The organism is Mycobacterium sp. NGS69 (assembly GCF_059812165.1).
Genome location: NZ_JCALCD010000001.1, coordinates 277507 through 501868 on the forward strand (window position 1 = coordinate 277507; position 224362 = coordinate 501868).

The following is a 224362-nucleotide window of genomic DNA, read 5'->3' on the forward strand; positions in this document are numbered from 1 at the left end:
GCCAAGCGCTTGCGCCCGGCTTCTCCGGCGACGTGCTGCACGACCTTTCGCATGCGTACACAACGGTATTCGTGATCGCGGCCGTGTTGGTGACGCTGACGGTCATCCCGGCGATGTTCCTGCCGAAGCAGCCCGCGATCGTGACGGCCGGCGAGGATTAGCCGTCGAACAGCATGGTCGCGATCCGCATCACGGTGTCCATGGGATCGGCTTTTTTGATCTGAGCGTTGACGGTCTCGTTGAGCCACAGCGTTGAAAACCCGTGCACCAGTGACCAGGCCGCCAATTGGGCGGCGGCGGGATCGGCCCGCGCGTTGGGATCCCGCAACGTCGCGACCCCACGGGACAGCTCGGCCCCGGCGGCGGCCTCGGCCGCGGCCAGTTCGGCGTCCGAGGGGTCCAGGAGCGACCTGTTGAACATCACCTGATAGTGGCCGGGATGCTCGAGGGCGAACCGCACGTAGGCCACGGCGGCGTCGGTGAACCGGCCGCGGGCCTCGGTCAGCGCCCGGGTCAGCAAGCGGAAGCCCTCGGCGGCCAGCGCGGTGAACAACCCGCGCCGATCGGTGAAGTGGTGGGCGGGCGCGGCGTGCGATACGCCGGCGCTGCGGGCCAACTCCCGCAGCGAGATCCCGTCGGCGCCGCGTTCGGCCACCAGGCGCGCGGCCTCGGCGAGGATCACCGCGCGCAGGTCGCCGTGGTGGTAGTTGGGCCGGGTCACGGGGTCAGCATACCGACGGAACTTGACAGTGACTAGATACCCGGTTACCTTCGGATGCTAGAAATCTTGTCAGTGTCTAGATTGGAATGATTCAGATGGCCCCGTTGATCACGCTGCTGTTGAGCACCATCGCGGCCCGGAGCATCGGCTGGCTCGGCGTCGCCTACGTCAACAACTGGACGGCCGCGCTCGCCGTCGGCCTCGCGGCGATGTTCCTGCTGACCGGACTCGCGCACTTCGCGCCGCCGCTGCGGCGCGACCTCGTCGCGATCGTGCCGCCGCGCCTGCCCGCCCCCGGCTACCTGGTCACCATCACCGGACTGCTGGAGCTGACGGGGGCCGTGGGTTTGCTCGTTCCGGTGACCCGGGTGGCGGCCGCCGTGTGCCTCGCGGTGCTGATGCTGGCCATGTTCCCGGCCAACGTCTACGCCTCCCGGATGCCTGATCCGCCCAAGTCGATGACGACCCGGCTACCCCTGCGGGCCGCGATGCAGGTCGTCTTCCTGGCCGCCGCCGTAGCGGTCGCGGCCGGCAGCGGCTAGCAGCCAGGCGTACTGGAACGCGGTTTCCTGCCACGCCTTGTAGCGGCCGCTGACGCCGCCGTGCCCCGCGTTCATCTGGGTCTTCAACAGGATCGGGTTGCCGTCGGCGTTGGCGTGGCGCAGCGCCGCGACCCACTTGGCCGGCTCGACGTAGTAGACGCGGGTGTCGTTCAACGACGTCATCGCCAGGATGGCCGGATACCGTCTGGGCTCGACGTTCTCGTAGGGCGAATACGACTTCATGTACGAGTAAACATCGCTGTCGCTCAGCGGGTTTCCCCATTCGTCCCATTCGGTGACGGTCAGCGGCAAGGAGGGATCGAGGATGGTGGTCAGCGGGTCGACGAACGGGACCTGCGCGAGGATCCCGGCGAAGAGGTCCGGCGCCAGGTTCGCCACCGCACCCACCAGCAGGCCGCCCGCGCTGCCCCCGAGCGCGACCAGCTGCTGCGGTCGGGTCAGGCCCGAGTCAACCAAATGCCTTCCCACGGCCACGAAGTCGGTGAAGGTGTTCTTCTTCTCCAAGAGCTTGCCGTGCTCGTACCACAGCCGGCCCATCTCCCCGCCGCCGCGGACGTGGGCGATGGCGAACACCATGCCCCGGTCCAGCAACGACAGGCGGGCGATGGAAAAGCTTGGGTCGGTGCATATCTCGTATGCGCCGTAACCATAGAGCAGGGCCGGCGCAGGAAATTCGAGCCCGGCGCGGTGCACGATCGACACCGGGATCCGGGTCCCGTCGTCCGCGCTCACCCAGTCCCGCCGTTCCACGTAGTCGGCGGGCCGGTAGCCGCCGAGCACGGGTTGCTCGCGCAGCAACGTGCGCTCGCCGGTGGCGAGGTCGATGTCGTATACCTGCGCCGGGGTGACCAACGACCCCGCCCTAATCCGCAGCTTGGGCGAATCCCAGGTCGGATTGCCACCAAGCCCGCTCGACATCAGCTCCGAGTCGAACGAGATCTCCTCGGGTTCACCGTATTGTCCGTCGGAACCGATGGGCCACAGTTGAATTCGGGGCAACGCCTCGCGGCGGTAGCTGACCACCAGGTGACGGGCGAAGGCATCCAGTCCGTCGAGCCGGACGTCGTCGCGGTGCGGGATCAGGGTGCGCTGCCGCGTCGGATCGCTGACGGGCGCCTCGGTGAGCGTGAAGTTCACCGCGCCGTCGTTGTGCAGGATCAGGAATCGGTCCTGACCGCCGACCACCGCGTGCTCGACCGAATACTCGACGCCTTCGCGCCGTGGCAGCACGACGGCGAACGATGCCTGCGGGTCGGCGGAGTCGGCGTAGCGGATCTCGGAGGTGATGGACGAGCCCGCGGCGATGAACACGTACTTCTCGCTTCGGGTGAGCCCAACACCGAGCCAATACCGTTCGTCGGCTTCGTGATACACCAGCTCCGACGGCTCGCCTGCGCCGAGCCGGTAACGCCAGACCTTGTCGGGACGATGAGCCGGGTCCAGGGTCAGGTAGTACACCGTGCGGTTATCGGCCGCCCAGGTCGCTCCCGCCGCGATGTCGGCGATCTCGTCGGGGTACTGCTCGCCGGTGCGTAAGTCCCTGAACCGCAGGGTATAACGTTCGTCGCCGACGGTATCGACGGAGTACGCCAGCAGATTGCCGTCCAGGCTGACCATCGCGGCGCCCAGGGCGAAGAACTCGTGACCCTCGGCTTCTACGTTCGAGTCGAGCAGGACCTGCTCGCCGGGGATTTCGGTGTTCTCGTCGAGGACCGGCGGATCCCAGTCATCGGGATCGGCGACCGGGCAACGGCACTGGACTCGGTACTGCTTTCCCTCGAAGGTGCGCGCGTAGTACCACCAGTCGCCCTGCCGGGTCGGCACCGACAGATCCGTCTCCTTGGTGCGCGACTTGATCTCATCGAAGATCTTCTGCCGCAACGGTTCCAGGTGCGCCGTCATCGCGTCGACGTAGTCGTTCTCGGCCTCCAGGTAGCCGATGACCTCCGGGTCGGCCTTGTCGCGCAGCCATTCGTACGGATCGATGAAGACGTCACCGTGGAATTCCCGCCGGGTCTCCACCCGCTTCGCGACGGGCGGCGTGGGCGAGTCCAGTGCGGCGTCCGTCATGCGCCCGGGCCGATCCAGTCGCCGAAACTCAGGCCCGAAATGCGCTCGTACGCCTCGATGTAACGGCTCCGGGTGGCGTCGATGATGTCGTCGGGAAGCGGCGGCGGGGGCTGGGACCCGTGGCGAACCCAACCGGACTCGGGGCTGGTCAGCCAGTTGCGGACGAACTGCTTGTCGAAACTGGTCTGGACCACGCCGGCCCGGTAGTCGCGGGCCGGCCAGTACCGCGAGGAATCCGGGGTGAAGATCTCGTCGGCCAGCAGCAGGTTGCCGTCGCGGTCGGTGCCGAATTCGAACTTGGTGTCGGCGATGATGATTCCCCTCGTGAGCGCGTGGTCGGCGGCCTGAATGTAGATCTGCAGCGTGCGGTCGCGTAGCTGGTTGGCCCGCACCGCGCCCACCAACTCGATGACCCGGGCGAACGAAATGTTCTCGTCGTGGTCGCCCAACGCTGCCTTGGTCGCCGGCGTGAACAGCGGGTTCGCGAACTTGCTGGCCTCCACCAGCCCGGGTGGCAGCGCGATGCCGCAGACCTTGCCGGTCGCCTGGTAGTCCAACAACCCCGAGCCGGTCAGGTATCCGCGGGCCACGCACTCCACCGGAAGCATCTCGAGCCGGCGCACCACCAGCGCTCGGCCCAGCACCTCGTCGGGGATGCGCGGGTCGTCGGGCGGTCCGGCCAGGTGGTTGGGGGCTTGGGCAAGCTTCGAGACGAGGCCGAAGAAGAAGACGCTCATCGCGGTCAGAATGCGTCCCTTGTCCGGGATCGTGCTGTCGAGGACGTAGTCGTACGCGGAGATCCGGTCGCTCGCCACCAGCAGCAGGTGCTCATCGTCGACGCGGTAGATCTCGCGGACCTTGCCGCTGGCCAAATGCTCGTACTCGGACAGTGCAGGGCGCATCGAGCCAGCCTATCGGGCGCCGTACGGCGGGCCCTGTGCTGGTATTGCGCTATGACATCGCTGCCATCGCGGGTTCTGCCTTATGCCACCACGCCAGGCCGGCTGGCCGTCCAACTGTTCAGCGACTTCGCCATCTTCCTGTGGACGGCGCTGTGGCTGGTCGTCGGCACGGCCGTCTACGACGCCATCTCGACCATCGCCGAGGCCGGCCGGCAGGTCGAGATCGGCGCGAACGGGGTGGCGGGCAACCTGGCGTCGGCCGGCCAGGGCGCGCACAACATCCCGGTGGTCGGCGACGCGGTCAGCCAGCCACTCGCCTCGGCCAGCGCGGCCGCCCTCGACATCGCTGGGGCCGGACACAGCCTGGAGACCACCGCGGGCTGGCTCGCGGTGCTGGCGGCGCTCGCCGTCGTCGCGGTGCCGCTGCTCATCGTGGTCATCCCGTGGCTGTTGCTGCGGCTCCGGTTCTTCCGGCGCAAGTGGACCGTCAGCGGCCTGGCCGCGACGCCGGCCGGCGAACAGCTGCTGGCGCTACGGGCCCTGACCAACCGGGCGCCGCGCAAGCTGGCAGCGATCAGCGCGGACCCGGTCGGCGGGTGGCGGCACGAGGATCCGGCCACCATCCGGGCGCTGGCCGCGCTGGAACTACGGTCGGCCGGGATCGCCCTGCGCGCGCGCTAGCCCGCTATGCGCCGAGCGCGGGTCCGACGGTGGTGTGCCAGGACTCCTGCATCTCCGACTCGAAGAGGCCCCAGGTGTGCGAGCCCTCCGGACGGACGACGTAGGTGATCGGCACCCCCGCGGCGTTCGCGGCGTCGGCGAACCGCTTGGTGCTGTCCGCGGTAATGCGCTCGATCAGGCCGCCGGCGACGTTCGGGCCGAAGCCCGCGGGCAGCCGGTCCACGTCACCCACGCCGCCGCTGCCGGACGCGGCGGCGTAAACCGCGACGCCCCTCAGCTTCCCGGCGTTCTTGGACGGGTCGTGGGCCACCCAACCGGGGCCGCCCAGGGGTCCCCACATGTTCTCGGCGCTTTGGCCGCCACTCGCCAGGGTCAGCGCGACCTGTTGGGCCTCATCCGGATCGGAAACGGACGGAAAACCGCTGTAGGAAGCGACGGCCCGGTAGACGCCCGGCGCCTGAACGGCGTAGTCGATGGCGGTGCCGCCGGTGCTGGACAATCCGCCGACCGCGTTCTTGCCGTTGGCGTGGTACTGCGCGTTGATCAACGGGGGCAGTTCCCTGGTCATGTACGTCTGAAACTGCTTGCCGCCGTCGTTGACCCAGTTGGTCCACCAGCTGAAGGCACCGCCGAGGGGCGAGACGACGTTGACGTTCTTGTTGGCGAAGAATCCCTGGATGTCGGTGATCCCGAACCAAGCGCTGTTGTCGCCGCCGTCGATGCCGGGCAGCAGGTAGAAGGCGGGTGCACCCGCGTTGGGGGCCTTGTAGACATCGTTCACGATGACGGTGTTCATCGCGGGCGAGTACACGGAGACCTTGTCCCAACGGTCATTGATGTGCTGGATGTCGGTGATGTGCGCGCCCTGTGGCGGGTCCGCGGCGGCGACCGGAATCGCCAGCATCGGCAGCGCAGCGAGCAGTGCAACAACGAACGAGCGAACACGGGAAGATTTGGTCACGGGGAGATTATGCAGGTTCGTGTGTGGCAGATCACTTCGAGGCGCGAATTTGCGCTCATCGGCGGTCACCCACCGGCCGCCACAGGCGCAGCAGCCCGGCGATGGCCACAATCAGCCACGCCGCCAACGCGTCCCAGAAGAAGACCAGCGAAACCGTGGTCAGCCAACGCAGACCGATCTCGGCGGCCATGGCGTAGCTGGCGGCGGGGTACATGCCCAGCGGGAAGACCAGCACCCGTATCCGTGATCGCGCGCGCCGATCGACAAGATTCCGGTCGCCATCACCGCGGCGAACACATCGGGTGACGGCTCGGCATCGACGACCCGGAGCGTCACTATTCCTCGAGTAGCTCCACAACCAGGTGCCGAATGCCGGTGTGCCGATTGCTACGCGTCCATTCGACGGACCGGGCGACCCGCACACCGCCGAAGCGCGTCAGCAGTTCCTCGAACAGGACCCTCAGCTCCAGCCGGGCCAGATTGGCGCCCAGGCAATAATGGATCCCTTGGCCGAATCCCAAGTGCGGGTTCGGCTTCCGGTCGATGTCGAATTCGTCGGGGCGGTCGAACACGTCGGCGTCGCGGTTGGCCGAGCCCTCCCAGATCTGGACCTTCTGTCCCGCCCGCACGGCCTGGCCGCCGAGGGTGACGTCGCGGGTGGCGGTGCGCCGCTTCGACGGCGACGGCGACGTCCACCGCACCATCTCCTCGACCGCCGTCGGCAGCAGGCCGAAATCCGAACGCAGCGCGCGCAATTGCTCCGGGTGCTCGGCCAGCGCCAGCAGGCCGCCGGCGACGGCGTTGCGCGTCGTCTCCGCGCCCGCGCTGAACAGCAGGCTGAAGAACAGGTACAGCTCGAGATCGGAAAGCGCCGGCGCGTCCTCGTCGTCGACCGTGGCGTTCGCGACGACCGACAGCATGTCGTCGGTCGGCTCGGCGCGCTTGGCCGCGATCAGTTCCTGGCCGTAGGCGTACATCCGCGACCCGGCCTCGGCGTCGGACAGCTGCGACATCGTGGCCTTGCGCGAGCCGCCGAAGTCGAACTGCGGCTCGATGGCCTGGAACAGCCAATGGCGTTCGGATTCAGGCACTCCCAGCAGGATGCAGATCATCTGCATCGGCAGTTCGGCGGCGACGTCGACCAGGAAGTCGAGCGGTTCGCCCGGCACCACGGCGTCGAGCAGCCGGCGCGCCCGGGTCCGTAGGTCGTCCTCGACGCGGCCGATCATGCGCGGTGTCAGCCCGTAGCTGACGAGTCGCCGAATCTGAGTGTGGCGGGGGTCGTCCATCATGTTGAGCACCTGGCCCGCGATGGCCAGGTCCTGCAGCAGCGTGCCGCCGTATGGCCTTTGCCCACCGGTGACCGACGAGTACGTTGCCGGGTCCTTCAGCACCTCAAGGGTTTCCGCGTACGTGGCAACGGACCAGAAACCCTCGCCGTCGGGGGTGTTGTCGGTCGGCTCGTGCCAGAACACCGGCGCCTCTCGCCGGTGGACGGCAAACAGCTCGTGCGGGAACCCGCCGGCGAAATTGTCCAGGTCGGTGAAATCGATCCCCGAGAGCGAGCTCGCGAGCGTCACAGGATCGCGCCCGGGGTGTATTTGGCCGCGTCCGGGTAGCGGGTCACCAACGCTTCCACCGCCGCGACCACCTCGTCCACCTGGTCGCCGGCAGCCCCGGTGAACGCCTTCTTGTCGGCCAGCGCGGCGTCCAGCGCCGCGCGGTCCAGGGGCAGCCGCTCGTCGGCGGCCAAGCGGTCGAGCAGGTCCGGCTCGGCGCCCCGTTCCCGCATGGCCAGCGCCGTCGCGACCGCGTGTTCCCGGATCACGTGGTGGGCCGCCTCGCGACCCATGCCGGCGCGCACCGCGGCCATCAGTACCTTGGTGGTCGCCAGGAACGGCAGGTAACGATCCAGCTCGTGGGCGATCACCGCCGGGTAGGCGCCGAACTCGTCGAGCACGGTCAGGAACGTCTCGATCTGCCCGTCGATGGCAAAGAAGCTGTCCGGCAACGCAACTCGGCGGACCACCGAGCAGAACACGTCGCCCTCGTTCCACTGCGCGCCGGCCAGCTCGGCCGCCATCGATGCGTAGCCGCGCAGCACCACCTGCAACCCGTTGACCCGTTCGCAACTGCGGGTGTTCATCTTGTGCGGCATCGCCGACGAGCCGACCTGCCCTTCGGCGAACCCCTCGGTGACGAGTTCGTGCCCGGCCATCAGCCGGATGGTGTGCGCCATCGACGACGGGCCGGCGCCGAGCTGCACCAGCGCGGAGAGCACGTCGTGATCCAGCGAGCGCGGGTAGATTTGCCCGACGCTGGTCAAAACCGTTGCGAAGCCGAGAAAGTCGGCGATGTGTCCCTCGAGTTCGGTGAGCTTGGCCGCGTCCCCGCCGAGCAGGTCGAGCATGTCCTGCGCGGTGCCCATCGGGCCCTTGATGCCCCGCAGCGGGTAACGGTCGATCAGCTCCCCCAGCCGGCCCAACGCGATCAGCGTCTCCTGGGCCGCGGAGGCGAACCGCTTGCCCAACGTGGTGGCCTGCGCGGCGACGTTGTGGCTGCGTCCGGCCATCACCAGGTCGCGGTAGGTCAGAGCCCGTTCGGCGAGCCGCGCCGCCACCGCAACGCCGTGGGAGAAAACCAGTTCCAGCGACCGCCGGATCTGCAATTGCTCGACGTTCTCGGTGAGGTCGCGGCTGGTCATCCCCTTGTGCACGTGCTCGTGCCCGGCCAGCGCGTTGAATTCCTCGATGCGGGCCTTGACGTCGTGGCGCAGCGCGCGTTCGCGGTTGGCGATCGAGGCCAGGTCGACGTCGTCGAGCGCCCGCTCGTAGTCGGCGATCGCCTCGGCGGGAACGTCGACTCCGAGCTCGGCCTGGGCCCGCAGCACGGCCAGCCACAGCCGCCGCTCGGCGACGACCTTGGCCTCCGGCGACCAGATCGCAACCATTTCGGCGCTGGCGTACCGGGTGGCCAGCACGTTCGGAATGCTCACAAGCACACAGCTTACGGCGGCGGCCATACGCTGTGCGGGTGCACTTCGCCGGCGTGGACCTCGCCTGGGGCGGTCGCAAGCCGACCGGCGTCGCGGTGGTCGACGCCGCCGGCCATCTCGTGCAGCTCGGCGCCGCGCGCGACGACGCCGACGTGCTGGCCGCCTTGTCGCCCTACACCCGGGGCGATTGTCTGGTGGCGTTCGACGCGCCGCTGGTGGTGACCAACGCGAACGGCCAGCGGCCCGCCGAGGCGGCGCTCAACCGCGATTTCCGCAGGTTTGAGGCCGGCGCGCACCCATGCAACACCGCCAGGCCGGAGTTCGCCGAGACGCCCCGCGCGGCGCGGCTGGCCGCGGCGCTGGGCCTCGACCTGGACCCGCGGTCGTCGACCGCCCGGCGCGCCATCGAGGTCTACCCGCACGCGGCGACGGTCGTTGTGTTCCGGCTCGAGCGGACCCTCAAGTACAAGGCCAAACCGGGCCGCGACGTCGCGCGGCTCAAATCGGAACTGCTGCTGCTGATGGATGGCATCGAAAAGCTTGCCCATGCCGCGGTGCCGCTGCATGTCGAGAGCCACGGCGGCTGGGCGGAGCTGCGCCGGGAAGTCGTGGCCGCGCAACGCAAAAGCGAACTGCGCCGCGCGGAAGATCCGGTCGACGCCGTCGTCTGCGCCTACGTCGCGTTGTACGCCCAGCGCCGCCCGGCCGAAATCACGATCTATGGCGACGTGGCCACCGGATGCATCGTGACGCCGTCGCTGCCCCGCGGCTAAAGGGTCAGATCTGCACCGGGCGCGGGTCGATGGGCGCGAGCACGTCGACCAGTTCGACCACGGTCCCGAGCGCCGCGGCGGCCGGATCGCCGCCCTCGACCAGCGCGGCAACCACCGAGCCGTCGACGGCGCAGATGAGCGTGCACACCAGCTCGATGCGCACGGATCGGCCGGATCGCTCCAAAGCCTCGGCCACCGCCTCGGCGCGCTGGCGCAGGCTGCGGCGCATGGTCTCGCGCAGGGCGGGCAGGCGCGTGCAGGCGATGTGCCGCTCATATCGGGAGATCAGTTGCTCGGTCAGCGCCGGGTCCGACAAATCGCCAACCAGCAGGTCCGCCAGCACCTCAGCGGTGGTCTCGGGTCCGCGACGCCGCCGGGACATCGCATTGACCCGCGAGCGCAGCTGGGCGATCTCGATCATCCCGATGTGCTCGACGGCGCGCGCGATCAGGTCGTCCAGCGACGAGAAGTAGTAGGTGGTTGAGGCCAAGGGCAGGCCGGCGCGCCGGGCGACCGCCCGGTGCCGCACCGCTTCGAACCCGCCCTCGGCAAGCAGCTCGGCGGCGGCGCTGACGAGCGCATACCGTCGACGTTCTCCTTTTGGAGTAACTGCTGCAGTCACGAGTAGCCATCGTGCCAGCAAAAGTGGTACTGCATTGCCATTTTGGCCAAACGCCCATGGCATGATGGCCCGCATGCCCGACCTGAGCCGCCGAACCCTGCTCGGTCTCGGCGCCAGCGCGGCCATCGGTGCGACGGGAGCATACGCCCTCGACATCGTGTTCCAGCCCCGCACGTCACACGCCACGCCGGTGTCGACACGAGCGCCCCGGGCGCCGGTGGGACCCCCGCCACTCGCGCCGCCCGAGCCCGCCGCACCGGCCCAGCCTGCGCCGACGATGGTCACGGGCTCCTTCGTGTCGGCGGCGCGCGGCGGGGTCAGCACCAACTGGGCGATCGCGCGACCGCCCGGGCAGACCAAGGCCCTTCGGCCGGTTATCGCGCTGCACGGCAAGGGCAGCGACGCGTCCACCGTGATGGCGGGCGGGGTGGAGCAGGGCCTCGCACAGGCCGTCAACGCCGGGTTGCCGCCGTTCGCCGTGGTCGCCGTGGACGGCGGGGGCGGCTACTGGCACAAGAGGGCCTCCGGCGAGGACGCCGGGGCCATGGTGCTCGACGAGCTGATCCCGATGCTCGGGAGCCAGGACCTGGACACGTCACGACTGGGGTTTTTGGGCTGGTCGATGGGCGGCTACGGCGCCTTACTGCTCGGCGGGCGGCTGGGAGCCGGGCGCACCGCCGCGATCTGTGCGGTGAGCCCGGCGTTGTGGATGTCGTCCGGGGCCGCGGCGCCCGGCGCGTTCGACGGGCCCGACGACTTCGCGGCCAACTCGGTGTTCGGGATGCCGGCGCTGGCGTCGATCCCGATCCGGGTGGATTGCGGCGATAGCGACCCGTTCTACGGGGCGACTAAGCAGTTCATCGCGCAACTGCCCAACCCGCCCGCGGGCGGCTTCTCGCCTGGCGGGCACAACGGGGAGTTCTGGAGCTCGCAACTACCGGCCGAACTGACCTGGATGGCGCCGCTGCTGACGGCGTAGGCGCTCACCTTCGGCCGCGAGCCGAACCTCACTGCGAGAAATCGCGCCGAAAATCGCAGTGGCGTTAGGCTCGCGGAGGTGACCACACCCTTCGGTTGGAGCCTCCCCTACGCCTGGCCGCGAAAGCCCGTTCTGGCCGCGAACGTCGTCTGCACGTCGCAACCCCTTGCGGCCCAGGCGGGTCTGCGCATGCTCGCCGACGGCGGCAGCGCGGTGGACGCCGCGATCGCCACCGCCGTCACCCTGACGCTGGTGGAACCGGTGTCCAACGGCATCGGCTCGGACGCGTTCGCCATCGTCTGGGACGGCGAGCGCTTGCACGGGCTGAACGCATCCGGTCGTTCGCCCGCCGCCTGGACGCCGCAATACTTCGGCGGGAACGCCGTTCCGGTGGTCGGCTGGAACTCGGTGACCGTGCCGGGGGCGGTGTCGGCGTGGGCCGAGCTGCACGCCAAGTTCGGCAGGCTTCCGTTCGAGAAGCTCTTCGAGCCCGCGATCTCCTACGGCCGCGAGGGTTTTCTGGTCTCGCCGACGGTCGCGGAGCAATGGGCGGCCCAGGTGCCGCTGTTCAAGGACCAGCCCGGGTTCGCCGACGCGTTTCTGCCCGGCGGGCGGGCGCCGAAACCCGGTGAGCTGTTCAGGTTTCCCGATCACGCGGCCACGCTCGAGCGAATCGCCGCCACCAACGGCGAGGTGTTCTACCGCGGGGACATTGCCGCCGAACTCGAGGCGCACGCGTCCGCCAACGGCGGGGCGATGCGGACCGGCGACCTCGCCGCGCACCGCGCCGACTGGGTCGGCACGATCGATGCCGGCTACCGCGAATACACCGTGCACGAGATACCGCCCAACGGCCAGGGCATCGTGGCCCTCATCGCGTTGGGCATCCTGGAGCACTTCGACATGTCTTCGTTGCCGGCCGATTCCGCCGACAGCGTGCACCTGCAGATCGAAGCGGTGAAGCTGGCCTTCGCCGATGCGCAGGCTTATGTCGCCGACATCGACCACATGGAGCTGGCACCGAATCGCTTGCTGGACAAGGAATATCTGCGGGAGCGCGCGGGGTTGATCGATCGAACCCGGGCAAAGCCGGCGTCGGCCGGCACCCCGCGAGGGGGCACCGTCTATCTGACGGCCGCCGACTCCAGCGGGATGATGGTGTCGATGATCCAGTCCAACTACATGGGGTTCGGCTCGGGCGTGGTGGTGCCGGGCACCGGGGTCTCCCTGCAAAACAGGGGGGCGGATTTCGGTGTGGCGGAGGGTCATCCGAATCGGGTCGGGCCGGGCAAGCGTCCCTATCACACGATCATCCCGGGGTTCGTCACCAAGGACGGTGCCCCGGTGATGAGCTTCGGGGTGATGGGCGGCACCATGCAGCCCCAGGGCCACGTGCAGGTGATGGTGCGCATCGCCGACCACGGGCAGAATCCGCAGGCCGCGTGTGACGGCCCGCGGTTCCGGTGGGTGCAGGGCGTGCAAGTCAGCTGCGAGACGGGTTTTCCGCAGTCGACGCTGGACGAGCTGCGGCGGCGCGGACACGACCTGGTCGCCGTCGACGACTACAACCAGTTCGGCAGCTGCCAGGCGATCTGGCGCCTCGATGACGGATACCTGGCGGTGAGCGATCCCCGCCGCGACGGGCAGGTGGCGGGTTTCTAGACGCTGACCTTGCCCTCGGCGGCCGCAAGGGCGATGTCGCTGCGGAAATGGCTGCCGGGCAATCGAATCGAACTCAGGATCTCGTACGCGTTCGCCCGGGCGGCCGACAAGTCCGCGCCGGTGCCCACCACGGACAGCACCCTCCCGCCCGAGGAGACGACGGCGCCGTCGTCGCGCCGCGCGGTTCCCGCGTGCAACACCCCGTCGGCTTCGGACCCGACGACGACGTCGCCGACACGGGGGCGCCCGGGGTAGTTCTCGGCGGCCAGCACCACCGTGACCGCGGCGCCCTCGCGCCACCGCACCTCGCCGAAATCGGCGAGCGTGCCGGTGCCCGCGGCGTGCAGCAGCTGGCCGAGCGGCGACTCCAGCAGCGCCAGCACGGCCTGGGTCTCGGGATCCCCGAAGCGGCAATTGAATTCGACCACCGCGGGGCCTTTTCCGGTCATCGCCAGGCCGACGTAGAGCAATCCGGAGAACGGGCTGCCCCGCCGAACGAGTTCGGCCGCAACGGGTTCGACGATTCCGCTGACGATTTCCCGGTACACGTCCTCGGGCAGCCACGGCAGCGGCGCGTAGGCGCCCATGCCGCCGGTATTGGGTCCGCTGTCGCCGTCGCCGACGCGCTTGAAGTCCTGCGCCGGCAGCAGCGGCACCACCGTGGCGCCGTCGACGACGCAGAACAGCGACACCTCGGGCCCCTCGAGAAAGGATTCCAGCAGCACCGGGTGCCCCGACTCGAGCAGGCTTGCCGCGTGCGCGCGCGCCACATCCCGATCGGGGGTAACCACCACGCCCTTGCCGGCGGCCAGGGCGTCATCCTTCACCACCCAGGCGGGGTCACCGGAGGGCGGCCCGAACCGGTCCAGGGCGGCATCCAAACGCGCTGGGCTGTCGACGATTTCGCTGGCCGCGGTGCGGACACCGGCGGCGGCCATGACCTCCTTCGCGAACGCCTTGGAGCCCTCGATGCGGGCGGCGTCCTTGCTCGGCCCGAAGCAGACGATCCCGGCGGCGCGCACGGCGTCGGCCACCCCCAGTACCAGCGGCACCTCGGGGCCGATCACCACCAGGTCGGCGCGGACTTCACGCGCCAGGGCGACGACCTCCTCGCCCGAGGTGATGTCGACGTCGTGCTGCTCGGCGAGCCGCCCGGTCCCGGCATTGCCCGGGGCGACGGCCAGCCCCGTGACCTGCGGGTCTTCGCGAAGCGCCAGCAGCAGCGCATGCTCACGGGCACCGGAACCGATCACCAGGACGCGCACGACACGTCAGACTAGCCCAGCCGTTCAGACAATTCGCTCCAGCAGGCCTTTGAGCTCTTTTTGCTGCGCAGCACTGAGGCGCCCGAGACGCTTCTCGAACTCCGCCGACAGCAGCGCGAGGCCGTCGGCGGCGGTTTTTCGGCCGGCCGGGGTGAGCAGTAGCCGGTGGCGCCGCAGGTCGGTGGGGTCGATCTCGCGGCGTACGAATCCCGCCGCCTCAAGCCGTTTCAGGTAGACGGTCACCGTCGCCTTCGGCATGCTCAGCGTCGCCGCCAGTTCGGCCGGATAGGGATGCTCGTCGATCTCGGCGAGCAGGAACAGCTCCTTGGACTCGAGCCCGAGCGCGCAGATGTCGGCCTCGGCGCAAGAGATGACCGAAACCAGCACCCGGTAGTTCAACGACCAGATCTTGGCCGCATCGACCGCTGACATTGACTTGCCAGATCGTTCAGAGATGAACTAGTTTAGAATGGAACAAGCGCATAAGCGAACAATCTACCAGAAAGCGGTCACCATGCCTCTGGATCACTACGTGACACTCGGACGCTCCGGCTTGCGCGTCAGCCCGCTGTGCCTCGGCGCGATGACATTCGGCGAAGACCTCGGGTGGGGCACCAGTGTGGAAGAGTCCCAACAGATCATCGATCGGTACACCGAGCTCGGCGGCAACTTCATCGACACCGCCAACTTCTATACCCGGAGCCACTCGGAGAAGATCATCGGCGACCACATCGGGCGCCACCCCGCCCGCCGCGACCGCCTCGTGATCGCGACCAAATTCAGCGGCAACCTCTATCCCGGCGATCCGAACGGTGGCGGGTCGGGCCGCAAATCACTGATCAGCGCGTGCGAAAACTCGTTGCGGCGCCTGCAGACCGACTACATCGACCTGTACTGGCTGCACATCTGGGACGCGAACACTCCGATCGAGGAGACGATGGCGGCGCTCGACGACCTCGTTCGGGCCGGCAAGGTGCGCTACGTCGGCGTTTCGGATACCCCGGCGTGGAAGATCGCCGAAGCCAACCTCGTCGCCCGCTTCCGCGGTTGGTCGGCATTCGTCGGGCTGCAGGTCGAGTACTCGCTACTGGAACGGGACGTCGAACAGGAACTCGTGCCCATGGCCTCCGAATTCGGCCTTGGGATCACACCGTGGTCGCCGCTGAAGGGCGGCGTGCTCAGCGGCAAGTACACCCGCCGAAACGCCGCGCAGCACAACGCCGATCGCGGCGCGATGGTTGACAGCTTCCTCAACGAGAAGACCTACGCGCTGATCGACGAACTCGAGGTGATCGCCAAGGCGCACGACACGTCGGTCGCCAGCGTGGCGCTGGCATGGGTCAGCGCGCAGCGCGCCGTCTCATCGGTCATCATCGGGGCACGCAGGCGCTCGCAGCTCGACGACAACCTCCGCGCCGTCGACGTGAGCCTGGGTGCCGACGAATTGGCCCGGTTGGACGCCCTCACCAAGCCGCAGTTCGGGTTCCCGCACAACATGATCGACATGGCGCCGGGCATCCTCAACGGCGGCACGACAGTCAACGGTGAGTCCGGGCCGATTTCCGAATATGTGATGCCGCAAGGCGCCCGGCCCTACTGAAGTCCGTCATCACCGCGAGCAGACGCACAATCGCACGTTTCCGCCTCGGAATGTGCGATTCTGCGTCTGCCCGGCGGAGCTAGTCGGAAGCGTTGCCGGAATGCAACTTCAACGCGGCGTCCACGTTGGCCTTCTTGTCCTCGCCGGCGCCCTTAGCCGCGGCCTTCTTGCGCTTGGCCACGACCGCGTCGACCGCGCCGTTGAGCGCCGACCCCAGCGGGAACCCGAGATAGTGGGTCAGGAAGACGGCCATTTCTTTCAGTTCGGTCTCGGACAGTTCTCCGTTGAGCAGCGCGGCGTTGATCTGGATCTCGGCCAGGTCGCGATTGCCGATCGCGGTCACCGCCGTCAGCGTCATGATCCGCTTGTCGCGCATCGACAGGCCCGGTCGGGTCCAGATGCTGCCGAAGAGGTGATCGACGGTCAGGTCGAAGTACGCGTCGCCCTCGATGTTGGGCATCTCCCAGCCGTAGACCTCGTTCATCTTCTCGAGGCCCTTGCGGCGCAGTTCGTCCATTTACGTCTCTTTCTCTGTGTGTGGCACGCCGAGGCCCGCCGCCAGGTTCTCAAAGGCCAGCTGCGCCAGCGGCAGGTCGACCGCCACCGACTCGCCCAGCGCCAGCGCCAGGCTGAGGTCCTTCTCGCCGAGCCCGCGGGTGTGCAGGAATGGCTGGTACAGGAAGTTGTCGGGCTCAAGGTCGTTCATGTTCTCGCGCACCATGATCGCCCCCGGGCCGCTCGTAAGGGCATCGGTGTGGCGCACCACCCGCCCGAGCGCCTGCAGATCCAGGCCGGCCGCCTCGGCCAGTTTCATGGCCTCGCACGCCGCGGCGTACGAGGTGAACGTCAACATGTTGCGCGCCAGCTTCATTCGGGTCCCCGCGCCCGGCTCGCCGGCATGGATCACCATCGCGGCCCAGTGTTTGAACGCCGGCTTGATCCGTTCGTACACCTCGCGATCGGCTCCCACCATGGTGGCCAGCTCGCCCTTCGCGGCGGCGGCCGCGCCACCGCTGACGGGCGCGTCGACGACGTGGATGTCGCGCGGTTTCATCTCGCGGGCCAACTCGACGGCGGTGGTGTCGCTGATGGTCGAGTGGATCGCGATGACCGTTCCGGGCTTGGCGTGCGCCGCGAGTTCGCCGACGACCTCCCGCACCTGCGCATCGTCCAGCACGGTGACGTGAACGATGTCCGCGGCGGCAACGTCGGCCACGCTGTCGGCCAGGGCGGCGCCCTTCTCGGCCAGCGGAGTCATCGCGTCGGCCCGAATGTCGTAGACCGTCACCCCGCCGGGCCATTCGGTCATCTTCGTGGCCATCGGGGCGCCCATGTTGCCCAGCCCGATGTAGCCGAGCTTCGCGTGGTCGGTCATGACCGGATTATCTGTCCGCCGTCAACATTGAAGACCTGTCCGGTGATCCACGACGCCTCGTCGGACAGCAGGAACAGGCACATCCCGACGACGTCCTCGGGCGTTCCCATCCGCGACAGCGGCAGGCCCTTGACGATGTCGGCGACCATCTCCTGTGGGGTGGTGGTCCGGTTGGCCTCGGTGTCGATGGGGCCGGGCGCGATCGCGTTGATCCGGATGTTCTGGCCGCCCAGCTCGCGCGAAAGCTGTTGGGTCAGGCCGTTGATGCCGACCTTGGCCAGTGCGTAGAAGTTCGCGTAAAGCCATGCTGCGGTGGAGGACTGGTTGACGATCGCCCCGCCGCCGCGCTTGGCCATCTTCTTGTACACCGCGCGGGTGCACCACAGCGCGCCGTCGAGGTTCACGCTCATGAACTTCTTGTAGTACTCGGGGTCGACGGTGAGCAGGAAATCCAGCTTCATGCCGCCGAATATCGCGGCGTTGTTGACCAGGTAGTCGATGCCGCCGAACTCGGCCAGCGTGCGGTCGGCCATCGCCTTGGCCGATGCCGGGTCCGAAACGTCGACCGGGATGGCCAGCGCCGTTCCGCCCTCGCCCTTGATCCCGTCGGCCACCTTCTCGGCGCCCGGCAGGTTGATGTCGGCGACGACGACGGCCGCGCCCTCGCGCGCCAGCGCCTCCGCGTACGCCTGCCCGATGCCGCCACCGGATCCGGTGACGATGGCCACCTTGTTCTCGAATCGCATGCCACTCCTCTAGTTGACCGCTGTCGCGATGGTCTTGATTTCCAGGTATTCCTCGAAACCGGGCAGACCCATCTCGCGGCCGTTGCCGGACTGCTTGTAGCCGCCGAACGGCGCGTCGGCGGAGTACCAGACGCCGCCGTTGACGTTGATGGTGCCCGCCCGGATCCGGGCGGCGACCCCGGCGGCCCGGTCCGGGTCAGCGCCAAAGACCGTGCTCGACAAGCCGTATGGCGAGTCGTTGGCGATGCGCACGGCGTCGTCGTCGCCGTCGTGCGGGATGACCGTGAGCACCGGGCCGAAGATCTCCTCCCGCGCGACGCGGGCGTCGTTACCCAGGCCGGCGATCACGGTGGGCTCGATGAAGAACCCGACCTCGCGGTCCGCCGGCCGGCCGCCGCCGCACGCGAACGTCCCGCCCTCGGCGATCGCCGAGTCGAGGTAGCCCTGTATCCGGTCGCGTTGGCGCGCCGAAATCACCGGGCCGCAAATGGTTCCGGGGTCGGTGGGGTCACCCGCCTTGATGCCGCCCATCGTTGCGGCCGCGATGGAGACGGCCTCGTCGTACCGTGCCCGCGGCACCACCAGCCGAGTGGTGATCGCGCACCCCTGCCCGGCGTGCATGCACACCGAGAATCCCGCAACCCCGACGGCGCCGCCCAAGTCGGCGTCGTCGAGCACGACGAATGCCGACTTGCCGCCCAGCTCGAGGAAGACCTTCTTGATGGTCGCGGCGCCGTCGGCCATCACGCTGCGCCCGGTGGCCGTCGACCCGGTGAACGAAACCATGTCCACCCGAGGGTCTTTGGCCAATAGCGCGCCGACACCGTGATCGCTGGAGGTGACGATGTTGACGACCCCCGGCGGGAAGTCGGTGTGTTCGGCGATGAGTTCCCCCAGCACCGCCGCACACCACGGCGTGTCGGGCGCGGGCTTCAGCACCACGGTGTTTCCGGCGGCCAGGGCGGGCCCGATCTTGGCGAGGTTGATCTGGTGCGGGAAGTTCCACGGCGTGATGGCGCCGACGACACCGACGGCCTCGCGGGCAATGGTGCGCCTGGTGCGGATCCCCATCGGCGACGCCTCGCCGAGATCCTGATTCCACACGTAGGACTCGGCCGTGTCGGCCGCGAATGCCAGGTCGTTGACCGGGACCTCGAGCTGGGCGATGGCGGTGAGCATCCGCGGCGCGCCGACTTCGGCGATGGTCAGGTCGCGCAGCTCTTCGAGGTGCGCCTGCATCGCCTCCCGCAGCTGGCGCACGCACCGGACCCGCAATTCGGTGTTGCGGGACCAGTCCGTGTCGTCGAAGGCCCGCCGCGCCGCGTCGATGGCGCGGCCCATGTCGTCGGCGTCGGCGTCGGCGGCGACTCCCAGCACTTCCTCGGTCGCCGGGTTGATCGTCGGGAAAGTCCCCGCACTCCCGGGCGACAGCTTGCCGTCGATGAACAGCGCGCTCGCGCCGTCGGCCAGTAACGCCATGTCTCCCGCTCCCGCCTGATCGTGGGGCCCGCAAAGGTGAGTGGACAGTTGTCCGATATTGCCGTCTCGCACCATAGTCGCCGGGCGGTCCGGGGTGCAAGGTCCGATCTCGTCGGCGGCCGTTCACCGTCAATGGATACCGCGTTCACCTGTGTATTCACCGATGATGCTTGCTTCCACTCGCCGACATCCGATAGCGTGGACACGTGTCCAGCGATGCACTGGTTGCGATCACCTCCCAGGCCGACCGGAAGACCGGGGAACCTGTGCGCAACCGCCGCCAGGAGGAGACCTTCCGCAAGGTCCTCGCCGCCGGCATCGAAACGCTGCGGGAGAAGTCCTATGCCGACCTGACGGTGCGCGCGGTGGCCGCCCGCGCCAAGGTCGCCCCGGCCACCGCCTACACCTACTTCTCGTCGAAGAACCACTTGATCGCCGAGGTCTACCTCGACCTGGTCCGGCAAGTCCCGTACTTCACCGACGTCAACGACCCGATGCCGGTCCGGGTGGACAAGGTGCTGCGCCACCTCGCGCTCGTCGTCGCCGATGAGCCCGAGGTCGGCGCCGCATGCACCACCGCATTGCTCGGCGGCGGCACCGACCCCGCGGTGGCCGCCGCGCGGGACCGGATCGGTGCGGAGATCCACCGCCGCATCGCCACCGCGATCGGGCCCGGCGCGGACCCCAGCACCGTCTCGGCGCTCGAGATGGCGTTCTTCGGCGCATTGGTGCAGGCCGCCAGCGGCCAGTTCACCTATCACCAGATCGCCGACCGCCTCGGCTACGTCGTCGGCCTCATCCTCCCCCACCCCGGAGCAGACCAATGACCGTACAGACCGAAAAGCCGGTCTTGGATCCCTACGACTACGACTTCCACGAGGATCCGTATCCGTATTACAAGAGGCTGCGCGACGAGGCGCCGCTGTACCGCAACGAGGAACTGAATTTCTGGGCACTGTCACGACATCACGATGTGCTGCAGGGGTTCCGCAACAGCACAACGCTTTCCAACAAGTACGGAGTCTCGCTGGATCCGGCGTCGCGCGGCCCGCACGCGTCCAAGACGATGTCGTTTCTGGCAATGGACGATCCCGCCCACCTGAGGCTGCGGACGCTCGTGTCAAAGGGCTTCACGCCGAGGCGGATTCGGGAACTGGAGCCTCGCGTCACCGAAATAGCCACGCGGCACCTAGACACCATGCTGGAGAAGTCGAAGGACGGAACCGTCGACTATATCGACGAGTTCGCCGGCAAGCTGCCCATGGACGTCATCTCCGAGCTGATGGGTGTCCCCGAACCGGATCGAGCACAGGTCCGGGCCTGGGCTGACGGCGTGATGCACCGCGACGAGGGCGTCACCGACGTGCCGCCCGAGGCCGTCGAGGCCTCCATCAACCTCATCGTCTACTACCAGGGGATGGTGGCCGAGAGGCGCAAGAAGCTGACGGAGGATCTGACGTCGGCGCTGCTGGAAGCCGAGATCGACGGCGATCGCCTCACCGACGACGAGATCCTCGGGTTCATGTTCCTGATGGTGATCGCCGGCAACGAGACGACGACCAAACTCCTTGCCAACGCCGCCTTTTGGGGTCACAAGAACCCCGATCAGCTGGGCCCCGTCTATGCCGACCTGTCCCGGGTGCCGCTGTGGGTCGAGGAAACGCTGCGCTACGACACCTCCAGCCAGATCCTGGCCCGCACCGTGTCCGGGGAGCTCACCCTGTACGACACCACGATCCCGGAGGGCGACGTCCTCCTGCTGCTGCCCGGATCGGGCCACCGCGACGAGCGGGTCTTCGACAACCCCGACGACTTCGTGATCGGGCGCGAAATCGGGCCCAAGCTATTGAGTTTCGGCAGCGGCGCGCACTTCTGCCTGGGCGCCCACCTCGCCCGGATGGAGGCCAGGGTCGCACTGACCGAGTTGTTCACGCGAATCCGCGGATATGAGGTCGACGAGGCCAACGCCGTCCGCGTCCACTCCAGCAACGTCCGCGGATTCGCTCACCTACCCATGACCGTGGAGGTCCGCTGAATGCCCCGCTTTGACCCGTTGCCCGAACGTCGGCCCACGATTGTTGCGGGCGCCTCCTCCGGGATCGGGGAAGCCACCGCCATCGAGCTCGCGGCGCACGGCTTTCCGGTGGCCCTGGGCGCCCGCCGGGTGGAAAAGCTCAACGACATCGTCGGAAAGATCAACGCCGAGGGCGGCGAGGCGGTCGGATTCCACCTGGACGTCACCGATCCGAACTCGGTGAAGTCCTTTGTCGCACAGTCGGTCGACGCGCTCGGCGACATCGAGGTGCTGGTGGCCGGCGCGGGCGACACCTACTTCGGCAAGCTCGCCGAGATCACCACCGACGAATTCGAGTCACAGCTGCAAATCCACCTCGTCGGCGCAAACCGGCTGGCCGCCGCGGTGCTGCCGGGCATGCTCGACCGGCAGCGCGGCGACCTGATCTTCGTCGGCTCTGATGTGGCGCTGCGCCAGCGACCGCACATGGGCGCTTACGGCGCGGCCAAGGCCGCACTCGTCGCGATGGTCACCAACTTCCAGATGGAGCTCGAGGGCACCGGCGTGCGGGCCTCGATCGTGCACCCCGGCCCGACCAAGACGTCGATGGGCTGGAGCCTGCCGGCCGAGAAGATCGGCCCCGCACTTGAGGACTGGGCCAAGTGGGGCCAGGCCCGCCACGACTACTTCCTGCGCGCGGCGGACCTGGCACGAGCCATCAACTTCGTCGCCGAGACCCCGCGCGGTGGGTTCATCGCGAACATGGAGCTTCAGCCCGAAGCCCCGTTGGCCGACAAGAAAGATCGCCAGAAGCTCGCACTCGGCGAAGAGGGGATGCCGTCATGACAACCACCGCCACCGTGCCGCGGGTTTCCGGCGGCGAAGAAGAGCACGGTCATCTGGAGGAATTCCGCACCGACCCAATCGGTTTGATGCAACGGGTGCGAGACGAATGCGGGGACGTGGGTTGGTTCCAGCTGGCGGACAAGCATGTCATCCTGTTGTCCGGCGCGAAGGCCAACGAGTTCTTTTTCCGGTCCGCCGACGAGGACCTGGACCAGGCCGAGGCCTACCCGTTCATGACGCCGATCTTCGGCAAGGGAGTGGTGTTCGACGCCAGCCCGGAGCGGCGCAAGGAGATGCTGCACAACTCGGCGCTACGCGGCGAGCAGATGAAGGGCCACGCCGCCACCATCGAGGGCGAAGTGAAGAAGATGATCGCCGACTGGGGCGAAGAGGGCGAGATCGAGCTGCTCGACTTCTTCGCCGAGCTGACCATCTACACCTCGACGGCCTGCCTGATCGGTCTGAAGTTCCGCGAACAGCTCGACCACCGATTCGCGGAGTACTACCACGAGCTGGAACGGGGCACCGACCCACTGTGCTACGTCGACCCGTACCTCCCGATCGAGAGTTTCCAGCTCCGCGACAAGGCGCGCGTGAAACTCGTTGCGCTGGTGCAGGAAATCATGGATCAGCGAATCGCAAACCCGCCCAAGGACAAGGCCGACCGCGACATGCTCGACGTGCTGGTTTCGATCAAGGACGAGGAGGGCAACCTGCGCTTCTCGGCCGACGAGGTCACCGGGATGTTCATCTCGCTGATGTTCGCCGGGCACCACACCAGCTCTGGAACCTCCGCGTGGACCCTGATCGAGCTGATCCGCCATCCCGAGGTGTACGCCGAGGTGCTGGCCGAGCTCGAGGAGCTCTACGCCGACGGCCAGGAGGTGAGTTTCCATGCCCTGCGCCAGATCCCGAAGCTGGACAACGTGGTCAAGGAGACCCTGCGGCTGCACCCGCCGCTGATCATCTTGATGCGGGTCGCCAAGGGCGAGTTCGAGGTGGAGGGCTTCCCCATTCACAACGGCGACTATGTCGCGGCCTCGCCGGCGATTTCGAACCGGATTCCCGAGGACTTTCCCGATCCGGACGCGTTCAAGCCCGACCGCTACGACAAGCCGGAGCAGGCCGACATCGTCAACCGGTGGACCTGGATTCCGTTCGGCGCGGGGCGGCACCGCTGCGTGGGCGCCGCCTTCGCCCAGATGCAGATCAAGGCGATCTTCTCGGTTCTGTTGCGCGAGTACGAGTTCGAGATGGCGCAGCCCGCCGACAGCTACCACAACGACCACTCCAAGATGGTCGTCCAGCTCGCCCGGCCGGCCAAGGCCCGCTACCGCAAGCGCAGCGCGTAAGGAGTCAGTCCCATGGGCGGATTCAGGATCGAAGCGGATCTGGATTTGTGTCAGGGCCACGCCATGTGTGAATTGGAGGCGCCGGACTACTTCCGGGTGCCCAAGCGGGGCAAGGTCGAGATCCTCGACCCCGAACCGCCCGAAGACGCCCGCGACGACGTCGAGCGCGCGGTCGCTATGTGCCCAACGCAAGCACTATTCCTCAAAGAGAAAGAAGACTGACCATGGCGTCACACTCGCGCGAGGACCTCGAGACATGGGTCGATCGCTGGCTGCAGGTCAACAGGGACTGCGAAAAGGCCGGCGACTGGCGGCCGCTGGCGGACTTCTACGCCAAGGACGCGACCTACGGCTGGAACATCGGTCCCAAAGAGGACGTGATGTGCGTCGGCGTCGACGAGATCCGCGACATTGCGCTCGGCCTGGAGATGGAGGGCCTGGAGAACTGGGTCTACGAGTACCAGAAGGTGCTCATCGACGAGAAGCAGGGCGAGATCGTCGGCTTCTGGAAGCAGATCGTCAACAAGACCGACGGCACCCAGGACGAGATCTACGGCATCGGCGGCAGCTGGTTCCGCCTCAACGGCGAACAGCTCATCGAGTGGCAGCGCGACTTCTTCGACTTCGGTCACGTCGCGAAGATGTTCGCGACCCTGATCGAGTCCGGCGATCTGTCCACCGGCATGCAGAAACGGATCGAGCGCAGCCTGGCCGGCGAGAGGCTGCCCGGCTACTACCCGCTCGGCGAGGCTCCGGTACCCATCTGGTGACCGCCCGACCGGTTGGTGGTACCCCTTGTCGACAGCCCGGTGACGCAGGTCATAATGGTCTGCGAATGAGAACACGTTCTAACTTGCCGTCCGGTACCGGTCGGTCCCTTTCACCGATACTCGGGTCAGGGCATGCTGATGGAGGTCCTTCATGAAAACAAAAGGCGCGCTGATCTGGGAATTCAACCAGCCGTGGTCCATCGAGGAAATCGAGATCGGCGACCCGCAGGCGCATGAGGTCAAGATCCAGATGGAAGCCGCCGGCATGTGCCATTCGGATCACCATCTAGTTACCGGCGGCATCCCGATGGCGGGTTTCCCGGTGCTGGGCGGCCACGAGGGCGCCGGCATCGTCACCGAGGTCGGCCCCGGCGTGGAAGACATCGCCCCGGGCGACCACGTGGTGCTGTCGTTCATCCCGTCCTGCGGGTCCTGCCCGACGTGTCAGGCCGGCATGCGCAACCTGTGTGACCTCGGGGCCGGGCTGCTCGGCGGTGCCGCGGTATCCGACGGCACCTTCCGCATCCAGGCCCGCGGCCAGAACGTCTTCCCCATGACGCTGCTGGGCACCTTCTCGCCGTACATGGTCGTGCACCGCAGCTCCGTGGTGAAGATCGACCCGTCGGTCCCGTTTGAGGTCGCAGCCCTGGTCGGCTGCGGCGTCACCACCGGCTACGGTTCGGCGGTCCGCACCGCCGACATCCGGCCGGGCCAGGACGTCGCCATCGTCGGCGTCGGCGGCGTGGGCATGGCGGCGCTGCAGGGCGCCGTCAACGCGGGCGCGCGCTACATCTTCGCGATCGACCCGGTGGAGTGGAAGCGCGATCAGGCGCTGAAGTTCGGCGCCACCCACGTCTACCCCGACATCAACGCCGCGCTGGCGGGCATGGCCGAAGTCACCTACGGCCTGATGGCCCACAAGGTGGTCGTGACGGTGGGCGAGCTGCACGGCGCCGACGTCGACGCCTACCTGAACATCACCCAAAAGGGCGGCACCTGCGTGCTGACCGCGATCGGTAGCCTGCTGGACACCAACGTGAACCTGAACCTGGCGATGCTCACCCTGATGCAGAAGAACCTGCAGGGCACCATCTTCGGCGGCGGCAACCCCCAATACGACATCCCGCAGCTGCTGTCGATGTACAAGGCCGGCAAGCTCAACCTGGACGACATGATCACCCGCCAATACAAGCTCGAGCAGATCAACGACGGCTACCAGGACATGCTGGAAGGCAAGAACATTCGCGGCGTCATCCGCTACACGGACGCCGATCGGTAAGCCCACCGCAGAATCGCCGGTGAGCACCGGCTTCCCACACCTGTTGGCGCCGGGACGAATCGGCGCCATGGTGATGCGCAACCGGGTGGTCATGTCTCCCATGGAGACGATGTACGGCACCCCGGACGGGCTGCCGTCACAGCGCACCCGCGACTACTTCGCCGCGCGCGCCAAGGGCGGGGTCGGCCTGATCACGTTGGGCGCCACCGGGGTCGACCACCAGCACCCCGAGACGCCCGGGGGCCTGCACCTGGCGACCGACGACGCCGTCGCGGCGCACCGGGCGTTGGTCGAGGTGGTGCACGAACACGGCGCCAAGATCCAGCCCCAGATCGTGCACGCCGGGCCCGACGGGCTGGGGCCGGAGATCTTCGGTGTCACCTCGTTGGGCCCCTCGGTGATCCCCTCCTACCTCACCGGGCGGCCATCGGCCGAGATCAGCAAGCGGCAGCTTTGCGAGGTGTTCGATCTGTTCAAGGCCGCGGCGCGCCGCGCCGTAGAGGCCGGTTATGACGGCATCGAGTTGCACGCCGCGCACGGCTACATGCTGCTGGGGTCTTTCCTTGCCCCACAACGCAACCGGCGCACCGACGACTACCGGGGCGACTCGGCGCGCGGCCGGGTGCGGGTGGTGCTGGAGGCACTGGCCGCGATCCGCTCGGAGGTCGGCGACGCACTGCCGATCACGCTGCGCATCTCCGGCTACGAGCGGGTCGCGGGAGGGCGGCCGATCTACGAAACCGCGCGGCTGGCCACCGAACTCGTCGCCGCCGGCGTGAGCGCGTTCCACGTCAGCGGCGGCGTGATCGACCGGCTCGTCACCGGGATGGTCAACGGCGCCGACGACGGCGACGAGCTCAACGTGGGCGCCGCGGCCGCGGTCAAGCAGGTGGTCGACGTGCCGGTGATCGCCGTGGGCCGCATCCACGACCCGGTGCGGGCCGAACGCATCCTGGCCGAGGGCCGCGCCGATTTCATCGCGATGGGCCGTCCACTGCTGGCCGACCCCGACCTGCCCGGCAAGCTGCGATCCGGCCGGACGAATCGCATCCGCAAGTGCATCTCGTGCGAAAACTGCATCGACGCAATGGAACAACGCTTCTCCGTCGACTGCGCCGTCAATCCCCGCACCGGCAAGGAGCGGGAGCTGGCCGCGCCGCGCGCCGACCGCGCCAAGCGCGTGGTGGTGATCGGCGGCGGGCCGGCCGGCCTGGAGGCCGCCCGCGTGGCCGCCGAACGCGGCCACCGCGTCACGCTCTTCGAGCGCGCCGGCCAACTCGGCGGGGCATTGCGCTGGGCATCGGTGCTGCATCCGGAGAATCAGCCGTTCCTGCGATACCTGCGCGACGAGATCAAGGCGAGCACCGTCAAAGTCCGGTTGGGACGAAGCGTTTCCGCCGGCGAGGTGGCCGCGCAAACTCCCGACGCCGTGGTGGTGGCCACCGGCGGCCACGTCGCGGTGCCAACCATTCCGGGCGCCGGACTGCCGCACGTGCACACCGGGCCCGGGTTGCGCGAGTTGCTCGATGGCCGGCTGTTCGCCGGCCGGCGACAGCGGCTGGTGCACCCCGCGGCGTTCCGTCTGGCGAGCCGCGCGTGGATGCCGTTGGGCCGGCGGGTGACCATCATCGGCGGCGACCTGGTCGCCCTCGAACTCGCCGAGTTCCTCGCCGCCCGCGGCAGGTTGGTGTCAATTCTCGAGGCGGGCAAGGACATCGCCCCCGAGGTGGGCAACAAACGCAAGACCGAGCACATGGATCGCCTCGACCGGCTCGGCGTCACCGTGCACGTCCGCGCGGCCGTCGAACGGATCACGACGCAGGCCGTGGTGTTTGCGCCCGCCGGCGGCGCCACCCGGCAGCTGGCCGCCGACAGCGTGGTCGTCGCCGGGACGGTCGAGCCCGACACCGCCCTGTTCGACACCCTGGTCGCCGCCCTGCCCGGCGCCGAGGTGCACGCCGCCGGCGACTGCACCGGCCTCGGCCTCATCCGCAAAGCCACCGAGGAAGGCGCACGCGCCGCGTGCGCAATCTAGAGAAGGAGAACAGCATGACCGAAACCGCGCAATCTCAGGCCTCCCCGGCTCTGGCCGCATCGCAATCCTCGTGGCGCTGCGTGCAAGCCCACGACCGGGAGGGCTGGCTGGCGCTGATGGCCGACGACGTCGTCGTCGAGGATCCGATCGGCAAGTCGGTCACCAACCCCGACGGCGAAGGCGTCAAGGGCAAGGAGGGTGTCGCGGCCTTCTACGACAACAACATCGCGGCCAACCAGCTGACCATCACCTGCGAGGAGACTTTCCCGTCGAGTTCGCCCGACGAGATCGCCCATATCCTGGTGCTGCACAGCAAGTTCGAGGGCGGGTTCACCAGCACGGTGCGCGGGGTGTTCACCTACAAGGTCAACGGCGCGGGCCTGATCAGCAACATGCGCGGCTACTGGAACCTCGACATGATGAAGTTTGGCAAGGAGGACTGAGCCGAATCCGAGCCGCCGAGTGTCGACCAACGCCACTCACCCGATGCGCCCCAGCCCGGTGAGGTTGCCCTGCATGGCCTTGCCGTCCATCAGCACCATCGTCGGGGTCTGCAGCGGATCGCTGAGGATCGTGAGCGACTTCGGCTGCTGCCAGAGCAGCGCCCCCCTGCCCGCGTCGACCACACCATAGGCGAACAGGTCGAGCGGCGTGGTCTGGTCGCACCCGATCCGCGTGATGGTGTAGAGCAGGCCGTCCGCGATCGACAAGTGCGGTAGCGCCGCGCTGCGAACCTTGTTCTCCCACACCGTATGACAGCCGGGGTTGTCGACGTCGACCCGGGTCATGCCGCCGGCAAACGGCGCCGTCGGCGGAACGGCCGGGGGCGCTCCCGCAGGGACCGCCGGGTAGGGGTAGCCGTAGGTGCTCGACACGAACACCGAATTGCCGACCCCGATCGGCGCGTTCTCGCTGCCCGGGCCGCCCAGCGTCAAAACCGGTTGCTGGCAGATCAATTGGCCGGTGCCGGACTGGTAGACCAGCGCGTGCACCTGGGGGCTGGCGTTGTCGACGATGGTCAGGTAGTCGGCTCCGCTGGTGGGGCCGAAGTACACCGGGGTGGAGCCCGTCCCCCAGCTCAGCTGGCCGGGCTTGCGGGCCGGGCCGCGGTCATACGCTGCGCGCCAAAGGATTTGCGGGTTTCCCGCTATGTCGAGGTTTAGTTCGTAGACCGCGAAGGTGGTGGCCACCGCGACGCGCCCGCTGGGCGCCGACGAGATGCTGTTCGCCACCTGCTCGCCGGCGGGCAGCTGCACGGTGGCGACGCCGCCGCCCGGCTTCGATACGCCCACAACGCCGTTGCCGGTGGCGAACCAGACGTTGCCCGCATAGTCGGGGACCAGGCCCACCGAGTTGTCGCCGGCGGGTATCGCGCCGGACAGGTCGGTGGACTCGGTGACGACCAGCTTCCAGCAGCCCAGCGCCGCGTCCTTGACGTGGGCGATGCGCAACAGGTGGTTGGTGCCGTCGATCATCACCACCTGGTTGTTGTTGTCGAGGTATGCGTAGACGCCGCCGAGCAGGCCCCCCTTGGCGACGTGCAGCTTGGCCAACGGGACGAAGACAGGGACCCAGCCACCCGGATCGATCAGGACGACCATCGGGGTCTGGCCGATGTCGGTGGTGCACAGCGCCAACACCAGCCCGTCGGTGCCCTGCATGATCGTCGGGCACGCCGCCAGCAGCGGGTAGCCGAAGATAGGGACAAGGTGGGCGCCCGGGCCGGGAATCGGTCCGGCGTCGGATGATTCGGAGTCGTTGTGCAGCGACGCGAGCCCCAGCGGAGCCATGAACGGGTTGGGCGGCGCCAACGGCCCGAACGCGGCGGCCGCCCGCACGGACGGCGCCACGCCGAAGGCGAGGGCCGGGGCCATGGCGACGGCGCAAGCGGCCAGCAATGCCACGGGAAACCGCACAGAGGTCTCCTCCCGTGAATTGCGTACAGTGATTTTCCCGACGCTGCGGAACGAAATAGCAACGGTGCGCTAACGATTCGGCTTCGAGACGGCGTGGCAGACGCGGTTGCCTAGCGCCGGGTAAAGCTCAGATGCGTGACCCCGCTGGGGCCGGTCACCGCCTCCACCGCGAACCGTTGCTCGAGGCCCTCCAGTCCCTGCCACAACGGCTCTCCGCGCCCCAGGATGATGGGCACCACCGCGACGTGCAGCTGGTCGACGAGGTCCGCGGCAAGGAATTGGCGGATTGTCGACGGCCCCCCACCGAGGCGAATGTCGAGTCCACCGGCGGCTTTTCGGGCGATCTCGAGGGATTCCGCAGGGCCCGCGTCGATGAAGTGGAAGGTGGTGCCTCCGTCCATCTCGATCGGCGGCCGGGGGTGGTGGGTAAGCACGAAGACCGGTGTGTGAAACGGCGGTTCGGCGCCCCACCAGCCCTGCCATCCGTCGCCGGCGTCCCATGGCTCGAACTTGTTGCGCCCCATGATTTCGGCGCCGATCCCGGGCGCCCAAGCGCGCGCCATGGCGTCGTCGATGCCCGTCGTCCCGCCCGGCTCGCCGTGCATCGCGCGGAAGGTGTGGGTGGCGAAGAACCACTCGTGCAGCCGGCCGCCGGCGTGCCCGAACGGCGCGTCCGCGCGTTGTCCGATCCCAGTGCCGAAACCGTCGAGGGACACCGAGAAATTGTGCACGCGCACCTGTGACATGGCGGGACTCCTTTGGGGTCGTGGGTCGTCGCAGGGTTGACCGTCCGCACCCGCGAAACTCATCGGTCGATCGGCGTACCTATGCTGGGGGCCATGGCGTCGATCTTCACCAAGATCATCAACCGTGAACTCCCCGGCCGTTTCGTCTACGAGGACGACGACATCGTCGCGTTCCTGACGATCGAGCCCATGACGCAGGGCCACACCCTGGTGGTGCCCCGGGCCGAGATCGATCAGTGGCAGGACGTCGACGGTGCGGTGTTCTCCCGTGTCATGGCGGTGAGCCAGCTGATCGGCAGGGCCCTGTGCAAGGCGTTCAGGGTCGAGCGTGCCGGGATGATCATCGCCGGGCTGGAGGTCCCCCATTTGCACGTCCACGTCTTCCCCACCCGCAGCCTGAGCGACTTCGGTTTCGCCAACGTGGACCGCAACCCGTCAGCGGAATCCCTCGATGCGGCCCAAGCCAAGATCAAGGCGGCGCTGGCTCAGCTGGCGTGAGCCGGCTCCGGCGCCGATACGTCGCTGACGCGGGGCAGCGTGACGCGGAAGCAACACCCCTCGCCGGGTGAGGTCGTCACCGTGACGTCGCCGCCGTGCGCGCGCACCAACGAGTCGACGATCGACAACCCAAGGCCCGTGCCACCGCTGGCCCGCGCCCGCGACGAGTCGGTGCGGTAGAACCGCTCGAAAACCCGCGACGCGTCCTGCTGATTCATGCCCGGACCCTCGTCGGCCACTTCGAGCACCGCGTTGTGGCCCGCGGTGCCGACGCGAACGGTGACGTCGGCGCTGGGCGGGGTGTGCTGCAGGGCGTTGGCCACGAGGTTGCTCAGCACCTGGCGAATGCGGGGCTCATCTCCGAGCACCTCCGGGGTGCCGGGCCCGTCCAGGACCTCCATGGTGATGGCGCGCTTGGGATCGATCGCCTGCGCGTCGTGCACGGCGTCGCTGGCCAGCGCCAGCAGATCGACGCGGTTGTGCTCCAGCGGTCGCTGCACGTCCAGGCGGGCCAGCAGCAGCAGGTCGTCGACCAGCAGGCCCATCCGGCTGGCCTCGCTTTCGATGCGCGACAACAGCATGGACACATCACGCGCGGCGCCCTGGCGATACAGTTCCGCGAAGCCGCGGATGGTGGTCAGCGGCGTGCGCAGCTCGTGGCTGGCGTCGGTGATGAAACGCCGCATCCGTTCCTCGGAACCGCGGGCCTTCTCGGCCGACGACTCCGATGAGGCCATCGCTTGCTGGATCTGGGTGAGCATTCCGTTGAGCGCCAACGAAAGTCGCCCCACCTCGGTTCGGGGATCGCGTTCCGGGACGCGGCGATCCAGCTGGCCCGCGGCGATGTCGGCGGCGGTGTGCTCGACCTCGGTCAGTGGCCGCAGGCTGCGGTGCACCACCGCGAAGCTGGCGATCCCGACGACGGCCAGCACCGCCACCCCGATGCCGATCTGCAGCCAGACCAGAGAGCTCAGCGTGTGCTGCACGTCGGACAGGTCGACCGCGACCGTCGTCAGGCCGTGCGGCCCGCGCACCGACACCGCACGCCATTGGATGTCCGAGCCGTTGACCGAGGGCAGCGTCGTCGGATTGGGGCCCACGTCGTTGTCGGGCGGCAGCGCCGGTTCGGCGTTGCGGTCGTTGATGGCGGTGAACGGGGTCCCGTCGGTGCCGATGCCGCGCACGTAGAACTTCGACGGCGGCCGCCCGGGGTCGGGACCTTCGTAGGGTGGTGGCGACTGCCGCCGGGGGGCCTGCGCCCAGCTGCGGGACGCGTCGAGCAGGTTCTGGTCGATCCGGCTGATGAGGCTGTGCCGCAGGATCGAGGTGACGGCCAGACCGGAGACGGCCAGACCGCAGGCCACCAGGAGCAGGGTGGCGGCCACCAGCCCCACCCGCAGAGGCAATCCGCGTCGAATCTTGTCGGGCATGCCCATCTTCCTCGCTACCGCTCGCCGCTCAGCGCGGCTCCCGCAGCACGTAGCCCACGCCGCGCAGGGTGTGCAGCAGCCGCTTCTCCCCCGTGTCGATCTTGCGGCGCAGGTACGACACGTAGGACTCGACGACGTTCACGTCGCCGCCGAAGTCGTAGCGCCAGACGTGGTCGAGGATCTTCGGCTTGCTCAGCACGGTGCCCGCGTTGATGACGAAGTAGCGCAGCAGGGTGAACTCGGTGGGCGACAGCGACACCGGTTCGCCGGCTTTCCACACCTCGTGGGTCTCCTCGTCGAGTTCGATATCGGCGAAACTCAGGCGGGCGTTGCGCGGTTCGGCCCCGCCCTTGCCGGCGCGCCGCAGGATGACCCGCAGCCGGGCGACAACCTCCTCGAGGCTGAACGGCTTCGTCACGTAGTCGTCGCCGCCCAGGGTCAGGCCCGCGATCTTGTCCTGCAGGGAGTCGCGGGCGGTCAAGAACAGCGCCGGGGCGTCGATGCCGTCCGCGCGCAGCCGCCGCAGCACCCCGAAGCCGTCCATGCCCGGCATCATCACGTCGAGGATCACCGCGTCGGGTCGCGCGTCACGCGCGCGATCCAGGGCCTGCGCGCCGTTGGTCGCGGTGTATACCTCGAACCCCTGGAACTTGAGGCTGACGGAGAGCAGTTCGACGATGTTGGCCTCGTCGTCGATCACGAGGACGCGAGCTTCCGGTTTGGATCCGCTTGGGCTGGGCGCTGTCATGAGGTCACGTCTGTCCTTTGTTTGAACGTTGCCTTTCCGATTATTGTGTGATTCCTGAAAGCTCGATGCCAGTCGTCTGCTAACAGGCTGCAAAGAATCATCGTATGAGCTTGGAACGGCTGGGGGCGCGCAGGGGTCTCACGAATAGACTCTGGAGGCATGAACTTCGCCAAGGGAATCGTGTCGCTTGCGACGGCCCCCGCGCGGGTTGGGCTGGCCGCGGCCGATGCGGGCTTGAACGTCGCCACCGCGGCGGTGGGGGTGGCGAAGCGCGCGCTGGGCGACGTCGGGGACTCCGGGACCAACGCGATGGCTTCGATGCTCGGAATCGACGAGGCGATCGTGCGCGCCAACCGACTGGCCCGACTACTGGACGAGGATGCGCCGCTGGGACGCGCCGTGGCGACGGACGGGCCGCTGGACCGCCTGCTGCGACCCGGTGGGGTGGTCGACATGCTGACGTCGGAGGGCGGCGTGCTGGACCGGCTGACCGCCGAGGGCGGGGCGCTGCAGCGCGCGCTGCAGCCCGGCGGGCTGGCCGATCAGTTGCTCGACGAAGATGGGTTGGTCGAGCGGGTGCTGTCCGAGGACGGCCTCGCGGACCGGCTGCTCGCCGAGGGTGGGCTGATCGACAAGCTGACCGCCAGGAACGGTCCGCTGGAACAGCTCGCCGACGTCGCCGACACCCTGGCCCGGCTGACCCCGGGGATGGAGGCGCTGGAGCCGGCGATCGCCACCCTGCAGGACGCCGTCATCGGGCTCACCATGGTGGTCAACCCACTCAGCAACATCGCCGACCGGATTCCGCTGCCCGGCCGGCGGCGTCCGTCGTCGCGGCCGGTGCGCTCAACGCGCATCATCGAGAGCGACGAGTAACCCTTAGGCTGGCACCCTGGTTTACCCGGCCTCCCAGTGTCGAGCCAGGACTCCAAGAGCAAGCGTCGACGGTGCGACTGTTGGCATGCATTGGTGCAGAACACCTTTAGTCGACGGCCTTCGAGAACGACTCCGCACCCGAGACGACTCATTGACATAAGACGACGCTATCGGTCAGTGCCGACACAAGAATGGAGCCGCGTGAGAGACTCGAACTCTCGACATCCGCTTTACAAGAGCGACGCTCTACCAACTGAGCTAACGCGGCCGGGGCCGGCTCGATGAGCCATGCCGATTCTACGACGAGGTGATGCCGTCGGAACTCCGCACCGACTCAAGCCGGCCGAGGTGCGAGCCAGCACGGTCGTGTCGTTCGGTTGCGCCGAGGTGGCGGCCCGGCGAATCGTCAACCTCAACGACAGCGCGCGCCGACCAGAGGCGGTTGGGGCATTGGCAGAGTCACTGGCATTTATGGTTGAGCGTGCCCCTTAGGCGTGTCGACGAATTGAAGCCCGGAGACAGGATCCGCATGAAGATCGGGCACGCCACCGTCGTCGCGACCGAACCCCTCGAAGACGACCGGACTCTGCTCACCTTCCTCTACGGGACGCAGGGCACTGCGGACAACTCACTCACCGTAGATGTGTTGGACGAGGACGAGTGGGGTTGGTAGACCGAAGCATTTCGTGACGCGGTGATCAAGACTTCTTCGACGGAATGACGATCACGACGATCAGCGTCAGGATCGAGAAGAACAGTCCGAGAATGCCCCAGACGATCGCGCTGCGACCCTTCATGCCGGCGATCACGGCGCACACGATGGCGGCGATGATGCTTCCGATCGCGACGAAGATGCCTTTGATCCCCCTGAGGATGATGCCCGCGGCCTCGGGCTATTGTGCCGCCGCAAGGACGATGCTGTGCAACATGATGCCTCCTTCGTGAACGACACAGTCCGGGCGTGCGCCGATCTCATCGCATACATACCCAAACCGCCCAGCAACCAAGCCGGCCGTCAGCGATCCGAGATCGTCTCCTGCGAGCGGCGCTTCCCGGCAGCAAGCTGATGCCGGCGAGCCCGGCCAGCAACGGCTGAACGACGCGGTCGCGCATGTCCACCGGCACCGCACCCAGAAGGTCGGTGCCGTGCAATGCCTCGAGCCCGGTGGCCGTCACGTAGATCAGACCGACCACCCCCGCGACCGCACTCGCGGCCCGATACGGATATGCGGGCGCTCGTCGACACGCTGGCGACGATCTGGGAACGGGTGCTCAATCCTTAGGCCGGCGTGAAAACCCACCGGAGTAGTCCGGCCGGCAGCGGGTAGCCAATGGCAAGGGGTTTGTTCGGCCTGGAGGTTGCGCGATGCCGGTTACCGCGGGGCACGTTCCCGGGTTGACGTCGGGTTGGCGCCGGGTGCCGATGGATCCGGGGCGCTTCCACAGCGGGCGTTGGTTCCTGCTGGCCGAGGGCGCTGCGGTGAGCGCGTTCGGCATTGCCGCTCTGGTATCGGCCGCCCTGCATCCGCACGCCGGGCCCACCGGTGCCCCGGTTCTCGGCCTGACGTCGACCCCGGCGCACAGCGGCCTGCTGCTCGCCTTCGGGATCGTGGCCATCGCCGCCGTCGGCAATCGCCGCGCGGCGGTGACCGTCACCGCGCTGAGCGCGCTGGGCTACACGATGTTGTTGTTCTTCAGCAGCGTCGCCACGGCGCGCAGGATCCCCACGCCGATGGGATTCCACGCCGCCGACATCTTGTGGCACGGGGTACTGGCGGTGCTCAACCTCGCGCTGCTGATGTGGCTGATTCCCGACGAGTTGGGCGACGAGGTCTGGGCGCCGCGACGGCGGGGGCGCGACCGCGATCGGCGCCCACCGCCGCCCCCCGACGCGGTCACCGGAATACCCCCCGCCGCGGCGGCACGTACGCACGAGTCGAGCTCTCAAACGAACCCACCTCAACCCGCCGACTTCGGGCAGTCGAGCAACCAAGAAACCAATGATCTCTCTGCCCCCGATGCTGAGAAGTCAACGCCGGTAAAGCATTCCGCCGCTCGGGCGACCGGCAGCGCGCAACCACGCCGGGTTCTGATGGCCGTTGCGGTCCTGGCGGCTGTCGTCGGCATCGCCGTCTGGATAAGCCGCCGCGGTAACTAGAGCAAGCCGCTCAGCTCGGTCGTCAGCCCGCTGACACTGGTGTTGGTGACGGCGTGGATCAGGTCGCGGGTCACCGCCACTGGGAAGTGGACCGTCGCCGCCGCGACCTCGTCGACGCCGTTTTGCACCGCGCCGACGATCGCCGTCGGGTCACCGGTGCCAAGCGACGCCAAACTGTTCCAGGCGGCGAATTGCGGCGCCGTGATCAGGCCGCGCACGTCGACGAACAGCTTGGTCGGCAGGGTCGGCGGGCCGACGGGTATGCCGTCCCAACTGGTCATCGTCCAGCCACCCTGCGGACTGCCCTGCACCACGACGACGCCGGTGTTGGGCAGCGGGTGGGTGAGCATCAGCAACGGATCGGGATTGTTGACGTTCATCAGCGTGCCGACCTCGATCGCAAACTCGCTCGAGAACCCGACGTCGGTGATCTGGCCGTTCGCGGGGTTCACGACGGGGTTCGTGATGGCGGTGCCATACATGGTCTGCACCGCGTTGTTGAAGCCCTGGTCGAAAACGATCCCGTTGATGTGGGCCGAGCCGGGGGCAAGCATCGGCACTATAGGGAATCCGAGCGTCCACGCGAGCGGGGCGACCAGATACAGCAGGCCCTGCGGGCTGATGTCCGGCGCGCCGTCGAAGACGCCGGCACTGATCTCGTTGAGCCCGGCCAATACCGGCACGTTGGTCATGCCGGCGTAGAAGGCGGTCTGCTGCACCCGGGTCAGCTGCGACTCGAAAACCCCGGCGAAGTTGCTTTGCGGCCCGAGCGCGGTGCCGATGACCGTCGCCTGCTGCACGCCCAGCGGCGTGAGGGGCAATCCGGGTACGGCCGTGTCAATCAGGTTGGCCGCGTTGCCAACTGACTGCCCGTGCCGCACGAAGTCGATGACTATCGACTGCTGGTTGCCGCCCGTGCCGAACAGCGCCTGGTCGATCGCGCTCCCGAACGGGCTGGTGGCCCAGGCCCCGGTGATCGTGTTGAGCGGAGCGTCGAGGAACGTCTGCAGCTCGCCGGGAAGGCTCGCGGCGGACGCCGCCTCGGTGGCCGTATACGACGCGGCCGCTGCGCTCAACGTGCGCACGAACTGCTCGTAGTAATTCGTCGCCTGCGCCGCCGCGGCCTGATACTGCTGGGCGTGCGCGCCGAACAGCGCCACGATGCCCGCCGACACCTCGTCGGCGCCCGCCGCCGCCAGCTCGGTCGTCGGGATAGCCGCCGCCAGGTTGCCGGCCGTCACGGCCGAACCGATGCGCTCCACATCGGCCGCGGCCGTCTCCAAGATTTCCGGCACCACGAACACAGATGACATTCGCCTAACCCCCCCGGTTTGGTGATGAGTACTAGCCATCATGGAGCGCGACGCGCGAAGATGTGGCCGGTTTCGACCAATCAGCGTCACGCGAAAGTGCAACTAGCGACGCGTTTCCCGAGTGGACGTGTCGGCAGTTGCACGCTCGCGGTAACGCAAACGCGTGATTACGACTTCTTCTTGCGCGCGAGGAACGCCCGCATGTGATGTTCCGGCTCCCCGGTCAGGAACGCCAGGCCGAACTGCTCGATGCTGTCCTCGATGGCGCCGTGAACGGTCGTGTCGAGCCAGGAGTTGAGGAGGCGCTTTTGTTGCCGGACCGCCTGTGGGCCGAAGCCGCCGAGCCTGGCGCTGAGCTCGGCGATGCGGGCGTCGAGCGCGTCGGCCGCGACGACCTCGTGCACCAGGCCCCAGGCGGCGGCCGTGGCGGCGTCGATCGTCTCACCCGTGAGCAGCAGCCAGGCCGCGTGCGAGGCTCCGATCAGCCTCGGGATCAACGCGGCGTGGATGACCGACGGGATGCCGACCGCCACCTCCGGCATTCCGAACTTGGCGCCCGGTTCCGCGATTCGCAGATCGCAGGCCGCCGCGACCTCCAGGCCACCGCCGAGGCAGAATCCTGCGAGCCGCGCGATGACGGGGACAGGGCAGTCGCGAATCGTCTCGCACAGCCCCGCGAGCCGCCGGATGAACACCTCCGCGCTGGACCGGTCGAGCGCGACCATCTCGTTGATGTCGGCGCCCCCGATGAACGCCTTCTCCCCGGCTCCGCGCAACACGACGACCCGCACGTCGCCGTCGTGGCCGACGGTGTCGAACGCCCGCGTCAGTTCCTCCATGGCGCCGGTGCCGACGATGTTCAGCGTCTTGGAGTTGATCAACTCGATGGTGAGCGCGCCGCCGTCGCGACCGAGCCTGACGAACCCTGTTTCCGTCGCGTCCATGCCTCTACGCCTACACGAGTCGCGGGGAAAGGTCAGCAACGAAAAAAGCCGCCCCGGCGCGGGCCGGGGCGGCTTCTCAGCTGTCCCTGCGGGCTGCGAGGGCGTCAGTACAGCGGGACCCAGACGCCGAAGAACCAGTAACCCCAGCCGCCGTAATACCAGTTGAATACGGGGAAGACGGTGAAGGTGTTGTACTCGAACGGGCCGAAGTCGGACCGGGCGTAGGCCACGTCGCGCGGCGGGCCGGCCCAGGGGCGGTTCCATCCACCCGGAGGCGGCGGGCCGTCCCAGCCGCCGGGAGGCGGGGGGCCATACCAGCCGGGCGGGGCGTGGTGCGGGGCCGGGCCGTCGTTCCAGCCCCACCCGCGCGCCGGCGGCGGCGGCGGCGCGCCGCGACCCACGACACTGAATTGGGCATCACCCGCGGGGCCGCCGATTTCCGCGCTGGCCGTGACCAGGTCGCGGCGCGGGACGTAGGCCGGGTGGGGAGGCTGGGTGCTCGGCGGGTTGAGCGCCGGGCGCGCCGCCGGGCTGGACGGCGCAGTGGTCTGTCCGTTCGCCGGTGCAGTGGTTTGTGCGCTCGGCGACGTCGTTTGCCCGCCCGGCTGGGTGGTCTGCGAGCTCGGCGGCTCGCTGCCGCGTGTCAACGACGGCTGCGTGCTTGGGGCGGTCGGCGGCTGGGTGGTCTCCGTCGCCGGCGGCTGAGTGGATTGGGTGGCCGGCGGCTGCGTGGTCTGGCTGGCCGGCGGCTGCGTGGTCTGGCTGGCCGGCGGCTGGGTGGCTTGGGTGCTCGGTGCGTGCGTCTGCGGCGGGTTCTGCGGGGCCTGCGTCGCTCCGCCGCCGCCACCACCGCCGTGGCAATTCGGGCACGGTGGCGGAGGGTCCAGCGGCGCGGAGCTGGCGAACCCGGGGTTCAGGGCGGAGATGCTGAGCCCCGCCACGACCGCCGCCGCGCTGACGATACGTTTTATAGACATAAGGTGCGTCCCCTTTGGGTGTCGATCGCCTGCGCTACGGGCAGGTCACGTCGAGTTCGAATGGCTTGGTCACCTGCTGCGGCTGCTGCGGATTGCTCATATCGGTGCCGGTCGCGGTGCCCTTGATGGCGTAGGACTTGCCGTTTACCGCGGCCCCTGCATTGCTGGCCTGGTTGGGGGCGGCGTCGGAAAAACCGAGCGCAATGCCGTTGACGCTGCCCAGCCCGACCGAATGCACGATCGGCGGATTGTCGTTGCTGACCACCGCACCGACCCCGGCCGTCGGGTCGCCGATGCCTATGGTGGTGACACCGTTGGCCGAGTTGCAGGTGACCTGGCCGCTGACGTTCTGGTTCTGGCCGTCGACGATGACCTGGGGGCCGGCCGCCGCCGGCGCGGAACTCGATGATGCTCCCGTGCTGGACTTGTTGCTCGAACAGCCGGCGCACGCCGCGACCGCCACGGCCACGCCCGCTACCCCGACCACGATCCCACGCTTCACTACTGATCTCCTTGGTGTCGCTGGTTCGCTACCTTTTCGTTGACAGGCTCCGATGAACGAGCGCCGCCGAGCGAGATACCCGTGCCCAACCGATTGCAAACGTCGATTCTCAGGCGGGTCAGGGCAGTACGCGCAAGCCCCACCTGCCCAGCAGCGGATCCACGAGCGCGAAGTAGGTCGTGTAATCGTCGCCGTCGGGTGACGACATCAAAAGGCCGACGGCGCTGGCGGTGCCGTCCGGGTTCGTCACGAAGCCGGGACTGCCGCTGTCGCCGTTGAGGCTGTAAACGCTGGCTTCGACGACGTCGCCCTCGACGTCTTTGACCGCGCCACACGTCTCGCCGGTTACCGCGCCGATCTTGCAGAATGGCATGCCGACCTGAATCTGGTTGGCGCTCAACACGTCCCGGACCACATACTTGCCGCCGACGTGACCCGTGGGCGCACCGACGCTCGGATTGAGCCGGATGATCGCGGCGTCCTTCGTGTCGGCTTCGTGCTCGCTGGCCGTGATCCGGCCGAGCGGCACGTTGTCCCCATAGGTCCACGCCGAGCCGTCGTGCGCGTCGCAGTGCCCACTGGTCATCAGGTAATAGCTACCGTCGGCGCCCTGAGCAGCGAAACCTGCTGTGCACGCGCTGTTTTCGTCCTCGACCTTGATGCCCGGCTCGACGCCCGGATTTGCCCACACCGGGTTCGCCAATGCCGTCGCGACAATGACGACTGCACCGAACAGGCCCGACCCCCGCAACCAACGCACGGCCACGCCGCCTCTCTTCTCGTGTAGGGCAGCATGCTAACAGCAGCCGCTGAGTCTCGCCGCGCGTCTGCCGTAGGCTCTATCCGTTCGGAGCGGAGGATGCGTGTTCGGTATCGGTAGCCGGCGGCTGGAGCGAAAGCTACGCCAGCGCGGAAAGGCGGCAATGGCGACGGTGCTGGCCACGCGCCGGGCTATGTCTGGGCTCTACAAGAGCAACGATCCGTTCTATCAGACCCCACCCACCCAAGCGACTCCGGATCTTTGGACAATGACGGTCAGGGTGCAGCCCGACGGGGCGCCCGCGTTCGACGCCGAAATCGAGGCCTGGCTGTGGCAAAGCCAGCGGCCCTGGCTCAATGCGGTCGTGCCGGTGCTCTACGACCCCTCGGATCAGCGCAAGGTCGTCCTGGACCTGTCCGCCGAGGCCCAAAACGCCGCGCAGCAGGCGACTTTCGCGATGCGCGAGCAGTGGCTGGCGGAGCAGGCCCGCAGTCCGGTGGACCGGCTCACCGGACTCATGGATCTGCGCGATCGCGGCGTCCTCAGCGCCGCCGAGTACGAGGCCCAGAAGCGAAGATTGCTCGGACAGTAGGGAATTCGGGATCTATCAGCCGCCGACGTGGCGGGTGAGGAAATCCATCACGGCCTCGGCGAAGATGTCGTTGCGGTCGCCGGCGACCATGTGCCCCGCGCCGCGCACATCGGTGAACTCGACCTGCGGGAAGCGCGCGAGGAACTCGTCGGCGCGCTCCTGGCTGACCAGGTCGCTCACCTGGCCCCGCACCAGCAGCATCGGCACGCCGTTGCGCAATATCGCCTCGACTGCCGTGTGCATTCGGTCGGCGTCGGTGACCTCGAACGGGGGGTTCGGCGCCGTGCCGCTGATGAATTGCGGATCCCAATGCCAGTACCAGCGATCGCCGCGGCGGCGCAGGTTGGTGGTCAGGCCGTCCAGATCGGTGGGCCTGGGGCGGTGCGGGTTGTATTCGGCGATCGCGTCCGCGACCTCGTCGAGCGAGGCGAATCCCGATTCGACCCGGTCGGCCATGAAGTTGTGGATGCGGGTCGCGCCGGATTGCTCCATGTTGGGCACGATGTCGACGAGGACGACGGCGCTGGCGGTGCCCGGCGAGAGTTCCCCCTCCAGCAGCATCGTGGTGAACCCACCCAGCGACGCCCCCACCAGCACCGGTTGCGGCGGCAAGGTGCGCAACACCTCTTGGACGTCGGCCGCGAAGCTGACCACCCGGTAGTCGCCCTCGCTGGACCAGTCGGATTCGCCGTGGCCGCGCAGGTCGATGGTGACGGCCTGAAAGCCGCGCTGGGCGACGGCCGCGGCCGCCTTGGCCCAGGAACGACGGGTCTGCCCGCCGCCGTGCAGGAACACCACGGCCCGCGCCTCAGGGTCGCCCAGGCGGTCGGCGACGATGCGGACACCGCCGGGACCCTGGGTCGAAAACGTTTCAGGCGCGGTGGTCACCAGAGGATAGTAAGACCATCTCGGAATCTCCGGGCCTTTCCGGCGCCGAAGAGTTGCTGAGTCAGCCGGCGCGCCTGCCGCCGCTGGAAGCCCGGTTCACCCCGACGAACTTGGTTATCCGCAGGAAAAGACGCCCGAGGGGGCTCCCCGCGCGTTGCGAGTCCTTGATCCGGCCGAGGGTTTGCTCGCCCTCGACGGCGTAGTCCTTCATCGTTTCGTCGCCCTCTTCGGCGCGCATGCCTCATCTCCATCCGTGCTCGGGTCTGTCATGCCGGCGTCTCACGCACGGGCGGGTCCGCGGGCGTCAGGCGCTCCGGCGGGTCCGTCGGCGTGAGCCGTTCGGGTGGTTCCGCCGGCGTCAGCCGCTCCGGCGTCTCTCCCGGCGTACCGGGTTCGGTGTCGATCATCCCCAGTGCGTACCCACCGGGCACGCGCATCGAAACGGGCCGGAACCCAAAAGTGGCCTAGCCGAGCGTTTCCCAGAAGCTGGCCAGGGCCGCGGCACCGCGGGCCGGATCCTGCACCATCCACCAGTGCCCGAGCCCGTCGAGCACCTCGGTGCGGGCGCCCGCCCGGTCGGCGGCCCGGCGCCGGTTGTCGGTGACGCCGATGAAGGGGTCCTCGGTGGCCAGCAGCGAAAGCCCCGGCCGGGCTGCGGCCCGCTCCAGCTCCCGACCGGCCTCGGCCAGGGCGGGCTGGCGCGCCGAGCGGTACAACGCCAGGATTGCCCGGCCCATCTCCGGTCCCTGCTCCGGGGCCATCAAGTTTGCGATCTCGATAGGGATGCCGAGCGAGGCCATCCGTTCCGCGCGGTCCTGGTCCGTGCCGCCGAGCAACGTATCCACCAGCTCTTCGCCCTCACCCGGCGTCTGCCAAGTCTGGGCGAAGTCGTGCCAGACGTAGTCGGGGTCGAACAGCCCGACCACGTCGCTGGCCCAGCTGCGCAGGAGTTCCGGCCGGTGCATCACGGCGTTCACCACGTGGCCGCCGCCCCAGTCGTGCCCGACGAGGTCGATCGGTGGCTCGATGCGCTCCAACTCGGCTTCGAGCCAGTCGCGGTAGGCCAGGTAGGTGGCCGGGAAGTCCTCGGGCAACGGCGCCCCGAACCCCGGTGGCGACAGCAGCACCGCATCCTGGCGCCCGAGGGCTTCGACCAGTGGCCCCCAGATGGCGGCGGTCTCGGGATTGCCATGCACCAGAACCACGGTCATGGCGAACATCGTGGCACGACACGACAGTCCGGCGGGAGGGCCGGTCACCCAGACGGCGCTTACACTCCTTTGATGCATCCTGTGCCGACCAGGCACACAGCGATCAGCGTCCCGCTCGCGGTCGGGCTACTCGTTGCGCTGGTGATCGCCATCCTCGCGATCCCGGTCAAGCAAAGGTGCGGTGCGCCGGGGCTGTTTTGCGCGACGGCGGTCGATCCGCAGGGCAATACTCACTACTACTACGAGGTCGAACCGGTCGGCGTGTACCTCGCCGAAATCATCGCGGGCTCAAACATTCGCCTCTACTACACCTCGGGCGAAGATTTGGTCAAGGAGGGCTAGGGGCCATATGTGGCGACATGCCGGCACCGCGGCGGCGGGGCTGCTCGTGACGGTGGTGCTGATGCCGAGCACGGCCACCAGCGCGATGGCGCTCGTCGGTGCGCGCCAAAGCATGTGCGGCGCAAGCGGTTTCTGCCCGGCCAACCCCGCACCCGACGCCGGTGACCAAGCCACGGCCGAGCAGAAGATCAAAGACGGCTACATCCAGAAGCAAATCAATTGCACGCCAAACCTGCCGCCCAATCCCCAGTCGATCACGTGGGATCCGCCGGGCTTCGCGCCGAACGTCGGCGGTTCCGGTGTCATCCGGGACTCCAATCCGCAACTGGGCGGCCAATACCGCGCCGACTATGTGAACGGCAGATGGCATATCGAATACCCGTATTGCTGAATGGGCTCGAGCGGCCAACATTTGATGCCAGGGGCATAACAAGTCGGACTCGATCGTGACACCAGCGCGGTAACAGGTTCGCCGTCGGTGACTAAAACCGCTGGTGAGCGCCCGATTGGCGGCATAAAATCGGGGTATTCCCGGCGCGTGAGCCTGCTTACATCGGGCCGCTTGATTGGAGGGTTCATAGCAAGCTACCGCATACTTGACGGCATGCTGCAAGCGACATCACCGCAAACCCCTATTGCGGTGGCGGGTGGTGCGCTGGTAACAGAACGAGGAATTTGATGGCTCAGTCTGGCGGCGCACATCGTCGCCATCGCGCCGTTCGGCGACCGTCGCGCCTTCGCAAGGCCCTGACGCGCAGCTTGATGACGCTGGTGTCGGTGGGGGCCGTGCTGATGACGGGCGCGGGATACTACGTCGCCCACGGCGCGCTGGGCGGCATCACCGTTTCGGACGCCCTGTCGTCGGAGGACCCGCGATCCAGCGGCGACAACATGAATATCTTGCTCATCGGGCTGGACTCGCGCAAAGACCAGGACGGCAATGACCTGCCCTGGTCGATCCTAAAGCATTTGCACGCAGGCGATTCCGACAACGGCGGGTACAACACCAACACCCTGATACTCATACATGTCGGCGCGGACAACAAAGCCGTCGCCTTTTCCATCCCTCGCGACGACTGGGTGCCGTTCAACGGCGTCCCGGGATACAACCACATTAAAATCAAAGAGGCATACGGGCTTACGAAGCAGTACGTCGCGAACAAGCTCGCCAACCAAGGCAGCATCACCCAGAAGGAACTCGAGACTCGGGGCCGCGAAGCGGGCCGGGCGGCGACGCTGCGCGCGGTGCGCAGCCTGACCGGTGTTCCGATCGACTACTTCGCCGAGGTCAATTTGGCCGGCTTCTACGACTTGGCCCAAACCCTGGGCGGCGTGGAGGTCTGCCTGAATCATGCTGTCGAGGACTCGTATTCGGGTGCGGACTTTCCGGCGGGCCGGCAGCGGCTGGACGCGTCCCAGGCGCTGTCGTTCGTCCGGCAGCGCCACGGCCTGGAAAACGGGGACCTGGACCGCACGCATCGGCAGCAGGCGTTCCTTTCGTCGGTCATGCAGGAACTGCAGGCGTCGGGCACCTTCACCGACCTGGACAAGCTCAAGAGCCTGATGGCCGTGGCGCGCAAAGACGTTGTGCTGTCGGCTGGTTGGGACGAGGACCTGATCCAGCGGCTGGGCTCGCTGGCCTCCGGTGGCAACCTCGAATTCCGGACGCTGCCCGTCGTGCGTTACGACAACATCGACGGGCAGGACGTCAACATCATCGACCCGGCGGCGATCAAGGCCGAGGTGGCCGAGGCGATCGGGGCGCCGCCGCCGACGACCACGCCCGCCAGCACCGCCGCCAAACCCAGTCCGTCCACCGTCGTCGACGTGATCAATGCGGGCAGCATGAGCGGGATGGCCAGCGAGGTGTCCCGCGCCCTGAAGAAGCGCGGTTACACCCCCGGCCAAGTGCGCGACCGCAATTCGGGCGAGCCGACCGCCACCACCATCGAGTACGGCGCCGGGGCCGAGGCCGACGCGCGCAACGTGGCCACCCTGCTCGGGCTCGATGCTCCCAAGCAACCGAGCGCCGACCTCCAGCCCGGGCACATCCGGGTGACCGTGGATACCAACTTCTCGATGCCGTCGCAGGACGAGACCGCGATGGACGACACCACGACCACGACGACGACCAGCAAGTCGAACACGTACTACTACAACGGAACCACCACCACGTATCCGACGCCCGATCAAGGAAAGCCGATGGCGGCCGGCGGCGTGCCGTGCGTTAACTAGCGCGGCGATCGCAAGCGCGGCGAAGCCGGGTGCAGCCTGTCGCCGCCATCGGGCGGCCTACGCGTGTGTTCCGCCGTCGATGCGGATCTCGGTGCCGGTTATCCAGGCGCCGTCGTCGGACACCAGCATGGCGATGACGCCGGCGATCGCGCTGGGCTCGGCCATTCCGGCGCCGCTTGATTCGACGGTCGTCGGCAGGATCGGCATGAGCCGTGGAAACAGCGACCAGTCGGCGTCTTTGGGAATGTATCCGCCCGTGGCGTCGGTGATTCCGGATTTGATGCTGCCCGGCGCCACGCAGGCCGCACGCAGGCCCTCCTTGGCGTATTCGAGTGCCAACGAATGGGTGAAGGCCTGGATGCCGCCCTTGCTCGCGGCGTAGGCCGCCATGTAGGGGTGGGCGAACGAGGCCGACGTGGAGCTGAAGTTCACGATGGCGCTGCGCGAATTGCCCAGCAGCGCCGGAAGCGCCTCGCGGACCACCAGAAACGTTCCGGTCAGGTTGATCCCGACGATCCGGTTCCACAGTTCGAGGCTGGTCTCGTGGGTGTGTGCGGCGCGCAGGATGCCGGCCGCATTCACGAGCGAATCCAGGCCGCCGAGCGTCTGCACCGCGAGGCGGACGCCGTCGATCACCGAGCCCTCGTCGCCGACGTCCATCGGCATCGTGGTGAGCCGGTCGGCGGTTCCGGCCTCGTCCGCGAGGGCCCGCGAGACGGCCAGGCCGTCCTCCGCGACGTCGGAGGCCACCACGGAGGCGCCCTCGTCGAGCAATCGCAGCGCGCTGGCCTGGCCGATGCCGGACGCCGCGCCCGTCACCAGGATCCTCTTGCCCTCGAGTCGCTTCATCGCTCAGACCACCCCGCGTAGGCCTTCGGCGCCGAAGGCGGGTTCCAGCATCGCCGAGAAGTCCGGCCCGCGCCGCAAGATGTGGCCGCCGTCGACGTTGATGCACTGCCCGGTGATCCAGCTGGCCGCGTCGCTGAGCAGGAACATCGCCAGGTTGGCGACGTCCTCGACCTCACCCACCCGTGGCAGCGGAGTGCATTGGCGGTAGTCCGCGCTCAGCTCCGGTGATTCCGTAATGGGCACAACGAGATCCGTGCGGATCAGGCCGGGGCGGATGCTGTTGACCCGCACCCACGACGGGCCCAGCTCGTCGGCGGCCAACTGCATCATGTGGTCGACAGCCGACTTGGTGACGCCGTAGGCGCCGAACCACCGATGGGTGTTGCTGGCCGCGATCGACGAGATCCCGACGAACGAACCGCCGCCGCCACGCACGAGTTCGCGTGCGGCGTGCTTGAGCACGTACATGGTTCCGTTCACGTTGAGGTCGACCGTGCGCCGCCACGCCTCCGAGTCGATCTGGGTGATCGGACCGATGGTCTCCGATCCGCCCGCGCAATGCACCACCCCGTGCAGCCGCCCGTGCCAGGCCGTCGCGGCGTCCACCGCGCGGGCGGTCTCCTCCTCGTCGGTGATGTCGGCCGGCTCGTAACGGATCGCGCCGTTCGCCTTGAGCACTTCGATTTCTTGGACCGCGGTCGCCAGCCGGTCGGCGCTGCGGCCCACGATCATGACGGACGCCCCGGACGCGACCAGCCCGGCGGCGACGCCCTTGCCGATCCCGCTGCCACCGCCGGTCACCAGGTACGTCCGGTTGTCGAAAGAAAGCTGCACGCCGCGTCCCTTCACGCCGAAACTGAAACGGGTTCTAGCATAGGCGAGCGGTCACAGCCGCCACACGGGTCACGCTATGGCGTATCGCGGCGGGCGATCTGCGTGGGCTTGGCGTCGCGCCAGTCCTCGACGTCGGGCGGCAGGCCGACCGCGTACCTGTTCTCGTTGTGGGCGGCCCAGTGCGCGTGACCCAGCTCGTGAATGTGGAACGCGTGCCGCAGCGCCTCGGTGAATCCCATCGCGTCGGAGGCCGCGTTCACCGAGTCCTTGACGAGCAGCGCCGCCATCGTCGGCCGGTCGGCGATGCGCCTCGCGAATTCCAGCGTCTTGTCCGCCAGCTCGTCGACCGGGAACACCTTCGACACCATGCCCAATTGGTAGGCCTCGTCGGCGTCCAGCGCATCGCCGGTCAACAGCAGCTCCTTGGCCTTACGCGGGCCGAATTCCCAAGGGTGGGCGTAATATTCGACGCCCGGCATCCCCAGACGCACGGCAACGACGTCGCTGAACTTCGCGTTGTCGGCCGCCACGATCAGGTCGCAGGCCCAGATCAACATCAGGCCCGCCGAAATCGCGTTGCCCTGCACCTGGGCGATGGTGATCTTGCGCAAATCCCGCCAGCGGCACGTGTTCTGGAAGAAGTAGTGCCACTCCTGCAGGTAGATCTTTTCCGCGATGGGATCGCGGGTGCCGCCGTTGATGCGGAAGCTCGGCAGCTGGCTGCGCTCGGCGATCGCCAATTCCGAGCCCAGGTCGTGACCGGCGGAGAAGTTCTTGCCGCGCGCCGCCAGGATCACCACCCGGACGGTGTCGTCGGCCTCGGCACGCAGGAACGCCTCGTCGAGCTGGACCAGCAGCCCGCGGCTCTGCGCGTTGTGCGCCTCGGGCCGGTTGAGCCAGATCCGGGCGATGCGGCCGTCGTCGAGGGTTTCATAGGCCACCAGCTGATCGGCGTCGGTCGCTTGAGTGCCGGCCTGGTCGGAGAGTGTCATTCCGCCCACCTACCTTGTTATCGGGCTCGTTACAAGTTGGGGCCGATCCGTAAATGCCGGACCGACTCTCTGCAGATTACGGCCACCGCCGAAGACGCTGATCGCTGGGTGGATCGAGCGCGGGTCCGCCGCCGCCCAGTGCACTGGTGGCAGCGCGACGAGATGCTGCTGACCAGCAAGTTCAGCGACCGCGCGCCGGCCGTCGGTGAGAGACGCCTGCGGGCGAATATCGATGTCGCCTACAGTTGTCGTATGCCTACGAAATCTGATCCTGGCGAACTCGGCGATGTGGAGCCCCTGGCCGACAGCACCGCGAGCCAGGCCAGGCGGGTGGTCGCCGCGTACGCGAACGACGCCGACGAGTGCCGCGTCTTCCTGTCCATGCTCGGTATCGGACCGGCAAAACACGACACATAAATGACTCCCAGCGGGGGCCAGCAATTCGGCAATTCCGATTTCGTAGTCGTTGCCAATCGACTGCCGGTCGACCTCGAGCGCCTTCCCGACGGAACCACCACCTGGAAACGCAGCCCCGGAGGGTTGGTCACCGCCCTCGAGCCGCTGCTGCGTCGCCGGCGCGGCGCGTGGGTCGGGTGGCCCGGCGTCGCCGATGACGACGACGAGCTCGATTACCAGCCGATCGTCCAGGATGACCTGCAGCTGCACCCCGTGCGGCTGACCTCCGACGACGTCGCCGAATACTACGAGGGATTCTCCAACGCCACGCTGTGGCCGCTGTACCACGACGTCATCGTCAAACCGATTTACCACCGCGACTGGTGGGACCGCTACGTCGACGTCAACCGCCGTTTCGCCGAGGCCACATCGCGCGCCGCGGCCCGCGGGGCAACCGTGTGGGTGCAGGACTACCAACTGCAGCTGGTTCCCAAGATGCTGCGCGGACTGCGGCCCGACCTGACCATCGGTTTCTTCCTGCACATCCCGTTCCCGCCGGTGGAGCTGTTCATGCAGCTGCCGTGGCGCACCGAGATCGTCGAGGGCCTGCTCGGTGCCGACCTGGTGGGCTTCCACTTGCCCGGCGGCGCGCAGAATTTCCTCTTCCTGTCCCGGCAGCTGATCGGGGTCAACACCTCCCGCGGCGCCGTCGGGGTGCGGTCGCGTTTCGGCGAGGTGGAGCTCGCGTCCCGCACCGTGCGGGTTGGCGCCTTTCCGATCTCGATCGACTCCACCGCGCTCGACCACGCGGCCCGCGACCGCGACGTGCGACGCCGCGCGCGGGAGATCCGCGCCGAGCTCGGCAACCCGCGCAAGATCCTGCTCGGCGTCGACCGGCTCGACTACACCAAGGGCATCGACGTTCGGCTGAAAGCCTTTTCGGAGCTGCTCGCCGAGGGCCGCGCGAAACGCAACGACACCGTGCTGGTTCAGCTCGCGACACCCAGCCGCGAACGCGTGGAGAGCTACCAGATCCTGCGCAACGACATCGAGCGCGAGGTCGGCCACATCAACGGCGAATACGCCGAGGTCGGTCATCCGGTGGTGCACTACCTCCATCGGCCCGTCCCCCGCAACGAGCTGATCGCCTTCTTCGTCGCCAGCGACGTCATGCTGGTCACCCCGCTGCGCGACGGGATGAACCTGGTGGCCAAGGAGTACGTAGCCTGCCGCAGCGACCTCGGCGGCGCGCTCGTCCTGTCCGAATTCACCGGCGCCGCAGCCGAACTCCGGCAGGCATATCTGGTCAACCCGCACGACACCGATGGCGTCAAGGACGTGATCGAAGCGGCGCTCAATCAGTCCCCCGAGGAGGGGCGGCGCCGCATGCGCGCGCTGCGCCGGCAGGTGCTCGCCCACGACGTGGACCGCTGGGCGCGGTCATTCCTCGAGGCGCTCGCCGAGTCGCATCCGCGCGGCTCGAACTAGGCATGGTGCTCCCGCCGAAACGCTGTGATACTCGATGCAGCGTAGAGGGAGGAACGTCATGAAGCTCCGTCGTGGCCTGGCCGCCGGTGCCGGCATCTGCTCGGTCGTCGCGCTCGGAATCGCGTTGGAATCGGGCGAGCCGGCGGGTGCCGTCGCGCCGCCGCCGGATGGCAATTACTCGTTCAACCAGGCGGGGGTGTCCGGGGTGACGTGGACGATCACGGCGCTGTGCGATCAGGTGAACGGAAGCCGGTACTACAAGGACTATTCCAACCCGGACATCATGGCGGACTTTTGCGCGCTCAACATCGTGAGCTCGACCGACGAAAGGATCAGCCGGCAGGACAAACTGCAGAACTTCAGCGGCAGGGCCCGGTTGGTGAGCCAACGGTGGACCTTCAAGGTCGACATCGCCGACGGCGTTTCGTGCCCGGGCGGTGGGACCGCCGCTTCCACCGAGACTTTTGCGTTTGACGACGAGACGCTCACCGGCACGCACACCAGTTTGCACGGGCCCGAGTGCGGCCTGGAGTCGGCGATGAGCAAGCAACCCTTTTCGTTGGCGCTCGCTGGGCCCCCGCCCAGCCCGATCGAGCGTTATCCGTTGCGGTGCAACGACCTTGCGATGTGCTTCTGAGACTGGTCTAGATCGGCGTGATGTAGGCGATCAGCCACTGCTTGCCGACTTTGGTGAAGTCGACCCGCAATCGGCTGCCGTCGTAGAGCGGCTGCCGTGATTTGTCGGTCACGGTGCGGTTGAGGTAGACCATCACCGACGCCGAATCGCGCTTGGCGGACATGACGCCGACGCCAACGACATTCGCCTGGACGACGACCTCACGCTTTTTCGCCTCCGGAATGATCTGCGCGTTCGCGCTCTTCTGGAACTCCTGGCGATAGGCGGGTGTCAGCAACGGGTATGCGGCCGAAAGGCTGCGTTCGACGGTCTGGTAGTCGTACGCGAAGACCTCGGGTATCTCCTTGGCTGCCAACCCTGGCAATACGGCTCGCGCAGCCGCCTCGCCGCGCGTCTGCACCCGCTCCCAGTAGAACCAACCGGCCGCCGCGGACAGGCCGACGAAGGCCGTCACCAGCAGGGAGCCCGCGACGGCTATCAGCCACCGCATCAGTTACCCCCGTCCGGATACTTCAGGTCGTAGCCGGTCATCCGGCCCTGCTCGTCCTCGTGCACGATCACGCGCAGCCGATACGGCATGGACGGCTTGTTCGTCCCGTCGATGTCGGCGACCGTCACCCGCACCGACACCAGCACCGACGCGTTGTCGGTGACCGAATCGATGCCCTCCAGCGCGGCGCCGTTGACCACGGCTTCCGACGTCGCGTTGGTGGAGCGGAACAGGCCCTTGAGGTTCTCAATGTTGTTGTTGGCGCCCAGCATTCCGCGCAGCGGGCCGCTGGTGCCGTTGTAGAACCGGTTCACGCTCTCGTCGATGTTGTCCTGCTTGTAGCTGAACATGTTGACCACCGTCTGCGTGGCGGTGTCGACGAAGCGCTGATCGCGAGCCTGTGCCGCGTCGGCGTGCCGCTGCTGGACGAGCAGCACGACCAGGCAGCCGGCCAGCGCGCCGACGGCCACCAGGGCGGCGGCGAACGACGTCCATAGCACCAGGGCGCGGTTCGGCCGGCGCCGCGGCGGCGGCTTCACCGGCTTCAGGGTGGCGACGGGCTTCGCGGGCGGCTTCGGCTTCGCCTTCGGCGCGGCCGCAACCTCGACCTCGATCGGAGCGGTCTCGCGCGCCTCCCCCTTGGCCGGCCCCGCCGCGCGCGATGCGCGGCGACGCACACGCCGCGTCGCCGTTTCCGGCACTTCTGGGGCCACTACATCGGCCTCGGATCAAGCATCAGGTCCACCCAATTCTCGGCGCTGGATGCGCCACTGGCGCCGGCCGCGAAAGTACCAGTGCCGCCGGCCGGGTCCACAAACGCCCCGGTGCGCTGGTCATAGGTGGTGTAGGCCGGCCCGCTGGCCTGCGGGGGCGGACCCTGCGGCGGCCCCCAGGGCTTCTCCGGGCCCGGGCCCGCCGGCGGAGGATTGATGCCCTCGGGAGGTGCCGGCGGTGGGAGCCATTTGGGATAGGGAAGTATCGGCGGCACCGGTGGGACGCCCGGCGGCATCCACGACGGGTTGCCAGGCGGCGGCGGCCTGTCGTTGGGCGGCGGCGGATCGTAGGCCGGCTGGTGCGGCGCCGGCCCCGGACCCGGCACGACGCCGGGTGGGGGCGGCCCCACAATGGGAACGCCTGGATCGGGATCGGCGCCCGGCGGGACGTAGGGGAACTTGTTGGGCGGCAACACGTTCAGCCCGTTCGTCATCGGGGTGTCGTAGGGCACCGGAGGGCCGCGCCACGGGTTGCGACCGACCGGAACGTAGCCCTTCGGGTCACGGCAGAGCTGGATCGTCGGTGCCCGTTTGCCGGGGAACTCCTGGCACGGATAGTTGCGCGCGCCGCGCACGGTGCTGGGGTCGTTCTGCGCCGTCTTGCAGTACATGTCTCTCGGGAGCTCGCGCAACGTCTCGTCCGCCGGCGTGCGCATCAGCGGCGGGGGCAGGAAGCCGACCGCGCACGGGGGCGGGTCGTTGAGGTCGAGTTTGAAGTCCAGCTTGGCGCCCTCGTCCTGTGGGGCGCCGCCGGCCGCCGTGGTGATCGCCGCGAACAGCGGCGGCAACACCACCAACAGCTGCTCGATCGACTTGTGGTAGATGACCCCGACCCGGCCCAGGTTCGCCAGGCTGGCCGCCAGCGCCGGGAAGGACGGGCGGATGCCGGAGAACGCGGTGCTGGCCTCGTCGGTCGCACCCGGCGCGGTGGCCAGCGTCTCGCGCAGCTGCGGGTCGGCCTGGCGCACCTCGGAAGTGAACCGCGCCAACCCATCCGACAGCGACTTGACGTCGGCGCCGGCACGAATCTGGGCCTGCAGGAACGGGCCGGCCTGATCGATCAGCTGCGACACCTGCGGGTAGTTGGCGTTGGCCTCGTCCACCAGCAGCCGGGCGGACTCGATCAGACGGGCCAACTCGGGGCCCGACCCGTTGGCCGCAATGAACGTCTCGTGCAGGAGTTCGCGCAACCGGGTGTCGCCGAGGCTGTTGACCAGTGCCTCCGCCCGCTTCAACAGGTCGGCGACCTCCTGACCGATCCGCGTATTCTGCCGGTCGATCCGGGATCCGTTGTGCAGCTTGGTCGATGCGGGATTGCCCGGCGGCACCAGGTCGATGTACTGCTCACCGACGGCCGAGACGCTCTTCACGGTGGCGGTGACGTTCGACGGGATGGGCGTGCCGCTGTTGAGGCGCATCTCGGCAATGACGCCATTGGGGCTCAGGCCCACCGACTCCACCCGACCGACCGCGACCCCGCGGTAGGTGACGTTGGCGTTTTTGTACAAGCCGCCCCCGGCGACGAAATCGGCGCTGACGCCGTACGTCCCGAGCCCGAGGGTGGCGGGCAGCCGCAGGTAGAAGACGGCCATCACAGTCAGCGTGACCACGGTGATCACCGCGAAGATGCCGAGTTGGACCCTGGTGAGTTTGTCGATCATCGGCCCTACCGCCCCTCAGTGCCCGAAGGCGTGGCGGGCGGGATCTTGAACGGGTCGGCCGCCTGCCCGGACAGGTTGGCCATCTCACCGGTCAGGAAGTCGGGCGGGTTGAGAACCTCGCTCATGTGCATCATGTTCGGGTCGAGCGCATAGGAGGTGGTGAAGAACGTCTCACCGATCCGGCGCAGGGTCAGGTCGAAGGTGGTGAACACGTTGAGGTAGTCGCCGCGCACCGACTGCTTGATGCCGAAGTTGGGGAAGGGGAACGTCAGCAGGATCTGCAGCGAGGTGACGAAGTTCTTGCGGTTGTCGCTGAGGGCCTTGACGACCGAGTACAGGCCCTTGAGGTCTTCGGCGAAGTCCACCTTGGTTTTCGCCAGGATGTGCGAGGTCACCGTCGCCAGCTTCTTGAGCGCGGCGAACGCTTCGACGATGTGGTCCCGGTTCTTGTTCAGCACCCGGAGGGCCTCGGGCAGCGTGTCCAGCGCCCGGCCCAAGTTGTCCTTGTCGCGCGCCAGGGTCGCGGAGAATCGGTTCAGCCCGTCGACCGCGTCGATGATGTCGTTGGTCTGCCGGTTGAGCCCCGCCGTCAATTCGGCGAGCCGGGGGATCAGGTCGGCGAACTGATCCTGCCTGCCGGCGAAGGCCTGATAGGTCTCGTCGGTAATGTCTTCCAGCGCACCGAGATTGCCCTTGTTGACGACGACACCCAACGCCGAGAGGACCTCTTCGGTGGTCGGATAGCGGCCCGTGTTGGCCTCGGTGATCCTGGAGCCATCCTTGAGCCGGCCGGTCGGCGGCTTGTCCTTGGGGCGCGCCAGGTCGATGTGCATCGAACCCAGCAACGACGTCTGGGCCACCGTCGCGGTCGCGTTGGCCGGCAACACCACGTTCTTGTTCAGCGCCAGCTTCACCGCAGCATAGAAGGATCCGTCGGAACGCTGCTCGGCCGAAATGCCCGCGACGCTGCCGACGGTGACGTCGTCGACCATCACCGGCGAGTTTTGCGGCAGCGTCGCCACGTCGGGCATCTCGACGGTGATCGAATACGCGCCACTGCCGTGGCCTGCCGTGCCCGGCATCGACAGGGAGTTCAGGCCGTTGAATTGGCAACCGGCCAGCAGCGCGCTGCCCGCCGCTAACACGGTGCCGCGCAACCAGATTCGTCTCATCCGCCACCGCCCTGATCGGCCGGTGGCGCGCTCGGCGCCTGGCCCGGCGGGGGGCCGGGCAGCGGACCGTAGGCATTGCCGGGGCCGGGACCCGGCGCCGGACCCGAGCTGAGGCCGGCCGGTGGCGGGGCGCCCGCGGCGGTCTGCGGCGCCGTCGGGACCAGCAGGGCCTGCAGGTCGGTGGGGTTCTGGGCGGGCGGCGGCAGGTGCGAGCCCTGGGCCGGTATCCAGGTCAGCTGCGGAACCGGGGTGGCCGCCTTGGCCTGGGTCTCCGGGGTGTCGTAGATGATCTGGCCCTTGTACGCGGTGATCGTGTTCAGCGGGTGGAACATGACCGGTGGGTAGTTCACCGCGAGCCGGCGCAGCACCGGGCCGAGCCGCTCGCGGCAGATCTCGGCGCGCCGGAAGTAGTCCGGCGCTCTGGGCCCGGCGGCGGTCTCGAAGGAGCCACCGCAGATGAACTGCACGGGGTTGGCGAATTCGGGTATCGACAACAGACCGTTCAGCGTGCCCTGCGCCGGGTCGTAGATGTTGTAGAAGTTGGCGATACCGGGGCCCGCGACGTGCAACACCTGCTCGATGTTGTCGCTCTGGTCGCTCAACGTCTGCGCGAAGTCGTTGAGGTTGTTGACCGTATCGATGATCGTCGAGTTGTTCTCGTGCAGGAATCCCCGGATGTCGGAGAGCGCCTGATTCAGCGTGCCCAGGGTGTTGTCCAGATGCCGCGAGCTGTCGGCGAGCACCTGCGACACCGACGCGACGTTGCCGGCGAACTGCACGATCTGCTCGTTGCTCGCCGACAGCGCGTCGACCAGCACCTGCAGGTTCTTGACCGTGCCGAACAGGTCGCTACGCGAATCCCCCAGCCGCCCGGCGACTTGCGAGAGCTCGCGCAGCGCGTTGTGGAACGACTCGCCCTTGCCGTCGAGGGTGTCGGCGGCCTGGTTGATCGCCCTGCCCAGGGGCCCCTGCATCGATCCCGTCGTCGGGCCCAGCTGAACGGCCAGTTGCGTCAGGGACTCCTTCACCTCGTCCCATTCCACCGGCACCCCGGTGCGGTTCAGCTCGATGCTGCCGCCGTCGGGCAGCACCGCCCCGCCGGTGTAGGCCGGGGTGAGCTGAATGAACCGCGCCGACACCAGGTTCGGCGAAATGATGACGGCCCGGGCATCTTTGGGGATCTTCACGTCCTTGGTCACCGACATGACGATCTTCACGTCGGACGGCCGCGGCTCGATCGTGTCGATCGAACCGACCGGCACGCCCAGGACGCGGACCTGGTCGCCGGGATAGAGACCGACGGCGGAGGTGAAGTAGCCGATGACGGTCCGGCTATTGCCTTGCGACGACAGCACATACACGCCACCCACCACCATCGCGACCAGCGCGATGATGATGCCGTAGCGCAGCCCCTTGCTGCCGGCGATCCGGTTCGTCATGGCGACTTCGGCCTGATGATCCAGCGTTCCTGAATCAGCCCGCGCAGGTAGTCGGCGAGGCTGGCCGGCAGCTTGCCAGGCTGGTAGAAGAAGTCGAACACCATCGCGATCATCGGCGCGGGCAACACGCTGAACACGTTCACGTTGAACCCGGGACCGGAGCCGACGACCTCACCCAGCTCGGTGGCGTAGGTGGGCAGCCGCTTGAGCGCCTCGGTGATGTAGTCGCGGCGCTCGTTGAGGTTGGCCAGCACCAGGTTGAGCTTGCTCAGCGCGGGGCCGAACTCCTTGCGGTTGTCGGCGACGAAGCCGGAAATCTGCTGTGACAGACCGCCGATGCCCGAGATCAACTCACCGATCGCGGCGCGCCGCTCGTCGAGCGCGGCGAACAACTGGTTGCCGTCGTCCACGAGCGTGTTGACCTGGTTGGCGCGCTGCGACAGCACCCCCGTCACCGACTTCGCATGTGCCAGCAGGCCTTGCAGCGCCTCGTCGCGGCGATTCAGCGTGCGGGACAGCGATGTCACGCCGTCCAGTGCGCCGCGCAGTTCCGGCGTGGCGTCGTGCAGCGTATCGGTGAGCACGTTCAAGGCCTGCTCGAACTGCGGCTTGTTCAGATTGTTGGCGTTGTTACCCAGGTCCTCGAGGGCGCCGGCGAGCGTGTACGGCGTCGTCGTGCGGCTCAGCGGGATGGTGGTCGCCTTGCCGTTGCCGGCCGGGGTCACCGAGATGGAACGCTCACCGAGGATGCTGTCGGTGCGGATCGCGGCCATCGACTGGTCACCGACGGTGATGTGCCGGTCAACGGAGAACGTCACCTTGGCGCTGTCGCCGGCCAGGCCGACGGAGGCCACCTTGCCCACCTTGAAGCCGGACACGTAAACGGCGTTGCCCGGGTTGATTCCGCCCGCGTCGGTGAAGAAGGCGTCGTACATCTTGCCCTGCGGAAAGAACGGCAGGTTCGAGTACCCGAAGGCGATGAGCACCACGCAAACCACCAGCACCACACCGAAGATGCCGGTGCGCAGCGGGTCGCGTTCGCGCCTTGCGTTACTTGACAAAAGCGCACCTCCCCTTGCTGGGATCGACCGGGCCGCCGAACGGTATCAGGATGTCGCCGCCGGCCGGGCCGTTGATCTTGATCGTCACCGAGCAGAAATAGATGTTGAAGAACGACCCGTAAGCACCGAGCGCCGCCAGCCGCAGGTAGTCCTCGCCGAGTTGCTCGACATCGTTGTTCACCTCGGCCTTGCGGTTGTCCAACTCGGTGGCCAGGGGACGGGTGTTCTCGATGATGCCCTGCAGCGGCCGACGCGAATTCTTCAGCAGCTCAGTCAAGTCCGTAGTTGTCGACGCCAGCGGCGGGATGGCCCCCGCGACTGCGTCCTTGTTCTTGGCCAGCCCGGTGATCAACTGCTGCAGCTGGTCGACGCTGGCCGAGAATTGCGCGCTCTTCTGGTCGACGGTGCCCAACACGGTGTTGAGGTTGGTGATCGCGTCGCCGATCAGCTGGTCGCGCTGACCCAGCGCCGACGAGAACGCGCTCGTGTCGGCCAGCACGTTGGACAACGCCCCGCCCTGGCCCTGCAACAACTGGATGACCGCGCTGCTGATGGTGTTGACCTTGTCAGCGTCCAGGCCCTTGACCAGCGGCCGCAGCCCGCCCAGCAGCGCGTCGAGGTCCAGTGCGGGCTGGGTGTGTTGAGAGTTGATCGTGCCGCCCGGCGGCAGCTTACGCAGCTCCCCCGGGCCCGACGTGATCTCCAAATAGCGGTCACCGACCAGATTTTCGTACCGGATCACCGCGCGCGTCGACGAATACAACGTGTAGCGGCTGTCCACTCCGAACTTCACGTCGATCGTGTTGTCGTGGTTGAGCTTCACGCCCGACACCGCGCCGACCGGCACGCCGGCGATGCGAACCTTCTGGCCGGCCTTCAGCTTCGACACGTCGGTGAACGTTGCGTGGTAGGTACTTTCGGGCCCGAACCGGAAGTCGCCGAACACGACCACCAGCGACGCGCTCACCAACATCATGGCCACCGCGAAGATGCCGACCTTGATCAGCATCGACCGGTGCGACGGCATTCCCTTGGCCACCATCAGGAGTCGTCCCGTTCCGCGAAGGCGCCGTGGAACAGGAACTGCAGGGTGGAGGGCGCGTCGAACTGCAGCTCGGTGAACGGCTCGTACGGGATGTTGGCGTTATCGGTGACCAGGAACGGCGCCCGGTAGAACGAGCCGCCGGTCTGCTTGGTCGGGATGTCGGGCAGTCCGCGGCAGTTCGGACCCCCGGAGGCGTTGACGATGGGCAGGGATTCCGGATACGTGTACGAGGGCGCGCCCAGGACGAAGCTGGACGACGTGAACAGGCCCGCCTTGCGCACACCCAGCAGAGGGGCAAATTCCTTGATGCCGCGCTCGACACCGGCGAAGAAGCAGCCGAATTCGGGCGAGTAGTCGTGGGCCACCTTGATCGGGGCGCGCAGCCTGTTGATGGCGTCGATGAAGTTCTGCTCGGCGGGTTCCAGCGTCTCGTAGGCGTTGTTGGCCAGACCGATCGCCGCGAGCAGCGTGTCGTTGAGGTCCTTCTGTTTGTCGACGACCGTCCGGTTGATCGTCGGCAGGTTGTCGAAGACGGTGTTCAGGTCGGGGGCGGCGTCGGCGTAAGTGTTGGTCACGATCCCGGCCTTGCGGAAGTCCTCCTGCAGGGCGGGCAGCTTCGGATTCGCCTGGCGCGCCAGCGTGTTCAGCCCTGAGAGCAGCGATCCGAAGTCGTCGCCGTGGCTGCGCAGCCCTTCGGACAGGGCGCTCAGCGTCCCGTTCAGCTCCACCGGGTCGATCTTGTGCAGCAGGTCGATGAGCGACTGGAACAGGGTGTTGACCTCGAGCGCCACCGCCGAGGCCTCCACGTGCGCGTCCGGGCGCAGCGACGTCGGCGAAGGGGCTTGGGGCGGAACGAATTCGACCGACTTGGCACCGAAGATGGTGTTGCCCGCGATGTGCACCGTCGCGTTGGAGGGGACGAAGTGCATCTGGTCGCTGCTGATGGCCAGCGTCAGCCGCGCCTGGTCACCGGAGTAGTCGATGCTGGTGACCTTGCCGATCTGGATGCCGCGGTACTTGACCTTGGCGCCCTTGTCCATCACCAGGCCCGCCCGCGGCGCCGAGACCGTGACGGCGTCGGTCGAGGCGAAGGCCGCCGTGTACGAGAGGTAAGTCAGGGCCGCGAAGGCAACGATCACGCCGGCCAGCAGCGCCGCTGCCAGCCGAACCGATGAGCGTCGTGATACGCCTTCCGCCATGTCTTTTCGAGAACTCCCTTCACCCGGAGAGGTTGAAGTTACCGGACGCGCCGTACACGGCGAGCGAGATGAACAAAGTGATGACGACCACGACGATCAGCGAGGTACGCACGGCCTGGCCGACCGCGACGCCGACGCCGACGGGGCCGCCGCTGGCGTTGTAGCCGTAGTAGGTGTGCACCAGCATGACCGCAATGGCCATCACAATGGCCTGCAGGAACGACCACAGCAGGTCGGACGGTATGAGGAAGGTGTTGAAGTAGTGGTCGTACAGGCCCTTGGACTGCCCGTTGATGTACACGGTGGTGAAGCGGGCGGCGAAGAACGCGGCGAGCACCGACAGCGAATAGAGCGGAATGATCGCGATCAGGCCGGCGATCAGCCGGGTCGACACGAGGTAGGACACCGACTGCACGGCCATGCATTCGACGGCATCGATCTCCTCGGACACCCGCATGGCGCCCAATTGCGCGGTGGCGCCGGCTCCGATGGTGGCCGCCAGCGCGATGCCCGCGATCACCGGGGCGACCACGCGGACGTTGAGGAACGCCGACAGGAAGCCCGTCAGTGCCTCGATGCCGATGTTGCCCAGCGACGAATACCCCTGCACGGCGATGACGCCGCCGGAGGCCAGGGTCAGGAAGGCCGCGACGCCGACCGTGCCGCCGATCATGACCAGAGCCCCTGCGCCCAGCGTCATTTCGGCGACGTTCCGGATCGTCTCCTTCCGGTATTGGGTGAGCGCTTGCGGCACGTAACGCACCGTCTTGCCGTAAAACAACGCCTGCTCGCCGAAGTCGTCGATGGGCCCCTGCAACCGCGACATGAAACGGCGAAACCGGAGGGTGGCGTCGTAGCTCATCGGGTGTTCCCTCGCCTCACTTGGCCGAAATCCGCACGCCGATGGCGGTCATGACCACGTTGATGACGAACAGGCAGATGAACGCGTAGACGACGGTTTCGTTGACCGCGTTCCCGACGCCCTTGGGACCGCCCTTGACGGTCAGGCCCCGGTAGCACCCGACCAGGCCGGCCATCACGCCGAACAGCAGCGCCTTGACTTCGGCGAGCACCAGCTCGCGCAGCCCGGTCAGCACAGTCAGGCCGTTGATGAACGCGCCGGGGTTGACGCCCTGGAGAAAGACGGAAAACACGTAACCGCCGGATAGGCCGATGGCACACACCAGGCCATTGAGGAGCAGCGCGACCACCGTCGACGCCAAAACCCTTGGCACCACCAGCCGGTGGACCGGGTCGATGCCCAGCACCCGCATCGCGTCGATCTCTTCGCGGATGGTGCGGGCACCCAGGTCGGCGCAGATCGCGGTGGCGCCCGCGCCGGCGACGACGAGCACCGTCACCACCGGGCCCAGCTGGGTGACGGTGCCGAAAGCGGTTCCGGCGCCGGACAAGTCGGCCGCGCCGATCTCGCGCAACAGGATGTTGAGGGTGAACGCGACCAGCACCGTGAACGGGATCGACACCAGCAGCGTCGGTACCAGCGACACCCGGGCAATCATCCAGGTCTGTTCGAGGAACTCGCCAAATTGAAACGGCCGTCTGAAAGTCTCACGGCCGGTGTCGATCATCATCTCGAAGAACCCGCCGATCGCGCGGGCGGGGACAGCAAGTTGTTCTCTCAACTTGGCCACCCCCCTCTGCTGCTCGCGGCGAAGCCTGTGTATCGCCTTAACGTTGTCTTCGGTCGCATGCGGCTCGGTGTAAGCCGGATCATATTAACTCAGAGAAAGTGGACCATGTCAATGAACAGCATTTCCGTATCCGAACCGTTAATTTGTCCAGGTCAGAGGTATTGCCGCCGGTTCAATCTGACACGTGTTCTACTCGCCGATTTCCCCCCATAAAGTGCGTTCACCACGGTCATTGCTCCATGAGGTTGACCGCGGAAAAGTTCCGCTCCGGATCGCGTCCAGCAAAGTATTCCTCGAGCGCGCCACTGAGCTGGCCGGGCTCCCAGGCCGCCCCGTCGGCCTTGAATCTGTGCTCCGCCGTCGGTGCGGCGACCAGCGTCACCTGCGGCCCGTAGACAATGAACACCTGCCCGTTGACCTCCGCGGCAGCGGGCGATGACAGGAACTTGACCAGGCTCACCACGTGCTCGGGCGAGAGCGGGTCGATGCCGCCCTGCTCCACCTCGGGTGCCTCGCCGAAGACATCGGCCGTCATCGCCGTGCGCGCCCGCGGGCAGATCGCGTTCGCGCACACCCCGTAGCGTCCCAGCGCCCGCGCGGCCGTCAGGGTGAGCGAGATGATGCCCGCCTTGGCCGCGCCGTAGTTGGCCTGGCCCACCGGCCCCACCAGCCCGGCTTCCGACGCGGTGTTGACGATCCTGCCGAAAATCTGCCCGCCCGCGTCCTTGGCCTTGGCGCGCCAGTAGGTGGCGGCGTTGCGGGTCAGCAGGAAGTGGCCGCGCAGGTGAACCGCGATGACGAGGTCCCATTCCTCGTCGGACATGTTGAACAGCATCCGGTCGCGGGTGATCCCGGCGTTGTTCACGACGATGTCCAGGCCACCCAGCCCGTCGGCCGTGGCAACCAGCTCGTCGGCGGTCGCGCGCTGGCTGATGTCGCCGGCCACCGCGACGGCCTTGGCGCCCGACGAGTTGATCTCGTCGATGACGTCGGAGGCGTCCAGCGCGGCGGCGATGTCGTTGACGACGACGGTGGCGCCGAGCCCGGCCAAGCCGAGCGCCTCGGCGCGTCCCAGGCCCGCGGCCGCGCCGGTTACCACCGCGACCTTCCCGGATAGATCGGTCGCGTTTGTGCTGCTAGTCAATTTATGAATACCTCTAGTCTGTGGTCAGTCTTCGCGCAGGAGCGCGGCGCGGGGGCATTCGGCGATCGCCTGTTCGGCCAGCTGCTCCCGGTCGGCCGGGATCGGATCGAGCTTCACGACGGCATAGTCTTCATCGTCCAGATCGAAGAGGTCGGGTGCGATTCCCAAGCACACCGCGTTCCCTTCACACCGGTCACGATCCACGATCACCCGCACGGCACCCTCCTTGAGATTGGCCTTCGACCCGAGCACACGCCCTATCGGTTGGTAGGTCCACCATAGGGCCCCGGTGCGCCAGGCGAAACGGTCGCTGGATTCCCAGACTAGAACGTGTTACAACCGGGGAGGCGAACGGGTAGCCGTTGGTCGAGCTACGCGTGTCACGTTAACCAAAGGACGGCTGGAATGCGCATCAGTTACACCCCTGAACAGGAGGAGCTGCGTCGCGAGCTGCGGTCGTACTTCACCACGCTGATGACCCCGGAGCGCCGCGCGGCGCTGACGTCGACCGAGGGCGAGGTCGGGACCGGAAATGCATATCGCGACACCGTCGCGCAGATGGGCAAGGACGGGTGGCTCACCCTGAACTGGCCCAAGGAGTACGGCGGCCAGGACCGCTCGCCGATGGACTCGCTGATCTTCACCGACGAGGCCGCCATCGCCGGCGTGCCGGTGCCGTTCCTGACGATCAACAGCGTGGCGCCGACGATCATGGCCTTCGGCACCGAGGAGCAGAAGAAGTTCTTCCTGCCCAAGATCGCGGCCGGCGAGCTGCACTTCTCGATCGGCTACTCCGAGCCCGGCGCCGGCACCGACCTGGCGAACCTGCGCACCACCGCCGTCCGCGACGGCGACGACTACGTGATCAACGGCCAGAAGATGTGGACCAGCCTGATCGCCTACGCGGACTGGGTCTGGCTGGCGGTGCGCACCAACCCGGAGGCCAAGAAGCACCGCGGCATTTCGATGCTGACCGTGCCGACCACCGCCGAGGGCTTCTCCTGGACCCCGGTGCACACCATGGCCGGTGTGGACACCAGCGCCACGTATTACTCCGACGTGCGGGTGCCCGTGACCAACCTGATCGGCGAGGAGAACGGCGGCTGGAAGCTGGTGACCAACCAGCTCAACCACGAACGGGTCGCGCTGGTGTCGCCGCAACCGATCTTCCTGGCGCTGCGCGAGGTTCGCGAGTGGGCGCAAAACACCAAGGACGCGGGCGGGGCCCGGCTCATCGACTCCGAGTGGGTGCAGCTCAATCTGGCCCGGGTGCACGCCAAGGCCGAGGTGCTCAAACTGATCAACTGGGAGCTGGCCTCGGCGTCCAGCGAAGCGTTGAACCCCGCGGACGCGTCGGCGGCCAAGGTCTACGGGACCGAGCTGGCCACCGAGGCGTACCGGCTGCTGATGGAGGTGCTCGGCACCGCGGCGACGGTCCGCCAGGATTCGCCGGGCTCGTTGCTGCGCAGCCGGGTCGAGCGGATGCACCGCGCGTGCCTGATCCTGACTTTCGGCGGCGGCACCAACGAAGTGCAGCGCGACATCATCGGGATGGTCGCGCTGGGCCTGCCCCGGGCCAACCGCTAGGGCTGCTTCTACCTCTATATTTGGGCCTACTTAAGGACGAGAATTCATGGACTTCACGACGACCGAAGCGGCACAGGACCTCGGCGGGTTGGTCGACACCATCGTGGACGCGGTGTGCACGCCCCAGCACCAACGCGAGCTGGACGGCCTCGAGCAACGATTCGACCGCACGCTGTGGGGCAAGCTGGTCGAGTCCGACATCCTGACCAGCGCGGCGCCCGCCGCACTGGGCGGCGACGGCTTCGGCGTGCTCGAGCAGGTCGCCATCTTGGTGGCGCTGGGCCACCAGCTGGCCGCGGTGCCCTACCTGGAGTCGGTGGTGCTGGGCGCCGGGGCGCTGGCCCGGTTCGGCTCCGAGGACCTACAGCAGGCCTGGGGCGCGCCGGCGGTGCGGGGCGAAAAGATCCTCACCGTCGCGCTCGACGGCGAGATGGGTGAGGGGCCGGTGCAAGCGGTCAGCGCCGGTGCGGGCTACCGGCTGACCGGTACGCGCACCCAGATCGCCTTTGGGCCGGTCGCCGACGCCTTCCTGGTTCCGGCCGAAACCGATTCCGGGGCGGCCGTTTTCCTGGTCGCGGCCGACGACCCCGGGGTCACGGTGACAGCGCTGCAGACCACCGGGCGGGGCAGCGTCGGGCACCTGGCCCTGGACGGGACGCAGGTGGACGCCGGGCGGATCGTCGGCGACGGGGTCGTCACCGCGTGGCTCGACACGCTGATGACCTTGGGGCGCAGCGCCTTTCAGCTCGGGGTGCTCGAGCAGGGACTGCAAATGACGGCCGAATACGCCCGCACCCGCGAGCAGTTCGACCGGCCGATCGGCAGCTTCCAGGCCGTCGGCCAGCGGCTGGCCGACGGCTACATCGACGTCAAGGGTTTGCGGCTGACGCTCACCCAGGCGGCGTGGCGCGTGGCGGAGGACATGCCCGCCGAGATCGACGTGGCCAGCGCGGCGTTCTGGGCCGCCGATGCGGGACACCGGGTGGCGCACAGCATCGTGCACATCCACGGTGGTGTCGGCGTTGACACCGATCACCCGGTGCACCGTTACTTCCTGGCCGCCAAGGAAATCGAGTTCGCGCTGCACGGTGCCACCGGGCAGTTGCGCCGGATCGGCCGCGAACTGGCGGAAACGCCGGCCTGAGAGCGGCGGCGGTGGAGCAGGCGGGGTCTTGAATGGGCTTCGTGATTCCTGCCGACCCGACCGTCACCAAACTCCTGGTCCCGCTGGCCGAAATCGAGGACCGGGGCGTCTATTTCGAGGATTCGTTCGTCAGCTGGCGTGACCACCTCCGGCACGGCGCCGCGATCGCGGCCGCGTTACGCGAGCGCCTCAACCCGGCCAAGCCGCCGCACGTCGGCGTGTTGCTGGAGAACACCCCGTTCTTCTCGGCGATGCTGGTGGCGGCGGGGATGTCCGGCATCGTGCCGGTCGGGCTCAACCCGGTGCGCCGCGGTGAGGCGCTGGCCCGCGATATCGCCCACGCCGACTGCCAAGTGGTACTGGCCGATTCGAGATCGGCCGCGCCGCTGGGCGATATCGACCATGTTGACGTCGATTCCGCCGCGTGGGCGTCCGAGCTGGACGCGCATCGCGACGCGGAACCCCGTTTTCAGTCGGCGTCCGCGGCGGACCTGTTCATGCTGATCTTCACCTCGGGCACCAGCGGGGAGCCCAAGGCGGTGAAGTGCAGCCACGGCAAGGTCGCCATCGCCGGCGTGACGATGACGCAGCGCTTCGATCTCGGGCGCGACGACGTCTGCTACGTGTCGATGCCGTTGTTTCACTCGAATGCCGTGCTGGTCGGCTGGGCGGTGGCCGCGGCGTGCCAGGGCTCGATGGCGTTGCGGCGCAAGTTCTCCGCGTCCGGGTTCCTGCCGGACGTGCGCCGCTACGGCGCCACCTACGCCAACTACGTCGGCAAACCGCTGTCGTACGTGCTCGCCACGCCCGAGCGGCCCGACGACGCGGACAACCCCCTGCGCGCCGTCTACGGCAACGAGGGCGTGCCCGGCGACATCGAACGCTTCGCCCGCAGGTTCGGGTGCGTCGTGCAGGACGGGTTCGGCTCGACCGAGGGCGGGGTGGCGATCGCCCGCACCCCCGACACCCCGGCGGGCGCGCTGGGCCCACTGCCCGACGGCGTCGACATCGTCGACCCCGACACCGGCCAACCGTGCCCCGTCGGGGTGGTCGGCGAGATCGTCAACACCACGGGGCCGGGCCGTTTCGAGGGCTACTACAACGACGAGGCCGCCGAGGCGCAGCGGATGGCCGACGGCATCTACCACAGCGGCGATCTGGGTTACCGCGACGAGGCTGGCTACGCGTATTTCGCTGGGCGGCTTGGCGATTGGATGCGGGTGGACGGCGAGAACCTGGGCGCCGCCCCGATCGAGCGAGTGCTGCTGCGCTACCCCGACGCCACCGAGGTCGCGGTGTACGCGGTGCCCGATCCGGTCGTCGGTGATCAGGTGATGGCGGCGGTGGTCATGGCGGCCGGCGTCGAGTTCGATCCCGAAAAGTTCCGGGCTTTCCTCGCCGGGCAGCCCGACCTTGGCCCCAAGCAATGGCCGTCGTACGTGCGGGTGAGCGAGGAGCTGCCGCGGACGGTCACGTTCAAAGTGCTCAAGCGGCAGTTGTCGGCGCAGGGTGTGGACTGCGGTGATCCGGTGTGGCCGATTCGCCGGTAACGCCCGCGATTGAAGCGAGCTTCGAGAAGCTGGCCGCCACGGTGCCGGCGACCATCGGCATCGCGATCGCTCGCCCGGCCGTTGCCGAGGTGTATTCGCTGGGCCGATGGTCGTCGGGCGTCGCGTGGTCAACCATCAAGGTACCGTTGGCGATTGCGGCCTTGCGCGACGATCCGGGGCGCGCCCGGGATCTGGTCGTCAAGGCCATCACGGAATCCGATAACCACGCGTCGGAGCTGTTGTGGTCCCAGCTGGGCGAGCCGGCGCGAGCCGCGCAACAGGTGCGGGCCATAGTCAACGAATGCGGCGACGCGGATACCGTGGTCGAATCGCGACGACTTCGCCGCGGCTACACCGCATTTGGGCAGACCCAGTGGACGCTGCGCCGGCAGGCGCGCTTTGCCGCCCAGCTTCCGAATATCCCCGACGCGGCCACCGTGACCGGCCTGATGCGCCGCCTCACCCCCTCTCAGCGGTGGGGGCTGGCCGCTAAAGGCGTTGCCGCCAAGGGGGGCTGGGGGCCAGGCGTGCGCGGCGACTACCTGGTCCGGCAATTCGGCCTTCTGCCAACGGATTCAGGAGAGGTCGGTGTGGCGCTCGCGGCCCAGGCCCACGCGTTCGAGGCCGGGGTGGACGCCCTGAACGCGATGACCGACTGGCTCGTCGGCCAGCTTCCCGCGCTAACGGGGCGGTAACGCGAATTAACTCGTGATCGAGCGCCCTTGGTGAAATCACGACATTTCCGAGAAAATGCTCCATAGCTTCCCGGCTAACCCGTCAGCGAGGGCACCACGGCGTCGATGAGGTGCGGCCCGGGTTCGGCGAAGGCCGCGCGCAGGGCGTCGGCGAGTTCCTCGGCGGTGCTGACGCGACGCGCGGGAACCCCAAGGCCCTCGGAGATCTTGACGAAATCCATTGTGGGACGCGACAAGTCGAGCAGATCCAAGGCCTTGGGACCGGGCGCCGAGCCGGCGCCGACGCGTTGCAGCTCGATCCGCAGGATGTCGTAGGCGCTGTTGTCGTAGACCACGGTCGTCACGTTCAGGTTCTCGCGAGCCTGGGTCCACAGGCCCGAAATCGTGTACAGCGCAGAACCATCGGATTCCAGGCACAGCACGGGACGATCGGGGGCGGCCACCGCGGCGCCCACCGCGGCGGGAATTCCGTAGCCGATCGCCCCGCCGGTCAGGGTCAGCCAATCGTGCGCCGGCGCACCGGCGGTGGCCGCCGGCAGCAACAGACCGGACGTGTTCGACTCGTCGACGACGATCGCGCGCTCGGGCAGCAGCGCCCCGATCACGTCCGCTGCCGACGCGGACGTCAGGGCGCCCGTCGGCAGCTGCGGGCGCGAGGCCGGGGCCAGCGGCGCGACGGTGCCCGGGGCAAGATGGTCGGCCAAAGCCGCCAGAGCGGTTGCGGCGCCGCTGTATTCGGCGAGCACGTGCACCTGGCAGCCAGCCGGCACCAGGTCGCTCGGCATGCCCGGATACGCGAAGAACGACACCGGCGACTTGGCGCCCGCCAGCACCAGATGCTTCGCGCCGTCGAGCTGGGCGCTGGCCGCCTCGGCGAAATACGCCAGCCGCTCGACGGCGGGGACGCCCGCGCCGCGCTCCAGCCGGGTCGGGAAGGTCTCGCACAACAACCGGGCTCCGGTCGCCTGGGCGATGCGCGCCGCGGCGGCCAGCCCGGGCCCCCGGGTGGCGTCGCCGCCGATCATGAGCACCGCGGGCTCCCCCGACCGCAGAACCTCGAGCACCTCCGACGCCAGGGCGGGATCGGCTCGCGGCGGCTCGACGGACGGTGTCCGCGCGGGCTGCGCGCCGTCGGACCAGGACACGTCGGCGGGCAAGATCAAAGTCGAGATCTGCGAGCCGGACCGGCTGGCGGCGATCGCCTCGGCGGCATCCGACGCGACGTCGGCGCTCCGCTCGGTGCGGCGAAGCCACCCCGAAACGCTGCCCGCCAGCGCGTCGATGTCGGATTCCAGTGGGGCGTCGTACTTCTTGTGATAGGTGGCGTGGTCGCCGACGACCACGACCATGGGCACCCGGGCGCGGCGCGCGTTGTGCAGGTTGGCAAGTCCGTTACCCAGGCCGGGACCCAAATGCAGCAGCACCGCGGCCGGCCGATCGGCCATGCGCGCATAGCCGTCCGCCGCGCCCGTGGCCACGCCCTCGAAAAGGGCCAGCACGCCCCGCATTTCGGGGACGATGTCGAGCGCGGCCACGAAGTGCATCTCCGAGGTGCCCGGGTTGGCGAAGCATACGTCGACGCCACCGTCGACCAGCGTGTTGATCAGGGCCTGCGCGCCGTTCACCTGCTTGCCTCCAATCTGAAAACGCGTTCCGCGTTGCCGCGCAAGAAGTCTCGGCGGGCGTCATCGCCGAGCCCGAGCTCATCCAGTCCGGCCAGAGCGTGCGTGGGATTGATCATCGGGTAGTTGGTGCCGAACAGGACTTTGCGTTGCCCGGTACCGGTTTTCATGAATCTGATTAGCTCCTCGGGCAGCCGTTTGATTGTGTAGGCCGAGGTATCGATGTAGACGTTCTCGTGCTTACGGGCGACGGCGACCATCTCCTCGGTCCACGGATAGCCGACGTGGCCGCAGACGATGACCAGCTCCGGAAAGTCGAGGGCCACCTGGTCGATGTAAGGAATCGGTCGCCCGGTCTCCGAAGGCCGCAGCGGGCCGGTATGCCCGACCTGGGTGCAGAACGGCACGCCGGACTCCACGCATTCGGCGAACAGCGGGTAGTAGCGACGGTCGGTGGGCGGCGCGTTCCAGAGCCACGGCACCACCCGCAGGCCCACGAATCCCTCCTGCACGCGCCGCCGCAACTCGCGGACCGCCTCCATCGGCCGATCGAGGTCCACCGCCGCCAGTCCGGCGAAACGGTTGGGATGCGAGCCCACCCATCCCGCGACCTCCTCGTTGGAAACCAGGTCCTGGCCATTCGGACCGCGCCAGGCACTCAGCAGGGCGAAGCCGACGTCGGCGGCATCCATCGCCGCCAGGGTCGCCTCGATCGGGATGTCGGTGTCGGGGATCGCTCCCCCGGTCCAGCGCCGCAGCGAGGCCAGCATGTCGCTGCGCAGAAACCGTTGCGTCGGATGCTGCATCCAGACATCGATCGTCATCGCGCTCCAACATAGACCGCCGGTCAAACGGCCAGCGCGGCGCGGGCGGCGGCTCCCGTCCGCGCCGCGTGCCCGCCGCCGAACAGCACCACGTGCGCCAGCAGCGGGTAGAGCTGGCGCAGCCCGATGCGGCCGCGCCAGCCGGGCCGCAGCGGGTGGACCCGCTGGTAACCGGCCAGGATGACGTCGTAGTGGGGGCAGCCGAACAGCGCCAGCATCGCCAGGTCCGTCTCGTGATGGCCGGCGTGTGCGGCCGGGTCGATCAGCACCACCCCGTCGGGTGTCCACATCACGTTGCCGCCCCACAGATCTCCGTGCAGCCGGGCCGGCCGGTCGTCGTCGTCGTAGTCGCCGGCACGGCAGCGCTCGGCGACCGCGTCGATCGTGGCACGGGTCGAAGCATCCAGCCGCGGCGCGGCCAATTCGGCCATCGGGGCCAGCCGCTCGTCGGCGTAGAAATCGCCCCACCGTCGATGCTGTCGCAGCGACATCGGCAGCGGCTGCGACAGCGGCCCGAAGAACCCGGTCCCGTCCCAGCCGTCGGGACCCGCGCCGAATGCGGGGGCGCCCGCGTCGTGAGTGATGGCCAATTGGGCGCCGAACGCGTCCGCAGCCTGGGCGGTCGGGCGCACGGATTCAAGCCGCCGCAGGGTCAGGCTCGTCGCGTCGACGGACAACACCTGCGCGCAGGGCACGCCGCCGCCGACGCCGCCAAGCCACCGCAAACCCGCTGCCTCCCAGGCGAAGTAGCCGGCGGGCGCGTCCGGGTGCTGCTTGACGAAGTCGGCCACGCGCTAGGTGCGCATCACGTCGTCACGTGGCTCGCATGCACGTCGTCGGCGGGGCGGGCCTCGGTCTGCTCCTTGGCCCAGCGGTAGTCGGGCTTGCCCGCGGGCGAACGCTTGACCTCGTCGACCAGCCAAAGGCTGCGCGGTACTTTGTATCCCGCGATCTCGGAGCGCACGAAGCTGTCCAGCTCCGCCAGCGACGGCCGGCACCCGGGCCGGGCCTGCACGACGGCGGCCACGTGCTGGCCGTAACGCGGGTCCGGCACGCCGACCACGAGGGCGTCGAAAACATCGGGGTGACCCTTCAGGGCCGCCTCGACCTCCTCGGGGTAGATCTTCTCGCCGCCGCTGTTGATCGACACCGAGCCGCGGCCAAGCATGGTGACCGAGCCGTCCTCCTCGACCAGGGCCCAGTCCCCCGGGATCGCGTAGCGAACACCGTTGATGGTCCTGAAGGTTTCGGCCGTCTTCTTCTCGTCCTTGTAGTAGCCGACGGGGATGTTGCCCTTCTTGGCGATGAAGCCGCGCACGCCGGACCCCGGCTTCACCTCGTTGCCGTCCTCGTCGAGCACCACGGTGCGGTGGTCGATGGTCACGCGCGGGCCGCCGCTGTGCGGCGCTCCCTTGGCGACAATACTGGTGCCGCCGAACCCGGTCTCGGAGGAACCGATCGAGTCGGTGATGATCCGGTTCGGCAGCAGCTCCAGCAGCTTCTCCTTGATGCTCGGCGAGAACAACGCCGCGGTGCTGCCCAGCATGAACAGCGACGACAGGTCGTAGTCGTTGTTCTTGTGGAGCGCATCGAGCAACGGCCGGGCCATCGCGTCGCCGGTGAAGAACAGCATGTTCACCTTGTGATCGTGGATCGTGCGCCAGACCTCGTCGGCGTTGAATTCCGGTGCCAGCACGGTGGTTTGGCCCGAGAAGATCGACCTCCAGGTGGCCGACTGGGTGGCGCCGTGGATCATCGGCGGAACCGGATAGTTGATCATCGGCGGGTTGGCGACCGCGCCCTTGGCCAGATCGTATTCGTCCTTGACGAATTCGCCTGTGGCGAAGTCGGTTCCACCCAGAAGCACCCGGTAGACATCCTCGTGACGCCACATCACGCCTTTGGGAAAGCCCGTCGTGCCGCCCGTATACAGCAGGTAGATGTCGTCGGCGCTGCGCTCACCGAAGTCGCGCTCCGGCGAGCCCTGCGCGATCGCCGAGTAGAACTCGACGCCGCCGTAGCGCTTGTAGTCGTTGTCGCTGCCGTCCTCGACGACGAGGATCGTCTTGACGTTCGGGGTGTCCGGCAGCACGTTGGCGACCCGGTCGGAGTACTGGCGCTCGTGCACCAGCGCGACCATGTCGGAGTTGTCGAACAGGTAGCGCAGCTCGCCCTCGACGTAGCGGTAGTTGACGTTGACGATGATGGCGCCGGCCTTGACGATGCCGAGCATCGCGATGACGATCTCGATGCGGTTGCGGCAGTACAGTCCGACCTTGTCGTCCTTCTTGACGCCCTGGTCGATCAGGTAGTGGGCGAAGCGGTTGGCCTTCTCTTCCAGCTGGGCGTAGGTCAGCTTCTCGTCGCCGGAGATGAGGGCAACACGGTCAGGCACAGCGTCGATGGCGTGCTCGGCAAGGTCGGCAATATTCAGGGCCACGGCCACCAAATTAGAACGTGTTACATTTCTTGACAAGCTCACCCCCAACGTCGACGGAAAGGCACCAGCCGTGGCCGAGGCTCCAGCAAACGAACAAACGGGTCCCGACGCGCTCGTCGAACAGCGCGGTCACACCCTGATCGTCACGTTGAACCGGCCGCACGCCCGCAACGCGCTGAGCACCGAAATGATGGAAATCATGGTGCAGGCCTGGGACCGCGTCGACAACGACGACGACATCCGGTGCTGCATCCTGACGGGGGCCGGTGGCTACTTCTGCGCGGGCATGGATCTGAAGACGGCGACCAAGAAACCGCCGGGCGACTCGTTCAAGGACGGCAGCTACGACCCGTCACGGATTGACGCCTTGCTCAAGGGCCGCCGGCTGACCAAGCCGCTGATCGCGGCCGTCGAGGGACCCGCGATCGCGGGCGGCACCGAGATCCTGCAGGGCACCGACATCCGGGTCGCCGGTGAGAGCGCCAAGTTCGGCATCTCCGAGGCCAAGTGGAGCCTCTATCCGATGGGCGGCTCGGCGGTGCGGCTGGTGCGCCAGATCCCCTACACCGTCGCCTGCGACCTGCTGCTGACCGGACGGCACATCACCGCCGCCGAGGCCAAGGAGATGGGCCTGATCGGCCACGTCGTCCCGGACGGGCAGGCGCTGACCAAGGCGCTGGAGATCGCGGAGATCATCGAGAACAACGGCCCGCTCGCCGTGCAGGCGATCCTGCGGGCGATCCGCGAGACCGAGGGATTGCACGAGAACGACGCGTTCAAGATCGACACCCAGATCGGCATCAAGGTGTTCCTGTCCGACGACGCCAAGGAAGGGCCGCGGGCGTTCGCCGAAAAGCGCAAGCCCAACTTCCAGAACCGCTAGCGCCTCCCCGCGAGCAGACGCAGAATCGCACTTTTCCGCGCCAAATCGTGCGAGTTTGCGTCTGCTCGCGGGAGTGAAGACCCCTAGCCCAGCGGCGCGCTGGGCGTGAACGCCACCGGCATCTTCTCGAGGCCGGACACGAAATTCGCCGGCCGCAACGGCAACGCGGCGTCTGGAGAAGCCAGCCGCAGGTCCGGAAGGCGCTGCAGCAGCCGCGCCTGCATGATCGACAGCTCGAGGCGCGCGAGCTGGTTGCCGAGGCAGAAGTGCGTCCCGAAGCCGAACGCCAGGTGGTTGTTCGGGTAGCGCTCGATGTTGAAGCTCTCCGGGTCCTCGAAGACCTTCTCGTCGAAGTTCGCCGACTCGAACAGCAGGATCATCTTTTCGCCCTGGCGCAGCGCCGTGCCGTGGAATTCGGTGTCGGCGGTGATGGTGCGGGCCATGTTCTTCACGGGGGCGGTCCAGCGCAGCATCTCTTCGATCGCGTTGGGCAGCAGCCCCAGATCGCCGACCAACCGCCGGTGCTGATCGGGGTGCAACAGCAGCTGCCGGGTGCCGCCGGACAGCGTGTGCCGGGTGGTCTCGTCGCCGCCGATGAGGAGCAGCAGCACCTCGGTGACGATCTGGTGGTCCTCCAGGCGCGATCCCTCGACCTCCGCGTGCACCAGGACGCTGACCAGATCGTCCGTCGGCTCTGACTTGCGCGCCGCGATCATCCCCATCATGTATTCGCTGTAGGCGGCGAAGGCATCCATCGTGACCTGGATATCCGCTTCGGCCGCGGTGCTGCTCAAGGCGCCGACCAGGTCGTCGGACCACTTGAGGAACATCTCGCGTTCCTCCGGAAGCACACCGAGCATGTCGCCGATGACCGCCATCGGCAGCGGTGCGGCCAGGTCCCAGACGAAGTCGCACTCGCCGCGTTGGCAAACCGCGTCGATCAGCGTGTCGCACAGCGAAAGGATCTTGGACTCCTGGTCTTTCACGCGCTTGCGGGTGAAGCCGGAGTTGACGAGCTTGCGGCGCAACAGATGTTGCGGATCGTCCATCTCGATCATCATCTCGACGCCGTCTTGGTCGGGCCGGATGCCTCCGGCATTCGAGAACAATTCGGGGTTGCGCTCGGCATCGATGACGGCCTGGTAGGTCGACGCGGCGGCCAGCCCGTTGCGGTCCCGAAAGACCGGTTCGTTCTCCCGCATCCAGCGGTAGACGGAGTGGGATTCGCCGGCATAGAAAGTGCCGTCGGTCAGATCCACATCGGGTCTGGTCACTGAAGTCACTGTCATGAGATCTCCTGAGCATCGCCGAAGGTCATCTGCACGTTGTCGACCGAGCTGGACAGCATCGCGCGCTTCGGAAGGCCCAGCGACGCCAGCTCTTTCGCGTAGGGGTGATCGCCCAGCCGGACGCGCACCCCGCCGAATCGGGTGCGCACGCCGTCCAGTGTGTGTTCGAAGGAGGTCTCGCGCGTGACGCCGTCGCGGTGCGAGTAGGTGCGCTGCGCCTGCTGGCGCGGGGTCAGCGAAAACGGCAGGCCCCGGCGGAATTCCATGTCGATGACCAGTTGCCCGTCGACGGTGCAGTCGAATCCGAAATCGCGGCCGTCGCGAACGGTGAAGTCCGCCATGACCTTCGGGTAACCCCAGATCTTGGTCCCAGCCTCCAGCGTGAACGGCTGGTCGACGGGCAGGTGGTGGATGAAGGCGCCGGCGTCCCCCAAAGCGCGCGGCCCACGCGCGTCCGACCCCGGCGGGTTGACCATCACGCTGGTGCCGAATTCGTAGTACTGGCCCAGGTCGCCGTCGATGTAGTGCATCAGCATCAGGACGACAACCGTGCGCCCGGGCAGGTACCGGCACACCTTCAGGCCGCTGTAGTCGATCATGCGCTGGGCGGCGTCGGCGTCCACCGAGAACATCGCCATGTGCTGATTTGCCAGGCGGATCCGCACCGGCATGGTGAGTACGGTGCCGGCGATCGTGTGTTGCGAGGCTGTCATCGGGCCAATCTAGAACGCGTTCTATTCGTCCGGCAATACCCGCTCAAATCAGCGTCGCCAGCTCGCGGATCTGCTCGGCATTGCGGCCGTTCACGACCATCATCGTCACGCCAGCGGCCTCCCAGACCTTGACCTGCTTACGCACGTAGTCCAGATCGCCGACAATCGCGGCGTCGTCGACGAGTTCATCGGGGATGATCTCGGCGGCCTTGTCCTTCTGGTTGCTGCGGAAGAGCTTGGTGACGTCGTCGACGACGTCGGAGTAGCCCATCCGGCGGTAGACGTCGGCGTGGAAATTGGTGTCCTCCGCGCCCATGCCGCCCATGTACAGGGACAGATACGGCTTCATGGCCGCAAAGGCGGCGCTGCGGTCATCGGTGATGACGATCGTGGCGGTCGCGCAGATTTCGAAGTCCTCGCGGGAGCGGCGCGCGCCTGGCCGGGCGAAGCCCTCGTCGAGCCATTCGTTGTAGGTGTCGGCCATCCGCGGCGTGTAGAAGATCGGCAGCCAGCCGTCGCAGATTTCGCCCGCCAGCGCGACGTTCTTGGGCCCCTCGGCGCCCAGCATGATCGGGATGTCGGCGCGCAGCGGATGGGTGATGGGCTTGAGCGGCTTGCCCAGCCCAGTCGTATCGGTCCCCGTCAACGGCAGCGGGTAGTGCGGGCCGTCGCTGGTCACCGGCTTCTCCCGGGCCCACACCTGCCGCAGGATGTCGATGTACTCGCGGGTGCGCGCCAGCGGCTTGGGGAATCGCTGGCCGTACCAGCCCTCAACCACCTGTGGGCCGGACACGCCCAGCCCGAGAATGTGCCGCCCCCCGGACAGGTGGTCGAGCGTCAGCGCGGCCATCGCGCAGGCCGTCGGCGTCCGCGCGGACAGCTGCACCACCGACGTGCCCAGCCGCACCCGCGACGTCGCTGATCCGTACCAGGCCAGCGGCGTGTAGGCGTCGGATCCCCACGCCTCGGCGGTGAACACCGCGTCGAATCCGGCCTCCTCGGCCGCGACGACGAGTTCCGCGTGGTTCTCCGGCGGCTGAGCGCCCCAATACCCCAGCTGCAACCCCAGCTTCATGGCCTCCGCCTTTCCAGCCGACCCAGTGTTGAAACGATTCTTAGAACCTGTTCTACTCGATGGCGTGACAGCCAGTTCGAGCAGCCCGACCCTGATGGATCATCCCGAGCCACCGCTCTCCGCGCCACTGACGTTGTCATTCGACTACACCCGTTCGGTGGGCGCCACGCTGAGCAAGTTCTTCACCGCGTTGCGTGACCGCCGCATTCTCGGGGTGCGCGGATCGGATGGCCGGGTGCATGTCCCGCCGGCGGAATATGACCCGGTTACCTATGAGCCGCTGGGCGAGATGGTACCGGTGTCGAGCGTCGGCACCGTCGCCTCCTGGACGTGGCAACCCGAGCCGCTGGAGGGCCAGCCGCTGGACCGGCCCTTCGCCTGGGCGCTGATCAAGCTCGACGGCGCGGACACACCGCTGATCCACGCCGTCGATGCGGGCGAACCCGGCGCCATCCAGACCGGGACCCGGGTGCACGCGCACTGGGCCGACGAGACGGTGGGCGCCATCACCGACATCGCCTACTTCGCGTTGGGTGAGGACGCCGAGCCCGAAGGGCCCGCCAGCGACCAGGACCCGGTCACCATGATCGTCACGCCGATCTCGCTGACGATTCAGCACACCGCCTCGCACGAGGAGAGCGCCTACCTGCGCGCCATCGCGGAAGGCAAGCTGCTGGGGGCGAAAACCGGCGAGAAGGGCAAGGTCTATTTCCCGCCGCACGGCGCGGACCCGGCCACCGGCCTGCCGACCACCGATTTCGTCGAGCTGCCCGACAAGGGCACCGTGACGACGTTCGCGATCATCAACATCCCGTTCCAGGGCCAGCGCATCAAGCCGCCCTACGTGGCGGCCTACGTGCTGCTCGACGGCGCCGACATCCCCTTCCTGCATCTGGTCGCCGACATCGACGCGCACGAGGTGCGGATGGGCATGCGCGTCGAAGCGGTGTGGAAACCCCGCGACGAGTGGGGATTTGGCATCGACAACATCGAGTACTTCCGGCCGACCGGGGAGCCCGACGCCGAGTACGACACCTACAAGCACCACCTGTAAAGGACCCAGCTGCACATGAGCGCTCGCAACGTTGCGGTCGTCGGCTTCGCGCATGCCCCGCACGTCCGCCGCACCGACGGCACCACCAACGGCGTCGAGATGTTGATGCCGTGCTTCGCCCAGCTCTACGAGGAGCTCGGCATCAGCCAGACCGACATCGGATTCTGGTGCTCGGGATCGTCCGATTACCTTGCCGGACGGGCATTCTCGTTCATCTCGGCGATCGACTCCATCGGCGCCGTCCCCCCGATCAACGAGTCGCACGTCGAGATGGACGCGGCCTGGGCGCTGTACGAGGCCTACATCAAGATCCTCACCGGTGAGGTCGACACCGCCCTGGTGTACGGCTTCGGCAAGTCGTCGGCGGGGATACTGCGGCAGATCCTGTCGCGGCAGACCGACCCCTACACGGTGGCGCCGCTGTGGCCGGATTCGGTGTCGATGGCGGGATTACAGGCCCGTCTCGGGCTCGACTCCGGCAAATGGACGCCCGAACAGATGGCCCAGGTCGCGCTCGACTCGTTTGCCTACTCCGAACGCAATGACTCGGAAAAACCGGCGAAGAGCATCGACGAACTGCTTGCCCGGCCGTTCTTCAACGACCCGCTGCGCCGGCACGACATCGCGCCCATCACCGACGGCGCCGCGGCCATCGTGCTCGCCGCCGACGGGCGGGCGCGCGAACTTCGCGAAAACCCGGCCTGGATAACGGGAATCGAGCATCGCATCGAAACCCCCATCCTGGGTGCTCGCGACCTGACGCAGTCGCCGTCGACGGCGGTTTCGGCCAAGGCGGCCGGCGGCGGCAACTCCTCGGTCGACGTCGCCGAGATTCATGCGCCGTTCACCCACCAGCATCTGATTCTGGCCGAAGCCATCGGGCTTGCCGGGACGACGAAGGTCAATCCGTCCGGTGGGGCGCTGGCGGCCAACCCCATGTTCGTCGCCGGGCTGGAACGAATCGGCTTTGCCGCACAACACATCTGGAACGGTTCGGCCGGGCGGGTGCTGGCGCACGCCACCAGCGGACCCGCCCTGCAACAGAACCTGGTCGCGGTCATGGAAGGAAAGAACTGATGGCCGGTGCAGGGGCACACCTCGCCGCGGTACTCGGTACCGGGCAGACGAAGTATGTCGCCAAGCGCAAAGACGTCTCGATGAACGGCTTGGTGCGCGAGGCGATCGACCGCGCGCTGGAAGACTCCGGTTCGACCTTCGACGACATCGACGCGGTCGTGGTCGGCAAGGCGCCGGACTTCTTCGAGGGCGTCATGATGCCCGAGCTGTTCATGGCCGACGCCATGGGGGCCACCGGCAAGCCGATGATCCGGGTGCACACCGCGGGGTCGGTCGGCGGATCCACCGCCATCGTCGCCGCCAGCCTCGTGCAGTCCGGAAAGTACCGCCGCGTGCTGGCGATGGCCTGGGAAAAGCAGTCGGAATCAAATGCCATGTGGGCGTTGTCTATTCCGATCCCCTTCATCAAGCCGGTCGGTGCCGGCGCGGGTGGTTACTTCGCCCCGCACGTTCGCTCCTACATCCGCCGTTCGGGTGCCCCGCTGAACATCGGTGCCATGGTCGCGGTCAAGGACCGGTTAAACGGCGCCCGCAACCCGCTGGCCCATCTGCACCAGCCCGACATCACCGTAGAGAAGGTGATGGAGTCCCCGATGCTGTGGGACCCGATCCGCTACGACGAGACCTGTCCGTCCTCCGACGGCGCCGCGGCGATGGTGATCGGCAACGAGGAGATCGCCGAAGCCCGGCTGGCACAAGGACAACCGGTGGCCTGGATCCACGCCACCGCGTTGCGCACCGAGCCGCTGCAGTTCTCCGGGCGCGACCAGGTCAGCCCGCAGGCCGGGCGTGACGCGGCCGCCGCGCTGTGGAAGGCGGCCGGCATCACCAGCCCGATCGACGAGATCGACGCCGCCGAGATCTACGTGCCCTTTTCGTGGTTCGAGCCGATGTGGTTGGAAAATCTCGGGTTTGCCCCCGAGGGCGAGGGCTGGAAGCTCACCGCGGCCGGCGAGACCAAGATCGGCGGCCGGCTTCCGGTAAACCCGTCGGGCGGGGTGCTGTCGTCGAACCCGATCGGCGCGTCGGGCCTGATTCGCTTCGCGGAGTCCGCGATTCAGGTGATGGGCAAGGGCGGCGACCACCAGGTTCCCGGCGCGCGAAAGGCATTGGGCCACGCCTACGGTGGCGGTTCGCAATACTACTCAATGTGGGTGGTGGCCGCCGACAAGCCCGAAAAGGCATCGGCGTGACCGAGCACCCGGCCCACGAGGCCGGTCGCCGCTCGCGGGAGGCGGTCATCGCCAGGGACAAGGAGGCGTGGCTGGCGGTGTTCGCCGACGACGCGATCGTCGAGGACCCGATCGGGCCGTCGCCGCTGGATCCCGAAGGCAAAGGGCACCGCGGGCGCGACGCGATCTCGGCCTTCTGGGACAACACCATCGCCCCGACCACCAAGATCGAGTTCTTCTTCCGCGACACCTACCAATGCGGCAACGAGGAAGCCAACGTCGGGCACATCCTCATCACCACGGGCGAGTACCAGACCACCGCGGAGGGCGTCTTCACCTATAGGGCCAACGACGAGGGCCAGATGGTCGCGCTGCGCGCGTACTGGGAGATGGACCGCGCCATCGCGAATACCAAGAAGGTCTAGATCGGCTCCAGCCCAGCCAGGTGCCGTTGCGCGAGGTCGCGATAGGCCTGCGGGTTGACGTTGATCCACATCTCCGCGCCCGTCCCGGCAACGGGGCCCTTCACCTGCGCCGGCGCGCCGACGGCCAGCATCCCGGCCGGTATCTGGGTGCCCGCCAACACCAACGACCCGGCGGCGATCAGGCTGCGCGCGCCGATCACCGCGCCGTCCAAGACGGTGGCGTGGTTGGCGATCAGCGCCTCTTTCCCGACGTGAACGCCGTGGATCACGCACATGTGCGCCACCGTCGCGCCCGGACCGACGTCCACCGGGATGCCGGGCGGCGCGTGCAACACCGATCCGTCCTGGACGTTGGCGCCTTCCCGCACGACGATCGGCCCGTAGTCACCGCGCAGCACGGCGTTGAACCAGATCGACGCCCCCGCCTCGACGGTGACGTCACCGATCAGGGTGGCGGTCGGGGCCACGAACGCTGTCGGATCGATCCGCGGCGACCGGCCCTCGAAAGCAAACAGCGGCATCGTCTAGATATACCGTGCGCCGACGCGCCCGCGGTAACCCGGCTAGACCAGCGGTCATTGCGCCATCGAGCCCAAAAACTGTAACGTGTTCTAGTTAGAGAGCACTGGAGGTGACTGGTGAGTACCGACACCAAGGCGGCCGGCATCCGGGAAATCGATCCCGGCGACCTGCCGACGAGATATGCCCGCGGCTGGCACTGCCTGGGCGTCGCGAAGGACTTCCAGGACGGCAAGCCGCACTCCGTGGACGCTTTCGGCACCAAGCTGGTGGTTTTCGCGGACTCCCACGGGGACCTCAAGGTGCTCGACGGCTACTGCCGGCACATGGGCGGCGACCTGTCCGAGGGCACCATCAAGGGCGACGAGGTCGCCTGCCCGTTCCACGACTGGCGCTGGGGCGGCGACGGGCGCTGCAAGCTGGTGCCGTACGCCAAGCGCACGCCCAAGACCGCGCGCACCCGGTCGTGGGCCACCGACGTGCGCGGCGGCCTGCTGTTCGTCTGGCACGACCACGAGGGCAACCCGCCGGACCCCGCGGTCCGGATCCCCGACATCGCCGAAGCCCACAGCGGGGAGTGGACCGAATGGCGGTGGAACCGCATCCTCATCGAGGGATCCAACTGCCGCGACATCATCGACAACGTCACCGACATGGCGCACTTCTTCTACATCCATTTCGGGTTGCCGACGTACTTCAAGAACGTCTTCGAGGGCCACATCGCCTCGCAGTACCTGCACAACGTGGGCCGGCCCGACGTGGACGACCTGGGCACGTCTTACGGTGAGGCGCACCTGGATTCGGAGGCGTCCTACTTCGGGCCGTCGTTCATGATCAACTGGCTGCACAACAGCTACGGCGGCTATAAGGCCGAGTCGATCCTGATCAACTGCCACTACCCGGTCACGCAGAACTCGTTCGTGCTGCAGTGGGGCGTCATCGTCGAGAAGCCAAAGGGCATGGACGAAAAGATGACCGACAAGCTCTCTCGTGTCTTCACCGAAGGTGTCAGCAAGGGATTCCTGCAGGACGTCGAAATCTGGAAACACAAGACCCGGATCGACAACCCGCTGCTGGTCGAGGAGGACGGCGCCGTCTACCAGCTGCGCCGCTGGTATCAGCAGTTCTACGTCGACGTCGCCGACATCACGCCGGAAATGGTGGAGCGCTTCGAGATTGAAATCGACACCACCCGTGCCATCGAACATTGGAATGTCGAGGTCGAGGAGAACCTGAAGGCAAGGGAATCCGAATCCGCCGAGGTTCCCGCCGAGCAACACTAGGACCATGCCCGACGATCAGCCGGCAGTACCGGACGTCGATCGGCTCGCCCGATCGATGCTGATGCTGCACGGCGATCACCACGATCACAAGGAATCGCCCGCGCGAGACGGCGGGTCCGGATCCTGGTCCAAGTCAAGGGATTTCGCCAACGACCCGCAACGCGCCGCCGCGGTCGCGGAGGCCAGCCGCGCCGATCGCGAGCGCTACCTGACGTCGGGGCTGCTGCCGGTGGACTGCCGGTTCTGCCACGTCACGGTCACGGTGCGCAGGCTGGGCCCGGGTCACACCGCGGTGCAGTGGAACACCCAGGCGGCGCAGCGCTGCGCGTATTTCAGCGAGATTCGCGAATCCGGCGGCGACACGGCCCGGGCGCGCGCCTGTCCGAAGCTGGGGGACAGCATCGAGCACGCCGCCGCCGAGGGCTACCTGGACCACCCGGACGATCCGGACTAACCTCCCCGCGCAGTCACATTCGCCACATGTGCCCGTGTCCGGGCCGGCGCAGAGGTGGTGCGGCAGCCGTGACCAGCTTGAGCAACTCGCGGATTACAGCCCCGCGAACTGCTCCTTGACGACCTCGGCGGTCAGGCCGTAGTCGGCCAGGGAGTACTTGTGCTTGGGAGCCCGGGCGCCGGTCTGACTCTCGGCGTGACTGTCCTCCATGGCCTTTCGCGCCTCATCGGTCAGCGGGATAGCGAAGTGCCGGTATACGTTGGCGACCGTCCCGAGCGGGTCGGCGATCAAGTCGTGGTAGTCGACGTCGTAGAACTGGGCCGGATCGTATTTGGCGCGTGCGGTGTTGAACAGCCGCAGACCGCGCGACCAGGTTTCCATGTTGTCAGCACCGATCTGGGCGCCGGAGAAGGTCGTCGACCAGCCCTCGGCGGTGTGCTGCGCCAACGAGCACATCGACGCCAGGATCGTTTCCACCGGCCGGTGAGTCTGTATCACCAGGGCATCGGGATAGGTCGCCATCAGCGCATCGAGCGCAAACAGATGGCTGGGATTCTTGAGCACCCAACGCTTTTCGATGTCATTGAGGCCGATCAGCTGAAGGTTGCGGCGGTGCCGCTGGTATGACGGCGTCCAGTCCTGCTCCGACAGCCAGCGCGAATAGGTGGGCAGGTGCGACAGCGTTTCGTATGAAACCGAATGCAGCGACTGCCGCAGCAGCTGCCAGCACTCCTCCAGCTCGTAGGCGGCCATGAAGTGCAGGCCGGTGTACTCCGGGTTCTCCGAGTGAGCCTTTTCGAACTGGGCATTCAGCGCGCTGTACCAGGGGTTTTCGTCCCAGGTGTCGCGGGGCGGCCGCGGCTGGGGAAACTCGGCCAGCCACAGGTGCAGGCCCTGGTGTACCGGGTCGGCGCCCAGCAGGCGGTGCAAGATCGTGGTTCCGGTGCGCGGCAGGCCGGTGACGAAGATCGGCCGCTCGATGGCCACGTCGACGTACTGCGGGTACTGCTTCCATGCCGACTCGGAGAACAACCGGGCCACCAGCGCGCCGCGCAAGAAGAACCGATTCATCTTGCTGCCCAACTCAGTGAGGCCCGCGTCACGCTGATAGGAGTCCAACAGCACGCCCAACGCCTCGCGGTAGTTGTCGTCGTCGACGCCGAAGTCGTCGAGCCCGCACAGCTTGGTCGCCGACGCTTGCAGGTCCTCGACGGTGCCGACGTTGGTCCGTTGGGTCATCAGGTGTGATACTCCCCGCAGTTGACATCCAAGCACTGCCCGGTGATGCCGCTGGACAGGTCGCTGGCCATGAACAGAATCGCCGAGGCCACCTCGTCCTCGGTCGGCAGTCGCTTGAGGTCGGAGTTGGCCGCGGTGGCCTCGTAGATCTGCTCGGCCGTGGTGCCGTACTTGCCGGCCTGATGGTTGAAGTAGGCCTGCAGCGTCTCACCCCAGATATAGCCGGGGGCAACGGAATTGACGCGGATCCCTTTCTCGCCCAGTTCGGTCGCCAACGACTGCGACATGGATAGCAACGCGGACTTGGCCATCTTGTAGGCGCCGTATTTGGCCTGCGAGTGCCGCAGCACCATGGAATTGACGTTGACGATCGATCCATGCGCCTGTTCCAGCGCCGGGGTGAAGGCCTGGATCAGCCGCAACGCGCCGAGGGCGCTGAGTTCGATGGCATCCCGGATGTGCTGAAAGCTGGTCGCCGCCAACGGCTTCATCGAGGGCACCCGGAACGCGTTGTTGATCAACACGTCAACCTTGCCGTAGGCCTCGAGCGTGGCATCGACCAGGTTGCTCACCTGGTCGTCCTCGGTGATGTCGGTGGGCACCGTCGTCGCGCGCCCACCGGCGTCGGCTATCTGCTTGGCGACGTCGTCCAGGCGTTCCGGCGTGCGGGCCGCCAGCACCAGATCGGCGCCCTCCCGCGTGCATCGGTGCGCCAGCGTGGTGCCCAAGCCCGGGCCCACGCCGCTGATCAGCACGACCTTGCCTTCCAACAACTTCGTCATCCCAGCATCCTCGCCTGAATTTGTTGCTGCCGCAGCGTAATTCGCGCGCGCCAGTCGTCCTCGGAGATCTTGTTGTGGTCGAAATACGGCAACTTGCTAGGTACCCCGTCGAGGTCGACCAGCTCGACCGTCGGACCGTCGGCGTCGGTGAGCTCGCGCGACACCCGCTGCCAGCGGAACTGCAGATAGCCGCGTTTGTGGCCGAGCGTCTCGACCCAATTGGTCACGCCCGGATTCTGGTCGGCAACCACGATGCGCACCTTGCCGTCCGGATCCGCTTGCGCCTGAGTGTTGTTCAGCGAGGTCTGGTGGTTGATGTAATCCAGCGAGATGTACCACAGGCTGCCAAGCTGGAAGCCGAGGTAGGGCGCATCGCTGACCGGAATGGTGATCACCAGGGCCTGGTCTGGCCGCAGATCCCAGTGCCCGACCGACGAGTACTGCGTGGCCAGTCCGCCCGGTGTCAGCCGAGGTGCCACCATGGTGTTGACCGGGAGCTTGTCATAGAACCACTGGGGAAATTGCAGCCAGGTCTTCACGCGCTGAACCAGCTGCTTTCCCGCTGTCGCGTAACGCCTTTCGATCATTTCGCGAGTTAGCGGCGGCGGGGCGGTGCCAGCAGTATCGGTTCGGGCGATCGCCAGGGTGCCGCGCTGCGCCGACCAGTCGCCGTAGACCTCGCGCATCACCAATTGACCCGCGCTGGTGGGACGCACCCGCCACTCGAAGCTGCCGTCTTCGGCGATGTCGAGCTCTCGGTCGTCGAACGCGGCCTGGCTGGCGGGAACGTTGTCATCGGTGTACTCGCCGCCGAGCAGTTGGAAGCTCAGGTCGGTGGTCGTGCCGCGCCTGCCGGTGACCACGTACTCATGGCCCGCATGCACCCGGGTGCCGAAGTAGAGGGTGTCGGGGTTGTCGAGGCCCATCTTGGTGAACGGCCCGGTACCCGACTGCAGGAACGGATGGTCGCGGTCGTAGTCGAAGGCGAGATGCTCGCACGCGGCGATGCAGCCACCCAGATATTGCAGTCCTTCGAGCAGGTCGGCTTCGGTCTCGATAAACGGTGCGGCCGCGACGAGTTTTTCGGCTTCGGCGATGGCTTCGTTGAGGGGATCAGAGAACACGCCTAAACCTAGAACGTGTTCTACTTTTTAGTCAATGGCGAACGTTCCCGCGCGTCGTCCACGGCATTTAAAGACGACACCCGCTCACTAGGGCACGCACTGCTGGGACAGGTCGATCAGGTGCTGCCGCACGTCAGGATGGCGACTCAGGTAGTCCATGACGTTGCCGCCGCCGCCCTCGGCCTGAGATTTGGCCTGCAACTGCTGCTTCACGTCCGGATGCCGGGTCAGGTACGAGTCGATGGATTGCCCTACGGTCTGATCGCATTGGGGATCCGCGTTGGCCAGCGGCAACGCGACCATTACCGGGGCGACGCTCAGTGCCCCGGCGGCAACCAGGCCGCACAGTCCGCGCCGAAGAGGGCTGAGATTTTTTACGGTCACCGGATCCCTCCTTTGCCAGAGACGTCGCGATCAACACTACCCGCGGCTTCCATGCGCGGACTGCGCTCAGCGCCTGGTACCCGGCGTGCCGTGGCGAAGGCTAGTTGGCCCGGGCTTCGGCTTCCGGCGCGTCGTCGAGCGCCAGCGCCACTCGCTCGCGCTCCCCCGCCTCCGCCGGTGTCTCCGCGGCCTTGGGCTCGGCCGCCGAAATCTCCGCGGCCGGCCCCGCCGCGGCCTGTGTCGCCCCGAGAGGTGTGGCGGCCACCGGAATGGCTTCCTCCACTTCCGCGGCCACCGTTTCCTCCACCGGAGGCGCTGCGGGCGCGGTCTCCTCCGCGGCCTTGGCCGGCGGAATCGGCGGCGCGGACGGCCCGGTCGACGAGCTCGACGCCCCCATCGCGGCGGACGCCATCATCATCGCCCCCATGCCGCCGGCGCCGAGCATGCCCATGCCGGGGGCAGAGCCGCCGCCACCGCCACTCACGGCACCGGCGTTCGCCGCGCCAACGTCTCCGGTGCCGGCGTAGCTGCCGCCGGTGGCTGCGACGCCCGCGTTGGGATCGGCGGTGCCGACGCCACTCGCGTAACCGCTGTCCGCGCCCCCGGCAGCGACCGCACTACCGGCCGTGTCACCTCCTCCGCCGCCGCCGGCAGCGCCGCTACCGGCGGCCACGCCGCCCCCACCGGTCCCGCCGTTCGCGGCCGCCCCGCCCGCGCCGGCGGTGGCGGTGCCACCCGCCGGGCTCGAGCCGCCGGCGCCGGCGCCGGCGCCGATGCCACCGAGGCCGGGCAGGCTCGGAATCGCCGGCAGGCTCGCCTGACCCGACAGCAGTTGCCCGGCCGCCGCCGACGCCCCGCCGTGATAGCCCACCATCGCCGTCACGTCCTGGGCCCACATCTCGAGGTAGTTGAACTCGGTCTCAGCGATCGCGGGCCAGTTCTGCCCGAACAGATTGCTCATCACCAGGTTGACCAGGCCGTTGCGGTTGGCTTCCACCTGCAAGGGATGCACCGTCGCCGAGAGCGCGGACTCGAACGCGCTGACGACCGCCTGGGCTTGGGCCGCAGCCCCGGCCGCCTGCGCAGCCGCCGCATTCAACCACCCGGCGTACGGAGCGGCCGCAGCCGCCATCGCCTGCGCGGCCGCACCCTGCCAGGCCTGGCCGGCCAGCGTCGACGTCACCGACGCGAACGACTGGGCGGCAGACGACAGCTCAGACGCCAGCCCGTTCCACGCCGCCGCGGCTTCCAGCATCGGAGCCGAACCGGCGCCCGAGTACATCAGGAGCGAGTTGATCTCCGGCGGCAACGTGAAAAAACTCATCCGAACCCCTCGAGCATGCAGTCGATGGAACAACGCTAGGCCAAGGCCGACGAAGGATCAGTATCTTCGCCGTTTTCAAACAATTCTAAGCCAAGCGCCCGTGCCGGGGAGAGGCGTTAATGCGTGACGACCGCGCCGCTCTCTTGCTCGCGTTTGATCTCCAGCGCGATGTCGATGAGCTGGTCTTCCTGGCCCCCGATGAGCTTGCGCTGGCCAGCCCGGTGCAGCAGCGCGTGGGCGGGCACGCCGTAGCGCTCGGCCTGCCGGACGGCGTGCTTGAGGAAGCTGGAGTAGACGCCCGAGTAGCCCATGATCAGGGCGTTGCGGTCCAGCACGCATTCGGCCGGCATGGCGGGGCGCACGACGTCCTCGGCGGCGTCGGCGATGTCGAAGAAGTCGATGCCGGTCTTCACGCCGATCTTGTCGAACACCCCGATCAGGGCCTCGACGGGTGCGTTGCCCGCACCGGCCCCGAACCGCCGGCAGGAGCCGTCGATCTGCTTGGCCCCGGCGCGGACGGCCTCCACCGAGTTGGCCACGCCCAGGCCGAGGTTTTCGTGGCCGTGAAAACCGACCTGGGCGTCGTCGCCCAGCTCGGCGACCAGCGCGCCCACCCGGTCGCGCACCCCTTCGAGGACCAGCGCCCCGGCCGAGTCGACCACATAGACGCACTGGCATCCGGCGTCGGCCATGATGCGCGCCTGGGCCGCGAGCTTCTCCGGCGGAATGGTGTGGGACATCATCAGAAAGCCGACGGTTTCCAGGCCCAGCTCGCGGGCCAGCCCGAAGTGCTGGATCGATACGTCGGCCTCGGTGCAGTGGGTGGCGATCCGGCAGATCGAGCCGCCGTTGTCCTGGGCTTCCTTGATGTCCTCTTTGGTGCCCACCCCGGGCAGCATCAAAAACGCGATCTTGGCCTCTTTGGCGGTCTCGGCCGCGAGCTTGATCAGTTCCTGCTCTGGTGTCTTGGAGAACCCGTAGTTGAAGCTCGAGCCGCCCAGCCCGTCGCCGTGGGTCACCTCGATGACGGGGACGCCGGCCGCGTCCAGGGCGGCCACGATGGCGCCCACCTCGTCCTTGGTGAACTGGTGGCGTTTGTGGTGCGACCCGTCCCGCAGCGACGTGTCGGTCATCCGCACGTCCCAGATCGGGTTGAAGAAAATGTCGGTAGTCATGCTTGTGCTCCTCCCGCCGTCGCCGACAGGGATTCCTTCGCGATCTCCTCGCCGACCTTGGTGGCCGCCGCGGTCATGATGTCGAGGTTTCCCGCATACGGCGGCAGGTAGTCCCCGGCACCCTCGACCTCGACGAAGGTGGTGACCAGGGCCTGGCCGCCGGAGTTGAGCGACGGGTCGTCGAACTGCGGCTCGTTGAGCAGCCGGTAGCCGGGCACGTAGGTCTGCACCTCGGCGACGACGTCGTGGATGGACTTGGCGATGGCGTCGCGGTCGGCGTCCTCGGGGATGGCGCAGAAGATGGTGTCGCGCATGATCATCGGCGGGTCGGCGGGGTTCAGGATGATGATCGCCTTGCCGCGCTTGGCGCCGCCGATGGTCTCCACACCTTTGCTGGTGGTCTTGGTGAACTCGTCGATGTTCGCGCGGGTCCCCGGACCGGCGGACACCGAGGCCACCGACGCGACGATTTCGGCGTACGGCACCTCGACGACCCGGGAGACGGCGTAGACGATCGGGATGGTCGCCTGCCCGCCGCAGGTGATCATGTTGACGTTGGGCGCGTCCAGATGCTCACGCAGGTTCGCCGGCGGGATCACCGCCGGGCCCACCGCGGCCGGCGTCAGGTCGATCGCCCGGATGCCCGCGGCCGCGTATTTCGGCGCCGCGTCCCGGTGCACGTAGGCGCTGGTCGCCTCGAACACCAGGTCGGGTTTCTCCGGCTGCGCCAACAACCAGTCGACCCCCTCGTGGGTGGTCTCAAGACCCAGCTTTCGGGCCCGCGCCAGGCCCTCGCTTTCCGGGTCGATGCCCACCATCCAGCGCGGTTCCAGCCAGTCCGATCGCAGCAGCTTGTAGAGCAGGTCGGTGCTGATGTTTCCCGACCCGACAATGGCCACACTCGCCTTGGACGGCATGATGCTCCTTTTCGAAGCTTTAAATCGACTGATTCAAAACTAATCCGTGCTTATTCAAACGACAAACGCACCGAACCGAGGCCCGTAAAGTCGGCGACGAACTCGTCACCGGCGCGCGCATCGATCGCCCGCGTGCACGATCCCGGTAACACGATGTCACCTTTTCGCAGCCGCACCCCGAAGCTTTCCACCTTGCGGGACAACCACGCGACCGCCGTGACGGGGTTGCCCAGCACGGCGTCGCTGCGGCCCTCGGCGATCACCTCGCCGTTGCGGGTCAGCACCGCGTCGATCGCCTTGACGTCGATGTCGCCCGGCGACACCCTCGCCTGCCCGAGCACGAAGCCCGCCGACGAGGCGTTGTCGGCGATGGTGTCGCACAGCGCGATCTTCCAGTCGGTGATGCGGGTGTCGATCAGCTCGATCGACGGCACCAGCGCCTCGGTGGCCGCCAACACGTCGTCTTCGGTGCACTCGGCGCCGGGCAGGTCGTCGGACAGGATGAAACCGACCTCGACCTCCACCCGTGGATACAGGTAGCGGCCCGCCTTGACCGGGATTTCCTCGAACACCTGCATCTCGTCGAGCAGGTGGCCGTAGTCCGGCTCGTCGACCCCCATCATCTGCTGCATCGCCAGCGACGACAGGCCCACCTTGTGGCCCAGCACCCGGGCGCCCTCGGCGACGCGCTGACGGATGTTGATCAGCTGAATCTCGTACGCGTCGACGACGTCGATGTCCGGGTAAGCGGCGGTCAACGGTCTGATGGGCTCCCGGCTGCGCTCGGCTTGCGCCAGGTCGGCGGCCAGCTCGTCGCGGATCGCAACACTGAGCATTTCCCGGAAGTCCCCTTAGTTCGTTTGACCGGGCCGGTAGCGCCCAACCCGGGCAATTCTATAACGTGTTCTACATGACAGGGCAGGAGTACGACGTCGTCGTGGTCGGGAGCGGCGGAGCCGGCATGGTTGCCGCCCTTGCCGCCGCGCACCGTGGCCTTTCGACAGTAGTCATCGAGAAGGCCGCGCATTTCGGCGGCTCCACCGCGCGGTCCGGGGGCGGGGTCTGGATTCCGAACAACGAGGTGCTCAAGCGCGACGGTGTGCGGGACACGCCGGAGGCCGCCCGGACCTACCTGCACGGAATCATCGGCGACATCGTGGAGCCGGAGCGCATCGACACCTACCTCGAGCGCGGACCCGAGATGCTCTCCTTCGTGCTGAAGCACACACCCCTGAAGATGTGCTGGGTGCCGCGCTATTCCGACTACTACCCCGAGGCGCCGGGCGGCCGCGCGGACGGGCGGTCGATCGAGCCCAAGCCGTTCAACGCCCGCAAGCTCGGCGCCGACGAGGCCGGGCTGGAGCCCGCTTACGGCAAGGTGCCGCTGAACGTCGTTGTGATGCAACAGGACTACGTGCGCCTGAACCAGCTCAAGCGGCACCCGCGGGGCGTCGCGCGCAGCCTGAAAGTGGGCGCGCGCACCATGTGGGCCAAGGCGACCGGCAAGAACCTGGTCGGCATGGGCCGGGCGCTGATCGGGCCGCTGCGCATCGGGTTGCAGCGCGCCGGCGTTCCGGTGCAGCTGAACACCGCGCTCACCGACCTCTATGTGGAGGACGGCGTGGTGCGCGGGGTGTACGTTCGGGACTCGGCCGCATCGGAATCGACCGAGCCACAGCTGATCCGGGCGCGGCGCGGCGTGATCCTGGCCAGCGGCGGGTTCGAGCACAACGAACAGATGCGGGTGAAGTATCAGCGCGCCCCTATCACCACCGAATGGACCGTCGGGGCCAAGGCCAACACCGGCGACGGCATCGTCGCGGGCGAAAAGCTGGGCGCCGCACTGGATCTGATGGAGGACGCCTGGTGGGGCCCGACGGTGCCGCTGGCGGGCGCGCCGTGGTTCGCCTTGTCCGAGCGCAACTCACCGGGGTCGATCATCGTCAACATGTCGGGCAAGCGCTTCATGAACGAGTCGATGCCCTACGTCGAGGCCTGCCACCACATGTACGGCGGGGAATTCGGCCAGGGCCCCGGTCCGGGCGAGAACATCCCCGCGTGGCTGGTGTTCGACCAGCAGTACCGCGACCGCTACATCTTCGCGGGACTCCAACCGGGGCAACGCATCCCACGCAAATGGCGGGAATCCGGCGTGATCATCCAGGCCGACACCCTCGAGCAGCTGGCCGAGAAGGCCGGCCTCCCGGTGGCCGACCTGGTGGCGACCGTCGAGCGTTTCAACGGCTTCGCGCGCTCGGGCGTCGACGAGGACTACCACCGCGGCGAGAGCGCCTACGACCGCTACTACGGCGACCCCACCAACAAGCCGAACGCCAACCTCGGCGAGATCAGCCACGCGCCCTTCTACGCCGCCAAGATGGTGCCCGGCGACCTGGGCACCAAGGGCGGCATCCGCACCGATGTGCACGGCCGGGCGCTGCGCGACGACGGCAGCATCATCGAAGGCCTTTATGCGGCGGGCAATGTCAGCGCCCCGGTGATGGGCCACACCTACCCGGGACCGGGCGGCACCATCGGGCCGGCGATGACTTTCGGTTATCTGGCGGCGCTGCACTTAGCCGGCGGAGCCGGGGAGGGATAACGAGATGCCGATCGACGTCGACGTCGCGCTGAGCGCCGAGCTGGACCCCATCGAATTCTCCTGGGAGAGCAGCGATATCCAGCTCTATCACCTGGGGCTGGGCGCCGGCTCGGACCCGATGGACCCGCGCGAGCTGCGCTACCTGGTGGACGACACCCCGCAGGTGCTGCCGACGTTCGCCAACGTCGCCGCCACCTTCCATGCGACCAAGCCGCCGACAGTGCAGTTCCCCGGCATCGACATCGAGCTGGCCAAGGTGCTGCACGCCAGCGAGCGGGTCGAGGTGCCCGGGCCGCTGCCGCCGTCGGGATCCGCGAAGGCCGTCACCCGGTTCACCGACATCTGGGACAAGGGCAAGGCCGCGGTGATCTGGAGCGAGACGACGGTCAGCGCGCCGGACGGGACGCTGCTGTGGACGCAGCGGCGGTCGATCTTCGCCCGCGGCGAGGGCGGATTCGGCGGTGAGCGCGGGCCGTCCTCGTCGGACGGCGCGCCGGACCGGGCCCCCGACCTGGAGGTCGACGTGCCGATCCTGCCGCAGCAGGCGCTGCTGTACCGGCTCTGCGGGGACCGCAACCCGCTGCACTCCGACCCCGAATTCGCCGCCGCCGCAGGGTTTCCCAGGCCGATCCTGCACGGCCTGTGCACCTACGGCATGACCTGCAAGGCGATCACCGACGCGGTGCTCGACGGCGACGCCGGCGCGGTGGGCGCCTACGGCGCGCGGTTCGCCGGCGTGGCCTTCCCCGGTGAGACCCTCAAGGTCGGCATCTGGAAGGAGAACGGCCGCTTCGTGGCCAGCGTTGTCGCGCCGTCGCGCGACAACGCCGTCGTGCTCAGCGGCGTCGAGCTGGTCCCCGCGTAGCGCCTTTGCGCCGTGCGGACTACCGCTAAACGGCGCAATATGCTTTCGTCCTTTCATGGTCGCTGAAGGGCAGTCGCCCGAACCGCGTGCGGCCGATGAGCGAACCGCACTGCGGAGCATTCCGATATTCGCCGAGATCGACGACGAACAACTCGACCTGCTCACGAAGACCGTAGGTCGCCAGCACGTCCCCGCCAACGAGTGGCTCTTTCACATGGGAGACCCGTCGGACGCCTTCTATGTAATCGCCTCGGGACGATTCGCGGCCATCGGCCGCGACGGACAGGTGCTTCGTGAGATGGCGTCCGGGGACTCGATCGGAGACCTGGGCGTGATCACCGGCGCCGCTCGCTCGGCCGGGGTACGAGCCCTTCGGGACGGCGTCGTCTGGAGGATCGCCGCCGACACGTTCAGCGAGGTGCTCGCCAAGGCGCCGCAATTGCAATCGGCGATGTTCCGAGCGATGGCGGTGATGCTTCGCGAGTCACGAGCCGCCAACGTCTCTCGCGGTCGCCGGGTCGTCGGCGTGGTGTCGACCGGGGATGCGGTCGCGGCCCCGATCGTCGATGCGATCGCGACCCGGCTGAGATCGCACGGCCAGGCGGCCGTCGTCGCGCCGCCGGTCGAGACGACGGCCGCGGCCAATCATTACGGTCAGCTCGTCGACGCGTTCAGCGAGACCCTCGACCGCGTCGAGCGAAGCAACGATTGGGTCTTGCTGGTGGCCGATCGGGGCTCGGGTGACAGCTGGCGACGCTACGTCACCGCGCAAAGCGACCGAGTCGTGGTCCTTGCCGATCAAACCCATCCGCCGGAAGCGCTTGAACCACCCGTGACGCAAGGGCCGGTCCACCTGGTCACTTGCGGCGTCGTGCCGGACCCGAGCTGGTGGGACCTGCTGCAGCCGGTCTCGCATCACCCCACCGACGACGACGGCATCGGTGCCCTGGCCCGCCGAATCGCCGGCCGATCTCTCGGCCTCGTGCTGGGGGGTGGTGGCGCTCGGGGCCTCGCGCATTACGGGGTCTACGAAGAGCTCACCCGGGCGGGCGTCGTCATCGACCGGTTTGGCGGGACCAGTTCCGGTGCCCTCGCTGCCGCTACCTTCGCGCTGGGTCTGGACGCGCGGGAGTGCACCGCGGCGGCACGGAAGTACGTCGCAGAGACCAGGCCGGTCAGCGACTACACGATCCCCGCGATAGCCCTCACGCGAGGTCGCCGTGTCGACCGTCTGATAGAAGGATTCTTCGGCAGTAGGACCTTGATCGAGCATCTGCCGAGGGAGTTCTTTTCCGTCTCCACCGACATCATCACGGGCGATCAGATCGTCCATCGGCGTGGGCTGCTGTGGATCGCCGTGCGCGCATCGATCTCGATACCCGGCCTCCTGCCGCCAGTGCAGCAGGGGGAACGGCTGCTCGTCGACGGGGGATTGATGAACATCCTGCCGGCCGACGTGATGTGCGCCGACCCGGACGGTGAGGTGGTATGCGTCGATCTGCGCACGACTTGGGTGCCATCGAAGGGCTTTGGCCCGCTGCCGGCGAAGCTTCAGCCTCCCGCGTTCGTCCGGCGGCTCGTGACCGGGACGGATGTAGCCCTGCCACCGCTGCAAGACACGTTGCTTCGCAGCGTCGAACTCGCGGCCCCCAAGTGGAACCTGCGCGAGCTCCCCCGAGTCACGGCGATCATCGAGCCGGACGTCTCAGCGATCGGTCCGTTGGACTTCAAGAACATCGATGCCGCCCTCGAAGCCGGGCGGATCGCAGCCCGCAGAACCCTGGAAGCGCAGCCGTCGCTCGTTCGCTGAGGCTGTACTATTACGCTGCAGCCAACGGCTCAGCATCTTCAGATGGCAGACGCTTAGTGTGTGCACAGGGTGGTCAGGGCGGGCGGGGCAGACAACGACGAGTCTCGCTCGCGCACGCGGCCGTTCGAGTGCGGCGAGGCCATTAACCCATGGGCTCCGATTGGTGGGACAAGCCGCTTGCCAATCTCGTCATGCACTTGAATGGCGGCGAGAAGATCGTGCCGATCTTCGATCAACTATTCGTCGGCCGTCAGTGCGCGGGCATCGACGAACAGCGCCGGCTGGTCATTCCCGATCCGAACATCTCCCGCAACCACCTCGAGATCCGCTTGGACGTCACCACCGACCGGGCCTACCTCATCGACACCAGCACCAACGGAACGTTGCTCAACGGCATGCCGCTGGAGCGCGCCGTGCAGGTCCCCCTCAAGCCCGACGACCGGATCTCGGTGGGCGACGTGGTGCTCATCTTCCGGTCGGACCGGTTCAACGCCGCCGGGGTGACCAACACCAGCCCGACCCTGACCCGGATCGTCGAGGAGACCATGGTGATGGTGGTCGGCGATATCACCAACTACTCGACGATCTCAGAGGTCACCGATAACCAGGTGATCGCCCAGAGCCTGAACCATCTTTGGCACGAGCTCAACCGCGCCCTGCGCGCCCATCTCGGAACGCTCAATCACTACGCCGGCGATGCGCTGTATGCCGTCTGGGAGCTGCGGACGATTCCGAAGGCAAATGAGCTCGCGATCGACTTCGCGCTCGCCGCGAACCAGATGGTCGAGGAACTCGCGCCCACGCTGCCGCTGCGTTCGCCCGACGGTTCGCCGATCCGCATGGGCTGGGGCGTGGTGCAGGGCCGGGCCGCGATCGCCGCGATGACGAGGACGGTCACGGCCGTCATTGGCGACGCGACCAACGTGGCGTTCCGGTTGGCCGGCATCGCCGGACGGGCCGGGCGCCCGGCCGTGATGGTGAGCACCGGCGTTCACGCCGCCGTCGAGGCGCAATACGACTGGGGGCAATCCGAGCAGGTAGAGATCAAGGGCCGGCGCGGAATGGAGACGGTGTTTCCGGTCGTCGCGCGTTCCGTAGGTGGCGGACACGCGGTGAAGTGACGTTCGCCGTGACACGTGGAACGCTGCCGTCATGGCGGAGCCGTTCATCGGCAGCGAGGCGGTAGCGCATGGGCACATCGTCAAAAGTGCGCTGCGGACTCGATATACGAAGTTGTTCCGCGACGTCTATGTCACTCCTGGTACCGAGCTGACTCCACTCGTTCGCGCCCGCGCGGGATGGCTCTGGTCGCGACGCCGCGGCATCGTTGCCGGACTGTCGGCAGCCGCACTGCACGGCTCCGAATGGGTAAACGTCAATGCGCCGCTTGAGATCCTTCACAACAACCGGAGTGCGATGCCAAACCTGATCGTCCGGGGTGACCACATCGACGACGGTGAGGTCGCGCTTATTCACGGCATCCCGGTGACAACGCCGGCTCGGACGGCACTTGATTTGGGCTGCTGGTACTCGGTCACCGAGTCGGTCGCGGCGATCGACGACCTGCTTCGGGCGACAGATTTGAAGACGGCCGAGGTCGAGACCCTGATGGACCGCTACCACGGCCGGCGAGGGGTCCACATGGCCAGGACCGCGATCCGTCTTGCAGACCCCGGAGCCCAGTCGCCCAAGGAGACGTGGCTTCGGCTGGTCTTAATACGCGCCGGCCTGCCCAGGCCGCAAACCCAGATCGCGGTCCAAGACGACTTCGGCGAGATACTCGCCTACCTCGACATGGGTTGGGAGGACCTCAAAGTCGCAGTTGAGTATGACGGCGAGCAACATCGCAATGATCGGCGGCAGTACACCTGGGATATCCGGCGGTTGGAAATGCTCGAACGTCGTGGGTGGATTGTCGTGCGGGTGGTCGCTGGCGACCGGCCTGCGGACGTCGTACGCAGAGTTCGAGCCGCGTTGGCCCGTCGAGCGTCGCGCTAGCGTGGCTCTCGACGCCGACAGCTGCGCTAGCGCGACGCTCGGCGTGAACGCGGCAAAGCTAGCCGAGGATCAGGCCCGACGTGGGCACACCCGTCCCCGCGGTGACGAGCACGTGCTCGACGTCGGGCACCGGGTTCACCGAGGTGCCGCGCAATTGCCGCACACCTTCGGCGATGCCGTTCATGCCGTGGATGTAGGCCTCGCCGAGCTGGCCACCGTGCGTGTTGATGGGCAGCCGCCCGCCCAGCTCGACCGCGCCGTTGGCGATGAAGTCCTTCGCCTCGCCGCGACCGCAGAAACCCAACTCCTCCAACTGAATCAGGGTGAAGGGCGTGAAGTGGTCGTACAGGATGGCGGTCTGAATGTCGGTCGGCTTGAGACCGGATTGCTGCCACATCTGCTGACCGACCAGCCCCATCTCGGGCAGGCCTATCTCGTCGCGGTAGTAGCTGACCATCGTGTACTGGTCGGGGCTGGAACCCTGCGCCGCCGCCTCGATGATCGCCGGCCGCTGCTTGAGATCCTTTGCCCGCTCCGGGGAGGTCACCACGATCGCGACCGCGCCGTCGGTCTCCTGGCAGCAGTCCAGCAGCCGCAGCGGCTCGGCGATCCACCGCGAATTCTGGTGGTCCTCAATGGTTATCGGCTTCTCGTAGAAGTACGCCTTCGGGTTCTTGGCCGCGTGCTTGCGGTCGGCCACCGAGATGGCGCCGAAGTCCCGGCTGGTCGCGCCGGACCAGTGCATGTAGCGCTGCGCGATCATGGCGACCTGCGCCGCCGGCGTCGACAGCCCGTGCGGATACGAAAAAGCGTTGTCGGCCGCGGTCGAATCGGCCTGCACGCCGGCATTTCCCACCAACCGGGTCTGGACCTGACCGAACCGCATACCCGAGCGTTCGTTGAACGCGCGGTACGCGACCACGACGTCGGCCACCCCGGTCGCAACGGCCATCGCCGCATGCAGGATGGTGCCGCAGGCGGCGCCGCCGCCGTAGCCCGTCTGGGCGAAGAACTTCAGGTCACCGATGCCGGTGGCGCGTGCCACCGCGGTCTCGTTGTTGGTGTCCATCGTGAACGTGGTCAGCCCGTCGACGTCCGACGGTGAAAGGCCGGCGTCGTCCAACGCATCCAGGACAGCCTCGGCGGCCAGACGCAGCTCGCTGCGACCGGAGTCCTTGGAAAAGTCGGTGGCGCCGATGCCGACGATGGCGGCCTTACCCGACAACATCAGGCACCCCCGATCGTCAGCGTCACGTTCGCGATGACGTGATCGCCAAGGCTGTTGCGGCCGAACACCTTCAGCGTGATCAGGCCGTCGTCGATGGCGGTCACCTCGCCGGAGAAGGTGACGGTGTCGTAGGCATACCACGGCACCCCGAGCCGCAGCCCGATCGACTTGATCAGCGCCGACGGCCCGGCCCAGTCGGTGACGTAACGCTGCACCAGCCCGGTGTCGGTCAGGATGTTGACGAAGATGTCCTTGGAGCCCTTGGCCTGCGCCAGGTCCCGGTCGTGGTGCACGTCCTGGAAATCCCTGGTGGCCAGGGCCGTCGAGATGATGAAGGTGGGGTCGCCGTACAGCTTGAGCTCGGGCAACTTGGTGCCCACTTCAACAACAGGCGCGCTCATGCTTGATCTCCCAAGGACTCCCACGCGTAGAGGCTCCACTCCGGGCCGGAGTCACCGGCCGGGAAGTCGATATAGGTTGCGCGAACCGGCATTCCGATCTTTATCTCGGCATGGTCGACGCCGCGCAGCTCGCCGAGCATACGAACGCCCTCTTCCAGCTCGACAAGCGCGATCACGAAAGGCAGCGTACGTCCCGGCACCTTCGGCGCATGGTGCACGACGTAGCTGTACAACGTGCCACGGCCGCTGGCCACGACGTAGTCGATGGGTTGGGCCTTGTCCTGCCACACCGCCGGCACCGGCGGATGCTGCAGGCTGCCGTCGGGCCGGCGCTGAAGCCGCAACTCGTGCGCTTTGACGCCCTCCCAGAAGAAGGCGGTATCCCGCGACGACGCCGGACGCATCATGGTATCGGGATCGAGGTCCTCGGGCACCGAGGACGGCGCGGATTCGCGGGGCTTGAACTTCAAGATTCGCCAAGCCATCTCGGCCACGTCTTCGTCACCGACCCGCCAGGTGATGTGCTGGTTGATGAAGTAACCCTCACCGAGGCCGGTCTGCTTGGGGCCGACCACGTCGCGCATTTCGGAATGGATGGTGACCTGCTCACCGGGACGCAGATAACGGTGATAGGTCTGCTCACAGTTGGTGGCGACCACCCCGATATAGCCCGCGTCGTCGAACAGCTTCATCATCGGGCCCATCGGATCGTCGGTGGGGCGTTCACCGCCCTGCCCGAACATCGTCCACACCTGGATCATGGCCGGCGGGGCCACAATCCCGGGATGACCCGCGGCCTTGGCGGCATCCTCGTCCACATAGATCGGGTTGCGGTCACCGAGGGCCTCGACCCAGTTGTTGATGATCGGCTGATTCACCGGATCCCGGCCCGCGCGCGGCGCGGCGACGACGGTGGCGGTGATCTCCGCGACCGCTTCAGCGATATCCGTCATCGAGGCACCCTCGGCACCTTGAGGCCCGCCGCCGCGATCATCTCTCGCATCACTTCGTTCACGCCTCCACCGAAGGTGATCACCAGGTTGCGCTTGGTCTGCGAATCCAGCCAGCGCAGCAGCTCGGCGGTGTCCGGTTCCGCCGGGTTGCCGTACTTTCCGACGATCTCCTCGGCAAGCCGGCCGATGTACTGAATGCGCTCGGTGCCAAACACTTTCGTCGACGCGGCGTCGGCCACGTTGATGTCCTCGCCCGCGGCCGCGACCTGCCAGTTCAGCAGCTCGTTGATCCGCCACATTGCGTAGATCTCGCCGAGCGCCCGCTTGACGTCCTCGTGATCGATCGGAGTGACGCCGTCGCCGCCCGGCTTGGACGCCCAGGCGTGCAGCCGGTCGTAGATGCCGGCGGTGCGGCCCGCCGGGCCGAGCATGACCCGTTCGTTGTTGAGCTGGGTGGTGATCAGCCGCCAGCCGCCGTTCTCCTCGCCCACCAGCATGTCGGTGGGCACCCGCACGTCGTTGTAGTAGGTGGCGTTGGTGTGATGGGCGCCGTCGGACAGGATGATCGGCGTCCAGGAGTAGCCGGGATCCTTGGTGTCGACGATCAGGATCGAGATGCCTTTGTGCTTCATGGCTTCCGGGTCCGTGCGGCAGGCCAGCCAGATGTAGTCGGCGTCGTGCGCCCCGGTGGTGAAGATCTTCTGGCCGTTGACGATGTACTCGTCGCCGTGGCGCACCGCGGTGGTCCGCAACGACGCCAGGTCGGTACCCGCCTCGGGTTCGGTGTAGCCGATCGCGAAGTGCACCTCGCCGGCCAGGATGGCGGGCAGGAACTTCTTCTTCTGCGCCTCACTGCCGAACTGCTGCAACACCGGACCGACCGTCTGCAACGTCACCGCGGGCAGTGGCACGTCGGCCCGATGCGCCTCGTTGACGAAGATCGACTGCTCGATCGGGCCGAAACCCAAGCCGCCGAACTCCTTTGGCCAACCGACGCCGAGCTTGCGGTCCTGGCCCATCCTCCGGATCACCGCACGGTAGGCCTCGTTGTGGCGGTCCTGCTCCATCGCCTTCATCTCGTCGGACGAGATCAGGTTCGAAAAGTATTCCCGTAGTTCCGCTTGCAGCTGACGCTGCTCCGGAGTCAGGTCTATGAACATTGCGCTCCCACCAGGTCGAGACGATGAGAAGAACCGCCCAGCAGCCGGGCCAAGTCTTTGATCGTGGAGTAGTACCGGTGCATCGGATAGGTGATGTCCATGCCCATCCCGCCGTGCAGGTGATGGCAGGTCTGCATCACCGGCGGCGCCTGCGACGTAACCCAGTATCCGAGGACGTCGAGGTCGCTGTCGGCGTCCCGGCCCTCGGACAGCCGCCACACCACCGACTTGGCGGCCAGATCGATGGTGCGCGAAGCGATGTAGACCTCCGCGAGCTGCGCGGCGACGGTCTGGAAGGTGGACAGCGGCTTGCCGAACTGCTTGCGGTTGGCCACGTAGTCGGCGGTCAATCGCAGCGCCCCGGCGACCAGCCCGTCGGCGTACGCGCCCGTCGCCGCCAATGCCAGCTGGTTGACCCGGTGCGCCGAAGCGCCCGCCAACACGTCCGAATCACCAACCGCCACACCGTCGAACGTGACCGTGTACTCGTCCGAACCGTTCGAGGTCGGCGTGCGCTCCAGCCGCACACCGTCGGCCTTGGGCGACACGACCACGACGGCGCTGTCGGTGGTCACGATCATCCAATCCGCTTGCTCGGCGTAGGCCACACCGATCTTGACGCCCGACACCCGGCCGTTCGCGAACGTGACGCCCGGCCGGTCGGGCAGCGCCGTGCCCGGCTCGTTGAGCGCCGCGGTCAGCACCCCGCCCTTGGCGACCCCGGCCAGGAAACGGTCCTGTTGTTCCTCGGACGCCAGGTCCAGCAGCGACACCACCCCGAAGCCGAGCGTGGCCAACGCCGGCGTAATCGCGCCGTGGCGGCCGACTTCCGTCAGCACCGTGGCGACCTCGGGCAGGCCCACCCCGTCGCCGCCGAGGCGTTCGGGAACCGGCAGCGCCGTCAGGCCGCCGCTGACGAGCGCCTCCCACGACAGATCCCGGTCCAGCACCGACGTCGCCACGTCGGCGACGGCTTGCTGCTCGGCGGTGAGGTCGAAGTCCATCAGTGGTTCACCGGGCACTTACCGGTGTAGTCCACCTGCCAACGCTTGATGCCGTTGAGCCAACCCGAGCGCAGCCGCTCCGGCTCCGAGATCGGCTTGAGGTCGGGCATGTGATCGGCCACGGCGTTGAAGATCAGGTTGATCGTCAGTTTGGCCAGGTTCGCGCCAATGCAGTAGTGCGCGCCGGTGCCGCCGAAACCGACGTGCGGGTTGGGATCCCGAAGGACGTTGAAGGTGTACGGGTCGTCGAAGATTTCCTCGTCGAAGTTGGCCGACCGATAGAACAGCACGACCCGTTGACCCTTCTTGATCTGCACGCCGGAGAGTTCGTAATCCTCCAGAGCGGTCCGCTGGAAACACGTGACGGGGGTGGCCCAGCGGACGATCTCGTCGGCGGCGGTCTCCGGGCGCTCCTTCTTGAACAGCTCCCACTGGTCGGGGAATTCGGCGAACGCCATCATCCCCTGCGTGATGGAGTTGCGGGTGGTCTCGTTGCCGGCCACGGCGAGCATCATCACGAAGAAGCCGAACTCGTCGTCGGAGAGCTTTTCCCCGTCAATGTCGGCGTTGATCAGCGTGGTGACGATGTCCTCGCCGGGCTTTTCGGCCTTGATGGCGGCCATCTGCATCGCGTAGTTGAGCACCTCGAACGACGACGTCTTGGGATCGATGTCGGCATACTCGGGATCGTCGTTTCCGGTCATCTCGTTCGACCAGCGGAACAGCTTTTCGCGGTCCTCCTGCGGCACCCCGAGCAAGCCCGCGATCGCCTGCAGCGGGAGTTCGCAGGACACCTGCTCGACGAAGTCGCCGGAGCCGGCGGCCGCCGCGTCCCGGGCGATCTTCTGGGCGCGCTCGCGCAGCTCGTCCTCCAGGCGCCCGACGGCCCGCGGGGTGAAACCGCGGGAAATGATCTTGCGCAGCCGGGTGTGGTGCGGCGCGTCCATGTTGAGCATGACGAACCGCTGCAGCTCGATGTCCTCACGCGCGATGTCGTCGTTGAACCGGGGGATCACGCAGTTCTCGTAGCTGGAGAACACGTCGCTGCGCCGGGAGATCTCCTTGACGTCGTTGAGCTTGGTGATCGCCCAGAAGCCGCCGTCGTTGAAGCCGCCGCCGTGGCCCGGCGCTTGCTCGTTCCACCAGATCGGCGCAGTCGCGCGGACCTCGGCAAACTCTTCGACCGGAATCCGCTCCGCGTAGATGTCGGGGTCGGTGAAATCGAACCCGGGCGGAAGGTTGGGGCTGGGCACGCTACTTCTCCTTTAACTGCTGGTCCCTATGCTGGTCTGGCGACTGGCCAGTGACTGGCGATCCCAGGACACTAGCTTCCCTAGTGGAGCTCTGTTGCCAGTAAAACATGCCTCCACCGTAGAAAAAAGGCGCCGACGCATCGTCGCTTGTCATACTAATGAAACGTGTTCTAGCCTGGCCCCATGGGTAACCCGGTAATCGTTGAAGCCACTCGCAGCCCGATCGGCAAGCGCAATGGATGGCTTTCAGGACTGCACGCCACCGAGCTGCTGGGCGCGGTGCAAAAGGCGCTGGTGGAGAAGGCCGGCATCGACGCCGGTGATGTGGAACAGGTCATCGGCGGCTGCGTGACGCAGTTCGGCGAGCAGTCCAACAACATCACCCGCGTGAGCTGGCTCGTCGCCGGCCTGCCGGAGCACGTCGGGGCCGCGACCGTGGACTGCCAGTGCGGCAGCAGCCAGCAGGCCAACGGCCTGGTCGCCGGCCTGATCGCGGCGGGCGCCATCGACATCGGCATCGCGTGCGGCATCGAGGCCATGAGCCGCGTCGGGCTCGGCGCCAACGCCGGCCCCGACCGCAGCATCCTGCGGCCGGCCTCGTGGGACATCGACCTGCCCGACCAGTTCACCGCCGCCGAGCGGATCGCCAAGCGCCGCGGCATCACCCGCGAGGACATCGACGCCTGGGGCTTCCAGTCCCAGCTGCGCGCCAAGCGGGCGTGGGACGAGGGCCGGTTCGACCGGGAAATCTCGCCGATCGAGGCGCCGGTGCTCGACGAGCAGAAGCAGCCCACCAGCGAGCGCCACATGGTGGGCCGCGACCAGGGCCTGCGTGACACCACTCTGGAGGGCCTGAGCCAGCTCAAGCCGGTCATCGAGGGTGCTATCCACACGGCGGGCACGTCGTCGCAGATCTCCGACGGCGCCGCGGCGGTGTTGTGGATGGACGAGGACAAGGCCAAGGCGCTCGGGCTGCGGCCGCGGGCCCGGATCGTCAGCCAGGCCCTCGTCGGCGCCGAGCCCTACTACCACCTCGACGGCCCGGTGCAGTCGACGGCGAAGGTGCTGGAGAAGGCCGGGATGAAGATGGGCGACATCGACATCACCGAGATCAACGAGGCCTTCGCGTCGGTGGTGCTGTCCTGGGCGCGCGTCCACGAGCCCGACATGGCCAAGGTCAACGTCAACGGCGGGGCGATCGCGCTCGGCCACCCGGTGGGCAGCACCGGCAGCCGGCTGATCACCACCGCGCTGCACGAGCTCGAGCGCACCGACCAGACGACCGCGCTCATCACCATGTGCGCGGGCGGCGCCCTGTCAACCGGAACCATCATCGAGCGCATCTAGTGGGTGTCTCCGAGGCCGACCGCGTCGCGGCGGCCCAGGCGTACATCGACGCCCTGGTCACCCACGACGCCGAGGCCGTCCCCTTCGCGGATGGCTGCACCCGCATCGAGGTAGGCCTCAAGTCGGGTTTTTCCGGAAATCACCTGCGGCGCAGCCTAAATCGCGGACCGCAGTACCGCATCATCGCGGCGACGACCCAGCCGGAGTACACCGTGTCCGGCGACGAAGTGCGCGCGATGTACGACGTGCTGACCAAGGTCTCGTTGGCCGGGCGGCGGGTCGGGTCGCGGGTCGACGAAACGTTCGTGATACCGGAACAGGACGGGCTGATCCATCACATCAGGGCCAAGTTGCGTCCGTTCATTCAGCGCTGAAGCAGCTCTAGGATCACTGGTATGCCGAAATCACCGCCACGGTTTCACGACACGCCCTACGCCGACTTCTTCATCAAGTGGATGTCACGCCTCAACACGTTCTTCTACCGCCGCAACGGCGGCGAAGGCTTCGGCGGCAAGTTCCAGAACATTCCCGTCGCCCTGCTGACGACCACCGGCCGCAAGACCGGCGAGCCCCGCATCAGCCCGCTGTACTTCCTTCGCGACGGCGACCGGGTGATCGTCGCGGCGTCCAAGGGTGGTGCCGCGAAGAACCCGATGTGGTACCTGAACCTCAAGGCCAATCCCAAGGTGCAGGTGCAAATCAAGAAAGAGGTGCTCGACCTGACCGCGCGGGACGCCACCGACGAGGAGCGCGCCCACTACTGGCCGCAGTTGGTGGACATGTACCCGTCCTACGACGACTACCAGTCCTGGACCGACCGGACCATCCCGATCGTCATCTGCGACCCGTAAGCCGCGCGGCGCCCCGCTTCGCCGAGCGTGAAGCCAGGGCGACAAAACCACCGCGAAAATCTCGCCATGGCTTCACGTTCGGCGCGGGCGAACCGCGCTAGGCCCCGTAGACCGGGACCGGCGGGCGCGCCTTGGCGAGCAGGTCGGCGACGACAGGCCCGAGCTCGGCCGGATCCCATCGGGCGCCCTTGTCGATCTGCGGGCCGTGCGCCCAGCCCTCGGCGACGCGGATCTTGCCGCCCTCGACCTCGAACACCTTGCCGGTGACGTCGCGGGATTCGGCGCTGCCCAGCCAGACGACCAGCGGGGAGACGTTCTCCGGCGCCATGGCGTCGAAATCCTGGTCCTGCGTGGACATCATCTCGGCGAAGACGGTCTCGGTCATGCGGGTGCGCGCCGACGGGGCGATGGCATTGACGGTCACGCCGTACCGCCCCATTTCGGCGGCGCCGACGAGCGTCATCGCCGCGATGCCCGCCTTGGCCGCGCTGTAGTTGCCCTGCCCGACGCTGCCCTGCAGGCCCGCACCGGAACTGGTGTTGATGATCCGCGCGTCGACGCTCTTGCCCTCCTTGGACAGCCCCCGCCAATACGACGCGGCGTGCCGCATGGTGGCGAAGTGCCCCTTGAGGTGCACGGCGATGACGGCGTCGAACTCTTCCTCGCTGGTGTTGGCCATCATCCTGTCGCGCACGATGCCGGCGTTGTTCACCAAAACGTCCAAACCGCCGAAGGTTTCGACGGCTTTCTGGATCAGGCCCGCCGCCTGATTCCAGTCGGCGATGTTGGCCCCGTCGGCGACCGCTTCTCCGCCAGCCGCGATGATCTCGTCGACCACGCCCTGCGCGGCGCTGCCGCCGCCCGCGGGCGATCCGTCCAGGCCCACCCCGATGTCGTTGACCACCACACGAGCGCCCTCGGCCGCGAAGGCGAGCGCATGCGCGCGGCCGATACCCCCGCCCGCCCCGGTGACGATGACGACACGTCCGTCAACCAGTCCCATATCCGTTTGTCTCCTCTACTTGACTGCGCTCGCGTTGGTAGTGGCCAGATAGTGCGGCGGTTCGCCGCCGCCATGCACCTCCAACGAGGCGCCGCTGATGTAGGACGCCGCGTCGGAGGCCAAAAACGCTGCGGCCCAACCGACATCGTCCGGCTTGGCCAGCCGGCCCAGCGGGACGTTCTTGGAAATGGCGGCGATGGACTCGGCATCGCCGTAGAACAGGTCGGCCTGCTCGGTCTCGACCATCCCGACCACGCAGGCGTTCACCCGCACCTTGGGTCCCCATTCCACCGCCAGCGTCTGCGTGAGGCTCTCCAGACCGGCCTTGGCCGCGCCGTACGCGCCGGTGCCGGGCGACGGCCGTCGGCCGGACAGGCTGCAGATGTTGACGATCGACCCGCCGCCCGGCTGGGCCTGCATCTTGTCGTTGGAGTACTGCGAAACCAACAGCGCACCAATGAGATTGAGCTCGATGATCTTCCGGTTGAACTTCGCGCTGGACTCCGCGGTCAGCACGTAGGGCGACCCGCCGGCGTTGTTGACGACGACGTCGAGCCTGCCGTGTTGGTCGACGATGGAGTCGATCAGCGACCGGACGGCCTCCTCGTCGCGCACGTCGCACGAGTGGAACTCGTAGGGCAGGCCCTCCACGGGCCGGCGCGCGCAGGTGATCACGGTCGCGCCCTGCTTGGCGAAAACGGAGCTGATGCCGGCGCCGACGCCGCGCACGCCGCCGGTGACCAGAACCACCCGCCCGGCCAACCCCAGGTTGATGCCTTCCGAAAGGGGCGAGCCTGCTTCGGCGGGAGTCACTGTGCTAGCGTACCAAGCAAGTGCTTGCTTAGGTAACTGACCCCAGCAGGAAGTGCCATGACGATCACATCCAAAGAAATCGAACCGGGCATCGTCGCGGTCACCGTCGATTACCCGCCCGTCAACGCCATCCCGTCGCGCGGGTGGTTCGAACTGGCCGACGCCATCACGGCCGCCGGCGCCAATCCCGAGACCCACGCGGTGATCCTGCGGGCCGAGGGCCGCGGCTTCAACGCGGGTGTGGACATCAAGGAGATGCAGCGCACCGAGGGATTCACCGCGCTGATCGACGCCAACCGCGGCTGCTTCGCCGCCTTCCGCGCGGTCTACGAATGCGCCGTGCCGGTGATCGCGGCAGTGAACGGATTCTGCGTGGGCGGCGGGATCGGTCTGGTGGGTAACTCCGACGTCATCGTGGCCTCCGACGACGCCACGTTCGGGCTGCCGGAGGTCGAACGCGGTGCGCTCGGCGCGGCGACGCACCTGTCGCGACTGGTGCCACAGCACCTGATGCGGCGACTGTTCTTCACCGCCGCCACCGTCGACGCCGCCACCCTGCATCACTTCGGCTCGGTGCACGAGGTGGTGCCGCGGGATCAGTTGGACGAGGCCGCGTTGCGGGTCGCCCGCGACATCGCCGCCAAGGACACGCGCGTCATTCGTGCGGCCAAGGAGGCGCTCAACCTCATCGACGTGCAACGGGTCAACTCGAGTTACCGCATGGAACAAGGGTTTACGTTCGAGCTCAACCTCGCCGGGGTGGCCGACGAGCACCGCGATGCGTTTGCCGGTACGAAGAAGGGCAAGAACGCGTGAGCGACAAACGAACAACACTGGACGAGGCCGTTTCCGAACTGCGCAGCGGCATGACGATCGGCATCGGCGGCTGGGGCTCGCGGCGCAAACCGATGGCCTTCGTGCGGGCGATGCTGCGGACCGACGTCACGGACCTGACCGTGGTCACCTACGGCGGACCCGACCTCGGCCTGTTGTGTTCGGCGGGCAAGGTCAAGCGCGTCTACTACGGGTTTGTGTCGCTGGACTCCGCGCCGTTCTACGACCCGTGGTTCGCCAAGGCCCGCACCAGCGGCGCCATCGAAGCGCGCGAGATGGACGAGGGCATGCTGCGCTGCGGGTTGCAGGCGGCGGCTCAGCGCCTGCCGTTCCTGCCGATCCGCGCGGGGCTGGGCAGTTCGGTTCCCGACTTCTGGGAGGGCGAGATGCAAACGGTCACCAGCCCCTATCCGGCGCCCGGCGGCGGGCACGAGACGTTGCTCGCGATGCCGGCGCTGCGCCTGGACGCCGCCTTCGCACACCTGAATCTCGGTGACTGCCAAGGCAATGCGGCGTACAGCGGCATCGACCCCTACTTCGACGACCTCTTCCTGATGGCGGCCGAAAACCGCTACCTGTCGGTGGAGCGCGTCGTGTCGACCGACGAGCTGGTCAAGGCCGTCCCGCCGCAGGCGCTGCTGGTGAACCGGATGATGGTCGACGCGGTCGTCGAGGCGCCGGGCGGAGCCCACTTCACCACCGCCGCGCCGGATTACGGGCGCGACGAGAAGTTCCAACGCCACTACGCCGAGGCGGCCTCCACCGACGAGGGCTGGCAGAAGTTCGTCCAGACCTATCTGTCGGGTAGCGAGGACGACTACCAGGCCGCCGTGCGCGCATTCGGAGAGGAGGCCGCGAAATGAGCAGCCGAGCGGAGGTTTGCGCGGTCGCCTGCGCCGAGTTGTTCAGGGACGCGGGCGAAATCATGATCAGCCCGATGACGAACATGGCTTCCGTCGGCGCGCGCCTGGCCCGGCTCACGTTCTCCCCGGACATCCTGCTGACCGACGGCGAGGCACAACTGCTGGCCGACACCCCGGCGCTGGGCAAGATGGGCGCCGTCGAGGGCTGGATGCCGTTCGGCCGGGTGTTCGAGACGCTGGCCTGGGGCCGCCGGCACGTGGTGATGGGCGCCAATCAGGTGGATCGCTTTGGCAATCAGAACATCTCGGCCTTCGGACCGCTGCAGCACCCGACCCGGCAGATGTTCGGCCTGCGAGGCGCGCCCGGCAACGCCATCAACCACGCGACCAGCTACTGGGTCGGCAATCACTCGAAGCGAGTGTTCTGCGAGGCGGTCGACGTGGTCTGCGGCATCGGCTGGGACAAGATCGACGCCGACAACCCGGCTTTCCGGTTCGCCAACCCGTATCGGGTGGTGTCCAACCTCGGGGTGTTCGACTTCAACGGGCCGGGCCACACCATGCGGGCGGTGTCCCTGCATCCCGGTGTAACGCCCCACGACGTCCGGGAGAACACCTCGTTCGAGGTGGACGGCCTCGACGAGGCTGAAGAGTCCCGGCTACCGACCGACGACGAGCTGCGGTTGATCCGCGAGGTCATCGATCCTAAGGCACTGCGCGACAAAGAGATACGGTGATGAGGCTGCGCACCCCGCTGACCGAGCTGGTCGGCGTCGAGCACCCGGTGGTGCAAACCGGGATGGGCTGGGTGGCCGGCGCCCGGCTGGTTTCCGCCACGGCCAACGCGGGCGGACTGGGCATCCTGGCTTCGGCGACCATGACCCTCGACGAGTTGGCGACCGCCATCGGCAAGGTCAAGGCCGCGACCGACAAACCGTTCGGCGTTAATATCCGCGCCGACGCGGCCGACGCCGGCGACCGCGTCGAGCTGATGATCCGCGAGGGCGTCAAGGTGGCGTCCTTCGCGTTGGCGCCCAAGCAGGAGCTGATCGCCCGGCTCAAAGACGCTGGGGCGGTGGTCATCCCGTCGATCGGCGCGGCCAAACACGCGCGCAAGGTCGCGGGGTGGGGCGCCGACGCGATGATCGTGCAGGGTGGCGAGGGTGGCGGGCACACCGGGCCCGTCGCGACCACGCTGCTGCTGCCGTCCGTGCTGGACGCCGTGCAGGGCACCGGGATCCCGGTGATCGCGGCGGGCGGATTCTTCGACGGGCGCGGGCTCGCGGCGGCGTTGTCCTACGGCGCCGCCGGCGTGGCGATGGGCACCAGGTTCTTGCTCACCTCGGATTCCACCGTGCCCGAGGCGGTCAAACGGCGCTACCTCGAGGCGGCGCTGGACGGCACGGTCGTCACCACGCGAGTCGACGGCATGCCGCATCGGGTGCTGCGGACCGGGCTGGTCGAGAAGCTGGAAAGCGGCTCGCCGGTAAGGGGTTTGACGGCGGCGGTGCGTAACGCCGCGAAGTTCAAGAACATGTCGCAGATGACCTGGGCCTCGATGATCCGCGACGGCCTCGCGATGCGCCACGGCAAGGAGCTGACCTGGTCGCAGGTCGTGATGGCGGCGAACACCCCGATGCTGCTCAAGGCCGGGCTGGTCGAGGGCAACACCGAGGCCGGCGTGCTGGCGTCCGGCCAGGTGGCCGGCATCCTGGACGACTTGCCGTCGTGCGCCGAGCTGATCGATTCGATCGTGCGCGACGCGATCGCCCACTTGAAGGCCGCGACGGCGCTGGTCGAAGAACCGTCAGCCGTGGACTAAGGACCCTGGCCGCCGAGCGGGACGGGGCGTCATCCTGGACGGATGATGACGCTGGCACCGGGATCCTGGCCCACTCCGCTCTTGAACGCCGTTCGTACTTCGAACAAATACCTGCTCAATCCGCTGATGGTGCAGCTGGCCGGCCACAAGCACTGGTACGCGGCCGCGATCAAGCACACCGGGCGGCGCTCCGGCAAGCAGTACACCACGCCGGTGGTAGCCGAGCGCATCGCCGACGGCTTCGTGATACCGCTGCCCTACGGCACCGAGGTGGATTGGTTGCAGAACATCCGCGCGGCGGGGCGGGCGACCATCTTGTCGCAGGGCGAAGACTACGAGGTGGCACAGCCCGAGATCATCGATGCGGCGACGGCGCTGCCCATGCTGTCGGCCCAACGCCGACGCACGTTCAAGCGAGTCGGCATCGACGGGTACCTCAGACTCAAGGACCAATCGACGAGCTGAGCGGCGTTATCGCCACCACCCGATGAAGTTAATTCCTAAATATACCAGGAATGAAGCTATAGTCTTCATATGACTCTGGTGAAGTCAACACCTTCACTGCGCGCGACCCTGATCGGCGACGTCGTCGGGTCGCGGCGCGCCCGCGACCGGCCGGCGCTGCATCGGCGCGTCGCCACCGCTCTGCGGCAGGTCGCCGACGGCGCCCTCGACCCACCCGCCTTCACCGTCGGCGATGAGTTTCAGGGCAGCTACCCCAGCCTCGGTGCCGCCATCGACGCCGCGTTGACGGTGCGCCTGCTGCTTGCCCCCGAGACCGACGTCCGGTTCGGCATCGGCTGGGGGACGGTCGCCATCCTCGACGCCGACGCCGGGATCCAGGATGGGCCGGGCTGGTGGACCGCGCGGGCCGCCATCCAGCAGACGGCGGAGGCCCAGCGGCAGCCCGGGTTCACGCTGGTGCGCACCACCTTCCGGGCGGACGACGACACGCGCGCCGACGTCGCGGCCGTCAACGCGGCGCTGATTTGTCGGGACCATCTGCTTGGATCGCTCGATGAAAGATCGTTACGGATTGTGAGGGGCTTGATGACGGGCCGGACCAAGAAGGAGCTCGCCGCGGCCGAGGGCATCAGCCCTTCCGCGGTGTCCCAGCGGGCGGCTCGTGACGGTCTGGACCTGATTGTCCGCGCGTCCCAATATCTTCGGAGCTTGCCATGAGTGCGGTCGCGGTCCTGCTGATCGCTGTCGGGATTGCCGACCTGTGCCGACGAGCAGTCGGCGCGGCCTGGCTCCCCCTGATGGTCGCGCCGATCGTGGTGGCGGGCTGCGCCGCGCTGGGTGCGCTGTGGCATCGCGGCGATATCCCGCTGCTCGTGCTGGCGGCCGCCGCGGCCGTCGCTTGGGAGTGGCTCTGCCTGCGCGCCGAGCGCAGCGGCAAGCGACAAGCGGCGCCGTTGGCCGTGTTCGCCGTCGCGCTGGTACTCGCGATCGCGTTGTCCGGATGGTCCTCGCCGGTGAACGGACTGATCGCGCGGTGGTCGAGCTGGGTGCAGCTGCCGCTGAGCCACGTGACACCCACCCGCCTGCTGATGATCGTCGCCGTGGTGCTGGTGCAGTTCGCCACCGGAAATCAGTTGGTGCGCCTGGTGCTTGGCTCGGTGGGCGCGGTGCGTCCCGCCGGGGAGCCGCAGCCATCGGACCGGCTCAAGGGCGGCCGGCTGCTGGGCCCGATGGAGCGCTTGCTGATCCTGAGCCTCGGCGTCGGTGGGCAGGTGGCCGCGGCGAGCGCCGTCGTCGCGGCCAAGGGCATCATCCGCTTTCCTGAGCTGAGCGCCCAAAAGAACCGCAACGGTGATGTCGGCATCGACGAGGTGACCGAATATTTTTTGGTGGGCAGCTTCACGAGCTGGCTGCTGGCCCTGGGCGGAATCGCGCTGGTGCTGGGAGCCCGTTAAGTTCAACGGCCAGTGTGCAATTCACGACGCGACACGCCGTGCGGACGTCGTGGACTGCACACTCGGCGGCGAGGCCGGCCAGCCCGCGGTCCGCATCGCGGCAACCACCCGGGCAACGAGCGTCCCTTGGCGATAGCGGAGCAGGTCGTTGCTCACCCTGACGATGGTCCAGCCCAGGTCGGCCAATGCGACTTGCCGGTCGATGTCGCGTTGACGCTGCACCGGGTCCGTCCAGTGTTGGGGTCCGTCGTACTCGATGCCGACGAGGAGTTCGCGGTATCCCATGACGATTCGCGCAACGAAGTCGCCGTATTCGTCACACACCCTGATCTGAGTCTGCGGCGCGGGCAGCCCGGCGTCGATCAATACCAACCGGGTGCGTGTCTCCTGGGGCGATTCGGCACCGGCGTCGACGAGCGGCAACACGCCTCGCAGCCGTACCAACCCGCGGGCCCCGCGATGCGCGCCCGTTACGGCTTCGATGTCGTCGATCGTGACGCCGGTCGCATTCGTCAGTGCATCGAGCCGCTGGACGGCTTTTAATCGTGCGGACGTCCACCGCCCGATATCGAAAGCCGTTCGCGCTGGGCTTGTCACGGGCATGCCGTCGACGTCGACGACCTCGTCGGGAAGCAACGTCTCGATGTGCACCGTGACGCCGGCCGGCGGCCGCCGATTAGCGTGAATGAGTTCGGCGTCGAGAGCCGGGCGCACCCAGTTGGCGCCCAGCAGTGCCGCCGCCGAATTGCCCGCGATGACTGCCTTACGTCGCGACCATAGCCATGCCGCTTGCGCTCGCTGCCGCGCGCTCAGCTCGATGCCGGCGGGCACGTACACACCCGGGTACACCGCTTCGTAGAGCGAGCGCATCGCGCGCTCCGGCATCGTCTTGGCGGCCAGGGCCTCACGTACCAAGAAGACTTCAGCCATGCGGGCATCCTGCCGACCCACACCGACAAGGGCACGAATGTGCAATTCACGACGCGACACGCCGTAGACGCGTCGTGGATCGCACGCTTGGCGGGGAAGGGCTAGAGCCGCTCGATGATCGTGACGTTGGCCGTGCCGCCACCCTCGCACATCGTCTGCAGACCATAGCGGCCGCCGATGCGCTCAAGCTCGTTGAGCATGGTGGTGAACAGCTTGGCCCCAGTGGCGCCGAGCGGGTGACCGAGGGCGATCGCGCCGCCGTTGGGGTTGACCTTCTCGGGGTCGGCCTTGATCTCCTTGAGCCACGCGAGAACCACCGGCGCGAACGCCTCGTTGATCTCGACGGTATCGATGTCTTCGATTGAGAGCCCGGTCCTTTCCAGCGCGTAGCGGGTGGCCGGGATCGGCCCGGTCAGCATGAACACCGGGTCGGCGGCGCGGGCGCTGATGTGGTGGATGCGGGCCCGGGGTGTCAATCCGTGGTCCTTGACGGCCCGCTCGGAGGCCAGCAACACCGCGCTGGCACCGTCGGAGATCTGGCTGGCCATCGCCGCCGTCAGCCGGCCGCCCTCGACGAGCGTCTTCAGGCCGGCCATCTTCTCCAACGACGACTCGCGGGGACCCTCGTCGACCCGGAACGGGCCGGATTCGGTTTCGACGGTGATGATCTCGTTCTCGAAGTGCCCGCCCCGGATCGCCGCGAACGCGCGCTCGTGGCTGGTCAGCGCGAACCGTTCCATCTCCTCGCGCGACAGGTTCCACTTCTCGGCGATCATCTCCGAGCCGCGGAACTGCGAGATCTCTTGGTCACCGTAGCGGTGCAGCCACTGCTTGGATTCGCTTGTGGGCGAGGTGAACCCGAACTGCTCACCGACGGTCATCGCCGACGAGATCGGGATCTGGCTCATGTTCTGCATGCCGCCGGCCACGATGAGGTCCGCCGTTCCCGACATGATCGCTTGCGCACCAAAGGAAATCGCCTGCTGGCTGGAACCGCACTGCCGGTCCACGGTGACACCCGGCACCTCTTCGGGATAGCCCGCGGCGAGCCAGGAGAGCCGGGCGATGTTGCCCGCCTGCCCGCCGATGGCGTCGACGCAGCCGGCGATCACGTCTTCAACGGCGGCGGGGTCAACGTCGACGCGGTCGAGCAGTCCGCGCCACCCCAAGGCGCCCAGGTCGACGGGATGCACCCCGGCCAGTGCACCGTTCCGCTTGCCGACCGCGGTGCGCACTGCGTCGATGACGTACGCCTCAGCCATTGTGTCGCTCCTCCTCATCGCTTCGCTCTGCATCGTCGCCGACACGGGCCATGTTTCAGACTCCTTCTTTGGTTATGCCGCCAAGCACGATGGCGAGATATTGCTGACCCACCTGTTGCGCGGTGAGCGGTCCGCCGGGTTGATACCAGCGCACCGACACCCAGGTGGTGTCACGGATGAAACGGTAGACGAGGTCGACATCGAGGTCGGGCCGGAAGCAGCCCTCGTCGATGCCCTGATTGAGCACCTCGACCCACATCTTGCGTTGTTGGCGGTTCATGTCCTCGATGTAGGAGAACCTGGTTTGCGACAGGAGGCGTTTGGCCTCGTCTTGGTAGATGACGACCTGCGCATGGCGATTCTCGATCGCCTCGAACGACGCCATGAACAGCCCCTTGAGCCGCTCCAGCGGGTTGGGCTCGCTATCGATGATTTCCCGGTAGCGGGCGAACAGCCAATCCAGAAAATCGCGGAGGAGTTCGTCGACCATCTCCTCTTTGGAGGAGAAGTGGTGGTACAGGCTGCCGGACAGGATGCCCGCACCGTCGGCGATGTCGCGCACGGTGGTGGCGCGCAAGCCGCGCTCGGCGAACATGGTCGCGGCGAGCGCAAGCAACTCGTCTCGCCGGCTGTTAGCCTGACCGGTCACTCGGTCCACCGGATCAGGGTATCAACCAAGCGCTTGCTCGGCCAGCTAGGGCGCGGATGGGCCCCAATTACCGACGCGGCCTCGGTAGCTCACGTTCCGCGCCACGGTAACGGAGGATTCCCGGGTTTCGAACTGGGAGGAATTTCAGCAAAACCGGGAGAAACCCCCCGGCAGCGTCGTAATCTCCCGACGTTGGGGCCGGCCCGATGCCGACAAATGGGCCAAAACGTGGAGGTCGACGGTCATGAGCTTCGTGGTGTTACCCCCGGAAATCAATTCCCTGCGGATATTTAGCGGTGCCGGATCTGCGCCGATGCTGGAGGCCGCTGCGGCATGGAACGGTCTGGCCGATGAGCTGGGGACGGCAGCGGAGTCGTTTTCGTCGGTGATCTCGGGGTTGGCGGGTCAGGCATGGCAGGGGCCGGCATCGCAGGCAATGACGGCTGCAGCGGGTCCATATGCGAGTTGGCTCAGCTCGGCCTCCGCCCAGGCCGCGGGCGCAGCCGGACAGGCGCAGGCGGTGGCCAGTGCGTTCGAGGCGGCGCAGGCGGCAACGATCCATCCGCTGGCGGTGGCGGCCAACCGGAATTCCTTTGTACAGGCGGTGATGTCGAACTGGTTTGGGCTCAACGCGCCGGCGATCGCCGAACTTGAGAGCGCCTACGAGACGATGTGGGCCCAGGATGTGTCGGCGATGGTGGGCTATCACGGTGGGGTGTCGGCGGCGGCCGCACAATTGGTGCCCGCGCAGACGTTGCAGGACATCCTCGCCACGCTGCCCAACCTGGGCATCGGCAACCTCGGCAACTTCAACCTGGGCAGCGGCAACAAAGGCAGCGGCAACCTCGGCAGCGGAAACACCGGCAATTCCAACCTGGGCGGCGGAAACGTCGGCAACGCCAACATCGGCTTTGGGAATTTCGGCGAGGCCAGCATGATGACCGGAAATCCGGGCGGTTATAACGTCGGCATCGGTAACCAGGGCAACGGCAACTTCGGCTTGGGCAACCTCGGCAGCGCGAACATCGGCGGCGGGAACACCGGCAGCGGCAACGTCGGCTTCGGCCTTACGGGTAACAATCTGATCGGTATCGGGAATGCTTATTACAACTCGGCGACCGGTCAATTCGCTTTCGCCGGGCTGAACTCGGGCACCGGCAACATCGGCTTCGGGAACTCCGGCACGAACAACATCGGCTTTTTCAACTCGGGCAGCGGCAACATCGGCATCTTCAACTCGGGTGTCAATACCCTGGTGCCGGGTGGGGCTGGAGTTGTGGGCAGCATCAACAACATTGGCATCGGAAACTCCGGCGTCTTGAACTTCGGGTTCGGCAACTCGAATACTCTCGGCACGGGCTTCGGGAACGCGGGCCAGTTCGACAGCGGCTTCGGGAATTCGGGCAACACCGCCACAGGCTTCGGAAATTCGGGCGATGCAAACACGGGCTTCTGGAATGCGGGCGACGTCAATACGGGCTTTGGGAATTCGGGCAGTACAAACACGGGTTTCTTGAATTCTGGCAACGTGAACACGGGCGTCGGGTTCACTACTGACAGCGGCCTGGTGAACTCGGGATTCAACAACACCGGTAAGGGTGAATCGGGCTTTGGGAACACGGGCCAGTTTGTGTCGGGCTTCTTCAACTCGGCCAGCGGCGGCAGCGCCTTCAACGGAGACGTCTCGGGCCTCTTCAACAGAGTCAGCGGCGGTTCGGTTAGCAACAGCGATGTCTCGGGCTTCTTCAACACCGGCGTCAAGGGCCCCATTATCGGCGCCGGAAGCGGCCCCTTCAGCGGCGATCTCTCCGGCTTGGGCAACATCGGCACCGGTATCGCGGGTCTGTTTAACCTCGCCCGCCAGTAAGCCGATCTGCTTACGGATGCTGGCTGGAGACCGAAATCACCTCTCCAGTCAGGTAACTGGAGTAGTCGCTGGCCAGAAACGCGATGGTGGACGCGATTTCCCAAGGCTCGGCGGCGCGGCCGAACGCCTCGCCGGCGGACAGCCGGTCCAGCAAATCGGCCGACGTCGTCTTGTCCAGAAACTTGTGCCGCGCGATGCTAGGCGAGACGGCGTTGATCCGGACGCCGTACTCCACGGCTTCGATTGCGCTGCAACGGGTTAACGCCATCACCCCCGCCTTCGCCGCGGCGTAGTGCGACTGCGAGTGCTGCGCGCGCCACCCCAGCACGCTGGCGTTGTTGACGATCACCCCGCCGTGCGACGCGTCGCGGAAATACCGCAGCGCCGCGCGGGTGGCGCGGAACACCGACGTAAGCGTGACGTCCAGCACGCGATCCCACTCGTCATCGGTCATGTCGACCACCGGGGTCTGCCCGCCCAGCCCGGCGTTGTTCACCAACACGTCGAGGCGACCCATGCGCGCGGTGGTGGAGTCGATCAGGGCGTCGACCTGGGCGGTGGACGTCACGTCGCACACCACCTTCTCGACGCGGCCAAGGCCGAGCGACGCGAGTTCGTCGGCGGTCTCCCCCAGCCGCCGCTCGTGGTGATCGGAAACCACCACGTCGGCACCCTCCGCCAGGGCTCGCCGGGCGGTGGCCGAACCGATCCCGGTTCCGGCCGCGGCGGTCACGACGACGACCTTGCCGTCGAGAAGGCCGTGCCCGGCAACTTCTTTCGGAGTTTCGGACAGACTCATGCTTCCTCCTGCGTCTTCGCGCAAGCGCTCATCCCTTGACTTCTCGCGGTAGGCCGAGCACCCGCTCGGCGATGATGTTGCGCTGGATCTCGTTGGACCCGCCGTAGATGGTGTCCGCGCGGGTGAACAAAAACAACCGCTGCCACTCGTCGAATTCGCCGTCGGGCAGCGCCATCCCGGCCCTGCCGACCACGTCCATCGCCAGCTCGCCCAGGGCGCGATGCCAGTTGGCCCACAACAACTTCGACACGTTGTCCTGGCCGGGTTGCTCGACATCCATGGTGGCGAGCGCGTACGAACGCATGGCCCGCAGCCCGGTCCACGCCCGCGTCAGCCGCTCGCGAGTGAACGGGTCGTCGGCGGCGCCGTTGCGCCGCGCGAGCTCGGCCAGGTTGGAAAGCTCACGGGCGTAGCGGATTTGCTGCCCAAGCGTCGAGACGCCGCGCTCGAAGGTCAGCGTGCCCATCGCGACCCGCCAGCCGTCGCCGGGCTCGCCGACCACCAACGACGCGTCGGTGCGGGCGTCGTCGAAGAACACCTCGTTGAATTCCGAGTCGCCCGTCAGCTGGATGATTGGGCGCACTTCCACCCCGGGCTGCTCCAGCGGCACCAACAGATACGACAGCCCGGCATGCCGCTTGGACCCCTTCTCGGTGCGGGCGACCACGAAGCACCACTGCGCCCAGTGCGCCAGCGAAGTCCACACCTTCTGACCGTTGATCACCCATTCGTCGCCGTCGAGTTCGGCGGTCGTCGAGACGTTGGCCAGGTCGCTGCCTGCGCCGGGTTCGGAGTAGCCCTGGCACCACAGCTCGGTGACGTCGAGGATGCGGGGCAGGAAGCGCTGCTGTTGCTCAGGCGTCCCGAATGCGATCAGCGTCGGACCGAGCAGCTCCTCACCGAAGTGGTTGACCTTGTCCGGCGCGTCCGCCTTCGCATACTCCTCGTAGAACGCCACCCGGTGCGCGGTCGACAACCCTCGGCCGCCGTGCTCGACCGGCCAGCCCAGGCAGGTCAGTCCGGCCTTGGCGAGGTGCTGGTTCCACGCCCGGCGTTCCTCAAACGCCTCGTGCTCGCGCCCGGGGCCGCCGAGGCCTTTGAGGGCCGCGAATTCGCCGACCAGATTGTCGGCGAGCCACTGCCGGACCTCGGCCCGGAACTCCTCGACGTCCTGCATGCCCTGTAGGCTAACCTACCAAGCACTTGCTTTGGTGGCCCGGGCGACGATGCGCGCCGCGCAGCGGCGTGTGGAGGAGCCGGGCGATCAGGCCCCGAGCGGTCCTAGAGGAGCACCCGATGACGAACGATCCCCGCACCGTGCCCGCGGCGCTGGATCGTTTGGCGCACCAGCTGCCCGACCACGACGCGCTGATCACAGATGAGCGAACCTTCACCTCCGCCGAACTGCGTGGCGAGGTGCATCGCGCGGCGGCCGCACTCATCGCGCTGGGCGTCGAGGCCGGCGACCGCGTCGCGATCTGGTCGCCGAACACCTGGCATTGGGTGGTGGCCTGCCTCGCGATTCACCACGCCGGGGCCGCGATGGTGCCGCTGAACACGCGCTACACCGCCGAGGAGGCCGCCGACATCCTGGCCCGCACCGGTGCGCCGGTGTTGTTCGGGATGGGCCGGTTCCTCGGCCACGATCGCATCGCCGACCTGGACCGTGCGGCGCTGCCCGCGCTGCGGCACATCGTCCGGATCCCGATCGAGGCGGACGACGGGACGTGGGACGAGTTCATGGCCCGCGGCGCCGAGCTCGAGGCGGTCGCCGCTCGCGCCGCTGCGGTCACCCCCGACGACGTCAGCGACATCCTGTTCACCTCCGGCACCACGGGCCGCAGCAAAGGCGTGATGTGCGCGCACCGGCAGTCGCTGTCGGCCTCGGCGTCGTGGGCCGCCAACGGCAAGATCACCGCGGACGACCGTTATCTCTGCATCAACCCGTTCTTCCACAACTTCGGCTACAAGGCCGGCATCCTGGCGTGCCTGCAGACCGGCGCGACGCTGATCCCGCACCTGACGTTCGACCCGCTGCGCGCGCTGCAGGCGATCGAGCAGCACCGCATCACCGTGCTGCCGGGGCCGCCCACCATCTACCAGACCCTGCTGGACCATCCCGCGCGCAAGGACTACGACCTGAGCTCGCTGCGGTTCGCGGTGACCGGTGCGGCCACCGTGCCGGTCGTGCTGGTGGAGCGGATGCAGTCCGAGCTCGACATCGACATCGTGCTGACGGCCTACGGCCTGACGGAGGGCAACGGCATGGGGACCATGTGCCGCGCCGACGACGACGCGGTCACCGTCGCCACCACCTGCGGGCGGCCGTTCGCGGACTTCGAATTGCGCATCGAATCAAGCACTCCCGGCGAATCGGGAGAGGTGTTGCTGCGCGGTCCGAACGTGATGCTCGGCTACCTCGACGACCCGGCCGCCACGGCCGCCGCGATCGACGCCGACGGCTGGCTGCACACCGGGGACATCGGCGCCATCGACGAGGCCGGCAACCTGCGCATCACCGACCGGCTCAAGGACATGAACATCTGCGGCGGGTTCAACGTCTACCCCGCCGAGGTCGAGCAGGTCCTGGCCCGGATGGACGGGGTGGCCGACGCCGCGGTGATCGGGGTACCCGACGAGCGGCTGGGCGAGGTGGGGCGCGCGTTCGTGGTGCCCCGGCCCGGTTCCGACCTGGACGAGCAATTGGTGATCGCTTACACCCGTGAGCATTTGGCGAACTTCAAGGCACCGCGGTCGGTGCGGTTCGTCGACGAATTGCCGCGCAACGCCGGCGGCAAGGTGGTCAAAGCACAACTGCGAGAGTTGGCCTGAATTGGATCTGCAACTAGACGACGAGACGCTTACCTTCCAAGCCGAAGTCCGGGACTTCCTGGCGGCCAACGCCGATTCGATCCCGACGAAGTCCTACGACAACGCGGAAGGCTTCGCACAACACCGGCATTGGGACCGGGTGTTGTTCGACGCCGGCCTGTCGGTGATCACCTGGCCGGAGAAGTACGGCGGCCGCGACGCGCCGCTGCTGCATTGGGTGGTGTTCGAGGAGGAGTACTTTCGCGCCGGGGCGCCGGGGCGGGCCAGCGCCAACGGCACCTCGATGCTGGCCCCGACGCTGTTCGCACACGGCACCGACGAGCAGCTCGACCGGATCCTGCCGAAAATGGCCAGCGGCGAACAGATCTGGGCGCAGGCCTGGTCGGAGCCCGAGTCCGGCAGTGACCTGGCGTCGCTGCGGTCCACCGCCACCAAGACCGACGGCGGCTGGCTGCTCAACGGCCAGAAGATCTGGAGCTCGCGGGCGCCGTTCGCGGAGATGGGTTTCGGCCTTTTCCGCTCCGACCCCGCGGCCGAGCGGCACAACGGCCTCACCTACCTCATGTTCGACCTGAAGGCCCAGGGCGTCACCGTCCGGCCGATCGTCCAGCTCGGCGGCGACACCGGCTTCGGGGAGATCTTCCTGGACGACGTCTTCGTTCCCGACCAGGACGTGATCGGCACCCCGAACGACGGCTGGCGGGCGGCCATGAGCACGTCGAGCAACGAGCGCGGCATGTCGCTGCGCAGCCCGGCCCGCTTCCTGGCGGCGGCCGAGCGATTGGTGCGGCTGTGGAAGGACCGCGGCAGCCCGGCGGGATTCGCCGACCGGGTCGCCGACGCATGGATCAACGCGCAGGCCTACCGCCTGCAGACCTTCGGCACGGTGACCAGGCTGGCCGCCGGCGGTGAACTCGGCGCCGAGTCGTCGGTGACCAAGGTGTTCTGGTCGGACCTCGATGTGGCGATACACCAGACCGCGCTCGACATGCTGGGCGCCGACGGCGAGCTCGCCGGTTCGTGGACCGAGGGGCTGCTGTTCGCGCTGGGCGGACCGATCTACGCCGGCACCAACGAAATTCAGCGCAACATCATCTCCGAACGGTTGTTGGGCCTGCCCCGGGAGAAGCGATAGTGGACTTCGCACTAGACGAACAACAACGCGACTTCGCCGCCAGCATCGACGCGGCGCTGGGCGCCGCGGACCTGCCGGGCGCGATCCGCGCCTGGTCGGCCGGCGACACCGCGCCCGGCCGCAAGGTGTGGGAGCAGCTGGCCAACCTCGGCGTCACGGCGCTGGCCGTGCCGGAGAAATTCGACGGCATCGAGGCCCATCCCGTCGATCTGGTGGTCGCGATCGAACGCCTCGGGCGCTGGTGCGTCCCGGGCCCGGTGGCCGAATCCATTGCCGTGGCACCGGTTTTGCTGGCGGACGACGAGCGCTGCGCGGGCCTGGCTGCCGGCGAGCTCATCGCCAGCGTCGCAATGCCGCCGCACACCCCGCGCGCCGTCGACGCCGACACGGCCGGGCTGCTGCTGCTGGCCACCGACGCTGGTGTCACCGAAGCTGCGCTAGTTGGGGGGCCGGCGGCCCCCTACGAGTCCGTCGACCCCAGCCGCCGCCTCTACGAGGTCACCGCGTCCGGTGAGCCCTGGCAAGCGGACGTCATGCGCGCCTACGAGTTCGGGGCGCTCGCCACCGCGGCGCAGCTGGTCGGCGCCGCCGAGGCCCTGCTGAGCGGCGCGGTCGACTACGCCAAGCAACGCAGCCAGTTCGGCCGGGTGATCGGGTCCTATCAGGCGATCAAGCACAAGCTGGCCGATGTGCACATCGCGATCGAGCTGGCCCGCCCCCTCGTGTACGGCGCGGCGCTGTCGCTGGAGCCGCGCGACGTGAGCGCGGCGAAGGCGGCGGCATCCGAGGCGGCCCTGCTCGCGGCGCGCGCGTCGCTGCAAACGCACGGCGCGATCGGCTTCACCCAGGAACACGACCTGTCGTTGTGGCTGCTGCGGGTGCAGGCACTACGCTCGGCCTGGGGTACGCCCGAGGCGCATCGCCGTCGAGTGCTGGAGGCGCTATGACTCGCGCCGACGACGATGCAGAACGCAGCGATGCTGAGGAGCGGCGCTATGACTGAAGAACGGCAGCTGCTGCGGGAGACCGTCGCCGCCCTGGTCGCCAAGCACGCGGACCCGGCGGCGGTGCGGGCGGCGATAGAAGCCGACCGCGGCTACGACGAAGGGCTGTGGCGCCTGCTGTGCGAGCAGGTCGGCGCCGCCGCGCTGGTGATCCCCGACGAGCTGGGCGGCGCGGGCGGCGAATTGGCCGATGCCGCAGCCGTTCTGCAAGAGCTGGGCCGGGCCCTGGTGCCCTCCCCGCTGCTGGGCACCACGCTCGCGGAGTTGGCGTTGCTGGCGGCGCCCGAGCCGGACGCCGAGACGCTCGCAGAGCTCGCCGAGGGCGGATCGATCGGCGCTCTGGTGCTCGATGCCGACTACGTCGTCAACGGCGATATCGCCGACGTCGTCGTCGCGGTCACCGACGGCCAGCTGAGCAGGTGGACACGCTTCAACGCGCAACCGTTCGCGACCATGGACCCCACCCGCCGGCTGGCCCGCCTGCGGCCCGAAGAGACCGAACCCATCGGAGCGGACCCGGGCCTCGCGCACACCGCGGCCATCCTGCTGGCGGCCGAGCAGATCGGCGCCGCCGAGCGCTGCCTGGAGCTGACCGTCGAATACACCAAGAGCCGGGTGCAATTCGGGCGGCCGATCGGCAGCTTCCAGGCGCTCAAGCACCGGATGGCCGACCTCTACGTCACCGTCGCCGCGGCCAAGGCCGTGGTGTCCGACGCGTGCGACGACCCCATCCCCACCAACGCGGCCACGGCGCGCCTCGCCGCCACCGAAGCCCTGAAAGCTGTTGCGGCCGAAGGAATCCAACTGCACGGCGGCATCGCGATCACCTGGGAACACGACATGCACCTGTATTTCAAGCGCGCCCACGACAGCGAGCAACTGCTCGACCCGCCGCGAGAGCTGCTGCGCCAACTGGAATCTGAAGTATTGCCGACGTGACCGAGCACGTCGCGCTGCGCGCCGGCATCCCTCCGTTCTACGTGATGGATGTCTGGCTGGCCGCCGCGGAGCGCCAGCGCAGCCACGGCGACTTGGTCAACCTGTCGGCGGGCCAGCCCAGCGTCGGCGCGCCCGAACCGGTGCGCGCGGCCGCGGTCGCCGCGCTGAACGCGAACCAGCTGGGTTACACCGTCGCGCTGGGCATCCCGGAGCTGCGGGCCGCGATCGCGGCGGATTACCACCGCAAACACGGCATCGACGTGGAGCCCGACGCCGTCGTCGTCACCACCGGTTCCTCGGGCGGATTCCTGCTCGCCTTCCTGGCCTGCTTCGACGTCGGCGACCGGGTTGCGCTGGCGAGCCCGGGCTATCCGTGCTACCGAAACATCTTGTCGGCGTTGGGTTGTGAGGTGGTGGACATCGCGTGCGGGCCGGAGACCCGCTTCCAGCCCACCGCGCAGATGCTCGCCGAACTGGACCCACCGATCCAGGGCGTCATTGTCGCCAGCCCCGCCAATCCCACCGGGACGGTCATCCCGCCGGCCGAGCTCGCCGCCATCGCGTCGTGGTGCGCGAACTCCGGGGTGCGGCTGATCAGCGACGAGGTCTACCACGGCCTGGTCTACGACGGCGCGCCACAGACCAGCTGCGCCTGGCAGACCTCGCGAGACGCGGTGGTGGTCAACAGCTTTTCGAAGTACTACGCGATGACCGGGTGGCGGCTCGGGTGGCTGCTGGTGCCGGGCGAGCTGCGCCGGGCGGTGGACTGCCTGACCGGCAACTTCACCATCTGCCCGCCGGTGCTGTCACAGCGTGCCGCGGTCGCGGCGTTCACCCCGGAGGCCACCGCCGAAGCCGACGGCAACTTGGCGCACTACAGCGTCAACCGCAAGCTGCTGCTCGACGGGCTGCGCGCAATCGGCGTCGGCCGGCTGGCGCCCACCGACGGCGCGTTCTACGTGTACGCCGACGTCTCGGACTTCACCGACGACTCCCTCGGATTTTGCTCAAAGCTGTTGGCTGACACCGGCGTTGCGATCGCGCCGGGCATCGACTTCGACACCGCGCGCGGCCACTCGTTCGTCCGGCTCTCGTTCGCGGGACCCACCGGCGACATCGAGGAGGCCCTGCGGCGCATCGGGCCCTGGCTGCCGGTCAGCGGTTGAAACGCCCTTCGAGGTACTCGGCGCGGCACGCGTTGCGGGCGAGTTTGCCGCTCGTCGTGCGGGGGATGGCGCCGGCGGCCACGAGCCGCACGTCGGCGACGCGGATCTGGTGATGCCGCGAGATCGCGGCGCGCACGGTGTCGGCGATCGGCCCCAGGTCGCGGCCCGCCCCGGCGGCGCGCTCGGCGACGACGACCACCTGCTCGCCGGAGCCGCCGCTGCCGGTAAGGGATGAAACCGCTTCGGCGGGAACGGAAAACGCGGCGACATAGCCGGTGCGGATGGCCGGCGAGGCCTCGCTCACCGTCGTTTCGATGTCGTGCGGGTAGTGGTTGCGGCCATCGATGATGATGAGGTCCTTGATCCGGCCCGTCAGGTACAGCTCGCCGTCGACGTAGACGCCGAGATCGCCGGTGGCCAGCCAGGACCCGTTGTCCGGGGCGCCCTCGGCGTGGCTACCGACCTCGAGACGGGACTGCAGCTTGTTGCCGAACACCCGGCGCGTCTCGTCCTCGCGGCCGAAGTACCCGCGGCCGATGTTGTTGCCGTGCAACCAGATTTCCCCCACGGTGCCGTCGGGCACCTCCGCGCCGTCCGGGTCGGCGATCACGGCCCACTGCCCGAGGATCGGCTGGCCGCACGAGACAAGCGAGAGCGCACCGGGCGCCGTCGGGTCGACGGCCACCGCGCGGCCGGCACCGAGCTGCTCCCGGTCGAGGAAGATCGCGCTCGCCGCGGCGTCCGAGGCGATGCTGGCGACCGACAGCGTCGCTTCCGCCATGCCGTAGGACGGCTTGACCACCGACTCCGGCAGGCCATAGGGAGCGAACGCCTTGGTGAACTGCTCGATGGCCGCCATGCTCACCGGCTCCGACCCGTTGAGTAGGCACACCACGTTGCTGAGGTCGAGATCCTCCCCCTTGGGCGGCAGCCCGCGCTGGGCGGTCAGCTCGAAGGCGAAGTTCGGCGCGGCCGCCATCGTGCGGCCCCGGGTCGCCGCAATGCCCAGTTGCTTGATCCATCGGTAGGGCCGGCGCAGGAACGCCATGGGATCCATCAGCGCGACGTGCGCGCCGAAGTAGGCCGTGAACACGATCATCATCAGCCCCATGTCGTGATACAGCGGCAGCCAGCTCACGCATTGGACGTCGGTGTTGAGCCCGCCGTGGATGATCATCTGCATCGCGTTGGTATAGACGGCGCGATGCGTGATCTCGACCCCGGCCGGCGTGCGGGTCGAGCCCGACGTGTACTGCAGATAGGCGAGGTCGTCGGTGTCCCGGACGGGGTCGGTGAAGGTCGCGCCGAGCGTCGCGGGTACCGCGTCCACCGCGATCATCCGCGGCCGCTCGTTCGGGGGCAACGTGCGGATGAACGTCCGCACCGACTCGGCCGCCGAGGTCGTGGTCAAGATCGCCGCGGGCCGGCCGTCGGCCAGCACCGCCGCCAGGCGCTCGCCGTGCCCCGCCAAAGTCGGCGCGAAGAGCGGGATCGCGACGTTGCCCGCGTGGATGGCGCCGAAGAAACCCGCCACGTAGTCGAGGCCCTGGGGCGCCAGGATCGCCACCCGGTCACCGGGCTTGGTGACCTGCTGCAGCCGGGCCCCGATGGCGCATACGCGCGACCACAGCTCGTTCCAGCTGAGTTCGAGAATCCGCCCGTCCTGGTCCTGCGAGTAGTCGATGAAGCGGTACGCGGGACTGTCGCCCAAGAGGGCCCGGTTTTGGTCGAAATTCGACGTCAACGTGACGCCCTCGGGCACTACGATCCCGCCACCGGGGGCAGCGCTGGCGTCTACACTGCCCGAGGCGGCCCCGACAGCATTGCCTGACCCGTGATCCCGACCCACGGTGGGACAGGTTAATAGACGCTCTTATTATTCGCCGAATTTGACAGGCTATTGCGGTGATCACTATTCGGCATCGGCCCGCGGCCGATCACATCGGAACTGGTCTTAGGCACCGAGAACCTTGTCGAGGCGGGCCTCGAGCGCATTGCGGTCGCCCAGGTCGGCCACGTTGATGGCGAACCGTTCGATGAGGGTGTCGACGACGGCGGCGGCGTCGTCCAGCCGGATTTTCTCGCTGCCGTCGGCGCCGTGGACGGTCAGGTAGCGCCCGGCCAGGTTCAACCGCGCGTCGTCGGTGACCCGCGCGGCCATCAGGCCGGTGACGAAGTGCGACGACGGGTGGGTCGACACGAACCAGCTGCCGACCTTCAGGTCGATCGCCGGTGCGGTCCTCGTCGTGAACTCGTAGAGCGGCGTCCACTCGCCGCGGATCTCGGCCGCCAGCACCAGCCCGTCGCGGCGGTCCTCGAGCCGGTACGGCTCGAGCGTGGTCTGTTGCACGCTGCCGGTCTCGATCCGGATCGGAGAGGTCGGTGTCTGCCCGCCGAAGCCGACGTCGACGAGGTAAGACCCCTGGGAGCCGGGGAACGTCACCGCCAGAACGGTGTGCGTCTGCGCGGACGGCGCGTCGGGCGGAAGCATCCAGATCACCCGGCCCGCCAATCGCCGGACCCGAAAACCCAGTTCCGACAGCACATAACCCAGTAGCCCGTTCTGCTCGTAGCAGTAGCCGCCCCGGCGCCGGTGAACCAGCTTGTCGGTCAAAGCATCTGGGCCGAGGTCATCGACCGGCGTTCCCGTCAGCGGGTCGAGGTTCTCGAACGGGATCGCGCGGGTGTGGGCGCTCACCAGAGCCTGCAGCGCGTCGAGCGTCGGCTCGGCGACGCCGCGAAAGTCGATGCGGTCGAGATACCCGTTCAGATCCAACGTCATATCGCCATTCTGACCCGAGGTGCGCCCCGTTGGCTCGCGCCAAACCCGTTGCATCTTCGCTTGATGACGATGGTCGCCGAAAGATACTCCCGGGCGGTAACGGGAGATACTCTTGAGCTCTCTGAGCCGTATGTACGGGAGGTTAAGCGCCCAGGAATGGCCGAAGAACCCAGGTCCGACGGCGTGGCGTCGGTATCCGGCGGGATCGCCGCGGAGCTGGCGGCCGCCGGATTCGAGGATGCGCATCAGGTGGCCCGCGGCGGGGCCGGGGTGATTTATCGGTGCTACGAGACGGCGCTGGGCCGAAACGTGGCGGTGAAGCTGCTGCCGTCGCACATGGACGAGGAGAGCCGGGAACGCTTCCTGCGCGAGGGCTACGCGATGGGCGGGCTGTCCGGGCACCCGAACATCGTCAACATCCTGCGGGTTGGGGTGACCACCAGCAACCGGCCCTACATCGTGATGCCCTACCACGCCGCGGATTCCCTGGCGGTGCGGCTGCGCCGCGAGGGGCCGGTGCCCTGGCCCGAAGCCCTGGGAATCGGTGTAAAGCTATGCGGCGCACTGGAAACCGCGCACCGGGGTGGAACGCTGCACCGCGATATCAAGCCGGCGAACATACTGATCAACGACTACGGCGAACCGCAACTGAGCGACTTCGGCATCGCCCACATCGAAGGCGGCTACGAGACCGCGACCGGGTTCTTCTCCGGCACCATTGACTACACCGCGCCAGAGGTGATGACCGGCAACCCGGCGACGGTCGCCGCCGACATGTACTCGCTCGGAGCGACCATTTTCGCGCTCATCGCCGGCAACGCCCCGCACGAACGCAGAAAGGGCGAGGACCTGATCGCGCAGTACCTGCGGATCAGCACGACCGGTGTGCCCGACATGCGCCCCGACGGAATACCGGACGCGGTGTGCTCGGCGATCGAGCGGGCGATGTCGCTCGATCCGGCCGACCGGCCCGCCTCGGCCGAGGAATTCGGCCGCGAGTTGCAGGCCGCGCAGCGCCTCAACGGCCTCAAACCCGATGCGATGGCGATCGGCGGCGTCGGTCGGGCGACCGCGGACGCCGCGCCCTCCACGAACGGCGGGGAAACGCGGCCGCCGGGATCCCTTACCGCGAGCATCCCGCCTACCGCGGGCATGACACCCCACGAAGGCCCGACCTCAGCGATCGGTGCGCCGGTCGCCCACGACAACGCGGTGCGGGCCACGCCCTCGACGCCGTCGGGACCCTCCGGTCAGGATGAGTTTTCGCAGGCGGCCAGCGTGCTGCGCAGCGGGCACGGCGCCGAAACGCAGCCACAGACGCCGGCCGGCGGCCCGCCGGGCCCGCCGGGCGCTCCCGAACAGGCCCCGCCCCCTTGGCGCAAACCCCTGGCGCTGCGGATCCAGGAGTGGTTCGCGCAGCCGGGCAAGAGGCGCGGCCGCGTGGCCCTCGTCGCCGTCGTGGTCGTGCTGTTGGTGGTGGGCGCCGTGTTCCTGTGGCTGCGGCCCGACAACGGCACTCGCAAGACGGCCGCGGGCCCGCCGGCCCAGGCGCCGGTCGCGTGGAAGCCGATCACCAACGCCCGCGTCGCGCGCGATGCGGTCGCGACCACCCAGGCCGACGGCACCATCTGGGTCTTCGGCGGCATCCGAAGCGACGGCGCGGCGACCACCAAGCACGAGGGCTACGACCCCGCCATCGACGAATGGAAGGGCGGCGACGATCTGCCGGTGGCGTTGCAACACGCGATGGCCGTGACGTGGATGGGAAACCCGGTGGTGCTCGGCGGCTGGAAGACCGTCAACGGCAAAAAGGTTGCCAGCGACCAGGTTTGGCGGGTGGTCAACAGCCGGTGGGTGGAGCTGCCGCACCTGTTGGCGCCCAGGGCGGCGGCGGCAGCGACGGTGGTGGGAGACCGCCTCGTCGTCACCGGCGGAGTCGACGCCGGCGGTGCCTTGCTGAACACCACCGAGGTCTTCGACGGCACCGCCTGGAGCCTGGGCGCGCCCATCCCCACCCCGCGCCAGATGCTGGCCGCGGCGTCGGACGGAAAGCTGGTGTACGTGGTGGGGGGAACCACCGGCGACTCGGACCTGACGATGGTCGAGGCGTATGACCCGGCCGCGAAAACCTGGACGACGATGCCCACGCTTCCGCAGTCACGCAGCGACCTCGGCGTGGCCATCGCCGACGGGCGGCTGGTCGCCGTCGGCGGCGTTTCCGGGGGACAGGTGCTGAAGAGCGTCTCGGTGTTCGACCTCATGACGCGGCACTGGGACGGCCTGCCGGACATGGCGATGGCGCGGCACGGCATGGCCGTCGCCGCGGTGGAGAAGTCGGTATACGCGATCGGCGGGTCGACTGCCGTCGGGGACGGCCAGGTGATTTCGGAGGCCGAAGCGCTGAAGCTGCCGGCCCGCCAGATCCAGCCCGCGTCGCAATGGCGTTCACTGCCCGACGCGCCGACGCCGCGGCTGATGATGGCCTGGACCGTGCTGAACGACAAGATCTGGATCATGGGCGGCCTGCGGGACGGCATGGCTCTCACGACGGTCGAGAGCTACGACCCGCGCACCGGCGCCTGGGAGACCGGACCCCCGTTGCCCATCCCGCTGCACCACGCGACCGCGGCGACCTACCGCGGCGAGGTCGTCGTACTCGGGGGCGCCAGCGACAACATCGCGGACGGGTCCAACCGGGTCTTCGCGCTGCGCGGCGGCAACTGGGTGGACCTGCCCAGCCTCACGCACGCCCGGGCGGCGCCGGCGGCCGCGGTGGCCGGCGACAAACTCGTCGTCGTCGGTGGCCAGAACGCCAAGCAACTCGTTCCGCAGACCGAAGTGTTCGACGGAAGTTCGTGGACCGACGCCGCCGACATGCCCACCGCCCGCGAACACCTGGCCGCGGTGTCCGACGGCACCTACGTGTATGCGATCGGCGGCAGGTTCCTTTCCTCGGACAAGAATTCCGCGGCGCTGGAACGCTTCGATCCGGCATCGGGGTCGTGGACCCGGCTGGTGGGCATGCCGACGCCGCGCGGAAGCTATGGCGCCACGTACATCGACGGCCGGATCGTGGTGGTCGGCGGCGAGGAGCCCACGATGGTGCTGAACGTGGTCGAGATGTACGAGATCGCGGACGGCAAATGGAGCACGTTGGCCCCGATGCCGACGCCGCGTCACGCCGAGGTGGTGGCGACGGTCGGCAACACCGTCTACTGCATCGGCGGCGCGAATCGGCCGACCCACGAAGGCCCCATCGCGACGGTCGAGGCGCTCGACTTCAAGTAGTCGCCGCCCCTGCCTGGGGAAACGCGCCCTTGTTTTATTCCTGTCAAATATGGGGAACCAGTACGAACGGGCAGCTGCAATACCCACACGAACCGACGGAGCCCCCATGAGTACGACTACCTGGATTGTGATCGCCGCGGTGGTGGCGGTCCTCGTGATCGCCGCGGTGATCGTGGCGGCCAACGCGGCGACGCGTCGGCGCCGCCGGCGGCAGGCCGAGGAGATTCGCGAACAGGCCAAGGTCGCGACGACCCGGGTCGAACGGCGAGAAGCGCTTGCCGAGGAGACGGCCGCCAAGGCGCGTGCGGCTCAGGCCGAGGCCGAAGTCAAGGCCGCCGAAGCCGCCCGGCTGCAGGAACACGCGGCCGCCCATCAGAGCCAAGCGGCGACATCGCGCGAGCACCTCGACGGCCAGTTGAAGCGTGCCGACAAGCTCGACCCGACGGCCAACGACGAATCGCCTGAGGCGCCCGCCGACGGCCATCAGGAATCCGTCGAACCGGTTCATCACCACCGCGCATCGGACTAACCGGGGCCGGCCGGCCAGGGCCCGGTGGCCCGCCCCCTCAGCGGGCCACCGGGCGCGTCGCCTACACGAGTTGCAACGCGTCTTCCCGGCATTGCCGGGCGACCTGCTGCTCGCGCGCGTACAGCATGCCGTAGCTGAAGCCGTTCTCCCCCGGCGCCGTTCCGGCGGCCAACGCCATCTGCCGAAGCGTCCCTGTGGCGACGACGGTGTCTTGGTGGTCACCGAGCAGGCTTTGAATCCGCTTGTAATGCTTGACGGTCCGCTTGGCCCGCTTGTCCAGAGGCTTGCGCAGTTCGGCGGCGTAGCGGGCGCGCTTGGCGGCCTTGCGGGCCCGATGCAGCGTGGCGTCTTGACCAGAGTGAGGGCCGGCTTCGAGCGCGGCGGCCAGCCGCCGATCCGCCTTGCGCTCCGCGCGGCCGGACCGCTTGCGCAGCGACTTGGCCGCAATCCGTTGCGCGACGGGCGGTTCGGCGCGCCAACCGCGCAAGACGGCCAGCAGCGCCCGGTAGCGGTCGGAGTCCATGGCCTCGCCCAGCCGGGTGCGGGCGGGAAGCTCGACCGCCCGCAGGTCGTTACGGATCCGCGAGCGGACCGGACCCAAAATCAGCTCGTCGGGCATGCCGTCCAGCGCCTCGGTGAAGCGGCGCTCTTGGACCTCGCAATCGCGGACATCGCCGAGCAGTGCGGCGAACCACTTCAGTTCGCCGTCGGCATCGCCGACCTTCGGCCCGTCCAGCAGTTTGGCGAATACACGCAGGGTGCTCCGCAGCCGCCGGATCGCCACTCGGGTGTCGTGCACGGGGTCTTCACCCCCGCCATGGCGCAGTTCCGCGTCGCCGGTATCTATTTCGTCGATTTGAGCGCTGAGATAGTCGGTCAGCGCTCGCCTGGCTGATGAGCGCATACCGCACGCATTCCCGGCGGCCCCCGGCCGCCAAACATGGGTTGTCGGTTCGCGAGCCTAACCACACTGCGAAAACGCGACCGAAATATCGCAGTGTGGTTAGGGTCGCGGCGAAAGAACTAGAGCCAGGTGTCCTGGGTCGTCGTGGTGAGGAACGCTTCCAGGTCGTCGCGCCACTGGGCGGGCGTCGTCTTGTCCGGTTCGATGCCGGTGTAGTCACCGCGATAGAAAAGCAGCGGCCGCGGCTTGATCTTGGGGGCTTCCGACAGCGATTGCACCGCACCGAACACCACGAAGTGGTCCCCGCCGTCGTGCACCGACGCCACCGTGCAATCGATGTAGGCCAGCGACCGGTCGATGATCGGTGAACCCAATTCGGAAGGGTGCCAGCCGATTCCGGCGAACTTGTCGGGCTCCTTCGAGCCGAACCGGGCCGACACGTCCTTTTGCTTTTCGGTCAGCACGTTGACGCAGAACCGGCCGGTGGCCTCGATGGCCTTCCAGGACCGCGACACCTTGGTCGGGCAGAACAGCACCAGCGGCGGCTCCAGCGACAGCGCCGCGAAGGATTGGCAGGCGAACCCGATCGGCACGTCGTCGTGCACGGTGGTGATGATGGTGATCCCGGTGCAGAACTGACCCAGCACCTGCCGGAAGGCCCGCGGATCGATCTGTGCCGACATGGTTGCCTCGGGCTAGGCTCGGAAGCCAACCGTGAAGTCGTGACCCCACAGGCTCACCGCGGTGCTCTCCCGGGCGATCCAGTCGTCGTCGGCCACTTGCCGCCCCTCGCAACCGAATTCGACGTCGAAGCCACCCGGCGTCTTCATGTAGAACGACAACATCAGGTCGTTGACGTGGCGGCCCAGCGTGGCCGACATCGGCACCTTGCGGCGCAGCGCCCGGTCCAGGCACAGGCCCACGTCGTCGGCGTTTTCGACCTCGACCATCAGGTGCACGATGCCGCTGGGCGTCTGCCCGGGCATGAAAGCGAGGCTGTGATGACGCGGGTTGCAGCCCAAGAACCGCAGCCAGACCGGCGCCCCGTCGGCGGGCCGGCCCACCACCTGCGGCGGCAGGCGCATGGAATCGCGCAGCTTGAAACCCAGCACGTCCCGGTAGAAGTGCAGGGTCTCGTCGTCGTCGCGGGTGGTCAAAACCACATGCCCCAGGCCCTGCTCGGCCGTGACGAACTTGTGCCCGTACGGGCTGACGACGCGGCGGTGTTCCAGGGCGGCGCCGTGGAACACCTCGAGGCAGTTGCCCGACGGGTCGGAGAACCGGATCATCTCGTCCACCCGGCGATCGGCCAGCTCGGCCGCGGTGGCCTCCTTGTACGGGGTGCCCTCCACGTCGAGCCGATTCCGGATCTCTTGCAGCCCTTCGGCGTTGGCGCATTCCCAGCCGGCCTCGCTCAGCCGGTCGTGCTCACCGGGCACGATGACCAGCCGGGCCGGGAAGTCGTCCATGCGCAGGTAGAGCGCGCCCTCGGTGGTGCCCTTGCCCTCGACCATGCCGAGCACCTTCAGGCCGTATTCGCGCCACGCCGCCATGTCGGTGGCCTCGATGCGCAGATAGCCCAGCGACCGGATACTCATCGCACGCCTCCCAGGAAATCAACGGTCAGCCTGTTGAACTCGTCGAACTTCTCCACCTGCGCCCAGTGCCCACATTGCCCGAAAACGTGCAGCTGCGCACGCGGAATCGTCTTCAGCGCCACCAAGGCGCCGTCCAGCGGGTTGACCCGGTCCTCGCGCCCCCAGATCAGCAGCACCGGCTGGCGCAGCTGGTACACCTCGCGCCACATCATGCCGAGCTCAAAGTCGGCCCCGGCGAACGACATTCCCATCGCGCGCGTCGCGGTCAGCGATTCCGGCGTGCTGGCCAGCGCGAAGCGCTGATCGATCAGCTCCGGGGTGATCAGTTTCTGGTCGTAGACCATCACCCGCAGGAAGGCCTCGAGGTTCTCCCGGGTCGGTTCGACGGAGAACTTGCCCAGCCGCTTGACGCCCTCGGTGGGGTCCGGCGCGAACAGGTTCACGCTCAGCCCGCCGGGGCCCATCAACACCAGGCGCCCGGCCCGGTCGGGGTAGTCGAGGGCGAACCGCACCGCGGTGCCGCCACCCAGCGAATTACCCACCAGCGGAACGCGTCCCAGCTCCAGCTGGTCGAAGAGCCCCTTGAGCGCCCGGGCGGCATAGCGGTTGAACTGGCCGTGCTCGGCGCGTTTGTCAGAGTGCCCGTAGCCAGGCTGATCGACCGCGAGCACGTGGAATCGCTCGGCCAGCACCGCGATGTTGCGCGAGAAGTTCGTCCAACTCGACGCGCCCGGCCCGCCGCCGTGCAGTAGCACCACCGTCTGGTCGTTGCCGACGCCGGCCTCGTGGTAGTGCAGCTTCAGCGGCCCGTCCACGTCCACGTCGGCGAAGCGCGACGTGGACTCGAACGTCAACTCCCCCGTCGTTGTGGTCATCAGACCATCGTGTCGCCGGGCGGCAGCCCGAACTCGTTGTTCCCGAAGATCACGTAGGCGCGCTCGGGGTCGTTGGCGGCGTGCACCCGACCGGCATGCGCGTCGCGCCAAAACCGTTGCACCGGCTGGTCAATGCCCAACGCGGTGGCGCCGGACGCCTCGAACAGCCGGTCGATCGCGGCGATCGAGCGCCCGGTGGCGCGCACCTGGTCGCGGCGCGCGCGGGCCCGCAGCTCGAACGGGATCTCCTTGCCCGCGGCCAGCAGCGCGTACTCATCGGCAACGTTGCCGGACAGCTGGCGCCACGCCGCGTCGATGTCGCTGGCCGCCTCGGCGATGCGGACCTTGGCGAACGGATCGTCCTTGGCCTTCTCGCCGGCGAACGCCGCCCGCACCCGCTTGCCCTGGTGCTCGACGTGCGCATCGTACGCGCCGTAGGCCATGCCGACGATCGGCGCCGAGATGGTAGTGGGATGCATTGTGCCCCAAGGCATCTTGTAGACCGGGGCGGTGTTCGTCTGGTATCCGCCGGCGGTGCCGTCGTTCATCGCCTTGTAGGACAGGAACCGGTGCCGGGGCACGAAGACGTCCTTGACCACCAGCGTGTTGCTGCCGGTGCCCTTCAGGCCGACGACGTGCCACACGTCGTCGATGCGGTACTCGCTGCGCGGGATGAGGAAGCTGCCGAAGTCCACCGGACGGCCGTCCTTGATCACCGGGCCGCCGACGAACGTCCACGTGGCGTGGTCGCAGCCCGACGACCAGTTCCACGAGCCGTTCACCAGGTAGCCGCCGTCGGTGACCACTCCGGCGCCCATCGGGGCGTACGACGACGAGATCCGCGTCTTGGTGTCGTCGCCCCAGACCTCCTCCTGGGCCTGCTGGTCGAACAGCGCCAGGTGCCAGTTGTGCACGCCGATGATCGAGCTCACCCAGCCGGTCGACCCGCACGCGCTCGCCAGCCGGCGGACGGCCTCGTAGAAGACCGTCGGGTCGCACTGCAGCCCACCCCACTGCTGCGGCTGCAACAGGGTGAAGAAACCGATGTCCTCGAGCTCCTGGACCGTCTCGTCGGGCAGCCGCCGCAGGTCCTCCGTCGCCTGAGCGCGCTCCCGGATCTTCGGAAGCAGATCATCGATGGCGGTTAACACCGACTGCGCGTCACGCTGTTGAATGGACGTCACTTACGTTGCCTCCCGGGAGTTCGGACTTACCCAGAAGACTAGAACACGTTCCGATTTGTGTCGAGCAGGGTATTCCTGCGGCTGGTAGCGGTATATATCGGGTTTTCTGTAACATGTTCTAGTTGTGTCGAAAGGAAGGGACGGGTCTTGACGGAAGCGATTCCCGACGAGCCGCTGGGTGACCACGTCCTGGAACTGCAGATCGCCGAGGTGATCGCCGAGACCGACGAGGCGCGGTCCCTGGTGTTCGCCGTGCCGGACGCGCCCGGCGATCCGGGCATCCCGGCGGAGCGGCTGCGGTACGCGCCGGGCCAGTTCCTGACGCTGCGCGTGCCCAGCGACCGCACCGGGTCGGTGGCGCGCTGCTACTCGCTGTGCAGCTCGCCGTTCACGGATGAGGCGCTCACGGTAACGGTCAAGCGCACCGCGGACGGGTACGCGTCCAACTGGCTTTGCGAGCATGCGCAGGCAGGCATGCGCATCCACGTGCTGGCCCCGTCGGGCAACTTCGTGCCGAAGACCCTCGACGACGACTTCCTGCTGATGGCCGCCGGCAGCGGAATCACCCCGATCATGTCGATCTGCAAGTCCGCCCTCGCCGAGGGCGGCGGCCAGGTGACGCTGCTCTACGCCAACCGCGACGACCGCTCGGTGATCTTCGCCGAGGCGCTGCGCGAGCTGTCTGCCAAGTACCCCGACCGGCTCACGGTGCTGCACTGGCTGGAATCGCTGCAGGGGCTGCCCGGCGCGGCCTCGCTCGCGAAGCTGGCCGCCCCCTACACCGACCGACCCGTATTCATTTGCGGGCCAGGCCCTTTCATGGACGCGGCCCGCACCGCGCTGGAGGGGCTGAAAGTGCCTGCGGCGCAGGTGCATATCGAGGTGTTCAAGTCGCTGGAGTCCGACCCGTTCGCGGCGGTCAAGATCGAGGACACCGCCGAGGGAGACCTTCCGCCTGCCACCGTGGTGGTGGAGCTGGACGGCGAGACGCACACGGTGTCCTGGCCGCGCCACGCCAAGCTGCTCGACGTCCTGCTCGCCAAGGGTCTCGACGCCCCCTTCTCCTGCCGCGAAGGGCACTGCGGCGCATGCGCCTGCACCCTGCGCAGCGGCAACGTCAACATGGAGGTCAACGACGTCCTCGAACAGCAGGACCTCGACGAGGGCCTGATTTTGGCCTGTCAATCTCGCCCCGAATCTGATTCGGTAGAAGTCACCTACGACGAGTAGGCGCGTAGCGAACCGGAAGGGGACGCCGATGAACCGGCTGTTACCGGGATTTGCGGTCGCCGGAGCCGTGCTGGCGTTCCTGCCGGGTCCCGTGGCTTCGGCCGCGAGCAACGAGGCGACCACCCTGTTCCCGCTGGACGGGCCCAATCAGCTGGAGACGCACGCCTTCCTCAACTGCTTCAAGGCCGACGGCCACTGCGATTTCATCGTCGGGGCCGATACGCGCACGCCGGACGGCGTGACCGGGTTCCCGCCCGGTCTCTGGGCGCGCCAGACCACCGAGGTTCGGTCGCCGAACCGGTTGGCGTACCTGGACACGCACGCCAACGGCCAGTTCGAACGGGTCCACAAGGCGATGGGGTCGGACGAGATCACCACCGTCTACTTCGGTGACGGACCGCCCGACAAGTACCAGACGACCGGCCGCATCGACTCGGCCGACTGGCAGACCGGTCAGTCGAAGACTGACATCAGCGTCATCCTGTGCACCCACATCCAGGTGGTCTACGGCGGGGTCAACATCACCTCGCCCAGCACCTGCGCGCAGACGACGTTTTCTTAATCGCCGAGCCTGTATTTCTGCAGGGAAAGTGCGAGTGAGGGCCTGCGAATCTACAGGCTCGGCGAAAAGCTAGCGGGGCAGGCCGAGCAGCCGCTCCGCGGCGACGGTGAGCAGGATCTGCTCGGTGCCACCGGCGATAGTGAGGCAGCGGGTGTTGAGGAAGTCGAAGACCGCTTGGTTGCGGATGAGGCCGCCGCCCTCGGCGACGTCCATCGCGTATTCGGCCAACGCCTGCCGATAGCGGACGCCGATGAGCTTGCGCACGCTGGACTGCGCGCCGGGGTCCTGGCCGCCCACCGCGAGCTGGGCGATGCGCTGGTCCAGCAGCGCGCCCGTCTGGGCGGTGACGATCAACCGGCCCAGCCGATCCTGCTGCGAAACGTCGAGGTCCAGCTCCGCCAGCGCCTCGAGCAGCTCTTCCATCGGGTTGCCCAGCGCGGTCCCCGAGGCCATCGCGATCCGCTCATTGGCCAGCGTGGTGCGGGCCAGCCGCCAGCCGTCGTTGACCGTGCCGACGACCATCTCGTCGGGCACGAACACGTTGTCCAGGAAGACCTCGTTGAACAACGCGTTGCCGGTGATCTCGCGCAGCGGCCGAATCTCGATGCCCGGCGATTTCATGTCCACCAGGAAGTAGGTGATGCCCTTGTGTTTCGGGGCGTCGGGATCGGTACGCGCCAGGCATACACCCCACCGCGCCTTGTGCGCGGCGGACGTCCACACCTTCTGCCCGGTGAGCAGCCAGCCGCCCTCGCCCCGCACCGCTTTGGTGCGCAGCGACGCCAGGTCCGAGCCGGCCCCCGGCTCGGAAAACAGTTGGCACCAAAGGAATTCTCCGCGCAGCGTGGCCGGCACGAACTGTGCGATCTGTTCGGGCGTGCCGTGCTCGACGATGGTCGGCGCCGCCCACCAGCCGATCACCAGGTCGGGGCGCACCACCCCGGCCGCCGCCATCTCCTGGTCGATCAAGAGCTGCTCGGCCGGTGAGGCGCCGCGCCCGTAGGGCGGCGGCCAGTGCGGCGCCTGCAGTCCGGCCTCGGCCAAGGCGACCTGGCGCTGTTCTTCCGGTAGCGCGGCGACCTCGGCGACGGCGGCGGCGATCTCGGCCCGCTGGTCCTCGACGTCGCTGAGGTCGATACCCAGCCGGCGCCGGACGCCGTCCTGGGTCAGCTCGGTGATGCGCCGCTGCCAGCGCTCGGCCCCGCTGAGGAACCGCCCGATGGCGTGCGCCCGGCGCAGATACAGGTGTGCGTCGTGCTCCCAGGTGCAGCCGATGCCGCCGAGCACCTGGATGCAGTCCTTGACGTTGGCCTTCGCGGCGGCGATGCACGTGCTCGCGGCCAGCGCCGCCGCGATCGAGAACTGGTCCGCATCGGACTCCGCCGCGGCCCGGGCCGCGTCGACGGCCGCGACCTCGGCCTGCTCGGCGCGGCACAGCATCTCGGCGCAGAGATGCTTGACGGCCTGGAAGCTGCCGATCGGCTTGCCGAACTGCTCGCGCACCTTCGCGTAGGCGACCGCGGTGTCCAGCGACCATCGGGTGACGCCGGCGGCCTCGGCGGCCAGAACGGTCGCGGCCAGTTCCTCGACCCGCCGACCCGCATCCGCGATGACCGTGGCCGGCGCCGACGTCAGCACCACCCGGGCCAGCGGGACGGAGAAGTCGGTGGCCGGCAGCGGTTCGAGCTGCACGCCCTCGCCGCCGGTGTCGACGAGCAGCCACGTCCCGTCGGCGGGCAGGACAATGACGGCGCCTTCCGCGGCGCCCAGCGCCCACGGCAGGATGCCCGAGGCCCGCGACGTCACGCCGTCGAACCGCACGTCACCGTGCAGCGCGACCGCGGCGAAGCGTTCCCCTGCGGCCAGCGCGTCCAGCACTTGTTGGTCCTCGACGACGAGGGTGGCCAGGGCCGTGGTCGCGACCGGGCCGGCGACCAGCGCCTTGGCCGCTTCCTCGACCATCGCGCACAGGTCCTCGATGCTGCCGCCCGCGCCGCCGCGCTCCTCCGGAATCGCGACCCCGAAGAGCCCCAGGTCGGCCAGGCCGGCGAAGACCGGCCGCCACGCGTCGGGGTTGCCCTGTTCGACGTCGCGTACGGCCTCACTCGAACACGAGCTTCGCGCCCAGTCGCGCACCAGCGCACGTGCGGCGAACTGTTCGTCGGTGACGGTCGCTACCACCCTTTGGTCCTCCGCGCGCTTGGTTCGGGATGAAGGGGCACTCTGTCTACTTGAAAGCCCACTAGAACGTGTTCTAATAGTGCCAGCGATCGAGCGTCAAGTCGAACGCCATTACAGCAGTACACGTGGTTGTCCTTGCTGCGGGGAGGTGGGAAATTTACGCCCAGCATGCGTATCGTTTGCGGACGAGCCACCCGAATAAGGAGCGCGCCCTCAAATGTCGTCAGCGAACCCAGACTCGGCCGACGTTCCTGACTCGCAGCCGCGCGAGGTCATGAACGTGGCGGTCCTGGCGGAGTCCGAGCTCGGGTCGGAGGCGCAGCGCGAACGCCGCAAGCGCATCCTGGACGCCACCATGGCCATCGCGTCCAAGGGCGGCTACGAGGCGGTCCAGATGCGCGCCGTGGCCGACCGGGCCGACGTGGCCGTCGGAACGCTGTACCGGTATTTCCCGTCGAAGGTGCATTTGCTGGTGTCGGCCCTGGGCCGGGAGTTCGGCCGGATCGACGCAAAAACCGACCGCTCCGCGGTCGCCGGCGGCACCCCTTTTCAACGGCTGAACTTCATGGTCGGCAAGCTCAACCGCGCGATGCAACGCAACCCGCTGCTCACCGAGGCCATGACGCGCGCCTACGTCTTCGCCGACGCCTCGGCGGCCAGCGAGGTCGACCAGGTCGAGAAGCTCATCGACAGCATGTTCGCGCGCGCGATGAGCGACGGCGAACCGACCGAGGACCAGTACCACATCGCCCGGGTGATCTCGGACGTGTGGCTGTCGAACCTGCTCGCCTGGCTCACCCGCCGCGCCTCGGCAACCGACGTCAGCAAACGGCTGGACCTGGCCGTGCGGTTATTGCTCGGCGAACACCAGCCCGGCTAAGCCGGCGGTCCGGCGGTGCGGCCCCGGATCAGCTCGGTGTCCAGCAGTTCGACGACGGGCAGGCCCGTCCTGGGCGGCTTCAGCAGCAGTTCGCCCGCCCGATGTCCCTTCTGCAGGCTGGGCTGCGCCACCGTGGTCAATCCGCGGCCGATCGCGTCGGGCACGCCGTCGAACCCGGTGACGGTCATCTGTCCCGGCACGTAAATGCCATGCGCGCGAAGGTAATCCATTGCCGACAGGGCCAGGATGTCCGCGGTGCACATCAGCGCGGTAATCCGCGGATTGGCTTCCAGCGCGGCCCTGGCGGCGGCGCCACCCGATTCGGGTAGGTGCTCGTAACTTTCCACGACGATCAGCGAATCCGGGTCGACGCCGGCGGCCGTCATCGCCTCCCACACGCCGACAATGCGTTCGCGTTGCACGTCGAAGGCGGGCGACCGCAACCGGTCGGCGTCTACCAGGCCCTGCCGCCGGTCCCGGCCCAGCCGCATGGTGAGCAAACCGATCTCGCGGTGCCCGAGCCCGAGCACATAGTCGGCAAGCTCGCGCATCGCCGCCCGGTCGTCGATACCTACCCGGGACACTCCCGCCAGGCCCTTGGGCTGGTCGACCACCACGACGGGCAGGCGCCGTTGCAGCACCACCTCCAGGTAGGGGTCGTCGTTGCAGGCCGAATACACCACGAAGCCGTCGACCCCGGCCCCGAGCACCGCGGCCGTTCCGTCCTCGAGGCTGCGGCTCGCGCCGACGGCGACCAGCAGCAACCCTTGCCCGAGCTCCTCGCACGACCGCGCCACCCCGGCAACGAAATCCCGCGCCGCCGCGTCGGAAAAGAAATAAGTCAGCGGTTCGGCCATCACCAAACCCACCGCGCCGGCCTTGCGGGTCCGCAGCGATCGCGCCACCGGGTCGGGTCCCGCATACCCCAGCCGCTTCGCCGTCGCGAGCACCCGTTCGCGTAGGTCGGCGGAAAGCTGATCGGGCCGGTTGAAGGCATTCGAGATCGTGGTGCGCGAAACCTTCAGTTCGTCCGCCAACGACGCCAGAGTCGCACGCCGGCGCGGTGCGGGACTCCTCACGTTCGGTGACGCTACAGCGGGTCGCCGGTGGGGCGCCCGAGGAGCCGCTGCGCCACTTTCTAATGGAAACGATTTTCATTAGTATTATGGGTCGGCCGCGGGCGGAAGAGGACGGAAATGGCAGGCAGCATGGCGCGTCGGCGTTCGGCCGTCCTGATCGCCGTGGCCGGCTTGATCGCGCTCACCGGCTGCGCCGGTCCGGCGCGCCCGCAGGCGGCAACCGTGGTCGCGTCCACCGACGTGTGGGGCAGCGTGGCCAGCGCCGTCACTGGCCGCCACGTCGCCGTCAAGTCCATCCTGACCGGCTCCGATACCGACCCGCACTCGTATGCGGCCAGCCCCTCGGACGCCGCCGCGATCACCGACGCCGCCCTGGTCGTCTACAACGGCGGCGGCTACGACCCCTGGGTGGACCAGGTCCTCACCGGGCATCCGCGCATCAAGTCGGTAGACGCCTATTCGTTCGTCCCGGCCGGCAGCGGGGAGCCGCCGAACGAGCACGTCTTTTACGACCTGGGCGTCGCCAAGTCGGTGGCCTCCTCGATCGCCGACCGGATGGCGGCCATCGACCCGGCCAACGCCGCCGACTATCGAGCCAACGCCGCCGCGTTCCGCCGCGCCGCCGACGCGATCGAGGTCTCCGAGCACGCCATCGCCGGCGCATATCCCGACGCCGGAGTCATCGCGACCGAGCCCGACGTGGACTACCTGCTGGCCGCGTCGGGCCTGGTGAATCGCGCCCCGGCCACGTTCGCCGCCGCCGGCGAGAACGAGACCGATCCGTCGCCGGCCGACATGGCGAAGGTGCTCGACATGATCAAGCGCCGGCAGGTCTCCGCGCTGCTGATCAACCCGCAGACGTCCAGCTCCGCGGTGAGCGGCCTGGAGGATGCCGCCCGGCGCGCGGGGGTGCCGGTCACCGAGGTGCGCGAGACGCTGCCCGACGGCATCGACTACCTGACCTGGCAGCGCAACACCGTCAACCAGCTGCTGGCCGCCCTGCGGTCGAGCCGATAGGCGCGGCCGTGACAGTCGAAGCGGTCCGCGCCGTCGATGGCCATGCCCACAGCGTCTCGCTTTCCGGCGCGCGGCTGGCGTTCGGCGACCGCGTCCTGTGGGACCACCTCGACCTGTCGGTGCGGCCCGGCGAGTTCATCGCCGTGCTGGGCCCGAACGGCAGCGGCAAGACGTCGTTGCTCAAGGTCCTGCTCGGGCAGCTGCCCCTGAGCGGTGGCGTCGCGTTGGTCGACGGCCGGCCGATCACCTCCGGCAGCGGCAGCATCGGCTACGTCCCGCAACATCGCCCGATCGACCGCGAGGTGATGCTGCGCGGCCGCGACCTGGTTCGGCTGGGCATCGACGGACGACGCTGGGGCGCCGCGCCGCTGCGATCATCCGGACGGGCCCGCCTCCGCGCCGCCGTGTCCGAGGCGCTACGCCAGGTCAATGCCGAACACCTGGCCGACGTCCGGGTCGGCATCATGTCGGGCGGCGAGTTGCAGCGGATGCGCATCGCCCAGTCACTGGTCAGTGACCCGATGCTGCTGTTGTGCGACGAGCCGCTGCTGACCCTGGACCCGGCGAACGCCAAGCTGGTGTCGGCGCTGATGGACCGGCGGCGCCGCGACGCCGGAACCACCGTCATCGTCGTCACGCACGAGATCAACACGATCCTGCCGTACGTGGACCGGGTGCTTTATCTCGTCGACGGCCGCTTCGAGATCGGGACCGTCGAGCAGGTGATGTCCAGCCAGACGCTCTCGGCGCTGTACCGCGCCGACATACAGGTGGTGAAGGTGCGCGACGGCTACGTGGTCGTCGGCGAGCCGGACGACGGGTGCGGTGGATGAACCGCCGGCTCGCCGACATGCTGCACCACCTGTTGTCCTTTGACCTCACCACCGACCTGCTCCGCCACGACTTCGTCCAGCAGGCGCTGGCGGCGGGCGCGCTGCTGGGGCTGGTGGCCGGCCTGATCGGGCCGTTCATCGTGATGCGCCAGATGTCGTTCGCCGTGCACGGGTCCAGCGAATTGTCTTTGACGGGAGCGGCTTTCGCGTTGTTGGTGGGGTTCGAGGTGGGCGCGGGGGCGTTGATCGGCAGCGCCCTGGCGGCGGCGCTCTTCGGCGTCCTCGGCCAGCGGGCCCGGGAGCGCGACTCGGTGATCGGCGTGGTCCTGGCTTTCGGGATGGGGTTGGCGGTGCTGTTCATTCACCTCTACCCAGGACGGACGGGGACCGCGTTCGCGTTGCTGACGGGTCAGATCGTCGGTGTCGGCTATACCGGCCTGACGATGCTGGCGCTGGTTTGCCTGCTGGTGATCGCAGTCCTGGTCACGTGCTATCGCCCGCTGTTGTTCGCCACCGTCGACCCCGAGGTCGCGGCCGCGCGCGGTGTCCCGGTCCGCGTCCTGGGCATCGTGTTCGCCGCGCTGGTGGGCGTGGTGGCCGCCCAGGCCGTGCAGATCGTCGGGGCGCTGCTGGTGATGTCGTTGCTGATCACGCCGGCGGCCGCGGCGGCCCGGGTGATCTCGTCGCCCGCGGCGGCGATCGTGGCCTCGGTGGCCTTCGCCGAAGTCGCCGCGGTGGGGGGCATCGTGCTGTCGCTGGCACCCGGTGTTCCGGTGTCGGTGTTCGTCGCGACGATTTCCTTTGTCATTTACCTGGTTTGTTGGTTCCTCGGGCGACGTCGCGAGGTCGCCGCCTAGCGTCGGAATAAGCTGGGCGGGTGGCCGCTATCGACCTCAATGCCGACCTGGGCGTTGGCGTCTGGCGCCTGGCGCCTGGCGCCTGGGCGACGACGCCATGCTGGGATCATCAGCGGCGCCAACGTGGCATGCGGATTCCACGCCGCCGACCCCGCCGGCCTGCTGCGGTCTGCCGGTCGGCCGCCGAGCGCGGCGTGCGCATCGGCGCGCAGGTGAGCTACCGCGACCTGGCGAGGTTCGGCAGGCGTGTCATCGACGTCGCGCCCGAGGACCTGGTCGCCGACGCGGTGTATCAGATCGGCGCGTTGCAGGCGATCGAGCGGGCGTCCGGCTCGGCGGTGTCCTATGTCAAACCCCATGGGGCGCTGTACAACACGATCGTGACCCACCGGGAACAGGCGGATGCGGTCGTGGCGGCGGTGCACCTGGTGGACCCGGCGCTGCCGGTGCTGGCGATGGCGGGTTCGGCGTTTTCCGAGGAGGCCGTCCGGGTCGGCTCGCGCACGGTGGCCGAGGCGTTCGCCGACCGCGCCTACCGGCCCGATGGCCAGCTGGTCTCCCGACGCGAACCCGGCGCGTGCTGCGCGACCCGGCGGCGATCGCCGAGCGCGTGCGGACCATGGTGACCTCGGGGCGGGTCACCGCGACCGACGGCACGCAAATCGCCGTCGTCGTGGAATCGGTTTGCGTGCAAGGTGATTCGCCGGATGCGGTAAGTATCGCGACTGCGGTGCGCGATCGACTGACGGCCGACGGTATCGAGCTGCGGGCGTTCTGCTGATGCGGGCGAAACTCGGCCGGCCCGACCTCGCGCAGTACGCGGACCGGTTCGACGTGCCCACCGGGGGACCCGACGCGCCGCTGTCGGCGACCTGGCTGGGGGTGGCGACGTTGCTGCTCGACGACGGGTCGTCCGCGCTGATGACCGACGGCTACTTCTCGCGCCCAAGCCTGGCGCGGGTGGCCGCCGGCAAGGTGTCGCCGTCGCCGGCCCGCGTGGACGGCTGCCTGGCCCGCGCCAAGGTGTCCCGGCTGGAGGCGGTGATCCCGGTGCACACCCACATCGACCACGTGCTGGACTCCGCGCTGGTCGCCGAGCGCACCGGCGCGCGGCTGATCGGCGGCGAGTCGGCCGCCAACGTCGGGCGCGGATACGGACTGCCCGACGACCGCATCATCGTCGCGACATCGGGTGAGCCAATTCGCCTGGGCGCCTTCGACGTAACGCTGGTGGAATCGCACCACTGCCCGCCGGACCGGTTCCCCGGGACGATCGACGAGCCGCTGACCCCGCCGGTGCGGGCGTCGGCCTACCGCTGCGGTGAGGCGTGGTCGGCGCTGGTGCACCATCGGCCGTCGGACCGGCGGCTGCTGATCCAGGGCAGCGCGGGTTTCGTCAAGGGCGCGCTCGACGGCAGGCGTGCGGACGCGGTGTACCTGTCCGTCGGACAGCTCGGCCTGCGGCCGCGGTCCTACATCCTCGAATACTGGGCCGAGACCGTGCGCGCCGTGGGCGCGCGGCGGGTGATCCTGATCCATTGGGACGACTTCTTCAGCCCGTTGTCAAAGCCCTTGCGGGCCTTGCCGTATGCGGGCGACGACCTGGACGTGTCGATCCATGTGCTGGACGAGCTCGCCGCGCACGACGGCGTCGAGCTACACATGCCGACGGTGTGGCGGCGCGAAAACCCCTGGGGATAAAGGAGTTACACCGCTCGGGCCGTCGAAGCCATTTCCGGCATCGCGGTCAGGTAGAGCACAAAGCCAATCGCGGCGATCGCGCCGAGCGACATGAACGCGACCCCGTAACCCGCCGCGACGACGATCCCGCCGGCGGCGAAGTTGGACAACGACGCGCCCACGCCCCACGCGGTGGTGATCGCGCCCAGGCTGACGTTGAAGCGACCCGTTCCGTGCGTGAGATCCTGCACGACGAGCGGGAACAACGCCCCGAATATGCCGGCCCCGACGCCGTCTAACAGCTGAACACCGACGAGCCAGTACGAGTTGTCCCACAGCGGGTAGAGAAAAGCGCGGACGGTCAGTACGGCGAAGCCGACGAGGAAGATCGGCTTTCGGCCCCAGCTGTCCGCCTTGGCGCCGACGACGTATGCCACGGGCACCATGACGACCTGCGCCGCGACAATGCATGCCGACATCAGCGCCGTCCCGACCGCTTTGTTGTGCAGGGCCAGCTCCTGACCGACAAGCGGCAGCATCGCGGCGTTCGCAAAGTGGAAGGCGAAGACCACGACCGCGAAGATCAGCAGTGGCCGATTGTGCAGCAGCACCGCGAATCCGGACGGTTGCCCGTGCCGTTCACCCACCGCCTTGTCCATGCCACGGGCCATGTCGTCGTCGATGGCGTCGCGCGGGACGCGCAGCGTTGCGACGACGCTGATCGCGGCCATGACCGCCAGCAGCCAGAAGACCACCACCGGGCCGAAGAAGTAGGCGAGTCCGCCGGCGGCGCCGGCGGCCGACGCCGTGCCGGCGTGCCGGAACGATTCGTTGCGCCCGATCCGCCGGGAGAACAGCCGCGGCCCGACGATCCCCAGGGTGATCGCGGCCAACGCCGGATTGAAGATCGAGCCCGCGATCCCGGTGACGGCTTGCAGGAATGAGATCGTGTAGAAGCCGGGCAACAGCGGCATCGCCAGCGCGGCGTCGGCGACCCCCACCGCGCCGATGATCACCAGCGCACGCTTCGCGGTCGTCTTGTCGACCAGTGCCCCGACGGGTGTCTGCGCCACGACCCCGGCGATACCGCCGACGGCCATGACGAACCCGATCGACGCCTGATCCCAGTGATGCGTCAGCAGCAGGTACACCGACAGATACGGGCCCAGTCCATCGCGAACATCGGCCAGCGAGAAGGCCATCAGGTCGAGCGCGTGCGCCGTTTGTCGCGGAAGCGCCTCCACGGCAATTGGTTCCGTCATCGATGCGAAGGCTAATCGAAACATCGCCGCCGGGCGAAGTCGATGCTGCCGCATCACAATTCCGCCATGGTGGGTAATATTCGCCGGGATTGCTTCGTGGGTGGCTGGGTCGTGACGTGGGTCACGCAGCTCCGTCGGCTGATCCGCGATCGTGTCTTGTTCCTCACCCCACTCGCCGTTAGGAGCTACGCCGCCGATGGCCTTGACCTGTCGACGCGCCTCTCCGATCGGAGCGACCTGAGCCATGACCCTGGCCCTGGTCCTCCTGCTGCTCGCTGCCGTGCTCGTGTTCGCGGTTGCTCGCCCGAGGGGTTTGCCGGAGGCGGTGGCGGCGGTTCCGGCGGCGCTCATCGTGATCGCGGTCGGCGCGATCTCGGTGCGTAAGGCGGCCCAGGAGGTGGCCGGGCTGTCGGGAGTGGTCGCCTTCCTGGGCGCGGTCCTGGTGCTGGCCAAGCTGTGCGACGACGAGGGGCTGTTCGAGGCGGCGGGGGCCGCGATTTCGCGGGGGCGCGTCTCGTCGGGCGGCCTGCTGCGGCGGGTGTTCGTCGTCGCCTCGCTGATCACCGCCGTGCTGAGCCTGGACGCCGCGGTGGTGCTGCTGACCCCGGTGGTCCTGGCCGCTGTCCGCCGGCTGCGCACCCCGCCGCGGCCCTACGCCTACGCCACCGCTCACCTCGCCAATGGCGCCTCACTGCTGCTGCCGGTGTCGAACCTGACCAACCTGCTGGCGTTTCACACCGCCAACGTGTCGTTCACCAGGTTCACTGCGCTCATGGCGCTGCCCTGGCTGGGCGCGGTGGCGGTGATCTACGCGGTGTTTCGCTGGTTTTTCGCCGGCGACCTGCGCGTCCAGCCCGCCGCCGAGGAAGTCGGCCCGGCGCCGCGGCCACCGGTGTTCGTGTTGGTGGTCGTGGGGCTGACCCTCGCCGGTTTCGCGGTCGGCCAGTCCGTCGGGGTCGCCCCGGCGTGGGTGGCGCTAGCCGGCGCCGCGGTGCTGGGCGTGCGCAGCCTGAGCCGTCGGCACACCTCCGTGGCCGAGATCGCGCACTCGGCGCACGTCTCGTTCCTGGTGTTCGTGCTGGCGCTGGGCGTCGTGGTGCGGGCGGTCATGCTCAACGGCATGGACAGGGCCATGACGGCTGTGCTGCCATCCGGTTCGGGACTGCTCGCTCTGCTCGCGATCGCCGCGATAGCCGCCGTGCTGGCCAACGTCGTCAACAACCTGCCCGCGACGCTGGTGCTGCTGCCGCTCGTGGCGAACGGCGGTCCGGTGGCGATTCTGGCGGTGCTGATCGGGGTGAACGTCGGCCCCAACCTGACGTACGTGGGGTCGCTGTCAAACCTGTTGTGGCGCCGCGTGCTTCGCCGGCACGACGTCGACGCCGGCGTCGGCGAGTACACCCTCCTCGGGCTGTGCACGGTGCCGGCGGCCCTGGTGGTCGCGGTGGTCGCGCTGTGGGCCTCGGTGCGGCTGGTGGGTGCATAGTTGGCGCGAGCTGGGGGCACCTCCCGCTTGCGGTTCTAACCGCCAGCCGGTCCCGATCGCACGATCGAGGCGAGCTCCTCGCGTGATTGCGCCCCCACCCGCTGGCAGGCCCGGTAGATGTGGCCCTCCACGGTGCGCACCGACATGACCAGCTTCTCGGCGATCTGGCGGTTGGACAGACCGGCGACGACGAGTTCGACGACATCGCGCTGGCGCCCCGACAACTTGAGCCCCTCCGGGGTGCGCAGGGCCGGTGTGCAGAGGCCGCCGCATTCATCGGCCAGTTCCCTCGCCACCGCCGCGGCATAGAGCGCGCGCTTGTGCTGCTGGCCTGCGGCGAACGCGACGGAGGCCTGCGCCGCCGCGTCAGCGGCCGCGGCCTTGTCACCGATCCCGCGGTAGGCCGCCGACGCCGCCAGCAAGCCCTCGCCGTCCCCGCCGAGCAGGGCCTTGGCGTGCAACGCAACCCCGTCGGCCAGCGGCAGCGACAGCGCCTCGGCCAACTCCCCGGCGCGGGCCGCCCCGGACGCGTCGCCCCACTGCGCCGCGGCCTGTATGCACGCCAACTCGTGGGTGGGCTGGCCGCGCTGGCGGGCGAGTTGTGCCGCTTCCTGCGCGCCGGCGACGGCCTCGCTCAGGCGGCCGCTTGCCGCCAACGCCCACCCGCCGGCCAGCGACAGGCCGGTGTGCATGAACAGGTAGTCGGCCGGCACCGCCGAGCGCGCCCCGGCCGCCGCGTCGTTCGCTTCACCGGCCTGGCCGAGCTTGGCGTGCGCCTCGGCCAGCGCGAAGTAGCTCGCCGCGCGCAAACCCGTTGTGACGGCGTGTATTTGGACTCCCGCAACCGCTTCGTGTAACAGCCGGACCGCGTCGGTGACGGCGCCGCGGGCCAGGTCGGCGTTGCCGATCAGGAGGGCCAGGTTCGCGTAGGCCAGGCCGGGAACGTCGCGGGCCGAGTCGGCCAATTGCCGGGCCGTGCCGACGAATTCGTCGATGCGTCCGGTCAGCCGGCAGGCCCGTCCGTACACGGCGCCGAACCAGAATCGCAACGGCGACGCCTGAAACGACGTGGTCGCGCGTCGCAGCGCCTGCTCGGCGACGGCGGCGAGGTCGTCGACCTCACCCCGTGCTCCCATCGCCATGATCAACGCGAGCGAGGCCAGCAGGGCGTGCAGATCCGGCAGAGCGCCGAAAGCCAGGGCAACCCGCGCCTCTTCGGCCGCCGACTCGCAGCGCGCCAATATCGCGTCCAGGCAGGCCTGCGCCGCCACGCGCTCGGCCACCTGGGCCTTGGTCTCCGGGCGGCCGGCGAGGTCATCGAGAATCGCCGACGCGGCTGCGGGCTCGGCGAGGATCCACATCAGGTTGATCGCCCGTATGGTCGCCCAGCGATGACCGTCGGGGCCGTCGACCAAGTCACGCAGCGCGGCCTCGGCCTGATCGCCGCGTCCCAGCAGGACCAGGTTCATCGCCCGCACCCCGGCCGCCCCCGGTGCCCCCGCCCGCGCGGCGGCGGTCGCGAACCGGTCGGCCAGGTCCAGATCGAGCAGCGTCATGGCGTGGCGCGCCGATTCCAGATAGAGCTCGGGTTCGGGGTCCAGATCCGACTCGAGGCGCAGCAGCGCCCGGCGAACGGTGGCCTGCATGTCGGTGTCGGCATTTTTAGCCAACCGGCGGGCCAGCTTGCCCCGGATCGACGACAAATACATCTCACCGGCGCTCGCGCGGCGAAGCTCACCGAACAGCGGGTGCGCCAGCCGGGCCATCAACCCGCCAGCGGTGCGTTCGACGCTTACCAGGCCCATGCTTTCGGCGACCGCCAGGTCGCGGCGGGGCACCAGGTCACACAGCACGTCGACGGCGAGTGGCTCGCACTGCGACAGCATGTCGATCACCAGCGCCAGCTTCGGGCCGAGCCGGCCCAGCTGGCGGCCCACCGTGTCGGACAGGCTCGGCGACACCGCGACGTCGCCGTCCCACATCCACACCCCCGCGACTTCCCGCATCTGCCCCGCCGCCACCTGATCGGCAAGCAACTGGCGCAGGAACAGCGTGTTTCCGCCGGTCAGCTTTCGGAACCGGGCCGCGCAACGCGCATCGATGGGACCGCCCAGCGTGCTCTCGATCACCTCGCGCGTGGCCGCGGCCGAAAGCGGTTCGAGATCAAGGCGAGCCAGTAACCCCTCCTTCCACAAGGCCGTCACCGCGTCGGGTTCCTCACTGCCGGTGCGGATGGTCATCACCAGCCGCACCCCACCCGACCGGGCCAGCTCGTGAACGACGAGCGCGGACAGGCCGTCCAGCAGGTGCGCGTCGTCAACCCCGACCACCACGCGGCCGCGCCGCTGTTGTGCGACAAACGAATTGATCACGCGCCGCACGTTGGCCAGCGGATCCGACATCGCCTCGCCCAGCAAGCCGATGAACGCTCCCAGTGGAAGCGCACGCGCGGATTCGGTGCCGACGATCCATTGCGTGCGCTCACCCGCCGCCTCGGCGCGCCGCAGCGCCTCGCGGGCCAGCCAGGTTTTGCCCACACCGGCCGCTCCGGCGATCACCACGCCGGAGTGGTTGCCAGCGCCGCCCAGGGCGCGACGGACGACAGCAAGTTCGCCGTCCCGCCCGGTCAGCGGCTTGCCGCTGATCACTCGGCGACTATAACCGGTTGTATGCGCGCCTAACAGGCCATTTCACCCGCGTTTCGGTGCTGGCCGCGCAATGCCGGCCCCGAAGTCGGGTAGCCGACTACGCTATCGGCGCCCAAAGTTTGCTGTGAGCATCACTTTCGTCAGTTGGCGGCTCGGCGAAGGCGGTGGATTGTGGCGAACCTCAAGACCAAAATCGGAGAGCACGCGGTGGTGCTGGGAGCGAGCATGGCCGGTCTGTTGACGGCACGGTCGCTCGCCGATTTCTTCCACACGGTGACGGTCGTGGAACGCGACCCGCTGCCCGACACCGACGATGTCCGCCGGGGCGTCCCGCAGGGCCGGCACCTGCACGCCCTGCTGCCCCGCGGCGCCCAGGTGATCGAGGAATTCTTCCCCGGCGTGCTCGACGAGTTGGTGCTCGACGGCGCGCAGTACTTCGACGGGCACGACCTGTCGCGGCTTCACTACAGCGTGGGCGGGCACCTGTTGGCGCAGAACGGCACCGCCCCCTCGTTCACGGCCTACTGCGCGACGCGGCCCTTCGTGGAGGGTCACGTCCGCCGGCGGGTCCGCGACATCCCCAACGTCACCCTGCGCGACGAACACAATATCGTCGGACTGACCGCGACGCCCGATCACCGGCGCGTCACGGGCGCACGCGTTGTCAGCCGCCGAACCGGCGAATGCGCCGTGCTGAAGGCCGATTTGGTGGTCGACGCCACCGGGCGCGCCGCCCACACCCCGGGGTGGCTGGAGGGCCTGGGATACGACCGCCCGCCCGAGGATCGGGTGGTGGTGTATTTGACCTACGCGAGCCAGCTGCTGCGCATGGCGGCGGACGCGCCGCGCGAACTGGGCTTCCTCGTCGGGATCGTGCCGGGCAGGCCGAGGGGGGTTGGCTTGCTGCACTGTGAGAAAGACACGTGGGTGTTCACCGTGATCGGCATCGCCGGCCAGGAGCCAGACGGCGACTTGCGGGCCATGTGCGACTTCGTGGACGACTGCGCGCCCGCCCACCTGCTCGATGCGGTAAGACGCGCCGAACCGATCGGCGAGCCGGCGCGGCACAAGATGCCGTGCAGTCAGTGGCGTCGTTACGACAAATTGCGCCGCTTCCCCGAGGGCCTGCTGGTCACCGGCGACGCGATCTGCAGCTTCAACCCGGTCTACGGCCAGGGCATGACCGTGGCCGCGCTCGAGGCGCTGGCGCTGCGTGACTGCTTGTCAAGCGGCACAGAGGGTTTGGCGTGGCGTTTCTTCCGCGCGGCGGCGGTGCCGATCCGCCAGGCCTGGCAACTGTCGACCAACCCGGACCTTGCGCTGCCCGAGATCGAGGGCACCCCGCCGCTGTCCGCGCGGCTGCTGAACGGATACCTGGATCGCGTTCTCACCGCGGCGGAATTCGACCCCGCCGTGCTGGATCAGTTCGTCAGGGTGACCTCGCTGGTCGACCCCGCGACGCGGCTGCTGCGCCCGGGGATGATCTGGCGCACCGCCCGCGCGCGGCGCGGCACCGAACCGCTCGACGCCGCGGACGGGGTCCTGGCCGACAGTCTGCCGCGCTAACCGCGGCGGTAGGCCGGCGGCAGCGGCATGCCCAGCCCGGCCATCACGCCGCGCGCCAGCGTCGGGAAGTCGGTGATGATGCCGTCGACGCCGTCCTCGATCTGCTGACGCATTGCGTCGGCGTCGTTGACCGTCCACGGAATAACCTTGAGGCCCAACGAATGCACGTGGTCGACATAGGGTTTGCCGGTGACCAATGTGTACCTGGGCGAGACGGCGTTGGCACCCACCATCAGCGCCCCGATCGCCGGGTCACCGACGACGGCGGCGTCGATCCCGTTCAGCCACGGTGAACCCGGCGTCCAGGTCTCCTCGTCGTACAAGGCCACCAACGGGATTGACGGCTCGGCGCGGTGCACCATGGGCAGGGTTCGCCAGTCGAAGCTCTGAATCTCGACGCGGTCCAGCTTGCCGGCCGCCCTGACCGCTGCCAGTATCACGTCGACGAATTCCTGCGGTTCGGCCGATGCGCCCGGGTGGTCGGCCTCGACCTTGGTTTCGACGTTGTATCGCACGGCCGCCCCATACGAGTCGGCGAGCGCGAAGACCTCCGGCAGCGTGGCGATCTTGTTGCCCCGCACCACCTCCGCGTCGGGGAACTCCGCGAGGCGCTCGCCGCAATCGAGCGTGCGGACCTGCGCCAGGGTGAGCGCGTGCACCAGCTTCCCGACGTAGGGGTAGGCCGGGTCGCCGGCGAACGCCGGCCCGGTGTCGGCGCATTTGTCCGCCTGGATCGTCGGGTCGTGCCACACCAGCGGCTGGCTGTCCTTGGACAGGACGATGTCGAGTTCCAGTGTGCTGACACCGAGTTCGAGCGCCTTGGCGAAAGCCCGCAGCGATTCCTCGGTGGTCTCGCCGCGCCCGCCGCGGTGGGCCTGCAGATCGAAGCCGGGCGGTTGTGCGGCGGCGGGCGGCGCGAGGAGCACCGCAAGCACGGCCAGCGAGCAGAACCAAAAGCCCCGAAATCGTCGGCCTGTCGGGGGCTTTTGCGTTCCTCCGCAAGCGGGAGGTGCCCCCGGCTCGGCCAGAGAACTCAACCCCTGCGCTGGCGCGCTATTTCGGCGAGCACCACCCCGGCGGCCACCGAGGCGTTCAGCGATTCGGTCCGGCCCGCCATCGGGATCGAGACCACCTCGTCGCAGGTCTGCCGCACCAACCGCGACAGGCCCTTGCCCTCCGAGCCGACGACCACCACCAGCGGGTCGGTGCCGTCCAGGTCGTCGAGCGCGGTGTCGCCGTCGGCGTCCAGCCCGATGACGCGCAAACCGCCGTCGGCCCAGTTTGTAAGCGCCCGAGTGAGGTTCGGGGCCCGCGCCACCCGCAGGCGGGCCGCGGCCCCGGCGCTGGTGCGCCAGGCCACCGCCGTCACCGAGGCGGATCGCCGCTGCGGGATCAGCACGCCGTGGCCGCCGAACGCGGCGACCGATCGGACGATAGCGCCGAGGTTGCGCGGATCGGAGATGTTGTCCAGCGCGACCAGCAACGCGGGCGGGGTCTCACGAGCGGCCGCGAGCAGGTCGTCGGGATGGGCGTAGTTGTACGGCGGCACCTGCAGCGCGATGCCCTGGTGCAGGTGGTTGGTGGTCATCCGGTCCAGGTCGGTGCGCGGCACCTCGAGGATCGCGATGCCCAGATCCGCCGCGCGGGAGACGGATTCGGTGAGGCGTTCGTCGGCCTCGGTGCCCAGCGCGACGTAGAGCGCGGTCGCGGGCACGCCGGCGCGCAGGCACTCCAGCACCGGGTTGCGGCCCAGCACCGTTTCGGTCTCGTCGGTGCGCTTGGCGGGCCGGCGCGGCTGGGACTGGGTGCGCCGGGCGGCGGGATGGTTGGGACGCAGGTGCGCGGGCGGGGTGGGACCGCGGCCCTCGAGGCCGCGGCGGCGCTGACCGCCCGAGCCGACGATGGGGCCCTTCTTGGTGCCGGATTTGCGTACCGCCCCGCGGCGCCGCGAGTTACCGGCCATCTACTTGACGTCACCGCCCAACGTCCATTGCGGGCCGTCGGCGGTGTCGGTGACCTCGATGCCGGCGTTCTTGAGCCGGTCCCGGATCTCGTCGGCCAGCGCCCAATTGCGTTGCTGGCGAGCCTTTTCCCGGTTTTCGATTTCGGCCTGCACCAGCACGTCGACGGCGGCCAGGGCGGCCGACGTCTCGTCGCGGGTCTCCCAGCGTTCGTCGAGGGGGTCGCAGCCCAGGATGCCCATCATCGCGCGGATCGCGCCGGCGTGCTGCAGCGCGCCCTCGTGGTCACCGGACTCCAGCGCCCGGTTCCCCTCGGCGCGAGCGTGGTGGATCTCGGCCAGCGCGACCGGGACCGCCAGGTCGTCGTCGAGCGCCTCGGCGAACTTCGGCGTCCACTCGCCCGGCTCGAAGGCACCGACCCGGCTGCGGACCCGGTGCAGAAACTCCTCCACTCCCACATAGGCTTTCACCGCGTCCTGCAGCGCGGTTTCGGAGAATTCCAGCATCGACCGGTAGTGGGCGCTGCCCAGGTAGTAGCGCAGTTCGGCCGGGCGCACGCGCTGCAACATCGCCGGTATGGCCAGCACATTCCCCAGCGATTTGCTCATCTTCTCGCCGCCCATGGTCACCCAGCCGTTGTGCAGCCAGTAGCGGGCGAAGCCGTCCCCGGCGGCGCGGCTCTGCGCGATCTCGTTCTCGTGGTGCGGGAAGATGAGGTCCATCCCGCCGCAGTGAATGTCGAATTCCGGCCCGAGGTAGGTGCGGGCCATCGCCGAGCATTCCAGGTGCCAGCCGGGACGGCCGCGGCCCCACGGCGAAGGCCACGACGGCTCGCCGGGCTTTTCGCCCTTCCACAGGGTGAAGTCGCGCTGGTCGCGCTTGCCGGTCGCAACGCCCTCGCCCTGGTGCACGTCGCCGACCCGGTGCCCGGACAGCGCGCCGTATTCCGGGTAGCTGAGCACGTCGAAGTACACGTCACCGTCCGCCGCGTACGCGTGGCCGGTTTCGATCAGGCGCTCCATTAATTCGACCATCTGGGTGATGTGCCCGGTGGCGCGCGGCTCCGCCGAGGGCGGCAAGACGTCCAGGGCGTCGTAGGCGGCGGAAAAGGCCCGCTCGTAGGTGGCCGCCCACTCCCACCACGGCCGGCCCGCCGCGGCGGCCTTGGCCAGGATCTTGTCCTCGATGTCGGTCACGTTGCGGATGAACGCGACGTCGTAGCCCCGCGCGATCAGCCAGCGGCGCAGGATGTCGAAGGCCACCCCGCTGCGCACATGCCCGATGTGGGGCAGGCCCTGAACGGTGGCGCCACAGAGGTAGATGGATACGTGCCCCTTGCGCAGCGGAACGAACTCACGCACGGCACCGGCCGCCGTGTCGTGTAGCCGCAAGTGGGCGCGATCGGTCACGACGTGCCAGCTTACCTGCCCAATTGGCCCGACCGGCCTACAGGACACCCACGCGGTTGCGCACCACGAGCGCGGTCGCGATGGCGGCCAACCCCTCGCCGCGCCCGGTCAGGCCCAGCCCGTCGGTCGTCGTCGCCGACACCGACACCGGCGCGCCCACCAACCCGGACAGCACCTGCTGCGCCTCGGCGCGGCGCGGGCCGACCCTCGGCCGGTTGCCGATCACCTGCACGGCGGCGTTGCCGACCCGATAGCCCTGCCGCGATATCAGGGCGACGACGTGGCGGAGCATGTCGGCGCCGCTAACGCCTTGCCACCGCGGATCGTCGACCCCGAAGACCGCCCCGACGTCGCCGAGCCCCGTCGCCGACAACAGCGCATCGCACAACGCGTGCGCCCCCACGTCGCCGTCGGAGTGCCCGGCGCAACCGTCGTCGCCCGGGAACAGCAACCCCAGCAGCCAGCATGGCCGCCCGGGTTCGATCGGATGCACGTCGGTGCCCAGGCCGACCCGCGGCAGCTCGCTCACCGCCGCACGACCGTTTCGGCCAGCAACAGATCGAGCCGGGTGGTGATCTTGAAGGCGAGCGGGTCGCCGTCGACCACCTGCACCTGGCCGCCGACGTGTTCGACGAGCGACGCGTCGTCGGTGAAAGCGGCGGTCCCCGCGCGCTCGTAGGCCCGCAGCAGTAGATCGGTGGCGAAGCCCTGCGGCGTCTGCACGGCCCGCAGCCCGGCCCGCTCCGGCGTGCCCAGTACCACCCCGTTGGCATCCACGGCCTTGATGGTGTCAGACAGCGGCAGCGCGGGCACGACCGCTACGTGGCCGGACCGCAACGCCTCGACCACCCGCACGATCAGCCCCGGCGGCGTCAGCGCCCGGGCGGCGTCGTGCACGAGCACGAACTCTGGTGACGCGGGCAGGGCCGCCAGCGCCAGGCGCACCGATTCGGTGCGGTCGGCGCCGCCGGCGACGACGGCGGCTTGGTCACCCAGGAGCTGCCGGGCCTGGTCGATACGGTCGGCCGGCACGGCCACCACGACGTGGTCGACGGCGCCGGAATCCAGCAGCCCGGCGACGGCGCATTCGAGCATGGTGCGACCGCCGAGTTCACAGAACGCTTTCGGGATGCCTGCGGCCAGCCGCTCGCCCGACCCCGCGGCCGGGACAATCGCAACTACTTTGCCCGGGACGCCGGTCTTGTCGGCCACCAGAGCGTCAGGGCCTTCAGGAAGCGGCGGCCAGAACCTCGTCGAGGATGGTTTCCGCCTTGGCGTCGTCGGTGCTCTCGGCTAGCGCCAGCTCACCGACCAGAATCTGACGGGCCTTGGCCAGCATGCGCTTCTCGCCGGCGGACAGGCCGCGCTCCTGGTCACGGCGCCACAGGTCGCGCACCACCTCGGCCACCTTGTTGACATCGCCGGAGGCGAGCTTCTCCAGGTTGGCCTTGTAGCGGCGGGACCAGTTCGTGGGCTCTTCGGTGTGGGGAGCGCGCAGAACCTGGAAAACCTTGTCGAGGCCCTCCTGGCCAACCACGTCCCGAACGCCGACGTACTCGGCGTTGTCGGCGGGTACTCGAACGGTCAGGTCACCCTGCGCGACTTTCAAGACGAGATACTCTTTTTGCTCCCCTTTGATGGTCCGGGTTTCGATCGCCTCGACTAACGCAGCACCGTGATGTGGATAGACAACGGTGTCGCCGACCTTGAAGATCATCTGATTCGAGCCCCTTTCGTTACTTCATTCTAGCACGGCGGCCCTAGGCGTGCGGAACAACGGTGCAGGTCAGGGGCACAACGCGGGCGGATTAGGGGTTGACAGGGGAAGCTGGACGTGCAAGGGGTCACACTACGCCCGTCCCGAGCGGGTCCGAGCAGCCACCCCTTCAGTGCCCTGCCGCGCTGGTCCGGTGCCCTGCGCTACCGCTGCGAAGACCTTCCTACTACTGTGCATAGTTGCATCGTCAGCCGAGCAGGAGGCATTGAGTGAACCGCTTCGCCGTCGTCGGACTGGTCGCCCTGGTCGCCGCCTTGCTCAGCGGTTGCGGAGCCGGTCAGATCTCCCAGATGGCCACCCAGGAACCGGCGGTCAACGGCAACAAGGTCACGGTCAACAACGTGGCGCTGCGCGACGTCCGCATGCAGGCCGTCCAGACCGGCGACTTCCTGCAGCCGGGCAAGACGGTGAACCTGGTGGCGGTGGCCGTCAACCAGTCGCCCGACGTCGCGGACCGGCTGATCAGCATCACCAGCGACGTCGGCGCGGTGACGATCGGCGGCGACGGCCGACTGCCCGCCGGCGGCATGCTGTTTATCGGCACGCCCGACGGCGCGAAGGTGGCGCCGGGCCCGATCGAGGCCAACAACGCGGTCAAGGCGACGGTGGCCCTGGCCAAGCCCATCAGCAACGGCCTGACGTACAACTTCACCTTCAATTTCGAGAAGGCCGGGCAGGTCACCTTGCTGGTCCCGATTTCGGCCGGGCTGGGCGCGCAACCCGCCTGACCCACGCGGCCTGTCGTTACGGGGCTTGTCGTACCGGCCCGATACCGTCATGACGTGGCACATGCACGCTCGCAATACCGCTGCTCGGAATGCCAACACGTCACCGCTAAATGGGTTGGGCGCTGCCTGGAATGCGGCACCTGGGGCACGGTCGACGAGGTGCCCGCGCTCGCCGCGGTGGGTGGGCGCGCCCGGCGTCCCGCGGGGGCGGCGTCGCGGGCCGTTCCGATCAGTTCCATCGAGCCGACCGCCAGCCAACACCGCTCGACGGGCGTAGGAGAACTCGACCGCGTGCTCGGGGGCGGCGTGGTGCCCGGCTCGGTCACGCTGCTGGCCGGCGATCCCGGCGTGGGCAAGTCGACGCTGTTGCTCAAGGTCGCGCACCGCTGGGCCCAGTCGGGCCGGCGGGCGCTGTACATCTCCGGCGAGGAGTCCGCCGGCCAGATCCGGCTGCGCGCCGACCGGATCGGCTGCGGCGGCGACGAGGTGTACCTGGCCGCCGATTCCGACGTGCACACCGTGCTCGAACACATCGCCACGGTCCGGCCCGCGCTGGTGATCGTGGACTCGGTGCAGACCATGTCCACCACCGAGGCCGACGGTGTCCCCGGCGGGGTCACGCAGGTGCGCGCGGTGACCGCGGCGCTCACCGCGGCCGCCAAGGCCAACGGCGTCGCGATGATCCTGGTCGGCCACGTCACCAAGGACGGGGCCATCGCCGGGCCGCGCTCCCTCGAACACCTCGTCGACGTGGTGCTGCACTTCGAGGGCGACCGCAGCGGCGCGCTGCGGATGGTCCGCGGCGTCAAGAACCGGTTCGGCGCGGCCGACGAGGTCGGGTGCTTCACGCTGCACGACAACGGAATCGAGGGCGTCGCCGACCCGTCGCACCTTTTCCTGGATCAGCGGCCGGCGCCGGTCGCCGGCACCGCGATCACGGTGACCCTGGACGGCAAGCGACCGCTGATCGGCGAGGTCCAGGCGCTGCTGGCGACGCCGGGCGGCGGCTCGCCGCGCCGAGCCGTCAGCGGGATCGACCACTCCCGGGCCGCGATGATCACCGCGGTGCTGGAGAAGCACGGCAGGCTGGCCGTCGCCATGAACGACATCTACCTGTCCACCGTGGGCGGCATGCGGTTGACCGACCCGTCCTCGGATCTCGCCGTCGCGATGGCGCTGGCCTCGGCGTACTCCGATCTGCCGTTGCCGACGACGGCGGTGATGATCGGCGAGGTGGGGCTGGCCGGCGACCTGCGGCGGGTCAGCGGCATGGAGCGACGGCTGGGTGAAGCCGTGCGTCAGGGATTCAGCATCGCGCTCATCCCCGACGGCGACGATCCTCGCCGCGAGATGGTGCCGGACGGGATGCGAGCCCTGCGGGCACCGACCATCGACGCGGCGCTGCGACACATGAAAGCCATCGCCGGGCGCGGTAATGGCTGGACGCACCACGCAGTGGGGCCGCAGAATGACACGCTGTGACCCGTCCGACACTGCGTGAGACCGTCGCCCGCCTGGCGCCGGGCACCGGGCTGCGCGACGGCCTGGAGCGCATCCTGCGCGGCCGCACCGGGGCGTTGATCGTGCTGGGGAACGACGAGAACGTCGAGGCCATCTGCGACGGCGGCTTCGCCCTCGACGTCCGGTACGCGCCGACGCGGCTGCGCGAGCTTTCCAAGATGGACGGGGCCGTCGTGCTGTCCACCGACGGCAGCCGCATCGTGCGGGCCAACGTGCAGCTCGTTCCGGACCCGTCGATACCGACCGACGAATCGGGCACCCGGCACCGCTCGGCGGAGCGGGCCGCGATCCAGACCGGCTACCCGGTGATCTCGGTCAGCCACTCGATGAACATCGTCACCGTCTACGTCGACGGCGAGCGCCACGTGGTGGCCGATTCCGCCACCATCCTGTCGCGGGCCAACCAGGCCATCGCGACGCTGGAGCGGTACAAGACCCGGCTCGACGAGGTCAGCAGGCAGCTGTCCCGGATGGAGATCGAGGACTTCGTCACCCTGCGCGACGTGATGACGGTGGTGCAGCGGCTCGAGTTGGTCCGGCGCATCGGCCTGGTGATCGACTACGACTGCGTCGAGCTCGGCACCGACGGTCGCCAGCTGCGGCTGCAGCTCGAGGAGCTGTTGGGCGGCAACGATCTCGCCCGCGAACTGATCGTGCGCGACTACCACGCCAGCCCCGAGCCGCTGTCCGAGGCGCAGATGATCGCGACCCTGGACGAGCTGGACGCCCTGTCGGATACCGAACTGCTCGACTTCACTTCGCTGGCAAAGGTTTTCGGATACCCGACGACAACCGAGGCGCAGGACTCGGCGCTGAGCCCGCGCGGCTACCGCGCGATGGCCGGCATCCCGCGGCTGCAGTTCGCCCACGCGGACCTGTTGGTCCGGACCTTCGGAACGCTGCAGGGCCTGCTGGCGGCCAGCGCCAACGACCTGCAATCGGTCGACGGCATCGGCACGATGTGGGCCCGCCACGTGCGGGAGGGGCTGTCGCAACTGGCGGAGTCGACGATCGCCGACCCGCTCACCTGAGCTCGGTCAGCCGGCGGGCGACGCGCCCGGGACGACCCCCGGCGGTGCCTCCGGCGGCGGCGCGAGCGCCGGCGGACCCGGCTGCCCCGGCACCGGCCCCGGCGGCGGTGGCGGCTGATTCAGGATGAACGGGACCGGCATCGAGCGCAGGTTGCCCAGCTGCACGACGAGGTTGTAGGTACCCGCCCCGATCGCCGGCCGCGGCAGCGGGCAGTGCGGCGCCGACCCCATTCCGGTCCACGTCACCGCCGTCGTCACCTGCTCGCCCGGCGTGAACGTCTTCACCAGCGTCTCGTTGGACGGCGCGCAGTCGAGGTTGGACCACAGCCGCTTGTTGTCCAGCGAGTAGACGTAGGCGGCGAGCACCGCGGCCCCGACGTCGCGCTTGCAGGACACCAAGCCGATGTTGGTGACGACCATGGTGAACTTCGGCTGGTCGCCGATGAAGTACTGGGGCGCGTTGGTCAGGCCCTTGACGGCCAGCGTCGAATCGGGGCAGTCATCGCCCTCCTTCAGCACCGGCGGCGGCTGCACCGCGGCGGTGGGCGTCGGCGACTCCGGGTTCTGTCCGGGCGGCGCCACCGGGGTGACGCCCTCCTGCCCGGCCTGGGGAGGCGCCTGGGCCGGGGGCGCGGCCGGCTTGCTCTCGGCGGCGGTGGGCTTGCCCGCGGTAGCGGGTTTTGCGCCGGTGCTGTGGCTCATGAAGGCGATGATCGTGGCGACCACGACCCCGATCACGACGACCGCGATGCCCAGGGCCAGGCCCCTGCGCCGCCAATAGATCTCGGTAGGTAGCGGGCCACGCGGTTCCAGATCCAGCACGATCACACCGTAGGCCCAGGTCACGCCAAGTTGTTATATCCGACCCGGCGTGTCGCGATGTTTGCTGGCCGACCGCCGTGTTAGTGGGGCCCGAAATGCAGCGGTTACTCGCCGATATCGCCGACGTGGTCGACCAGCGCCGCCTTGCCGTCGGCCAGGTGATAGGTGACGCCCGCGATGCCCACGGTGCCCGCGGCCACCCGCTCGGCGATGGCCGAGGAACGCGCCACGAGTTGTGCGAGCGTCTCTTTCACGTGGCGTTCCTCGAACTCGTCGACGCGGGTCAGGCCGTCGCGTCGGCCCATCAAGATCGACGGCGCGACCCGCTCCACGACGTCGCGCACGAAACCTGGGGGTATTGCGCCGTCCTCGATCGCCGCCAACGCCGCCTTGACGGCGCCGCAACTGTTGTGACCGAGGATGACGATGAGCGGCACGTCGAGCACCGTGATCGCGAACTCGATGGAGCCCAGCACGGCCGAGTCGATGACCTGCCCGGCCGTGCGGACCACGAACATGTCGCCCAAACCCTGATCAAAGATCAGCTCGGCGGCCACCCGGCTGTCCGAACAGCCGAACACGACCGCGGTGGGCTTTTGACCGCCGGCCAGGCTGGCCCGGTGATCGACGCTCTGGCTGGGATGCTGCGGCTTGCCGGCAACGAATCGCTCGTTACCCTCTTTGAGTGCTTTCCACGCGGTTATCGGGCTGGTGTTCGGCATGGCCCATATCATGCCGCACACGCACATGAACGTCAGCCCGAGCGAACTCATAGTTTGGTATGAACGGTCCCGCCGTGACTTGCCTTGGCGGGAGCCGGATGTCACCGCGTGGCAGATCCTGGTCAGCGAGTTCATGCTGCAGCAGACGCCCGTGACGCGGGTCCTGTCGATCTGGCCGGATTGGGTGCGGCGGTGGCCGACCCCGTCGGCCACCGCCGCGGCCAGCGCGGCCGACGTGCTGCGGGCGTGGGGCAAGCTCGGCTACCCCAGGCGCGCCAAGCACCTGCACGAGTGCGCCACCGTCATCGCGCGCGAACACGGCGACGTGGTCCCCGATGACGTCGAGGTCCTGCTGACGTTGCCCGGCGTCGGCAGCTACACCGCGCGCGCCGTCGCGTGCTTCGCCTACCACCGGCCCGTGCCGGTGGTGGACACCAACGTGCGGCGAGTGGTGGCGCGCGCCGTGCACGGCCTGGCCGACTCCGGGGCGCCGTCGGCGACGCGCGACCACGCCGACGTGTCCGCACTGCTGCCCGACGACGAACGGGCGCCGACGTTTTCGGTGGCGCTGATGGAGTTGGGCGCGATCGTGTGCACCGCCCGCTCCCCGCGCTGCGGGCTGTGTCCGCTTCGCGAGTGCGCGTGGCGGCAGGCCGGTTATCCCCCCGCCCAAGGGCCGGCCCGCCGCGTCCAGACCTACGCGGGAACCGATCGCCAGGTACGCGGGCGGCTGCTGGACGTGTTGCGCGGCAAGGATTCCCCCGTCACCCGCGCGGAACTCGACGTGGCCTGGTTGACCGATTCGCAGCAGCGCGACCGGGCGCTGGATTCGCTGCTCGCCGACGGCCTGGTGACGCGGACGGTCGACGGCCGGTTCGCGTTGCTGGGCGAAGGGTAGGCCTCAGAGGTCTCAAAGGTCATTGCCGGCGTAGGACTGATTGAAGCTTTTGTTGACCAGCGGGAAGTCGGGAACGATGGTGTCGGCCATCGCGACGGGCAACGCTGGCCAGTTGAACCAGGACGGGTCGACGATTTTTGCGCGGGTGATCCGATCGGCGGCGCCGGTTTCGACGCGGTGCACGATGGTGCCGCGCCAGCCCTCGACGATGCCGACGCCGCTGCGGGCCCCGAGCGACGCGGCTGGCGTCTCAGCGTATTCGATTGGGCCGCTGTGTGACTCGATCAGGTGACAGGCCAGCTCGGTGGAGGCCGCGAATTCGTCGCGCCGCACCGTGTAGCGGGCCAGCACGTCACCCGTGGCGGCGCCGATCTCGGTAACGGGCAGTGCGGTGCTGGGGTGTTCGATTCGCGCGTCGGTGCGCATGCCGCTGGCCCGCGCCACATAGCCCAGGCACCCGAGGGCTTCGGCGTCTTCCTTGTCCATGACCGCCGTCCCGGCGAACCGGTCATACACCCCGGAGTTGCGCAGGGTCAGCTCCGCGATCTCGGCGACGTCGGCGGCAATCCGGCGCAGCGCGGCGACATCCGGCAGCGCCCGCAGCGCGACCGTGCCGGGGCGGACGGCGCCGCGCAGCAGCCGATGTCCGGTGACCGTCGCGTTGAGTCGCAACAGTTCTTCGCGGACGCGTTGCGCGTGCGCGTGGGCGAGGCCGAACCCGACGTCGTTGGCCAGCGCGCCGAGGTCGGTGACGTGGTTGTAGAGCCGTTCGAGCTCGACCAGCAGCGCCCGCAGCCGGTGCGCCTCGTCGGGAAGCTCCATCCCGAGCGCGTCCTCGACGGCGAGGCAGTGGGCGAGCGCGTGCGCGACGGAGGTGTCGCCGCTGACCCGCTCGGCCAGCTCGACCGCGCCGCCGGTCGGTCGGCCCTCGAACAGCTTTTCCAGGCCCCGGTGGACAAACCACAGTCGCGCCTTGAGCCGCAACACGGTCTCGCCGGCGACCGAGAAGCGGAAGTGGCCGGGTTCGATCAACCCCGCGTGCACCGGACCCACCGGGATCTCGTACACCCCCGGCCCCTCGACGGTTACGAACGGGAAATGGCCGCTGCCATCGAAGTCGGCCGCGGCCGACGCGCCGCTGCGCATCGGATACCACTCCTCGGGCCAGTGGGCGTGCCGCACCAGCCGGCGCGGCTTGGGATGCCCGACGGGCCGGATTCCGTACAGGTCCGCAATTTCGCGCTCGAAGCGGCCGGCCACAAACGACAGGTACGCCAAGGACCGGATCTCCGGATTATCCCTCGACACAACGCATTCCAATTCGACGCGGCGATCGGGCCAGCCGGCCAGGAAGAGGTAAACCACACGGAAGGCGCCGCCGTCGTCGTGGGCGGCCATCAGGCCCAAGCGAAAGCCCTTGTCCAGCAGTAATTCCGCCGTTTCCGCCAGGCTGTCCTGCGATAGCCTGTGGCGCACCCAGTCGCGTCTCATCGCGGCGCCCCGACGTCGCCGGCGGCGGTGGTGAACAGGCCGGTGAGCGGACCCGCGGTGACACCGAGCACCACCGATGCGGCCACGCCGATCAGCAGGGCCGCCGCCACGGTTCTCGGCACCGCGATCTCCGGGGTGTCAGCTGGGCTGTCCCCCAGCAGGATTCGGCCGAAGTTGCGCGCCAGCGCCCCGAAGGCGATCGCGACCAGCAGCAGGCCCGCCCCGATGGCCCACGTGAGCCTGGCATCGGCGAGCGAGCGGACGATGGCCAGCTCGCTGGCGAACATCGCGAACGGCGGCAGCCCGAGCAGCACGATCACACCGACGGCCAGCGACACACCGAGGAGGCGGGAGCGCCGCATCACCGCGCTGATGTCGGCGATCTTGGTGGAGCTGTGCGCGGCCTGCAGCTGACCGCTCGCCAGGAACAGAACCGTCTTGCCGATTCCATGGGCGAGGACGTGCAGCAGCAGCGCGGCGATGGCCAGCGTGGTTCCCGCGGCCGCGGCGATCGCGATCAGGCCCATGTTCTCCATCGAGGAGTAGGCGAGCATGCGCTTGAGGTCGGGGGTCACCGTCAGCATCAGGGCCGCCACCACCAGCGTGGCCAGCCCGATCACCAACAGCCAGGACCGCATGAAGGTGGGACCCGTGGCCGCGTCGATGACCGGCTTGAGTCGGATCAGCACCGAGAAGGCCACCGACAGCAGCACCCCGCTCATCAGCGCGGAGACCGGTGCCGGTGCCTGGCTGTGCGCGTCGGCCAACCAGGTGTGGAACGGAAACAGCCCGACCTTGGCGCCGTAGCCGATGAGCAGCAACCCGCCCGCCAGCCGGGCGATGTCGGGATTCAGCCCGCCGGCGTGTGCCGCCAGCACGTCGAGGTTCAGCGCGGCGGCGGCCGGCGCGCCGGCGTGCTCGGCCGCGTAGTACAGCAACACCGTGCCCAGGAAGGCGATCGCGATGCCGACCGAGCAGATCACCACGTACTTCCACGTCGCCTCAAGCGCGCCGCGGGTACGGCGGTGCCCGACCAGAAAGGCGGTGATCACGGTGGTGGCTTCGACGGCGATCCAGATGACCCCGATGTTGTTGGCGCACACCGCGACAACCATCGCGGCCAGGAAGGCCGCCGTCAGCGCGCCGTAGATTCGGGCGCCGCGCGGGTCGGTATGGCCGTGCGCGAGCTCGGTGTCGATGTAACCGACGCTGGCCCAGGTGGCCAGTGCCGCAACGACTCCGATGACGATCAGCATGGTGACGGTGAGCGCGTCGACGCGCAGCAGGCCGCCCAGCGCGAGCCGCGTCCCCGATCCGACCCGAAACCCGAGCGCCGCGCCACACCCGAGCACCGCCACCGCCGACAAGACGATCAGCGTTGCCGTCGACCGGCGCCATCCGGCGAAAAGTGTGGCGAGCGACGCGACGACCGGGGCGAGGATCGCGGTGAGCAGCAGGGCGGTCATCAGTCGTGCAGCTCCTGCAGCCGGTCCAGGTCGGCGCCGCCGAAGGTGCGAGACAGCCGACCGGTCAGGACGCCGATCACGATGACCGCGAACAGCACGTCCAGCGAGGCGCCGAGCTCGACGATCATCGGCACCCCGGCCGTGAGCAGGAACGCGGTCGCGGCGATTCCGTTGTCCAGCATGAGGAATCCGGCCGCCTGCGACACCGCGTGGCGCCGGGTGACCATGACCAGCAGCGCGATGAGGACGACGGCGGTGGCGGCCGGGACGGCGGTGGTGGTGGCCGCCGGCTGCAAGTTCACCAGTGGCCGGGTGGCGGCGAACGCGGCCAGCGTCAGCGCGGCGGTTATCAGCAGTGACGTGGCGGTGTTGACCAGCGGGGTGGCTTCGCGGTGCGCCTGCGGTCCGGACCCCACCGCGCGCGCCAGCAGCCGCGGCAGGACAACGGCCCGCAGCACCAGCACGGCGACGCCGACCCCGATGAGCGCGCGGTCACCGTCGTACATCCCGCGCAGCACGGGAATGGCGGCCAGCGCGACGCCCTGGATCGCCAGCAGCCGGACGATGGCGACCAGGTCGCGGCGCCACACGATCAGCACCGCGCCCAGCAGCAGCCCGCCGGCGGCGAGATCGACGAGAACCGTAAAGGTGTGGTACGTCATGCCGGCACCGCGAAAAAGTTGGCGGCGACCACCGCGAGCAACGCCAGCAGGAAGGATCCGGAAAGCAGCTCGGGGACCCGGAACAGCCGCAGCTTCGCGACGAAGACCTCGACGGTGGCCAGCAGTCCAGCCAGCACCGCGACCTTGGCGGCGATCGCCACCAGACCGGCGAGTACGCCAAGCGCGCTTGGCTGGGCGCCGGCGATACCCCAGGGCCCGAACAGGTTTGCCAGCAGCGCCAACAGCACGGTGAGCCGCATCCCGGCCGCCCACTCGACGAGCGCGAGCCGCGGGCCGGCGTATTCGAGGACCATCGCCTCGTGGACCATCGTCAGCTCCAGGTGGGTGGCCGGGTTGTCCACCGGCAGCCGCCCGGTCTCGGCGACGATGACGATCACCAGCGCGGCGAACGCCAGCACCGCGGCCAGCGACACCACCTGCCCGGGGTGGGCGATCGTATGTTCCACCAGCGCACCGAGATTCGCTGATCCCGTCGGCATGGACAGCGCGAAGACCGCCAGCAGGATGGTGGGTTCGACCAGCGCGGCGATGGTGATCTCGCGACTTGCGCCCATGCCGCCGAACGAAGTCCCGGTGTCGATGCCGGCCAGGGTCAGCGCCACGGTGCCCACGAAGAGCAGGCCGACGACGGCGAACAGGTCGGCGCTGGCGTCCAGCGGCGACCCGGTGGCGACCAGCGGCGCGATCGCGGCGATCAGCAGGGTCGATCCGGCGACGATCGCGGGCGCGGCCGCGAACACCGCCGTCGTCCCGCGCGGCGTGATCTGTTGCTTGCCAAGCTGTTTGACGATGTCGCGCCAGGGCTGCAGGAGGCCGCCACCGACGCGGCCCTCCCAGCGCGCGCGCACCTGACGGGTGAGGCCGACCACCAGCGGCGCTCCCAACATCACGCCGCCGATCTGCACGGCACCCGCGACGTAGGACCAGGCGTTCATCGGGCAACCACCAGCACCGTCAGGACGCCGATCGCGCCGTAAGCCAAATACAGGTGCACGCTGCCGGTGTGGGCGCGCCGCACCGCCCCGGCCGCCACCGAAATCACCTGGACCACCGGAGTATAGAAGCGTTCCTCGATCGCGTCGCCGATGCTGCTGCGGTAGGTGATCTTGTCGGCCAAGTACCGCGACCCCGCGTTGGGCACGACCTCGATGTTGGTGTCGGGCCGCAATATGTCGTCGAAGACGCGCTGCAGCGGCTCGGCGAACGAGGTGGCGGTGTACTGCATGCGTGCCGTGAGATCCTCGGCGCCGCAGGCCCATAGCGGCAAAGTGGCGGGCGCGGGGCGGCGCGTCCGGCGCCACTGCGCCAGCACGGCGGCGGCCAGCGCGGCCACCACGACGCCGGCCGCGATCACGCCGGGCGCGATCGACCCCTGCAGGCCCGGCAGTCGCACGAAGGCGCCGAAGTCGGTGAATTGCACCACCCGGGCCGCGGGCAGCGTGGCGACCGTCCGACGCAGCGCGGGTGCGACGACCGAGGGCGCCACGGCCAGCACCACGCAGGCGACCGCCGCGATCGCCATGCCGGCCAGCATGCTGCCCGGCGCCTCGCGCGCGTCGGTGGCCGCTGCGGAGCGCGGCCGGGCCAGGAATCCGATCCCGAAGGCCTTGACCATCGCCGCCACGCCCAGGCCCGTGGTGAGCGCGACGGCGCCCACCGCCAGCGGCGTGGTCAGCGCCAGCACCGCGACGTGTTGGGAAGCCGTGTGGATCAGCGACTGCACCAGCAGCCACTCGCTGACGAAGCCGGCGCCCAGCGGCAGCCCGCACGCGCCCAGCGCCGCCACCCCGAACAGGGCGGTGGTCGCCGGCATCCGCCGGGCCAGGCCGCCGAGCCGGTCGAGGTCGCGCAGCCCCGTCGCGGCCAGCACCGAACCGGCGGCCAGGAACCCGAGGCTCTTGAAGGCCGCATGCGCGATCAGGTGCAGCATGCCCGCGACCGCGGCGATCGTCGCCGGCCCGTGCGCCCCGGCGGCCGCGAACAGAGTCGCCGCCCCCAGCGCCAGCGCGATCAACCCGAGGTTCTCGGTGGTCGAATAGGCAAGCAGCCGCTTGAGATCCGTGGCCACCGAGGCCTGCACCACGCCGTAGAGCGCCGACACGCCGCCGACGACCATCAGGGTGAGGCCCCACCAGCGTGGGCCGGGGCCGAGCAGCTGCATGTCGATGCGGCAGATGCCGTAGACGCCGAGGTTCACCATCGCCGCGCTCATCAGCGCCGACACCGGGCTGGGCGCCTCGGGGTGGGCCCGCGGCAACCAGGCGTGCAGCGGCACCAGCCCCGCCTTCGACCCGAACCCCGCCACCGTCAGCAGGAACACCGCGGTGCGCGCGCCCTGCGGGATTCCGTGCAGGTCGGCGAACCGGTCGGCGCCGCCGGCCGCCGACAACACCATCAGGCCGACCAGGATCGCGACGAACCCCAACTGGGTCATCACCGCGTACACCAATGCCGCGGAACGGACCTGGGGGCGCGTGTGTTCTGCGAGCACCAACACCAACGACGCGAGCGCCATCAGCTCCCACGCCAACAGGAAGGTGGTGACCGACGCCGCCGCGGGCACCAGCAGCATCGCCGCGACGAACAATGGCAGCACCGCCAGCGCGGCCCCGCCGAGGTGCTCGCGCCGCGCGTAGCCGACGGCGTACGGCCCGACGACGACGGCGACCGCGCCCACGAGCGCCATGAAGAAGCCGCCGAGCGAGTCCAGGCCCAGCTGCACCCCCGACAGCGGCAGCAACCAGCCGATGCGCACGTCGCGCACCGGATCGAACATCCCGACGATGCCCGCCCATACCCCAGCCGCGCCGAGCAGCGACGTCAGCGCGCCCGCGACCGCGGGTCCGAGGTCCTTGCGGGCCAACAGGTTTGGCGCGGGCGCCGCACGCGCCACCAATTCCGTCGTCACCTGCCGGTCACCGACCTGAGCGCCTCGATGATCTGGCTCGGCGTCGGCGGGCACCCCGGGATCTCGACGTCGACGGGCACCACCTCACCCACAGCGCCGAGCACCCCGTACGCGTCGGCGAAAACCCCGCCGTTCAGGGCGCAGTCGCCGCAGGCGATCACCCGCCGCGGCAACGGGGTGGCTTCGACCGTCGCAGCCAACGGGCCGGCCATGTTATGTGTCACGACGCCGGTCACCAGCAGCGCGTCCGCGTGCCGCGGGGAGGCCACCAGCCGGGCGCCGAAGCGCTCGGCGTCGTAAACCGGTCCGAACGCCCCCGCGATCTCCACCTCGCACCCGTTGCAGGAACCGGCGTCGACGTGGCGGATCTGAAGCGAACCACGCACCCCGGCAACCGGTTTCCCCGCCGGCGGCGGTGGTGCGGATGTAGCGGGTTCGGCGATCCGGCCGACCCGGAACGCTTTGCGGATCCAGCCCATGCGCTACCCCACGCCGCCGGCGCGCAGGTCCTCCAGCACCGCCACGCGGTCGCTGAGGACCCCGGTGAGAACCTTGCGCGCAACCAACAGCAGTTCGGCGATGTCGGGCGAGGCGATCGAATAGATCATCGTGTTGCCGTCCCGGTGCGCGTCAACCACGCCCGCGCGCCGCAAAACACCCAGCTGCTGAGACAGGTTCGACGATTCGACCCCGACCTCGGGCAGCAGTTCGGCGACCGACTTGTCCCCGGTGACGAGGAGCTCGAGGACCCGGATCCGCGCCGGGTGCCCCAACGTCTTGAAGAACTCGGCCTTGACCTTGTACAGCGGCACCGACACGGGCAGGTCTCCTGAAGACTCCACGTTTCCTACATTCGAACAATTGAAGAATTTATCAAATAGTGTTGCGTTCCGCGCGCCGGGGTCCGGCCTTCGGCTTCGCGGCCGCCGCCGGTATCGCAAAAGGCGGTTGCCGCGCAACCCGACACGCCGCCCGCTCCGCGTTCCACGTGAGACTCATATCCGCGTCATACCCTGCCGATGTGCCCAGCGAGGAGGCCGGCCAGGGATCCCGCTTGCCGCCGGTGTCCCGGCGCGCGGTACTCGGCGGCCTCGGCCTGCTGCCGCTGGCCGCCGCGACGCGGGGCGCCCTGCCCGCCGCGTCGGCCGACCCGGGCTACCGATTCCTGACGCAGCACCAGGCCGCGGTGCTCGACGCCGCCACCCGCCGCCTGATCCCCGGCCCGCAAGACTGCCCGACCGAGTTCGGTCCGGGGGCGCACGAGGCGAACGTGGTCAACTACCTCGACCGGATGCTGTCGGTGTTCGACGTCACGCCCGCCGACGTCCACGCCGGCGGCCCGTGGAGCAACCGCGCCGGCGGCTCGCAGGACTACATGGCCACTTTCGTCCCGCTCAACCGCGCCCAGGCGTACGCGTGGCAACAGCGCCTGACGCAGCTACGCAACCAATACACCAGTGGCATCGCTCTGCTCGACCAGCAGGCCGGCGGCGACTTCACCGCGATCCCGGGGGTGAAGCAGGACCTCATCCTGGCGCACGGTCCGGCGGCGACCTTCGCCGGCGTGCTGTTCGGCCACACCATCGAGGCGATGTACAGCGTCCCCGAGTACGGCGGCAACGCGAACCTGGTCGGCTGGAAGGACATCAAGTACCCCGGGGACTCCCAGCCGCGCGGATACACCCCCGCCGAGGTGGAAGCGATCCAGTGGGACGTGGTGGTCCTCAGCGACATCATCAACCGGCTCCGCCGCGGGGGCTGGGAACAGGTCATCTCCAAATTGGGCGGAAGGGGCGGCGTGAGTGCCTAAGGCGGTCATCGTCGGCTCCGGCGCCGGCGGGTCGACGGTGGCGATGGAGCTTGCCGAAAACGGCTGGGACGTCGTTATCTTCGAGAAGGGATCGAACTACTTCACCAACCTCGAGGGCACCGGCTCGCTCGGCACGACATTCGCCAACGACGAACTCAAGTCGCTGTACCGCTACTTCGAGCAGCCCGACCCGCTTGCCTACCCGCGCACTTATCGGCACAACGCCGCCCAGGCCGCCGGTTACGTCGGCCCGGTCAACGAACTCCCGGTGACCGTCGGCGGCGGAACCGTGCACTGGGACGCGAAGGTCCCACGGTTCTGGGACATCGACTTCAAGGGGCTGTCGATGCTCGGCCCGCAGCCCGGCGCGGACGTGCAGGACTGGCCGTTCGAATACAGCGAGATCGCACCGTATTACGACATGATCGAGGTGCTGCTCGGGACGCAGGGCGACGTCGCGACGATTCCCGCCCTCTCACGCAAGCATGCGCCGCGCTCGCGGCAGTACCCGATGCCGCCCGGGCCGCAGCAGCGCTCGTCGACGCTGATTGCCAAGGGGGCCAAGCGAATCGGGCTACATCCGTATCCGTTTCCGACCGCGATCAATTCGGTCGAATACGACGGCCGTCCGGCGTGCAACAACTGCGGGTTCTGCAGCAACTACGGTTGCCCGATCTCGGCCCGGGTGGGTGCGCTTGCGCCGCTGCGCCTGGCGCTGCGGACCGGCCGGGCGCAGTTGCGTCCCGAAACCACCGTCACCAAGGTCAATTTCGCCGGCCGGAGGGCCACCGGGGTCTCCTATCTCGACCCGGTGGGCAATCCCGGCGGGGAGAGCGCCGACCTGGTGGTGCTGGCCGCCTCGGCGATCGAGACCGCGCGCCTGGCGCTGCTGTCCGGCCTGCCCGACGCCAGCGGACGGATCGGCGCGCGGCTGATGTTTCACAACTTCGTCGACGGGTTCGGCATCTACCTCGACCAGCGGGTGCACGCCTACCGCGGCCGCTCGATCACGCAGTGCATGGAGGATTTCTGCGACCCCAATTTCCCGGGCGCTCGGCTCGCGGCAAAGCTGGCGGGACTGCCCTACATCCGTGGCGGCCTGTGCGAGCTGGGCGGCAGCCAGGACCCGATCACGGAGGGCAAGTTCTACCAGGAGATCCTCGGATTCCTGCCCGGGGTGCAGCTGTTCGGCAGCCCGTTCAAGGACCTGATGCGAGCCTCGCTGCTGCGCGATCGGCTCGCCGGCGTGAACTTCATCGGCACCGACCTGCCATACCTGACCAACAATGTCACGCTCGACCCGACGGTTACGGACCTCAACGGCCAGCCGGTGGCCCGGGTGACCTGGGCGCCCGGCCGGCACGAGGCCGTCGCGCAGACGTTCTACCTGGTGCCCATCACCGCGATGATGGCGGCGGCCGGCGCGCAGCTGTTCGCCGCCGTCCCGGACGGCCTGGAGCGAAAGCTGGGCGGCGGCACCCCGCCGAACACCAAGCACGTGATGGGCGGGATGCAGATGGGCGTGTCCCCGGCGACGAGCGTCGTCGACCCGAACGGGCGAATGCATCAGCTGGACAACGTTTTTGTCGCCGACGGCAGCGTGTTCGTCACCTCGGGCTGCCAGAACCCGACCAACACGCTCATGGCGGTGGCGCTGCGCACCGCGCGCGGGATCACCGGCCGGCGGTGACCGCCAGGAAGGCCTCCACGGCGTCGCGGAACACCTGCGGCGCTTCGTCGTGGACCAGGTGACCGGCCTGAGGTACGTGCAAATACGTTGTTGGGGACGATGTTTCGGCCATCGCTCGCATCTGGCCCGGCGGAGTCACCGAGTTGCCGGCCTCGATCAGCAGCGCCGGCGCCCGCACGGCCGCCCACTGCGCCCAGTAGTCCCGGGTGCCCCATTCGGCCGCGATCTCGATCCAGCGCGGGGTGTGCCCGTGCAGCCGCCAGCCGCGTTCGGTGCGGTCGAACGCGTCCAGGAAATACTGCCCGGCGACTGGCCCGAACTCATCGAACACTTGCTCGGCAGAGTCGAATTCGACCGGAAGGGCATGCAGCCAGGGCTCCCACGGCCCGGTGGTGCGGCCCCGGAAGTCCGGCGCCATGTCCTCGATCACCAGCGCCGAAACCAGATCCGGGCGCTCGGCGGCGAGGCACCATGCGTGCAGGCCCCCCATCGAGTGCCCCACCAGCCGGGCCGCCGTCCCCAGGGCGCCGACCGCGTCGGCCAAATCGGCGACGAAGCGTTCGGTGCTGATCGGGTGTGGGTCGTCGACGTCCCGGCCCCGGTGCCACGGGGCGTCGTAGGTGTAGATGGTGCCCAACCGGGCCAGCCACGGCAGCTGGCGCGACCAGGTGGTGCCCCGGCCCATCAGGCCGTGCACCAGCACCAATGGCTCGCCCTGGCCGCCGCGGCAGGTCAACAGGTCGGTGGACATATCACCATCTTGCGTGGCCTGCCCGGGAGCCGGGCAGGAAGGGCGGCGCGGTAGCCTAGCGGGATGCCGCAAGTGGTGAAGATCAATGCAATCGAGGTCCCCGCAGATGCCGGTCCCGAGCTGGAGAAGCGGTTCGCCCACCGCGCACACGCGGTGGATAACCAGCCCGGTTTCCTCGGCTTCCAGTTGCTGCGCCCGATCAAGGGCGAAAACCGCTACTTCGTGGTGACGCATTGGGAGTCCGAAGACGCCTTCCAGGCCTGGGCGAAGGGACCCGCCATCGAAGCCCATGCGGGCGAGCGGGCCAACCCGGTGGCGACCGGGGCGTCGTTGCTGGAATTCGAGGTCGTGATGGACGTTGCCGGCAGCAAGCAGGGTAGTTAGCGAGCGCTCGGCTCGGCGCCGCGTTGCGGCGTTGGGCGCCGCGGCGGCGCTGGTGGTGACCCTTGCGCCGGGTTGCGCCCCCGCTCCCTCCCCGCAGGCGAACGCGGCGAACCCGGGCCGGCAGATCGACACCCGCACGCCGCCCGGCGTCCGCGCGCAGCAGACCTTGGACATGCTGAACTCGGACTGGCCGATCGGCCCGGTCGGGGTCGGCACCCTGGCCGCGCCCGACAAGGTCGAGTCGGTCGAAACCACCATGGAGGGGCTCTGGTGGGATCGCCCGTTCACCCTCGACCGTGTCGACCTCAGCGCCAGCGTGGCCACGCTACATCTGGTCACGTCGTATGGCGCGCGACAAGACATCCGGCTGCACACCGACGACGAGGGCCGGGTCGACCGGTTCGACGTCGACACGCAACCGCCGAAGATCCGGTCTTGGCGCGACGTCGACGCCGTGCTGAGCAAGACCGGCGCCCGCTACTCCTACCAGGCCGCCAAGGTCGACGACGGCCATTGCGACCCGGTGGCGGGCACCAACACCGGCGAATCACTGCCGCTGGCATCGATTTTCAAGCTGTACGTGCTGCACGCGGTCGCCGGCGCCGTCCGGGACGGCACGGTGTCCTGGGATGATCAGCTCACCGTCACCGACAAGGGCCGGGCGGTCGGCTCGTCGGGCCTGGAACTGCCTGTGGGAGCGCATGTTTCGGTTCGTACGGCCGCCGAGAAGATGATCGCCACCAGCGACAACATGGCCACCGACCTGCTGATCGGAAGGCTCGGAACGCACGCGATCGAGGAGGCCCTCGCCACGGCGGGCCATCACGATCCGGCCAGCATGACGCCGTTCCCGACGATGTATGAGCTGTTCTCCGTCGGCTGGGGCAAACCGGACCTGCGCGATCAGTGGAAGCAAGGGTCCCGGCAGGTCCGCGCCCAGTTGCTGGCGCAGGCGGATTCGACTCCCTACCAACCGGATCCGGCCCACGCCCACACCCCCGCCTCGGCCTACGGCGCGGAGTGGTACGGCAGCGCCGAGGATATCTGCCGGGTGCACGCGGCGCTGCAGGCCGACGCGGTAGGTCCGGCCGCGCCGGTCAGGCAGATTCTTTCGACGGTGGCCGGCATCCAGCTGGACCGCAATGTGTGGCCGTACATCGGCGCGAAAGCCGGTGGGCTGCCGGGTGATTTGACGTTCAGCTGGTACGCCGTCGACAAGAACCAACAGCCGTGGGTGGTCAGCTTTCAGCTCAACTGGCCCCGCGATCACGGCCCCAGGGTGACCGGCTGGATGCTGCAGGTCGCCCGGCAGGCCTTCGCTCTGATCGGCCCCAAGTAGCCGGGTGAGCGCCCGCGAATCGCTGCTGGATACCTTTCCGGGGCGCCTGTTCGTCGAGGACATGCGGCGCTTCGGCGGCCTCGCCGTACCCGAGAGGCTGATCCGGGCCGCGGCCCGGGCCATCTCCGGTTATCTCTACTCCGATCGTTGGCACGACGTGGCGGACTTCGATGTGGATGATCCGGAGCTGCGCAAGTACGACAGCTGGGGCCGCGCAGCGCTGTCGGCGCTACCCTCGTTCGGGTCGCCGCACATCCACCAGGGGGATTTGGACGAGTTGCGCGCGCCGAGCGTCCACAATCGGAACCCGTTCAGCGCGTTGCCCGCCGGCGCGTTCTGGACCTCGACGCCGATCACCGAGGACGAGGATTCGTGGACCCTCTGCGGCGAGAACTTGAGACGCGAAATGCCGCGCTGGGAGGTGCATTTCGACGTCGCCCGGGTTCGCGTGGCGCAGATCGATTCGGCCCGCGACTGGGCCGACCTGATCAACGCGAACGCCGCCACGGCGGAGGGCTGTAGGTACCCGGACTGGCCGGCGATCGCGCAGCGCTGGGATGCGGTGCACCTGTCGCCGGCGGGATTGCTGCTGGCGCATCCCAAGATCTCGACGACTCGATTTAGCTCCTACGCCGGCGTCGGGGAGTGGTCCACGGTCTCCACGGCGTGGCTGCGCGCGCCGCCGGGCGCGGAGATCAGGCCGGCGCCAGGCCCCGATCCGGAGAGCCGCTAGGGACTCACAAACGCAGCGTCCAGCGGCCGGCGCGAAAGTGCATGACGACGCGACTGACCGGTGCGATGTCGATGCGCCAGAACGATTTCGGCGGCATGTCGAGGGCCTCCAGGATGGCCGCCCGGATCACCGCCGGATGCGTCACCGCCACCGCCGGCGTCGCTTCGCCGGTCAGCCCGTCGAGCCAGCCTGCGACACGCCCCATCAGGTCGACGATCGACTCGCCGCCGTGCGGTGCCCGCGCCGGATCGGTGAGCCACGTCTCGAGGTCCGCGGGGCCGACGGCCCGCAGGGTCTGCCCGCACCACCCGTCGCAATCGAGATCGGCCAGCCGCGGCTCGACTGTGGCGTGCAGGCCGAGCAGCTGCGCGGTTTGGCGGGCGCGCCGCTCGGGTCCCGTGAGCTGGCGCGTGGTCCCATCTACCTCAAGGCGCCCAGCCTTTTTCGCCTGCCGAAGGCCGATGCCATTGAGCGGCTCGTCCGCGGGGAAGCGTCCATCCGCCATGGCGTCGGTCATCGCGTGCGACACCAGGGTCAGGCGAACGACATCGGTCACGCGGGTACTCGCTCCTCCAGTAACCGGCCCGCCAGTATCGCGAAGACCACACCGATCGCCGCCCACAACACCAGCTGCGCGCCAAGTGAGAGCAGTCTGAATTCGTAGAGCACGTCGGCCGGAAAGCCGGGATAGATGATCGCGCCCGAGGCGTCGCGCAACGGCGGCGGAGTCTCGTCGACGACAGGTAGCGGCACGGCCACCACGGCGATCGCGAGCACGTAGGCCGCCGCCGCGGACAAACCGGCGCTCCACGCCCCGAGCCGGGCCGCGAGCCGTCGGTAAAGCCACACGGCGGCGATCGCCAGCGCCACCGATGCCAGCACCATCACCAGGTACCAGCCGGTGCGGGCCCCGATCGTGTCCGCCTGGCCCACCGCGGGCGGATTCGGCGGGTACTTGAGGAACGGCACCAGGTAAACCGCGACGAACGCGCCCGCCGCGAGAAGCGCCGAAAGTGGCCGCACCCCAATGGTTCTCGCCCGCGCCGAGACCACGCAGAACAGTACGGAAAACAGCGCACCCATCGCGACGCCGAAAATCAGCACGCCGAAACCCAATCCGGCGTTGGACTGCACGCCGCGACTGAACAACTCGGCGCCGTGCTCGTGCACGCCATGAGCGTCAAGGGCGTCGCTTCGCCCGTCCTCAAAAGCGATCGCGCGCGCAATAACCGGCTCCGCCCACACGCGGGCGAACAGGAACGCGAGCACCGCGCCGACGGCCCCCGTTAGGAGACCGCGTGCGATCAGCCGCTTCTCCACGCTGCGGGGTCAGTGGCAGGGGAAGCCGAGCAGATGGCGTGCGTCGTGGACGAACTCGTGCACGTGGGAGTCGCTGCCGAACAGCGACAGTGCGCCCTGATCGACCCCGACGAAGTACAGGGCCAACAGCGCCAGGAACGCGGTGGCCGCCAACCAGAGCGCGGCGCTGGCCGCCGACAGATCGACCGACCGGGTACGGGCGCCGGCCTTCTCGAGATTTGCCACGGGTACTCCTTCCGGGGATTACGCGTCCCCGCTGCGGATGACGGGCTACGGGTCTGACTTTCGACAGTGGCGCGACCGTTCTGGAATTTCACCGGATTCCGTGTCCCGTCAGGACAGCTGTCAGTCTAGACCGCGCGTCAATGTTGGGGCGCCGCGGCGCCGTAGCCGAGCTGGCCGGCGGTGTACTTGGCGCCCTCGGTGACCGGCACCGCCTGGACCGCCGTGCCGTAGGCGCAGATCTCGGTCCACACGTCGCCGATTTCGGTGGTGTCGAAGCGCATCGCGACGATCGCGTTGCCGCCGCGGTTGCGCGCCTCGGCGATCAGCCGTCCCATGGCCTCGTTGCGGCTGTCGGAGAGGTTCTTGGTCATCCCCTGCAGCTCGCCGCCGAACATCGCCTTGAAGCCGGCACCCATCTGGGAGAACGCATTTCGCGACCGAACGGTCAGCCCGAACACTTCGCCGCACACGCGCTGGATCTCCCAGCCCGGGAGGTCATTAGTTGTCACGATCAGCACAGGCGGGCCCCTTACATGCGAGACAGGCGGTTAATCCCGTCAGAGATTAACCGCCCGTTCGCTGCAATCGCTACTGCGTTTCGGGTGCGCTGTGCGCTCCGGCCTTGGCCAGATCAGGCTCGACCGGCGGCTTGCGAGTTCCGGTGAACGTGAACACCGCCTCCTCGCCGGCGCCTTCCCCGTCCCAGTTGTCCACGTCGACGGTGACGAGCTGCCCGGGGCCGACCTCCTCGAAAAGGATCTTCTCGGAGAGCTGGTCCTCGATCTCGCGCTGGATGGTGCGCCGCAACGGACGGGCGCCCAGCACCGGGTCGAAGCCACGCTTGGCCAGCAGAGCCTTGGCCTTGTCGGTCAGCTCCATCGACATGTCTTTGGCCTTGAGCTGCTTGCCGACCCGTTCGATCATCAGGTCGACCATCTGGATGATCTCGTCGCGCGTCAGCTGGTGGAAGACGATGATGTCGTCGATGCGGTTGAGGAACTCAGGGCGGAAGTGCTTCTTCAGCTCGTCGTTGACCTTCTGCTTCATCCGCTCGTAGTTGTTGTCGCCGCCGCCCTGGGTGAAGCCCAGGCCCACCGGCTTGGAGATGTCGGAGGTGCCGAGGTTGGACGTGAAGATCAGCACGGTGTTCTTGAAGTCCACCGTGCGCCCCTGGCCGTCGGTGAGCCGGCCGTCCTCGAGGACCTGCAACAGGCTGTTGTAGATCTCCTGGTGCGCCTTTTCGATCTCGTCGAACAGCACCACGGAAAACGGCTTGCGGCGCACCTTCTCGGTGAGCTGGCCGCCCTCCTCGTAGCCGACGTATCCCGGCGGGGCACCGAACAGCCGCGACGCGGTGAAGCGGTCGTGGAACTCGCCCATGTCGATCTGGATGAGCGCGTCGTCGTCGCCGAACAGGAAGTTGGCCAGCGCCTTGGACAGCTCGGTCTTACCGACACCGGATGGGCCGGCGAAGATGAACGAGCCCGAGGGCCGCTTGGGGTCCTTCAGCCCGGCGCGGGTGCGGCGGATCGCCTTGGAGACGGCCTTGACGGCATCGACCTGGCCGATGATCCGCTTGTGCAGCTCGTCCTCCATGCGCAGCAGCCGGGTGGTTTCGGCCTCGGTGAGCTTGAACACCGGGATGCCGGTCCAGTTTCCCAGCACCTCGGCGATCTCGTTGTCGTCCACCTCGGCGACAACGTCCATGTCGCCTGAGCGCCACTGCTTTTCGCGCTCGGCCCGCTGGGCGACCAGTTGCTTCTCCCGGTCCCGCAGGCTCGCGGCCTTCTCGAAGTCCTGGGCGTCGATCGCCGATTCCTTCTCGCGGCGGGCGTCGGCAATTTTCTCGTCGAACTCGCGCAGGTCTGGCGGCGCGGTCATCCGGCGGATCCGCATCCGGGCGCCGGCCTCGTCGATCAGGTCGATGGCCTTGTCCGGCAGGAACCGATCGTTGATGTAGCGGTCGGCCAGGGTGGCCGCGGCCACGATCGCGCTGTCGCTGATCGACACCCGGTGGTGGGCCTCGTACCGGTCCCGCAATCCCTTGAGGATCTCGATGGTGTGGGCCACCGTCGGCTCACCCACCTGCACGGGCTGGAAGCGGCGCTCCAGGGCGGCGTCCTTCTCGATGTACTTGCGGTACTCGTCGAGCGTGGTAGCGCCGATGGTCTGCAGCTCGCCGCGGGCCAGCTTGGGCTTGAGGATGCTCGCCGCGTCGATCGCGCCCTCGGCGGCGCCGGCACCCACCAGAGTGTGCAGCTCGTCGATGAACAGGATGATGTCGCCGCGGGTGTTGATCTCCTTGAGCACCTTCTTCAGCCGCTCCTCGAAGTCACCGCGGTACCTCGAGCCCGCCACCAGCGAACCCAGGTCGAGCGTGTAGAGCTGCTTGTCCTTCAGCGTCTCTGGCACCTGCCCGTGCACGATGGCCTGCGCCAGGCCCTCGACGACGGCCGTCTTGCCAACGCCGGGCTCGCCGATCAGCACCGGGTTGTTCTTGGTGCGCCGGCTCAGCACCTGCATCACCCGCTCGATTTCCTTCTCGCGGCCGATGACCGGGTCCAGCTTGCCTTCCATCGCGGCGGCCGTCAGGTTGCGGCCGAATTGGTCGAGCACCAGCGACGTGGACGGGCTGCCGGACTCGCCGCCGCGGCCGCCGGTGCCGGCCTCCGCGGCTTCCTTGCCCTGGTAACCGCTCAGCAGCTGGATCACCTGCTGGCGCACCCGGGTCAGCTCCGCGCCCAGCTTGACCAGCACCTGGGCGGCCACGCCCTCACCCTCGCGGATGAGGCCGAGCAGGATGTGCTCGGTGCCGATGTAGTTGTGGCCCAGCTGCAGCGCCTCGCGCAGGCTCAGCTCGAGAACCTTCTTGGCCCGCGGGGTGAACGGGATGTGCCCCGACGGCGCCTGCTGGCCCTGGCCGATGATCTCCTCGACCTGGCTGCGAACGCCCTCGAGCGAGATGCCCAGCGACTCCAGCGACTTCGCCGCGACGCCCTCGCCCTCGTGAATCAAACCCAACAAGATGTGCTCGGTGCCGATGTAGTTGTGGTTGAGCATCCGGGCCTCTTCTTGCGCCAGGACGACGACCCTGCGGGCACGGTCGGTAAATCTTTCGAACATCGGTGCTTACCTGCTCTCCCTTGCCATCGGTACAGACCTCTTGATGGCCAATTGCCGGCCCCTAGGGGCCGGAACCGCGTACCTGCTCTCCACTGTAATGGTCGGCCCGCCGCGGTTCCTAACGTTGCGGTTGCTGGCCGTCCCGGCCGCATACCGCCGTTGGCGCGCAGCCGTAACAGGTAAACGAGGAAAAACGCGAAAGCGTTTCCCGCGCGGGGCGGCGAGCGTTCCGCCGCCAGCGAAATCGAAAACGACCGGCGCCCGGGCCGTACGGACCCGGGCGCCGGTAAGCGCTTCGCTTAGGTGGCTGCGTGGAATGCGTCGATGACGTCCGCCGGGATGCGGCCGCGCGTCGACACGTTGTGCCCGTTGCGGCGGGCCCATTCCCGGATGGCGGCGCTTTGCTCGCGGTCGATGGCGCCGCGGCCACGTCCGGAGCCGGAACGCCCGCGCCGCCGACCGCCGACGCGGCGGCCCGCCGCGACCCACTGCTTCAAATCGTTGCGCAGTTTCGCAGCATTCTTGGACGAAAGGTCAATCTCGTACGTCACCCCGTCAAGCCCGAATTCAACCGTTTCGTCGGCCGCGCCCGCACCGTCGAAATCATCGACCAAGGTGACGGTCACTTTTTTCGCCATTAGCTTACCCTCGCGTTTCGTCCTGAGCAGTTGCTGAGCAGTTTGGATTCACTCCCCAAGTCACCAATCTGCCATAACAACGCAGAATACTCAATCCAGGGGCAACGGGTAAGTCAACTGGAGTGCGGCCGAACAATCGGAAACAAAACTGTCTCTCTAATTGACAGGCCGGTCAAAGACATCAACAACCGATCGATACCCATTCCGGTTCCGGTGCACGGCGGCATCCCATACTCGAGCGCGGCGAGAAAATCTTCGTCGAGCGCCATGGCCTCGTCGTCGCCGGCGGCCGCGGCGCGGACCTGCGCGGCGAACCGTTCGCGCTGAACGACGGGGTCGTTCAATTCGGAGTACCCGGTGGCCAGTTCGACCCCGCGAACGTAGAGGTCCCACTTCTCGGTCACGCCGGGAATGCTGCGGTGCTGCCGCGTCAAAGGTGTTGTATCCACGGGGAAATCCTTGACGAAGGTGGGTGCGGTCAGGGAATTGCCCACCGTGTGCTCCCACAGTTCCTCGACGAGTTTCCCGTGTCCGTAGCCGCGGTTGTCGGGGATCTCTGGCATTTTGGAGCCGAGCTGCCGGATGATGGCCCGCAGGCGATCGACCGTCGTGTCGGGTGTGATCTCCTCACCGAGCGCCGCCGACAGGGACGGGTACATTTGTATTGACGCCCATTCTCCGTCTATGTCGTACACGCTGCCGTCCGGGAACGGGAGTTCTCGGGTTCCGATCGCCTCGTCGGCCACCTCTTGAATAAGCTCACGCGTGACGATCGCTGAATCGTCATAGGTGCCGTAGGTCTGGTAGGTCTCCAACATCGAAAATTCTGGAGAATGCGTCGAATCGGCCCCTTCGTTTCGGAACACGCGATTTAACTCGAAGACCTTGTCGAATCCGCCGACGATGCAGCGCTTGAGGAACAGTTCCGGCGCGATCCGCAGGTAGAGATCGATGTCGAGCGCATTGGAATGTGTGATGAACGGCCGGGCCGCGGCGCCCCCGGCCAGCGTCTGCAAGATAGGGGTTTCGACTTCGAGAAAGCCGCGCCGTTCCAGCGCGTTGCGGATCGCCCGGATCACGGTAATTCGCTGCCGGGCCACCGTGCGGGCCTGGGGACGAACGATCAGGTCGACGTAGCGCTGCCGGACCCGCGACTCCTCGCTCATCTCCTTGTGCGCGACCGGCAGCGGCCGCAGCGACTTGGCCGCCATCCGCCACGAGTCGGCCAGCACGGACAATTCGCCGCGCCGTGAGCTGATCACGTTGCCGTGCACGTAGACGATGTCGCCGAGGTCGACGTCGGCCTTCCACGCGTCGAGCGACTCCCGCCCGACCTTGTCGAGGCTGACCATCACCTGCAGGGTGGTGCCGTCGCCGTCCTGGAGTGTCGCAAAGCACAGTTTTCCGGAGTTGCGCGCGAAGATGACCCGGCCCGCGACGCCGACGATGTCGTCGGTGGCGGTGTCGGTGGGCAGGTCGGGGTGGGCGGCGCGGACCTCGGCCAGGGTGTGGGTGCGCTCGATGGCGACGGGGTAGGGGTCGGATCCCTCGGCCAGCAGGCGAGCGCGCTTGTCCCGGCGGATCCGGAACTGCTCGGGAAGGTCGGGGGCGGCGTCACTCACGACGTGCCAGCTTAAAGGACGGGGCGTCGGGCCGCGCCGACGGCGACTTAGCGGGCCGTCTTCAGCCGGCCGCGTTCGGCGTCGCGGTTGCGTTCGAAGACCAGCTGCAGGCCGTGCAACGTCAGGTGCTGGTCGTAGTGGTTGACGGTGTGCAGTTCGGGCAGCAGCAACGGCGCGGTATGGCCGGTCGCTACGACGGCGACGTCATCGCCGGCGAACCCGTCCACGTTCTCGCGGATGCGTTGCACCAAACCGTCGACCAGACCGGCGAATCCGAACACCGCGCCGGCCTGCATGCATTCGACGGTGTTCTTGCCGACCACCGATCGGGGCCGGGTCAGCTCGACGCGGCGCAGCGCCGCGGAGCGGGCGGCGGCGGCATCGGAGGAAACCTGCACACCCGGGGCGATGGCACCGCCGAGGAACTCGCCCTTGGCCGACACCACGTCCACGCAGATCGAGGAGCCGAAATCGACGACGACGGCCGCCTTGCGGTATTTATGGAAGGCCGCCAGGCAGTTGACGATCCGGTCGGCGCCCACCTCTTTCGGATTGTCGACCAGCAGCGGTATCCCGGTGCGCACCCCGGGCTCGATGAGCACGCTGGGCACCGACGGCCAGTACTGGTCGAGCATGACCCGCACCTCGTGCAGCACCGACGGGACGGTCGACAGCGCGGCGGCGCCGGTGAGGCGCTCGGAGTCGTCACCGATCAGGCCGTCGATGGTCAGGGCGAGTTCGTCCGCGGTTACCTCGGATTCGGTGCGAATCCGCCACTGCTGCACGACCTTTGCGTGCTCCTTGGATCCGGATAGCAGTCCGACGACGGTGTGCGTGTTGCGGACGTCGATGGCCAGCAGCACGGCTACCTCGCGCCGATCCGGGGATCGAGCAATTCGTCGACGCCGTCGGGCACGAACGCCGGGTCGTGGCCGAGGTCGATCGGCTTGTTGTCGGCGTCGACGAACACGATCCGCGGCCGGTAGGCGCGCGCCTCCGCGTCTTCCATCGTCCCGTACGCGATCAGGATCACCAGGTCGCCGGGGTGAATCAAATGCGCTGCGGCGCCGTTGATTCCGATCACACCGCTGCCGCGTTCGCCGGTGATGGCGTAGGTGACCAAACGGGCGCCGTTGTCGATGTCCACGATGGTCACCTGCTCGCCCTCGAGCAGGTCCGCGGCGTCCATCAGGTCGGCGTCAATGGTCACCGAGCCGACGTAATGCAGGTCGGCCTGCGTCACGGTGGCGCGGTGGATCTTCGACTTCAGCATCGTCCGTAACATCAATTCCTCCAATGTGATTCGAGGGCGTCCCGATGAGCGTCCGGCCCCGTGGGTGCCGGCGGTGGTGTTCCTACTTCGATGGCGATGTTGTCCAGCAGCCGGGTAGTGCCCAGCCGGGCCGCGATCAGCAGCCGGCCAGGCGCCCCGGCCCGCAGCGGGTCCAGGTCCGCGTTGCGCAGCTCGAGGTAGTCGACGCTGATCGCGGGCACGGCGTCCAGCACGGCGTTGGCGGCGTCCAATGCGGCCTGCGCGCCGGCGGGCGCGGCGTGCGCCGCCGCGGTCAGTGCCGCCGAAAGCGTGCCGGCCAGTTCGCGTTGCGCCGCGTCCAGGTAGCGGTTGCGCGACGACATCGCCAGGCCGTCGAATTCGCGCACGGTGGGGACGCCGACGACGGCCACGTCGATATTGAGGTCGGTGACCATCTGACGGATCAGGACCAATTGCTGGTAGTCCTTCTCGCCGAAGAAGATCCGATCGGGGCGCACGATCTGCAGGAGCTTGCACACCACGGTCAGCACGCCGGAGAAATGGGTCGGCCGCGCGCCGCCCTCGAGCTCGCCGGCCAGCGCGCCGGGGTGCACGGTGGTGCGCAGGCCGTCGGGATACATCGCCGCGGCGGTGGGCGCGAACACGATCTCGACGTCCTCGCCGCGCAGCAGCGCCAGGTCCTCGTCGAGGGTCCGGGGGTAGGCGTCGAGGTCTTCCCCGGCCCCGAATTGCAGCGGGTTGACGAAGATCGAGACAACGACCACCGAGCCGGGGACCCGCTTGGCGGCCCGCACCAGGGCGAGGTGCCCGTCGTGCAGGGCACCCATGGTGGGCACCAGCATCACGCGCCGGCCGGTGTGGCGCAGCGCGCGGCTGACGTCGGTGACGTCGCGCGGCGCCGAGTAGACGTTGAGTTCGCCGGGTTTGAAGGTGGGAGTCATCGCGCGAGCACCTCCAGGACGTCGGCGGGGGCGTGCGCGCGCTGGGCGGTCCGCAAGGCGTTGACCCGGTACGCCTGGGCCAGGTCCGGGTCGAACTCGGCCAGCGCGGCCAGGTGCTCGGCGACGGCGGCGGCGTCGCCGCGGGCGACCGGCCCGGTGAGGGCGGCCTGCCCGCGCCGCAGGGTGTTCTCCAGCGCCGCGCGGGCCAGCGGCCCGACGATGCGTTCGGCGAGGCCGCCCGGCTGGTCGTCGACCGTCTGTTGCCCGAGCAGTTCGTTGCCGCGCAGCGCGGCCCGCAACGCCTCGACCGCGTCGGCGAGCACCGTCACGAGGTGGTTGCTCGCGTGCGCCAGCGCGGCGTGGTAGAGGACGCGGGCGTCCTCGGGGACGCAGAACGGCTCGCCGCCCATCTCGAGCACCAGCGACTGCGCGATGGCGTACCCGACCTCGTCGACCGCGGTGATCCCGAAACAGGTGTCAGGCAGCCGGCTGATGTCCTCGTCGGAGCCGGTGAACGTCATCGCGGGGTGGATCGCCAGCGGGATGCAGCCGTCGTGGCTCAGCGGCGCGAGGATGCCGACCCCGTTGGCGCCGGAGGTGTGCGCGACGATCGTGCCGGGGCGCACGGCGGAGGTGGCGGCCAGCCCGGACACCAGGCCGGCCAGTTCGCTGTCGGGAACGGCCAACAGCAGCAGCTCGGCGTTGGCGGCCACGTCGGGCGGCGACGCCACCGGCGTATCGGGCAACCGGTGGTGCGCCCGCTCGCGCGACGCGTGCGAGACGGCGCTGCAGGCCACGACGACGTGGTCGGCGCGCTCCAGCGCGACACCGAGCGCGGAGCCCACCCGGCCGGCGGAGACGATGCCCACCTTGAGCCGCGCCGGGCGCAGTCCGTCGAACTGCTCCATCGCAGACGACCTCATAGCTTTCTTGGTTCGTTCCAGTCCCATGCGCGGGTACCGGACGGTCCCTAAGACTTTAATCGATCCATCGGGCCGAGCCCAACGAAAGCCGGTGTGAGGAAGCTCCCAGCTCAGCCGTCGCGCCGGCGGCGGCGACCGCCGCCGGAGGGCTCGACCTGCAGCCGCGCCAGCAGTTCGGCCACCGACTGGCCCCCGCTGGGCGGGCTGTCGTCGGAACCATCGGCGCCCCGCGGCAGGGGGTCGGTGCCACGATGCCGGGGCGCGACCTCGGCGTGCGGCGGCGGAGCCATCTGCGGTGGCGGCGGCGCCGCGCCGGGGGGCGGCGGGCCCGGTTGCGGGGGTGGCGGCGGCGCGGCGGCCGGGGCGGGCGGGGGCGTGGGCTCGTTCGTCGGCGTGGGGGTACCGCCCGCTTGCGGGGGATAGTTGCGCACGCCGTAGTCGCGATATTCCGCCGAGTGGCGCGACCGCGCCCGACGGCCGGGTTCGCCGTATGGCGGTGGCTGCGGGTGCTCGAAGGGCGAGCCGTCCAGGGGTTCCTCGGCGCCGTAGTGACGGGCGCGCCGCCCGCCCGGCGACTCTCCGCCCGGGGCGCCGGCCGCGTCGCCGCCGGCCCAGTTGCTGCCGGGCGCGCCCGGGGGCAACCACTGCCCTTCCGCGGCGGCGGGCCGCCAGTCCTGCATCTGCGGCTGCGGTTCCGGTTGCGACGGTGGCGGCGGCGGCTGACGCTGCTCGTAGCGCGCCTCCGGCGCGGGCGGGGGCGTCATGTACGGCGGCTCTTGGGAGACCACGTATCGCGCCTCTTGGCGCGCGTCGTACTGGAACCGCTCGCGCGGGGGCGGCGGCTGCCGGGGCGGCAGCAACGGTTCCTCGGGCACGTCGATGATCGCGGCTTCGTCGGCGCGGCCGTCCGCCTGGCCGGGCGGGTTGTCCCGGGCGACCGACGCGACGCGATCGCTGGACACCCAGTCCGGGTTGCTCTCGCCGTTGCGTTCCCACTCGCTGTACGCCCGCCCGCGTGGCGCCTCGGTCTCGTGCGTCTCGAGCGCCGGGCGCTGCTGCAGGTCGGTGTCGAACAGGATCTCGAGGCTGGTCCGCAACGCGCTCAGTTCCGCGCGCAGCGCGGCCAGGTCGTCCTCGGCCTGGGCGCGCAGCTCGGATGCCAGCTCGCGCCGCAGCTGCGACTCCACCGTCAGCTCGTATTCGCGACGGGCCGAGATCTCCCGGTCCAGCTGCAGGTCGTAGACCAGCTTCAGGTCGCGGACGCGGGACTGGTCCGCGTCGCTTTGGCGGCGGTAGAGCACCGAAACGAAGGCGCCGGCGACTGCGGCCCACAGCGCCAGGATTACAGCGAGCTTGAGGAGTTCCACCCGGTTGGTGAAAACCAGTGCGGAACTGGCCCCCATCGCGAGGACCAGCAACGCCGTCAAGAGCACCCACCCCGGCCTGCGGCCGCCGCGCCGAACCCGGGCGCCGCGGGACAGAACGGTCATGGCCTGAGAGTACCTGCGCGAGGTCACTCCGCGTGTCGCGCGGCTCCGGCGATTCCCACCCGGGTTGACCGCCGGGTCGCCGGGTGCGCTAAGTTTCCGCGCCCTCGCCGTGCTCGGTCGGATCCTGCGGGGACTTGCAGCAATGCTGCAGCCACAGCGCGGCGACGACCAACGCGAGCGCGCTGATGGCGGCCACCAACGCGCCGGTGGTGTCCTCCTCGGCCGCGCGCAGCCAGGACCGCCGCGGCAGCAAGTAGACCAGCACCCCGACCCACCAGCCCAGGACCAGCGCGCCCACCCACGCCGACGCCTTGGCCACCATCACGCTGCGCGCCACCGCCAGCGGATGCAGCCAGCCCGGCCCGTCACCGATCTCGCCGTCGCCGATCTTGACCCGCACGTAGCGCGCCCACAGCGCCTCGGCGACGGCGACCACCAGCAGCGAGACGCCGGTCCACATCGTGATGGGCGGAAACCAGCGATACAGCGAGACCACCAGCAGATAGCCCAACACCGCAGCGCCGACCACCGCGGCCGTCAGGTCACGCTTGCGGGTCGGGCCCATCAGGTTTCCGATTTCTTGGCGAGCGTGAGCGTCAGGTTGGACAGCCGAACGCCGGCCCGGTCGGCCGGGTCCAGTTCGGCCAGCAGCTGGGCGACGGGACGCCGCCCTTCGGCGACCGTCAGCCGGGCGTCCGGCTCGATGGCCAGCCACGGCACCATCACGAACGCCCGCAGGTGGGCCAGCGGGTGCGGCAGCGTCAGGTTGGGCTCGCGGGTGATCACTTCCATTTCGCCTTCGCCGTAACAGGCGACCAGGTCGACGTCGAGGGAGCGCGGGCCCCAGCGCTCGCCGCGGACCCGACCCGCCGCCCGCTCGAACTCCTGCGCCCGGCTCAGCCACGCCTGCCCGTCGCACGCCGGGTCGTCGGCGATCAGCACCGCGTTGAGAAACGGGGCCTGATCCACCCGGCCCCAGGGGTCCGTCTCGTAGACGGGAGACACCGCGACCACTTCTTCCCCGAGCGCGTCGACGACCGACTGCAGCCGGGCCAACCGGTCCCCCAGGTTGGAGCCGACGGACAGCACGACGCGACTCATACCGCCCCGCCGGCCGGGATCACCGAACCGCGGCCGCCGCGCCGCGACCGCCGCACCACGACGGCCACGTCGGCGAACTGCTGCGGGATGGGGGCCTGCGGCTTGTGCACCACCACCTCGACGGCGTGCACGCGCCCGTCGTGCATCACCCGGTCGGCGATCTCGGCGCCGACCGTTTCGATCAGCTTGCGCGCCGGCCCCGAGACCACGTCGGCGGCCAGCTGGGCCAGCGCGCCGTAGTCGTACGTGTCGGCCAGGTCGTCGCTCGCGGCGGCGTCGGCCAGGTCGATCCACACGGTAATGTCGACGACGAAATCCTGCCCGGACGCGCGCTCGTGTTCGAAGACCCCGTGACGGCCGCGAACGGCCAAGCCGCGCAACTCGATTCGATCAGCCATTCTGGGCCCATGCCTCGACGACCTTGAGGGCATCGACGGAGGCGCGCACGTCGTGCACCCGAACGCCCCAGGCCCCGTGCAGGGCGGCCAGCGCTGAAATCACCGCCGTCGCCGTCTCGCGCCCGTCGGGCGGTCGCGGCGACCCGTCGGGCCCGGCGAGCAACGTGCCGAGGAACCGCTTGCGCGAGGCGCCCAATAGCACCGGGATTCCGGTGGCGACGAGCTGCGGCAGCGCGTGCAGCAACGCCCAATTGTGTTGTCCCGTCTTGGCGAATCCCAGCCCCGGGTCGATCACCAGCTTGTCGGGATCCACCCCCGCGGCCACCGCGTCGTCGACGTTGGCAAGCAGCTCGGCGCGCACCTCGGCCACCACGTCGCGATACCGCGGGGCCTCATGCGGCCGCTCGGGCGACACGGGCCGCCAGTGCATCAACACCCACGGCACACCGGCCTCGGCGAGCAGCGGGGCCATCGCGCGGTCGGCTCGACCACCCGACACGTCGTTGACGATCCGCGCCCCGCTCTGCAGCGCCGCCCGCGCGACGTCGGCGTGCATGGTGTCGATGCTGACGGTAATGCCTTGCGCGGCGAGTTCTTTGACGACGGGAACCACGCGCGATGCCTCGACCCGGGGATCGACGCGAACGGCGCCCGGACGGGTCGACTCCCCTCCGACGTCGACGATGCCCGCGCCCTCGGCGGCCATCGCCAGGCCATGGGCGACGGCGTCGTCGGCATCGAGATAGCGCCCGCCGTCAGAGAACGAATCGTCGGTGACGTTGAGGACTCCCATCACCTGCACGGGCGCCGGACTCACTTGCGCAGGATGAGATCGAGCGCTTCGGCCCGGGAGGCGGGACTGGTCTTGAACATGCCACGCACCGCCGAGGTCGTGGTGACGGCGCCGGGCTTGCGGACCCCGCGCATCGCCATGCACAGGTGCTCGGCCTCGACGACGACGATCACCCCGCGCGGATCGAGCTTGTTCACGAGGGCGTCGGCGATCTGGCTGGTGAGCCGCTCCTGAACCTGGGGCCGCTTGGCGTACAGGTCGACCAGACGGGCGATCTTGGACAGGCCGGTCACCCTGCCGTCCTTGCCCGGGATGTAGCCGACGTGGGCCACCCCGTGGAACGAGACGAGGTGATGCTCGCAGGTCGAGTACAGCGGGATTTCCTTGACGATCACCATCTCGTCGTGGTCCTCGTCGAACATGGTGTTCAGCACCGAGTCGGGATCGGTGTAGAGCCCCGCGAACATCTCCCGATATGCGCGCGCGACGCGGGCCGGGGTGTCCTGCAAGCCGTTTCGGTCGGGGTCTTCCCCGATCGCATACAGCAGCTCGCGGACCGCGGCCTCGGCGCGTTGCTGGTCGAACGCCCTGATGCGCGGAGAAGCCTGGCGGGTGTCCGGCCCCAAATCGGGCCCCAGATCCGCGAGAGCCATCGAGTCCTCCGTTTCGTCAGCCGTGTGCCGGCGGGTTGGACCGGCTCACGTCGTCATCCTCTTTCTCGGGTGACTTTCCGGCATCCGGGTGGGCCTGGCCGGGCGGCGGATAGGGCGGATACGGCGGATAGGGCGGGTACGCGGGCGGCCCCGACTGGCCCGGATAGCTCGGCACCGGCTGCGGCCAATACGGCTGCTGCGGGGGCTGCGCGGGCGGATACCAGTAGTTCGGCTGGTGTTGCTGCTGTTGGGGCGGCGGCCACCCCGGCGCATGCCAGCCGGCCGGGGCGCCGTAGTCCGGCTGGGTCGGGCCGTGGGGAGCGGGCTCCCGATCGCCGCCGGGCCGGCCGCCATGAAAACCGTTGGGGCCGTTCGCGTTTCTGTCGGCCTCCGCGCGGGCCGCCTCGGCGGCCTGGCTGGCCGCGGCGATCGCCGCCTTGAAGGCCGGCTCCTCGACCGGTGGCGGCCACGGCTCACCGCGCTCGATGGCCAGCTCGCCGGGCGTCTTGATCGGCGGCTTGTCCGACGGGATGCGGCCGCCGAAGTCGTCGAACATGGTGAGCCGCGGCCGCTTTTCGACGCCGGAGAAGATTCCCTCCAGCTCGGGCCGGTGCAGGGTTTCCTTCTCCAGCAGCTCGCCGGCCAGCGTGTCGAGCACGTCACGGTATTCGGTGAGGATCTCCCAGGCCTCGGTGTGCGCGGCCTCGATCAGCTTGCGCACCTCGTCGTCGATGTCGCGCGCGACCTCGTGCGAGTAGTCCGCCTGCGTGCCCATGGTGCGGCCCAGGAACGGGTCGCCGTGCTCGGTGCCGTACTTGACCGCGCCCAGCTTGGAGCTCATCCCGAATTCGGTGACCATCGAGCGCGCGATCTTGGTGGCCTGCTCGATGTCGGACACCGCGCCCGTGGTGGGCTCGCGGAACACCAGTTCCTCGGCGGCACGCCCGCCCATCGCGAACACCAGCTGGGCGATCATCTCCGAGCGCGTCCGCAGGCCCTTGTCCTCCTCGGGCACCGCCACCGCGTGCCCGCCGGTGCGCCCGCGGGCCAGGATCGTGACTTTGTAGACCGGGTCGATGTCCGGCATCGCCCAGGCCGCCAGCGTGTGCCCGCCCTCGTGGTAGGCGGTGATCTTCTTCTCCTGCTCGCTGATGATCCGGCCCTTACGGCGCGGGCCGCCAATCACCCGATCCACCGCCTCTTCCAGCGCGGGGCCGGTGATGACGGTGCCGTTTTCGCGGGCGGTCAGCAGCGCGGCCTCGTTGACGACGTTGGCCAGGTCGGCGCCCGTCATCCCGACGGTCCGCTTGGCCAGCCCGTCCAGGTCCGCGTCCGGCGCGATCGGCTTGCCCTTGGAGTGCACCCTCAAGACGGCGCGGCGACCCGCCAGGTCCGGGTTGGAGACCGGGATCTGGCGGTCGAATCGCCCGGGCCGCAACAGCGCCGGGTCGAGGATGTCGGGGCGGTTGGTGGCCGCGATCAGGATGACGCCGGCGCGATCACCGAAGCCGTCCATCTCGACCAGCAACTGGTTGAGCGTCTGCTCACGCTCGTCGTGGCCGCCGCCCAGCCCGGCGCCCCGCTGGCGGCCCACCGCGTCGATCTCGTCGACGAAGATGATGCACGGGCTGTTCTGCTTGGCCTGCTCGAACAGGTCGCGCACCCGCGAGGCGCCGACACCGACGAACATCTCCACGAAGTCGGAACCCGAGATCGTGAAGAACGGCACCCCGGCCTCGCCGGCGACGGCGCGCGCCAGCAGCGTCTTGCCGGTACCCGGAGGGCCGTAAAGCAGCACGCCCTTGGGGATCTTGGCGCCCAGCGCCTGATACCTGCTGGGGTTCTGCAGGAAGTCCTTGATCTCGTAGAGCTCCTCGACCGCCTCGTCGACGCCCGCCACGTCGGCGAATGTGGTCTTGGGCATGTCCTTGTTGAGCATCTTCGCCCGGGACTTGCCGAACCCGAAGCCCATCCGGGCGCCCCCCTGCATGCGGGAGAACATCACGAACAGGCCCACCAGCAACAGCAGCGGCAGCACGTAGACGAGCAACTCGCCCAGGATGCTGCCCTCGTTCACGACGGTGCTGACCTTCGCGTTCTTCGTGTTGAGCGCGTTGAACAGGTCGACCGCGTATCCGCTGGGGTACTTGGTGATGACCTTGTCGGAGTTGTCGGTGTCCTTGTTGCCCTTCTTCAGGGTCAGCCGCAGCTGCTGCTCGCGGTCGTCGATCTGCGCGCTCTTGACGTTGTCGCCGCTAATCTGGGACATCGCCACCGAGGTGTCGACGGGCTTGTAACCGCGGGTGTCGTCACTGAAGTAAAAAAACGACCAACCCAGCAGCACCACAACGGCGACCGCCGTGAGGGTGCGAATCACGTTTTTCCGGTTCATCAATCATCGGCCTCGTCGGCCAGGTCCTTCCCCGATACACGAAGCTGCAAAAGTCCAGGCTACCGCTAGTGTCGATCGCCAGCCCCGGCGAGCCGGGGCGCAGCGGGTCGGCACCATATGGCTAGTGTCGATCGCAAGCCCCGGCAGAGCCGGGGCCGCACCATCCTCACGGGATAACGAGCGGCGGTTCCCGGTCTGGTTCCCGACGTGGCAAACCACACAATCGCCGAGCGATGCGCCCCTCACTCGTAGTAGCGGGCCTCGACCACATTGCCGTCGGGGTCGGCGAAGTAGTACGTCTGCGGTGACCACCCTCGGGCCCCGAAGCTGTGGGTCAGCCGCGCGCTGGTGTCCACGCCTTCTTCATGCAGGCGCGCATCCAGCGCGTCGTACTCGGCCTTCGACAGCGCGAGGCAGACGTGGTTGACGGGTCGGCCGGCGCTTCCCTCGGCCACCGCGGACGACGCCGCGGCCGAAGCCATCTCAAGCGGCATCAGATCGATGATGGAGTCGTCGCACACCCGCACGCTCGGGAACGGCGCCTCGCCGGCCTCGAACTCCGCGAAGCGCACCGGCGCCAGCCCGACCACTCTCGTGTAGAAATCCATCGCCGCCCGTGCGTCGCTCGTCCAGAGAACCACGTGGTCCAATCGCATGCCCAAATTATGGGGCGGGGCGACGCGGGCGATAAAGACGCCCTTCTCAGCCCGGGGTCCTTGTGATTTGGTGAAACGGTGCTTTCGTCAACCCAGCGGTTAGTAGACACAAACGGCGTGCAATTGCGGGTGACCGAGGCGGGAGATCGCGGCGCGCCCGTGGTGATCCTGGCCCACGGCTTTCCCGAGCTGGCCTATTCGTGGCGACACCAGATACCGGTCCTCGCCGAGGCCGGCTATCACGTGCTGGCGCCCGACCAGCGCGGCTACGGCGGCTCATCCCGCCCGGATGCGATCGAGGCGTACAACATTCACGAGTTGACCGCCGACCTGGTCGGGTTGCTCGACGACGTCGGCGCAGAGCGCGCCGTGTGGATCGGGCACGACTGGGGTGCGCCCGTCGCGTGGCACGCGCCGCTGCTGCACCCGGACCGGGTCGCGGCGGTCGCCGCGCTCAGCGTGCCGGCGCTGCCCCGCTCGCACGTGGCGCCGACGCGGGCGTGGCGCAAGCTGTTCGGCGAGAACTTCTTCTACATCCTCTATTTCCAGGAGCCCGGCGTCGCCGACGCCGAACTCGGCGGCGATCCTGCCCGAACCATGCGACGGATGATGGGCGGCCTGAACGGTTCCGGCGGCGCGGACGCGCTGCTGCGGATGGCCGCCCCCGGGCCCGAGGGCTTCATCGATCGGCTTCCCGAACCGGACGGGCTGCCGGACTGGATCAGTCAGGAAGAACTCGACCACTACATCGCCGAGTTCTCCCGTACGGGATTCACCGGCGGCCTGAACTGGTACCGCAATTTCGACCGCAACTGGGAGACCACCGCCGAACTCGACGGCGCGAAGATCGACGTGCCGTGCATCTTTATCGCCGGAACCGGCGATCCGGTGCTGTCCTTCACCAGCCGCGACCGCGTTTCGGAGGTGATCTCCGGCCCCTACCGCGAGGCGATGATCGACGGGGCCGGACACTGGCTGCAGCAGGAACGGCCCGACGAGGTCAATGCGGCACTGCTCGAATTCCTCAAAGGAGTGAAATGGTAATGGGTGTCCCGCTGCGGTTCGGCGTCTTCATCACGCCTTTTCATCCCGTCGGCCAATCCCCCACGGTCGCACTGGAATACGACATGGAGCGCGTCGTCGCGCTGGACCGCCTCGGGTTCGACGAAGCCTGGTTCGGCGAGCACCACTCCGGTGGCTACGAGCTGATCGCCTGCCCGGAGGTGTTCATCGCGGCCGCGGCGGAGCGGACCAAGCACATCCGGCTCGGCACCGGGGTGGTTTCGCTGCCCTATCACCATCCGCTGATGGTGGCCGACCGCTGGGTGCTGCTGGACCACCTGACCCGCGGCAGGGTGATGTTCGGCACCGGACCCGGCGCGTTGCCGTCGGACGCGTACATGATGGGCATCGACCCGGTCGACCAGCGACACATGATGCAGGAATCCCTCGAGGCGATCCTGGCGCTGTTCCGCGCGGGCCCGTCCGAACGGGTCGACCGTCACGCCGACTGGTTCACGCTGCGCGACGCGCAGTTGCACATCCGCCCCTACACGTGGCCCTACCCGGAGATCTCCACGGCGGCAATGATTTCGCCGTCCGGCCCGCGGCTGGCCGGTGCGCTGGGCACGTCGCTGCTGTCGCTGTCGATGTCGGTGCCGGGCGGCTACGCGGCGCTGGAGAACACCTGGGAGGTGGTGCGCGAGCAAGCCGCGAAGGTCGGCCGCGACGAGCCGGACCGGGCTTCCTGGCGCGTCTTGAGCATCATGCACATCGCCGACAGCCGCGAGCAGGCCATCGAGGATTGCACGTACGGGCTGCAGGATTTCGCCAACTACTTCGGCGCGGCGGGCTTCGTGCCGCTGTCCAACGAGGTCGACGGCGAGGCCCAGACGCCGTACGAGTTCGTCGCGGACTATGCGGCCAAGGGCAATTGCTGCATCGGCACGCCGGACGACGCGATCGCGCATATCGAAGACCTGCTCGAACGGTCGGGCGGTTTCGGGACGTTGCTGATGCTCGGCCACGACTGGGCCTCCCCGGAAGCGACGTACCACTGCTATGACCTGATGGCGCGCAAGGTGATTCCCCATTTCAAGGGGCAACTCGAAGCGTCGCGGTCGTCGCACGACTGGGCCAGGGGCATGCGCGACCAATTGATCGGGCGCGCCGGTGATGCCATCGTCAAGGCCATCACCGAGCATGTCGACGAGCAGAAAGGCGTGGAAAGCTGATGCGCGCTGCGGTGTTACGAGACGGACGGATGGTTTACCGCGACGACGTGCCCGAGCCGGTGCCCGGGCCGGGTCAGGTGCTGGTCGGCGTGCGCGCGTGCGGAATCTGCGGCTCCGACTTGCATTTCGCCGCCCACGGGGACCAGGTCATGGAGATGACGGCGCAGGTGGCCGCCGGCGCCGGGGGCATGGGCGTCGACCTGAACAGCGACGTCTACATGGGTCACGAGTTCAGCGCCGAGGTGCTCGAGGCCGGGCCCGACACGGACACCCATCCGCCGGGGACCATGGTCACCTCGCTCCCGGTCCTGTTGTCCTCCAAGGGGGTCGAGCCGATCGTCTACAGCAACAGCACGATTGGCGGCTACGCCGAACGGATGCTGCTCTCGGCCCCACTGCTGTTGACCATCCCCAACGGCCTCGACTTCAAGCATGCCGCGTTGACCGAACCCATGGCGGTGGGGTTGCACGCCGTCAACAAATCCAACATCGCGCCGGGCGAGACCGCCCTGGTTCTCGGTTGCGGCCCGATCGGCATCGCCATCATCGCGGCCCTTCGGGCGCGCGGGGTCGAAACGATTGCGGCAGCGGATTTCTCGCCGAAGCGACGCGAGCTGGCCACCGCGATGGGCGCCCACCAGACGCTCGACGCGGCCCAGGGATCACCGTTCGACTCCGCCAAGCCCGCGGTCGTGTTCGAGGCGATCGGGGTGCCGGGCATCATCGACGATGTGCTGCGCCGCGCCCGGCCTGGCACCCGCCTGGTCGTCGCGGGGGTGTGCATGCAGCCCGACACCGTGCATCCCTTCTTCGCGATCGCCAAGGAGATCAGCGTGCAGTTCGTCCTCGCCTACACCCCGGAGGAGTTCGGCGACTCGCTGCGCGCGCTGGCCGAGGGCGACATCGACGTCTCTCCGGTGATCACCGGGGAGGTCGGGCTGGACGGCGTCGGCCAGGCCTTCGACGACCTGGCCGACCCCGAGCGGCACTGCAAGATTCTCGTGACGCCTTAGGCCGACGCGGCCTCGACGATTAACTGCGCGTGGTTCTCGGTGCCGGTGCTCGTCGCGAGAGTCGTTGTACGCGTCACGAAAGCGTCCTTCGGCGCACTGCACTGCGGGCGCTGAAAAGTTCGCCAGAATTCACCCGGGCGGGGTCCGGCTCGCATATGCTTTGCAACCTTCGGGTCAGCAATCGAAAGGGGTAGCGATGTCATATGTGGTGGCGGTCCCCGAGGTTGTCGCCTTCGCCGCGTCGGATCTGGCGGGCATCGGCTCGGCGTTGGGCGCCGCGCACGCGGCGGCTGCCGGCCCGACAACCGCGCTGGCGGCCGCCGCCGAAGATGAGGTGTCGGCGGCCATCGCGTCCCTGTTTTCCGGGCACGGGCAGACCTTTCAGGCCCTCGGCGCTCGGGCGGCGGCATTTCAAGACCAGTTGGTGCAGGCATTGAACGCCGCCGGGGGCGCGTATGCGGCCACCGAGGCCGCCAACGCCTCGCCCTTGCAGGCGCTCTGGCCCCTCTGGCAAGACGTGCGGGCGGTAATCAATTTGCCCACCGAGCTCTTGCTAGGGACTCCATTGATCGGCAAGGGCACCAACGGAGCGCCGGGGACGGGGCAACCCGGCGGCCCGGGCGGGCTCTTGTTCGGCCCCGGCGGCGACGGCGGGTCAGGCGCGCCCGGGCAGCCCGGCGGGAAAGGCGGCAACGCCTGGTTCTTCGGCAACGGCGGGCAGGGCGGGGCCGGCGGGACCGGCATTACCGGTCCCGCGGGTTCGACGTCCGGCGGCGGCACCAACGGCGGGTCGGGCGGCGCCGGCGGGGCCGGCGGAGCGGGCGGCAACGGCGGCCTGTTTTACGGCAACGGCGGTGGCGGCGGCAACGGCGGGGCAGGCGGGATGGGCGGAGCCGGTGTCACGCCCACCAGCTCCGCCAACGGCACCGGCGGCGGCCCCGGCGGCCACGGCGGCGCCGGCGGTGCCGGCGGTTCCGGCTCGCCCTTGTTCGGCCATGCCGGCAGTGGTGGCGCGGGCGGCGACGGCGGCCAGGGCGGCCAGGGCGGCACCGGCCACGCCGACACCGGCTCCGGTGGCGGCAACGGCGGCTCGGGCGGCGGCGGTGGGGACGCCGGCGCGGGCGGCACCGGCGCGACCGCGGGCGCGGCAGGCAACGGCGGCACCGGCGGCACCGGCGGCAAGGGCGGCGGCGCGGGTGCCGTGCCTTTCGGTGACCCTGGCGGTGGGGGCGTCGGCGGCCACGGCGGGAACAGCGTCGGCGGCACCGGCGGCCAAGGCGGCCTCGGCGGCGACGGCGGCGACAGCAACTTCAACGGCAGCGGCAGTTCGGTGTTCGGCGGCGGCCTCGGCGGCAACGGCGGCGCCGGCGGCACCGGCGTCACGGGTGGTAACGGCGGGAACGGCGGCAACGGCGGCAACGCCACCGTCGTCGCGACGGTTGCCGCCTCCGCAGCCGGCGGCGGCGGTGGCGGCGGTGGGGCCGGCGGCCTCAGCACCGCCGGCGGCAGCGCCGGCCGGGGCGGCAACGGCGGCAACGGCGGTTTCGGCACGGCCGCCGTAGGCGCGCAACACGCCACCGGCAACGGCGGTTTCGGCGGCGGCGGCGCCCAAGCCATTTCGGGAGGCCCTGGCGGTGGGGGCGGCGGAGGCGGCGCGGCCGGCATCGGCATCGCACTGGCCCCGGGCCAATCCGGCTCCGACGGCGCCATCGCCGCAGGCAACTTCTTTACCGCCGGGGATGGGGGTACCGGCGGCTTCGTCAACAACAACTCCGCCTCCGGAGTCGCCAGTGCCGGTGGTGGGGGCGGGGGCGGCGCCGCGATCCCCGGTAGCCCCGGCGCCGGAGGCGGCCAAGGCGGCAGCGCCGTCGTCAACTTCGGTACCGCGGCCGGGGGCCCGGGCGGGGCCGGCGGCACCGGCCAGACGATCGGCGGCGCCGGGAACGACGGCGTGTCCGGTGACGGCTCCGTCGCCGCCGCCACCGCCAACCCGGGAACCGGCGGCCAGGCCAGCATTGGAGGCGGGGGTGGCGGCGGCGGCGCTAATGCCGCAGGCGGTGCCGTTGCCGATGGCGGCGCAGGCGGTGGGGGCGGCGGCCTCTAACACCTAGGCCCAGCTCGATCCGACCGTGCTGTCGGTGCTGGCCATGTTGCTGCCGGCCGTCTGCACCCTCTGCCCGTGGGCGTTCGCATGCTCGTAGATCACCTGGAAATTGCGGCCCAGCTCGGTGACGAACTGCTGGCAGGCCGTCGAACCGGCGCCGCCCCAAAAGTCCCCGGCGGCAAGCACATCGCGAACGATGGCCTGGTGTTCGGCTTCCAGCGAGGCGGCCTGCGCGCGGATGGTGGCGCCGTGGGCGTCGACATCGCCGAATTGATAATTGATGGTCATGTGAATGGTCTCCTGTTCTGATCGGTTGGCTAGCTGCTCAGGACCTGCTGGGAGGCCCGCTCGTGCTGCTCGTAGTTGTTGGCGTCGCGGACCAGGCCGTCGCGCACCCCGTGCAGCAGGGTGACGATGTTGCGGAAGGCCTGATTCATCTGGCCCATGGTGTCGAGCGAGGTCGCCTGGGCCTGGCCGCTCCAGCCCGCGCCGGCGATGTTCTGCGAGGACGCCCACATCTTGCGGGCCTCGTCCTCGACGGTCTGGGCGTGGACCGCGAAGCGGCCCGCCATGTCCCGCATCGCGGGCGGGTCGGTCATGAATCGTGCGGTCATTCGTTTCTCCTTCGAAAGAAGTTGTGGTAGTTGCTGATTGGTCATCGATGGATCACCGAAGCTGCTTCCTCCCTCCCGTCATCCGACCACGCGCGGCAGCACGCTCACTCGCGGCAACTCGGCGGCGCCGGACGCACGCATCTCCATGCCCGCGACCGTGGTCGCGGGGATGCTCCGGGCCATCATCGGCGACGCCGCGGGGGCGCCCGATATCGGTGCGACGGCGGTTGCCTCAGCGGCCGGGACCGATGCCGGCGTCCAACCCGAGGGCACCGACACACCCCCGACCGACGCGGCCTGACCGAACGCCGCCGACGGCGCCAGCCGGGCGGGCATGCCCATCTCCGGCGTCACGCGCATCGGCGGCACGGTGGGCGTCGCGGGCATGAACGCCGGCCGCACGGCCGGGTCGGGTGCGACCATCGGCGCGATCACGCCCGGGTTCGCCGTCGACGTCGCGCCCGTCGCGCCCGTGCCCTGGCCGAGGGGCGCGCCGATCAGTTGCGCGAATTCGCCTATGCCGGACTGGAAGCCACTGATCAACGAGGGCCCGGCCGCGTTGAGCTCCGCCGGGATCGCCGACAGTCCCATAACCGCCTGGGTGCCCAGGCCCTGCTCCGCGCCTTCCAGATTGGTGACGGCGGTTCCGATGGCGGCGCCGGCCAAGCCCACCAGGTTCGTGGTGACCGGTGCCGTCGCCAGCGGGGTCAGCGCGGACGCCGTCGTCGAGGATGTGGCGTAGGCGTACATCGCGGCGGCGTCTTGGGCCCACATCTCGGCGTACTGCACCTCGGTAGCCGCGATCGCCGGGGTGTTGATGCCCAGGAAGTTGGTCGCGACCAGGGTCATCAGCAGGGCGCGGTTGGCGGCGACGAGCGGGGGTGGCACCGTGGCGGCAAACGCGGCTTCGTGCGCGGCGGCCGCGGCGGCCGCCTGCAGACCGGCCTGCTCGGCCCGCGCGGCGGTACTGTGCATCCACGCGACGTACGGCGCGGCGGCGCTTGCCATTGCTACCGATGACGGGCCCTGCCAACCGGCGTCGGCGAGCTCCAAGATCACCGACCCGTAACTGGTTGCGGCCGAACGCAACTCGGCGGCCAAGCCGTCCCAGGCCGCCGACGCGGCAAGCATGGGCGCCGAGCCGGGGCCCGCATACATCAGCGCGGAGTTGATCTCCGGAGGCAACGCGGCGAAGTCCATTGGTAGATCCCTTCTTTGAGTGGTTGTCGCTAGGCGCGCGCCGGCAAGGCCTGGGTGGGGCCGGCGGGTGACGGGTAGGCGGGAACGTAGTGCTCGGTCTGAATGGTCCCCGGGTAATTGGGTGCGGGCTGAACAGTCACCGGCTGAGCGGGCATCGCCGGCGCGGTCGCCGGGCCGACGGGCGTGACGGGCGCGGCCGGAGCGTGCTGGGTGGGCGCCGGGTGGGCCGGCGCGGCTGGCGCGGGGTGGGCGGGCGCCGGGTGGGCGGGTGCGGCGGGCGCAGCGTGGGCGCCGTAGCCGCCCGCGTACGGCGCCGCGTGACCGCCGTAGCTGAATCGCGCGTAGGGATCCACGCGACCGCCGCCATAGTTGCCGCCGGCGTAACCCCCGCCATGCGTCACCGGCCGAGCGCCGCCGTAGCCGCCGCCGTACGACGCCCGACCGGCGGGCGCAGCGCCGAAGGCGGGGGTGGCAGGCGGCGTGGGGGCGGGCCGAGGGGGCGCGACGTGCGTCATGCGGGCGGGCGCGGTCGGTGCCATGCGGGGCGGCGCGACATGTGCCACGCGGACACCCCCGGCCTGCGCCGCGTTCGCCGCCTCGGTGGCGGCATACGAGTTGGCGCCGATCCCGAGGGCCCGGACGAACTCGTCGTGGATCAGGGCCGCCTCGGCGCTGATCGCCTGGTAGACCTGGCCGTAGCCGGAGAACGCTGCCGCCGTCGCCGCCGAGACCTCGTCGGCCGCGGCCGGGATGACTCCGGTGATCGGAAACGCGGCGGTCACGTTGGCCGCGCTGACGGCGGAGCCGATAACGTGCAGCCGGCCGGCCGCCGCTTCCAGCAGCTCCGGCACGGTGACGACAAACGACATGTGGTGTTCCTCCTGATGCGAAACGCGGTGCCGAACTCCGGCACTGCCTGACGTTGTGAGGAGACTATGTCATAAATTATGAATCAATGTCTAGTTATTTATCAACGTTTCTTTGAATGTGGACATAGATCGCTGTTCAGGATGCTTTGACCGTGTTTTGGCATCCGGTTACTCTGGGAGGCATGCCACGAACCAACGCAGCCGGCTGGGGGCTGAAGCGCCTGCTCGAGGCGACGCTGAACCGCGATATCACCATTGAGCAGCTGCGTGACGCCTGCGGCGTCACCAAGGGCCGGTGGTACGGCGGCGTCGGGCGGGCAAACGCAGACGACTTTCCGGATGCAGAGGAAGCCCGGCGCGCGGCTCACGCCTTCGGGCTCAGCGCCACGTGGCTGCAGGTCGAACTCGGCCTCATCACGCTCGATGACGTGCGCGAGGCCTTGGACGGCCCGCCGGCCCTGGACCCCTTCAAGGTCACCACCCGCCAGCGAGTGCTGCAGATCCCGAATCCGCCGCCGGAGCAGCCACGCGACTAGGTCGCACTCGGGCACCGGCAAAACGCCGCCTAAGCGGTAGCGTCACTCTTACTGGCCGGGCCTCGACGCGCCGCGATGTGACGGGAGAAACCATGAAGCACTGCATCGTCGCCGCGCTGACCGTAGTGCTGATGGCCGCGGGGCTGATCGCCTCGGCGCCGCCGGCCAGCGCCGGCTGTTTGTACGGAGGGCCTTTCCTCAGCAAGTGTGACGACCCCATCCAGCCGGACGGCACCTGGCAACGTTGTGTCACGTTCACCCACCTGATCCCCAGCGGAGCCAGTTCCTTCCTGGTGCCCGAAAGGCGCTGCGATTTGATGGGTCCTGGCCAGAATCCCGGGGGTTTCGGCTTCGCCGACCCACCGACGCACCTCGACGGCTGATATTCCGGTCGGCTCCCGCGCTTAGCCGTCATCCCCCGACGGACGGCTGAGGCACCACTGTCGGCTTGAATCCGTATCGGGGAGCGGCGAAGTGCGCGACGCCGCGGCCGCCCCCACTACCCATCAGAGGCAGGCCGCCAAGGGCATTGGTGGCGGGTTCGGCGGCGGCCGCGCCGGCCCCGAGGCCGTTGAGCGTCACGACGGCGGGACTGGCCGGTGGGGCAACACCCGCCCAGGACGCCGGAACAGACAGTCCCCCAACCGATGTCGCCCGGCCGATGGTCCCGGCGGCGCCCCCCGCGGCGCCCGAGATGGCGTGGGGCACCGACTCGACGGCCTTGGCCGCCCCCTCGGCGGCCTTGGCGGCCTGCGGCATCACCGCCTGCGCCAAGCCCTGGATGTCCTTGAACGCGGTCGTGAAAAGCCTTGTGGGAGAGATCAGTCGGATGAAGGCGTCGAAACCCGAGCTGGCGTCGACCGTCGCCGAACCGGTCAGGCCCTCCACCAGGTCCCCGAGCGCTCCGGCCACGATGATGCCGTCGCCGTTGCTGTTCCAGGCGTGCCCGGTCAGGCCGAGCGCGGCGGCGGGGTTGACGAGCCAGGGAGGCGAATTCGTCAGACCGGCCAGACCGAACAGCACGTTGGGAATCCCGTAGAGGCCCTGCGCACCGGTACCCGCCCCGGCCGCCTGTGCCACCGCGGCGGCCTGTGCACCCAGGCCGGCCGGATCGGTGGCCGGCGCCGCCGGGCCGAACGGCGTCAGCGCCGAGGCGGCAGCCGACGAACCCGCATATCCGTACATCGCGGCCGCGTCCTGCGCCCACATTTCGCCGTATTGCGCCTCGGTGGCCGCGATCGCCGCGGTGTTCTGGCCCAGAAAATTGGTCGCCAACAGGGTCATCAACAGCGCCCGGTTGGCCGCGATCACCGGCGGTGGCACCGTAGCGGCGAACGCCGCCTCGTAGGCACCCGCCGCCGCCGCGGCCTGGGTCGCGGCCTCCCCGGCTTGCCCGGCGGTGGCGCTCAGCCACCCGACCTGGGATCCGGCCGCGGCCGCCATCGCCGCCGCGGCCGGGCCCTGCCATGGCCCGTCGGTCAGGCCGGCGATCAGCGACCGATAGGACGATGCCGTGTCCTGCAGCTCGGTGGCCAGCGCTTCCCAGGCGGCCGCGGCATTCAGCATGGGCGCCGAGCCGGGACCGGAATACATCAGCGCGGAGTTGATCTCCGGCGGCAACTGCGCGAAATCCAGCATGGCTAACCGACCGCGTTGGTGTTGGCGGCTTCGGTGGCCTCATACGAGCCGGCGCTGACGCCGAGCGTCGTCGCCAGCAGATCGCGCAGAGCCGCTGCTTGGGCGCTGACCTCTTGGTAAAGCCTTGCGTGCGAGGCGAAGTGCGCCGCAGTCAACATCGAGACCAGGTCCGCGGCCGCGGGGACGACCCCGGTCGTCGGAGCGACCGCGGCGGCATTTCCCGCCGCCACCAACGCATTCAGGGCCTGCATTTCCGCGGCGGCCCCAGCCAGGATCTCGGGTTGTGTGATCACGATCGACATATGTCCTCCCAAAAGTATGCGCGATCAATGGATTTCGGCACGACGACGTCACCGAAGCAGCTCAGAGGTTAGGCCTGCCACCTGCGGGCATCGCAACCCTTCACCCGCCGTGTTCATTGGCGGGCCGAAAACTGTTCATGTAGCTGCGCCAATGTGCTGCACCTTTTGCGAATGACATGAAAGATGTTGCAAACCAATATGATTAGAGTTCGAAATGAATTTCGGAATGATTGCCGCGACACGCACTAGGCTTTGCCGACGGCAAAAGCGCGCCCGGAAGCGTTATGGTCCACGCATGGTCCGCAAATCGCTTGCATTGGCCGCCGCCGGATTGACCGTCGCCGCGCTGTCGGCGTGCGACAAGCACAACGCCGCGCCGTCGCCGGGGGCGAATCCGCGCCAAGTGACCGTCGTCGGCTCGGGGCAGGTCCAGGGTGTCCCGGACACCTTGACCGCCGATGCCGGCATCGAATCCACCGCACCCGACGTCACCGCCGCGATGAACCAGACCAACGATCGGCAGCAGGCGGTGATCAACGCACTCGTCGGCGCGGGCCTGGACCGCAAGGACATCGGCACCACCACGGTCACCCTGGAGCCGGAGTACGGCAGCGGCACCGCGACGATCAGCGGCTACCGCGCGACCAACGCGATCCGGGTCAAGATCCACCCGACCGACGCCGCGTCACGGATGCTGGCCCTGATCGTCACCACCGGCGGCGACGCCACCCGGATCAACTCGGTCAGCTACTCGATTGCCGACGACTCGCAGCTGGTCAAGGACGCCCGCGCGCGGGCATTCGACGACGCCAAGGCCCGCGCCGACCAGTACGCCCAGCTGTCCGGCCTGCGGCTGGGCCGGGTGCTGTCCATCTCGGAGGCGTCCGGCGGCGCGCCCGCGCCCGGCGGCCCGCCGGCGCCGCCGCGCAGCACGGCCGCGGTCCCGCTGGAACCCGGCCGGCAGACGGTGGGTTTCTCGGTGACCGCGGTGTGGGAACTGGACTAGCTACTGCTCATAGACCCTGGGATCCAGGGTGCCGATGTACGACAGGTCGCGGTAGCGCTCGTCGTAATCCAGGCCGTAGCCCACCACGAAATCGTTCGGAATGTCGAAGCCCACGTAGGCGATCTCGACTTTGGCGCGCATCGCGTCGGGCTTGCGCAGCAACGTGCACACCCGCAACGACCGCGGATGCCGGCTCTTGAGATTGCGCAACAACCACGACAGGGTCAGACCGGAGTCGACGACGTCCTCGACGATCAGCACGTCGCGGTCGTGGATGTCGCGGTCCAGGTCCTTCATGATCCGCACCACGCCCGACGAGGACGTCGACGAACCGTAGGAGCTCACAGCCATGAATTCGAACTGGGTGGGCACCGGGATCGCGCGAGCCAGGTCGGTGACGAAGATCACCGCGCCCTTGAGCACGGTGATCAGCAACAGATCCTCGCCGGACTGGGCGGCAAGGTCGCGGTACTGGTTGCCGATTTCCTCGCCGAGTTCGGCGATGCGGGCCTGAATCTGCTCGGCGGTGAGCAGCACCGACTTGATATCCCCCGGATACAGCTCCACGGGCTGCGCGGGGGTGACAGCCGGGGAGATCTGGGCCACGCCCACAGAGTGCCACGCCGACGGCCGAATAACCAATGACCGCCCCCGTTTACACAGGCTCCCGCCACATCGTCAGCACGCCGTCGCGCCGCCCGGCGATCAAACGCTCGCCGCGCAGCGCGGAGCCCACCGCGACCCCGCCCTGCCCGCGCCACGCCGTGACAAGCGTGTCGACACCGCGAATCTGCTTGTCGGTCAACCCCGTCGCGCCCCCGGCCAGCAACCAGGCGCGGATCACCCGTCGTCGAACCGGGTCCGGCAACGCGGCCAGCGCCCCGGGCTCGAGCCCGGTCTTCGTCCGCACCCCGGGCAGCGCCTGCGCGGCGAGTGCGTCGATCATGTCGGTGTCCTCGCGCAGCGCGGTCGCGGTGCGCGCCAACGCCTCGGCCACGCCGCCGCCCAGCACGTCCTCCAGCAGGGGCAGCACCTCGAGGCGCAGCCGGGTGCGGGTGAAGCGGCGGTCGCTGTTGTGCGGGTCCTGCCAGGCGGTCAGCCCCAGTTCCGCGCACGCGGCGTGCGTCGCGGACCGCCGCACCCCCAACAGCGGGCGGCACCACGGGGGATCGTGCGGCCGCATCCCGGCGATCGAGCGCCCCCCGGACCCGCGGCCCAGCCCCAGCAGCACCGTCTCCGCCTGATCGTCGAGCGTGTGCGCCAACAGCACCGGGTCGTCGCCGCAGGCGCTCAGCGCCGCATAGCGGGCCGCGCGGGCCGCCGCCTCCGGGCCGCCGTCCTTGCCTACCTCCACGCAAAGCACTTGCGCGTCAACACATCCCAGGGCGAGCGCCTGCTCGCGGGCGGTTTCGGCGACGGCGGCCGAGCCGGGCTGCAGGCCGTGGTCGACGATCATGGCGGTGGTGGGTCGAAAAGGGGCCGCGACCGCGGTGAGCGCCAGGGAGTCAGGGCCGCCGGATAGCGCCACGCGCCACCGCTTTCCGGTGGCGAGATAGGTGTTGGCGAAAGCCTCGACAGCCGTGCGCAGCTGCCCTACAGCACCCTGTCGATCCATCGCTGGGGGTCTTCGATTTCAGCGGGCAGCGGCAGCGTTTCGGGGCCCGACCAGATGGTGTTGAACCGCTGCATCCCGACCTTGCCCACGACGTGGTCGACGAACGCCTTGCCGCGGGTGTACTGGCTGAGCTTGGCGTCGAGGCCGAGGAGCGCGCGCAGCACCCGCTGCAGCGGCGGCTGTTTGCGATGCCGGCGCTCGTCGAATCGGCGGCGGATGGTGGCGACCGACGGCACCACGACCGGCCCGACGGCATCCATCACGTGATCGGCGTGGCCCTCCAGCAGCGTGCCGAGCACGAGCAGGTGGTCGAGGGCCTCGCGTTGCGGCTCGGACTGCACGGCGCGCACCAGACCGAGAATCCCCGAGGAGGTGCCGTCCGATGCAGCCTCGCCGGTGCCGCGACTGCGGACGAATTCGGCGAGCCGGGTCGCCACCTCCCGGATGTCCTCCCCCGCGTCCTGCGTCAGCAGCCCCAGCGCCTGGGACATGTAGTCGGACAGCCAGGGGTTGGCGGTGAACTGGACCCGATGGGTCACCTCGTGCAGGCACACCCACAGCCGGAAATCGGTGGGGTTGACCCGGAGCTGGCGCTCGACGGCGATGACGTTCGGATACACCAGCAGCAGGCTTCCCTCGTTGGTCGCCTCCAGGCCCCTGGCGAACGGGTCGTACTGGCCGAGGATCCCCGACGACACGAACGCCAGCACGGCGCCCGTCTGCGCGCCGGTGATGCGGCCGGTGAAAAACCCCCGGGGCTTGTCGGTTCCGTTGGTCATCACCCGCATCGACTCGGCCGCCGCGCCGATCCACTGCAGGCGGTCGACGATGCGGGCCGTCGGAACCACACCGTCGGTGATCAGGCCGGTGACGTCGCGCACCGGCGGTTCGGCCTTCGCGGCGGCGCTCGTCAGCTCCTCGACCACCTGGCGGCGCGTGTAGTCGCTGGCCGCCGGGCCGGGCCGGGCCAGGCGCTGCCCGACGGTCGCCGCGAACCGCCAGTCGACGGCGGTCCCGAGGGTCAGGCTGGACGAGGCGGTCATGCGCACCCGCAAAACCACAGCTTGGTGGCCAGGGCGTCCATCGCGTTGCGGCCGTTCGGGCCCGCGTCGTTGGACAGGAACGCGAACGTCAGCACCCGCCCGCTGCGGTCGGTGAGCACACCGACCAACGAGTTGACGGCGGTCAACGAACCCGTCTTGGCGCGCAGCCAGCCGGCGGGGCCGCGGTCGGTGGCCGCGTCGAGGAACCGGTCGCCAAGGGTGCCGCTGCCGCCGGCGATCGGCAACAGATCCAGCAGCGCCCGCAACGCCGGCTGGTCGGGCCCGGCGGCGGCCTGCACCACGCCGTCCAGCGTCTTGGCCGTCAACCGGTCGTCGACGGAAAGCCCGCTGGAATCCACCAACCTGGCGCCGGCGGTGTCCACGTGCGCGGTGCTCAACCGGTTGGTCACCGCATCGACCGCCCCGGCGAAGCTCTGCGGCCGGTTGATCGCGGCGGCGACCTCCCGGGCGATGCACTCGGCCAGCACGTTGTCGGAGTGGTCCATCATCTCGGACAGCCGCTGGACCAGCGGCGCGGACTGCACGACGGCCAGCTGCCGTGCTCCGGACGGCGCCGTGGCGACCGTGACGGCGCCGGGGTCCAGGCCGAGCGCCTTGGCCAGCTCCCGCCCGGCGTCCAACGCCGGCGTCTTGGACCGCCGCGAGTTGACCGTGGTCGGCTGGATGCGGCCGGCGTCGATCATCACCGACTCGATCGGCGCGATGTCACCGTTGTCGACGTCGGCCGGGTCCCAGCCCGGCGCCATCGTCGGTCCGCTGAACGCCGAGATGTCCACCTGCACCGCGGTCGGGGTCACCCCGCTGCGCCGCACCTGCTCGGCGAGGTCGCTGATGCGCGCCGCGCCGCGGTACCAGGGCTCCACTCCCGGCGGCGCCGCCGACAGCACCGGATCCCCGGCGCCCACCAGCACGACGGGCCCTTGGGCGTTCTGGCTGCCCGCGACCACCCGGGTGCTGATCCGGGCCTGACGGTCCAGCGTCAGCAACGCCGCCGCCGCGGTCAGGACCTTGTTGGTCGATGCCGGCACCAGCGGCAGGTCGTCGGCGACCCGCCAGAGTTCCTTGCCGGTAATGGCGTCGGTGATCCGGCCACCCAGCCGGCCCAGATTGGGATCGGCGGCCGCCGGTGCCAGCCCGGCGGCCACCCCGGCCGGGCTCGGCGTCTCGGCGGTGTCGGCGACCGGGACCACGCCCGGCTTGACCGTCGGCGGTCGCGGCGGCGGCACCGGCACGTGCGACGCGCCGACGCCGTGACCTCCGGTGGTGAAAAACGTTGCCGCAGCCACCACCGCGGCGACGAACGCCAGCACGGCCAACCCGATGAACACCTGGGTGGATTTCCGCCAGCGAGTAGGACCCATCACTCTCCTGACTGTTTGAACCCATTCTGCCGAATCGGCCGCAATGCGCTCGACTAGGGTGATGCCCGACCCAACCGACCGACCCCGGTCCACCCCTCGTGAAGGAGCCCGCGCGGTGCAATTCGACGTCACCATCGAAATTCCGAAAGGTCAACGCAACAAGTACGAGGTCGATCACGAGACGGGCCGGGTGCGGCTGGACCGCTACCTCTACACCTCGATGGCCTACCCCACCGACTACGGCTTCATCGACGACACCCTAGGTGAGGACGGCGACCCGCTCGACGCGCTGGTGCTGCTGCCGCAGTCGGTGTTCCCGGGCGTGATCGTGGAGGCGCGCCCGGTGGGAATGTTCCGGATGGTCGACGAGGCCGGCGGCGACGACAAGGTGCTGTGCGTGCCGGCCGGCGATAACCGGTGGAAGCACATCCAGGACATCGGGGACGTTCCGCCCTTCGAACTGGATGTCATCAAGCACTTCTTCTCGCAATACAAAGCCCTGGAACCGGGCAAGTACGTCAAGACCGCCGACTGGGTCGACCGCGCCGAAGCCGAGGCCGAGGTGCAGCGTTCGGTCGAGCGGTTCAAAGCGTCCGGGCACAGACGCGGCTAACGCTCTGAGCGAAACCGCTCGCCGCCGCTCGGTGGCATCCTGGCGATGTGACCCCGTTGTGGCATTTCGCCTCCAACTTCTGGTGGCTGATCTTCCCGCTGGGCGGCTCGGTCGGCGCGGGTGTGCGGGCGGTCGTCGCCGCCAACGAGCGTCGGGCCGACCGACGGCTGGAGCGCTACCGGCTGAAGCAGCAGGCCAAGATTGCCGCGGCGGAGGCGGCGGCGCGCAACCGTGACACCAGGGACGGCTCGCGCCGAGAACTCACCAAAATCATTGCGTCGCATGACCGTACCGATGCGCGGTGGTTCGACTACGAACTCGACCTCGCCAAATTGCTGGACTTCCCGATGATGACGGACATGCGCGACCCGCTGACCATCGCGTTTCACAGGGCGAAGCGGCGTGCGGACCTGCTGCGCCCGGAACGGCCCTCGGACGTCGAGACCCTCGCCGGCGATCGGGCCGCGCAGGTGGAGTACCGCGACGCGGTCCACGAGTACATCAGCGCCTTCGAGATCGCCGAAGCCGAGGCGATTCGCCGTCGTCGCAGCGACTTCTCGGAGGACGACCAGCAACGGATGGCGCGCGCGCAGCACCTGCTGCACCTGGCCCAGGACGAGGGGGCCACGCGTGAGGAACGACAGACCGCCTACCTGCGGGCCACCAAGGAACTCGACGGGCTGATCGTGCTGCCCGCGCCGGCGCGGGCGGCCATCGAGCGGCGGATCGCCGGCCAGATCGAGGCCTAACGCGCCGCCGCGGCGGCGTGGCGCCTGTTGCGCAGCACGCTCCAGCCCAGGGCGGCCCCGATGAAGACGACGCCCACCGAGGCGGTGACGGCCTCGGGCACCTGGAATCGCGGCTCGATGGACATCAGCATGATCACCGATAGCGCGCCGATCGCCCAGTGCGCGCCGTGCTCCAGGTACACGTAGCGGTCCAGCGCGTCCTGCTGGACGAGGTAGATGGTGATGGACCGTACGAACATCGAGCCCACCAGCCCCAGGCCCAGCGCGATCACGATCGGGTCGGAGGTGATCGCGAAGGCGCCGGTGACGCCGTCGAACGAGAACGCGGCGTCGAGCACCTCGAGGTAGACAAACAGCGTCAGCCCGGCCTTGCCGACCGCGCTGCCGGCCGGCTTGCCGTCCGTCACCGCCTCGATGTCCTGGGGCCGAAACGCCCGGCTCAAACCGTTGACGACCAGATAGGAGACCAGACCCAGCACCCCGGCGATCAGCACCGTCGCACGCTCGTCGACGGAGTGCGTCAGCTGCGTCGCCACGACGATCAGCGCGACGCCAGCCACCACCACCGACACCTGACCGAGCCGCCCGATGCGGGCGAATGGGACCTCAATCCACTTGAGCCACTTGATGTCCCGGTCGTAAAACACGAAATCCAAGAACAGCATCAGCAGGAAGATCCCGCCGAACGCCGCGATCTGGGGGTGGGCGGCGGCGATCAGTTTTTCGTAGCTGGGCGAGCCGTCCGGGAATTCCATGGCGCCGTTCGGCGGCGGATTGAGCGCCAACTCGAACGCGCGAACCGGTCCGAGGCCGGCGGTGGCCCAGACGATGAGCAGCGGGAAGAACAGCCGCATGCCGAAGACGGCGATCAGGATCCCCACCGTCAGGAACATCTGCCGCCAAAACGGGCTCATCCGCTTCAGGATCGCCGCGTTGATGATGGCGTTGTCGAACGACAGTGACACCTCGAGGACGGCCAGCACCAGCAGCAAGAAGAGGGCGTTCAGGCCGCCGTGCAGATATCCGATCGCGAGGGCCGCGACCGTGACAATCAGTGAGATCCCGAAGATGCGGAACGCGGCCATGGATCCTTCCCCAACAGCCGCCCACAATAGCGACAGCTTTGCCGGCACGGGCCGCCGGCGTCGGCGCACTTACTATTTTCAAATTGTGGCGATGCCCGAAGCCGGTGGTACCCCGGCCTCCACCGGGGCCGGCCCGGTCGCGCGCGGCAGCGTGGCCCGGGTCGCCGCCGCCACCGCGCTGACCGCCGTGTGCGGGTATGCGGTGATCTACCTGGCCGCGCGCGACCTGGCGCCGCGCGGCTTTTCGGTATTCGGGGTGTTCTGGGGGGCGTTCGGTCTGGTCACCGGGGCCGCCTTCGGCCTGCTGCAGGAAACCACCCGCGAGGTCCGCTCGGAGAGCTACCTGACCGACATCGGGGCGGCGCCGGTCAGCCGCACCCACCCCCTGCGGGTCGCCGCGATGATCGGCGTGGCCGCGGCCGTCGTGATCGCGGGTAGCTCGCCGCTGTGGAGCGCACGGGTGTTCGTCGAGGACCGCTGGTTGTCGGTGGGGCTGCTCTCCGTCGGGCTGGCCGGCTTCTGCCTGCACGCCACCCTGCTGGGCATGCTGGCCGGGACGAATCACTGGACTTCGTACGGCGCGTTGATGGTGACCGACGCGGTCATCCGGGTGACGGTCGCCGCCGCCACGTTCGTGCTCGGCTGGAGCCTGACCGGATTCCTGTGGGCGACGGTGGCGGGCGCGGCGGCCTGGCTTATCGTCCTGGCGGCCTCGCCCACGGCCCGCGCGGCGGCCCGGCTGCTGACGCCGGGCAGCACGTCGACGTTCCTGCGCGGCGCCGCGCACTCGATCACCGCGGCCGGTGCCAGCGCGATCCTGGTGATGGGGTTTCCGGTGCTGCTGAAGCTGACCAGCACCGAGCTGGGCGCCCAAGGCGGCGTCATCATCCTGGCCGTGACGCTGACGCGGGCGCCGTTGCTGGTGCCGCTGACCGCCATGCAGGGCAACCTCATCGCGCACTTCGTCGACGAGCGCAGCGACCGGCTTCGGGCGCTGATCACGCCGGCGGCGATCATCGGGGGCATAGGCGCGGTCGGGGTGCTGGCGGCGAGCGTGATCGGCCCCTGGCTGCTCCGGGTCGCCTTCGGGCCGCAATACGAGGCCAGCGGCGCGCTGCTGGCGTGGCTGACGGCCGCCGCCGTGGCGATCGCGATCCTGACGCTGACCGGTGCCGCCACGGTCGCCGCGGCACTGCATCGCGCCTACGCCCTCGGGTGGGTCGGCGCGACGGTGGCCTCGGGGCTGCTGCTCTTGCTGCCGCTGCCGCTGCAGACGCGCACCGTGGTCGGCCTGCTGTGCGGACCGATGGTGGGAATCGGCGTGCATCTGGTCGCGCTCGCGCGCGCCGGACGCTTAACCGGCTGATCCTGGCTAACCTGATGGGCATAAATGGGCACTGAACCGCGCTACCCGGACGTCTGGATCGTCATTCCCGCCTTCAACGAAGCCGAGGTCATCGGCGACGTGATAGCCGACGTGCGCTCGAGGTTCGACCACGTCGTCTGCGTGGACGACGGCAGCACCGACGGCACCGGCGAGATCGCCAGGCGGGCCGGGGCGCACCTGGTGCGCCATCCGGTCAACCTGGGCCAGGGGGCGGCCATCCAGACCGGCGTCGAGTACGCCCGCCGGCAGCCCGGGGCTCAGGTCTTCGTCACGTTCGACGCCGACGGCCAGCACCGCGTCAAAGACGTGACCGCGATGATCGACCGGCTGGCGGTGGGTGACGTCGACGTCGTCATCGGGACCCGGTTCGGCTCGCGCGAGGGCAGCCGGCCACCGCTGTTCAAGCGGATCGTGCTGCAGACCGCGGCGCGGCTGAGCCGGCGCGGTCGCCGACTTGGCTTGACCGACACCAACAATGGGCTGCGGGTGTTCAACAAGAAGGTCGCCGACGGGCTGGACATCACCATGAGCGGCATGAGCCACGCCAACGAGTTCGTCATGCTGATCGCCGAAAACCATTGGCGCGTGGCCGAACAACCGGTCGAGGTGCTTTACACCGAATACTCGAAGTCGAAGGGGCAGCCGCTGCTCAACGGCGTCAACATCATCTTCGACGGGTTTCTGCGAGGGAGGATTCCGAGATGAACTGGATCCAGGTGCTTTTGATCGGGGCGATCGTCGCCCTGCTGGTCTATCTGTTGCGGTCCCGCAGGAGTTCGCGGTCCAAGGCGTGGGTCAAGGTCGGATACGTCCTGTTCGTGTTCGGCGGCATCTACGCCGTGCTGCGGCCCGACGACACGACGGTGGTCGCGCACTGGTTCGGGGTGCGCCGCGGCACCGACCTGATGCTCTACGCGCTGATCATCGCGTTCAGCTTCACCACCCTGAGCACCTACATGCGGTTCAAGGACTTGGAGTTGCGCTACGCGCGGCTGGCCCGCGCGGTGGCGTTGGAGGGCGCGCAGGCACCCGAACCGTCGTCGAGCGGCCGCGGTTGAGTGTGAGCTGACGGCTTTGTGTGGTGAAGCCACGGCGGGATTTCGACGAATTCCTCGCCCTGGACTCACACGGAAAGCCCTGACTGCACAACCAAGCCCCAAACGTCCGCCCGGCGGCTAACAGCCCGTCCACCAAGCCGCCGAGCGTGAAGCCACGGCGAAGAACTCCGGCTTGGATTTTCGCCGTCAGTGCACGCTCGGCGCAGGGGTCAACCGGTGTGCGTCTTGCGGAAGTACTCGACCGTGCGGCGTACGCCCTCGTCGAGCTGAACCTTCGGACGCCAGCCCAAAACCCGTTCGGCCAAACCGATGTCGAGGCACGATCGCTTCAGGTCGCCCAGGCGATCGGGGTGGAACTCCGGGTCGTCGGGCCCGCCGACGGCCGCGGCCACCGCCGAATGCAGTTGGCGGTCCGAGGTTTCGATGCCGGTGCCGACGTTGAACCGCTGCCCGCCGCCCGCGTCCCCGGCGGCCTTGACGAACGCGTCGACCACGTCGTCGACGTAGACGTAGTCGCGGGTCTTGCCCCCGTCCCCGAACACCTTGGTGGGCTTGCCAGCCAGCAACGCCTGGGCGAAGATCGCCACCACGCCCGCCTCGCCGTGCGGGTCCTGGCGGGGGCCGTACACGTTGGCGGGCGCGATGTGCGAGCAATCCAGGCCGTGCAGGTTGCGGAAGGTGTTCAGGTAGATTTCGCCGGCCACCTTGCCCGCGGCATAGGGCGACGACGGGTCGGTGAGCACCGTCTCGGGAGTCGGGTACACCGGCGGGGTCCCGTAGATGGATCCCCCCGACGAGGTGTGCACGACCTTGCGAACCCCGGTCTGGCGCGCCGCCTCGGCCAGGCGGATGGTGCCGATGACGTTGACCGACGCGTCGAACTGGGGATTGGCCACCGAATGCCGCACGTCGATCTGCGCGGCCAGGTGAAACACCACCTCCGGGCGGTGCTCGTCGAGGATCGCGTGCAGGTCGGCCGTCACGATGTCCGCCTCGACGAAGACGTGCGCCGGGTTGTCGGCCAGGTGCTCGACGTTGGTCGCGCGCCCGGTGGCGAAATTGTCCAGGCCCACCACCGTGTGACCGTCGGCCAGTAGACGGTCGACTAGCGTCGACCCGATGAATCCGGCTCCCCCGGTGACCAGTGCGCGCACCGGCCCACCATACAAGCGGGGGGTCATCGCGGTAGCCGCCGCGCTCGTCGTCGCGCAGCTGGGGGTCCGGGCGGTGCTGGCCTTCGGGGGCTACTTCTACTGGGACGACCTGATCCTCGTCGGCAAGGCCGGCACGCAGGGCCTGCTGTCGCCGTCCTACCTTTTCGACGACCACGACGGTCACCTGATGCCGGCCGCGTTCCTGCTCGCCGGCGCGATCACCCGGCTGGCGCCGCTGAACTGGACCGGCCCCGCGATCAGCCTGGTGGTGCTGCAGCTGCTGGCCTCGCTGGCGCTGTTGCGGGCGCTGTACGTCATCCTCGGCTGGCGATGGGTGCTGCTGTTGCCGTTGACGTTCGCGCTGTTCACGCCGCTGGCCGTGCCGGGGTTCGCCTGGTGGGCGGCGGCGCTGAACTCGCTGCCGATGCTGGCGGCGCTGGCCTGGGTGTGTGCCGACGCGATCCTGCTGGTCCGCACCGGGAACCAGCGCTACGCGGTGACCGGCGTGCTGGTCTACCTCGGCGGGCTGCTGTTCTTCGAGAAGGCCGCCGTGATTCCGTTCGTCGCCTTCGCGGTGGCCGCGCTGCGCTGCCACGAGCGGGGTGACGGGTCCGCGCTGCGGACGGTGTGGCGGGCCGGGCGGCGGCTGTGGGTCGCGTCGCTGGCGCTGACCGCCGCATGGGTGGCGCTGTACCTGGCCGTGGTCAACCAGAAACGGTGGAGCACCGACCTCGCGATGACGGGGGACCTGCTGTGGCGATCGATCACCCACGGCATCGTGCCGGGGCTGGTCGGCGGGCCATGGCACTGGGATCGCTGGGCACCGGCCTCGCCGTGGGCGACTCCCCCGCCGTCGGCGATGGCGCTGGGCTGGCTGGTGTTGGCCGGCCTGGTCGCGCTGTCGCTGTTGCGCAAGCAACGCATCGGGCCGGTGTGGCTGACCGCGGCCGGCTACACCGTCGCGTGCCAGGTGCCGATCTATTTGATGCGGTCGTCACGGTTCACCGCGCTGGAATTGGCCCAGACCATGCGGTATTTCCCGGATCTTGTCGTGGTGCTGGCGCTGCTGGCCGCCGTCGCGCTGTGCGCGCCCAACCGGCCGGCCGCGGCCCGCTGGCTGGACGCCTCGCGCCAACGCACCGTGGTCACAGCGGTTGTGGCGGCGGCGTTCGTGGCCAGCAGCCTGTATTCGACGTGGACATTCCTCGCCAGCTGGCGCGACAACCCCGCGCAGCCCTACCTGCAGAACGCGCGCGCCAGTTTGGCTGCGGCGCATGCTGTTTCGGATGCACCGCTGCTGGATCAGGAGGTCGATCCGCTGGTGCTGCAACGGGTGGCCGTGCCCGAGAATCTGGCCAGCCACATGTTCGCCCTGCTGCGTGACCGGCCCGAATTCGATTCGGCGACAACCCAATTGCGCATGCTCGACAGCTCGGGCCGGCTGATCAAGGCGCGGGTCACCTGGGTCCGCACCATCGCGCCGGGGCCGATGCCGCAGTGCGGCTACTTCGCCCAGCCAGACAAGCCGGCGCGGCTGGTGCTCGACGGCCCGCTACTGCCCGCCGATTGGACCGTCGAGCTCAATTACCTGGCCAACAGCGAGGGCTCCATGACGCTGTCGCTGTCCGAGGGGCCCGACGTCAAAGTGCCGGTGCATCCGGGTTTGAATCGGGTCTTTGTTCGGCTGCCCGGCGCCGGGAACGCGATCACCGTGCGGGCCAACACCACCGCGCTGTCGCTATGCCTGGCGTCGGGACCGGTCGGATTCGTCGCGCCGGCCTAGCGGCCCGCCGAACGTGCGGCAAGAAGGTGGAGCCACTGTCTAGAGTCGGTTGATGGTTGACGTTTCTGTTTCGGTTGATCCTTGACACTCTGGGTTAGTGGTTAGGCCTGTTCGCGGGTGCGGAAGGCCCGCTTGTTTCTTACCTCGCCGCGGCTGGTTCGCGCGGCGGTCTTGACCAGATCGTCGCCGATGAAAAAGCGCAGCAGCTCACCGTCGACGTGCACATCGCAGCGAGCCCCGGCATGGTGGGCGCCGACGCAGACCTGTTGCCAGGCCACGCTGACCACCCCGTTGGTCGTCACACGGCGGCTGACCCAGTCGTCGCCGGTGCGATCCTCGCGCGGGGCCATCGCCGCCGAAGCGGGTCTAAGCGGCGCGCTCACGGTGAATCGTTCGGCGGGCGTTGCCATGTCCAGCGATTGGTGCGGACGGGTGTTGTTGTAGTAGTCGACCCATTCATCCAATGCCCGCTGGGCAGTCGCGAGGCTGGTGAAAGGCTTACCAGCGCTGAGGAATTCAGCGCGCAGGCTGCGGTGAAACCGCTCGATCTTGCCGGTTGTGGTCGGGCTTCTGGGTTGGGTCAGCAGATGCTCGATACCGTGCTCGCGACAAATCGCATCAAAGAGCACCTCGACCGGTGGGTGAGAAAATCGGCCGGTGAACACTTTGCCGTTGTCGGTGAGCAGCTGCTCAGGGCTCCCATAGGCCGCCGACGCCCCGCGCAGCCCGTCGCAGACCGCGCGCGTGCGTTCGCGCGCCATCAACTTCGCCGACACACAGAACCGGGAATGGTCATCAATCCCGGTTAACGCCTTCGCGCTCGTTCCATCGGCCAGCGCAAACCCGCCCACGACATCCATCTGCCACAACTCCATCGGCGCCCCGCGCTCCCAGCGTTTCCACTTGCGCGCGCGCCGATCTCGCACACTCGGGTCGATCATGCCCGCCCGCACCAAGGCCCGATAGGCCGGCGACTCCGAGGGCACCGGCACCACTCCGCGCTTATCCAGCTCGAATACCAGCCGCCGCGGCCCCCAATACGGCCGCGACCGGCGCAGCTCCAACAGCTCGGCCTCCACCGCCGCCGGCATCTGATGCGGACACGACACCGGCCGATGCGACCGATCCGCCAACCCCTCGAGGCCCTCGGCCTCATACCGGGCCAACCACGAGTGCAGCGTTTGACGCGACACTCCCACCTTCTCGGCGACCAGCGAAATCGACAACCCGTCACTGATCACCGCCAACACGGCCTGATACCTCTGCTCGGCCACCGTTAACTCCCTCATCGAAGGAGTGTCAAGGATCAACCGAAGTAACTGTCAAGCATCAGCCGAAACACTGTCAGGCATCACCCGAAGGCAAAATGTCAAGCATCAGCCGAGGTCATACAAGAAGGTGGAGCCACCTAGGAGAATCGAACTCCTGACCTGCTCATTACGAGTGAGCCGCTCTACCGACTGAGCTAAGGTGGCGTGCCCCGACGGGCGGCACGAGTCTACGGCAGGCCGCCCGACCCGCCCAAGTCGCCGGAGGTCAATCCCGCAGTTCCTGGCCGAAGGTGGCGACCATCGCGTCCACCGCGAACTTGGGTTTGACGTTGATCGCCAGCGCCTCGCGGCACTCGAGTACCGCCTCGATGCAGCGCAGCAGCTTCTCGGGCGAGGCGTGGGCGGCCAGGGCCGCCACCCGGTCGGCCATGTCCGGGTGATTGGCCTGGACGCCACCGGCGTTCGCCGATACCACCAGCGCATCGCGGAAGTACGTCGCGAGGTCGATCAGGGCCCGGTCCAGGGCATCGCGCGACGCCCGCGTCTGACGCGACTTCTGCCGTCGTTCAAGGTCTTTGATCGCGCCGGTGGCACCCCGCATCGCGCCCGCGGTGCCCTTGCCCGTGCCGCCGGCACCGAGCGCCGTCCGCAGCTCCTCGGTCTCGGCCTCCGCCCGGTCCGCGGTCAGCACCACGGCCTCGGCCTCGGCGGCGGCCACCAGTTCCTCTGCGGCGGCGTAGGCGCGCGACGGGGTCGCGGCGTCGCGCACCAGGCCGAGCGCCCGCTCCCGTCGCTGCCGCGCCTCGGAATCGGTGGCCAGCCGGCGCGCCCGCCCCACGTGCCCGCCGCTGACCGAGGCGGCCCAGTTGGCGGTGTCGGCGTCCAGGCCGTCGCTGTCGATCAGGACGCGCGCGATCGCCTCGGTCGGCGGGGTCACCAGCGCGACGTGGCGGCACCGGGAGCGCAGCGTTACCGCGATGTCCTCGGGATCCACCGACGGCGCGCACAGCAGGAACACGGTCGACGGCGGGGGTTCCTCGACCACCTTCAGCAACGCGTTCGCGGCGCCCTCGGTCAGCCGGTCGGCGTCCTCGATGACCACGATCTGCCGGTGCCCGGTCGTCGGGCGCCGCGACGCGATCTGCACGATGGCGCGCATCTCGTCGACGCCGATGGACAGGCCCTCGGGGATCACCCGCCGCACGTCGGCGTGGGTGCCGGCCATGGTCGTCGTGCAGGCCCGGCACTGCCCGCAGCCCGGGTCGCCGTCGGACGTGCATTGCAGGGCGGCCGCGAAGCACAGCGCGGCCACCGACCGGCCGGAACCCGGCGGGCCGGTGATCAGCCACGCATGTGTCATAGTCCCGTCCGCCGGATCGCTGTGAGCCGGATCACCGCGGGCCGCGCGGGCCGCGGAGAGCAGCGTGGTCACCACGGCCTCTTGGCCTACCAGCCGCGTAAACACCCCGGACATCACCGGCAACAGTAGTGACAGCGGCGGACAGATACCGATCGGCCACCGTATCGCGACGAATCCGTAACATTTCGGGCCGTTTCGGCAGGTATCGGCGACTTGCCGAGATCCTTATTGTTTTCCGCCAAGTCCGCCCTGCCCGATACGGTGGATTGGTGGCAACCGAGGCAGCACTGCCCGGGCGGATCAGCGCGTTCGCCCGGTGGGTGGTGCGCACGCCGTGGCCACTGTTCGCGCTGAGCATGCTGCAGGCCGACATCATCGGCGGGCTGTTCGTGCTGGGCTTCCTGCGCTACGGCCTGCCACCCCAGGACCGGATCCAGCTGCAGGACCTGCCCCCGGTCAACCTCGCGGCCTTCGTCAGCGTCGTGATCTTCCTTTTCCTCGCCGGGATCGTGTTCAACCTGCGGCTGATGTTGCCGGTATTCCGTTGGCAACGCCGCGACAACCTACTGGCCGATGCCGACCCGGCCGCCACCGAGCTGGCCCGCAGCCGCGCGCTGCGCATGCCGTTCTACCGCACGATCACCAGCATGGTCGCCTGGTGCATCGGCGGCGTGGTGTTCATCATCGCCAGCTGGTCGGTGGCCAAGTACACCGCGCCCGTCGTCGCGGTCGCCACGGCGCTGGGCGCCGCCGCGACGGCGATCATCGGCTACCTGCAGTCCGAGCGGGTGCTGCGGCCGGTGGCGGTCGCGGCCCTGCGCAGCGGCGTGCCGGAGAACGTCAAGGCGCCCGGCGTGATCCTGCGCCAGATGCTGAGCTGGATGCTGTCCACCGCGGTGCCGCTGCTGGCGATCGTGCTGGCCGTGGTGGCCGACAAGACCTCGCTGCTGCACGCGACGCCCGAGAAGTTGTTCAACCCGATCCTGTTGCTGGCGTTGGCGGCGTTGGGCATCGGTCTGGTCAGCACGCTGCTGGTGGCGATGTCGATCGCGGACCCGCTGCGCCAGCTGCGCTGGGCGCTGTCGGAGGTGCAGCGCGGAAACTACAACGCCCACATGCAGATCTACGACGCCAGCGAGCTGGGCCTGCTGCAGGCCGGGTTCAACGATATGGTGCGGGACCTGTCCGAGCGGCAGCGCCTGCGCGACCTGTTCGGCCGCTACGTCGGCGAGGACGTGGCCCGCCGCGCCCTGGAGCGCGGCACCGAATTGGGCGGCCAGGAGCGCGACGTCGCGGTGTTGTTCGTGGACCTGGTCGGCTCCACCCAGCTGGCCGCCACCCGGCCGCCCGCCGAGGTCGTTCACCTGCTCAACGAGTTCTTCCGCGTGGTGGTCGACACCGTCGGCAGGCACGGCGGGTTCGTCAACAAGTTCCAGGGCGACGCGGCGCTGGCCATCTTCGGGGCGCCGATCGAACACCCCGACTCCTCCGGCGGCGCGCTCGCGGCCGCCCGCGAGCTACACGACGAACTCCTCCCGGTGATCGGTTATGCGGAGTTCGGGATCGGGGTGTCGGCCGGCCGCGCGATCGCCGGCCACATCGGCGCGCAGGCCCGTTTCGAGTACACGGTGATCGGCGACCCGGTCAACGAGGCCGCGCGGCTCACCGAGCTGGCCAAGCTGGAGGCCGGGCACGTGCTCGCGTCGGCGATCGCGGTCAGCGGCGCGCTCGACGCCGAGGCGCTGTGCTGGGACGTCGGCGAGGTCGTCGAGTTGCGCGGGCGCGCGGCGCCGACGCAGCTGGCCCGGCCCGTCAAGCTGGCCACGCCGGAAGACGTTGTGGAAGAAGAGATCCCGAGCGACGTCCGCGGCTAGCGCTTGGTCGCCCGCCGCGCCGGCGCCTTGCGGGTGGATTTCTTCGCGGGCCGCTTGACCGGGCCCCGCGCCCGCCGGTCGGCCAGCAACTCGGCGGCGCGCTCGTCGGTGATCGACAGCACGTCGTCGCCCTTGCGCAGGCTGGCGTTGGTCTCGCCGTCGGTGACGTACGGCCCGAACCGGCCGTCCTTGATGACCATCGGCTTACCCGACGCCGGGTCGGTACCCAGCTCGCGCAGCGGCGGCGCCGAAGCGCTCTGCCGGCCACGGCGTTTGGGCTCGGCGTAGATCTTCAGCGCCTCTTCGAGCGTGATGTCGAAGATCTGGTCCTCGGTCGCCAGCGATCGAGAATCGGTGCCGCGCTTGAGGTATGGGCCGTAGCGCCCGTTCTGCGCGGTGATCGGCTCACCGGATTCGGGGTCGGTGCCGACCACCCGCGGCAGCGACAGCAGCTTCAGTGCGTCCTCGAGGGTGACCGTCTGCAGGTCCATGCTGCGCAGCAGCGAGCCGGTGCGGGGCTTGGGGCCGGTCGGCTTCTTGCCCTTCTTGGCCGTGGCCGCGTCACCGTCCTCCGGCGGCGGCTCGGGCAGCACCTCGGTCACGTACGGCCCGTAACGGCCGTCCTTGGCCAGGATTTCGTGGCCGGTCTCGGGGTCTACACCGAGCGAACGGCCCTCCTGCGGCGTGGCGAAAAGCTCCTCGGCCACCTCCAGCGTCAGCTCGTCGGGGGTCAGCGAGTCGTTGAGGTTGGCCCGCTGCGGCGCGGGCTCGCCCTCCTCGTTGGTCACGATGCGTTCGAGGTACGGCCCGTTCTTGCCCACCCGGACATAGACGGGCCGGCCCTCCGCGTCGTCAAACACCTTGATGGAGTTGACCTCTCGCGCGTCGATGCCCTCGAGGTTGACACCGACGAGCTTCTTCAGGCCGCCGGAGCGGGCGATCGACTCCGGCACGCCGTGGTCACCGCCGAAGTAGAAGTTGTTGAGCCAGGTGGTGCGCTGCTCGTTGCCCGACGCGATCGCGTCGAGCTCGTCTTCCATCGCCGCGGTGAACCCGTAGTCCACCAGCCGGCCGAAATGCTGTTCCAGCAGACCGGTGACCGCGAACGCGACCCAGGACGGCACCAGGGCACTGCCCTTCTTGTACACGTAGCCGCGGTCCTGAATGGTCTTGATGATCGACGAATACGTCGACGGCCGGCCGATGCCCAGCTCCTCGAGCGCCTTGACCAGCGAGGCCTCGGTGTAGCGCGCCGGCGGGTTGGTGGCGTGGCCGTCGGGGGTCAGCTCGAGCGCCTCCAGCCGCTGCCCCTCGGTCAGGTGGGGCAGCCGGCGCTCGGCGTCGTCGGCCTCGCCGCCGGCCAGCTCGTCCACCGTTTCCACGTAGGCCTTGAGGAAGCCGGCGAACGTGATGGTGCGCCCGGTGGCGGAGAACGTCACTTGCCTTTCTCCGGCGGGACCACCCGCCGTGCCGCCGATCCGCAGGCTCAGCGTGGTGCCGCGCGCGTCGGACATCTGCGAGGCGACCGTGCGCTGCCAGATCAGCTCGTAGAGGCGGAACTCGTCGCCGTCGAGCTCGCGGCGCACCGCGTCGGGGGTCGCGAAGGTCTCCCCGGCGGGCCGGATCGCCTCGTGCGCCTCC

Annotated in this window: 225 protein-coding genes, 2 tRNA genes and 2 pseudogenes (2 of these 229 running past the window's edge); 94 read left to right on the forward strand and 135 right to left on the reverse strand. The window is 68.6% G+C overall.

What is annotated here, in order from left to right; genetic code table 11:
• A protein-coding gene (locus AC5Y2S_RS01475) for a DHA2 family efflux MFS transporter permease subunit (protein ID WP_499903695.1) crosses the window boundary here: on the forward strand, positions 1 to 161 show its end. The gene continues 1432 nt to the left of window position 1, outside the view; only the last 161 of its 1593 coding nucleotides appear in the window; the start codon falls outside the window, past its left edge; it ends in the stop codon at positions 159 to 161.
• Here the strand turns inward: AC5Y2S_RS01475 and AC5Y2S_RS01480 are convergent.
• Entirely contained in the window at positions 158 to 721 is a 564-nt protein-coding gene (locus AC5Y2S_RS01480) for a TetR/AcrR family transcriptional regulator (RefSeq protein WP_499953346.1), read from the reverse strand. The two genes, AC5Y2S_RS01475 and AC5Y2S_RS01480, sit on opposite strands and share 4 nt — an antisense overlap.
• A 95-nt stretch (positions 722 to 816) precedes the next feature.
• Between AC5Y2S_RS01480 and AC5Y2S_RS01485 the strand changes: the two genes are divergently transcribed.
• Positions 817 to 1263 carry a DoxX family protein gene (locus AC5Y2S_RS01485; RefSeq protein WP_499953348.1) on the forward strand — a complete coding sequence of 149 codons (447 nt, stop codon included), beginning with the start codon at positions 817 to 819 and terminating at the stop codon, positions 1261 to 1263.
• On the opposite strand, the gene AC5Y2S_RS01490 is transcribed toward AC5Y2S_RS01485, so the two are convergent.
• Together AC5Y2S_RS01490 and AC5Y2S_RS01495 are read right to left on the reverse strand one after the other, a co-directional pair.
• The gene (locus AC5Y2S_RS01490; RefSeq protein ID WP_499953349.1) at positions 1192 to 3354 is read right to left on the reverse strand and encodes a S9 family peptidase; all 2163 of its coding nucleotides are present in this window, start codon (positions 3352 to 3354) and stop codon (positions 1192 to 1194) included. The genes AC5Y2S_RS01485 and AC5Y2S_RS01490 overlap by 72 nt on opposite strands.
• Positions 3351 to 4256 carry a phosphoribosylaminoimidazolesuccinocarboxamide synthase gene (locus AC5Y2S_RS01495; protein ID WP_499953351.1) on the reverse strand — a complete coding sequence of 302 codons (906 nt, stop codon included), beginning with the start codon at positions 4254 to 4256 and terminating at the stop codon, positions 3351 to 3353. Before AC5Y2S_RS01495 ends, AC5Y2S_RS01490 begins: the two co-directional genes overlap by 4 nt.
• Positions 4257 to 4316: 60 nt before the next feature.
• Between AC5Y2S_RS01495 and AC5Y2S_RS01500 the strand changes: the two genes are divergently transcribed.
• Complete coding sequence (locus AC5Y2S_RS01500; RefSeq protein WP_499954314.1) at positions 4317 to 4937, forward strand: hypothetical protein; 621 nt, start codon at positions 4317 to 4319, stop codon at positions 4935 to 4937.
• Between the two features lie 4 nt (positions 4938 to 4941).
• On the opposite strand, the gene AC5Y2S_RS01505 is transcribed toward AC5Y2S_RS01500, so the two are convergent.
• From AC5Y2S_RS01505 to purB, 4 genes and pseudogenes are all read right to left on the reverse strand, one after another.
• Entirely contained in the window at positions 4942 to 5898 is a 957-nt protein-coding gene (locus AC5Y2S_RS01505; protein WP_499953352.1) for an alpha/beta hydrolase, read from the reverse strand.
• 55 nt (positions 5899 to 5953) lie between these two features.
• A pseudogene (locus AC5Y2S_RS01510) lies at positions 5954 to 6127 on the reverse strand (tellurite resistance/C4-dicarboxylate transporter family protein); the annotation flags it as partial.
• Between the two features lie 106 nt (positions 6128 to 6233).
• Positions 6234 to 7478 (reverse strand): cytochrome P450, encoded by a 1245-nt coding sequence (locus AC5Y2S_RS01515; RefSeq protein WP_499953354.1) that lies wholly within the window; start codon positions 7476 to 7478, stop codon positions 6234 to 6236.
• A complete protein-coding gene (gene purB, locus AC5Y2S_RS01520) occupies positions 7475 to 8893 on the reverse strand; it encodes an adenylosuccinate lyase (protein ID WP_499953356.1) in 1419 nt (472 codons plus the stop codon). Before purB ends, AC5Y2S_RS01515 begins: the two co-directional genes overlap by 4 nt.
• Positions 8894 to 8931: 38 nt before the next feature.
• Here purB and AC5Y2S_RS01525 point away from each other — a divergent pair, with 38 nt between their 5' ends.
• Positions 8932 to 9666 carry a DUF429 domain-containing protein gene (locus AC5Y2S_RS01525; RefSeq protein ID WP_499953358.1) on the forward strand — a complete coding sequence of 245 codons (735 nt, stop codon included), beginning with the start codon at positions 8932 to 8934 and terminating at the stop codon, positions 9664 to 9666.
• Between the two features lie 4 nt (positions 9667 to 9670).
• Here AC5Y2S_RS01525 and AC5Y2S_RS01530 read toward each other — a convergent pair whose 3' ends face one another.
• Positions 9671 to 10288: a TetR/AcrR family transcriptional regulator gene (locus AC5Y2S_RS01530; RefSeq protein WP_067011242.1), complete on the reverse strand. Its 618-nt coding sequence runs from the start codon at positions 10286 to 10288 to the stop codon at positions 9671 to 9673.
• A 61-nt stretch (positions 10289 to 10349) separates the two neighbouring features.
• Between AC5Y2S_RS01530 and AC5Y2S_RS01535 the strand changes: the two genes are divergently transcribed.
• Together AC5Y2S_RS01535 and AC5Y2S_RS01540 are read left to right on the forward strand one after the other, a co-directional pair.
• Positions 10350 to 11267: an alpha/beta hydrolase gene (locus AC5Y2S_RS01535; protein ID WP_499953359.1), complete on the forward strand. Its 918-nt coding sequence runs from the start codon at positions 10350 to 10352 to the stop codon at positions 11265 to 11267.
• 78 nt (positions 11268 to 11345) lie between these two features.
• Positions 11346 to 12929 carry a gamma-glutamyltransferase family protein gene (locus AC5Y2S_RS01540; protein WP_499953361.1) on the forward strand — a complete coding sequence of 528 codons (1584 nt, stop codon included), beginning with the start codon at positions 11346 to 11348 and terminating at the stop codon, positions 12927 to 12929.
• Here AC5Y2S_RS01540 and purD read toward each other — a convergent pair.
• Both purD and AC5Y2S_RS01550 read right to left on the reverse strand, forming a co-directional pair.
• Positions 12926 to 14194 carry a phosphoribosylamine--glycine ligase gene (gene purD / locus AC5Y2S_RS01545; protein ID WP_499953362.1) on the reverse strand — a complete coding sequence of 423 codons (1269 nt, stop codon included), beginning with the start codon at positions 14192 to 14194 and terminating at the stop codon, positions 12926 to 12928. The two genes, AC5Y2S_RS01540 and purD, sit on opposite strands and share 4 nt — an antisense overlap.
• Before the next feature lie 24 nt (positions 14195 to 14218).
• Entirely contained in the window at positions 14219 to 14593 is a 375-nt protein-coding gene (locus AC5Y2S_RS01550) for a MarR family winged helix-turn-helix transcriptional regulator (protein ID WP_499953364.1), read from the reverse strand.
• A gap of 115 nt (positions 14594 to 14708) precedes the next feature.
• Here AC5Y2S_RS01550 and AC5Y2S_RS01555 point away from each other — a divergent pair, with 115 nt between their 5' ends.
• Complete coding sequence (locus tag AC5Y2S_RS01555; protein ID WP_499953365.1) at positions 14709 to 15794, forward strand: aldo/keto reductase; 1086 nt, start codon at positions 14709 to 14711, stop codon at positions 15792 to 15794.
• 79 nt (positions 15795 to 15873) lie between these two features.
• Here the strand turns inward: AC5Y2S_RS01555 and AC5Y2S_RS01560 are convergent, their stop codons facing one another.
• The 4 genes from AC5Y2S_RS01560 to AC5Y2S_RS01575 are packed head-to-tail and all read right to left on the reverse strand — an operon-like array spanning position 15874 to position 19394.
• Complete coding sequence (locus AC5Y2S_RS01560; RefSeq protein ID WP_499953367.1) at positions 15874 to 16311, reverse strand: carboxymuconolactone decarboxylase family protein; 438 nt, start codon at positions 16309 to 16311, stop codon at positions 15874 to 15876.
• Positions 16312 to 17169 (reverse strand): NAD(P)-dependent oxidoreductase, encoded by an 858-nt coding sequence (locus tag AC5Y2S_RS01565; protein ID WP_499953368.1) that lies wholly within the window; start codon positions 17167 to 17169, stop codon positions 16312 to 16314. It abuts the gene before it with no gap.
• On the reverse strand, positions 17166 to 17915 hold the full coding sequence (locus AC5Y2S_RS01570; protein ID WP_499953370.1) for an SDR family oxidoreductase: 750 nt from the start codon (positions 17913 to 17915) through the stop codon (positions 17166 to 17168). Before AC5Y2S_RS01570 ends, AC5Y2S_RS01565 begins: the two co-directional genes overlap by 4 nt.
• A 9-nt stretch (positions 17916 to 17924) precedes the next feature.
• Positions 17925 to 19394, reverse strand: a complete 1470-nt coding sequence (locus AC5Y2S_RS01575) for an aldehyde dehydrogenase (RefSeq protein WP_499953371.1) — start codon at positions 19392 to 19394, stop codon at positions 17925 to 17927.
• 206 nt (positions 19395 to 19600) lie between these two features.
• On the opposite strand from AC5Y2S_RS01575, the gene AC5Y2S_RS01580 reads away from it, so the two are divergent.
• The 9 genes from AC5Y2S_RS01580 (at position 19601) to AC5Y2S_RS01620 (ending at position 28133) form a co-directional block, all read left to right on the forward strand.
• Positions 19601 to 20221 (forward strand): TetR/AcrR family transcriptional regulator, encoded by a 621-nt coding sequence (locus AC5Y2S_RS01580; protein ID WP_499903713.1) that lies wholly within the window; start codon positions 19601 to 19603, stop codon positions 20219 to 20221.
• Positions 20218 to 21429, forward strand: coding sequence for a cytochrome P450 (locus AC5Y2S_RS01585; RefSeq protein WP_499953373.1), 1212 nt, complete (start codon positions 20218 to 20220; stop codon positions 21427 to 21429). Before AC5Y2S_RS01580 ends, AC5Y2S_RS01585 begins: the two co-directional genes overlap by 4 nt.
• Complete coding sequence (locus AC5Y2S_RS01590) at positions 21430 to 22254, forward strand: SDR family oxidoreductase (RefSeq protein WP_499953374.1); 825 nt, start codon at positions 21430 to 21432, stop codon at positions 22252 to 22254.
• Positions 22251 to 23606, forward strand: a complete 1356-nt coding sequence (gene cyp51, locus AC5Y2S_RS01595; RefSeq protein WP_499953376.1) for a lanosterol 14-alpha demethylase — start codon at positions 22251 to 22253, stop codon at positions 23604 to 23606. Before AC5Y2S_RS01590 ends, cyp51 begins: the two co-directional genes overlap by 4 nt.
• A 12-nt stretch (positions 23607 to 23618) precedes the next feature.
• Positions 23619 to 23828 carry a ferredoxin Fdx gene (fdx, locus tag AC5Y2S_RS01600; RefSeq protein ID WP_499903717.1) on the forward strand — a complete coding sequence of 70 codons (210 nt, stop codon included), beginning with the start codon at positions 23619 to 23621 and terminating at the stop codon, positions 23826 to 23828.
• 2 nt (positions 23829 to 23830) lie between these two features.
• Positions 23831 to 24376, forward strand: a complete 546-nt coding sequence (locus AC5Y2S_RS01605; protein WP_499953378.1) for a nuclear transport factor 2 family protein — start codon at positions 23831 to 23833, stop codon at positions 24374 to 24376.
• A gap of 151 nt (positions 24377 to 24527) precedes the next feature.
• Positions 24528 to 25655 carry an NDMA-dependent alcohol dehydrogenase gene (locus AC5Y2S_RS01610; RefSeq protein ID WP_499953380.1) on the forward strand — a complete coding sequence of 376 codons (1128 nt, stop codon included), beginning with the start codon at positions 24528 to 24530 and terminating at the stop codon, positions 25653 to 25655.
• A gap of 19 nt (positions 25656 to 25674) precedes the next feature.
• Positions 25675 to 27690, forward strand: coding sequence for an oxidoreductase (locus AC5Y2S_RS01615; protein ID WP_499953381.1), 2016 nt, complete (start codon positions 25675 to 25677; stop codon positions 27688 to 27690).
• 14 nt (positions 27691 to 27704) lie between these two features.
• Positions 27705 to 28133, forward strand: a complete 429-nt coding sequence (locus AC5Y2S_RS01620; protein WP_499953382.1) for a ketosteroid isomerase family protein — start codon at positions 27705 to 27707, stop codon at positions 28131 to 28133.
• A gap of 36 nt (positions 28134 to 28169) precedes the next feature.
• On the opposite strand, the gene AC5Y2S_RS01625 is transcribed toward AC5Y2S_RS01620, so the two are convergent.
• Both AC5Y2S_RS01625 and AC5Y2S_RS01630 read right to left on the reverse strand, forming a co-directional pair.
• Positions 28170 to 29564, reverse strand: a complete 1395-nt coding sequence (locus AC5Y2S_RS01625) for a hypothetical protein (protein ID WP_499954316.1) — start codon at positions 29562 to 29564, stop codon at positions 28170 to 28172.
• 152 nt (positions 29565 to 29716) lie between these two features.
• Positions 29717 to 30352 carry a dihydrofolate reductase family protein gene (locus AC5Y2S_RS01630; protein WP_499953384.1) on the reverse strand — a complete coding sequence of 212 codons (636 nt, stop codon included), beginning with the start codon at positions 30350 to 30352 and terminating at the stop codon, positions 29717 to 29719.
• Between the two features lie 93 nt (positions 30353 to 30445).
• Here AC5Y2S_RS01630 and AC5Y2S_RS01635 point away from each other — a divergent pair, with 93 nt between their 5' ends.
• A complete protein-coding gene (locus tag AC5Y2S_RS01635; RefSeq protein ID WP_499903723.1) occupies positions 30446 to 30850 on the forward strand; it encodes an HIT family protein in 405 nt (134 codons plus the stop codon).
• Here AC5Y2S_RS01635 and AC5Y2S_RS01640 read toward each other — a convergent pair.
• Positions 30838 to 32280: a sensor histidine kinase gene (locus tag AC5Y2S_RS01640; protein ID WP_499953386.1), complete on the reverse strand. Its 1443-nt coding sequence runs from the start codon at positions 32278 to 32280 to the stop codon at positions 30838 to 30840. The genes AC5Y2S_RS01635 and AC5Y2S_RS01640 overlap by 13 nt on opposite strands.
• Before the next feature lie 28 nt (positions 32281 to 32308).
• On the reverse strand, positions 32309 to 33028 hold the full coding sequence (locus AC5Y2S_RS01645) for a response regulator transcription factor (RefSeq protein ID WP_499903725.1): 720 nt from the start codon (positions 33026 to 33028) through the stop codon (positions 32309 to 32311).
• A 159-nt stretch (positions 33029 to 33187) separates the two neighbouring features.
• Between AC5Y2S_RS01645 and AC5Y2S_RS01650 the strand changes: the two genes are divergently transcribed.
• Positions 33188 to 33904, forward strand: coding sequence for a hypothetical protein (locus AC5Y2S_RS01650; protein WP_499953387.1), 717 nt, complete (start codon positions 33188 to 33190; stop codon positions 33902 to 33904).
• A gap of 192 nt (positions 33905 to 34096) precedes the next feature.
• On the opposite strand, the gene AC5Y2S_RS01655 is transcribed toward AC5Y2S_RS01650, so the two are convergent.
• Positions 34097 to 34172, reverse strand: a tRNA-Thr gene (locus AC5Y2S_RS01655).
• Between the two features lie 261 nt (positions 34173 to 34433).
• On the opposite strand from AC5Y2S_RS01655, the gene AC5Y2S_RS01660 reads away from it, so the two are divergent.
• Positions 34434 to 34577 (forward strand): hypothetical protein, encoded by a 144-nt coding sequence (locus tag AC5Y2S_RS01660; protein WP_499953389.1) that lies wholly within the window; start codon positions 34434 to 34436, stop codon positions 34575 to 34577.
• Positions 34578 to 34876: 299 nt separating this feature from the next.
• Here the strand turns inward: AC5Y2S_RS01660 and AC5Y2S_RS01665 are convergent, their stop codons facing one another.
• Positions 34877 to 35098, reverse strand: coding sequence for a hypothetical protein (locus tag AC5Y2S_RS01665; RefSeq protein ID WP_499953390.1), 222 nt, complete (start codon positions 35096 to 35098; stop codon positions 34877 to 34879).
• A 172-nt stretch (positions 35099 to 35270) separates the two neighbouring features.
• Between AC5Y2S_RS01665 and AC5Y2S_RS01670 the strand changes: the two genes are divergently transcribed.
• Positions 35271 to 36062, forward strand: coding sequence for a DUF4383 domain-containing protein (locus tag AC5Y2S_RS01670; RefSeq protein WP_499953391.1), 792 nt, complete (start codon positions 35271 to 35273; stop codon positions 36060 to 36062).
• Here AC5Y2S_RS01670 and AC5Y2S_RS01675 read toward each other — a convergent pair.
• The 5 genes from AC5Y2S_RS01675 to AC5Y2S_RS01695 form a co-directional block, all read right to left on the reverse strand.
• On the reverse strand, positions 36059 to 37375 hold the full coding sequence (locus AC5Y2S_RS01675; RefSeq protein ID WP_499953393.1) for a PE domain-containing protein: 1317 nt from the start codon (positions 37373 to 37375) through the stop codon (positions 36059 to 36061). The genes AC5Y2S_RS01670 and AC5Y2S_RS01675 overlap by 4 nt on opposite strands.
• Before the next feature lie 167 nt (positions 37376 to 37542).
• A complete protein-coding gene (locus AC5Y2S_RS01680) occupies positions 37543 to 38319 on the reverse strand; it encodes an enoyl-CoA hydratase (protein ID WP_499953394.1) in 777 nt (258 codons plus the stop codon).
• Positions 38320 to 38423: 104 nt separating this feature from the next.
• Positions 38424 to 39296: an MAP_0585 family protein gene (locus tag AC5Y2S_RS01685; protein WP_499953395.1), complete on the reverse strand. Its 873-nt coding sequence runs from the start codon at positions 39294 to 39296 to the stop codon at positions 38424 to 38426.
• Between the two features lie 34 nt (positions 39297 to 39330).
• Positions 39331 to 39798, reverse strand: a complete 468-nt coding sequence (locus AC5Y2S_RS01690) for a lipoprotein LpqH (RefSeq protein WP_499953397.1) — start codon at positions 39796 to 39798, stop codon at positions 39331 to 39333.
• A 118-nt stretch (positions 39799 to 39916) separates the two neighbouring features.
• On the reverse strand, positions 39917 to 40564 hold the full coding sequence (locus tag AC5Y2S_RS01695; RefSeq protein ID WP_499953398.1) for a S1 family peptidase: 648 nt from the start codon (positions 40562 to 40564) through the stop codon (positions 39917 to 39919).
• A 262-nt stretch (positions 40565 to 40826) separates the two neighbouring features.
• On the opposite strand from AC5Y2S_RS01695, the gene AC5Y2S_RS01700 reads away from it, so the two are divergent.
• A complete protein-coding gene (locus AC5Y2S_RS01700) occupies positions 40827 to 41150 on the forward strand; it encodes an SHOCT domain-containing protein (RefSeq protein WP_499953400.1) in 324 nt (107 codons plus the stop codon).
• 15 nt (positions 41151 to 41165) lie between these two features.
• Here the strand turns inward: AC5Y2S_RS01700 and AC5Y2S_RS01705 are convergent, their stop codons facing one another.
• The 4 genes from AC5Y2S_RS01705 to AC5Y2S_RS01720 form a co-directional block, all read right to left on the reverse strand.
• Positions 41166 to 42038 (reverse strand): alpha/beta fold hydrolase, encoded by an 873-nt coding sequence (locus AC5Y2S_RS01705; RefSeq protein WP_499903736.1) that lies wholly within the window; start codon positions 42036 to 42038, stop codon positions 41166 to 41168.
• 61 nt (positions 42039 to 42099) lie between these two features.
• Complete coding sequence (locus tag AC5Y2S_RS01710; protein WP_499953402.1) at positions 42100 to 42276, reverse strand: hypothetical protein; 177 nt, start codon at positions 42274 to 42276, stop codon at positions 42100 to 42102.
• A gap of 28 nt (positions 42277 to 42304) precedes the next feature.
• A complete protein-coding gene (locus tag AC5Y2S_RS01715) occupies positions 42305 to 42445 on the reverse strand; it encodes a hypothetical protein (RefSeq protein ID WP_499953403.1) in 141 nt (46 codons plus the stop codon).
• Between the two features lie 57 nt (positions 42446 to 42502).
• Positions 42503 to 43249, reverse strand: a complete 747-nt coding sequence (locus tag AC5Y2S_RS01720) for an alpha/beta fold hydrolase (RefSeq protein ID WP_499953405.1) — start codon at positions 43247 to 43249, stop codon at positions 42503 to 42505.
• Between the two features lie 72 nt (positions 43250 to 43321).
• Here AC5Y2S_RS01720 and AC5Y2S_RS01725 point away from each other — a divergent pair, with 72 nt between their 5' ends.
• The 3 genes from AC5Y2S_RS01725 (at position 43322) to AC5Y2S_RS01735 (ending at position 45826) form a co-directional block, all read left to right on the forward strand.
• Positions 43322 to 43591: a hypothetical protein gene (locus AC5Y2S_RS01725; protein WP_499953406.1), complete on the forward strand. Its 270-nt coding sequence runs from the start codon at positions 43322 to 43324 to the stop codon at positions 43589 to 43591.
• Between the two features lie 46 nt (positions 43592 to 43637).
• Entirely contained in the window at positions 43638 to 43982 is a 345-nt protein-coding gene (locus AC5Y2S_RS01730; RefSeq protein ID WP_499953407.1) for an integrase, read from the forward strand.
• A gap of 287 nt (positions 43983 to 44269) precedes the next feature.
• The gene (locus AC5Y2S_RS01735) at positions 44270 to 45826 is read left to right on the forward strand and encodes an LCP family protein (protein ID WP_499953409.1); all 1557 of its coding nucleotides are present in this window, start codon (positions 44270 to 44272) and stop codon (positions 45824 to 45826) included.
• A gap of 57 nt (positions 45827 to 45883) precedes the next feature.
• On the opposite strand, the gene AC5Y2S_RS01740 is transcribed toward AC5Y2S_RS01735, so the two are convergent.
• The 3 genes from AC5Y2S_RS01740 to AC5Y2S_RS01750 form a co-directional block, all read right to left on the reverse strand.
• Positions 45884 to 46675, reverse strand: coding sequence for an SDR family NAD(P)-dependent oxidoreductase (locus AC5Y2S_RS01740; RefSeq protein ID WP_499953410.1), 792 nt, complete (start codon positions 46673 to 46675; stop codon positions 45884 to 45886).
• 3 nt (positions 46676 to 46678) lie between these two features.
• Entirely contained in the window at positions 46679 to 47509 is an 831-nt protein-coding gene (locus AC5Y2S_RS01745) for an SDR family oxidoreductase (RefSeq protein ID WP_499953411.1), read from the reverse strand.
• A 74-nt stretch (positions 47510 to 47583) separates the two neighbouring features.
• Entirely contained in the window at positions 47584 to 48501 is a 918-nt protein-coding gene (locus AC5Y2S_RS01750) for an enoyl-CoA hydratase (protein WP_499903744.1), read from the reverse strand.
• A gap of 252 nt (positions 48502 to 48753) precedes the next feature.
• On the opposite strand from AC5Y2S_RS01750, the gene AC5Y2S_RS01755 reads away from it, so the two are divergent.
• From AC5Y2S_RS01755 to AC5Y2S_RS01765, 3 genes are read left to right on the forward strand one after another with little or no spacing between them, the layout of a single operon-like run.
• Positions 48754 to 48918 (forward strand): hypothetical protein, encoded by a 165-nt coding sequence (locus tag AC5Y2S_RS01755; RefSeq protein WP_142281923.1) that lies wholly within the window; start codon positions 48754 to 48756, stop codon positions 48916 to 48918.
• Positions 48919 to 50385: an alpha,alpha-trehalose-phosphate synthase (UDP-forming) gene (locus AC5Y2S_RS01760; protein WP_499953413.1), complete on the forward strand. Its 1467-nt coding sequence runs from the start codon at positions 48919 to 48921 to the stop codon at positions 50383 to 50385.
• Positions 50386 to 50443: 58 nt separating this feature from the next.
• A complete protein-coding gene (locus tag AC5Y2S_RS01765; protein ID WP_499953414.1) occupies positions 50444 to 51022 on the forward strand; it encodes a hypothetical protein in 579 nt (192 codons plus the stop codon).
• A 7-nt stretch (positions 51023 to 51029) separates the two neighbouring features.
• Here the strand turns inward: AC5Y2S_RS01765 and AC5Y2S_RS01770 are convergent, their stop codons facing one another.
• From AC5Y2S_RS01770 to AC5Y2S_RS01825, 12 genes are all read right to left on the reverse strand, one after another.
• Positions 51030 to 51512: a mammalian cell entry protein gene (locus AC5Y2S_RS01770; protein WP_499903747.1), complete on the reverse strand. Its 483-nt coding sequence runs from the start codon at positions 51510 to 51512 to the stop codon at positions 51030 to 51032.
• Positions 51512 to 52225, reverse strand: coding sequence for an Rv1363c family protein (locus tag AC5Y2S_RS01775; RefSeq protein WP_499953415.1), 714 nt, complete (start codon positions 52223 to 52225; stop codon positions 51512 to 51514). The genes AC5Y2S_RS01770 and AC5Y2S_RS01775 overlap by 1 nt, the downstream gene beginning before the upstream one ends.
• The gene (locus tag AC5Y2S_RS01780) at positions 52225 to 53946 is read right to left on the reverse strand and encodes a virulence factor Mce family protein (protein WP_499953417.1); all 1722 of its coding nucleotides are present in this window, start codon (positions 53944 to 53946) and stop codon (positions 52225 to 52227) included. Before AC5Y2S_RS01780 ends, AC5Y2S_RS01775 begins: the two co-directional genes overlap by 1 nt.
• 5 nt (positions 53947 to 53951) lie before the next feature.
• A complete protein-coding gene (locus tag AC5Y2S_RS01785) occupies positions 53952 to 55118 on the reverse strand; it encodes a virulence factor Mce family protein (protein WP_499953418.1) in 1167 nt (388 codons plus the stop codon).
• On the reverse strand, positions 55115 to 56557 hold the full coding sequence (locus AC5Y2S_RS01790; RefSeq protein WP_499953419.1) for a virulence factor Mce family protein: 1443 nt from the start codon (positions 56555 to 56557) through the stop codon (positions 55115 to 55117). Before AC5Y2S_RS01790 ends, AC5Y2S_RS01785 begins: the two co-directional genes overlap by 4 nt.
• Entirely contained in the window at positions 56554 to 57618 is a 1065-nt protein-coding gene (locus AC5Y2S_RS01795; protein ID WP_499953421.1) for a virulence factor Mce family protein, read from the reverse strand. Before AC5Y2S_RS01795 ends, AC5Y2S_RS01790 begins: the two co-directional genes overlap by 4 nt.
• Positions 57608 to 58660 (reverse strand): MCE family protein, encoded by a 1053-nt coding sequence (locus AC5Y2S_RS01800; protein WP_499953422.1) that lies wholly within the window; start codon positions 58658 to 58660, stop codon positions 57608 to 57610. The genes AC5Y2S_RS01795 and AC5Y2S_RS01800 overlap by 11 nt, the downstream gene beginning before the upstream one ends.
• Positions 58660 to 59862 carry an MCE family protein gene (locus AC5Y2S_RS01805; protein ID WP_499953424.1) on the reverse strand — a complete coding sequence of 401 codons (1203 nt, stop codon included), beginning with the start codon at positions 59860 to 59862 and terminating at the stop codon, positions 58660 to 58662. Before AC5Y2S_RS01805 ends, AC5Y2S_RS01800 begins: the two co-directional genes overlap by 1 nt.
• A gap of 19 nt (positions 59863 to 59881) precedes the next feature.
• Positions 59882 to 60724: an ABC transporter permease gene (locus tag AC5Y2S_RS01810; protein ID WP_067159662.1), complete on the reverse strand. Its 843-nt coding sequence runs from the start codon at positions 60722 to 60724 to the stop codon at positions 59882 to 59884.
• 16 nt (positions 60725 to 60740) lie between these two features.
• Positions 60741 to 61505 carry an MlaE family ABC transporter permease gene (locus AC5Y2S_RS01815; protein WP_499881662.1) on the reverse strand — a complete coding sequence of 255 codons (765 nt, stop codon included), beginning with the start codon at positions 61503 to 61505 and terminating at the stop codon, positions 60741 to 60743.
• Between the two features lie 238 nt (positions 61506 to 61743).
• Positions 61744 to 62658, reverse strand: a complete 915-nt coding sequence (locus tag AC5Y2S_RS01820) for a 3-oxoacyl-ACP reductase (protein WP_499903755.1) — start codon at positions 62656 to 62658, stop codon at positions 61744 to 61746.
• 24 nt (positions 62659 to 62682) lie between these two features.
• Positions 62683 to 62874 carry a ferredoxin gene (locus AC5Y2S_RS01825; RefSeq protein ID WP_499953426.1) on the reverse strand — a complete coding sequence of 64 codons (192 nt, stop codon included), beginning with the start codon at positions 62872 to 62874 and terminating at the stop codon, positions 62683 to 62685.
• A gap of 189 nt (positions 62875 to 63063) precedes the next feature.
• Here AC5Y2S_RS01825 and AC5Y2S_RS01830 point away from each other — a divergent pair, with 189 nt between their 5' ends.
• Genes AC5Y2S_RS01830 through AC5Y2S_RS01845 form a run of 4 tightly spaced genes read left to right on the forward strand, consistent with a single transcriptional unit; the run spans position 63064 to position 67634 of the window.
• Positions 63064 to 64245, forward strand: coding sequence for an acyl-CoA dehydrogenase (locus AC5Y2S_RS01830; protein ID WP_499903757.1), 1182 nt, complete (start codon positions 63064 to 63066; stop codon positions 64243 to 64245).
• Positions 64246 to 64291: 46 nt separating this feature from the next.
• On the forward strand, positions 64292 to 65389 hold the full coding sequence (locus tag AC5Y2S_RS01835) for an acyl-CoA dehydrogenase family protein (RefSeq protein ID WP_499953427.1): 1098 nt from the start codon (positions 64292 to 64294) through the stop codon (positions 65387 to 65389).
• Positions 65390 to 65430: 41 nt separating this feature from the next.
• Complete coding sequence (fadD17, locus tag AC5Y2S_RS01840) at positions 65431 to 66939, forward strand: long-chain-fatty-acid--CoA ligase FadD17 (RefSeq protein ID WP_499953429.1); 1509 nt, start codon at positions 65431 to 65433, stop codon at positions 66937 to 66939.
• Positions 66921 to 67634, forward strand: coding sequence for a serine hydrolase (locus tag AC5Y2S_RS01845; RefSeq protein ID WP_499953430.1), 714 nt, complete (start codon positions 66921 to 66923; stop codon positions 67632 to 67634). The genes fadD17 and AC5Y2S_RS01845 overlap by 19 nt, the downstream gene beginning before the upstream one ends.
• Positions 67635 to 67708: 74 nt before the next feature.
• Here the strand turns inward: AC5Y2S_RS01845 and AC5Y2S_RS01850 are convergent, their stop codons facing one another.
• From AC5Y2S_RS01850 to AC5Y2S_RS01865, 4 genes are read right to left on the reverse strand one after another with little or no spacing between them, the layout of a single operon-like run.
• Complete coding sequence (locus tag AC5Y2S_RS01850) at positions 67709 to 69259, reverse strand: acetolactate synthase large subunit (RefSeq protein WP_499953431.1); 1551 nt, start codon at positions 69257 to 69259, stop codon at positions 67709 to 67711.
• Positions 69256 to 70080, reverse strand: coding sequence for an amidohydrolase family protein (locus AC5Y2S_RS01855; RefSeq protein WP_499953432.1), 825 nt, complete (start codon positions 70078 to 70080; stop codon positions 69256 to 69258). The genes AC5Y2S_RS01850 and AC5Y2S_RS01855 overlap by 4 nt, the downstream gene beginning before the upstream one ends.
• Positions 70081 to 70103: 23 nt before the next feature.
• The gene (locus AC5Y2S_RS01860; RefSeq protein ID WP_499953434.1) at positions 70104 to 70871 is read right to left on the reverse strand and encodes a fructosamine kinase family protein; all 768 of its coding nucleotides are present in this window, start codon (positions 70869 to 70871) and stop codon (positions 70104 to 70106) included.
• 14 nt (positions 70872 to 70885) lie between these two features.
• Positions 70886 to 72526 (reverse strand): acyl-CoA synthetase, encoded by a 1641-nt coding sequence (locus AC5Y2S_RS01865; RefSeq protein WP_499953435.1) that lies wholly within the window; start codon positions 72524 to 72526, stop codon positions 70886 to 70888.
• A gap of 64 nt (positions 72527 to 72590) precedes the next feature.
• Here AC5Y2S_RS01865 and AC5Y2S_RS01870 point away from each other — a divergent pair, with 64 nt between their 5' ends.
• Positions 72591 to 73403 (forward strand): crotonase/enoyl-CoA hydratase family protein, encoded by an 813-nt coding sequence (locus tag AC5Y2S_RS01870; RefSeq protein WP_499881650.1) that lies wholly within the window; start codon positions 72591 to 72593, stop codon positions 73401 to 73403.
• An 83-nt stretch (positions 73404 to 73486) separates the two neighbouring features.
• On the opposite strand, the gene AC5Y2S_RS01875 is transcribed toward AC5Y2S_RS01870, so the two are convergent.
• From AC5Y2S_RS01875 to AC5Y2S_RS01885, 3 genes are read right to left on the reverse strand one after another with little or no spacing between them, the layout of a single operon-like run.
• Positions 73487 to 74692 carry a cytochrome P450 gene (locus tag AC5Y2S_RS01875; RefSeq protein ID WP_499953436.1) on the reverse strand — a complete coding sequence of 402 codons (1206 nt, stop codon included), beginning with the start codon at positions 74690 to 74692 and terminating at the stop codon, positions 73487 to 73489.
• Positions 74689 to 75405 (reverse strand): acetoacetate decarboxylase family protein, encoded by a 717-nt coding sequence (locus AC5Y2S_RS01880; protein WP_499903766.1) that lies wholly within the window; start codon positions 75403 to 75405, stop codon positions 74689 to 74691. The genes AC5Y2S_RS01875 and AC5Y2S_RS01880 overlap by 4 nt, the downstream gene beginning before the upstream one ends.
• A gap of 43 nt (positions 75406 to 75448) precedes the next feature.
• The gene (locus tag AC5Y2S_RS01885; protein ID WP_499953437.1) at positions 75449 to 76480 is read right to left on the reverse strand and encodes an LLM class F420-dependent oxidoreductase; all 1032 of its coding nucleotides are present in this window, start codon (positions 76478 to 76480) and stop codon (positions 75449 to 75451) included.
• 64 nt (positions 76481 to 76544) lie between these two features.
• Between AC5Y2S_RS01885 and AC5Y2S_RS01890 the strand changes: the two genes are divergently transcribed.
• The 4 genes from AC5Y2S_RS01890 to AC5Y2S_RS01905 are packed head-to-tail and all read left to right on the forward strand — an operon-like array spanning position 76545 to position 80208.
• A complete protein-coding gene (locus tag AC5Y2S_RS01890) occupies positions 76545 to 77534 on the forward strand; it encodes a Zn-ribbon domain-containing OB-fold protein (protein ID WP_499953438.1) in 990 nt (329 codons plus the stop codon).
• Positions 77535 to 77549: 15 nt separating this feature from the next.
• The gene (locus AC5Y2S_RS01895) at positions 77550 to 78611 is read left to right on the forward strand and encodes a thiolase family protein (RefSeq protein WP_499953439.1); all 1062 of its coding nucleotides are present in this window, start codon (positions 77550 to 77552) and stop codon (positions 78609 to 78611) included.
• Positions 78611 to 79804, forward strand: coding sequence for a thiolase family protein (locus AC5Y2S_RS01900; protein ID WP_499953440.1), 1194 nt, complete (start codon positions 78611 to 78613; stop codon positions 79802 to 79804). Before AC5Y2S_RS01895 ends, AC5Y2S_RS01900 begins: the two co-directional genes overlap by 1 nt.
• Complete coding sequence (locus tag AC5Y2S_RS01905; RefSeq protein WP_499953441.1) at positions 79801 to 80208, forward strand: nuclear transport factor 2 family protein; 408 nt, start codon at positions 79801 to 79803, stop codon at positions 80206 to 80208. The genes AC5Y2S_RS01900 and AC5Y2S_RS01905 overlap by 4 nt, the downstream gene beginning before the upstream one ends.
• Here the strand turns inward: AC5Y2S_RS01905 and AC5Y2S_RS01910 are convergent.
• Complete coding sequence (locus AC5Y2S_RS01910) at positions 80205 to 80729, reverse strand: gamma carbonic anhydrase family protein (protein ID WP_499953442.1); 525 nt, start codon at positions 80727 to 80729, stop codon at positions 80205 to 80207. The two genes, AC5Y2S_RS01905 and AC5Y2S_RS01910, sit on opposite strands and share 4 nt — an antisense overlap.
• Before the next feature lie 117 nt (positions 80730 to 80846).
• Here AC5Y2S_RS01910 and AC5Y2S_RS01915 point away from each other — a divergent pair, with 117 nt between their 5' ends.
• Both AC5Y2S_RS01915 and AC5Y2S_RS01920 read left to right on the forward strand, forming a co-directional pair.
• The gene (locus AC5Y2S_RS01915) at positions 80847 to 82010 is read left to right on the forward strand and encodes a 3-ketosteroid-9-alpha-monooxygenase, oxygenase component (protein WP_499881641.1); all 1164 of its coding nucleotides are present in this window, start codon (positions 80847 to 80849) and stop codon (positions 82008 to 82010) included.
• A 4-nt stretch (positions 82011 to 82014) separates the two neighbouring features.
• Positions 82015 to 82464, forward strand: a complete 450-nt coding sequence (locus AC5Y2S_RS01920; protein WP_499953443.1) for a hypothetical protein — start codon at positions 82015 to 82017, stop codon at positions 82462 to 82464.
• A gap of 93 nt (positions 82465 to 82557) precedes the next feature.
• Here AC5Y2S_RS01920 and AC5Y2S_RS01925 read toward each other — a convergent pair whose 3' ends face one another.
• The 8 genes from AC5Y2S_RS01925 to AC5Y2S_RS01960 form a co-directional block, all read right to left on the reverse strand.
• Positions 82558 to 83703: a sulfotransferase family protein gene (locus tag AC5Y2S_RS01925; protein ID WP_499953444.1), complete on the reverse strand. Its 1146-nt coding sequence runs from the start codon at positions 83701 to 83703 to the stop codon at positions 82558 to 82560.
• The gene (locus tag AC5Y2S_RS01930; RefSeq protein WP_499953445.1) at positions 83703 to 84485 is read right to left on the reverse strand and encodes an SDR family oxidoreductase; all 783 of its coding nucleotides are present in this window, start codon (positions 84483 to 84485) and stop codon (positions 83703 to 83705) included. Before AC5Y2S_RS01930 ends, AC5Y2S_RS01925 begins: the two co-directional genes overlap by 1 nt.
• The gene (locus AC5Y2S_RS01935; protein WP_499953446.1) at positions 84482 to 85609 is read right to left on the reverse strand and encodes a hypothetical protein; all 1128 of its coding nucleotides are present in this window, start codon (positions 85607 to 85609) and stop codon (positions 84482 to 84484) included. The genes AC5Y2S_RS01930 and AC5Y2S_RS01935 overlap by 4 nt, the downstream gene beginning before the upstream one ends.
• A gap of 87 nt (positions 85610 to 85696) precedes the next feature.
• A complete protein-coding gene (locus AC5Y2S_RS01940; protein WP_499954318.1) occupies positions 85697 to 85912 on the reverse strand; it encodes a hypothetical protein in 216 nt (71 codons plus the stop codon).
• Between the two features lie 181 nt (positions 85913 to 86093).
• Positions 86094 to 87317 carry a PPE family protein gene (locus tag AC5Y2S_RS01945; RefSeq protein ID WP_499953448.1) on the reverse strand — a complete coding sequence of 408 codons (1224 nt, stop codon included), beginning with the start codon at positions 87315 to 87317 and terminating at the stop codon, positions 86094 to 86096.
• 116 nt (positions 87318 to 87433) lie between these two features.
• Positions 87434 to 88492 carry a 4-hydroxy-2-oxovalerate aldolase gene (gene dmpG / locus AC5Y2S_RS01950; RefSeq protein WP_499953449.1) on the reverse strand — a complete coding sequence of 353 codons (1059 nt, stop codon included), beginning with the start codon at positions 88490 to 88492 and terminating at the stop codon, positions 87434 to 87436.
• Positions 88489 to 89409 carry an acetaldehyde dehydrogenase (acetylating) gene (locus tag AC5Y2S_RS01955; protein ID WP_085201102.1) on the reverse strand — a complete coding sequence of 307 codons (921 nt, stop codon included), beginning with the start codon at positions 89407 to 89409 and terminating at the stop codon, positions 88489 to 88491. The genes dmpG and AC5Y2S_RS01955 overlap by 4 nt, the downstream gene beginning before the upstream one ends.
• Positions 89410 to 89459: 50 nt before the next feature.
• A complete protein-coding gene (locus tag AC5Y2S_RS01960) occupies positions 89460 to 90245 on the reverse strand; it encodes a 2-keto-4-pentenoate hydratase (protein ID WP_499953450.1) in 786 nt (261 codons plus the stop codon).
• Between the two features lie 74 nt (positions 90246 to 90319).
• On the opposite strand from AC5Y2S_RS01960, the gene kstD reads away from it, so the two are divergent.
• From kstD to AC5Y2S_RS01985, 5 genes are all read left to right on the forward strand, one after another.
• Positions 90320 to 92011: a 3-oxosteroid 1-dehydrogenase gene (kstD, locus tag AC5Y2S_RS01965; protein WP_499953452.1), complete on the forward strand. Its 1692-nt coding sequence runs from the start codon at positions 90320 to 90322 to the stop codon at positions 92009 to 92011.
• A 4-nt stretch (positions 92012 to 92015) separates the two neighbouring features.
• Positions 92016 to 92876 (forward strand): enoyl-CoA hydratase ChsH3, encoded by an 861-nt coding sequence (gene chsH3 / locus AC5Y2S_RS01970; protein WP_499953453.1) that lies wholly within the window; start codon positions 92016 to 92018, stop codon positions 92874 to 92876.
• A 55-nt stretch (positions 92877 to 92931) separates the two neighbouring features.
• Entirely contained in the window at positions 92932 to 94686 is a 1755-nt protein-coding gene (locus AC5Y2S_RS01975; RefSeq protein WP_499954320.1) for a patatin-like phospholipase family protein, read from the forward strand.
• Between the two features lie 149 nt (positions 94687 to 94835).
• On the forward strand, positions 94836 to 95807 hold the full coding sequence (locus AC5Y2S_RS01980) for an FHA domain-containing protein (RefSeq protein WP_499953455.1): 972 nt from the start codon (positions 94836 to 94838) through the stop codon (positions 95805 to 95807).
• Between the two features lie 31 nt (positions 95808 to 95838).
• Complete coding sequence (locus AC5Y2S_RS01985) at positions 95839 to 96684, forward strand: type IV toxin-antitoxin system AbiEi family antitoxin (protein ID WP_499953457.1); 846 nt, start codon at positions 95839 to 95841, stop codon at positions 96682 to 96684.
• A 58-nt stretch (positions 96685 to 96742) separates the two neighbouring features.
• Here AC5Y2S_RS01985 and ltp2 read toward each other — a convergent pair whose 3' ends face one another.
• From ltp2 to AC5Y2S_RS02015, 6 genes are read right to left on the reverse strand one after another with little or no spacing between them, the layout of a single operon-like run.
• Positions 96743 to 97912, reverse strand: a complete 1170-nt coding sequence (ltp2, locus tag AC5Y2S_RS01990) for a 17-hydroxy-3-oxo-4-pregnene-20-carboxyl-CoA lyase (protein WP_499903787.1) — start codon at positions 97910 to 97912, stop codon at positions 96743 to 96745.
• Positions 97912 to 98313, reverse strand: a complete 402-nt coding sequence (locus AC5Y2S_RS01995; protein ID WP_499903788.1) for a MaoC family dehydratase — start codon at positions 98311 to 98313, stop codon at positions 97912 to 97914. Before AC5Y2S_RS01995 ends, ltp2 begins: the two co-directional genes overlap by 1 nt.
• Positions 98310 to 99266 (reverse strand): bifunctional MaoC family dehydratase N-terminal/OB-fold nucleic acid binding domain-containing protein, encoded by a 957-nt coding sequence (locus AC5Y2S_RS02000; RefSeq protein WP_499953458.1) that lies wholly within the window; start codon positions 99264 to 99266, stop codon positions 98310 to 98312. The genes AC5Y2S_RS01995 and AC5Y2S_RS02000 overlap by 4 nt, the downstream gene beginning before the upstream one ends.
• Positions 99263 to 100426: an acyl-CoA dehydrogenase FadE29 gene (fadE29, locus tag AC5Y2S_RS02005; RefSeq protein WP_499953460.1), complete on the reverse strand. Its 1164-nt coding sequence runs from the start codon at positions 100424 to 100426 to the stop codon at positions 99263 to 99265. Before fadE29 ends, AC5Y2S_RS02000 begins: the two co-directional genes overlap by 4 nt.
• Positions 100417 to 101430 (reverse strand): acyl-CoA dehydrogenase family protein, encoded by a 1014-nt coding sequence (locus tag AC5Y2S_RS02010; protein ID WP_499954322.1) that lies wholly within the window; start codon positions 101428 to 101430, stop codon positions 100417 to 100419. The genes fadE29 and AC5Y2S_RS02010 overlap by 10 nt, the downstream gene beginning before the upstream one ends.
• A complete protein-coding gene (locus AC5Y2S_RS02015; RefSeq protein ID WP_499953462.1) occupies positions 101430 to 102683 on the reverse strand; it encodes a cytochrome P450 in 1254 nt (417 codons plus the stop codon). Before AC5Y2S_RS02015 ends, AC5Y2S_RS02010 begins: the two co-directional genes overlap by 1 nt.
• A 183-nt stretch (positions 102684 to 102866) precedes the next feature.
• On the opposite strand from AC5Y2S_RS02015, the gene AC5Y2S_RS02020 reads away from it, so the two are divergent.
• The 3 genes from AC5Y2S_RS02020 to AC5Y2S_RS02030 are packed head-to-tail and all read left to right on the forward strand — an operon-like array spanning position 102867 to position 104881.
• Positions 102867 to 104030 (forward strand): steroid 3-ketoacyl-CoA thiolase, encoded by a 1164-nt coding sequence (locus AC5Y2S_RS02020; RefSeq protein ID WP_499953464.1) that lies wholly within the window; start codon positions 102867 to 102869, stop codon positions 104028 to 104030.
• Entirely contained in the window at positions 104030 to 104404 is a 375-nt protein-coding gene (locus AC5Y2S_RS02025; RefSeq protein WP_499953466.1) for a DUF8021 domain-containing protein, read from the forward strand. The genes AC5Y2S_RS02020 and AC5Y2S_RS02025 overlap by 1 nt, the downstream gene beginning before the upstream one ends.
• Positions 104405 to 104425: 21 nt before the next feature.
• Positions 104426 to 104881 carry a nitroreductase family deazaflavin-dependent oxidoreductase gene (locus AC5Y2S_RS02030; RefSeq protein WP_499903794.1) on the forward strand — a complete coding sequence of 152 codons (456 nt, stop codon included), beginning with the start codon at positions 104426 to 104428 and terminating at the stop codon, positions 104879 to 104881.
• A 97-nt stretch (positions 104882 to 104978) separates the two neighbouring features.
• On the opposite strand, the gene AC5Y2S_RS02035 is transcribed toward AC5Y2S_RS02030, so the two are convergent.
• Both AC5Y2S_RS02035 and AC5Y2S_RS02040 read right to left on the reverse strand, forming a co-directional pair.
• Entirely contained in the window at positions 104979 to 105884 is a 906-nt protein-coding gene (locus AC5Y2S_RS02035) for an SDR family oxidoreductase (RefSeq protein ID WP_499953468.1), read from the reverse strand.
• 15 nt (positions 105885 to 105899) lie between these two features.
• The gene (locus AC5Y2S_RS02040; RefSeq protein ID WP_499954324.1) at positions 105900 to 106658 is read right to left on the reverse strand and encodes an SDR family oxidoreductase; all 759 of its coding nucleotides are present in this window, start codon (positions 106656 to 106658) and stop codon (positions 105900 to 105902) included.
• 96 nt (positions 106659 to 106754) lie between these two features.
• Between AC5Y2S_RS02040 and echA20 the strand changes: the two genes are divergently transcribed.
• The 7 genes from echA20 to AC5Y2S_RS02075 all read left to right on the forward strand — a co-directional run bounded on the left by echA20 (position 106755) and on the right by AC5Y2S_RS02075 (position 112135).
• Positions 106755 to 107513, forward strand: coding sequence for a (7aS)-7a-methyl-1,5-dioxo-2,3,5,6,7,7a-hexahydro-1H-indene-carboxyl-CoA hydrolase (gene echA20 / locus AC5Y2S_RS02045; protein ID WP_499953470.1), 759 nt, complete (start codon positions 106755 to 106757; stop codon positions 107511 to 107513).
• Positions 107510 to 108394: a cholesterol ring-cleaving hydrolase subunit IpdA gene (gene ipdA, locus AC5Y2S_RS02050; RefSeq protein ID WP_499953471.1), complete on the forward strand. Its 885-nt coding sequence runs from the start codon at positions 107510 to 107512 to the stop codon at positions 108392 to 108394. The genes echA20 and ipdA overlap by 4 nt, the downstream gene beginning before the upstream one ends.
• Entirely contained in the window at positions 108391 to 109131 is a 741-nt protein-coding gene (gene ipdB / locus AC5Y2S_RS02055; RefSeq protein WP_499953473.1) for a cholesterol ring-cleaving hydrolase subunit IpdB, read from the forward strand. The genes ipdA and ipdB overlap by 4 nt, the downstream gene beginning before the upstream one ends.
• Positions 109131 to 110216, forward strand: a complete 1086-nt coding sequence (ipdC, locus tag AC5Y2S_RS02060) for a (3aS,4S,5R,7aS)-5-hydroxy-7a-methyl-1-oxo-octahydro-1H-indene-4-carboxyl-CoA dehydrogenase (protein ID WP_499903800.1) — start codon at positions 109131 to 109133, stop codon at positions 110214 to 110216. Before ipdB ends, ipdC begins: the two co-directional genes overlap by 1 nt.
• Positions 110217 to 110258: 42 nt before the next feature.
• Positions 110259 to 110681, forward strand: a complete 423-nt coding sequence (locus AC5Y2S_RS02065; protein WP_499953474.1) for a PNPOx family protein — start codon at positions 110259 to 110261, stop codon at positions 110679 to 110681.
• Positions 110682 to 110750: 69 nt separating this feature from the next.
• On the forward strand, positions 110751 to 111398 hold the full coding sequence (locus tag AC5Y2S_RS02070) for a SatD family protein (protein ID WP_499953475.1): 648 nt from the start codon (positions 110751 to 110753) through the stop codon (positions 111396 to 111398).
• On the forward strand, positions 111395 to 112135 hold the full coding sequence (locus tag AC5Y2S_RS02075) for a hypothetical protein (RefSeq protein WP_499953477.1): 741 nt from the start codon (positions 111395 to 111397) through the stop codon (positions 112133 to 112135). The genes AC5Y2S_RS02070 and AC5Y2S_RS02075 overlap by 4 nt, the downstream gene beginning before the upstream one ends.
• Positions 112136 to 112156: 21 nt before the next feature.
• On the opposite strand, the gene AC5Y2S_RS02080 is transcribed toward AC5Y2S_RS02075, so the two are convergent.
• The 3 genes from AC5Y2S_RS02080 to kstR2 all read right to left on the reverse strand — a co-directional run bounded on the left by AC5Y2S_RS02080 (position 112157) and on the right by kstR2 (position 114985).
• Entirely contained in the window at positions 112157 to 113065 is a 909-nt protein-coding gene (locus AC5Y2S_RS02080) for a type IV toxin-antitoxin system AbiEi family antitoxin (protein ID WP_499953479.1), read from the reverse strand.
• A gap of 101 nt (positions 113066 to 113166) precedes the next feature.
• On the reverse strand, positions 113167 to 114327 hold the full coding sequence (fadA6, locus tag AC5Y2S_RS02085) for a steroid 3-ketoacyl-CoA thiolase FadA6 (protein WP_499903804.1): 1161 nt from the start codon (positions 114325 to 114327) through the stop codon (positions 113167 to 113169).
• Between the two features lie 55 nt (positions 114328 to 114382).
• Positions 114383 to 114985, reverse strand: coding sequence for a TetR family transcriptional regulator KstR2 (kstR2, locus tag AC5Y2S_RS02090; protein ID WP_499953481.1), 603 nt, complete (start codon positions 114983 to 114985; stop codon positions 114383 to 114385).
• Between the two features lie 235 nt (positions 114986 to 115220).
• Here kstR2 and AC5Y2S_RS02095 point away from each other — a divergent pair, with 235 nt between their 5' ends.
• A complete protein-coding gene (locus AC5Y2S_RS02095) occupies positions 115221 to 116843 on the forward strand; it encodes a PPE family protein (protein WP_499953483.1) in 1623 nt (540 codons plus the stop codon).
• Between the two features lie 10 nt (positions 116844 to 116853).
• On the opposite strand, the gene ipdF is transcribed toward AC5Y2S_RS02095, so the two are convergent.
• Positions 116854 to 117642, reverse strand: coding sequence for a (5R,7aS)-5-hydroxy-7a-methyl-1-oxo-2,3,5,6,7,7a-hexahydro-1H-indene-carboxyl-CoA reductase (ipdF, locus tag AC5Y2S_RS02100; RefSeq protein WP_499953485.1), 789 nt, complete (start codon positions 117640 to 117642; stop codon positions 116854 to 116856).
• 28 nt (positions 117643 to 117670) lie between these two features.
• Complete coding sequence (gene ipdE1, locus AC5Y2S_RS02105) at positions 117671 to 118819, reverse strand: acyl-CoA dehydrogenase IpdE1 (protein WP_499953487.1); 1149 nt, start codon at positions 118817 to 118819, stop codon at positions 117671 to 117673.
• Positions 118820 to 118938: 119 nt separating this feature from the next.
• Between ipdE1 and fadD3 the strand changes: the two genes are divergently transcribed.
• The 5 genes from fadD3 to AC5Y2S_RS02130 are packed head-to-tail and all read left to right on the forward strand — an operon-like array spanning position 118939 to position 124718.
• Entirely contained in the window at positions 118939 to 120474 is a 1536-nt protein-coding gene (gene fadD3, locus AC5Y2S_RS02110) for a 3-((3aS,4S,7aS)-7a-methyl-1,5-dioxo-octahydro-1H-inden-4-yl)propanoate--CoA ligase FadD3 (protein WP_499953488.1), read from the forward strand.
• 1 nt (position 120475) lies between these two features.
• Positions 120476 to 121609 (forward strand): acyl-CoA dehydrogenase family protein, encoded by a 1134-nt coding sequence (locus AC5Y2S_RS02115; RefSeq protein ID WP_499953490.1) that lies wholly within the window; start codon positions 120476 to 120478, stop codon positions 121607 to 121609.
• On the forward strand, positions 121609 to 122556 hold the full coding sequence (locus AC5Y2S_RS02120; protein WP_499953492.1) for an acyl-CoA dehydrogenase family protein: 948 nt from the start codon (positions 121609 to 121611) through the stop codon (positions 122554 to 122556). The genes AC5Y2S_RS02115 and AC5Y2S_RS02120 overlap by 1 nt, the downstream gene beginning before the upstream one ends.
• Positions 122557 to 122604: 48 nt before the next feature.
• Positions 122605 to 123552, forward strand: a complete 948-nt coding sequence (gene ipdE2, locus AC5Y2S_RS02125) for an acyl-CoA dehydrogenase IpdE2 (protein ID WP_499953493.1) — start codon at positions 122605 to 122607, stop codon at positions 123550 to 123552.
• Positions 123549 to 124718 (forward strand): pyridoxal phosphate-dependent aminotransferase, encoded by a 1170-nt coding sequence (locus tag AC5Y2S_RS02130; RefSeq protein WP_499953495.1) that lies wholly within the window; start codon positions 123549 to 123551, stop codon positions 124716 to 124718. The genes ipdE2 and AC5Y2S_RS02130 overlap by 4 nt, the downstream gene beginning before the upstream one ends.
• Here AC5Y2S_RS02130 and AC5Y2S_RS02135 read toward each other — a convergent pair.
• Positions 124708 to 126567: a fatty acyl-AMP ligase gene (locus AC5Y2S_RS02135; protein ID WP_499953497.1), complete on the reverse strand. Its 1860-nt coding sequence runs from the start codon at positions 126565 to 126567 to the stop codon at positions 124708 to 124710. The genes AC5Y2S_RS02130 and AC5Y2S_RS02135 overlap by 11 nt on opposite strands.
• A 105-nt stretch (positions 126568 to 126672) precedes the next feature.
• Positions 126673 to 127500, reverse strand: a complete 828-nt coding sequence (locus AC5Y2S_RS02140) for an arylamine N-acetyltransferase family protein (protein WP_499953499.1) — start codon at positions 127498 to 127500, stop codon at positions 126673 to 126675.
• A gap of 156 nt (positions 127501 to 127656) precedes the next feature.
• Here AC5Y2S_RS02140 and AC5Y2S_RS02145 point away from each other — a divergent pair, with 156 nt between their 5' ends.
• Both AC5Y2S_RS02145 and AC5Y2S_RS02150 read left to right on the forward strand, forming a co-directional pair.
• Positions 127657 to 130788: a Kelch repeat-containing protein gene (locus AC5Y2S_RS02145; protein ID WP_499953501.1), complete on the forward strand. Its 3132-nt coding sequence runs from the start codon at positions 127657 to 127659 to the stop codon at positions 130786 to 130788.
• A 106-nt stretch (positions 130789 to 130894) separates the two neighbouring features.
• The gene (locus AC5Y2S_RS02150) at positions 130895 to 131317 is read left to right on the forward strand and encodes a hypothetical protein (RefSeq protein ID WP_499953503.1); all 423 of its coding nucleotides are present in this window, start codon (positions 130895 to 130897) and stop codon (positions 131315 to 131317) included.
• A gap of 61 nt (positions 131318 to 131378) precedes the next feature.
• Here AC5Y2S_RS02150 and AC5Y2S_RS02155 read toward each other — a convergent pair whose 3' ends face one another.
• From AC5Y2S_RS02155 to hsaA, 5 genes are all read right to left on the reverse strand, one after another.
• Positions 131379 to 132221 carry a CHAD domain-containing protein gene (locus AC5Y2S_RS02155; RefSeq protein WP_499953504.1) on the reverse strand — a complete coding sequence of 281 codons (843 nt, stop codon included), beginning with the start codon at positions 132219 to 132221 and terminating at the stop codon, positions 131379 to 131381.
• 119 nt (positions 132222 to 132340) lie between these two features.
• Positions 132341 to 132904 carry a 3-hydroxy-9,10-secoandrosta-1,3,5(10)-triene-9,17-dione monooxygenase reductase subunit gene (hsaB, locus tag AC5Y2S_RS02160; protein WP_499953506.1) on the reverse strand — a complete coding sequence of 188 codons (564 nt, stop codon included), beginning with the start codon at positions 132902 to 132904 and terminating at the stop codon, positions 132341 to 132343.
• A 12-nt stretch (positions 132905 to 132916) separates the two neighbouring features.
• Positions 132917 to 133819 (reverse strand): iron-dependent extradiol dioxygenase HsaC, encoded by a 903-nt coding sequence (hsaC, locus tag AC5Y2S_RS02165; RefSeq protein WP_499953508.1) that lies wholly within the window; start codon positions 133817 to 133819, stop codon positions 132917 to 132919.
• Positions 133816 to 134694 (reverse strand): 4,5:9,10-diseco-3-hydroxy-5,9,17-trioxoandrosta-1(10),2-diene-4-oate hydrolase, encoded by an 879-nt coding sequence (hsaD, locus tag AC5Y2S_RS02170; RefSeq protein WP_499953509.1) that lies wholly within the window; start codon positions 134692 to 134694, stop codon positions 133816 to 133818. Before hsaD ends, hsaC begins: the two co-directional genes overlap by 4 nt.
• The gene (gene hsaA / locus AC5Y2S_RS02175; protein ID WP_499903821.1) at positions 134694 to 135878 is read right to left on the reverse strand and encodes a 3-hydroxy-9,10-secoandrosta-1,3,5(10)-triene-9,17-dione monooxygenase oxygenase subunit; all 1185 of its coding nucleotides are present in this window, start codon (positions 135876 to 135878) and stop codon (positions 134694 to 134696) included. Before hsaA ends, hsaD begins: the two co-directional genes overlap by 1 nt.
• Positions 135879 to 136025: 147 nt before the next feature.
• On the opposite strand from hsaA, the gene AC5Y2S_RS02180 reads away from it, so the two are divergent.
• Positions 136026 to 137108 (forward strand): 2Fe-2S iron-sulfur cluster-binding protein, encoded by a 1083-nt coding sequence (locus AC5Y2S_RS02180; RefSeq protein ID WP_499953510.1) that lies wholly within the window; start codon positions 136026 to 136028, stop codon positions 137106 to 137108.
• A gap of 28 nt (positions 137109 to 137136) precedes the next feature.
• Positions 137137 to 137670 (forward strand): hypothetical protein, encoded by a 534-nt coding sequence (locus AC5Y2S_RS02185; RefSeq protein WP_499903823.1) that lies wholly within the window; start codon positions 137137 to 137139, stop codon positions 137668 to 137670.
• 69 nt (positions 137671 to 137739) lie between these two features.
• On the opposite strand, the gene AC5Y2S_RS02190 is transcribed toward AC5Y2S_RS02185, so the two are convergent.
• Complete coding sequence (locus AC5Y2S_RS02190; RefSeq protein ID WP_499953512.1) at positions 137740 to 139851, reverse strand: acyl-CoA dehydrogenase family protein; 2112 nt, start codon at positions 139849 to 139851, stop codon at positions 137740 to 137742.
• Positions 139852 to 140131: 280 nt separating this feature from the next.
• Here AC5Y2S_RS02190 and kstR point away from each other — a divergent pair, with 280 nt between their 5' ends.
• Complete coding sequence (gene kstR / locus AC5Y2S_RS02195; protein WP_499881787.1) at positions 140132 to 140731, forward strand: cholesterol catabolism transcriptional regulator KstR; 600 nt, start codon at positions 140132 to 140134, stop codon at positions 140729 to 140731.
• Here kstR and AC5Y2S_RS02200 read toward each other — a convergent pair.
• Positions 140728 to 141810, reverse strand: a complete 1083-nt coding sequence (locus AC5Y2S_RS02200; protein WP_499953514.1) for an Rv3575c family transcriptional regulator — start codon at positions 141808 to 141810, stop codon at positions 140728 to 140730. The two genes, kstR and AC5Y2S_RS02200, sit on opposite strands and share 4 nt — an antisense overlap.
• A 129-nt stretch (positions 141811 to 141939) precedes the next feature.
• On the opposite strand from AC5Y2S_RS02200, the gene AC5Y2S_RS02205 reads away from it, so the two are divergent.
• From AC5Y2S_RS02205 to AC5Y2S_RS02225, 5 genes and pseudogenes are all read left to right on the forward strand, one after another.
• Positions 141940 to 142827, forward strand: coding sequence for a metal ABC transporter solute-binding protein, Zn/Mn family (locus AC5Y2S_RS02205; RefSeq protein WP_499954326.1), 888 nt, complete (start codon positions 141940 to 141942; stop codon positions 142825 to 142827).
• Between the two features lie 8 nt (positions 142828 to 142835).
• Entirely contained in the window at positions 142836 to 143660 is an 825-nt protein-coding gene (locus tag AC5Y2S_RS02210; protein ID WP_499953516.1) for a metal ABC transporter ATP-binding protein, read from the forward strand.
• Positions 143657 to 144517, forward strand: coding sequence for a metal ABC transporter permease (locus AC5Y2S_RS02215; protein ID WP_499953518.1), 861 nt, complete (start codon positions 143657 to 143659; stop codon positions 144515 to 144517). The genes AC5Y2S_RS02210 and AC5Y2S_RS02215 overlap by 4 nt, the downstream gene beginning before the upstream one ends.
• 20 nt (positions 144518 to 144537) lie before the next feature.
• A pseudogene (locus tag AC5Y2S_RS02220) lies at positions 144538 to 145298 on the forward strand (LamB/YcsF family protein).
• Positions 145298 to 146218: an MBL fold metallo-hydrolase gene (locus AC5Y2S_RS02225; protein ID WP_499953519.1), complete on the forward strand. Its 921-nt coding sequence runs from the start codon at positions 145298 to 145300 to the stop codon at positions 146216 to 146218. Before AC5Y2S_RS02220 ends, AC5Y2S_RS02225 begins: the two are co-directional and overlap by 1 nt.
• A gap of 5 nt (positions 146219 to 146223) precedes the next feature.
• Here AC5Y2S_RS02225 and AC5Y2S_RS02230 read toward each other — a convergent pair whose 3' ends face one another.
• Positions 146224 to 147459: an MFS transporter gene (locus tag AC5Y2S_RS02230; protein ID WP_499953521.1), complete on the reverse strand. Its 1236-nt coding sequence runs from the start codon at positions 147457 to 147459 to the stop codon at positions 146224 to 146226.
• A 244-nt stretch (positions 147460 to 147703) separates the two neighbouring features.
• On the opposite strand from AC5Y2S_RS02230, the gene AC5Y2S_RS02235 reads away from it, so the two are divergent.
• A complete protein-coding gene (locus AC5Y2S_RS02235) occupies positions 147704 to 148945 on the forward strand; it encodes an SLC13 family permease (protein ID WP_499953523.1) in 1242 nt (413 codons plus the stop codon).
• A gap of 35 nt (positions 148946 to 148980) precedes the next feature.
• On the opposite strand, the gene AC5Y2S_RS02240 is transcribed toward AC5Y2S_RS02235, so the two are convergent.
• Positions 148981 to 151593 (reverse strand): LuxR C-terminal-related transcriptional regulator, encoded by a 2613-nt coding sequence (locus AC5Y2S_RS02240; RefSeq protein WP_499953524.1) that lies wholly within the window; start codon positions 151591 to 151593, stop codon positions 148981 to 148983.
• A 171-nt stretch (positions 151594 to 151764) separates the two neighbouring features.
• Between AC5Y2S_RS02240 and AC5Y2S_RS02245 the strand changes: the two genes are divergently transcribed.
• Positions 151765 to 153159: an FAD-dependent oxidoreductase gene (locus tag AC5Y2S_RS02245; RefSeq protein ID WP_499953526.1), complete on the forward strand. Its 1395-nt coding sequence runs from the start codon at positions 151765 to 151767 to the stop codon at positions 153157 to 153159.
• On the opposite strand, the gene AC5Y2S_RS02250 is transcribed toward AC5Y2S_RS02245, so the two are convergent.
• The 6 genes from AC5Y2S_RS02250 to carD form a co-directional block, all read right to left on the reverse strand.
• Entirely contained in the window at positions 153156 to 154100 is a 945-nt protein-coding gene (locus AC5Y2S_RS02250; RefSeq protein ID WP_499954328.1) for a glycerophosphodiester phosphodiesterase, read from the reverse strand. The genes AC5Y2S_RS02245 and AC5Y2S_RS02250 overlap by 4 nt on opposite strands.
• Positions 154101 to 154192: 92 nt before the next feature.
• Positions 154193 to 155122, reverse strand: a complete 930-nt coding sequence (rlmB, locus tag AC5Y2S_RS02255; RefSeq protein ID WP_499953528.1) for a 23S rRNA (guanosine(2251)-2'-O)-methyltransferase RlmB — start codon at positions 155120 to 155122, stop codon at positions 154193 to 154195.
• Positions 155123 to 156529, reverse strand: a complete 1407-nt coding sequence (gene cysS / locus AC5Y2S_RS02260) for a cysteine--tRNA ligase (protein ID WP_499953530.1) — start codon at positions 156527 to 156529, stop codon at positions 155123 to 155125.
• Between the two features lie 37 nt (positions 156530 to 156566).
• Positions 156567 to 157058, reverse strand: coding sequence for a 2-C-methyl-D-erythritol 2,4-cyclodiphosphate synthase (gene ispF / locus AC5Y2S_RS02265; RefSeq protein ID WP_499953532.1), 492 nt, complete (start codon positions 157056 to 157058; stop codon positions 156567 to 156569).
• On the reverse strand, positions 157055 to 157741 hold the full coding sequence (gene ispD, locus AC5Y2S_RS02270) for a 2-C-methyl-D-erythritol 4-phosphate cytidylyltransferase (RefSeq protein ID WP_499953534.1): 687 nt from the start codon (positions 157739 to 157741) through the stop codon (positions 157055 to 157057). Before ispD ends, ispF begins: the two co-directional genes overlap by 4 nt.
• 16 nt (positions 157742 to 157757) lie before the next feature.
• Positions 157758 to 158246 (reverse strand): RNA polymerase-binding transcription factor CarD, encoded by a 489-nt coding sequence (carD, locus tag AC5Y2S_RS02275; RefSeq protein WP_007166539.1) that lies wholly within the window; start codon positions 158244 to 158246, stop codon positions 157758 to 157760.
• A gap of 269 nt (positions 158247 to 158515) precedes the next feature.
• Between carD and AC5Y2S_RS02280 the strand changes: the two genes are divergently transcribed.
• From AC5Y2S_RS02280 to disA, 3 genes are read left to right on the forward strand one after another with little or no spacing between them, the layout of a single operon-like run.
• Complete coding sequence (locus tag AC5Y2S_RS02280; protein WP_499953536.1) at positions 158516 to 159034, forward strand: copper chaperone PCu(A)C domain-containing protein; 519 nt, start codon at positions 158516 to 158518, stop codon at positions 159032 to 159034.
• A gap of 54 nt (positions 159035 to 159088) precedes the next feature.
• Entirely contained in the window at positions 159089 to 160516 is a 1428-nt protein-coding gene (radA, locus tag AC5Y2S_RS02285; RefSeq protein WP_499953538.1) for a DNA repair protein RadA, read from the forward strand.
• Positions 160513 to 161586, forward strand: coding sequence for a DNA integrity scanning diadenylate cyclase DisA (gene disA / locus AC5Y2S_RS02290; protein ID WP_499903844.1), 1074 nt, complete (start codon positions 160513 to 160515; stop codon positions 161584 to 161586). Before radA ends, disA begins: the two co-directional genes overlap by 4 nt.
• Positions 161587 to 161592: 6 nt before the next feature.
• On the opposite strand, the gene AC5Y2S_RS02295 is transcribed toward disA, so the two are convergent.
• A complete protein-coding gene (locus tag AC5Y2S_RS02295; RefSeq protein ID WP_499954330.1) occupies positions 161593 to 162408 on the reverse strand; it encodes a hypothetical protein in 816 nt (271 codons plus the stop codon).
• 104 nt (positions 162409 to 162512) lie between these two features.
• Positions 162513 to 163130, reverse strand: a complete 618-nt coding sequence (locus AC5Y2S_RS02300) for a carbonic anhydrase (protein WP_499903845.1) — start codon at positions 163128 to 163130, stop codon at positions 162513 to 162515.
• Here AC5Y2S_RS02300 and AC5Y2S_RS02305 point away from each other — a divergent pair.
• A complete protein-coding gene (locus AC5Y2S_RS02305; protein ID WP_499953540.1) occupies positions 163129 to 164028 on the forward strand; it encodes an iron-sulfur binding domain-containing protein in 900 nt (299 codons plus the stop codon). The genes AC5Y2S_RS02300 and AC5Y2S_RS02305 overlap by 2 nt on opposite strands.
• A gap of 12 nt (positions 164029 to 164040) precedes the next feature.
• Here the strand turns inward: AC5Y2S_RS02305 and AC5Y2S_RS02310 are convergent, their stop codons facing one another.
• The 7 genes from AC5Y2S_RS02310 to AC5Y2S_RS02340 are packed head-to-tail and all read right to left on the reverse strand — an operon-like array spanning position 164041 to position 171394.
• Positions 164041 to 165519, reverse strand: a complete 1479-nt coding sequence (locus tag AC5Y2S_RS02310) for a hydrogenase large subunit (protein WP_499953541.1) — start codon at positions 165517 to 165519, stop codon at positions 164041 to 164043.
• A complete protein-coding gene (locus AC5Y2S_RS02315; protein ID WP_499953542.1) occupies positions 165516 to 166985 on the reverse strand; it encodes a proton-conducting transporter transmembrane domain-containing protein in 1470 nt (489 codons plus the stop codon). Before AC5Y2S_RS02315 ends, AC5Y2S_RS02310 begins: the two co-directional genes overlap by 4 nt.
• Positions 166985 to 167647 carry a hypothetical protein gene (locus tag AC5Y2S_RS02320; RefSeq protein ID WP_499881566.1) on the reverse strand — a complete coding sequence of 221 codons (663 nt, stop codon included), beginning with the start codon at positions 167645 to 167647 and terminating at the stop codon, positions 166985 to 166987. The genes AC5Y2S_RS02315 and AC5Y2S_RS02320 overlap by 1 nt, the downstream gene beginning before the upstream one ends.
• A complete protein-coding gene (locus tag AC5Y2S_RS02325) occupies positions 167644 to 168603 on the reverse strand; it encodes a respiratory chain complex I subunit 1 family protein (RefSeq protein WP_499903849.1) in 960 nt (319 codons plus the stop codon). The genes AC5Y2S_RS02320 and AC5Y2S_RS02325 overlap by 4 nt, the downstream gene beginning before the upstream one ends.
• Positions 168600 to 170531 carry a proton-conducting transporter transmembrane domain-containing protein gene (locus AC5Y2S_RS02330; RefSeq protein WP_499954332.1) on the reverse strand — a complete coding sequence of 644 codons (1932 nt, stop codon included), beginning with the start codon at positions 170529 to 170531 and terminating at the stop codon, positions 168600 to 168602. Before AC5Y2S_RS02330 ends, AC5Y2S_RS02325 begins: the two co-directional genes overlap by 4 nt.
• Before the next feature lie 41 nt (positions 170532 to 170572).
• A complete protein-coding gene (locus AC5Y2S_RS02335) occupies positions 170573 to 171055 on the reverse strand; it encodes an NADH-quinone oxidoreductase subunit B family protein (protein WP_499953544.1) in 483 nt (160 codons plus the stop codon).
• Positions 171056 to 171058: 3 nt separating this feature from the next.
• Positions 171059 to 171394: a lsr2/espR transcriptional regulator gene (locus AC5Y2S_RS02340; RefSeq protein ID WP_499903949.1), complete on the reverse strand. Its 336-nt coding sequence runs from the start codon at positions 171392 to 171394 to the stop codon at positions 171059 to 171061.
• Positions 171395 to 171597: 203 nt separating this feature from the next.
• Between AC5Y2S_RS02340 and AC5Y2S_RS02345 the strand changes: the two genes are divergently transcribed.
• Positions 171598 to 172386 (forward strand): gluconate 2-dehydrogenase subunit 3 family protein, encoded by a 789-nt coding sequence (locus AC5Y2S_RS02345; RefSeq protein WP_499953545.1) that lies wholly within the window; start codon positions 171598 to 171600, stop codon positions 172384 to 172386.
• Positions 172379 to 174076, forward strand: coding sequence for a GMC oxidoreductase (locus AC5Y2S_RS02350; protein ID WP_499953547.1), 1698 nt, complete (start codon positions 172379 to 172381; stop codon positions 174074 to 174076). Before AC5Y2S_RS02345 ends, AC5Y2S_RS02350 begins: the two co-directional genes overlap by 8 nt.
• Here the strand turns inward: AC5Y2S_RS02350 and AC5Y2S_RS02355 are convergent.
• On the reverse strand, positions 174060 to 174827 hold the full coding sequence (locus AC5Y2S_RS02355; RefSeq protein ID WP_499953548.1) for an alpha/beta fold hydrolase: 768 nt from the start codon (positions 174825 to 174827) through the stop codon (positions 174060 to 174062). The genes AC5Y2S_RS02350 and AC5Y2S_RS02355 overlap by 17 nt on opposite strands.
• Positions 174828 to 174890: 63 nt before the next feature.
• On the opposite strand from AC5Y2S_RS02355, the gene mhuD reads away from it, so the two are divergent.
• From mhuD to AC5Y2S_RS02370, 3 genes are read left to right on the forward strand one after another with little or no spacing between them, the layout of a single operon-like run.
• Positions 174891 to 175211 (forward strand): mycobilin-forming heme oxygenase MhuD, encoded by a 321-nt coding sequence (gene mhuD / locus AC5Y2S_RS02360; RefSeq protein ID WP_067011383.1) that lies wholly within the window; start codon positions 174891 to 174893, stop codon positions 175209 to 175211.
• Positions 175186 to 176550: a serine hydrolase gene (locus tag AC5Y2S_RS02365; RefSeq protein ID WP_499953550.1), complete on the forward strand. Its 1365-nt coding sequence runs from the start codon at positions 175186 to 175188 to the stop codon at positions 176548 to 176550. Before mhuD ends, AC5Y2S_RS02365 begins: the two co-directional genes overlap by 26 nt.
• Positions 176551 to 176554: 4 nt before the next feature.
• On the forward strand, positions 176555 to 177283 hold the full coding sequence (locus AC5Y2S_RS02370; RefSeq protein ID WP_499953551.1) for a hypothetical protein: 729 nt from the start codon (positions 176555 to 176557) through the stop codon (positions 177281 to 177283).
• A 4-nt stretch (positions 177284 to 177287) separates the two neighbouring features.
• Here the strand turns inward: AC5Y2S_RS02370 and AC5Y2S_RS02375 are convergent, their stop codons facing one another.
• The 19 genes from AC5Y2S_RS02375 to AC5Y2S_RS02465 all read right to left on the reverse strand — a co-directional run bounded on the left by AC5Y2S_RS02375 (position 177288) and on the right by AC5Y2S_RS02465 (position 194831).
• Positions 177288 to 177839, reverse strand: coding sequence for a histidine phosphatase family protein (locus tag AC5Y2S_RS02375; RefSeq protein ID WP_499953553.1), 552 nt, complete (start codon positions 177837 to 177839; stop codon positions 177288 to 177290).
• On the reverse strand, positions 177836 to 178603 hold the full coding sequence (locus AC5Y2S_RS02380; protein WP_499953555.1) for a CbtA family protein: 768 nt from the start codon (positions 178601 to 178603) through the stop codon (positions 177836 to 177838). The genes AC5Y2S_RS02375 and AC5Y2S_RS02380 overlap by 4 nt, the downstream gene beginning before the upstream one ends.
• Positions 178604 to 178612: 9 nt before the next feature.
• Complete coding sequence (locus AC5Y2S_RS02385) at positions 178613 to 178828, reverse strand: CbtB domain-containing protein (protein ID WP_499903858.1); 216 nt, start codon at positions 178826 to 178828, stop codon at positions 178613 to 178615.
• A gap of 137 nt (positions 178829 to 178965) precedes the next feature.
• The gene (locus AC5Y2S_RS02390) at positions 178966 to 179346 is read right to left on the reverse strand and encodes a YbjQ family protein (protein ID WP_068131246.1); all 381 of its coding nucleotides are present in this window, start codon (positions 179344 to 179346) and stop codon (positions 178966 to 178968) included.
• Positions 179347 to 179416: 70 nt separating this feature from the next.
• Positions 179417 to 181951 carry an ATP-dependent protease ATP-binding subunit ClpC gene (gene clpC1, locus AC5Y2S_RS02395; RefSeq protein WP_499881554.1) on the reverse strand — a complete coding sequence of 845 codons (2535 nt, stop codon included), beginning with the start codon at positions 181949 to 181951 and terminating at the stop codon, positions 179417 to 179419.
• Positions 181952 to 182250: 299 nt separating this feature from the next.
• Complete coding sequence (gene lsr2 / locus AC5Y2S_RS02400) at positions 182251 to 182589, reverse strand: histone-like nucleoid-structuring protein Lsr2 (protein WP_036363110.1); 339 nt, start codon at positions 182587 to 182589, stop codon at positions 182251 to 182253.
• A 113-nt stretch (positions 182590 to 182702) separates the two neighbouring features.
• Positions 182703 to 184211: a lysine--tRNA ligase gene (gene lysS / locus AC5Y2S_RS02405; protein WP_499953556.1), complete on the reverse strand. Its 1509-nt coding sequence runs from the start codon at positions 184209 to 184211 to the stop codon at positions 182703 to 182705.
• A gap of 47 nt (positions 184212 to 184258) precedes the next feature.
• The gene (locus tag AC5Y2S_RS02410) at positions 184259 to 185074 is read right to left on the reverse strand and encodes a type III pantothenate kinase (protein WP_499903860.1); all 816 of its coding nucleotides are present in this window, start codon (positions 185072 to 185074) and stop codon (positions 184259 to 184261) included.
• 2 nt (positions 185075 to 185076) lie between these two features.
• Positions 185077 to 185496, reverse strand: coding sequence for an aspartate 1-decarboxylase (panD, locus tag AC5Y2S_RS02415; RefSeq protein WP_499953557.1), 420 nt, complete (start codon positions 185494 to 185496; stop codon positions 185077 to 185079).
• Positions 185496 to 186425 (reverse strand): pantoate--beta-alanine ligase, encoded by a 930-nt coding sequence (gene panC / locus AC5Y2S_RS02420; RefSeq protein WP_499953559.1) that lies wholly within the window; start codon positions 186423 to 186425, stop codon positions 185496 to 185498. The genes panD and panC overlap by 1 nt, the downstream gene beginning before the upstream one ends.
• Positions 186422 to 187333, reverse strand: a complete 912-nt coding sequence (locus tag AC5Y2S_RS02425; RefSeq protein WP_499953560.1) for a Rossmann-like and DUF2520 domain-containing protein — start codon at positions 187331 to 187333, stop codon at positions 186422 to 186424. Before AC5Y2S_RS02425 ends, panC begins: the two co-directional genes overlap by 4 nt.
• Before the next feature lie 125 nt (positions 187334 to 187458).
• Positions 187459 to 188838, reverse strand: a complete 1380-nt coding sequence (locus AC5Y2S_RS02430) for a DUF6779 domain-containing protein (RefSeq protein WP_499953561.1) — start codon at positions 188836 to 188838, stop codon at positions 187459 to 187461.
• 88 nt (positions 188839 to 188926) lie between these two features.
• Positions 188927 to 189403 carry a DUF3180 domain-containing protein gene (locus tag AC5Y2S_RS02435; RefSeq protein WP_499903865.1) on the reverse strand — a complete coding sequence of 159 codons (477 nt, stop codon included), beginning with the start codon at positions 189401 to 189403 and terminating at the stop codon, positions 188927 to 188929.
• Positions 189403 to 189939: a 2-amino-4-hydroxy-6-hydroxymethyldihydropteridine diphosphokinase gene (gene folK, locus AC5Y2S_RS02440; RefSeq protein ID WP_499953563.1), complete on the reverse strand. Its 537-nt coding sequence runs from the start codon at positions 189937 to 189939 to the stop codon at positions 189403 to 189405. Before folK ends, AC5Y2S_RS02435 begins: the two co-directional genes overlap by 1 nt.
• The gene (gene folB / locus AC5Y2S_RS02445) at positions 189936 to 190337 is read right to left on the reverse strand and encodes a dihydroneopterin aldolase (protein ID WP_499953564.1); all 402 of its coding nucleotides are present in this window, start codon (positions 190335 to 190337) and stop codon (positions 189936 to 189938) included. The genes folK and folB overlap by 4 nt, the downstream gene beginning before the upstream one ends.
• On the reverse strand, positions 190330 to 191154 hold the full coding sequence (gene folP / locus AC5Y2S_RS02450) for a dihydropteroate synthase (RefSeq protein ID WP_499953566.1): 825 nt from the start codon (positions 191152 to 191154) through the stop codon (positions 190330 to 190332). Before folP ends, folB begins: the two co-directional genes overlap by 8 nt.
• Positions 191151 to 191783 (reverse strand): GTP cyclohydrolase I FolE, encoded by a 633-nt coding sequence (gene folE / locus AC5Y2S_RS02455; protein WP_499953568.1) that lies wholly within the window; start codon positions 191781 to 191783, stop codon positions 191151 to 191153. The genes folP and folE overlap by 4 nt, the downstream gene beginning before the upstream one ends.
• A 16-nt stretch (positions 191784 to 191799) precedes the next feature.
• A complete protein-coding gene (ftsH, locus tag AC5Y2S_RS02460; RefSeq protein ID WP_499953570.1) occupies positions 191800 to 194175 on the reverse strand; it encodes an ATP-dependent zinc metalloprotease FtsH in 2376 nt (791 codons plus the stop codon).
• A gap of 242 nt (positions 194176 to 194417) precedes the next feature.
• Positions 194418 to 194831: a VOC family protein gene (locus AC5Y2S_RS02465; protein ID WP_499953571.1), complete on the reverse strand. Its 414-nt coding sequence runs from the start codon at positions 194829 to 194831 to the stop codon at positions 194418 to 194420.
• A gap of 78 nt (positions 194832 to 194909) precedes the next feature.
• On the opposite strand from AC5Y2S_RS02465, the gene AC5Y2S_RS02470 reads away from it, so the two are divergent.
• The 4 genes from AC5Y2S_RS02470 (at position 194910) to AC5Y2S_RS02485 (ending at position 200182) form a co-directional block, all read left to right on the forward strand.
• Positions 194910 to 195875: an alpha/beta fold hydrolase gene (locus AC5Y2S_RS02470; protein WP_499953573.1), complete on the forward strand. Its 966-nt coding sequence runs from the start codon at positions 194910 to 194912 to the stop codon at positions 195873 to 195875.
• Positions 195875 to 197065: an LLM class flavin-dependent oxidoreductase gene (locus AC5Y2S_RS02475; protein ID WP_499953575.1), complete on the forward strand. Its 1191-nt coding sequence runs from the start codon at positions 195875 to 195877 to the stop codon at positions 197063 to 197065. Before AC5Y2S_RS02470 ends, AC5Y2S_RS02475 begins: the two co-directional genes overlap by 1 nt.
• Entirely contained in the window at positions 197065 to 198078 is a 1014-nt protein-coding gene (locus AC5Y2S_RS02480) for a zinc-binding dehydrogenase (protein WP_499953576.1), read from the forward strand. The genes AC5Y2S_RS02475 and AC5Y2S_RS02480 overlap by 1 nt, the downstream gene beginning before the upstream one ends.
• 196 nt (positions 198079 to 198274) lie before the next feature.
• Complete coding sequence (locus tag AC5Y2S_RS02485; protein ID WP_499953577.1) at positions 198275 to 200182, forward strand: PE family protein; 1908 nt, start codon at positions 198275 to 198277, stop codon at positions 200180 to 200182.
• Positions 200183 to 200185: 3 nt separating this feature from the next.
• Here the strand turns inward: AC5Y2S_RS02485 and AC5Y2S_RS02490 are convergent, their stop codons facing one another.
• From AC5Y2S_RS02490 to AC5Y2S_RS02505, 4 genes are all read right to left on the reverse strand, one after another.
• On the reverse strand, positions 200186 to 200470 hold the full coding sequence (locus AC5Y2S_RS02490; protein ID WP_499953578.1) for a WXG100 family type VII secretion target: 285 nt from the start codon (positions 200468 to 200470) through the stop codon (positions 200186 to 200188).
• Between the two features lie 29 nt (positions 200471 to 200499).
• Entirely contained in the window at positions 200500 to 200796 is a 297-nt protein-coding gene (locus tag AC5Y2S_RS02495) for a WXG100 family type VII secretion target (protein WP_499953580.1), read from the reverse strand.
• Between the two features lie 78 nt (positions 200797 to 200874).
• Positions 200875 to 201996, reverse strand: coding sequence for a PPE family protein (locus AC5Y2S_RS02500; protein WP_499953582.1), 1122 nt, complete (start codon positions 201994 to 201996; stop codon positions 200875 to 200877).
• A gap of 29 nt (positions 201997 to 202025) precedes the next feature.
• Entirely contained in the window at positions 202026 to 202865 is an 840-nt protein-coding gene (locus AC5Y2S_RS02505) for a PE family protein (RefSeq protein ID WP_499953584.1), read from the reverse strand.
• A gap of 182 nt (positions 202866 to 203047) precedes the next feature.
• Here AC5Y2S_RS02505 and AC5Y2S_RS02510 point away from each other — a divergent pair, with 182 nt between their 5' ends.
• The gene (locus AC5Y2S_RS02510; RefSeq protein ID WP_499881533.1) at positions 203048 to 203401 is read left to right on the forward strand and encodes a hypothetical protein; all 354 of its coding nucleotides are present in this window, start codon (positions 203048 to 203050) and stop codon (positions 203399 to 203401) included.
• A gap of 92 nt (positions 203402 to 203493) precedes the next feature.
• Positions 203494 to 203784, forward strand: a complete 291-nt coding sequence (locus tag AC5Y2S_RS02515) for a CDGP domain-containing protein (RefSeq protein ID WP_499953586.1) — start codon at positions 203494 to 203496, stop codon at positions 203782 to 203784.
• A gap of 28 nt (positions 203785 to 203812) precedes the next feature.
• On the opposite strand, the gene AC5Y2S_RS02520 is transcribed toward AC5Y2S_RS02515, so the two are convergent.
• Positions 203813 to 205039 (reverse strand): PPE family protein, encoded by a 1227-nt coding sequence (locus AC5Y2S_RS02520; protein WP_499953587.1) that lies wholly within the window; start codon positions 205037 to 205039, stop codon positions 203813 to 203815.
• 2 nt (positions 205040 to 205041) lie between these two features.
• Positions 205042 to 205341 (reverse strand): PE family protein, encoded by a 300-nt coding sequence (locus AC5Y2S_RS02525; protein ID WP_499953588.1) that lies wholly within the window; start codon positions 205339 to 205341, stop codon positions 205042 to 205044.
• A 295-nt stretch (positions 205342 to 205636) separates the two neighbouring features.
• Here AC5Y2S_RS02525 and AC5Y2S_RS02530 point away from each other — a divergent pair, with 295 nt between their 5' ends.
• Positions 205637 to 206347, forward strand: a complete 711-nt coding sequence (locus tag AC5Y2S_RS02530; RefSeq protein WP_499953589.1) for an SIMPL domain-containing protein — start codon at positions 205637 to 205639, stop codon at positions 206345 to 206347.
• Here AC5Y2S_RS02530 and hpt read toward each other — a convergent pair whose 3' ends face one another.
• Genes hpt through dacB form a run of 4 tightly spaced genes read right to left on the reverse strand, consistent with a single transcriptional unit; the run spans position 206348 to position 210387 of the window.
• Positions 206348 to 206959, reverse strand: coding sequence for a hypoxanthine phosphoribosyltransferase (hpt, locus tag AC5Y2S_RS02535; protein WP_499953591.1), 612 nt, complete (start codon positions 206957 to 206959; stop codon positions 206348 to 206350).
• A gap of 43 nt (positions 206960 to 207002) precedes the next feature.
• Positions 207003 to 207962, reverse strand: coding sequence for a tRNA lysidine(34) synthetase TilS (tilS, locus tag AC5Y2S_RS02540; protein WP_499953592.1), 960 nt, complete (start codon positions 207960 to 207962; stop codon positions 207003 to 207005).
• Complete coding sequence (locus AC5Y2S_RS02545) at positions 207941 to 209005, reverse strand: zinc-dependent metalloprotease (RefSeq protein WP_499954333.1); 1065 nt, start codon at positions 209003 to 209005, stop codon at positions 207941 to 207943. The genes tilS and AC5Y2S_RS02545 overlap by 22 nt, the downstream gene beginning before the upstream one ends.
• Positions 209002 to 210387 carry a D-alanyl-D-alanine carboxypeptidase/D-alanyl-D-alanine endopeptidase gene (gene dacB / locus AC5Y2S_RS02550; protein ID WP_499953593.1) on the reverse strand — a complete coding sequence of 462 codons (1386 nt, stop codon included), beginning with the start codon at positions 210385 to 210387 and terminating at the stop codon, positions 209002 to 209004. The genes AC5Y2S_RS02545 and dacB overlap by 4 nt, the downstream gene beginning before the upstream one ends.
• Positions 210388 to 210502: 115 nt before the next feature.
• Here dacB and AC5Y2S_RS02555 point away from each other — a divergent pair, with 115 nt between their 5' ends.
• The gene (locus AC5Y2S_RS02555) at positions 210503 to 211000 is read left to right on the forward strand and encodes an inorganic diphosphatase (RefSeq protein ID WP_499953595.1); all 498 of its coding nucleotides are present in this window, start codon (positions 210503 to 210505) and stop codon (positions 210998 to 211000) included.
• 47 nt (positions 211001 to 211047) lie between these two features.
• On the forward strand, positions 211048 to 211749 hold the full coding sequence (locus tag AC5Y2S_RS02560; protein WP_499953596.1) for a hypothetical protein: 702 nt from the start codon (positions 211048 to 211050) through the stop codon (positions 211747 to 211749).
• Here AC5Y2S_RS02560 and AC5Y2S_RS02565 read toward each other — a convergent pair.
• Complete coding sequence (locus AC5Y2S_RS02565; RefSeq protein ID WP_499953597.1) at positions 211746 to 212834, reverse strand: DUF475 domain-containing protein; 1089 nt, start codon at positions 212832 to 212834, stop codon at positions 211746 to 211748. The two genes, AC5Y2S_RS02560 and AC5Y2S_RS02565, sit on opposite strands and share 4 nt — an antisense overlap.
• Positions 212835 to 212925: 91 nt before the next feature.
• Here AC5Y2S_RS02565 and AC5Y2S_RS02570 point away from each other — a divergent pair, with 91 nt between their 5' ends.
• The 3 genes from AC5Y2S_RS02570 to AC5Y2S_RS02580 are packed head-to-tail and all read left to right on the forward strand — an operon-like array spanning position 212926 to position 215279.
• A complete protein-coding gene (locus AC5Y2S_RS02570; RefSeq protein ID WP_499953599.1) occupies positions 212926 to 214200 on the forward strand; it encodes a hypothetical protein in 1275 nt (424 codons plus the stop codon).
• Positions 214201 to 214224: 24 nt separating this feature from the next.
• Positions 214225 to 214926: a polyprenyl-phospho-N-acetylgalactosaminyl synthase PpgS gene (gene ppgS, locus AC5Y2S_RS02575; RefSeq protein ID WP_499953600.1), complete on the forward strand. Its 702-nt coding sequence runs from the start codon at positions 214225 to 214227 to the stop codon at positions 214924 to 214926.
• Complete coding sequence (locus tag AC5Y2S_RS02580) at positions 214923 to 215279, forward strand: DUF2304 domain-containing protein (protein ID WP_499953601.1); 357 nt, start codon at positions 214923 to 214925, stop codon at positions 215277 to 215279. Before ppgS ends, AC5Y2S_RS02580 begins: the two co-directional genes overlap by 4 nt.
• Positions 215280 to 215488: 209 nt before the next feature.
• Here the strand turns inward: AC5Y2S_RS02580 and AC5Y2S_RS02585 are convergent, their stop codons facing one another.
• On the reverse strand, positions 215489 to 216433 hold the full coding sequence (locus AC5Y2S_RS02585) for an NAD-dependent epimerase/dehydratase family protein (protein ID WP_499953602.1): 945 nt from the start codon (positions 216431 to 216433) through the stop codon (positions 215489 to 215491).
• On the opposite strand from AC5Y2S_RS02585, the gene AC5Y2S_RS02590 reads away from it, so the two are divergent.
• The gene (locus AC5Y2S_RS02590) at positions 216399 to 218216 is read left to right on the forward strand and encodes a hypothetical protein (protein ID WP_499953604.1); all 1818 of its coding nucleotides are present in this window, start codon (positions 216399 to 216401) and stop codon (positions 218214 to 218216) included. The genes AC5Y2S_RS02585 and AC5Y2S_RS02590 overlap by 35 nt on opposite strands.
• Before the next feature lie 101 nt (positions 218217 to 218317).
• Here AC5Y2S_RS02590 and AC5Y2S_RS02595 read toward each other — a convergent pair whose 3' ends face one another.
• The 3 genes from AC5Y2S_RS02595 to AC5Y2S_RS02605 all read right to left on the reverse strand — a co-directional run bounded on the left by AC5Y2S_RS02595 (position 218318) and on the right by AC5Y2S_RS02605 (position 220961).
• Positions 218318 to 219505: an IS481 family transposase gene (locus AC5Y2S_RS02595; RefSeq protein ID WP_499953605.1), complete on the reverse strand. Its 1188-nt coding sequence runs from the start codon at positions 219503 to 219505 to the stop codon at positions 218318 to 218320.
• A 110-nt stretch (positions 219506 to 219615) separates the two neighbouring features.
• Positions 219616 to 219691: transfer RNA gene (locus AC5Y2S_RS02600), tRNA-Thr, on the reverse strand.
• Between the two features lie 61 nt (positions 219692 to 219752).
• Positions 219753 to 220961, reverse strand: coding sequence for a DNA polymerase III subunit delta' (locus tag AC5Y2S_RS02605; RefSeq protein ID WP_499953607.1), 1209 nt, complete (start codon positions 220959 to 220961; stop codon positions 219753 to 219755).
• Positions 220962 to 221029: 68 nt separating this feature from the next.
• On the opposite strand from AC5Y2S_RS02605, the gene AC5Y2S_RS02610 reads away from it, so the two are divergent.
• On the forward strand, positions 221030 to 222721 hold the full coding sequence (locus AC5Y2S_RS02610; RefSeq protein WP_499954334.1) for an adenylate/guanylate cyclase domain-containing protein: 1692 nt from the start codon (positions 221030 to 221032) through the stop codon (positions 222719 to 222721).
• Here the strand turns inward: AC5Y2S_RS02610 and topA are convergent.
• On the reverse strand, positions 222718 to 224362 hold the 3' portion of the coding sequence (topA, locus tag AC5Y2S_RS02615) for a type I DNA topoisomerase (RefSeq protein WP_499953609.1). The gene runs 1157 nt beyond the window's last position; the window shows 1645 of its 2802 coding nt (coding positions 1158-2802); the start codon falls outside the window, past its right edge; its stop codon occupies positions 222718 to 222720. The two genes, AC5Y2S_RS02610 and topA, sit on opposite strands and share 4 nt — an antisense overlap.

Coding starts and splice junctions, on each gene's coding strand:
- AC5Y2S_RS01620 (WP_499953382.1), top strand. CDS start 27,705: ATGACCGAAACCGCGCAATCTCAGGCCTCCCCGGCTCTGGCCGCATCG.
- AC5Y2S_RS01670 (WP_499953391.1), top strand. CDS start 35,271: ATGCCGGTTACCGCGGGGCACGTTCCCGGGTTGACGTCGGGTTGGCGC.
- AC5Y2S_RS02475 (WP_499953575.1), top strand. CDS start 195,875: ATGGGTGTCCCGCTGCGGTTCGGCGTCTTCATCACGCCTTTTCATCCC.
- chsH3 (WP_499953453.1), top strand. CDS start 92,016: ATGCCGATCGACGTCGACGTCGCGCTGAGCGCCGAGCTGGACCCCATC.
- AC5Y2S_RS02335 (WP_499953544.1), bottom strand. CDS start 171,055: ATGGGCTGGATCCGCAAAGCGTTCCGGGTCGGCCGGATCGCCGAACCC.
- AC5Y2S_RS01725 (WP_499953406.1), top strand. CDS start 43,322: ATGCATCCTGTGCCGACCAGGCACACAGCGATCAGCGTCCCGCTCGCG.
- fadE29 (WP_499953460.1), bottom strand. CDS start 100,426: ATGTTCATAGACCTGACTCCGGAGCAGCGTCAGCTGCAAGCGGAACTA.
- AC5Y2S_RS01650 (WP_499953387.1), top strand. CDS start 33,188: ATGAACTTCGCCAAGGGAATCGTGTCGCTTGCGACGGCCCCCGCGCGG.
- AC5Y2S_RS02140 (WP_499953499.1), bottom strand. CDS start 127,500: ATGACGTTGGATCTGAACGGGTATCTCGACCGCATCGACTTTCGCGGC.
- AC5Y2S_RS01930 (WP_499953445.1), bottom strand. CDS start 84,485: ATGACGAAGTTGTTGGAAGGCAAGGTCGTGCTGATCAGCGGCGTGGGC.
- tilS (WP_499953592.1), bottom strand. CDS start 207,962: ATGGATCGACAGGGTGCTGTAGGGCAGCTGCGCACGGCTGTCGAGGCT.
- AC5Y2S_RS01735 (WP_499953409.1), top strand. CDS start 44,270: ATGGCTCAGTCTGGCGGCGCACATCGTCGCCATCGCGCCGTTCGGCGA.
- AC5Y2S_RS01635 (WP_499903723.1), top strand. CDS start 30,446: ATGGCGTCGATCTTCACCAAGATCATCAACCGTGAACTCCCCGGCCGT.
- AC5Y2S_RS01765 (WP_499953414.1), top strand. CDS start 50,444: ATGAAGCTCCGTCGTGGCCTGGCCGCCGGTGCCGGCATCTGCTCGGTC.
- AC5Y2S_RS01750 (WP_499903744.1), bottom strand. CDS start 48,501: ATGACACTCTCCGACCAGGCCGGCACTCAAGCGACCGACGCCGATCAG.
- AC5Y2S_RS02480 (WP_499953576.1), top strand. CDS start 197,065: ATGCGCGCTGCGGTGTTACGAGACGGACGGATGGTTTACCGCGACGAC.
- AC5Y2S_RS01560 (WP_499953367.1), bottom strand. CDS start 16,311: ATGGACGAACTGCGCCGCAAGGGCCTCGAGAAGATGAACGAGGTCTAC.
- AC5Y2S_RS01780 (WP_499953417.1), bottom strand. CDS start 53,946: ATGATCGACAAACTCACCAGGGTCCAACTCGGCATCTTCGCGGTGATC.
- AC5Y2S_RS02205 (WP_499954326.1), top strand. CDS start 141,940: ATGGCGCGTCGGCGTTCGGCCGTCCTGATCGCCGTGGCCGGCTTGATC.
- AC5Y2S_RS02320 (WP_499881566.1), bottom strand. CDS start 167,647: ATGACGTACCACACCTTTACGGTTCTCGTCGATCTCGCCGCCGGCGGG.
- AC5Y2S_RS01920 (WP_499953443.1), top strand. CDS start 82,015: ATGCCCGACGATCAGCCGGCAGTACCGGACGTCGATCGGCTCGCCCGA.
- AC5Y2S_RS02325 (WP_499903849.1), bottom strand. CDS start 168,603: ATGAACGCCTGGTCCTACGTCGCGGGTGCCGTGCAGATCGGCGGCGTG.
- AC5Y2S_RS01960 (WP_499953450.1), bottom strand. CDS start 90,245: ATGCTCAGTGTTGCGATCCGCGACGAGCTGGCCGCCGACCTGGCGCAA.
- AC5Y2S_RS02070 (WP_499953475.1), top strand. CDS start 110,751: ATGACTCTGGTGAAGTCAACACCTTCACTGCGCGCGACCCTGATCGGC.
- AC5Y2S_RS02300 (WP_499903845.1), bottom strand. CDS start 163,130: ATGCCGAACACCAGCCCGATAACCGCGTGGAAAGCACTCAAAGAGGGT.
- AC5Y2S_RS01570 (WP_499953370.1), bottom strand. CDS start 17,915: ATGCGATTCGAGAACAAGGTGGCCATCGTCACCGGATCCGGTGGCGGC.
- AC5Y2S_RS02155 (WP_499953504.1), bottom strand. CDS start 132,221: ATGCGCTCATCAGCCAGGCGAGCGCTGACCGACTATCTCAGCGCTCAA.
- folB (WP_499953564.1), bottom strand. CDS start 190,337: ATGGCTGATCGAATCGAGTTGCGCGGCTTGGCCGTTCGCGGCCGTCAC.
- AC5Y2S_RS01535 (WP_499953359.1), top strand. CDS start 10,350: ATGATGGCCCGCATGCCCGACCTGAGCCGCCGAACCCTGCTCGGTCTC.
- AC5Y2S_RS01785 (WP_499953418.1), bottom strand. CDS start 55,118: ATGAGACGAATCTGGTTGCGCGGCACCGTGTTAGCGGCGGGCAGCGCG.
- AC5Y2S_RS01490 (WP_499953349.1), bottom strand. CDS start 3,354: ATGACGGACGCCGCACTGGACTCGCCCACGCCGCCCGTCGCGAAGCGG.
- AC5Y2S_RS01760 (WP_499953413.1), top strand. CDS start 48,919: ATGACTCCCAGCGGGGGCCAGCAATTCGGCAATTCCGATTTCGTAGTC.
- AC5Y2S_RS02565 (WP_499953597.1), bottom strand. CDS start 212,834: ATGGCCGCGTTCCGCATCTTCGGGATCTCACTGATTGTCACGGTCGCG.
- fadD3 (WP_499953488.1), top strand. CDS start 118,939: ATGACGAACGATCCCCGCACCGTGCCCGCGGCGCTGGATCGTTTGGCG.
- AC5Y2S_RS02520 (WP_499953587.1), bottom strand. CDS start 205,039: ATGCTGGATTTCGCGCAGTTGCCGCCGGAGATCAACTCCGCGCTGATG.
- fdx (WP_499903717.1), top strand. CDS start 23,619: ATGGGCGGATTCAGGATCGAAGCGGATCTGGATTTGTGTCAGGGCCAC.
- AC5Y2S_RS01700 (WP_499953400.1), top strand. CDS start 40,827: ATGACGGTCAGGGTGCAGCCCGACGGGGCGCCCGCGTTCGACGCCGAA.
- AC5Y2S_RS02495 (WP_499953580.1), bottom strand. CDS start 200,796: ATGACCGCACGATTCATGACCGACCCGCCCGCGATGCGGGACATGGCG.
- AC5Y2S_RS02225 (WP_499953519.1), top strand. CDS start 145,298: ATGCGGGCGAAACTCGGCCGGCCCGACCTCGCGCAGTACGCGGACCGG.
- carD (WP_007166539.1), bottom strand. CDS start 158,246: ATGATCTTCAAGGTCGGCGACACCGTTGTCTATCCACATCACGGTGCT.
- hsaD (WP_499953509.1), bottom strand. CDS start 134,694: ATGACCACAACGACGGGGGAGTTGACGTTCGAGTCCACGTCGCGCTTC.
- AC5Y2S_RS02065 (WP_499953474.1), top strand. CDS start 110,259: ATGATGACGCTGGCACCGGGATCCTGGCCCACTCCGCTCTTGAACGCC.
- AC5Y2S_RS02435 (WP_499903865.1), bottom strand. CDS start 189,403: ATGGGCCCGACCCGCAAGCGTGACCTGACGGCCGCGGTGGTCGGCGCT.
- AC5Y2S_RS01565 (WP_499953368.1), bottom strand. CDS start 17,169: ATGACCGACCACGCGAAGCTCGGCTACATCGGGCTGGGCAACATGGGC.
- AC5Y2S_RS01980 (WP_499953455.1), top strand. CDS start 94,836: ATGGGCTCCGATTGGTGGGACAAGCCGCTTGCCAATCTCGTCATGCAC.
- AC5Y2S_RS01975 (WP_499954320.1), top strand. CDS start 92,932: ATGGTCGCTGAAGGGCAGTCGCCCGAACCGCGTGCGGCCGATGAGCGA.
- AC5Y2S_RS01790 (WP_499953419.1), bottom strand. CDS start 56,557: ATGACGAACCGGATCGCCGGCAGCAAGGGGCTGCGCTACGGCATCATC.
- AC5Y2S_RS02030 (WP_499903794.1), top strand. CDS start 104,426: ATGCCGAAATCACCGCCACGGTTTCACGACACGCCCTACGCCGACTTC.
- AC5Y2S_RS02510 (WP_499881533.1), top strand. CDS start 203,048: ATGCCACGAACCAACGCAGCCGGCTGGGGGCTGAAGCGCCTGCTCGAG.
- panC (WP_499953559.1), bottom strand. CDS start 186,425: ATGACTCCCACCTTCAAACCCGGCGAACTCAACGTCTACTCGGCGCCG.
- AC5Y2S_RS02490 (WP_499953578.1), bottom strand. CDS start 200,470: ATGACCATCAATTATCAATTCGGCGATGTCGACGCCCACGGCGCCACC.
- AC5Y2S_RS01610 (WP_499953380.1), top strand. CDS start 24,528: ATGAAAACAAAAGGCGCGCTGATCTGGGAATTCAACCAGCCGTGGTCC.
- mhuD (WP_067011383.1), top strand. CDS start 174,891: ATGCCGCAAGTGGTGAAGATCAATGCAATCGAGGTCCCCGCAGATGCC.
- fadA6 (WP_499903804.1), bottom strand. CDS start 114,327: ATGGCTGAGGCGTACGTCATCGACGCAGTGCGCACCGCGGTCGGCAAG.
- ipdE1 (WP_499953487.1), bottom strand. CDS start 118,819: ATGCAGGACGTCGAGGAGTTCCGGGCCGAGGTCCGGCAGTGGCTCGCC.
- AC5Y2S_RS02075 (WP_499953477.1), top strand. CDS start 111,395: ATGAGTGCGGTCGCGGTCCTGCTGATCGCTGTCGGGATTGCCGACCTG.
- AC5Y2S_RS02080 (WP_499953479.1), bottom strand. CDS start 113,065: ATGGCTGAAGTCTTCTTGGTACGTGAGGCCCTGGCCGCCAAGACGATG.
- AC5Y2S_RS01895 (WP_499953439.1), top strand. CDS start 77,550: ATGAGCGCTCGCAACGTTGCGGTCGTCGGCTTCGCGCATGCCCCGCAC.
- echA20 (WP_499953470.1), top strand. CDS start 106,755: ATGACGATCACATCCAAAGAAATCGAACCGGGCATCGTCGCGGTCACC.
- AC5Y2S_RS02230 (WP_499953521.1), bottom strand. CDS start 147,459: ATGACGGAACCAATTGCCGTGGAGGCGCTTCCGCGACAAACGGCGCAC.
- AC5Y2S_RS02145 (WP_499953501.1), top strand. CDS start 127,657: ATGGCCGAAGAACCCAGGTCCGACGGCGTGGCGTCGGTATCCGGCGGG.
- AC5Y2S_RS02355 (WP_499953548.1), bottom strand. CDS start 174,827: ATGTCCACCGACCTGTTGACCTGCCGCGGCGGCCAGGGCGAGCCATTG.
- rlmB (WP_499953528.1), bottom strand. CDS start 155,122: ATGGCCGGTAACTCGCGGCGCCGCGGGGCGGTACGCAAATCCGGCACC.
- ipdB (WP_499953473.1), top strand. CDS start 108,391: ATGAGCAGCCGAGCGGAGGTTTGCGCGGTCGCCTGCGCCGAGTTGTTC.
- ftsH (WP_499953570.1), bottom strand. CDS start 194,175: ATGAACCGGAAAAACGTGATTCGCACCCTCACGGCGGTCGCCGTTGTG.
- AC5Y2S_RS02315 (WP_499953542.1), bottom strand. CDS start 166,985: ATGACCGCCCTGCTGCTCACCGCGATCCTCGCCCCGGTCGTCGCGTCG.
- clpC1 (WP_499881554.1), bottom strand. CDS start 181,951: ATGTTCGAAAGATTTACCGACCGTGCCCGCAGGGTCGTCGTCCTGGCG.
- cyp51 (WP_499953376.1), top strand. CDS start 22,251: ATGACAACCACCGCCACCGTGCCGCGGGTTTCCGGCGGCGAAGAAGAG.
- AC5Y2S_RS02570 (WP_499953599.1), top strand. CDS start 212,926: ATGCCCGAAGCCGGTGGTACCCCGGCCTCCACCGGGGCCGGCCCGGTC.
- AC5Y2S_RS01590 (WP_499953374.1), top strand. CDS start 21,430: ATGCCCCGCTTTGACCCGTTGCCCGAACGTCGGCCCACGATTGTTGCG.
- dmpG (WP_499953449.1), bottom strand. CDS start 88,492: ATGACTACCGACATTTTCTTCAACCCGATCTGGGACGTGCGGATGACC.
- ipdC (WP_499903800.1), top strand. CDS start 109,131: ATGAGGCTGCGCACCCCGCTGACCGAGCTGGTCGGCGTCGAGCACCCG.
- AC5Y2S_RS01740 (WP_499953410.1), bottom strand. CDS start 46,675: ATGAAGCGACTCGAGGGCAAGAGGATCCTGGTGACGGGCGCGGCGTCC.
- AC5Y2S_RS01810 (WP_067159662.1), bottom strand. CDS start 60,724: ATGAGCTACGACGCCACCCTCCGGTTTCGCCGTTTCATGTCGCGGTTG.
- AC5Y2S_RS01660 (WP_499953389.1), top strand. CDS start 34,434: ATGAAGATCGGGCACGCCACCGTCGTCGCGACCGAACCCCTCGAAGAC.
- AC5Y2S_RS01830 (WP_499903757.1), top strand. CDS start 63,064: ATGCGCATCAGTTACACCCCTGAACAGGAGGAGCTGCGTCGCGAGCTG.
- panD (WP_499953557.1), bottom strand. CDS start 185,496: ATGTTACGGACGATGCTGAAGTCGAAGATCCACCGCGCCACCGTGACG.
- AC5Y2S_RS01555 (WP_499953365.1), top strand. CDS start 14,709: ATGCCTCTGGATCACTACGTGACACTCGGACGCTCCGGCTTGCGCGTC.
- AC5Y2S_RS02595 (WP_499953605.1), bottom strand. CDS start 219,505: ATGAGGGAGTTAACGGTGGCCGAGCAGAGGTATCAGGCCGTGTTGGCG.
- AC5Y2S_RS01900 (WP_499953440.1), top strand. CDS start 78,611: ATGGCCGGTGCAGGGGCACACCTCGCCGCGGTACTCGGTACCGGGCAG.
- AC5Y2S_RS01575 (WP_499953371.1), bottom strand. CDS start 19,394: ATGGCGTTACTGGCCGACGGCGCGAGCGCGCTGTTCATCGACGGCAAG.
- AC5Y2S_RS01805 (WP_499953424.1), bottom strand. CDS start 59,862: ATGGCGGAAGGCGTATCACGACGCTCATCGGTTCGGCTGGCAGCGGCG.
- kstD (WP_499953452.1), top strand. CDS start 90,320: ATGACAGGGCAGGAGTACGACGTCGTCGTGGTCGGGAGCGGCGGAGCC.
- AC5Y2S_RS02505 (WP_499953584.1), bottom strand. CDS start 202,865: ATGTCGTTTGTCGTCACCGTGCCGGAGCTGCTGGAAGCGGCGGCCGGC.
- hsaC (WP_499953508.1), bottom strand. CDS start 133,819: ATGAGTATCCGGTCGCTGGGCTATCTGCGCATCGAGGCCACCGACATG.
- AC5Y2S_RS02215 (WP_499953518.1), top strand. CDS start 143,657: ATGAACCGCCGGCTCGCCGACATGCTGCACCACCTGTTGTCCTTTGAC.
- AC5Y2S_RS02465 (WP_499953571.1), bottom strand. CDS start 194,831: ATGCGATTGGACCACGTGGTTCTCTGGACGAGCGACGCACGGGCGGCG.
- AC5Y2S_RS01625 (WP_499954316.1), bottom strand. CDS start 29,564: ATGGCCCCGGCCCTCGCCTTCGGCGTGGCGCCGTCCGTGCGGGCGGCC.
- AC5Y2S_RS01485 (WP_499953348.1), top strand. CDS start 817: ATGGCCCCGTTGATCACGCTGCTGTTGAGCACCATCGCGGCCCGGAGC.
- AC5Y2S_RS01835 (WP_499953427.1), top strand. CDS start 64,292: ATGGACTTCACGACGACCGAAGCGGCACAGGACCTCGGCGGGTTGGTC.
- AC5Y2S_RS01685 (WP_499953395.1), bottom strand. CDS start 39,296: ATGTCTATAAAACGTATCGTCAGCGCGGCGGCGGTCGTGGCGGGGCTC.
- AC5Y2S_RS02185 (WP_499903823.1), top strand. CDS start 137,137: ATGAACCGGCTGTTACCGGGATTTGCGGTCGCCGGAGCCGTGCTGGCG.
- AC5Y2S_RS01940 (WP_499954318.1), bottom strand. CDS start 85,912: ATGGTCGCGTTGCCGCTGGCCAACGCGGATCCCCAATGCGATCAGACC.
- AC5Y2S_RS01880 (WP_499903766.1), bottom strand. CDS start 75,405: ATGACAGCCTCGCAACACACGATCGCCGGCACCGTACTCACCATGCCG.
- AC5Y2S_RS01925 (WP_499953444.1), bottom strand. CDS start 83,703: ATGACCCAACGGACCAACGTCGGCACCGTCGAGGACCTGCAAGCGTCG.
- AC5Y2S_RS01710 (WP_499953402.1), bottom strand. CDS start 42,276: ATGCGCGCCGAAGAGGGCGACGAAACGATGAAGGACTACGCCGTCGAG.
- AC5Y2S_RS01875 (WP_499953436.1), bottom strand. CDS start 74,692: ATGACAGTGACTTCAGTGACCAGACCCGATGTGGATCTGACCGACGGC.
- AC5Y2S_RS01605 (WP_499953378.1), top strand. CDS start 23,831: ATGGCGTCACACTCGCGCGAGGACCTCGAGACATGGGTCGATCGCTGG.
- AC5Y2S_RS01680 (WP_499953394.1), bottom strand. CDS start 38,319: ATGGACGCGACGGAAACAGGGTTCGTCAGGCTCGGTCGCGACGGCGGC.
- folK (WP_499953563.1), bottom strand. CDS start 189,939: ATGAGTCGCGTCGTGCTGTCCGTCGGCTCCAACCTGGGGGACCGGTTG.
- AC5Y2S_RS01720 (WP_499953405.1), bottom strand. CDS start 43,249: ATGACCGTGGTTCTGGTGCATGGCAATCCCGAGACCGCCGCCATCTGG.
- AC5Y2S_RS01495 (WP_499953351.1), bottom strand. CDS start 4,256: ATGCGCCCTGCACTGTCCGAGTACGAGCATTTGGCCAGCGGCAAGGTC.
- AC5Y2S_RS01945 (WP_499953448.1), bottom strand. CDS start 87,317: ATGAGTTTTTTCACGTTGCCGCCGGAGATCAACTCGCTCCTGATGTAC.
- AC5Y2S_RS01585 (WP_499953373.1), top strand. CDS start 20,218: ATGACCGTACAGACCGAAAAGCCGGTCTTGGATCCCTACGACTACGAC.
- AC5Y2S_RS02035 (WP_499953468.1), bottom strand. CDS start 105,884: ATGGGACTGGTTGACGGACGTGTCGTCATCGTCACCGGGGCGGGCGGG.
- ppgS (WP_499953600.1), top strand. CDS start 214,225: ATGGGCACTGAACCGCGCTACCCGGACGTCTGGATCGTCATTCCCGCC.
- AC5Y2S_RS02605 (WP_499953607.1), bottom strand. CDS start 220,961: ATGTCCGGGGTGTTTACGCGGCTGGTAGGCCAAGAGGCCGTGGTGACC.
- AC5Y2S_RS02530 (WP_499953589.1), top strand. CDS start 205,637: ATGGTCCGCAAATCGCTTGCATTGGCCGCCGCCGGATTGACCGTCGCC.
- AC5Y2S_RS01770 (WP_499903747.1), bottom strand. CDS start 51,512: ATGCGGTGGCTGATAGCCGTCGCGGGCTCCCTGCTGGTGACGGCCTTC.
- AC5Y2S_RS02000 (WP_499953458.1), bottom strand. CDS start 99,266: ATGACGGATATCGCTGAAGCGGTCGCGGAGATCACCGCCACCGTCGTC.
- AC5Y2S_RS01755 (WP_142281923.1), top strand. CDS start 48,754: ATGCCTACGAAATCTGATCCTGGCGAACTCGGCGATGTGGAGCCCCTG.
- AC5Y2S_RS02425 (WP_499953560.1), bottom strand. CDS start 187,333: ATGGAGCAGTTCGACGGACTGCGCCCGGCGCGGCTCAAGGTGGGCATC.
- ipdE2 (WP_499953493.1), top strand. CDS start 122,605: ATGACTGAAGAACGGCAGCTGCTGCGGGAGACCGTCGCCGCCCTGGTC.
- AC5Y2S_RS02020 (WP_499953464.1), top strand. CDS start 102,867: ATGGGTAACCCGGTAATCGTTGAAGCCACTCGCAGCCCGATCGGCAAG.
- AC5Y2S_RS02310 (WP_499953541.1), bottom strand. CDS start 165,519: ATGAGACGCGACTGGGTGCGCCACAGGCTATCGCAGGACAGCCTGGCG.
- AC5Y2S_RS02580 (WP_499953601.1), top strand. CDS start 214,923: ATGAACTGGATCCAGGTGCTTTTGATCGGGGCGATCGTCGCCCTGCTG.
- AC5Y2S_RS02515 (WP_499953586.1), top strand. CDS start 203,494: ATGAAGCACTGCATCGTCGCCGCGCTGACCGTAGTGCTGATGGCCGCG.
- AC5Y2S_RS01800 (WP_499953422.1), bottom strand. CDS start 58,660: ATGGTGGCCAAGGGAATGCCGTCGCACCGGTCGATGCTGATCAAGGTC.
- AC5Y2S_RS02500 (WP_499953582.1), bottom strand. CDS start 201,996: ATGGACTTCGCCGCGTTGCCTCCGGAGATCAACTCCGCGCTGATGTAT.
- AC5Y2S_RS02150 (WP_499953503.1), top strand. CDS start 130,895: ATGAGTACGACTACCTGGATTGTGATCGCCGCGGTGGTGGCGGTCCTC.
- AC5Y2S_RS01885 (WP_499953437.1), bottom strand. CDS start 76,480: ATGAAGCTGGGGTTGCAGCTGGGGTATTGGGGCGCTCAGCCGCCGGAG.
- AC5Y2S_RS01910 (WP_499953442.1), bottom strand. CDS start 80,729: ATGCCGCTGTTTGCTTTCGAGGGCCGGTCGCCGCGGATCGATCCGACA.
- AC5Y2S_RS01645 (WP_499903725.1), bottom strand. CDS start 33,028: ATGACAGCGCCCAGCCCAAGCGGATCCAAACCGGAAGCTCGCGTCCTC.
- AC5Y2S_RS02545 (WP_499954333.1), bottom strand. CDS start 209,005: ATGACCGCCTCGTCCAGCCTGACCCTCGGGACCGCCGTCGACTGGCGG.
- ipdF (WP_499953485.1), bottom strand. CDS start 117,642: ATGAGTCTGTCCGAAACTCCGAAAGAAGTTGCCGGGCACGGCCTTCTC.
- AC5Y2S_RS02590 (WP_499953604.1), top strand. CDS start 216,399: ATGAATCCGGCTCCCCCGGTGACCAGTGCGCGCACCGGCCCACCATAC.
- AC5Y2S_RS01715 (WP_499953403.1), bottom strand. CDS start 42,445: ATGATCGACACCGAACCCGGTACGCCGGGAGAGACGCCGGAGCGGCTG.
- AC5Y2S_RS01995 (WP_499903788.1), bottom strand. CDS start 98,313: ATGAGCGCGCCTGTTGTTGAAGTGGGCACCAAGTTGCCCGAGCTCAAG.
- dacB (WP_499953593.1), bottom strand. CDS start 210,387: ATGGGTCCTACTCGCTGGCGGAAATCCACCCAGGTGTTCATCGGGTTG.
- hsaB (WP_499953506.1), bottom strand. CDS start 132,904: ATGTCGGCACAGATCGATCCGCGGGCCTTCCGGCAGGTGCTGGGTCAG.
- AC5Y2S_RS02235 (WP_499953523.1), top strand. CDS start 147,704: ATGACCCTGGCCCTGGTCCTCCTGCTGCTCGCTGCCGTGCTCGTGTTC.
- AC5Y2S_RS02305 (WP_499953540.1), top strand. CDS start 163,129: ATGGCCCATATCATGCCGCACACGCACATGAACGTCAGCCCGAGCGAA.
- folE (WP_499953568.1), bottom strand. CDS start 191,783: ATGGCTCTCGCGGATCTGGGGCCCGATTTGGGGCCGGACACCCGCCAG.
- AC5Y2S_RS01630 (WP_499953384.1), bottom strand. CDS start 30,352: ATGTCACAGGTGCGCGTGCACAATTTCTCGGTGTCCCTCGACGGTTTC.
- AC5Y2S_RS02430 (WP_499953561.1), bottom strand. CDS start 188,838: ATGACCGTTCTGTCCCGCGGCGCCCGGGTTCGGCGCGGCGGCCGCAGG.
- AC5Y2S_RS02095 (WP_499953483.1), top strand. CDS start 115,221: ATGAGCTTCGTGGTGTTACCCCCGGAAATCAATTCCCTGCGGATATTT.
- AC5Y2S_RS02010 (WP_499954322.1), bottom strand. CDS start 101,430: ATGGACTTCGACCTCACCGCCGAGCAGCAAGCCGTCGCCGACGTGGCG.
- ltp2 (WP_499903787.1), bottom strand. CDS start 97,912: ATGTTGTCGGGTAAGGCCGCCATCGTCGGCATCGGCGCCACCGACTTT.
- AC5Y2S_RS01640 (WP_499953386.1), bottom strand. CDS start 32,280: ATGCCCGACAAGATTCGACGCGGATTGCCTCTGCGGGTGGGGCTGGTG.
- AC5Y2S_RS01855 (WP_499953432.1), bottom strand. CDS start 70,080: ATGACGATCGATGTCTGGATGCAGCATCCGACGCAACGGTTTCTGCGC.
- lsr2 (WP_036363110.1), bottom strand. CDS start 182,589: ATGGCGAAAAAAGTGACCGTCACCTTGGTCGATGATTTCGACGGTGCG.
- AC5Y2S_RS01955 (WP_085201102.1), bottom strand. CDS start 89,409: ATGCCGTCCAAGGCGAGTGTGGCCATTGTCGGGTCGGGAAACATCAGC.
- AC5Y2S_RS01985 (WP_499953457.1), top strand. CDS start 95,839: ATGGCGGAGCCGTTCATCGGCAGCGAGGCGGTAGCGCATGGGCACATC.
- AC5Y2S_RS01675 (WP_499953393.1), bottom strand. CDS start 37,375: ATGTCATCTGTGTTCGTGGTGCCGGAAATCTTGGAGACGGCCGCGGCC.
- AC5Y2S_RS02525 (WP_499953588.1), bottom strand. CDS start 205,341: ATGTCGATCGTGATCACACAACCCGAGATCCTGGCTGGGGCCGCCGCG.
- AC5Y2S_RS02485 (WP_499953577.1), top strand. CDS start 198,275: ATGTCATATGTGGTGGCGGTCCCCGAGGTTGTCGCCTTCGCCGCGTCG.